The organism is [Zimmermannella] bifida NBRC 103089 (genome assembly GCF_001570925.1).
Taxonomy (GTDB): domain Bacteria; phylum Actinomycetota; class Actinomycetes; order Actinomycetales; family Microbacteriaceae; genus Gulosibacter; species Gulosibacter bifidus.
The window spans coordinates 230686-461371 of the sequence record NZ_BCSP01000001.1 but is presented as its reverse complement, the minus strand read 5'-3'; the positions used below and the strand labels follow the sequence as shown (position 1 = coordinate 461371).

The 230686-nt window shown below is 61.3% G+C and carries 196 protein-coding genes, 5 tRNA genes and 2 pseudogenes (2 of these 203 running past the window's edge); 146 read left to right on the top strand and 57 right to left on the bottom strand.

Features of this window, described 5'->3' with window-relative positions:
• From ZBI01S_RS02065 to ZBI01S_RS02040, 6 genes are all read right to left on the bottom strand, one after another.
• A protein-coding gene (locus tag ZBI01S_RS02065) for a type 1 glutamine amidotransferase domain-containing protein (protein ID WP_066055508.1) crosses the window boundary here: on the bottom strand, window positions 1-163 show its start. Its footprint begins 377 nt before the window's first position; only the first 163 of its 540 coding nucleotides appear in the window; the start codon lies at window positions 161-163; its stop codon lies beyond the left edge, outside the window.
• Between the two features lie 80 nt (window positions 164-243).
• Window positions 244-867 carry a cysteine hydrolase family protein gene (locus tag ZBI01S_RS02060; protein ID WP_083524427.1) on the bottom strand — a complete coding sequence of 208 codons (624 nt, stop codon included), beginning with the start codon at window positions 865-867 and terminating at the stop codon, window positions 244-246.
• Between the two features lie 26 nt (window positions 868-893).
• Window positions 894-2399: a purine-cytosine permease family protein gene (locus tag ZBI01S_RS02055; RefSeq protein ID WP_066055710.1), complete on the bottom strand. Its 1506-nt coding sequence runs from the start codon at window positions 2397-2399 to the stop codon at window positions 894-896.
• A 250-nt stretch (window positions 2400-2649) separates the two neighbouring features.
• Window positions 2650-3336 (bottom strand): class I SAM-dependent methyltransferase, encoded by a 687-nt coding sequence (locus ZBI01S_RS02050; protein WP_066055506.1) that lies wholly within the window; start codon window positions 3334-3336, stop codon window positions 2650-2652.
• A gap of 100 nt (window positions 3337-3436) precedes the next feature.
• Window positions 3437-3622 carry a DUF8730 family Cys-rich protein gene (locus ZBI01S_RS02045; RefSeq protein ID WP_066055503.1) on the bottom strand — a complete coding sequence of 62 codons (186 nt, stop codon included), beginning with the start codon at window positions 3620-3622 and terminating at the stop codon, window positions 3437-3439.
• Window positions 3623-3703: 81 nt separating this feature from the next.
• The gene (locus tag ZBI01S_RS02040) at window positions 3704-3982 is read right to left on the bottom strand and encodes a metal-sensitive transcriptional regulator (RefSeq protein ID WP_066055708.1); all 279 of its coding nucleotides are present in this window, start codon (window positions 3980-3982) and stop codon (window positions 3704-3706) included.
• Window positions 3983-4228: 246 nt separating this feature from the next.
• On the opposite strand from ZBI01S_RS02040, the gene ZBI01S_RS02035 reads away from it, so the two are divergent.
• Window positions 4229-8080, top strand: coding sequence for a Pls/PosA family non-ribosomal peptide synthetase (locus ZBI01S_RS02035; protein ID WP_245610500.1), 3852 nt, complete (start codon window positions 4229-4231; stop codon window positions 8078-8080).
• Between the two features lie 75 nt (window positions 8081-8155).
• Window positions 8156-9478, top strand: a complete 1323-nt coding sequence (locus ZBI01S_RS02030; protein WP_083524426.1) for a M1 family metallopeptidase — start codon at window positions 8156-8158, stop codon at window positions 9476-9478.
• On the opposite strand, the gene ZBI01S_RS09420 is transcribed toward ZBI01S_RS02030, so the two are convergent.
• On the bottom strand, window positions 9475-10107 hold the full coding sequence (locus tag ZBI01S_RS09420) for a 4'-phosphopantetheinyl transferase family protein (RefSeq protein ID WP_083524413.1): 633 nt from the start codon (window positions 10105-10107) through the stop codon (window positions 9475-9477). The two genes, ZBI01S_RS02030 and ZBI01S_RS09420, sit on opposite strands and share 4 nt — an antisense overlap.
• A 90-nt stretch (window positions 10108-10197) precedes the next feature.
• Window positions 10198-10401, bottom strand: a complete 204-nt coding sequence (locus ZBI01S_RS02015; RefSeq protein ID WP_066055489.1) for a cold-shock protein — start codon at window positions 10399-10401, stop codon at window positions 10198-10200.
• A gap of 430 nt (window positions 10402-10831) precedes the next feature.
• Here ZBI01S_RS02015 and ZBI01S_RS02010 point away from each other — a divergent pair.
• Both ZBI01S_RS02010 and ZBI01S_RS02005 read left to right on the top strand, forming a co-directional pair.
• Window positions 10832-10905 (top strand) — tRNA-Pro (locus ZBI01S_RS02010).
• A 441-nt stretch (window positions 10906-11346) separates the two neighbouring features.
• Entirely contained in the window at window positions 11347-11811 is a 465-nt protein-coding gene (locus ZBI01S_RS02005; protein ID WP_066055486.1) for a hypothetical protein, read from the top strand.
• A 246-nt stretch (window positions 11812-12057) separates the two neighbouring features.
• Here ZBI01S_RS02005 and ZBI01S_RS02000 read toward each other — a convergent pair whose 3' ends face one another.
• The gene (locus ZBI01S_RS02000; RefSeq protein ID WP_083524412.1) at window positions 12058-13605 is read right to left on the bottom strand and encodes an ABC-F family ATP-binding cassette domain-containing protein; all 1548 of its coding nucleotides are present in this window, start codon (window positions 13603-13605) and stop codon (window positions 12058-12060) included.
• Window positions 13606-13863: 258 nt separating this feature from the next.
• Here ZBI01S_RS02000 and ZBI01S_RS01995 point away from each other — a divergent pair, with 258 nt between their 5' ends.
• Complete coding sequence (locus tag ZBI01S_RS01995; RefSeq protein WP_159421344.1) at window positions 13864-14325, top strand: hypothetical protein; 462 nt, start codon at window positions 13864-13866, stop codon at window positions 14323-14325.
• 17 nt (window positions 14326-14342) lie between these two features.
• Here the strand turns inward: ZBI01S_RS01995 and ZBI01S_RS01990 are convergent, their stop codons facing one another.
• The 3 genes from ZBI01S_RS01990 to ZBI01S_RS01980 all read right to left on the bottom strand — a co-directional run bounded on the left by ZBI01S_RS01990 (window position 14343) and on the right by ZBI01S_RS01980 (window position 16916).
• Window positions 14343-15128 (bottom strand): SDR family NAD(P)-dependent oxidoreductase, encoded by a 786-nt coding sequence (locus ZBI01S_RS01990; protein ID WP_066055477.1) that lies wholly within the window; start codon window positions 15126-15128, stop codon window positions 14343-14345.
• 192 nt (window positions 15129-15320) lie between these two features.
• Window positions 15321-15752: an iron chaperone gene (locus tag ZBI01S_RS01985; protein ID WP_066055474.1), complete on the bottom strand. Its 432-nt coding sequence runs from the start codon at window positions 15750-15752 to the stop codon at window positions 15321-15323.
• 141 nt (window positions 15753-15893) lie between these two features.
• A complete protein-coding gene (locus tag ZBI01S_RS01980; protein ID WP_159421343.1) occupies window positions 15894-16916 on the bottom strand; it encodes a GTP-binding protein in 1023 nt (340 codons plus the stop codon).
• Between the two features lie 97 nt (window positions 16917-17013).
• Here ZBI01S_RS01980 and ykgO point away from each other — a divergent pair, with 97 nt between their 5' ends.
• Window positions 17014-17136, top strand: coding sequence for a type B 50S ribosomal protein L36 (gene ykgO, locus ZBI01S_RS01975; RefSeq protein ID WP_066055468.1), 123 nt, complete (start codon window positions 17014-17016; stop codon window positions 17134-17136).
• Between the two features lie 185 nt (window positions 17137-17321).
• Here the strand turns inward: ykgO and ZBI01S_RS01970 are convergent, their stop codons facing one another.
• Complete coding sequence (locus ZBI01S_RS01970; protein WP_066055465.1) at window positions 17322-17945, bottom strand: response regulator; 624 nt, start codon at window positions 17943-17945, stop codon at window positions 17322-17324.
• The gene (locus tag ZBI01S_RS01965; protein ID WP_083524411.1) at window positions 17938-19242 is read right to left on the bottom strand and encodes a sensor histidine kinase; all 1305 of its coding nucleotides are present in this window, start codon (window positions 19240-19242) and stop codon (window positions 17938-17940) included. The genes ZBI01S_RS01970 and ZBI01S_RS01965 overlap by 8 nt, the downstream gene beginning before the upstream one ends.
• 356 nt (window positions 19243-19598) lie before the next feature.
• On the opposite strand from ZBI01S_RS01965, the gene ZBI01S_RS01960 reads away from it, so the two are divergent.
• Window positions 19599-21128 carry an OFA family MFS transporter gene (locus ZBI01S_RS01960; protein WP_222822353.1) on the top strand — a complete coding sequence of 510 codons (1530 nt, stop codon included), beginning with the start codon at window positions 19599-19601 and terminating at the stop codon, window positions 21126-21128.
• Between the two features lie 120 nt (window positions 21129-21248).
• On the opposite strand, the gene ZBI01S_RS01955 is transcribed toward ZBI01S_RS01960, so the two are convergent.
• Window positions 21249-21863: a sugar O-acetyltransferase gene (locus tag ZBI01S_RS01955; protein WP_066055457.1), complete on the bottom strand. Its 615-nt coding sequence runs from the start codon at window positions 21861-21863 to the stop codon at window positions 21249-21251.
• An 89-nt stretch (window positions 21864-21952) separates the two neighbouring features.
• On the opposite strand from ZBI01S_RS01955, the gene ZBI01S_RS01950 reads away from it, so the two are divergent.
• Window positions 21953-22465, top strand: coding sequence for an SRPBCC family protein (locus ZBI01S_RS01950; RefSeq protein WP_066055454.1), 513 nt, complete (start codon window positions 21953-21955; stop codon window positions 22463-22465).
• A gap of 312 nt (window positions 22466-22777) precedes the next feature.
• Entirely contained in the window at window positions 22778-24490 is a 1713-nt protein-coding gene (locus ZBI01S_RS01945) for a long-chain-fatty-acid--CoA ligase (protein ID WP_066055451.1), read from the top strand.
• A 93-nt stretch (window positions 24491-24583) separates the two neighbouring features.
• Here ZBI01S_RS01945 and ZBI01S_RS01940 read toward each other — a convergent pair whose 3' ends face one another.
• Window positions 24584-26476 (bottom strand): DEAD/DEAH box helicase, encoded by a 1893-nt coding sequence (locus ZBI01S_RS01940; RefSeq protein ID WP_066055448.1) that lies wholly within the window; start codon window positions 26474-26476, stop codon window positions 24584-24586.
• Between the two features lie 314 nt (window positions 26477-26790).
• Between ZBI01S_RS01940 and ZBI01S_RS01935 the strand changes: the two genes are divergently transcribed.
• Together ZBI01S_RS01935 and ZBI01S_RS01930 are read left to right on the top strand one after the other, a co-directional pair.
• A complete protein-coding gene (locus tag ZBI01S_RS01935) occupies window positions 26791-27981 on the top strand; it encodes a CE1758 family FMN-dependent luciferase-like monooxygenase (protein ID WP_066055445.1) in 1191 nt (396 codons plus the stop codon).
• A 128-nt stretch (window positions 27982-28109) separates the two neighbouring features.
• Window positions 28110-28814 carry a CE1759 family FMN reductase gene (locus ZBI01S_RS01930; RefSeq protein ID WP_245610499.1) on the top strand — a complete coding sequence of 235 codons (705 nt, stop codon included), beginning with the start codon at window positions 28110-28112 and terminating at the stop codon, window positions 28812-28814.
• Window positions 28815-28868: 54 nt separating this feature from the next.
• Here ZBI01S_RS01930 and hrpB read toward each other — a convergent pair whose 3' ends face one another.
• A complete protein-coding gene (gene hrpB / locus ZBI01S_RS01925) occupies window positions 28869-31469 on the bottom strand; it encodes an ATP-dependent helicase HrpB (RefSeq protein ID WP_245610498.1) in 2601 nt (866 codons plus the stop codon).
• A 209-nt stretch (window positions 31470-31678) separates the two neighbouring features.
• On the opposite strand from hrpB, the gene ZBI01S_RS01920 reads away from it, so the two are divergent.
• Both ZBI01S_RS01920 and ZBI01S_RS01915 read left to right on the top strand, forming a co-directional pair.
• Window positions 31679-33055 (top strand): NAD-dependent succinate-semialdehyde dehydrogenase, encoded by a 1377-nt coding sequence (locus ZBI01S_RS01920; protein ID WP_066055442.1) that lies wholly within the window; start codon window positions 31679-31681, stop codon window positions 33053-33055.
• A 161-nt stretch (window positions 33056-33216) separates the two neighbouring features.
• Complete coding sequence (locus tag ZBI01S_RS01915; protein ID WP_066055439.1) at window positions 33217-33894, top strand: alpha/beta hydrolase; 678 nt, start codon at window positions 33217-33219, stop codon at window positions 33892-33894.
• 123 nt (window positions 33895-34017) lie between these two features.
• On the opposite strand, the gene ZBI01S_RS01910 is transcribed toward ZBI01S_RS01915, so the two are convergent.
• The 3 genes from ZBI01S_RS01910 to ZBI01S_RS01900 form a co-directional block, all read right to left on the bottom strand.
• Window positions 34018-37116, bottom strand: coding sequence for an AAA family ATPase (locus ZBI01S_RS01910; protein ID WP_066055435.1), 3099 nt, complete (start codon window positions 37114-37116; stop codon window positions 34018-34020).
• A complete protein-coding gene (locus ZBI01S_RS01905; RefSeq protein WP_066055432.1) occupies window positions 37113-38339 on the bottom strand; it encodes an exonuclease SbcCD subunit D in 1227 nt (408 codons plus the stop codon). The genes ZBI01S_RS01910 and ZBI01S_RS01905 overlap by 4 nt, the downstream gene beginning before the upstream one ends.
• A gap of 90 nt (window positions 38340-38429) precedes the next feature.
• Window positions 38430-39269 (bottom strand): DUF3097 family protein, encoded by an 840-nt coding sequence (locus ZBI01S_RS01900; RefSeq protein ID WP_066055429.1) that lies wholly within the window; start codon window positions 39267-39269, stop codon window positions 38430-38432.
• A gap of 86 nt (window positions 39270-39355) precedes the next feature.
• Here ZBI01S_RS01900 and ZBI01S_RS01895 point away from each other — a divergent pair, with 86 nt between their 5' ends.
• From ZBI01S_RS01895 to def, 5 genes are all read left to right on the top strand, one after another.
• Complete coding sequence (locus tag ZBI01S_RS01895; RefSeq protein ID WP_066055699.1) at window positions 39356-39859, top strand: FHA domain-containing protein; 504 nt, start codon at window positions 39356-39358, stop codon at window positions 39857-39859.
• Between the two features lie 3 nt (window positions 39860-39862).
• Complete coding sequence (ftsR, locus tag ZBI01S_RS01890; RefSeq protein WP_066055426.1) at window positions 39863-40564, top strand: transcriptional regulator FtsR; 702 nt, start codon at window positions 39863-39865, stop codon at window positions 40562-40564.
• 303 nt (window positions 40565-40867) lie between these two features.
• Window positions 40868-41413, top strand: a complete 546-nt coding sequence (locus ZBI01S_RS01885) for a MerR family transcriptional regulator (protein ID WP_066055696.1) — start codon at window positions 40868-40870, stop codon at window positions 41411-41413.
• 169 nt (window positions 41414-41582) lie between these two features.
• A complete protein-coding gene (locus tag ZBI01S_RS01880) occupies window positions 41583-43049 on the top strand; it encodes a mycothione reductase (protein ID WP_159421342.1) in 1467 nt (488 codons plus the stop codon).
• A complete protein-coding gene (gene def, locus ZBI01S_RS01875) occupies window positions 43046-43537 on the top strand; it encodes a peptide deformylase (protein ID WP_066055421.1) in 492 nt (163 codons plus the stop codon). The genes ZBI01S_RS01880 and def overlap by 4 nt, the downstream gene beginning before the upstream one ends.
• Window positions 43538-43635: 98 nt before the next feature.
• Here the strand turns inward: def and ZBI01S_RS01870 are convergent.
• Window positions 43636-45504, bottom strand: a pseudogene (locus ZBI01S_RS01870) (AMP-dependent synthetase/ligase).
• A gap of 389 nt (window positions 45505-45893) precedes the next feature.
• Here ZBI01S_RS01870 and ZBI01S_RS01865 point away from each other — a divergent pair.
• Window positions 45894-46604 (top strand): lysophospholipid acyltransferase family protein, encoded by a 711-nt coding sequence (locus tag ZBI01S_RS01865; protein ID WP_066055418.1) that lies wholly within the window; start codon window positions 45894-45896, stop codon window positions 46602-46604.
• Window positions 46601-47971, top strand: coding sequence for a class II 3-deoxy-7-phosphoheptulonate synthase (locus tag ZBI01S_RS01860; protein ID WP_066055414.1), 1371 nt, complete (start codon window positions 46601-46603; stop codon window positions 47969-47971). Before ZBI01S_RS01865 ends, ZBI01S_RS01860 begins: the two co-directional genes overlap by 4 nt.
• Window positions 47972-48178: 207 nt before the next feature.
• Here ZBI01S_RS01860 and pknB read toward each other — a convergent pair whose 3' ends face one another.
• The gene (gene pknB, locus ZBI01S_RS01855; protein WP_066055411.1) at window positions 48179-50131 is read right to left on the bottom strand and encodes a Stk1 family PASTA domain-containing Ser/Thr kinase; all 1953 of its coding nucleotides are present in this window, start codon (window positions 50129-50131) and stop codon (window positions 48179-48181) included.
• A gap of 173 nt (window positions 50132-50304) precedes the next feature.
• On the opposite strand from pknB, the gene ZBI01S_RS01850 reads away from it, so the two are divergent.
• Window positions 50305-50664, top strand: a complete 360-nt coding sequence (locus ZBI01S_RS01850; RefSeq protein WP_245610497.1) for an Rv2175c family DNA-binding protein — start codon at window positions 50305-50307, stop codon at window positions 50662-50664.
• A gap of 97 nt (window positions 50665-50761) precedes the next feature.
• On the opposite strand, the gene ZBI01S_RS01845 is transcribed toward ZBI01S_RS01850, so the two are convergent.
• Window positions 50762-51850, bottom strand: a complete 1089-nt coding sequence (locus ZBI01S_RS01845) for a polyprenyl synthetase family protein (protein WP_066055408.1) — start codon at window positions 51848-51850, stop codon at window positions 50762-50764.
• A gap of 86 nt (window positions 51851-51936) precedes the next feature.
• On the opposite strand from ZBI01S_RS01845, the gene ZBI01S_RS01840 reads away from it, so the two are divergent.
• The 24 genes from ZBI01S_RS01840 to ZBI01S_RS01725 all read left to right on the top strand — a co-directional run bounded on the left by ZBI01S_RS01840 (window position 51937) and on the right by ZBI01S_RS01725 (window position 79894).
• Window positions 51937-52350 (top strand): SCO2097 family morphological protein, encoded by a 414-nt coding sequence (locus ZBI01S_RS01840; RefSeq protein WP_066055406.1) that lies wholly within the window; start codon window positions 51937-51939, stop codon window positions 52348-52350.
• Between the two features lie 432 nt (window positions 52351-52782).
• Window positions 52783-53214 carry a division/cell wall cluster transcriptional repressor MraZ gene (mraZ, locus tag ZBI01S_RS01835; protein ID WP_066055403.1) on the top strand — a complete coding sequence of 144 codons (432 nt, stop codon included), beginning with the start codon at window positions 52783-52785 and terminating at the stop codon, window positions 53212-53214.
• Window positions 53215-53317: 103 nt separating this feature from the next.
• The gene (gene rsmH, locus ZBI01S_RS01830; protein WP_066055401.1) at window positions 53318-54301 is read left to right on the top strand and encodes a 16S rRNA (cytosine(1402)-N(4))-methyltransferase RsmH; all 984 of its coding nucleotides are present in this window, start codon (window positions 53318-53320) and stop codon (window positions 54299-54301) included.
• On the top strand, window positions 54298-54882 hold the full coding sequence (gene ftsL, locus ZBI01S_RS01825; RefSeq protein ID WP_066055398.1) for a cell division protein FtsL: 585 nt from the start codon (window positions 54298-54300) through the stop codon (window positions 54880-54882). The genes rsmH and ftsL overlap by 4 nt, the downstream gene beginning before the upstream one ends.
• A 131-nt stretch (window positions 54883-55013) precedes the next feature.
• Window positions 55014-56804 carry a peptidoglycan D,D-transpeptidase FtsI family protein gene (locus ZBI01S_RS01820; RefSeq protein WP_066055395.1) on the top strand — a complete coding sequence of 597 codons (1791 nt, stop codon included), beginning with the start codon at window positions 55014-55016 and terminating at the stop codon, window positions 56802-56804.
• A gap of 14 nt (window positions 56805-56818) precedes the next feature.
• Complete coding sequence (locus ZBI01S_RS01815; protein WP_083524408.1) at window positions 56819-58360, top strand: Mur ligase family protein; 1542 nt, start codon at window positions 56819-56821, stop codon at window positions 58358-58360.
• Between the two features lie 3 nt (window positions 58361-58363).
• Window positions 58364-59782 (top strand): UDP-N-acetylmuramoyl-tripeptide--D-alanyl-D-alanine ligase, encoded by a 1419-nt coding sequence (locus ZBI01S_RS01810; protein ID WP_066055388.1) that lies wholly within the window; start codon window positions 58364-58366, stop codon window positions 59780-59782.
• Window positions 59779-60891, top strand: coding sequence for a phospho-N-acetylmuramoyl-pentapeptide-transferase (gene mraY / locus ZBI01S_RS01805; protein ID WP_066055385.1), 1113 nt, complete (start codon window positions 59779-59781; stop codon window positions 60889-60891). Before ZBI01S_RS01810 ends, mraY begins: the two co-directional genes overlap by 4 nt.
• Complete coding sequence (murD, locus tag ZBI01S_RS01800) at window positions 60888-62429, top strand: UDP-N-acetylmuramoyl-L-alanine--D-glutamate ligase (RefSeq protein ID WP_066055382.1); 1542 nt, start codon at window positions 60888-60890, stop codon at window positions 62427-62429. The genes mraY and murD overlap by 4 nt, the downstream gene beginning before the upstream one ends.
• A gap of 68 nt (window positions 62430-62497) precedes the next feature.
• Window positions 62498-63808: a putative lipid II flippase FtsW gene (gene ftsW / locus ZBI01S_RS01795; protein WP_083524425.1), complete on the top strand. Its 1311-nt coding sequence runs from the start codon at window positions 62498-62500 to the stop codon at window positions 63806-63808.
• A 66-nt stretch (window positions 63809-63874) separates the two neighbouring features.
• Window positions 63875-64972 (top strand): UDP-N-acetylglucosamine--N-acetylmuramyl-(pentapeptide) pyrophosphoryl-undecaprenol N-acetylglucosamine transferase, encoded by a 1098-nt coding sequence (locus tag ZBI01S_RS01790; protein ID WP_066055379.1) that lies wholly within the window; start codon window positions 63875-63877, stop codon window positions 64970-64972.
• Window positions 64973-65145: 173 nt separating this feature from the next.
• Window positions 65146-66567 carry a UDP-N-acetylmuramate--L-alanine ligase gene (gene murC, locus ZBI01S_RS01785; RefSeq protein WP_066055376.1) on the top strand — a complete coding sequence of 474 codons (1422 nt, stop codon included), beginning with the start codon at window positions 65146-65148 and terminating at the stop codon, window positions 66565-66567.
• On the top strand, window positions 66567-67442 hold the full coding sequence (locus ZBI01S_RS01780; RefSeq protein WP_066055373.1) for a cell division protein FtsQ/DivIB: 876 nt from the start codon (window positions 66567-66569) through the stop codon (window positions 67440-67442). The genes murC and ZBI01S_RS01780 overlap by 1 nt, the downstream gene beginning before the upstream one ends.
• Window positions 67443-67628: 186 nt before the next feature.
• Window positions 67629-68918, top strand: a complete 1290-nt coding sequence (gene ftsZ, locus ZBI01S_RS01775) for a cell division protein FtsZ (protein ID WP_066055369.1) — start codon at window positions 67629-67631, stop codon at window positions 68916-68918.
• Between the two features lie 5 nt (window positions 68919-68923).
• Window positions 68924-69655: a YggS family pyridoxal phosphate-dependent enzyme gene (locus ZBI01S_RS01770; RefSeq protein WP_066055366.1), complete on the top strand. Its 732-nt coding sequence runs from the start codon at window positions 68924-68926 to the stop codon at window positions 69653-69655.
• A 38-nt stretch (window positions 69656-69693) separates the two neighbouring features.
• On the top strand, window positions 69694-70218 hold the full coding sequence (locus ZBI01S_RS01765) for a cell division protein SepF (protein WP_066055361.1): 525 nt from the start codon (window positions 69694-69696) through the stop codon (window positions 70216-70218).
• Between the two features lie 236 nt (window positions 70219-70454).
• Window positions 70455-70754: a YggT family protein gene (locus tag ZBI01S_RS01760; protein ID WP_306301608.1), complete on the top strand. Its 300-nt coding sequence runs from the start codon at window positions 70455-70457 to the stop codon at window positions 70752-70754.
• Between the two features lie 128 nt (window positions 70755-70882).
• Window positions 70883-71584 (top strand): DivIVA domain-containing protein, encoded by a 702-nt coding sequence (locus ZBI01S_RS01755; RefSeq protein WP_066055359.1) that lies wholly within the window; start codon window positions 70883-70885, stop codon window positions 71582-71584.
• 27 nt (window positions 71585-71611) lie between these two features.
• A complete protein-coding gene (lspA, locus tag ZBI01S_RS01750) occupies window positions 71612-72253 on the top strand; it encodes a signal peptidase II (RefSeq protein ID WP_083524407.1) in 642 nt (213 codons plus the stop codon).
• Window positions 72253-73179 carry an RluA family pseudouridine synthase gene (locus ZBI01S_RS01745; RefSeq protein WP_066055356.1) on the top strand — a complete coding sequence of 309 codons (927 nt, stop codon included), beginning with the start codon at window positions 72253-72255 and terminating at the stop codon, window positions 73177-73179. The genes lspA and ZBI01S_RS01745 overlap by 1 nt, the downstream gene beginning before the upstream one ends.
• Before the next feature lie 192 nt (window positions 73180-73371).
• Complete coding sequence (dnaE, locus tag ZBI01S_RS01740; protein WP_066055686.1) at window positions 73372-76827, top strand: DNA polymerase III subunit alpha; 3456 nt, start codon at window positions 73372-73374, stop codon at window positions 76825-76827.
• Between the two features lie 126 nt (window positions 76828-76953).
• Window positions 76954-78270: a histidinol dehydrogenase gene (hisD, locus tag ZBI01S_RS01735; RefSeq protein ID WP_066055683.1), complete on the top strand. Its 1317-nt coding sequence runs from the start codon at window positions 76954-76956 to the stop codon at window positions 78268-78270.
• A gap of 5 nt (window positions 78271-78275) precedes the next feature.
• The gene (gene nrdR, locus ZBI01S_RS01730; protein WP_066055354.1) at window positions 78276-78770 is read left to right on the top strand and encodes a transcriptional regulator NrdR; all 495 of its coding nucleotides are present in this window, start codon (window positions 78276-78278) and stop codon (window positions 78768-78770) included.
• Between the two features lie 62 nt (window positions 78771-78832).
• Window positions 78833-79894 carry a quinone-dependent dihydroorotate dehydrogenase gene (locus ZBI01S_RS01725; protein ID WP_083524405.1) on the top strand — a complete coding sequence of 354 codons (1062 nt, stop codon included), beginning with the start codon at window positions 78833-78835 and terminating at the stop codon, window positions 79892-79894.
• A gap of 119 nt (window positions 79895-80013) precedes the next feature.
• On the opposite strand, the gene ZBI01S_RS01720 is transcribed toward ZBI01S_RS01725, so the two are convergent.
• Window positions 80014-80604, bottom strand: coding sequence for a DUF3043 domain-containing protein (locus tag ZBI01S_RS01720; protein ID WP_066055351.1), 591 nt, complete (start codon window positions 80602-80604; stop codon window positions 80014-80016).
• 90 nt (window positions 80605-80694) lie between these two features.
• On the opposite strand from ZBI01S_RS01720, the gene ZBI01S_RS01715 reads away from it, so the two are divergent.
• From ZBI01S_RS01715 to ZBI01S_RS01690, 7 genes and pseudogenes are all read left to right on the top strand, one after another.
• Entirely contained in the window at window positions 80695-82101 is a 1407-nt protein-coding gene (locus ZBI01S_RS01715) for a M20/M25/M40 family metallo-hydrolase (protein ID WP_066055348.1), read from the top strand.
• A 187-nt stretch (window positions 82102-82288) separates the two neighbouring features.
• Window positions 82289-82654, top strand: coding sequence for a HesB/IscA family protein (locus tag ZBI01S_RS01710; protein ID WP_066055346.1), 366 nt, complete (start codon window positions 82289-82291; stop codon window positions 82652-82654).
• A gap of 383 nt (window positions 82655-83037) precedes the next feature.
• Entirely contained in the window at window positions 83038-83952 is a 915-nt protein-coding gene (ctaC, locus tag ZBI01S_RS01705) for an aa3-type cytochrome oxidase subunit II (RefSeq protein WP_245610496.1), read from the top strand.
• A gap of 11 nt (window positions 83953-83963) precedes the next feature.
• Window positions 83964-85676 carry an aa3-type cytochrome oxidase subunit I gene (ctaD, locus tag ZBI01S_RS01700; protein ID WP_066055340.1) on the top strand — a complete coding sequence of 571 codons (1713 nt, stop codon included), beginning with the start codon at window positions 83964-83966 and terminating at the stop codon, window positions 85674-85676.
• 3 nt (window positions 85677-85679) lie between these two features.
• Window positions 85680-86099 carry an aa3-type cytochrome oxidase subunit IV gene (gene ctaF / locus ZBI01S_RS01695; RefSeq protein ID WP_066055338.1) on the top strand — a complete coding sequence of 140 codons (420 nt, stop codon included), beginning with the start codon at window positions 85680-85682 and terminating at the stop codon, window positions 86097-86099.
• A gap of 113 nt (window positions 86100-86212) precedes the next feature.
• Window positions 86213-86365 carry a hypothetical protein gene (locus ZBI01S_RS09785; RefSeq protein WP_159421341.1) on the top strand — a complete coding sequence of 51 codons (153 nt, stop codon included), beginning with the start codon at window positions 86213-86215 and terminating at the stop codon, window positions 86363-86365.
• A gap of 72 nt (window positions 86366-86437) precedes the next feature.
• A pseudogene (locus tag ZBI01S_RS01690) lies at window positions 86438-87336 on the top strand (DNA glycosylase AlkZ-like family protein).
• Here ZBI01S_RS01690 and ZBI01S_RS01685 read toward each other — a convergent pair.
• From ZBI01S_RS01685 to ctaE, 5 genes are all read right to left on the bottom strand, one after another.
• Entirely contained in the window at window positions 87305-87952 is a 648-nt protein-coding gene (locus ZBI01S_RS01685) for a DJ-1/PfpI family protein (RefSeq protein WP_066055331.1), read from the bottom strand. The pseudogene ZBI01S_RS01690 and the gene ZBI01S_RS01685 sit on opposite strands and share 32 nt — an antisense overlap.
• A 163-nt stretch (window positions 87953-88115) precedes the next feature.
• Window positions 88116-89717, bottom strand: a complete 1602-nt coding sequence (gene qcrB, locus ZBI01S_RS01680) for a cytochrome bc1 complex cytochrome b subunit (protein ID WP_066055328.1) — start codon at window positions 89715-89717, stop codon at window positions 88116-88118.
• The gene (gene qcrA, locus ZBI01S_RS01675) at window positions 89704-90780 is read right to left on the bottom strand and encodes a cytochrome bc1 complex Rieske iron-sulfur subunit (RefSeq protein ID WP_066055325.1); all 1077 of its coding nucleotides are present in this window, start codon (window positions 90778-90780) and stop codon (window positions 89704-89706) included. The genes qcrB and qcrA overlap by 14 nt, the downstream gene beginning before the upstream one ends.
• A 60-nt stretch (window positions 90781-90840) precedes the next feature.
• Window positions 90841-91677 carry a cytochrome bc1 complex diheme cytochrome c subunit gene (gene qcrC, locus ZBI01S_RS01670; protein WP_066055322.1) on the bottom strand — a complete coding sequence of 279 codons (837 nt, stop codon included), beginning with the start codon at window positions 91675-91677 and terminating at the stop codon, window positions 90841-90843.
• 30 nt (window positions 91678-91707) lie between these two features.
• Entirely contained in the window at window positions 91708-92346 is a 639-nt protein-coding gene (ctaE, locus tag ZBI01S_RS01665; RefSeq protein ID WP_066055319.1) for an aa3-type cytochrome oxidase subunit III, read from the bottom strand.
• Window positions 92347-92418: 72 nt separating this feature from the next.
• Between ctaE and trpD the strand changes: the two genes are divergently transcribed.
• The 3 genes from trpD (at window position 92419) to ZBI01S_RS01650 (ending at window position 94475) form a co-directional block, all read left to right on the top strand.
• Entirely contained in the window at window positions 92419-93492 is a 1074-nt protein-coding gene (trpD, locus tag ZBI01S_RS01660) for an anthranilate phosphoribosyltransferase (RefSeq protein ID WP_066055316.1), read from the top strand.
• A gap of 21 nt (window positions 93493-93513) precedes the next feature.
• Window positions 93514-94041, top strand: coding sequence for a hypothetical protein (locus tag ZBI01S_RS01655; RefSeq protein WP_159421339.1), 528 nt, complete (start codon window positions 93514-93516; stop codon window positions 94039-94041).
• Between the two features lie 146 nt (window positions 94042-94187).
• Window positions 94188-94475: a GlsB/YeaQ/YmgE family stress response membrane protein gene (locus tag ZBI01S_RS01650; RefSeq protein ID WP_159421338.1), complete on the top strand. Its 288-nt coding sequence runs from the start codon at window positions 94188-94190 to the stop codon at window positions 94473-94475.
• A gap of 349 nt (window positions 94476-94824) precedes the next feature.
• Here ZBI01S_RS01650 and ZBI01S_RS01645 read toward each other — a convergent pair whose 3' ends face one another.
• Window positions 94825-97305 carry a DNA gyrase/topoisomerase IV subunit A gene (locus tag ZBI01S_RS01645; RefSeq protein WP_066055306.1) on the bottom strand — a complete coding sequence of 827 codons (2481 nt, stop codon included), beginning with the start codon at window positions 97303-97305 and terminating at the stop codon, window positions 94825-94827.
• Between the two features lie 43 nt (window positions 97306-97348).
• Between ZBI01S_RS01645 and ZBI01S_RS01640 the strand changes: the two genes are divergently transcribed.
• Window positions 97349-98500, top strand: a complete 1152-nt coding sequence (locus tag ZBI01S_RS01640; RefSeq protein ID WP_159421337.1) for an alkaline phosphatase family protein — start codon at window positions 97349-97351, stop codon at window positions 98498-98500.
• A gap of 33 nt (window positions 98501-98533) precedes the next feature.
• Here ZBI01S_RS01640 and fabG read toward each other — a convergent pair whose 3' ends face one another.
• On the bottom strand, window positions 98534-99295 hold the full coding sequence (gene fabG, locus ZBI01S_RS01635; RefSeq protein WP_066055298.1) for a 3-oxoacyl-ACP reductase FabG: 762 nt from the start codon (window positions 99293-99295) through the stop codon (window positions 98534-98536).
• A gap of 195 nt (window positions 99296-99490) precedes the next feature.
• Window positions 99491-100732: a septation protein SepH gene (sepH, locus tag ZBI01S_RS01630; RefSeq protein WP_066055295.1), complete on the bottom strand. Its 1242-nt coding sequence runs from the start codon at window positions 100730-100732 to the stop codon at window positions 99491-99493.
• A 242-nt stretch (window positions 100733-100974) separates the two neighbouring features.
• Between sepH and ZBI01S_RS01625 the strand changes: the two genes are divergently transcribed.
• Window positions 100975-101274, top strand: a complete 300-nt coding sequence (locus ZBI01S_RS01625) for a DUF4193 domain-containing protein (protein ID WP_066055292.1) — start codon at window positions 100975-100977, stop codon at window positions 101272-101274.
• Here ZBI01S_RS01625 and ZBI01S_RS01620 read toward each other — a convergent pair.
• Entirely contained in the window at window positions 101271-101714 is a 444-nt protein-coding gene (locus ZBI01S_RS01620; RefSeq protein ID WP_159421336.1) for a DUF3093 domain-containing protein, read from the bottom strand. The genes ZBI01S_RS01625 and ZBI01S_RS01620 overlap by 4 nt on opposite strands.
• 163 nt (window positions 101715-101877) lie before the next feature.
• Between ZBI01S_RS01620 and dut the strand changes: the two genes are divergently transcribed.
• The 5 genes from dut (at window position 101878) to ZBI01S_RS01595 (ending at window position 108940) form a co-directional block, all read left to right on the top strand.
• Window positions 101878-102354, top strand: a complete 477-nt coding sequence (gene dut, locus ZBI01S_RS01615; RefSeq protein WP_370664360.1) for a dUTP diphosphatase — start codon at window positions 101878-101880, stop codon at window positions 102352-102354.
• 49 nt (window positions 102355-102403) lie between these two features.
• The gene (locus ZBI01S_RS01610; protein ID WP_066055284.1) at window positions 102404-103114 is read left to right on the top strand and encodes a DUF3710 domain-containing protein; all 711 of its coding nucleotides are present in this window, start codon (window positions 102404-102406) and stop codon (window positions 103112-103114) included.
• Window positions 103111-103923 carry a DUF3159 domain-containing protein gene (locus ZBI01S_RS01605; protein ID WP_083524402.1) on the top strand — a complete coding sequence of 271 codons (813 nt, stop codon included), beginning with the start codon at window positions 103111-103113 and terminating at the stop codon, window positions 103921-103923. The genes ZBI01S_RS01610 and ZBI01S_RS01605 overlap by 4 nt, the downstream gene beginning before the upstream one ends.
• Window positions 103924-104010: 87 nt before the next feature.
• Window positions 104011-106827: an aconitate hydratase AcnA gene (gene acnA, locus ZBI01S_RS01600; protein ID WP_066055281.1), complete on the top strand. Its 2817-nt coding sequence runs from the start codon at window positions 104011-104013 to the stop codon at window positions 106825-106827.
• 238 nt (window positions 106828-107065) lie between these two features.
• Window positions 107066-108940, top strand: a complete 1875-nt coding sequence (locus ZBI01S_RS01595; RefSeq protein ID WP_083524401.1) for a M1 family metallopeptidase — start codon at window positions 107066-107068, stop codon at window positions 108938-108940.
• A 72-nt stretch (window positions 108941-109012) separates the two neighbouring features.
• On the opposite strand, the gene ZBI01S_RS01590 is transcribed toward ZBI01S_RS01595, so the two are convergent.
• Window positions 109013-109501, bottom strand: a complete 489-nt coding sequence (locus tag ZBI01S_RS01590; RefSeq protein WP_066055274.1) for a hypothetical protein — start codon at window positions 109499-109501, stop codon at window positions 109013-109015.
• Window positions 109502-109747: 246 nt separating this feature from the next.
• Here ZBI01S_RS01590 and dxs point away from each other — a divergent pair, with 246 nt between their 5' ends.
• Window positions 109748-111742 (top strand): 1-deoxy-D-xylulose-5-phosphate synthase, encoded by a 1995-nt coding sequence (gene dxs / locus ZBI01S_RS01585; RefSeq protein WP_066055272.1) that lies wholly within the window; start codon window positions 109748-109750, stop codon window positions 111740-111742.
• Window positions 111743-111835: 93 nt separating this feature from the next.
• Here dxs and ZBI01S_RS01580 read toward each other — a convergent pair whose 3' ends face one another.
• From ZBI01S_RS01580 to ZBI01S_RS01565, 4 genes are all read right to left on the bottom strand, one after another.
• Entirely contained in the window at window positions 111836-114004 is a 2169-nt protein-coding gene (locus ZBI01S_RS01580; protein WP_066055269.1) for a 3-hydroxyacyl-CoA dehydrogenase NAD-binding domain-containing protein, read from the bottom strand.
• On the bottom strand, window positions 114001-115239 hold the full coding sequence (locus tag ZBI01S_RS01575; protein ID WP_066055266.1) for a thiolase family protein: 1239 nt from the start codon (window positions 115237-115239) through the stop codon (window positions 114001-114003). The genes ZBI01S_RS01580 and ZBI01S_RS01575 overlap by 4 nt, the downstream gene beginning before the upstream one ends.
• 91 nt (window positions 115240-115330) lie before the next feature.
• On the bottom strand, window positions 115331-116527 hold the full coding sequence (locus tag ZBI01S_RS01570; RefSeq protein ID WP_083524400.1) for a ribonuclease D: 1197 nt from the start codon (window positions 116525-116527) through the stop codon (window positions 115331-115333).
• Window positions 116514-117110, bottom strand: a complete 597-nt coding sequence (locus tag ZBI01S_RS01565) for a DUF3000 domain-containing protein (RefSeq protein ID WP_066055263.1) — start codon at window positions 117108-117110, stop codon at window positions 116514-116516. Before ZBI01S_RS01565 ends, ZBI01S_RS01570 begins: the two co-directional genes overlap by 14 nt.
• Before the next feature lie 257 nt (window positions 117111-117367).
• On the opposite strand from ZBI01S_RS01565, the gene ZBI01S_RS01560 reads away from it, so the two are divergent.
• Window positions 117368-118600 carry an alpha/beta hydrolase family protein gene (locus tag ZBI01S_RS01560; protein ID WP_066055261.1) on the top strand — a complete coding sequence of 411 codons (1233 nt, stop codon included), beginning with the start codon at window positions 117368-117370 and terminating at the stop codon, window positions 118598-118600.
• A gap of 41 nt (window positions 118601-118641) precedes the next feature.
• Here ZBI01S_RS01560 and ZBI01S_RS01555 read toward each other — a convergent pair whose 3' ends face one another.
• The 3 genes from ZBI01S_RS01555 to ZBI01S_RS01545 all read right to left on the bottom strand — a co-directional run bounded on the left by ZBI01S_RS01555 (window position 118642) and on the right by ZBI01S_RS01545 (window position 120869).
• Window positions 118642-119430: a dihydrofolate reductase family protein gene (locus tag ZBI01S_RS01555; RefSeq protein ID WP_066055258.1), complete on the bottom strand. Its 789-nt coding sequence runs from the start codon at window positions 119428-119430 to the stop codon at window positions 118642-118644.
• A 102-nt stretch (window positions 119431-119532) separates the two neighbouring features.
• Window positions 119533-119961, bottom strand: coding sequence for a SufE family protein (locus tag ZBI01S_RS01550; protein WP_066055256.1), 429 nt, complete (start codon window positions 119959-119961; stop codon window positions 119533-119535).
• Window positions 119961-120869 carry a sulfurtransferase gene (locus tag ZBI01S_RS01545; protein WP_066055253.1) on the bottom strand — a complete coding sequence of 303 codons (909 nt, stop codon included), beginning with the start codon at window positions 120867-120869 and terminating at the stop codon, window positions 119961-119963. The genes ZBI01S_RS01550 and ZBI01S_RS01545 overlap by 1 nt, the downstream gene beginning before the upstream one ends.
• A 198-nt stretch (window positions 120870-121067) precedes the next feature.
• Here ZBI01S_RS01545 and zapE point away from each other — a divergent pair, with 198 nt between their 5' ends.
• From zapE to ZBI01S_RS01510, 7 genes are all read left to right on the top strand, one after another.
• Window positions 121068-122057 carry a cell division protein ZapE gene (gene zapE, locus ZBI01S_RS01540; protein ID WP_066055250.1) on the top strand — a complete coding sequence of 330 codons (990 nt, stop codon included), beginning with the start codon at window positions 121068-121070 and terminating at the stop codon, window positions 122055-122057.
• A gap of 259 nt (window positions 122058-122316) precedes the next feature.
• Window positions 122317-122389: transfer RNA gene (locus ZBI01S_RS01535), tRNA-Gly, on the top strand.
• A 56-nt stretch (window positions 122390-122445) separates the two neighbouring features.
• Window positions 122446-122516: transfer RNA gene (locus tag ZBI01S_RS01530), tRNA-Cys, on the top strand.
• A gap of 41 nt (window positions 122517-122557) precedes the next feature.
• A tRNA-Val gene (locus tag ZBI01S_RS01525) sits at window positions 122558-122629 on the top strand.
• A gap of 202 nt (window positions 122630-122831) precedes the next feature.
• Window positions 122832-123215, top strand: coding sequence for a hypothetical protein (locus tag ZBI01S_RS01520; protein ID WP_066055247.1), 384 nt, complete (start codon window positions 122832-122834; stop codon window positions 123213-123215).
• Between the two features lie 280 nt (window positions 123216-123495).
• The gene (thrS, locus tag ZBI01S_RS01515; RefSeq protein WP_066055676.1) at window positions 123496-125424 is read left to right on the top strand and encodes a threonine--tRNA ligase; all 1929 of its coding nucleotides are present in this window, start codon (window positions 123496-123498) and stop codon (window positions 125422-125424) included.
• Window positions 125421-126026, top strand: coding sequence for an HIT family protein (locus ZBI01S_RS01510; protein ID WP_083524398.1), 606 nt, complete (start codon window positions 125421-125423; stop codon window positions 126024-126026). The genes thrS and ZBI01S_RS01510 overlap by 4 nt, the downstream gene beginning before the upstream one ends.
• Before the next feature lie 19 nt (window positions 126027-126045).
• On the opposite strand, the gene pdxR is transcribed toward ZBI01S_RS01510, so the two are convergent.
• Entirely contained in the window at window positions 126046-127557 is a 1512-nt protein-coding gene (gene pdxR / locus ZBI01S_RS01505; RefSeq protein WP_066055245.1) for a MocR-like pyridoxine biosynthesis transcription factor PdxR, read from the bottom strand.
• A 107-nt stretch (window positions 127558-127664) separates the two neighbouring features.
• Here pdxR and pdxS point away from each other — a divergent pair, with 107 nt between their 5' ends.
• From pdxS to ZBI01S_RS01440, 13 genes are all read left to right on the top strand, one after another.
• On the top strand, window positions 127665-128567 hold the full coding sequence (gene pdxS, locus ZBI01S_RS01500; protein ID WP_066055242.1) for a pyridoxal 5'-phosphate synthase lyase subunit PdxS: 903 nt from the start codon (window positions 127665-127667) through the stop codon (window positions 128565-128567).
• On the top strand, window positions 128568-129167 hold the full coding sequence (pdxT, locus tag ZBI01S_RS01495) for a pyridoxal 5'-phosphate synthase glutaminase subunit PdxT (RefSeq protein WP_066055239.1): 600 nt from the start codon (window positions 128568-128570) through the stop codon (window positions 129165-129167). It begins immediately after the preceding gene.
• 75 nt (window positions 129168-129242) lie between these two features.
• On the top strand, window positions 129243-130547 hold the full coding sequence (locus ZBI01S_RS01490) for a M18 family aminopeptidase (protein ID WP_066055236.1): 1305 nt from the start codon (window positions 129243-129245) through the stop codon (window positions 130545-130547).
• Window positions 130548-130648: 101 nt separating this feature from the next.
• Complete coding sequence (locus tag ZBI01S_RS01485) at window positions 130649-131410, top strand: YebC/PmpR family DNA-binding transcriptional regulator (protein WP_066055233.1); 762 nt, start codon at window positions 130649-130651, stop codon at window positions 131408-131410.
• A 42-nt stretch (window positions 131411-131452) separates the two neighbouring features.
• Window positions 131453-132088, top strand: a complete 636-nt coding sequence (gene ruvC / locus ZBI01S_RS01480; RefSeq protein WP_066055230.1) for a crossover junction endodeoxyribonuclease RuvC — start codon at window positions 131453-131455, stop codon at window positions 132086-132088.
• 4 nt (window positions 132089-132092) lie between these two features.
• Window positions 132093-132698 (top strand): Holliday junction branch migration protein RuvA, encoded by a 606-nt coding sequence (gene ruvA / locus ZBI01S_RS01475; RefSeq protein WP_066055670.1) that lies wholly within the window; start codon window positions 132093-132095, stop codon window positions 132696-132698.
• The gene (gene ruvB / locus ZBI01S_RS01470; protein ID WP_066055227.1) at window positions 132695-133723 is read left to right on the top strand and encodes a Holliday junction branch migration DNA helicase RuvB; all 1029 of its coding nucleotides are present in this window, start codon (window positions 132695-132697) and stop codon (window positions 133721-133723) included. Before ruvA ends, ruvB begins: the two co-directional genes overlap by 4 nt.
• Before the next feature lie 223 nt (window positions 133724-133946).
• Complete coding sequence (locus ZBI01S_RS01465) at window positions 133947-134537, top strand: metallophosphoesterase family protein (protein WP_066055224.1); 591 nt, start codon at window positions 133947-133949, stop codon at window positions 134535-134537.
• A gap of 24 nt (window positions 134538-134561) precedes the next feature.
• Window positions 134562-136520: a hypothetical protein gene (locus ZBI01S_RS01460; protein ID WP_066055221.1), complete on the top strand. Its 1959-nt coding sequence runs from the start codon at window positions 134562-134564 to the stop codon at window positions 136518-136520.
• Between the two features lie 182 nt (window positions 136521-136702).
• The gene (gene yajC / locus ZBI01S_RS01455; protein ID WP_159421335.1) at window positions 136703-137116 is read left to right on the top strand and encodes a preprotein translocase subunit YajC; all 414 of its coding nucleotides are present in this window, start codon (window positions 136703-136705) and stop codon (window positions 137114-137116) included.
• A 133-nt stretch (window positions 137117-137249) separates the two neighbouring features.
• Window positions 137250-138947: a protein translocase subunit SecD gene (gene secD, locus ZBI01S_RS01450; protein ID WP_245610494.1), complete on the top strand. Its 1698-nt coding sequence runs from the start codon at window positions 137250-137252 to the stop codon at window positions 138945-138947.
• Window positions 138947-140017, top strand: a complete 1071-nt coding sequence (secF, locus tag ZBI01S_RS01445; RefSeq protein WP_066055211.1) for a protein translocase subunit SecF — start codon at window positions 138947-138949, stop codon at window positions 140015-140017. The genes secD and secF overlap by 1 nt, the downstream gene beginning before the upstream one ends.
• 193 nt (window positions 140018-140210) lie before the next feature.
• A complete protein-coding gene (locus ZBI01S_RS01440) occupies window positions 140211-142460 on the top strand; it encodes a RelA/SpoT family protein (RefSeq protein ID WP_066055208.1) in 2250 nt (749 codons plus the stop codon).
• On the opposite strand, the gene ZBI01S_RS01435 is transcribed toward ZBI01S_RS01440, so the two are convergent.
• From ZBI01S_RS01435 to ZBI01S_RS01425, 3 genes are all read right to left on the bottom strand, one after another.
• Complete coding sequence (locus ZBI01S_RS01435; protein WP_159421334.1) at window positions 142362-142883, bottom strand: hypothetical protein; 522 nt, start codon at window positions 142881-142883, stop codon at window positions 142362-142364. The genes ZBI01S_RS01440 and ZBI01S_RS01435 overlap by 99 nt on opposite strands.
• Window positions 142884-143078: 195 nt before the next feature.
• On the bottom strand, window positions 143079-144311 hold the full coding sequence (locus ZBI01S_RS01430; protein ID WP_066055201.1) for a DUF349 domain-containing protein: 1233 nt from the start codon (window positions 144309-144311) through the stop codon (window positions 143079-143081).
• A 251-nt stretch (window positions 144312-144562) separates the two neighbouring features.
• Window positions 144563-145360: a peptidylprolyl isomerase gene (locus tag ZBI01S_RS01425; protein WP_066055198.1), complete on the bottom strand. Its 798-nt coding sequence runs from the start codon at window positions 145358-145360 to the stop codon at window positions 144563-144565.
• A 45-nt stretch (window positions 145361-145405) separates the two neighbouring features.
• On the opposite strand from ZBI01S_RS01425, the gene ZBI01S_RS01420 reads away from it, so the two are divergent.
• The 43 genes from ZBI01S_RS01420 (at window position 145406) to ZBI01S_RS01205 (ending at window position 190190) form a co-directional block, all read left to right on the top strand.
• A complete protein-coding gene (locus tag ZBI01S_RS01420; RefSeq protein WP_083524395.1) occupies window positions 145406-146764 on the top strand; it encodes a replication-associated recombination protein A in 1359 nt (452 codons plus the stop codon).
• 152 nt (window positions 146765-146916) lie between these two features.
• The gene (gene rpsD / locus ZBI01S_RS01415) at window positions 146917-147546 is read left to right on the top strand and encodes a 30S ribosomal protein S4 (protein ID WP_083524394.1); all 630 of its coding nucleotides are present in this window, start codon (window positions 146917-146919) and stop codon (window positions 147544-147546) included.
• A 117-nt stretch (window positions 147547-147663) separates the two neighbouring features.
• Window positions 147664-148041: a DUF948 domain-containing protein gene (locus ZBI01S_RS01410; protein WP_066055193.1), complete on the top strand. Its 378-nt coding sequence runs from the start codon at window positions 147664-147666 to the stop codon at window positions 148039-148041.
• Between the two features lie 67 nt (window positions 148042-148108).
• A complete protein-coding gene (locus ZBI01S_RS01405; protein WP_066055191.1) occupies window positions 148109-148330 on the top strand; it encodes a hypothetical protein in 222 nt (73 codons plus the stop codon).
• A gap of 101 nt (window positions 148331-148431) precedes the next feature.
• Window positions 148432-151101, top strand: coding sequence for an alanine--tRNA ligase (gene alaS, locus ZBI01S_RS01400; protein WP_066055189.1), 2670 nt, complete (start codon window positions 148432-148434; stop codon window positions 151099-151101).
• A complete protein-coding gene (gene ruvX / locus ZBI01S_RS01395; protein WP_066055186.1) occupies window positions 151101-151571 on the top strand; it encodes a Holliday junction resolvase RuvX in 471 nt (156 codons plus the stop codon). The genes alaS and ruvX overlap by 1 nt, the downstream gene beginning before the upstream one ends.
• 181 nt (window positions 151572-151752) lie before the next feature.
• Window positions 151753-153258 carry an endolytic transglycosylase MltG gene (gene mltG / locus ZBI01S_RS01390; protein ID WP_159421333.1) on the top strand — a complete coding sequence of 502 codons (1506 nt, stop codon included), beginning with the start codon at window positions 151753-151755 and terminating at the stop codon, window positions 153256-153258.
• A gap of 110 nt (window positions 153259-153368) precedes the next feature.
• Window positions 153369-154325: a shikimate dehydrogenase family protein gene (locus ZBI01S_RS01385; RefSeq protein ID WP_066055179.1), complete on the top strand. Its 957-nt coding sequence runs from the start codon at window positions 153369-153371 to the stop codon at window positions 154323-154325.
• Window positions 154326-154515: 190 nt separating this feature from the next.
• Window positions 154516-155784, top strand: coding sequence for a chorismate synthase (gene aroC, locus ZBI01S_RS01380; RefSeq protein ID WP_066055176.1), 1269 nt, complete (start codon window positions 154516-154518; stop codon window positions 155782-155784).
• Window positions 155781-156440 carry a shikimate kinase gene (locus ZBI01S_RS01375; RefSeq protein WP_083524393.1) on the top strand — a complete coding sequence of 220 codons (660 nt, stop codon included), beginning with the start codon at window positions 155781-155783 and terminating at the stop codon, window positions 156438-156440. The genes aroC and ZBI01S_RS01375 overlap by 4 nt, the downstream gene beginning before the upstream one ends.
• A gap of 81 nt (window positions 156441-156521) precedes the next feature.
• Entirely contained in the window at window positions 156522-157613 is a 1092-nt protein-coding gene (aroB, locus tag ZBI01S_RS01370) for a 3-dehydroquinate synthase (protein WP_066055173.1), read from the top strand.
• 45 nt (window positions 157614-157658) lie between these two features.
• Window positions 157659-158222, top strand: a complete 564-nt coding sequence (gene efp, locus ZBI01S_RS01365) for an elongation factor P (protein ID WP_066055170.1) — start codon at window positions 157659-157661, stop codon at window positions 158220-158222.
• A complete protein-coding gene (gene nusB / locus ZBI01S_RS01360; protein ID WP_066055166.1) occupies window positions 158222-158668 on the top strand; it encodes a transcription antitermination factor NusB in 447 nt (148 codons plus the stop codon). Before efp ends, nusB begins: the two co-directional genes overlap by 1 nt.
• Before the next feature lie 153 nt (window positions 158669-158821).
• Window positions 158822-159421 (top strand): bifunctional pyr operon transcriptional regulator/uracil phosphoribosyltransferase PyrR, encoded by a 600-nt coding sequence (pyrR, locus tag ZBI01S_RS01355; RefSeq protein WP_066055164.1) that lies wholly within the window; start codon window positions 158822-158824, stop codon window positions 159419-159421.
• On the top strand, window positions 159418-160392 hold the full coding sequence (locus ZBI01S_RS01350) for an aspartate carbamoyltransferase catalytic subunit (protein WP_066055162.1): 975 nt from the start codon (window positions 159418-159420) through the stop codon (window positions 160390-160392). Before pyrR ends, ZBI01S_RS01350 begins: the two co-directional genes overlap by 4 nt.
• Window positions 160389-161714: a dihydroorotase gene (locus ZBI01S_RS01345; protein WP_066055159.1), complete on the top strand. Its 1326-nt coding sequence runs from the start codon at window positions 160389-160391 to the stop codon at window positions 161712-161714. The genes ZBI01S_RS01350 and ZBI01S_RS01345 overlap by 4 nt, the downstream gene beginning before the upstream one ends.
• Window positions 161714-162298 carry a PH-like domain-containing protein gene (locus tag ZBI01S_RS01340; protein ID WP_066055156.1) on the top strand — a complete coding sequence of 195 codons (585 nt, stop codon included), beginning with the start codon at window positions 161714-161716 and terminating at the stop codon, window positions 162296-162298. The genes ZBI01S_RS01345 and ZBI01S_RS01340 overlap by 1 nt, the downstream gene beginning before the upstream one ends.
• Window positions 162295-163452 (top strand): glutamine-hydrolyzing carbamoyl-phosphate synthase small subunit, encoded by a 1158-nt coding sequence (carA, locus tag ZBI01S_RS01335; RefSeq protein WP_066055153.1) that lies wholly within the window; start codon window positions 162295-162297, stop codon window positions 163450-163452. Before ZBI01S_RS01340 ends, carA begins: the two co-directional genes overlap by 4 nt.
• A 9-nt stretch (window positions 163453-163461) precedes the next feature.
• Window positions 163462-166752 carry a carbamoyl-phosphate synthase large subunit gene (carB, locus tag ZBI01S_RS01330; RefSeq protein ID WP_066055150.1) on the top strand — a complete coding sequence of 1097 codons (3291 nt, stop codon included), beginning with the start codon at window positions 163462-163464 and terminating at the stop codon, window positions 166750-166752.
• Window positions 166752-167660 carry an orotidine-5'-phosphate decarboxylase gene (pyrF, locus tag ZBI01S_RS01325; protein ID WP_245610493.1) on the top strand — a complete coding sequence of 303 codons (909 nt, stop codon included), beginning with the start codon at window positions 166752-166754 and terminating at the stop codon, window positions 167658-167660. Before carB ends, pyrF begins: the two co-directional genes overlap by 1 nt.
• Window positions 167657-168598, top strand: a complete 942-nt coding sequence (gene gmk / locus ZBI01S_RS01320) for a guanylate kinase (RefSeq protein WP_066055148.1) — start codon at window positions 167657-167659, stop codon at window positions 168596-168598. Before pyrF ends, gmk begins: the two co-directional genes overlap by 4 nt.
• Window positions 168599-168639: 41 nt before the next feature.
• Entirely contained in the window at window positions 168640-168990 is a 351-nt protein-coding gene (gene rpoZ, locus ZBI01S_RS01315; protein WP_066055145.1) for a DNA-directed RNA polymerase subunit omega, read from the top strand.
• 13 nt (window positions 168991-169003) lie between these two features.
• Window positions 169004-170290 (top strand): bifunctional phosphopantothenoylcysteine decarboxylase/phosphopantothenate--cysteine ligase CoaBC, encoded by a 1287-nt coding sequence (gene coaBC, locus ZBI01S_RS01310; protein WP_245610492.1) that lies wholly within the window; start codon window positions 169004-169006, stop codon window positions 170288-170290.
• Between the two features lie 138 nt (window positions 170291-170428).
• Entirely contained in the window at window positions 170429-171622 is a 1194-nt protein-coding gene (metK, locus tag ZBI01S_RS01305) for a methionine adenosyltransferase (RefSeq protein ID WP_066055143.1), read from the top strand.
• Window positions 171619-173745 (top strand): primosomal protein N' family DNA-binding protein, encoded by a 2127-nt coding sequence (locus tag ZBI01S_RS01300; protein ID WP_066055140.1) that lies wholly within the window; start codon window positions 171619-171621, stop codon window positions 173743-173745. The genes metK and ZBI01S_RS01300 overlap by 4 nt, the downstream gene beginning before the upstream one ends.
• Before the next feature lie 61 nt (window positions 173746-173806).
• Window positions 173807-174733, top strand: a complete 927-nt coding sequence (fmt, locus tag ZBI01S_RS01295; RefSeq protein WP_066055137.1) for a methionyl-tRNA formyltransferase — start codon at window positions 173807-173809, stop codon at window positions 174731-174733.
• On the top strand, window positions 174730-176202 hold the full coding sequence (locus ZBI01S_RS01290) for an RsmB/NOP family class I SAM-dependent RNA methyltransferase (RefSeq protein WP_066055134.1): 1473 nt from the start codon (window positions 174730-174732) through the stop codon (window positions 176200-176202). Before fmt ends, ZBI01S_RS01290 begins: the two co-directional genes overlap by 4 nt.
• Window positions 176203-176320: 118 nt before the next feature.
• The gene (gene rpe / locus ZBI01S_RS01285; RefSeq protein WP_066055655.1) at window positions 176321-176980 is read left to right on the top strand and encodes a ribulose-phosphate 3-epimerase; all 660 of its coding nucleotides are present in this window, start codon (window positions 176321-176323) and stop codon (window positions 176978-176980) included.
• Window positions 176981-177042: 62 nt separating this feature from the next.
• Window positions 177043-177306: a phosphoribosyl-ATP diphosphatase gene (locus tag ZBI01S_RS01280; RefSeq protein WP_066055132.1), complete on the top strand. Its 264-nt coding sequence runs from the start codon at window positions 177043-177045 to the stop codon at window positions 177304-177306.
• Between the two features lie 113 nt (window positions 177307-177419).
• Window positions 177420-178259 carry an ATP phosphoribosyltransferase gene (gene hisG / locus ZBI01S_RS01275; protein WP_066055130.1) on the top strand — a complete coding sequence of 280 codons (840 nt, stop codon included), beginning with the start codon at window positions 177420-177422 and terminating at the stop codon, window positions 178257-178259.
• 10 nt (window positions 178260-178269) lie between these two features.
• Complete coding sequence (gene hisF / locus ZBI01S_RS01270) at window positions 178270-179052, top strand: imidazole glycerol phosphate synthase subunit HisF (protein ID WP_066055652.1); 783 nt, start codon at window positions 178270-178272, stop codon at window positions 179050-179052.
• Window positions 179045-179506: a phosphoribosyl-AMP cyclohydrolase gene (gene hisI, locus ZBI01S_RS01265; RefSeq protein WP_370664358.1), complete on the top strand. Its 462-nt coding sequence runs from the start codon at window positions 179045-179047 to the stop codon at window positions 179504-179506. The genes hisF and hisI overlap by 8 nt, the downstream gene beginning before the upstream one ends.
• 14 nt (window positions 179507-179520) lie before the next feature.
• Entirely contained in the window at window positions 179521-180258 is a 738-nt protein-coding gene (locus ZBI01S_RS01260) for a Trp biosynthesis-associated membrane protein (protein WP_066055126.1), read from the top strand.
• A gap of 135 nt (window positions 180259-180393) precedes the next feature.
• Entirely contained in the window at window positions 180394-180624 is a 231-nt protein-coding gene (locus tag ZBI01S_RS01255) for an HGxxPAAW family protein (protein WP_066055123.1), read from the top strand.
• Window positions 180625-180630: 6 nt separating this feature from the next.
• Window positions 180631-181404 carry an indole-3-glycerol phosphate synthase TrpC gene (gene trpC, locus ZBI01S_RS01250; protein WP_066055646.1) on the top strand — a complete coding sequence of 258 codons (774 nt, stop codon included), beginning with the start codon at window positions 180631-180633 and terminating at the stop codon, window positions 181402-181404.
• A 2-nt stretch (window positions 181405-181406) separates the two neighbouring features.
• Window positions 181407-182633, top strand: coding sequence for a tryptophan synthase subunit beta (gene trpB, locus ZBI01S_RS01245; protein ID WP_066055120.1), 1227 nt, complete (start codon window positions 181407-181409; stop codon window positions 182631-182633).
• Window positions 182630-183412 (top strand): tryptophan synthase subunit alpha, encoded by a 783-nt coding sequence (gene trpA / locus ZBI01S_RS01240; RefSeq protein ID WP_066055118.1) that lies wholly within the window; start codon window positions 182630-182632, stop codon window positions 183410-183412. The genes trpB and trpA overlap by 4 nt, the downstream gene beginning before the upstream one ends.
• 5 nt (window positions 183413-183417) lie before the next feature.
• Window positions 183418-184446 carry a prolipoprotein diacylglyceryl transferase gene (lgt, locus tag ZBI01S_RS01235; protein WP_245610491.1) on the top strand — a complete coding sequence of 343 codons (1029 nt, stop codon included), beginning with the start codon at window positions 183418-183420 and terminating at the stop codon, window positions 184444-184446.
• Window positions 184447-184711: 265 nt separating this feature from the next.
• A complete protein-coding gene (gene pyk / locus ZBI01S_RS01225; RefSeq protein ID WP_066055112.1) occupies window positions 184712-186175 on the top strand; it encodes a pyruvate kinase in 1464 nt (487 codons plus the stop codon).
• Between the two features lie 160 nt (window positions 186176-186335).
• On the top strand, window positions 186336-187301 hold the full coding sequence (locus ZBI01S_RS01220) for a siderophore ABC transporter substrate-binding protein (protein WP_066055110.1): 966 nt from the start codon (window positions 186336-186338) through the stop codon (window positions 187299-187301).
• The gene (locus ZBI01S_RS01215; protein WP_083524391.1) at window positions 187301-188353 is read left to right on the top strand and encodes an ABC transporter permease; all 1053 of its coding nucleotides are present in this window, start codon (window positions 187301-187303) and stop codon (window positions 188351-188353) included. Before ZBI01S_RS01220 ends, ZBI01S_RS01215 begins: the two co-directional genes overlap by 1 nt.
• A complete protein-coding gene (locus ZBI01S_RS01210) occupies window positions 188350-189411 on the top strand; it encodes an iron chelate uptake ABC transporter family permease subunit (protein ID WP_083524390.1) in 1062 nt (353 codons plus the stop codon). The genes ZBI01S_RS01215 and ZBI01S_RS01210 overlap by 4 nt, the downstream gene beginning before the upstream one ends.
• Window positions 189408-190190: an iron ABC transporter ATP-binding protein gene (locus tag ZBI01S_RS01205; RefSeq protein ID WP_066055107.1), complete on the top strand. Its 783-nt coding sequence runs from the start codon at window positions 189408-189410 to the stop codon at window positions 190188-190190. Before ZBI01S_RS01210 ends, ZBI01S_RS01205 begins: the two co-directional genes overlap by 4 nt.
• A 450-nt stretch (window positions 190191-190640) precedes the next feature.
• On the opposite strand, the gene ZBI01S_RS01200 is transcribed toward ZBI01S_RS01205, so the two are convergent.
• Window positions 190641-190726, bottom strand: a tRNA-Leu gene (locus ZBI01S_RS01200).
• A 35-nt stretch (window positions 190727-190761) separates the two neighbouring features.
• Here ZBI01S_RS01200 and ZBI01S_RS01195 point away from each other — a divergent pair.
• Entirely contained in the window at window positions 190762-191388 is a 627-nt protein-coding gene (locus ZBI01S_RS01195) for an ANTAR domain-containing response regulator (RefSeq protein WP_066055104.1), read from the top strand.
• A gap of 91 nt (window positions 191389-191479) precedes the next feature.
• On the opposite strand, the gene ZBI01S_RS01190 is transcribed toward ZBI01S_RS01195, so the two are convergent.
• Window positions 191480-191962, bottom strand: a complete 483-nt coding sequence (locus ZBI01S_RS01190) for a PaaI family thioesterase (RefSeq protein WP_083524389.1) — start codon at window positions 191960-191962, stop codon at window positions 191480-191482.
• Between the two features lie 63 nt (window positions 191963-192025).
• Here ZBI01S_RS01190 and polA point away from each other — a divergent pair, with 63 nt between their 5' ends.
• The 4 genes from polA (at window position 192026) to rpsA (ending at window position 199050) form a co-directional block, all read left to right on the top strand.
• On the top strand, window positions 192026-194659 hold the full coding sequence (gene polA, locus ZBI01S_RS01185) for a DNA polymerase I (protein ID WP_066055101.1): 2634 nt from the start codon (window positions 192026-192028) through the stop codon (window positions 194657-194659).
• 1 nt (window position 194660) lies between these two features.
• Window positions 194661-195503 carry an EI24 domain-containing protein gene (locus ZBI01S_RS01180; RefSeq protein ID WP_066055099.1) on the top strand — a complete coding sequence of 281 codons (843 nt, stop codon included), beginning with the start codon at window positions 194661-194663 and terminating at the stop codon, window positions 195501-195503.
• Window positions 195504-195703: 200 nt separating this feature from the next.
• Entirely contained in the window at window positions 195704-197227 is a 1524-nt protein-coding gene (exaC, locus tag ZBI01S_RS01175) for an acetaldehyde dehydrogenase ExaC (protein WP_066055096.1), read from the top strand.
• Between the two features lie 362 nt (window positions 197228-197589).
• Complete coding sequence (gene rpsA / locus ZBI01S_RS01170) at window positions 197590-199050, top strand: 30S ribosomal protein S1 (protein ID WP_066055093.1); 1461 nt, start codon at window positions 197590-197592, stop codon at window positions 199048-199050.
• A gap of 331 nt (window positions 199051-199381) precedes the next feature.
• Here the strand turns inward: rpsA and ZBI01S_RS01165 are convergent, their stop codons facing one another.
• Window positions 199382-199999: a DUF4126 domain-containing protein gene (locus ZBI01S_RS01165; RefSeq protein ID WP_066055089.1), complete on the bottom strand. Its 618-nt coding sequence runs from the start codon at window positions 199997-199999 to the stop codon at window positions 199382-199384.
• A gap of 68 nt (window positions 200000-200067) precedes the next feature.
• Here ZBI01S_RS01165 and coaE point away from each other — a divergent pair, with 68 nt between their 5' ends.
• Window positions 200068-200745: a dephospho-CoA kinase gene (gene coaE / locus ZBI01S_RS01160; RefSeq protein ID WP_083524387.1), complete on the top strand. Its 678-nt coding sequence runs from the start codon at window positions 200068-200070 to the stop codon at window positions 200743-200745.
• 52 nt (window positions 200746-200797) lie between these two features.
• Here the strand turns inward: coaE and ZBI01S_RS01155 are convergent, their stop codons facing one another.
• Window positions 200798-201472, bottom strand: a complete 675-nt coding sequence (locus ZBI01S_RS01155) for an IMPACT family protein (protein ID WP_066055086.1) — start codon at window positions 201470-201472, stop codon at window positions 200798-200800.
• A 137-nt stretch (window positions 201473-201609) separates the two neighbouring features.
• Between ZBI01S_RS01155 and uvrB the strand changes: the two genes are divergently transcribed.
• The 11 genes from uvrB to secG all read left to right on the top strand — a co-directional run bounded on the left by uvrB (window position 201610) and on the right by secG (window position 216717).
• A complete protein-coding gene (gene uvrB, locus ZBI01S_RS01150; protein WP_066055083.1) occupies window positions 201610-203673 on the top strand; it encodes an excinuclease ABC subunit UvrB in 2064 nt (687 codons plus the stop codon).
• A 244-nt stretch (window positions 203674-203917) separates the two neighbouring features.
• A complete protein-coding gene (locus ZBI01S_RS01145; protein WP_159421332.1) occupies window positions 203918-205051 on the top strand; it encodes a hypothetical protein in 1134 nt (377 codons plus the stop codon).
• Between the two features lie 15 nt (window positions 205052-205066).
• A complete protein-coding gene (rlmN, locus tag ZBI01S_RS01140; protein WP_083524386.1) occupies window positions 205067-206383 on the top strand; it encodes a dual-specificity RNA methyltransferase RlmN in 1317 nt (438 codons plus the stop codon).
• A 42-nt stretch (window positions 206384-206425) separates the two neighbouring features.
• Window positions 206426-209299, top strand: a complete 2874-nt coding sequence (uvrA, locus tag ZBI01S_RS01135) for an excinuclease ABC subunit UvrA (protein WP_066055077.1) — start codon at window positions 206426-206428, stop codon at window positions 209297-209299.
• Between the two features lie 9 nt (window positions 209300-209308).
• Window positions 209309-211162, top strand: coding sequence for an excinuclease ABC subunit UvrC (gene uvrC, locus ZBI01S_RS01130; protein ID WP_066055074.1), 1854 nt, complete (start codon window positions 209309-209311; stop codon window positions 211160-211162).
• Window positions 211163-211198: 36 nt separating this feature from the next.
• On the top strand, window positions 211199-212092 hold the full coding sequence (gene rapZ, locus ZBI01S_RS01125; protein ID WP_066055072.1) for an RNase adapter RapZ: 894 nt from the start codon (window positions 211199-211201) through the stop codon (window positions 212090-212092).
• A 109-nt stretch (window positions 212093-212201) separates the two neighbouring features.
• Window positions 212202-213182, top strand: coding sequence for a DNA-binding protein WhiA (gene whiA, locus ZBI01S_RS01120; RefSeq protein WP_066055068.1), 981 nt, complete (start codon window positions 212202-212204; stop codon window positions 213180-213182).
• 139 nt (window positions 213183-213321) lie between these two features.
• Entirely contained in the window at window positions 213322-214326 is a 1005-nt protein-coding gene (gap, locus tag ZBI01S_RS01115; protein ID WP_066055065.1) for a type I glyceraldehyde-3-phosphate dehydrogenase, read from the top strand.
• Window positions 214327-214372: 46 nt separating this feature from the next.
• Window positions 214373-215584 carry a phosphoglycerate kinase gene (locus ZBI01S_RS01110; RefSeq protein WP_066055062.1) on the top strand — a complete coding sequence of 404 codons (1212 nt, stop codon included), beginning with the start codon at window positions 214373-214375 and terminating at the stop codon, window positions 215582-215584.
• Entirely contained in the window at window positions 215578-216369 is a 792-nt protein-coding gene (gene tpiA / locus ZBI01S_RS01105) for a triose-phosphate isomerase (protein ID WP_066055059.1), read from the top strand. Before ZBI01S_RS01110 ends, tpiA begins: the two co-directional genes overlap by 7 nt.
• 90 nt (window positions 216370-216459) lie before the next feature.
• Window positions 216460-216717, top strand: coding sequence for a preprotein translocase subunit SecG (gene secG / locus ZBI01S_RS01100; RefSeq protein WP_066055056.1), 258 nt, complete (start codon window positions 216460-216462; stop codon window positions 216715-216717).
• A 76-nt stretch (window positions 216718-216793) separates the two neighbouring features.
• On the opposite strand, the gene pgl is transcribed toward secG, so the two are convergent.
• The 6 genes from pgl to tkt all read right to left on the bottom strand — a co-directional run bounded on the left by pgl (window position 216794) and on the right by tkt (window position 225027).
• The gene (pgl, locus tag ZBI01S_RS01095; RefSeq protein WP_066055053.1) at window positions 216794-217567 is read right to left on the bottom strand and encodes a 6-phosphogluconolactonase; all 774 of its coding nucleotides are present in this window, start codon (window positions 217565-217567) and stop codon (window positions 216794-216796) included.
• Between the two features lie 2 nt (window positions 217568-217569).
• A complete protein-coding gene (locus ZBI01S_RS01090; RefSeq protein WP_066055050.1) occupies window positions 217570-218523 on the bottom strand; it encodes a glucose-6-phosphate dehydrogenase assembly protein OpcA in 954 nt (317 codons plus the stop codon).
• Window positions 218520-220061: a glucose-6-phosphate dehydrogenase gene (zwf, locus tag ZBI01S_RS01085; protein WP_066055048.1), complete on the bottom strand. Its 1542-nt coding sequence runs from the start codon at window positions 220059-220061 to the stop codon at window positions 218520-218522. Before zwf ends, ZBI01S_RS01090 begins: the two co-directional genes overlap by 4 nt.
• A 3-nt stretch (window positions 220062-220064) precedes the next feature.
• Window positions 220065-221666, bottom strand: a complete 1602-nt coding sequence (locus ZBI01S_RS01080) for a phosphoglucose isomerase-related protein (protein ID WP_066055631.1) — start codon at window positions 221664-221666, stop codon at window positions 220065-220067.
• A 135-nt stretch (window positions 221667-221801) separates the two neighbouring features.
• Window positions 221802-222917 carry a transaldolase gene (gene tal, locus ZBI01S_RS01075; RefSeq protein WP_066055046.1) on the bottom strand — a complete coding sequence of 372 codons (1116 nt, stop codon included), beginning with the start codon at window positions 222915-222917 and terminating at the stop codon, window positions 221802-221804.
• 31 nt (window positions 222918-222948) lie between these two features.
• Entirely contained in the window at window positions 222949-225027 is a 2079-nt protein-coding gene (gene tkt / locus ZBI01S_RS01070) for a transketolase (protein ID WP_066055043.1), read from the bottom strand.
• 271 nt (window positions 225028-225298) lie between these two features.
• Between tkt and ZBI01S_RS01065 the strand changes: the two genes are divergently transcribed.
• Window positions 225299-226270 (top strand): heme o synthase, encoded by a 972-nt coding sequence (locus ZBI01S_RS01065; protein ID WP_370664357.1) that lies wholly within the window; start codon window positions 225299-225301, stop codon window positions 226268-226270.
• 145 nt (window positions 226271-226415) lie between these two features.
• Here the strand turns inward: ZBI01S_RS01065 and ZBI01S_RS01060 are convergent, their stop codons facing one another.
• Both ZBI01S_RS01060 and ZBI01S_RS01055 read right to left on the bottom strand, forming a co-directional pair.
• Window positions 226416-228290: a pyruvate kinase gene (locus ZBI01S_RS01060; protein WP_066055040.1), complete on the bottom strand. Its 1875-nt coding sequence runs from the start codon at window positions 228288-228290 to the stop codon at window positions 226416-226418.
• A gap of 83 nt (window positions 228291-228373) precedes the next feature.
• A complete protein-coding gene (locus ZBI01S_RS01055; protein ID WP_066055038.1) occupies window positions 228374-229315 on the bottom strand; it encodes a COX15/CtaA family protein in 942 nt (313 codons plus the stop codon).
• A 284-nt stretch (window positions 229316-229599) separates the two neighbouring features.
• Here ZBI01S_RS01055 and sufB point away from each other — a divergent pair, with 284 nt between their 5' ends.
• Window positions 229600-230686, top strand: partial view of a Fe-S cluster assembly protein SufB gene (gene sufB / locus ZBI01S_RS01050; RefSeq protein ID WP_066055035.1) — the 5' portion only. It continues 335 nt past the right edge of the window; only the first 1087 of its 1422 coding nucleotides appear in the window; it begins with the start codon at window positions 229600-229602; the stop codon falls past the right edge of the window.

Here is a 230686-nt window from a genome sequence, read left to right as displayed (position 1 = left end):
CGCGATCCAGGTGATTGAACGCTTGAACCTCGCCGACTTCTGGGCTGAGCAACGCCGGTGTGAACCCGGCGTCGAGCATTGCTTGCCACGGCGACGTGAGCTCAATCTCCTCAACGCCAGCGGCGGCTACGAGAAATGCGATCTTCTTCGTTGAATTCGTCATGGGGCGAGCGTAGACCGCGTGGTGCAGAATTCACCGGTGGCAGGCTCGCCCTCAGCAGATTCACGGATGCGGCGGCACGGCTACCGCGTGTCGGTCGCGAGGCGTTCGAGCAGGTCGTCTGTCGTGGTCAGCGTGAGCTGTGGTTCGAACAGGCTCATGGTGTGGAGTGCTGCCGCACCGTTCTCGGCAGTCGAATGCGCCACCGCATCCGTTGGCACGGAAACCCAAGCACCCGCATCCGCCGCAGCCAGCGCCGTGGTGATGACGCAGCAATCGGTGGAGACGCCGGTGACGACCAGTCGAGCGCCATCGCCGACGAGGTCCTGCAATGCGAGCGTCCACTTGCCGAATGTCGGCTCGTCGATGGTTGGATGTGGGCTGAGATCGAGGGCCTCGGGAACGAGGTCGTAGAGCGGGTCATCGGGTGCGACATCGGCAAAGGTCCACTGCGCGAAATAGTCGCCCCAAGCGGTCGTGCGGTCGGCCGTCGGTAGCCACCGCGTCACAATGACGCGGTCGCCGAACGCCGCGGCGAGGCGTTTGATGTTGGTGAATGCGTCGGTGAAGAACGGTGATGCCCAATCGGATGCGGGATCCGCGAAGATGCGCTGCGGGTCGACCACGATTAGCCACGGGCGCGCGGAATGCTCCGGCGCGAATGCATCCGTCGCTGCGCTGGTTGCTGGAACTGTCTGGTCGGACATTTGGGCATCACCGTTCATCTTGACTGCTAGTTGTCGCCGTCGGTTGCTGGGGCCGCTTCTTGGCGGCGGATCTTGCCGCGGCGCAGCAGCAGCGTCACCACAAAGCTGAATACCAGCGAGACAAGCACACCGATGTTCGAGTATGCCCACGGGCCGTCGACACCGCCGAGTCCGAGCGGCTCCAGCAGGTAGCCCTGCCAGTTGTTCCACGACGCGGCATCGGCGAACTGGTTAATGACCAGACCCCAACCGATGACCGAAGCCACGACAAGCGTGCCCAACGAGATCCAGTCGAACGCGCCGTAGCGGCCGTTCGCGTCGAAGAGTGCGTTCTCGTCGTAGTCGACGCGACGGGTGAGTACATCGGCGATCAGTACACCGGCCCACGACGCCAGTGGCACACCGAGAGTGATGAGGAAGCTCTGGAACGGATCGATGAAGCTCTGCGCAAAGAAGACCACATAGATCGTGCCGATTGTGAGGATGACACCGTCGATCGCGGCGGCAGCCGGGCGCGGAATCTTGATGCCGAGGCTCAGCAGGGTGAGGCCCGACGAGTAGATGCCGAGTACGGCACCCGACACGAGTGCGAGCACGGCGGTCAGCCAAAACGGGATGAGTACCCAGATTGGCAGGATGGATGCGAGCGCGCCGATCGGGTCGTACGAGATCTGATCCATGAGGGCCGGGTCACTTCCGGCGAGCAACAGGCCGAAGACCACGAGCAGGACTGGTGCGACGGCGCCACCGAAGGTGTTCCACGCGACAATCGACGCATCCGAGGCGCTGCGCTTTTGATAGCGCGACCAGTCAGCGGCAATGTTGATCCAGCCCAGGCCAAAACCGGTCATCACCATGACCAGCGCACCGATGACTGCCTGCGGGGAGCCTGCGGGGATGGCCATGACCGCATCCATGTTGATGTGCGGGATGGTGAGGATGATGTAGAGAATCGTGACGGCGCCGGTGATCCAGGTGAGGACACCCTGCAGCTTCATGATCGTGTGATAGCCGAGCACGCTGGCGACAACGATGAGTGCCGCGACGGCGATAGCGGCGGCGATGAGCACGCCGGTGCCGCTCGGCAGGCCGAGCTTGGCGAAGACCGTCGCCGTGGCGAGAGTCGCCATAATCGCGAGGAAAGTCTCCCAACCGATCGAGGTCAGCCAGCTGACGATGCCGGGCACTTTCTGTCCGTGCACGCCGAATGCGGCGCGCGAAAGCACCATCGTGGGTGCGCTGCCACGCTTACCGGCGATTGCGATCAGGCCGCATAGCGCGAACGAAACCGGAATGCCGATGAGGGCAACGAGCGTTGCCTGCCAGAACGAGACGCCGAATCCGAAGATCCAGGTGCCGTAGCTCATCCCGAAGACCGAAACGTTCGCGGCGAACCACGGCCAGAACAGGTCACGTGGCTTGGCGGTGCGCTCGGCTTCGGCAATGATCTCGATGCCGTTGCGCTCGATGAGTGCGGGTTTTGCGGTTGCCGATTCAGCAGCTGAAGCGGCTTGGGGCGTGGTGTTGGTCACGACCTGGCTCCTCGTCAGACGGCGACCCACGGTGGGCCGCTGGTTGATGCCCAATCATAGGTCGAGTTTGACGGGCGTGGTGCCGAGGCCAAATGTGCAAACTGGGCCTCAGCGTTGACCTGCGCACACATTTGTGGCCCATTTTGCATGTGTTCTGTCTCGAATGCTGTGCAAAGTGGGCCGCAAAATGCTGGATCGTGCGGTGAGTGTGGTGTGAGGTGCGGTGAGTGTAGTGCGAAGTGCGGTGCCGCTAGTGCAGGCGCTGGATGAGCATGACTGCGTCGACAAGCTCGGCCGGTTCGCCGTCGGGCGAGGTGGCCGGTCGCGTGCGTTCTTCGAGCACGAGCACGCGCCAGTCGCTTCCAAGGTCAAGCGACTCGAACTCGGCCTTTGCGCTGCGATGCATATCGGCACGGTGTGCGTGCTGAGTGGCCCACGGCGGGGGAGCCGCATGCGAAATCACCGCGAGGTGGCCGCCAGGTTTCACGTTTGCCGCAGCCGTTTGCAGGATGCGGGTGCGCGCGAGTTCGGCGGGCGAGTGCAAGAACGTTGCGACGATCAGGTCGGCTTCGGTTCCTTCCCATTCGTCGAGGTTCGCGACTTCGAACTGTGCCAGGTCGCTGACTTCGCGCCGGGCCGCGAGATTGCGCCCGCGCGCCACCGCGCTGGGGGAGATGTCGACACCGAGCGTGTGCCACCCCTGCTCCGCGAGCCACACGACATCCGCACCCTCACCGCATCCGAGATCAACCGCGGTGCCGGGTGCAAGATCGCTGACCAGATCAACCAGGGTGGCGTTCGGGTTACCCGACCACACCTGTGCAGCGCTGCGGTAGCGGTCTTCCCAAAACTCGGCGGCGGTGCGGTGTTCGGTAGGTGCGGATGCGGACTGCTGGGTGCAACCGCTGGCGGTGGTGTTCGGGGTGGAATCGTTCATTGCGACATTTTCTAATAGGTGAGTATCGGCCGCTGCAGGGCGCTGTCGTTAGCCAGCTAACGCAGGTGATACTGGGGCGGCCGTTGCGAATGGGGGTGGGCTAACGGTTGAACAGGCGGGCGAAGAAACCGGCGGGCTTGTCGGTTGCGATCGACGCCTTCTCGTCCTTGGCGTGGCCGTTGCACCACTGGCTGGCGGGTACCTGGCGCTTGACGTTGGCAACGTGGTTGCCGCATCCGGCCCAGGTGGTCTTGCCGCATTTGCGACACTTGGTGGCGTAACACATGAGTATGGGGCTCCTTGAACAGATGGGGTCGTAGTGGGTAGCGCTCGCTCGCAGGGTAAAAACGAGTGGCGCGGATGCTCGCTAGGCGAGCGACATGAAGAGCTTCTCGAGCTCCGCCGTGGTCAGCCGGTCGGTGTTCTCGCCGTCATGTTCGTCGTCAACGAGGCAGTCCTTCATCGCGGTGGCGATGATCTGGAATCCGGCACGATCAAGGGCGCTCGAGACGGCCGAAAGCTGTGTGACGACTTCGCGGCACGAGCCGCCATTGTCGACTGCCGCAATGACCGCATCGAGTTGGCCGCGGGCGCGGCTGAGGCGGTTGCGGATCTTGCGCATTGTTTCGGGGTCGTCCTGGTACATCGGCGCTCCAATCGGTGGGATGCGGTCGGTACGGTCAGTGCGCACGCGCATCGTTCGGGGCTGCGGTTGCAGTTCACTTAGCGTATACCCTAAGGGGTATTGTGCAATCGTAGAATGTGAACGACAGGTTAATGTCAGGGAAACGTGGGTTTGCGGGTCGGGCGGTGCGCCTCCTGCAAAAACCTGGGGAATCAGAGACAATCGGGTGTGCCTCAGAATCTCTTGCCCTCATCCAGTGATCCCCTGTTGGCCGGCAATCGAGCTCCATCGCCGCGCACCCTCGTAGACATTTTTCTTGACACCGTCGACCGGTATGGTGACGCCCCGGCTATCGAGGCTGGCGGAACCGTCCTGACCTATGACGAGTTCCACGACGCCGCGACCGAAGTCGCCGCATCCCTCGCCGAACTCGGCATCGGCTCGGGCGACAAGGTTGGTGTGCGTGTGCCCTCGGGTACCGCCGACCTCTACACCGCTATTCTCGGCATTCTGCTCGCCGGTGCGGCCTATGTGCCGGTGGATGCGGAAGACCCTGATGAGCGTGCCCGCACCGTGTTCGAGGAGTCGAACGCTGCCGCAATCATCACGACTGACCTTGTGATTACGAGTCGACTCGATGCTCCGCGCGAGCCGATTAAACTGACCGGTCCGGGCCTCGAAGATGACTGCTGGGTCATCTTTACGTCGGGCTCGACGGGTAAGCCAAAGGGTGTTGCCGTAACGCACCGAAGCGGTGCCGCATTCGTTGATGCCGAAGCGCAGATGTTCTTGCAGAAGGCGCCGATCGGTCCGCGTGACCGAGTTATGGCCGGTCTCTCGGTCGCGTTTGACGCGAGCTGTGAAGAGATGTGGCTCGCATGGGCGTACGGTGCCTGTTTGGTGCCGGCCCCGCGCTCGCTGGTTAAGTCGGGTATGGATCTAGGCCCCTGGCTGATCGCTAACGACATCACCATTGTTTCGACCGTGCCGACGCTGGTGTCGCTGTGGCCTGCAGAAGCGATGGACAAGGTGCGTCTGCTGATCGTGGGCGGCGAGGCTTGCCCGCCAGAGCTCGGTGCACGGTTCGCCAATGAACACCGCGAAGTGTGGAACACCTACGGGCCGACCGAAGCCACCGTCGTGTCATGCGGTGCGCAGCTGGATGGCACCCCACCCGTACGAATCGGCTTGCCACTGGCCGGTTGGGACCTTGCCGTGGTGGACGCGGAAGGTCACCCGGTTGGTCCCGGCGAAGAGGGTGAACTGATCATCGGTGGCGTAGGCCTGGCCCGATACCTCGACCCCGTCAAGGACGCCGAAAAGTACGGCCCGATGCCGACACTCGGCTGGGAGCGCGCGTACCGCTCTGGTGACGTTGTCGTAAACGATCCGGAAGGCTTGCTGTTCCGTGGCCGCGCCGACGACCAGGTGAAGGTCGGCGGGCGCCGCATTGAACTCGGCGAGATTGACGCTGCACTGCTTGCCCTTCCCGGAGTCGGTGGCGCTGCTGCCGCCGTCCGCAAGACCGCTAGCGGCAATGCGCTCATCGTCGGCTACATCACCGTCGACGACACCTTCGACCGCGCGGCCAGCCTCGAATGTTTGCGCGCCGATATGCCGGCAGCGCTCGTACCGCGACTGGCGATCGTTGATGACCTGCCCACCCGCACCTCGGGCAAGATCGACCGCAACGCGCTGCCGTGGCCGCTGCCCGAAGACGAACACGGTGCATCCGCAGACCTCGGTGACACCGCCAATTGGCTCGCGGGTATCTGGAACGACGTGCTCGGAAGCCGACCCGCGAGCGTCGATGAGGACTTCTTCGCACTCGGTGGCGGATCGCTACCCGCCGCCCAGATCATCGCTCGAGTGCGCGAACGGTTCGTGACCGCAACCGTCGCGGATCTGTACCAACACCACACGCTCGGTGGGTTCGCATCCTGGCTCGACGGTCTGGAATCGGCCGGCGGCCGCATGAACGAACAGGTGCGCCCGGTCAAGAAATCCACCCAGGCGCTGCAATTGCTCGCGCTGCCGTTCTTACGCACGATCACCGGTCTGCGCTGGGTGTTCTGGCTCGCGCTCGGTGCCCGAATCGCCGACCTGCTCGGATGGGAACTACCCGGTCAGATCGCACCACTCATGCCCTGGTGGGCATTGGGATGCATGTGGTTGCTGCTCGTATTTGCTCCCGGGCGCTTGGCGCTTTCGGCCGCGTTCGCGCGCCTCACGCTGCGCGGCATCGAACCCGGCACGTACCAGCGAGGCGGGGGAGTTCACCTGCGCCTGTGGCTGGCCGAACGCTTCGCCGACGAACTGGGCGCCGGCAAGATTGCCGGAGCAGGCCTCGTACGCTGGTACGCGCGCCTGCTCGGCGCATCCGTCGGCAAGGACGTCGACCTGCACACCATGCCGCCAATCACGGGCGACCTGACGCTCGGCGAAGGCTGCTCGATTGAACCTGAAGTCGACCTGCAGGGCCACTGGATCGACGGCGAGACCGTCCACGTCGGCGCCATCAAGATCGGCCGCCAAGCGCGCATCGGTGCCCGCTCGACCATCATCGCCAACGCTGAAACGGGCGAAACGAAGATCGGTGCCGAAGCAGAAATCGCTGCCGGTTCGACCGTGATGGAAAACGTCAAGGGGGGCCAGCGCTGGTCGGGAAGCCCTGCCGTGCACATCGGCGATGCTCGCGGCCCGTGGGAGTCACGCCCCAAGCAGCGCCGCATCTTCGTCGGAATGTACGCCGCGACCGGTGTACTGATTTCGCTGCTGCCAATTCTCGCGATGGCGGTCGGCGCTGCGGTTCTGTGGTGGCCGCTCCACACCACCACCACGTTTGGTGAAGTCGCACTCACCACGCTGTGCTGGCTGCCGCTCGCCGCAATCGCCGGGTACGCCGCGCTGGCGCTGATGATTCTGATCTTCGTGCGAATCTGCGCGATCGGTTTGAAACCCGGCCACCACCCAACGCAGGGGCTGCGGGCACTGCAGGCTTGGGCGACGCTGCGCGTCATGGACGAAGCCCGCACGTGGCTATTCCCGCTCTACGGTGGTGCACTCACGACCGTTTGGTTGCGGATGCTCGGGGCTGAGATGGGCAAGGACGCGGAAGCCTCGACCGTGCTCATGATCCCGAGCCTGACGCGCATCGGCGAGGGCGCCTTCCTCGCCGACGACACCCTCATCGGCGGCTACGAACTCGGCGGCGGGTGGTTGCGCATCGAGCGCGTCAAGGTCGGTCGCGGCGCATTCATCGGCAACTCGGGTATGACCTCGCCCGGCCGCAAGGTGCCAAAGAAGTCGCTCGTGGCCGTGCTGTCCGCAGCTCCTCGACGGAAGAAGGCCAAAGCCGGTGCGTCGTGGGTTGGCTCGCCACCAGAGAAGCTACGCCGTACGCACAGCGAGGTGGATGCATCACGCACCTACGAACCGCCGATGCGCCTACGGATCGCGCGCGGATTGGTCGAAACCTGCCGCATCCTGGCGCTGCTGATTCACGTTGGTCTGCACGCTGCCGGTGCGGCCGCGCTCGTTTGGTTGGCATCGGTCGCCGGATGGTGGCTGCCCGCCGTCGGCAGTGGTGTGCTGCTGCTCGTTGGTGGTGCCGTCGCGGTACTGGTTGCGGTGATCGCGAAGTGGCTGCTTATCGGCAAGTGGCGTCCTTCGGAACATCCACTGTGGTCGAGCATGGTGTGGCGCAGCGAGCTCGCGGATGCGTTCGTCGAGTCGGTTGCCGTGCCGTGGCTACTGCGGTTCATTCCAGGTACCTCGCTCATTAACGTGTACTTCCGCATGATGGGCGCCAAGGTCGGCCACGGCGTGTGGTGCGAAACCTACTGGCTGCCAGAGCACGACCTGATTTCCCTCGGCGACGGCGTGACCGTCAACCGCGGTTGCGTCGTGCAAACGCACCTCTTCCACGACCGTGTGCTCTCGATGGACACTGTGACCCTCGCAGCAGGCGCGACGCTCGGACCAAACTCGGTGATTCTGCCGGCCGCAACCCTTGGCCGTCACACCACCGTTGGGCCCGGCTCACTGGTGATGCGCGGTGAAGCCGCGCCCGACAAGACGCGCTGGACGGGTAACCCGATCGGGCCCTGGCTCGACTAGCCTGGCTCGATCGGGCCTGCCGCGAGCCGGCCTGCAGATCTGCACCCGACGCATCCACCTACGTTGAACGGAACCATGCACACTCCAGACCCCTACCTGCCCGGACACGGTGACCTGCGCTATCACGTGCGTCACTACGATCTCGACCTGCAGTACAAGATCGTCACCAACCGTCTCGACGAGGTAGCCAAGCTGCACATCGAAATTGCCAGGCCAACTTCGCGCATCGATGTGGACTTGGTTGGGTTGAACGTATCGAAAGTGTTGCTCGACGGTACGCCAGCACGGCACCGCCGCAAGCCAAACGGAATTTCGGTCGAGGTCGGCGAGCGGCTCGTAGGGGAGCGGTTCGTGCTCGAACTGCGCGTGGCGGGAAAGCCCGGGCCGATGCCCGGCGTGCACGGCGAAGCGGGCTGGGAAGAACTCACGGACGGTGCGATGGTCGGCTCACAGCCGCAGGGTGCCCCGAGCTGGTTCCCCTGCAACAACGACGCCGGAGACAAAGCGACCTACCGCATCCGCGTCACCTGCGCCGCCGGATACACCGTCATCGCGAACGGCACACTCACCAGCCGAACCACGACGGGTGGCAACATCGCCTGGGTATACGAAATGAACGAGCCGATGTCGCCGTACCTGGCTACGGTGCAGATCGGTAAGTACCGGGAGTCGTACCGGGATGCGATCGTGCCGGTTTCGATCGTGCACCCACCGCGGGTGCCGGTGGGCCCCGGCACCGCATTCGCTAAGCAGGCCGATATGGTCGACTTTTTCGTCGGCTGCTACGGCAACTACCCGTTCAACGAATACCGCGCGGTGATCGTTGACGACGAGCTCGAGATCCCGCTCGAAGCCCAGGGGCTCAGCAGCTTTGGCCGCAACTTCGTGACGCCGGATTGGAACAACGAACGCCTCGTTGCGCACGAGCTCGCCCACCAGTGGTTCGGCAATTGCGTCACCAGCAAACAGCTACACGACATGTGGTTGCACGAAGGCTTCGCTTGCTACTCGGAATGGTTGTGGTCGGACTATTCGCGGCGCTGGCACCGGATGCGTCCGGGCGTGCAGCAGCGCGCGGCGGAACACTACGCCAAACTGCCACCGATGCCCGCGGGTGCCACGCTCGCCGACCCCGGTATGAAACACCTCTTTGACGACTGGGTGTACAAGCGCGGTGCGCTGACCCTGCACGCACTGCGCGTGGCCTGCGGCGACTCGCTCTTTTTTGACATCCTGCAGGCGTGGGTTGCCGAGAACGCGGGCAGCACGATCACGACCGAACAGTTTGTCGACCACTGCCGCGTCATGGCGGGCGACGACGGCGAACGAATCGAAGCACTCTTGCGGGCGTGGCTGTATGCCCCGGAGTTGCCGCCGCTTCCGGTTTACGCGGGCTAGCGATTTGGCAGCTGCCACACGTGGCAGTGAACATCGGCGTGGGGGAGCGTGACCGCAATCGCGGCCTGACATTCGATGCCGGGTGCAGACGCGGGTAAGTCGAGGTCGGTGACGGTTCCTAGCGGTCCCGCGATGATTTCGCCGGTTGCCGCGAGCTGGATGCGGCGCGGATCGGTGGCAAGACCCGTTCCGTGCGCCTTCAGTAGTGCCTCTTTGCGCACCCACAATTGCGTGCGCTCGCGGTCGTTCTCGCAGTGTTCGTATGGATGCAGGGCGACGGCGTCGAACCCGTCGAATGCGGCAGCGTTCACGGTTTCGATATCGATACCGACCGGATGCGTCGGGCAGTAGGCGAGTGCCGTCACGTCGCGGTCGCGGGTGCGAGAGATCGAGACGTAGTGGTGCGTTCGTCGGCGGTGACACGTTGTGGGTTCGTGCGTAGGTGTGCGAAACACTGGCCGCCCATGGTTGCTGCTGCCGCAGCTGCGACATGATCTGGTGGGGTGGCCCGGGTCGCGACCGGAGATTCGCGTGACGAGGGTGCGGAGCGCGGCATCCGCATCCACATTGCCGCCCACAAGGATCGCGACGTGGACATCGACGCGAAGCTGCTGTGGGCGAGAAGTCATAGTGCTTTGAGTTTCGCAGGCCGGAGTACAAACGCGAAACGCGCCCGTCCGCAGCAGAGCTGGTTCCGGGCGCGTTCCTAAGCGTTTGGGTTAGAGCTTGGTGATGTTAGTCGCCTGCATACCCTTTTGGCCGGGTTCGGTGTCGAACTCGACGCGTTCGCCTTCAACGAGGTCGCGACGACCGGTTGCGTTGATAGCTGAGAAGTGTGCAAAGAGGTCAGCCGAACCGTCGTCTGGAGCGATGAAGCCGTAGCCCTTGTCCGAGTTGAACCATTTGACGATGCCAGTAGCCATGTCGTATTTCCTTCTTAGCCCCGTGGGGCCGGTAATGCTGACTCCATCGTGGAGTCTTGCCGCACAGCACCTTGTGTGTGCGCGGATGCGTCAGAACAGATGTTGAGACGCGTACGGGCAGATTGCCCGGTTGCGAAATGCGTAACTTCGGGTGAAGCGTGAAGTCGCGCTGGCGGGTGTTGATCGCCAGGATCTTGAGTCAACGATCCGATGACGTGGAACTGATGCGTAGAACAAGTTGGCCGGGTTTGACACCGTGCCGGGTGCATCAACACTTCAGAGCCTACAGCAGGCCGGGGCATCCACAAGCGTTTCGTGAATGTTTCTGCTGGGAGTTTGTCGGGTACTGCGGATGCGCGTGGTTGAGCGGGCGTGCATGGCACGCTGTGAATGGGGTAGACTACTGCAGTTGTTATCTCGCATAACGCAACGGGCTATGGCGCAGTTTGGTAGCGCACTTGACTGGGGGTCAAGGGGTCGCAGGTTCAAATCCTGTTAGCCCGACGTAATAGGGAGAGGCCCCACCTTTTGGTGGGGCCTCTCCCTATTGCTCGGGGTAACTTCTGGGCCCCTGCTGCGGCGTCGAGGCTCCGCGCATTGCGTGCGTTTCGTGACGTTTCTGTGGTGCGTGAGGGCAATGCGTGGAGGCCGCAGCAGGGCGTAGCCCGACAAAGCAAAAACACCGCCAACAGGCGGTGTTTTTGCTTTTGGAAGGGATAACAGGGGCCCCACGAGCGAGGGGCCCCGACCGTGCCTTCCGCACGGTTGGGGTAGCTTCTGGACCCCCGCTGCGGCGTCGAGGCTCCGCGCATTGCGTGCGTTTCGTGACGTTTCTGTGGTGCGTGAGGGCAATGCGTGATCGATAAGCCCACTGCCTAGGGGGCGACGCGGCACCTGCAATGGTGCTGGCAGCCGGGGTGGCCAGCACGATCTACAATCTTCGGAATGAACCCGCGCATGCAGCAGATGGACAACTTCTTGTTGTTCCTGGCCATTACCGTTGGCCTCATTTTCCTGATTGCGGGCGTCACCGGGGTCATCGTCGAGATTCGCCGACGTCGCACGTGGCGTCGCGGCACCGCAACTGCCGTCGGCGAAGTCGAGCGCGTGGATAGTGTCCGTGGCGATCACATGCAATCGCGCTACGCACTCGTGCTCGAACGTCGTGATGCAAATGGTGTGCTGCATCAGTGCGAAAGCACATTGGCCACATCTCGGCTGCGGAAACCGAAGTTTCCGTTTGAAGTTGAAGTGTTCATCGACGCGAATGACGAATCCAAATTCGACACTGTTGGTGCGAATCAAAGCAAGATCGGCTTGTTCATCGTATTTTCGGTCACCGGGTTCCTGATGGCTGGCGGACGATGGATTCTGCCGCTCATCGCCACCTGGATCGGGATTGAGCGATAACCGCACCGTGTGGTCGACTGTCTTCATCGTTCCGTTTCACCGTGTTAGGGGCGGTGAAATCCGCATCGGCCAGCAGCTGCGTGTGCTGCAAACGGTCGAACAGCTCGCGCCTGCTCAGTGGCATCCTGCCGCGCCTCACCGACTACTTCGCCCAGACGGCCGAATCGCTAACGGGCAAACATCCGTTGGATATGCGGGACAGCAGTGTACGCACCTGGCGTGCTTCGTCGGAGCAACTCAACAGAGTCACACCAGCGCCCCGTCGGCATGTAACTCGACGGTGCGATGCAGGCCCAGCTGTGCCAGCAGTCCTTCGTCATGGCTCACGATCAGCAGCGCACCTCGGTAACTCGCAAGTGCCGACACCAATTGCGCCACGGACTCGGTATCGAGGTTATTGCTGGGCTCATCCAGCACGAGCAGCTCGGGCGGTGGATCGGCCAGCAACACTCTGGCCAACGCCACACGGAACCGTTCACCACCGGAACACAACGACACCGGGCGATTGACGGTGTCACCGCGAAACAAGAACTTCGCCAACAGTGCGTGCGTGTCATGCGGCGGGCGGTCGGGTGCGGCAGCGGAAACGACATCGAACACGGTGCCCTCAGGCAACTCGAGGCGCTGATCAAGCACACCCGCATGCGTGCGTGGAGCGTTTGCCAACGATTGTTTCAGCAACGTCGACTTGCCCACGCCATTGTCGCCAATGAGTGCCCAGCGCTCACCCGTGCGCATCGACAGCGTCTGGTTGGTGCCCACGAGGTCCAACAGATGCCGATTCGCGGTCGACAACGGAGTAATGATCGGGATGCGGATCGAATCGTCATCGCGCACCGCAGCGGCCGCCGAAGCCAACCGTGCCTTTGCGGCTTGCACTTTGCCGGCAGCCTGATTGCGTTCGCTACCTCGGGTGCGTTCGGCATTGTTCTTCCAATTGCCCATCGCCATGCCCGACGCTCGCTTGTTTGCGGCGAGGCGAGCACCCCGATTGGCGCGTCGCGCCAGCGCGGTTTCCACCTGTTGTCGTTCGCGTTCTTGACGGCGCACATCGGCCCTGGCATCGCGCTCTGCACGCAGGGCCGCATCCTGAGCAGCCTGCCGTTCGGCAACGTACAGTTCGTAGTTGCCGCCATACACGGATGCGGTGCCGTCGTGGAGTTCAACGATTTCATCCATGGTGTTGAGCAGCTCGGTGTCGTGGCTCACCACCACGACCTGGCCAGGCCAACTCGCAAGCGACTCTTTAAGCGCGGCGCGAGCACGAGCATCCAAATTATTAGTTGGCTCATCGAGCAACGCGATCGTGGCGCCCGACAACTCGAGTGCAGCTAAGCCGAGCTGCACGAGTTCGCCACCCGAACATGTGGATGTCGGACGCTCGAGTACGCCATCGAGTGCTAACGAGGGGATGCGGCGGGCAATGATGGCTTCGGCGCGGGCCCGAACATCCCAGTCGTCACCGACCGCGTTGTAATCGGCCGGGTTGACGCTGCCGGCCCCGATGCGGTCGAGTGCAGCGATAACCGGCTCGACACCGAGCACCGACGCGATCGTGCGGTCATCGAGCTGCAGCAAATCTTGCGGGAGTCGTGCCACCGAACCGCGTACACGGATGGTGCCCGAGGTGGGTTGCAGCTCACCGGCAATGCATTTGAGCAGCGTTGATTTGCCGGAACCATTGCGGCCAATGATGCCGGTTTGTCGCGCCGACAGCGTGAGGTTGATCCCGTCGAACAGCATCGGTTCGGATGCGGCGAACTGGAAAGAACAGTTATTGAACGTAATAGACATGGTTGCTCCTGCGTACGAAGTGCTGCGCCGGAGCGGGTGCTCGAACGACGCGGGTTAGTTGCGCGGAGCAAGAATCATGTCGGTCCAATCATTGGGAACAGGCGTACTCAATCGTACGCTGGTGGGTTGTGGGCGTGTCAACAGCATCAGTGTTCGCGAGCGACGACGCCATGCTCGAGTCGGATATTCCATCAGCCGTCAAGATGGAGTTAGCACTGTTCACTACCGAGTCGCTGTCCGCCGCAGCAGACTAGCTGCATGGGGTATTTGAATTTCGTTGAACGGAACCGCCGAGCGCGAGAACCGCGCCGACTGCGGCAGCAGGCCGACCGGTCAGCGATCCTCGGCGCAGTCGGCGTCATTCTGATCCTCTCCACAATCGGCATCGCAATCACCGCCCTGATCAACCCGGCAAACGGATATTTTTCGTTTCTAGAGTCACTTGGGATGCTCGTGGTTGCGCTGATCATCGCCCTCATGGGGCTCGGCGGCATGGCGAACTACTCCCACCGCATCCCAAATCCCCGACGGGTGACGTGGATCTTCGCGGGCATCCTGATCGGTTGGGGCGGGCTGGCGCTCATCATCAACCTCTGGCTGCTCCTGGCCCACGGTGACGCTTCGGTCATCGCCATGATGCCGTGGGTGCTGCCGGTTGCCGCGCTCGTCCTGGCCATTGGGATTGCGGCACCGTACCTAGGGAAAATCACTCGAAACTAGCTGCGCCATGCGGCGAGCTACTCGCGCTCCTCTTGGATCGCATTGCCGCCATCAACCACCAGCACCTGCCCGGTCACATACGAGGCGCTGGGCGACGCGAGGAACGCAACCGCTGCCGCCACCTCATCCGCAGTGCCCGAACGACGCATCGGTACGTGGCGGCCGAACTCGCGCTCTTCATCCGTCGCCGAGCCGGTATCAATCCATCCCGGTGCGACAGCATTCGCGGTAATCCCGGCCTCGGCAAGGTCAACGGCCAGCGCGCGGGTTAGCCCGACCATGCCGGCCTTTGCCGCGTGATAGCCGACATCGCCACGGAACGCGAGCACCGGACCCGAGACCGATGCCACGTTAACGATTCGACCCGCATCCGATTTACGAAGCTCGGGGAGCGCGGCGCGGATCATGTGGAACGCGGTGGTGAGGTTGCGCTCAATCGATAGGTTCCAGCCTGCAAGGTCGAGCTCGTCGATAGCCGCGGCCTCGGCATCGTCAAGGGGAGCAGTAACCGACGTCATGCCCGCGTTATTGACCAGTGCATCCACCGAACCAAACGTGGTGACGGCGGTTTCGACGACTTCGACAGCCGTTCGTGGATCGGTGAGATCGCCCACAACGCCGATCGCGGTACCGTCACCGAAGCGAGCGCAAAACTCGCGAGCACGGTCGTGGATGCGGTCACTCGTGGCACACAGCACCACTCGAAATCCCTGCCCGCCCAGGGCGAGGGCGGATGCGAACCCGATACCGTTCTCGGCACCGGCGCCGGTCACGATGGCAACTGCAGATTTGGCGGAATTCATGCGCAGATCATACGGCAGCGTGCTGCAACACCGGGTGATCGGGGTGACAACGGCGGCATGCGCCTACCACTGTCATCGAGCTTGAGCTGGCTGCGCCTTCGCGGTCACGAACAACACGTCGCCGGTTTCGCTTCGCTCGTGACCGCCTACCTCGGGTTCAGCTTCCGGGTGATGGTTGCGGGTGCGACCGCGTTAGCCCGTGACGGCCTGCTGCACGAGTTCGCGAACGCGCTCGCGGACGGCGTCGGTCATCGCCGGAATCGCAAATGAGGTCGGCCACATGTCGCCATCGTCGAGGGCAGCATTGTCTTGGAAACCGAGGGTCGAGTAGCGAACGCCGAACTTGCTCGCGACCTGCACGAACACGAGCACGTTGCCGTCCTTCTCCCACGCCGGCATGCCGTACCAGGTGCGCGGTGCGAGCTCAGGTGCGACCTCGGTCACGATCGAGTGCACGGCTGCGGCGATTTCCTTATCACCCTCGGGCATTTCCGCAATCCTGTCGAGCAGTGCCTGCAGATTGTCGGCCTTCTTCTTGCCGCCCCTCTCGGCGCGCAACTCGGCGGCGCGTTCCTTCATTGCGGCGAGTTCGGCCTCGCTGAAACCGCTGGTGTTTTCGGCCATGATGCTCCTTGCAGGGCGGGCGACGTGTGATTACGCAACAAAGCCTACGCGCGCATCTCCGCAGTGTCGCTGGCAGAGGTACTTGCCTCGCGCGTATCCACTAACTCCGTTTGCAGAGCACTGAGAAGCCAGCTGCGTTACTTAGCGCTCCTCGGCGTCGTCGTGCACCCGAGGCCACACTGGGAACGGGTCTTCGAAAGTTCGCCAGAGCTCCAGCCCTGCTGCGAGCTCAGCGTCAGTGAGGGCGGCCTGATCGAGCGCCTGCTGCAGTGCTTGGGTATCGAGGCCTGTGCCAAAGAACGCGATGTCCTGGCCGATTGCGACCGGGGCTGCGTCATCGTGCAACACCGTCGTGGCGACCGGGGCAAAAGCGATCATCTGTCCGACGTGTTCCCAGGCAGCGGTGAAGTCGCTGCGCGTGGCAAAGGTGCAGAAACCTGCCGAGCGCAGGACCTGACCGAATTCGCCCTGCTCAATTCGTGCATCCAGAACCTGCTGTAGTCGTTGCGGATGCAGCGGGCGCACCTGTTGGTACCGGAATGCGGTCACGCTCTGGTCAGTGAAGTGCGGTGTGTGCTCGTCATTGAGGAGTGCCACCCAGCCACACCTGTCTTGGCCACGGTTCAGTCCAGCGGATGTTGGCAAGGCGATTTGGGTGGCATCGTGGAGTCGAACTTCGACGGTGGGTGCCAGTGCGTTCACGAGCGCGAGCAACTGCGAGAGTGCCGCGGTATCGAGTGGCTGCCAATTGACGATCACGATGTCGGTCGCGAACTCAACTTGGTACGCGGCGACGAGCGCCGCAGCCGTGTATTCGTCAATGTGGGCGGCATAGGTTGGCAAGTAATCGTCGCGGTGAAGATCATGCACAAAGTCCGCTGCGTCGACCACGGCGACCAGGCTGTGCAATGCGGTGCGCGAGACCGGGTCGGTGAGCGTGCCGATGATGTCGGTCGGGTTGATGTAGCTCGGGAAATCGACCACCACGGGTGATTGGGGCAGCCACATTGCTTGCTCGCAGGCATCGCGCACTGGGTCGGAGCTGCGAGAAAGCGATCGGCTGTCGATGCAGGGGGACTGCAAGTGTGCGGCGATCGTCTTCGCATAGCGGTTGCGCTCGGTGGCGCAGGACCCAACAATGGCGACGACTTCGGTGTCTGGCATTCGGTCTCCTGGTGGCATGGTCAACTTGACGTATCCGCCATAGTAAAGAATGATAGCCATTATCACCAAGTTGGACAGTGCACACGAGGAGGGACGTATGAAGGTTCGAGCGTCGATCAAATCGCTCAAGAACCAGCCGGGCGCGCAGGTTGTGCGACGTCGCGGCAAGGTCTACGTCATCAACAAAAAGAACCCGCGGTTCAAAGGTCGTCAGGGCTAGGCCAGAATCGCGTCGTCAATCTCGGCAAGCTACGCCGGGCCATGGACGTTTCGTTCGAGATTGACTGACCACGCGCATCCACCGGGGTTGGGTACTGCCATCGCAGACTCATGGGGAGATGGATGCGCGTGGTTGAGTTTCCGGTGAAACCGCGAGCGCGGCGGCGTCACCGGCACGCCAGGTGGCTAGACAAGTCCCATTTCTTGTGCGGTGCGAATGGCACGCGCGCGACTGTCGACCCCGAGCTTGTCGAAGATGTGCACCAGGTGGCTCTTGACGGTTGCTTCAGAAACCACCAGCGACTTGGCAATTTCGCGGTTGGATGCACCGGTCACCAGCAATTTGAGTACGTCACGTTCGCGTCCGGTCAGCGTTGGCGGGGGATTGCGTAGGCCGCGGAGGACTCGCTGTGCGATATCGCTCGAGAAGTACGATTCGCCGGCTGCCGCGGCGGCAATCGCGGTGGCGATCTCTTCTGGCGGTACGTCCTTCAGCAGGTAGCCAGAGGCGCCCGCATTGATGGCACCGAAAATCTCAGCGTCCCGGTCATACGTGCTCAGCACCAGCACCGCCGGCGGGTTCGGCAGCGCGCGCAATCGCTTCGTGGTTTCGATACCGTCAACGCCGTCGCCCAGCCGCAAGTCGGTGACAACAACGTCTGGTTGGTGCGCGGCAACCGCGGCCAGCGCTTCGTCGCAACTCGCCGCATCCGCAACGACGGCAATCTGCGGCTGCGCGTGGAGGACCGCGCGAAGGCCAGCGCGCACGACTGGGTGGTCATCGACGAGAACGACCCGTAGTTCAGTCATTGCTGGTCCTTTCGTTTGCAGCTGGCAGTGCCGGATCCTCGCCCCGACGGATGGGGAGGTGTGCCGAGCAAGCGGTGCCCTCACCGGGTGCCGACTCGACGACGAGATCGCCGCCGAGTTCTCGCAATCGGTTGCGCAAGAAGCGCAGGCCGAAGCTGGATGTTGCGGGGTCGACCCGGTCGGGGGCGAACCCGATGCCGTTGTCGAGGATGTCGAGCCGAACACTATCGCCCTCATCAATGAGGTGAACGGTGACCTGGGTTGCTTCGGCGTGGTTTCGAACATTGGCGAGCACGGACTGTGCCGCGCGTAGGAGCGCGACTTCAGTTACTGCATCGAGGGTTGGGAGTGACCTGTCGACAGTGATTGCGGTGCGCAAGCCGTGGTGCTGTTCGAGTCGTTCGAGCATGCGTGCCAGGGCGTCACCAAGGGCGCCGTCGTCAAGTTCGGCGGGGGTGAGCTCGGCAATGATTCGGCGGACATCGGTCAGTCCTTCGCCTGAGAGCGCTTCGATTTGCTCGAGCGAGCGTCGGGCTTCGGGGTCGGTGGTGGCGGTGGATGCGGCGTGCGCGATCAGCCGCAGCGATGAGAATGACTGTGCCACGGTGTCGTGGATGTCGCGGGCAAGTCGTGAACGCTCGGCGAGTTCGCCGGCGCGTCGTTGGCTCAGGGCGAGTTCGTCCTGCAGGTTGGTGGTTTCTGCCTGCGCCTTCTGAAGCGATTGAACGAGGGCTTCTCGGCGTGCTGCCTCGCGGAGGAGTTCTAGATACCCCCGGGAAATCCCAAACGCAAAGGCACCGCCCACGAGCGGGCCAACAATATTTCCGGCCGTGGTGGTGCCGTGGTGCATGATCGGTGCAACGACAACGACTCCTAGAAGAGCGAGCGACACGGCGATCGCAGGAAGAAGTGGCAACAGATGCCCTGCCAGCAGCCAAAAAATGAACGCTAGCCAGACGAAGTCGCTCGATACAAATACGGCTCCAAGCCAAATCGTGATGCCGATACCGAGCCACCACAGCGCCGTGTGCTCGTGTCGAGCTCGTCTCGGCAAAAGCACGTCTGCGAAGAGCCAAACGAGCAGCGCCGCAGTAGCGGGGAGTACTACGGCGAGATGGCTACCATCGGCAATGGCCCGTGCGGTACCTACGAGCACGAGCACAGTGCCCATGAGGTACTGGCCGAGGCGCATGGCGAGTACTACCGGCGTTCGATTCGGTAGTTGCGTGCTGCGCAGTGGCGCCGTTCGTATCGAACGTTGCTCGCTGACTGGAGCTTCGCGCACTGAATCTGCCATGCATCCATCTTGCCCTGTCGCGGATGTGGCGGCGCTCAGCGGCGGTTCTCGCGCAAATGTTGTGCCGTCCCGTCGGGTATTCGGCACCGAAATCGCCTTGATTACGGCGAAAGCTGGCACCGATCGTCGTGAAATATGCCGAGAAACTTACCGTAATGAAAAGAGCAAGATAAACCGGATAGGGAATCACGGCGGTAATTCGCAAATTGACGGGCGGTAATTCCGAGATAAATGAATGGCGATCATTGGCGTGGCTGCGGCGCAAATCGATTACAGTCATATCTGTTCAATGCCCAATTCATGCCAACAGGCACAAACGATTAGGGGAAGTCATGTCGACGACGACATCCGGACGCGTGGGGTTCTTTGACCGCAAGAACACCATTGCGCCACTCGGCTACAACCGGTGGCTGATCCCACCGGCAGCTCTCGCGGTCCACCTTTGCATCGGTCAGGCGTATGCCACGAGTGTGTACAAGTCTTCGATGGTTGAGCACTTCGGTGTGGGCTTGACCGAGATCGGCATCATCTTTTCGATCGCCATCGTGATGCTCGGTTGCTCGGCAGCAGTGCTGGGAACTTGGGTTGACCGTCAGGGTCCGCGAAAGGCAATGTTTGCCGCCACCCTTTGCTGGGTTTCGGGCTTTTTGATTGGTGCCCTCGGTATTTCGACCGGTCAGCTGTGGCTCGTGTACTTCGGCTACGGATTCGTTGGCGGTATCGGTCTCGGTATCGGCTACATTTCGCCGGTTTCGACGCTGATGAAGTGGTTCCCAGACCGTCCGGGTCTGGCCACCGGTCTGGCCATTATGGGCTTCGGTGGTGGCGCAATGGTCGCCAGCCCGCTTTCGCGTCAGCTCATGGGTATGTACGACCCGAGCTATGACCCCAACGCCAAGGGCGCAGTTGCCAGCGGTGAAGCGCTGACGATGCTGTTCGTCACGCTTGCCGTCATCTACGCGGTCGTCATGTCGATCGGTATCTTCAACATCCGCATCCCGCACCCAGACTGGAAGCCTGAAGGCTGGACGCCGCCGGCGAAGAGCGAAAAGGCCATGATCACCTCGGCTTCGGTATCGGCGAAGAACGCGATCAAGACGCCGCAGTTCTGGTTCCTCTGGGTCATGCTCTTCACGAACATCACCGCCGGTATCGGCATTCTCGAGCAGGCCGCTCCAATGATCACCGACTTCTTCCGCGAGAACGGTGAGTCGGCAGTTACCGCCGCAGCCGGCGCCGGATTCGTTGGTTTGCTCTCGCTGTTCAACATGGGTGGCCGCTTCATCTGGTCGACCACCTCGGACAAGATCGGTCGTAAGCCGATCTACATGCTGTACCTGGGTCTGGGCATGGTTATGTTCCTGCTCCTCGCGTTCCTGGGACACACGCACATCGCCCTGTTCGTCCTGTTTGCCGCGATTGCGATCTCGTTCTACGGTGGTGGCTTTGCCACGATCCCGGCCTACCTGCGTGACATGTTCGGCACATTCGAGGTCGGCGCGATTCACGGCCGTCTGCTCACCGCTTGGTCGGCAGCTGGTGTTGCTGGTCCGCTCATTGTTAACGGTGTGCTCGACGCCAACGGCACGCCCGGCGAGATGACCGCGGCTGACTACCAGCCTGCGCTGCTCATGATGGTTGGTCTGCTTGCCATTGGTTTCGTTGCCAACCTCCTGGTCAAGCAGGTGGACAAGCGCTTCCACGAGCCAGAAGACGTGGTTCGTGCACGCCTCGAGGCGCTCAACGGCACCGGCGAAGACCGCGGCGGCACCAACCAGGCACTGCCGGGTATGGCTCGCCTCGTCATCTCGTGGCTGATTGTTGGCGGCATCCTCGCCTACGGCGTCATCATGACGCTGCTTACGGCAGTCAAGCTGTTCGCCTAGCGATAGCGCCACGGTGCGGGGTCAAGCCATTTGGGTTTGGCCCCGCACGTCGTTTCCGTAGCAGTTGCGGCAACGGCGACAGTCTGGCAGCGTGTTGACGCGTTAGCGAAGAGCCACTTGCTATTCGGATGCGGTGTACGGGTTGGCCGTCGCGTCAAGGGTGCGGATGACTCGGGCAGGATTACCGACCGCAACCGCATTCGGCGGTACGTCTCGCGTCACCACAGATCTGGCACCAATGACCGAGTTCGTGCCGATGGTGACGCCCGGGCAAACGATCACGCCGCCGCCGAGCCACACGTTGTCGCCCAACTCGATCGGTGCGCCACCTTCGATACCGTCGCGGCGCGGAATCGGTTCGAGCGGATGCGTCGGTGTCAGCAGCTGGACGTTCGGCCCAATTTGGCAGGACCGGCCAATGCGGATTGGTGCGACGTCGAGCGCGGTCAAGTTGTAGTTAATGAATGTGCCGTCACCGATGTGCAGGTTGAACCCGTAATCGATGCGAAGCGGTGGTCGCACCTCAACGTTTGCTGCCGTACCGCACAGTTCTGCGAGCGTCGCTGCCGCCGCATCCGAATCAGCGAGATACTCGCGCTCGTACCTAGCTGCAAGCGTCATCGCGCGCTGTGATTGCACTGCGTGCTGTGGGTCGTTCGCGATATATGGATCACCGTCGAGCATCCGCTGGAACTGGTCTCGGGAGTCATCGGTGAAATAGCGCTCGGCGTGCATGGCGCCACGGTAGGGGATTGATATCTGAGGTTGCACAGAATCCGCGACTACACGAGGGACACTCAGCGTTGCACGCGCAGACTTGACCTATGGACATTCATGAACGAATCCTGGCGTTGAATATTGCGCCACGTTTCAGCACCGCTGCCGACACCGCGACCCTGGAACTCACCTTCCTGACCGACGGGGCGGACCCGCAAACGGTCTGGGGATACATCACGCAACCAGACCAGCTGCTGAAGTGGTCGCCAATCGTGCCGGATCGGCCGTTGACGGAAGTTGGCGAAGCAATGACGCAAGAGACGCCGGACGCCGACGCTCTGCGCGCTGATGTGCTCTCCGTGGATCCGGGCCACGAACTGGTGCACCGATGGGGTGACGACGTCATCACCTGGCGTCTGAGCGGTGACCGGTTGGAATGCATCAATCAACTCGCCATACCCGAAATGGCGTCATACAACGCTGCCGGCTGGCAGATTTGCTTCGGAATTCTGGCGGCAACGCTGGAAGGTGAAACGCACGATCGCATCGTTGGCAAGACCGCGATGGAATACTGCTGGCCCGAGTTGCAGGCTCGCTACGCCGAGCAATTCGCGCAGTAACAAGAACGCGAAACCAGCCGCATCCGTGCAATAAACGGCTGCAGAATTTGTTATTTTCGAGGAAGCGGCAGCCAACATATTGATTAGGGTTAAACGAAATACTCCGTTTCGGATGCACGGTGCTGTGAAACACAGAACGCGCCAATTTCCGTGCGGTAGCGTCAGTGGCACAGTGTTTGCACACCGAAGTTTGCATGATTACGGCCGGAACGGTCCGGCCATAATCGCCCTGCCGGATGCGGGCACTGTCGGCAACGTGAAATCCGCCAACCAACGAGCTGTATCGGGCTCAACTTCGCTGAGGAGAAATCGATGAACGTGAAGAATCCGTTTGAATCGCGACCGTGGTTGGCGTCGTATCCCGATAATGTTCCGCACGAAATTGACGAAGTTACCGAAACACTCGTCGACATGATTTCGCGAGCAACGCGACGATTCGGACACCGGCCCGCCACAGAATTCTTTGGTCGCGTTACGAATTATCACGAGCTTGGCGAACAAATTGAACGAGTAGCCGAAGGCTTACGACAGCTTGGTGTGACCAAGGGCGACCGAGTTGGGTTGATTCTGCCGAACTGCCCGCAGCACGTCGTGGCCTTCTATGCCGTGGTCCGTCTTGGCGCCATTGTCGTCGAGCACAACCCGCTATACACGCCCCGCGAATTGCGCAAGATGTTTGAGAACCACGGTGCAACGACCGCCATCGTGTGGGACAAGCTCGTTGATGAGATCGCGGAGTTCCCGGCCGATGCGCGCCCAGAATCCATCATTAGCGTGAACATGGTTGAGGCCATGCCGGCATCGATGCAGTTCAAGCTGAAGCTGCCATTGCCACAGGCGCGTAAGGCTCGCACGGCACTCACTGGCGAACCGACGGCCGAGGGTGTCATTAGCTGGCGCTCGCTGGTATCGACCCGCCGCCTGGCAAAGCGTCACCCGCGACCAGAGCTGCACGATCTCGCGCTACTGCAATACACCAGTGGTACGACCGGGGAGCCCAAGGCGGCAAAGCTTTCGCACCTGAACCTGGTTGCGAACGCCAAGCAGGGTGAAGCGTGGGTACCCGGCCTGCGACAAGGGCGTGAAGTGTTCTATGGTGTGCTGCCGCTCTTCCACGCCTATGGCATGACGCTCTGCCTGACATTCGCGATGTCGATGGGTGCCAAGCTTGTGCTGTTCCCGAAGTTTGACACCAAGCTCGTAATTGACTCGATGAAGAAGAGCCCGGCGACATTCTTCCCCGGCGTACCGCCGATTTACGACCAGCTGTGCCGTGCGGCAGCGGCCGGGCGTCTGGATTTGCACTCGATTCGATTCGCGATTTCGGGTGCCATGAACCTACCGACGGCGACAGTGGAACGATGGGAAGAGCTTTCTGGCGGCCTACTCGTTGAGGGCTATGGCATGACCGAGAGTGCGCCGATCGCCACCGGTAACCCGATGGGCCCGACGCGTCGCCCCGGAACGGTGGGCGTGCCATTCCCAAGCACTGAGATTCGCGTTGTCGACAGTGATGATCCAACGCGAGACCTGGGTATCGGCGAAGCCGGCGAACTCATGATTCGGGGGCCGCAGGTGTTCAGCGGCTACTGGCACAAGCCCGAAGAAACCGAGCAGGTGCTGTCGGCCGATGGCTGGCTGCGCACCGGCGACTTGGTGACCGTCTCAGAGGACGGATTCATCACCATTGTCGGACGCCTCAAGGAGCTCATTATTACCGGCGGATTCAATGTGTCGCCGGCGGAGGTGGAGGAAGTACTCCTGTCGCATCCCGATGTCGATGACGCGGCCGTTGTCGGACTGCCGCGCAAGAACGGTGGCGAATCGGTCGCCAGCGCGGTGGTGTTGCGCTCGGGTGCACAAGCGACGACTGCATCACTGCGCGAATTCTGCAAGCAGCGACTGACCGCGTATAAGGTGCCGCGCGAATTCGATGTGGTTGACATATTGCCGCGCACCATGGTTGGCAAGGTCTTGCGCCGTGAGGTCCGTGAGCAGATGATCGCGCGCCGCGGTGTCAAATAGGGCATAAGTTGTCGCAACTGAGCGGGGCTCCCACACTGGTGGTGTGGGAGCCCCGCTCGCATTTTTCAGGCAGTTGTTGAAACCGCCACTTGGCTAGTACCGATCACGACGGTCATAGCCGCCACGTCGGTCATCGCGGTCGTTGCCGCCACGGTAACCGCCGCGACGGTCGCCGCGGTCATTGCTACCACGGTAGCCGCCACGATCACCGCGGTCACCACGGCGGTCATTGCCACCGCGGTATCCGCCGCGGTCGCCACCACGGAACCCGCCGTCACGTCCGCCGCCATTGCGGCCACCACGCTTGGGGCCACGGTCTGGCTGAATATCAATGTGCTGACCAGCGATCCGGGTGTCCGAAAGGCGCGAAAGGTCAAGATCCTTCGGCAGCTCAACGACCGAGAAGCCGGGGTAGATGCTGATCGAGCCGATGTCGTTTCGGCCGAGCCCGCCCTCGTTGGCCAGTGCACCAACAATCATGCCGGGCATGACACGGTGCTGCTTGCCCACCTGAATCTTGTATGGGGCGAGGTCATCACGCGAAGCGCGCGGCGCGCGGTCACGGTCACGGGACTCACTGCGGCCGTCGCGCTGACCGAAGTCCGGCAGCTTGCCGAGTGGGTCGTGTGTTTCATCCAGCAACAGTGGGTCATCGCCCTGGGCAACGACTGCAAGTGCGGCAGCAACATCCGACTCGGGAACGTCGTTGTGACGAACGTAGTGATCGATGATGTCGCGGAAGGACTGGATGCGTTCGGTCTGGGCAAGTGCCTCAGTGATGGCATCGTCGAATCGCGACAGGCGCGTCTCGTTCACATCCGAAATTGACGGCAGCTTCATCTTGTCCATCGGCTGGCGCGTCGTGCGCTCGATGTGGCTGAGCAGACGACGTTCGCGTGGCGTGACGAAGCTGATCGCCGAACCGGTACGACCAGCGCGACCGGTTCGACCGATGCGGTGAACGTACGACTCCGGGTCGGTGGGGATGTCGAAGTTCACGACGTGGGTAATACGGTCGACGTCGAGGCCACGTGCTGCAACATCGGTAGCAATCAGAATGTCGAGCTTCGACGACTTGAGGTCGCTCACAATGCGTTCGCGCTGTGCCTGCGGAATGTCACCGTTGATGGCGGCTGCCGAGAATCCGCGGGCGCGAAGACGATCAGCGAGCTGTTCGGTTTCGCTCTTGGTTCGAACGAAGATGATCATGCCGTCGAGGTCTTCGACCTCGAGAATGCGGGTAAGTGCATCCACCTTCTGCTGGTACGAAACCACCAGGTAGCGCTGGCTGACGTTTTTCGAGGTCTGTGTCGTTGACTTGACGGTGACCTCGGTCGGGTCATTCAAGTACTGCTGCGAGATCTTGCGAATCTGTGGCGGCATAGTTGCCGAGAACAGGGCGACCTGCTTGCTGTCTGGGGTGTCCGCAAGGATGGCCTCCACATCCTCGGCGAAGCCCATCTTGAGCATTTCGTCGGCCTCGTCGAGTACCAGGTACTTGAGTTCGGTGAGGTCGAGCGTGCCGCGCTTGAGGTGGTCCATGATGCGGCCGGGGGTGCCGACAACCACGTCAACACCGCGGCGAAGTGCGCTCAGCTGGGTGCTGTACGAGGCACCACCGTAAATCGGCAGCATCCGTACGCGGGGAAGCTTGCTGGCGAAGCTCTCAAAGGCTTCAGCAACCTGGAGTGCGAGCTCGCGAGTGGGGGAGAGTACCAGGGCCTGCGGTTTTGCGGCGCCTGGCTCCATGCGCGAAAGAATTGGCAATGCAAATGCTGCCGTCTTGCCGGTTCCGGTCTGGGCGAGGCCAACGACATCGCGGCCTTCGAGCAAGAGGGGAATCGTTTGTGCCTGAATGGGCGAGGGGGTTTCGTAGCCGATTTCGTTGATGGCTTCGAGGACCGGCTGGCTCAGGCCAAGTTCTGCAAATGACGGCGTCGCGGCATTATTTGCCTCCGACTCCGATGTTTCCGTTGGAGGCGTCATGCTCACAAGCCTAGTGGCTCGGGCTCTGAGATTGGGGGCGAGTGACGTATTTATCTGAATATCGCTCGCATTCTCAGCTTGCGCCCGCGGCACCTGGTGCCATGGGCGGTGATTGTGGTTGCCCGCATCCGCTCATTGCGAAATTTACTTGACGCTACAACTAAATAGTGTTCGGATGGATGCATACGTCGGCAAGAAGGGTCTCGTGGCATTCGCAACCAGGATGCGTACGGGCTACTGAATTTGAATAGGTTGCAGATCCGTTAGGGCGCGAACCGCACTGGCGAACCCGAAATGCACAGTTAGGAAATCCCATGCAGTTTGGAATCATGTCGGTCAGCGACGTTACGCGTGACCCGATTACGGGTCGTACGCCAAGCGAAGCCGAACGCATCCGCGCCATTGTCGAAATCGCCAAGCACACCGAGGCGGTGGGGCTCGATGTGTTTGCCATCGGCGAGCACCACAACCCGCCGTTCTTCTCGTCGTCACCGACGGCGCTCCTGGCAGCGATTGCGGCGCAAACCGAACGGCTCATCGTCACTACGTCAACGACGTTGATTACGACGAACGACCCGGTGCGAATCGCCGAGGAATACGCCATGCTGCAGCACATCTCGGGTGGCCGCATGGATCTCATGCTCGGGCGTGGCAACACTGCACCCGTGTACCCGTGGTTCGGTAAGGACATTCGCGAGGGGCTGCCACTCGCGCTCGAAAACTACAACCTGCTGCACCAGCTGTGGCGCGAGGACGTCGTGGACTGGCAGGGGAAGTACCGCACGCCGCTGCGCGGTTTCACTGCAACCCCACGCCCACTCGACGACGTGCCTCCCTTTGTTTGGCACGGTTCTATTCGAACGCCAGAGATTGCCGAACAGGCCGCCTATTACGGCAACGGTTTCTTCGCGAACCACATCTTCTGGCCGTCGTCGCACACTAAGCAAATGGTTGACCTCTACCGCGAGCGCTTCGCGCACTACGGCCACGGCGAGCCACACCAGGCAATTGTCGGTCTTGGCGGACAGGTGTTCGCAGGCAAGACCACGCAGGAAGCCTTCGAACGGTTCCGTCCGTACTTCAACGAAGCGCCGGTATACGGACACGGTCCATCGCTCGAAGACTTCTCGACGCGCACACCGCTGGCCGTCGGTAGCGTCCAAGAGGTGATCGACAAACTGATCGGGTTCCACGACACCGTGGGCGACTACCAGCGCCAGCTCTTCTTGCAAGACCACGCGGGGCTGCCCCTCGAAATGGTGCTCGAACAGATCGAGATCCTCGGTACCGAGATCATCCCGGTCGTTCGCAAGGAACTCGACTCGCGTCGCCACCCGTCGGCAGCACCGGCACCTACGCACGCGGGATTGGTGCGCGCAAAGTACGGCGATCAGGAACCGCGCCAGCCCGCACCCAGCGCCAATCGCGGCGACAACGTCACTGGCGGTTCACCGTATCTTGACGGTGCGGCCACCGACGTCTTCGACCACGACTTCGACCTGTAATCAGCAGTATCGTGGGCGGTGGCGGGTGGCAGAACGCCGCGACCATCGCCCATGCTGCATCGCGCGGTAATCGTGCGCGAAGCCGCATCCAGTACACAGACCATCGCTCGTAGAAGGCAACCCACATCTTGATCACCGACCAGCAGCCAACCACCGCTTCGACGCCCTCGACCGTGCGGTTAGTTGTGATCAGCGCTGGCACCGGCACGCCCTCGTCGACGCGTATGGTCGCTGACCAGATCGCGACCGCGACGGCACGGTTTGCGCAGGATGCGGGCTCGGCAGTTCAGGTGCACAGCGTCGAGCTGCGCGAGATGGCCGCCGATATCGTCAGCACGATGTCCACCGGCGTCCTTAGTGAGTCGCTCGAGACGCTGACGAAGTTCCTGCACGAGGCCGACGGTGTCATCGTCAGCTCACCGGTGTTTAAAGCAAAGGCGAACGGACTGTTCAGCCTATTCGTGCAGGTGCTCGAACGAGACCTCTTTATTGCCAAGCCCGTTGTGCTTGCCGCCACCGCCGGTACCAAACGTCACACCCTCGTTGTCGACAGCGACATGCGCACGCAATTTGCGTACTTGCGGGCGCTCGTGACGCCAACGTCGGTATTCGCCGCGAGCGAAGACCTCAATACCGAAGAGCTCGAGCAGCGCATCCAGCGTGCTGCTGCCGAACTCTGGGTACTTATTCGCTCGGGCGCGGGGCCGCAGATGCGCGCGCTTAGCGAAGGTAACTACAAGACGGACTTCGGCAGCACTGCGCAGCAGGGGCACGCCATCGATTTCGATACGGATCTGATGCGGCTCGCGACCGGTGGCAGTCTCGCCGAATAGCGATGTCGCGGCTTCGGGTTGACGCTTCGTTGCGTTGGGTCGCTAAGTAGCGGTCTAATCGCGTTGGCTGCGCTTGGTTGTGTGGCGCGTAGCGGTCGCAGTAAGCGGGCCTTCGGGCCATGGATGTTTCGGGTAGCGTCCGCGCATTTCTGCACGCACCTGCGCATACGGTCCCGCCCAAAATGACGCGAGATCGGCCGTCACCGCGAGCGGTCGGCGAGCGGGCGACAGCAGGTGGCACAGCACCGGTACGCGGCCATCGAGAATGCGCGGGGTTTCGACCAAACCGAAGCATTCCTGCAACTTGGCGGCGAGAACTGGGGGAGCATCCGCATCCGCCGAGACCTCTGGATAGTCGAGGGCAATGGCAGACCCCGAAGGCACCCGCAGGCGCTCGGGTGCGAGCTCATCGAGCCGCACGGCCTCCGGCCACGGCAGCAGCCGTTGCAGCGCGCTCGCGCAATCGATGTTGGTGACCGGGGTGCCAGCCGCGAGCAACTCGACTTCGGGAAGGAACCACTCGTCAAACCGTGCCGAAAGGCCGCTGTCAGTGACGTCTGGCCACGGTGCCCCAAACGTACGGTGCAGCAGAGCGAGCCGTCGACGCAGGTGTTCCGCCGACTCAGACCATTGCAGCCATGACCAGCCATCGGTGCGGATGCGTTGCCGTACCGCTTCGCTTGCCAGGTCGGGCGAAAGCGCCCCGTGCTGTTCGTGCAGTACGATCGCGCCGAGCTGCTTGGTGCGGCGGGCGCGAAGGCGCTGCTGATGCCAAATTGGCTGCGTGGAATCAGTGATTAGGTCGCTGCCGAGCGCAACCGCGAGCGTTTGTGGAATCGGCGCTGCGGCACGAATGCGAGGCGTGGCCCCTGCGCCCTGTAGCTCGGCAATCGCCAGCCACTCCGATTGGCTCAGGCTCGTCGAGTCGCAGCGGGCGCCGACGCCGGATGCGAGCAGATAGTTCGTGCCCGACGTGCCGGGTGCCGCGTTATCGGAGTTGGGGCGGCGGCGGGCAATGCGTTCGGGGTAGGCGAGCGCGACCACGGTCGCGATCGCGGTATCTGGGTCGGTCGGGCGGCCCGATTGTGTGCTGCCGTGCACGATGTCGGTGAATGAGGCGGCATACTGCTCCGCGAGACTCGTGAACTGGCGGACATCTTGGCGCCATCGGCCGGCGGAGCGCGCATGTCCCTGCTGCAATTGCCGCAACAGCGCAGCGAGATCTCCCGCCGGGGCACGTTCATCGCCCGAAATCATGGCGACAAGTTCGGCGGCACGCTTCGCGCCCAATCGTGGCCCGCCCAGGAACAGTGCCCGACCAAAGCGGGGATGCGTTGGAGCGTCGCTGAGGGCTCTGCCCAGCGGGGTCAGCTTGCCGTCGGTGAGTGCACCGAGAGCAGCCAGCTCGGCGAGAGCCGCATCGCGGATGGGTGCCGGCGGCTGCTCGGGCAGGATCTCGGTGTTGCATTCACTCCCGTGCCAGGTGGCAAGCGTGAGTGCGGCTGATGTGAAATCGCCGGTGGCAACCTCGGGTAGCGGGTGTTCGGGCATCGCACCCCAAGTGGTGTGGTCGAAGCAGCGAATAACTAGTCCTGGCCCGAGGCGCGCCGCGCGTCCGGCACGTTGGGTGGCAGCGGCGCGGGATGCGGGCACGGTAACGAGCGCGGGTACGCCGCGGGATGCATCCAGTCGCGGTTCGCGTGACAGTCCCGCATCCACAACGACGCGAACCGAGGGCACCGTCAGCGAGGATTCGGCGATGGAGGTTGCCACAATGACCGCAATATCGGCGGTGTTCCGTAGTACTGCCTGCTGTTCGGCCAGCGGCAGGCCGCCGTGAAGTGGACGTGCCGGGATGCCCGCTGCGGTGATGGCGTCGGCGATCGTGGCAGTGTCGCGGGCGCTCGGTACGAACGTTAGTACCCGCCCGCCGTCCATGAATGTTTGTGCGCGACCATGTGCATCCACACTTGCGCGAACCACATGCGCCACAAAGTCGCGATCTAAGCCTCGCTCGGTAGTTCGGTGTCCGCGCACCGGGCGCCATTCGACCTCAAGCGGATGCAATTGCGATGCGACTTCGAGGACTTCGGCATCGAAGTGCGTGGCCCAGCGCTGTGCCTCAACCGTTGCTGACATGGCAACAACGGTGAAATCGTCGCGCAGCAGTGCAATCTCGCTGCACATTGCCGCAACCAAGTCGCTATCCATAGAGCGCTCGTGGATCTCGTCAAGCACGACCGTGCTGATTCCGGTGAGTTCTGGATCTTGCAGCATGCGACGCACGAGCAGACCGTCGGTGACGAACTCCACCCGAGTTGCGGGGGAGGATTTGCGGTCACCGCGCACCGAATAGCCGACGAGCTCGCCGAGTTTGGTGCCGCTGAGTTCAGCCAGGCGAGTGGCGGCTGCCTTGGCGACGATGCGGCGCGGCTGGGTAACCACGATCTTGCCCGGGCGCACATTGGCGATGGCAGGTGGCACCACCGTGGTCTTACCGGTGCCGGGAGGCGCGACGACCACCGTGTTCGCGGATGCGGTACGGCAGCGTGCTTGCAGCTCGGGGATGAGTGCTCCCGCCGGTAGATCGTGGGCGATCACCGCCAGGTCGAACGGAGGCGTTGGCAACGAAGACATGTTGTTGGTCAGGCTCATGCCGCCGTGAAGCTTAAGCAACGTGGAGATTTGCCGCTGAAACGCGATGCGGGGCAATGCCGCGTGAAAGGTGCAAACTTGTTGCTGATCAGGCTATTTGGACCGACTAACACTGGAAAATCTGAAACGTTGAGCGCACTGGGAGGAAGTTGCAACGATTTCATGGTTTGATGTCGGTTGAATGTCGTTCATTTAATCAAGGAGGATCAATGGCTGACTTCACAGCGGTCAACCCTGCGACCGGCGAAGAGCTCGCGACTTACACTAATGCAACCAACGCTGAGGTTGAGCAGGCCATCGAGAAGGCATTCAACGCCTTCAAGACCTGGACCATCAACACCACCGTTGCTGAGCGCGCTGAGCTGCTTGCTCGCGTCGCAAAGCTGCACGAAGAGCGCGCACAGGAACTTGGCGAAATCGCTGCCAAGGAAATGGGCAAGCCAATCGAGCAGGCCATTGGCGAAGTTGAGTTCTCGGCTGCCATTTTCCAGTACTACGCAGACAACGCGGAAGAGTTCCTCAAGGACCAGCCGATCGAAGCGTCGACCGGTGGCTACGCGGTAATCCGCCGCCAGGCACTCGGCCCGCTGCTCGGCATCATGCCGTGGAACTACCCCTACTACCAGGTTGCACGTTTCGCAGCACCGAACATTGCGCTCGGTAACCCGATCCTGCTCAAGCACGCAGGCTCGACCCCGGGCTGCGCACTTGCAATCGCCAAGATCTTCGAAGACGCTGCATCGCCAGAAGGCGTTTACCAGAACATCTTCGTCGGCCACGACCAGATCGAACCGATCATCGCTGACGACCGCATCCGCGGCGTTTCGCTGACCGGTTCGGAGCGTGCCGGTTCGATCGTTGCCGAGCAGGCTGGCCGCCACCTCAAGCGCGTTGTGCTTGAGCTCGGTGGTGCTGACCCATTCTTCGTTCTCGACGTTGACAACCTCGACGAGGCTGTCGAAGCCGGTGTTGCTGGCCGTATGGAGAACTCGGGCCAGGCTTGCAACGCTTCGAAGCGTCATATCGTGCTTGCGAAGGACTACGACGCGTACGTCGAGAAGTTCACCGCAGCGATGCAGGCACTCAAGGGTGGCGACCCAACGCAGGAAGGCATGGATTACGGTCCCATGTCGTCGCTGAAGGCTGCTGAGGGTATCGAGAAGCAGCTTCAGGAAGCTGTTGCTGCCGGTGCAACCCTCGTTGGCGGCGAGCGTGACGGTGCGTTCATCAAGCCTGGTGTTCTCACCAACGTCACCCCGGACAACCCGGTCTTCACCCAGGAAATCTTCGGCCCAATCGCCATGATCTTCTCGGTTGAAAACGTAGACGAGGCAATCGAACTGGCAAACAACTCGCCGTTCGGTCTTGGTGCAATCGTCTTCACCAACAACGAAGAAACCGTTGACCGTATTGCTGCAGAGCACGAGACCGGCATGGTCTACGTCAACGAGGTTGGTGGCGAACTCGCTGAGCTGCCATTCGGTGGCGTTAAGAACTCGGGCTCGGGCCGTGAGCTCGGTCCAATCGGTATCGACGAGTTCGTTAACAAGAAGCTGATCCGTATCAAGGCTCGTCCGCAGGCCTAGGTCGGAATCGAACACTTCGTTCGAAGCTGATAGCGGAGGGCGTCACGCTGAGCGTGGCGCCCTCCGTCATTTTCCGTGCCCGGCTCGTAGCCGGTGATGGGCGTTGCGTTGTCGTCATTCGCTTGCAGCTTGGAAACGATTGCACGTGACACACTTGCGGCATGACTTCGATCTCGCCAATTTCGACGGTGCTCGGTGCAAATGCTGGTCTTCAAGGTCGGCCGTTGGTCGTGCTGATGCACGGATACGGGGCCAATGAACAGGACCTGCTCGGTGTCTTGGTGGAACTCGGTATCGGTACCACCGATGAACGTTTCGACTGGATCTCGGTGCGCGCGCCACTCACGGCAAAGGGTCAGGGATACGCCTGGTTCCCGCTGGAAGAGGTGATGAAAGTTGGCGACGAACAAGAATCGCTCGACACCGACGCGATTGACGCATCCTGCGCCGCCTTGGTCGAACTGCTTGATGACATTGCACCAGACGTTCCAGTTATTCCGATCGGATTTTCGCAGGGTGCGGTGATGGCAATTGAGCTCCTGCGTGCCGTACCCGAGCGAGTGCTCGCGGCGGTTGCGTGTTCGGGTTTCGTCGTGCCGAGTGCTGGTGACCAGGATGCGGAACTCACGCAGTTGCGCCGCCCGGTGTTCTTCGGTTGGGGAGACCGCGACGAATCGCCGATCCCACAGCAGGCGTTCCCGCAATCAGCGCAGTGGCTCAAGGAACACACCAACGCTACGGTCAAGAACTATCCCGAGCTCACCCACGCGATTTCGCCTGAGGAGATTGCCGACATCACGGCGTTCCTCAACACCGTCGAGCTCCCTGCAGCACAGTAGCGGGTACGAGTGTGGTCGTTCGCACTCGTACCGACCACACTCCTAGCCGGCCACGCACCTGCCTGCCCTGCAGGCCATGGCTTGCTGCCAGCTGCGCGCAGGCCCGGGCACGCGATGCCCGGACTATTCACCCGGGTCGGCTGCGCGCAGGTCAATCGTGCTGGACCGGTCCGGCAGCACCCGTACCGCCAATTGCGTGGGGATTCGCTCGTGCATGGCTGGCACGTGTGAGATCACTCCGACCGTGCGCCCAGAGCTGCGCAGTTGCTCGAGCGTCTGCATCGCAACTTCAAGGGTTTCCGCATCGAGCGAACCGAAGCCTTCGTCGATAAAGAGCGTTTCGAGGGCGAGCCCACCGGCATTGCTCGAGACTACGTCGGCCAGTCCCAAGGCAAGCGACAACGAAACGAGGAACGTTTCACCGCCAGAGAGCGAAGTTGTTGAGCGTCGCTCGCCGTTGTAGACGTCAATGACGTCGATGCCCAACCCGGACTGCGCGGCATGGCAGACACGGTCGTCATCGAGCACGAGCGTGTAACGACCCTGGGTCGTTTCTTTAAGACGTGCGTTTGCCGCCTCCAGAATTGCCTCGAGGTGGGCCGCGAGCACAAAAGCTTCGAGGTGCTGCTTGCGTTCGTTCTGGCCCCGCAAATCACCGGCAAGCCGACTCCACAGTGCCGCACCCGACTGGAGCCGGTCATAGTCGTGCAAGAGTTCGCGCGCACGATCCAGTGTGTTCTGCTCTGAACGTTGCCGTTCTTCAGCCACGCTGTACCGATCTCGCGCGTGGTCGCGCCGCTCCTGTGCGTCGCGTAATTGTGCCTCGCTCGGAGCGAGATCGACAAGCGCTTCGGGCAGTGCGGCAATATCTGCACGCGTGAGGAACGTCTCGGCTGTGCGCATCGCGGTCGTAAAGTCTTCGAGCTTCCGTTCGACAGCAGTCGCCTCGGTGGTTGACATGATGCCGGAACGGACGGCTGCAGCGTCGGTGAATGGGCTCGCGGCGATTTTCGTATCGGCAATGTCCTGTGCACGCACGGCTTCTCGCTGTGCGGTGATGTACGTCCGAAGCACATCTAGCATCGTGGCGAGCCCCGTGCGCAACTTCGTGCTTACGGCTTGTTTGCGTTCGAGGGATGCGAAGGCTCCCGTCAAGGCGGTGCGCCTTGCGGTCAGCTGCTCGACTACTGCCGATAGTCGAACGTGCTGATTTTGGTGGGCATCGCGCTGTTCGCGTGTCGACTCGATCGTCGACTCGAGTTTGGCCAGCTCTTGCTCGCAGCGTTCCAGCTCCTGGCGCGCAGTTCGTTGTTCCGCGGCAGCGGCATCCAAGGTGTTGATACGAGCCTGGATTTCGGCGACTTCAATTGCGGCCTGTTCGATGCTCCACCCGGCCGCGCTGTGGGTCAGGGACGCGAGCTCAAGGTTGATGCGATCGCGTTCGGCGCGTGCTGCATCAACGGTGCGCTGTGCCTTGGCACTTTCTGTCGCTGCCGCATCCAGTTGCGCCTGTTCAATGATCGGCTGATCTTGCGCGGCCGGCCGCGGATGCGTCGTGGCACCACAAACGGCGCAGGGCTCATCTTCGCGAAGGGTTGCTGCAAGCTCTCCGGCTGCGTTTGCGAGTTTCGCTTGGATTAGGCGCTGTTCCGCGTCGATCGCGTGCTGCTGCTGTTGCAGTGCGTTGCCAAGGGACACTTCGGCTGCGTTCAACGTTGCCGTGCAGCCGGGAATGGCGTTGGCCGCAGCCTGGTGGCTGAGCGCCACCTCGAGCGCGGCCTCGACTGACTCACGCGCGGCAAGCTTGGCCGTGCATCCGTCAACCACCTCACGATGCTCGGCAATCCTTGCTGGTAGCAACGAACGCTGCGCGACTAGCGACTCGACGAGCGCGCTGGCGGTTTCGAGGTTCGCCTGTGACTCGGTCGCTTGTTTGGTGGCAGTGGCGATCTGGCGGTTCAGGTCGTCGGCATCCGCGAGTTCACGAACGACCGCACCGAGTGCATCCACCGCCTGTTGCAGCGGTTCGGTGAGCGCTTCGAACCGGTCAATTGTGGCAGACACCTCGATTGGTTGGTCGGCTTCGTCGAACCGGATGCCTGTGGTCACGAGGTCGTGCACGTCGCTGATGCTGAGGTCGTCGCGTTCTTCCTGCGTGACCGACGCAAATGCGCAGATGAGGTCATCGCGACGTCCCGCCAACGCAGTACGTTGCTGCGAACATTCGTTCGCGCGATCTCGCGCGGTGGTCACATCGTCAATGACGAGTAACGCCTGACGGTGAAGATCGAGGGGGACTCGGAGTTCTTGGTCGATCTTTGGCTGCTGCAATCGCAACGTCTCGCGTTGTTCACGGTGACGGTTTCGTTCTTGTTGCTGCTGGTAGATCGCTTCTTGTTTGCGATGTCCTTCGACGGCGGATTCGTAGGCTTCGGTGGCAGTCGCAACCGCCGTATTCGCGGCGGCAACGGCATTGGCATTGTCTGTTGCTCGATTCGCAATGTCAGTTCGCGTGAACGGGGCACTTGATGTAGTCAGCGGCTGTGCCTCGGCCTCGTCATCGGAACGAAACAGCTGCAGCGCGACCTCGTGGAGCCCGTTCATATTGGCTTCGACCTTGCTGCGCACAGCACCTTCGCGAACCTGCGCGAGATGCGCGAGGTCAATGAAACGCTGGGTTCCAAACAGTGAGCGCAGCAACTCTTGGCGGTCCTTGGAGCTCGCGTGCAAGAACTCTTGAAAGCGGCCCTGTGCGAGCATGATGACCTGCAGAAACTGTTCGGCGTTGAGCGGGAACAATTCGCGCAGGATGCGCGCAATCTCCGCGATTTTGGTGCTCAACACCTGCCACTGACCGTCAATGCGTTCGGCGAGCTCCTGCTCGGGTTTGGTCTCCACGACCTTGTTACCGTGCTTGCTCTGGCGGAGGTACGACGGTGCACGGGTGATCCGGTAGTCAGTGCCTCGATGCGTGAACTCGAGCACCACGCGAGTGGGCTCATCCGGGGCGGCAAAACGGCTACGAATCTGACCCGTCTTATTCCCGAATCTCGGCACGCGATCATAGAGCGCGTACACGATGGCATCAAGAATGGTGGACTTGCCCGAGCCCGTCTTACCGGCAATGAGGAACAGCCCCTCGTCGGCAAACGTCGTGAAATCCACACGCTGTTTGGTGCGATAGGGGCCAAACCCGGCAAATTCAACACTGACAATTCTCATCGGTCTGCCGCCTCCACTGCCAGTTCATCTAGTAGCTCGTCGATACATTCGAGTTCCCGCGTCCAATTGGCATCGTTGGTGGCATCGCTGCCGCCGCGCACGTGCTGCAAGAACGCGATGATCCGATCGCGATCGCTCGTGGCCTCGGCAAGCGTTTCTCGATAGGATCTCGGCGCATCTTGTGGTGATCGCTCGGGGATATGCACGAGGTGCACCGTGAACGGAAAGCGTTGACGGAGCCTGGACATGGCATCCAACGGGCGCTGATTGTCGGTGAGTGTGACCTGGAGCCATGAGTCCGTGTGACACGAAAGGTCCGCATCGTCCAAGAGATCGTCGAGCTTGCCGCTAATACGTGCCAGCGGGCGGGGAACCGGGAACTGCAGCCATTGCGCGCCAGCAAAACCCGCGGCATCCAAATCAACAAGCCACGCACCGCGTTCGGCGCCGGTCTCGCTAAACGAATAGTGCAGGGGCGACCCCGAGTAGCGAATGCGTTCGGTCAGGTTCATGCGTGAGTGGATGTGACCAAGCGCGACGTAGTCAAACGGCGCGAAATGGTCGAGCGAAACGACATCGAGTCCACCCGCGCTGAGGTCGCGTTCGAGATCGGCACCGGGGACGTCTTGCCGGACACCGGCGGCAAAACAGTGCGCCAGCACGACGCTGCGAGGTTTGCCGGTGAGAGCATCAGCCAACTCGCTCGCCGACACCTCAGCGGCGTTGAGATCTTCGCGCACCTGCTGCAATGCCCATTGCATGGCCTGGTCTTGGGTGCGAACTTCGGCGGCTGATTCGCCCGCGCGCGTCCGCACGATTGCCGGTTCCAAGTAGGGGACCGGGTAGAACCGCACACTGCCGTGCTCATCGTTAAGCACCACCGGAGTGCAGGGGGAACAAGCATCGGCGCCGAAATACACGCCGCCTTTTGCAGTCAGCGGCGACATGTAGCGCAGTCGCTCGGCGGAGTCGTGGTTTCCGCTCGAGATGATGACGATGGCACCCGCTTCGCGAATCTCGGCCACCAGCTCCGTCAGCATATTGAAGGCCCATGCAGCCGGAATAGTGGAGTCGAACACGTCACCGGCGACCGCGACCACATCAATGTGGTGTTCGCGAACCCAATTCGGGATGCACGCCAGTGCCGTCTGCAGGTGGTCGCGAACCGACTCACCATGAAACGTGCGGCCAATGTGCCAATCGGAAGTGTGCAAGATGCGCATAGCGGAAGCGTATCGGCACCCTGCGACATCGATCCTGATCCGCCGGTCGAGGTGGTCCAGATCGCGGCAGGAATGGCGGGCGGGGATTGGTTAAGCGGGCTCAGTCACGAAGTCGATGAGTTCTTCAACCCGGCCGATTACCGACGGTTGGAGATCGGTCCAGGTCCGTACCTGACCCAAGATGCGCTGCCAAGCGCGGGCGATATCAGCCTGCTCTTGATTCGGCCATCCCAGTGCTGCGCAAATGCCGTGCTTCCAAGACTGTCCCTTTGGGATGACGGGCCATTCGCGCATCCCGAGCCGCTCCGGTCGCACGGCCTGCCAGACATCGACATAGGGATGTCCAACGATTCGCACGCAATCGGCACCGAAACGGGCGGTGATCGCCTGCGCAATGCGGGTTTCCTTTGAACCGGGAACGAGGTGGTCGAGCAGCACGCCGACGCGACGTGAAGGCGACGGATCGAAGGCCGCGAGCACTGCATCCAAGTGGTCTGCACCTTCGAGGTACTCGACGACGACGCCTTCGATGCGCAGATCATGTCCCCAGACCTTTTCGACAAGCTCCGCATCGTGCCGACCTTCGACGAAAATTCGTCCGGCTCTGGCCACGCGAGCGGTGGCGCCTTCGACATAGACCGATCCGGATGCGCTTCGCGTCGGTTTCTTTGGTGCCGCTGCGGCAAACGTGAGGGTTACGACCTTGCCGTCTTCATCAAGAAAGAGGGCGTCTCGCGGGAATGCTCGACGGGTACCATCGACGTCTTGCAAGGTGAGTGTTTCCCGAGTGGCAGCGGCCAGCTGTCCAAAAAACTGCGTAGTAGACTCTTCCAACCACATGCCGCGCTGTGCCTGTACTTTACGAGGTGCACGGGGCTTCCGGGACTCGCGCATCTGCGCAACCGGGTCAAGGTCATACCGCTCATCCATGATGAGCGCGAGTGTACTGGGAAACTCACCGAATCTTGTGGTGCCACTACGGTACGCTTGGAGTTCTCATGAAGCAGGAGGATTACATGTCGAATCTCGACGATCACGCAGGCGCTACGCCGGCGTTCCCCGGCAGCCAGGCTGGCTCGGGTCAATCGTCGACCATGTCGTTCACCGGCGACTTTAGTGCGCAGCTTGCCGCGCTGATCGCTGGGGGAGTCTCCAAAGAAGAAATGGACTCGATCGGTGCTCTGCCATCCGGTTCCGCGCTGCTGATTGTGCGACGCGGTAACAACGTTGGCGCACGATTTCTGCTCGACACTGATTTGCAGATCGCTGGTCGTCACCCGAACGCCGAGATCTTCCTCGATGACGTTACGGTCTCGCGCCGTCACGCCGAGTTCACGCGTAACGGACGCACGTTCTACGTGCGCGACCTCGGCTCGTTGAACGGTACCTATTACAACGGCGAAAGCATCAACCAGGTCGAGCTTGCCAACGGTGGTGAAGTCCAGATCGGTAAGTACCGACTCACGTTCTACGCATCTCCGCTCGACGTTGCACCTACCGCTAGCGCGAACATCCTCTAACCAATGAGTAGCGTCGCCATTCGATCCGGTGCTTCCGGATCCATTCCGAAACTCTCTATTGGGCAGGTGCTGCAGCGCCTGGCGTCAGAGCACCCTGAACTCACGCCGTCAAAGATTCGCTTTCTCGAAGAGCAGGGACTGGTGCATCCGGCGCGAACGGCAGCCGGCTACCGAAAGTTCTCGGAATCCGATGTGCAGCGCATCCGTACGGTGCTTTCCCTGCAACGGGACCACTACCTGCCGCTCAAGGTGATCGGTGAATACCTGGATGCGATTGACCGTGGCGAGACCCCTCCGGTTCCCGGGGTGGCTCCGGCTGCGACGTCATCATTGACGACCGGCACGCCGCTAACGCGCGAGGAACTGCTGCGCCGCTCGGGAGCGAGCCGTGAGTTGCTCGACAGCGCACATTCGGCCGGCCTGATCGTTCGTACAACCCGCTACGGCGACGACGAACTTGCACTGCTAACCACGCTCGTGACGCTGGACCGTAACGGTATCCAGCCGCGTCACCTGCGCCCATTCCGCACCGCGATGCAGCACGAGCTTGGGCTCATTGAGCAGGTCGTGAATCCGATGCTGCGTAAGAACAGCAAGGCTGCGCGCGAGCAGGCGGAGCGGAAGATGGTTGAGCTTTCGCAGGCACTTCAGCAGGTGCGGGGTGCCATGCTCAGTCAGGGGATGCGCGACCGCCGTCAGAGTTAAGGTCGCATTCCGGTGGCCCGCTGCCGTTTTGTGTGGTTTTCACATCACAGTTTGATCTCAACCTTTGGTTGAAGGTTAGAGTTCCGGCGAGTCGCCACAGAACACTCGCGATCTCTGACACGATCACAACGTTGTGATTACACCCTCGAAGTTCTGCAGGCACTGACCTAGACTGTGGGAGTCGAAGAATGTTACGCACAACCGGTGGGCGCGCCTCGCAATTGCGCGAGCGGCTCCCACTACTGTGACAATCAGGCGAACGACAAGTAAGTGCGGCACTACACGGCCGAGAAAGGTGGCGTCATGGGCGCGGACAACAGCGCAAACGGGCCAGCCCTGCACGATGGGCTCCTGTTCACCGACGGACTGCCAGACCTCGACCCGAACGAGGGCTACCGCGGTGCAGTGGCCGCCAACGTTGCTGGGATCACCTACCGTCAGCTCGACTACTGGGCACGTACCGGTCTGGTTGAGCCAAGCATCAAGAACGCTGCCGGTTCCGGATCGCAGCGCCTTTACTCTTTCCGCGACATCCTGGTGCTCAAGCTCGTCAAGAACCTGCTGGCAACGGGCATCTCGCTGCAGCAGATTCGCGTCGCCGTAGAACAGCTGCACAACGCCGGCGTTACCGACCTGGCACAGACCACCCTCATGTCCGACGGTGCGAGCGTGTACTTGTGCACCTCGAACGACCAGGTCATCGACCTCGTTCAGCGTGGTCAGGGCGTATTTGGTATCGCTGTTGGCCAGGTTCTGCGCGAAGTTGAATCGAACCTCGTTGAGGTTGAAACCGATCGCGCTCAGCCGATCGACGAGCTCGCTGAGCGCCGCAAGAACCGCGCGAGCTAATCCGACCTACGGGCGGCGGTACCCACCGCATCCCATGCACATGCCGCTGTTTCAATCACTGCAGCGTGCGAGACGCGATCGCGTTGCGAGGAATACTCGTGGCAGCGGTCGCGTTATCGTTTGAGAAGATCGGCTACGCAGCACTGCGGCAATTATGGAGGCGACTGGCATGAGCGAAACGGCAGCAAGCGAAACAGAACTATCGTTCGAGGCCGGCGCACCAACCGAGCTCTTTGACGTCATCGTCATCGGCGCGGGATCCGGCAACAGTATTCCAAGCCCAGAGCTCGCGGGACTCAAGATTGCCATTGTCGACGACGGCCGTTGGTTCGGCGGCACTTGCCTCAATGCCGGTTGCATTCCAACCAAGATGTTTATCCACCCGGCACGTTTGGTCAGCCACCTGCGCGACGCGGCACACCTCGGCGTTACCGGCACCGCATCCGCCGATTGGGCCGCTGTTCGTGCCCGCGTATTTGGTCGAATTGACTCGATCTCACAGGCCGGGGAACAGTATCGCGCCAGCGGCGAGCCCAATGTGTCGCTCGTTCGTGAACGCGTGCGCTTTGTCGACGAATCGACGCTGGTGACGGCCAGCGGGCGACGACTGCGCGGCCGAGCACTGGTGATCGGCGCTGGATCACGCCCGCGGGAATTGCGCGTGCTGCCGTTCGGCCCGCGAGTGATCTCGAGCGATGATGCCCTGCGACTCGAAACCCTGCCCGAGCGAATCACCATTATTGGTGGCGGTGTGGTCGCCTCGGAGTTCGCCTCGCTCTACCACGGCTTCGGCGCCAAGGTCACGCAGCTTGTCCGCTCGACGGTGCTTAGTTCGTTGGATGCGGATATCCGCGCAACATTCGTCGCGCAAGCAGGTGCGCAATGGGATATTCGCGAACACCATGACGTTGTTGACGCGACCATTCCCGATGACGCGACTTCGCCCATCCGTCTCGTGTGCAACACGGGTGATGTGCTGGAAACCGACCTGGTACTGGTCGCAAGCGGCCGTGTGCCCAACAGCGACCGGCTGGGCACCGAAGTAGCCGGTTTCGATCAGGAGTTGAACGGTCGTCTCGTCGTGGACGCCCACCAGCGAGTCCTGCGCGCGGGACAGGCACTGCCAAACGTGTTTGCCATGGGCGACATCGCCAACCCGCACCAGCTCAAGCACGTCGCTAACCATGAGGCACGCGTCGTCGCCGAGAACCTGCGTCGGACACTCGTGGCCACTAGCGATAATGAAGAGCTGGTCAGCAATACGCTGTCACCGGTGCCACTCGCCGTGTTCAGCACTCCCGAAATCGCCAGCTTCGGTGCGACGCTGACCGAAGCGCGTGATGCGGGAATTGACGCGGTTGAGGTGCGGCAAGACTACGGTGGAACGGCTTGGGGATGGGCGCTGGAAGACCAGCATCATTTTGCAAAACTTGTGGTGGACCGCGTGCAGGGGCAAATCCTGGGCGCACATATCATTGGCCCCGACGCCGCCATCCTGCTGCAACCGCTCGTTCAGGCAGCCGCGTTCAACATGCCGGTCCAGGGGCTTGCACGCGGACAGTATTGGCCGCATCCGGCTGCAACAGAAATTATTGAAAACCTGCTGCTCAACGCGAAAGAGGAATGCAACGCATGACCGTGCGCAAGATCCGCTATTACGGCGACCCAGTGCTTCGAACTGAAACCGACCCAATCCGCAAGATTGACGAGAACGTTCGTGCACTGGTAACCGATCTGATTGACACCACAAATATGGACGGCCGCGCAGGCGTTGCCGCCCCGCAGATTGGTGTCTCGATGAGTGCGTTCAGCTACAACGTCGATGGCAAGGTCGGATACGTCCTCAACCCCGTACTCGAAGCAGTCTCGGGCGAGCCCCGCGAAATCGACGAAGGCTGCCTTTCGGTCCCCGGGCTGTGGTGCAAGACCAAGCGCTACCCATACGCACGTGTGCGGGGCCACGACCTCGACGGCAACGAAGTGGTGCTTGAAGGCGAAGGCCTAATGGCGCAGATGCTGCAGCACGAGACCGACCACCTCAAGGGCACGGTCTACGTCGACACCCTTAGCAAGGATGAGCGCCGCCGTGCCTTACGCGAGATCCGAGAATCGGACTGGTTCTAGGCCGCTTGGTGCGGCTTCGTTCATGGCCGCGCGTGAGCGAGTACACGTACAGACGCCCGCATCCAAGCCGATGGATGCGGGCGTCTGTGTTGCTGCAGCTACGGTAGTTGCGCGCTCGAGACACCTTCGTAGAGGGCTTCGACCTCGGGCATGATCTTCTTCATCACGATGTGACGCTTGATCGAAAGCTTCGGCGTTAGCGTGCCGTCTTCGAGGTTGAACTCGTAATCGAGGATCTTGAACTTTCGGATCGACTCGGCGCGCGACACCGTCTTGTTCGCGCGGTCGACGGCCGCCTGCACGTGGTGCAACACGGCTTCGTTCGTTGCCGCTTCGGCGAGCGAAATGTCGGGGGAGACGCCCTTCGACTCGAGCCACGCGGGAAGCGTTTCGGAGTCGAGCGTCATGATGGCACCGATGAACGGCTTGCCGTCACCGACGACAACACACTCGCCGATGATTGGGTCGGCGCGCAGAATGTCTTCGAGCTTCGACGGTGCCACGTTCTTACCACCAGCCGTGACGATGAGGTCCTTCTTACGTCCGGTAATGGTGATGTAGCCGTCCTCGTTAAGTTCAGCGAGGTCACCGGTGCGGAACCACCCATCGGCGGTGAATGCCTCGGCCGTGGCGTCTTCGTTCTGCCAGTATTCTCGAAAGACATTGAGTCCCTTGACGAGCAGCTCACCGTCTTCGTCAAGGCGAACGCTGCAGCCAGGAATCGGTGGGCCAACCGTGCCGATCTGAAAGTTGCTGGGCAGGTTGACCGAGAGGGGCGCGGTGGTTTCGGTGAGTCCGTAACCTTCGAGAATGATGACACCCAGGGCACGGTAGAAGTGGCTCAGGAATTCACCCAGCGGTGCCGAACCGGAAACCGCGTGGCGAACATTGCCGCCGAGGGTGGCGCGAAGTTTCGAGAAAACGAGCTTGTCGTAGAGGCGGTACTGCATCCGCAGCAGGAACGGAACCCTGCCCGCATCCAGCGCGCGCGAATAGGTGACGCCCACGCGCACGGCACGGATAAAGATGGGTTTCTTACCCCCGGTCGTGGCCTTCTGCAGTGCCGAGTTGTAGACCTTCTCAAACACGCGCGGAACCGCGAGGAGGAATGTCGGCTTGAACGTACCGAGGGCTTCGACAAGTTCCTTGGTGTTGGCCTGGTGCCCCACACGAATACCGTTTGAAATGCACATCACCGAAATGAATCGGGCGAACACGTGTGCCAGCGTGACGAACAGCAGCGTTGAGGCACCTGGCGCGTCGACAATTTCGGCGAGCGACACGCTGATGTTGTTCGAGAGGTCAACGAAGTTCGCGTGCGTCAGTACGACGCCCTTCGGATTACCGGTGGTGCCGGAAGTGTAGATCAGCGTGGCGATGTCATTGCCAGTTGCGCGGCTGCGAGCGGCCTCAAGGGTTTCGTCGGAGACTGACGCGCCGGCCTCGCGCAGGCGGTCGAGCGCACCCTCGTGCAATTGCCAACGCCACTTGAGTGCGGGCTTGTCGCCTTCGATGTCGTCGTACTTGGCGGCGTGCTCGGCCAGGTGCGACATGAATGCGGTCGCGCCCGAATCCGTCAGGATTCACTCGAGCTGCTTAGGAGAACTCGTCTCGTAAACCGGAACCATGACGGCGCCCGCGGTCCAAATAGCGAAGTCAACGAGCGTCCACTCATAGCTCGTAAGACCCATGAACGCGATTCGGTCGCCCGGCTGCACGCCTTCGGCGATGAGTCCCTTGGCGATGGCGTTGACATCGCGGGCAAACTCACTCGCGGTGATGTTTCGCCAGCTGGAGCTGTGTGCAGCGTCCGGCACTGAGAACAGAATGCGCTGCGGGGTCGCATCCACTCGCTGCTTGAGCAGATCGGTGACGTTGTTCGTGGGCGCAGCTGGGCGAACCGAGGGGGTTGCCGATTCGATCACTGCACCACCTTCGCGGGTCACGAGGGTATTCGATGTTGTCATTTGGTTCCTCCGTACTGCCGATGGTGCGAAGACTCACGCCCTTGTGTGCTTTCGCAATGACCTGTTGCGGATTTCCGCAACACATCCGTAGCTTCGCAGTGTTGCGGCGCCACATCGACCCCATCGAAATCGTTTGGGATAGCGATTTCAAATTCCGGACCGATAGTGAAAACAGCGTCGGTAGTAAATTTGTCGTGAACATCCTAGTCACCAATGCAGGATCAAACAGGTGTGGATGTGGTGTGCCCGCATATTTATTGCACTGGTTCGTGTGCGGTAGTGGGTGGATGCGCTGCGTTTCGTGCTCGGGCACGATCGCTGGAGTCTGATGGTCGGGGCATTCCCTGCCTGGGTATGATGGCAGTCGCGAAACGAGAGGTATTTCACGAATGTTCTATTGGCTGCTCAAGAACGTGTTTGCTGGCCCAGTGCTACGCCGAATGTTCGGCCCAAACGTTGAAGGCGCCGAGAACCTGCCGAAACACAAGGGCGCGGTGATCTTCGCGTCGAATCACCTTTCGGTTATCGACTCGTTTTTGCTGCCACTCGTGCTCAAGCGCCGGATCTATTTCCTGGCCAAATCCGAGTACTTCACCGGCAAGGGAGTCAAGGGAAAACTCACCCGTTGGTTCTTCTTGGGTACGGGAATGCTGCCGATTGACCGATCCGGCGGCAAGGCATCAGAAGCCTCGCTCAAGACCGGACTCGAAGTGCTTAATCGGGGCGACTGGCTCGGTATCTATCCGGAGGGCACTCGTAGCCCGGATGCACGCCTGTATCGCGGCCGTACCGGAATCGCTCGCATGATTCTTGAATGTGAGCAGCCTGTTCAGGTGGTGCCCGTGATCATGGTGGATGCCGAGAAAATCATGCCGATTGGTGCCAAGCGCCCGAAGCCGGGCAAGGTAGGTATTCGTTTCGGCAAGCCAATGGAGTTCACGCGATATCAGGGGATGGAACCCAACCGGTTTATTCTCCGCGCAATCACTGACGAGATCATGTCGGAAATCGCGGCCCAGAGCAATCAAGACTATGTAGACGTATATGCCTCGTCGGTAAAGAATCGCCAGACGCAGGCCACAAGGACGCAAAACTCATGACAAACGACAACGCAACCGCAGATGACCTGAAGACCGCAGAGCTGGGACTCGACGCCTGGCGCGAGCTGCCGATTCGGCAGCAGCCGACTTGGCCTGATCTTGCTGCAAAAGATCGTGTTATCAGCGAGCTGAAGACCCGCCCGCCACTGGTGTTTGCTGGCGAAGTAGACACGCTGCGGGAACGACTCGCAACCGCCGCCGCCGGTGGCGCGTTTGTGCTGCAGGGCGGTGACTGTGCGGAAACGTTTGCCGGTGCGACCGCTGACAAGATCCGCGGCCGAGTCTCGACACTGCTGCAAATGGCGCTCGTGCTCACCTACGGTGCCGCAATGCCCGTGGTGAAGATGGGCCGCATGGCTGGCCAGTTCGCCAAGCCGCGGTCGAAAGACACCGAAACTCGCGATGGCGTAACGCTGCCTGCTTACCGCGGCGACATTGTGAACGACTTTGCGTTCACACCCGAGTCGCGTATGCCCGACCCCGCTCGCATGCTTGAGGGCTACCACACTTCGGCATCGACGCTGAACCTGATTCGTGCGTTCACGACCGGTGGTTTCGCCGACATGCGCGAGGTCCACAGCTGGAATCGTGGCTTCGCGAACAACCCAGCAAACGGTCGATACGAGGCGATGACCCGCGAAATTGACCGAGCATTGGCGTTTATGCAGGCCACCGGTGCCGACTTCGAGGCGTTGCGCGAGGTCGAGTTCTTCATCGGGCACGAAGGCTTGCTGCTCGAGTACGAGCGGGCTATGACTCGCATCGACTCGCGCACGCAGCTTCCGTACGATGTGTCGGCGCACTTCATTTGGATCGGCGAACGTACTCGCGATCTGGACGAAGCCCACATGGACTTCTTCGCTCGTGTCCGTAACCCAATCGGCGTCAAGCTCGGGCCGACGACCGATCGTGACACGGTGCTACGCATTATGGACAAGATTGACCCAGAGCGTGAGCCAGGTCGATTGACTTTCATTACCCGTATGGGTGCCGGCAAGATTCGCGACGTACTTCCAGATCTGCTCTCAGCTGTTGCCGCTGAAGGTTCGACGCCGCTGTGGGTTACCGATCCCATGCACGGCAATGGGTTTACCACAGAGCGCGGATTCAAGACGCGACGGTTCGATGACGTTATGGATGAAGTCCGCGGCTTTTTCGAAGCGCACCAAGCCGCAGGCACGCATCCCGGCGGTATTCACGTTGAGCTCACGGGTGATGACGTTACTGAGTGCCTTGGCGGGGCGGAACTCATCGACGAGGACGGCTTGGCTACGCGTTACGAGTCGCTGTGCGATCCGCGACTCAACCACCGTCAGTCGCTTGAACTTGCGTTCCTCGTGGCTGAGCTGCTGCAGCAGCGCGCATAATTCGAGGCCCGTAGTAATCGGGATGAACGGGGTGGCTCCTTCGGGAGCTGCCCCGTTTCGTCGTTATCAGTGCCGGTGGTCGCTCACTGACTTGCCTGGCTGAGTTTGATAACGCGGTGGTGGTCGAGGCTTGCCATCGCGAGGATCGAGCCATTGCGTCTGACACAGCACGGCTCGCGGAACCTGAGCCCGTTAGTTCGAGTCTCGTTAGAACGTGAACGTGGCTTCGATCGAAACCGATGAACCGCGCTCGATCTTCTCACCGGCGCCTGGAGTCTGACGTGAGACCTTCGCATCCTTCAACAGCACCTGCGGAATGCTGTGGCTTACCTTGAAGCCTGCATCCTCGAGTGCCTTGATCGCGGCCGGAGCCTTCTTGCCGACGACATTCGGCACTTCGACCAGGTCTGGGCCGAGCGAGACGACAAGATTGACTGTGTCGCCGGGACGCATCGGATCTGCGCTTGCTTCTTGGGAGATCACGATGCCGGCTGGAACCGTTGAAGAGTGCTGTTCGGCGATGACGGCAGCTTCGAGGCCGCGGGCCTTCAGCGTCGCCTTAGCTTCCTCGACACCCTGGCCTGCGACATCGGGCACGCTGCCGGCTGACACCACCAGGCGAATTGGCTCTTGTTCGAGCATTTCGACCGGCAGCGGTTCACCGGTCTCGGTGGTGCCGCGAATAACGTGATCTTCGGCAACGTCCGAGAACTCGCGAGAGTGCGTCGCCGGGTCAACGACGAATCCGGCATCGGTGATGACCTTTTCGGCCTCGCTCAGGGGGAGGTTCGCGACTGCAGGCACGGTGAGAGAGCGGGGACCGGCCGAGATTTCAAGCCCAACGACCGATTCCGGCGCCAGGTAGCTACCACCGGCAGGATCGGTCGACATGACCGTGCCCTTTGGGTATTCAAGCGAGTTCGTTTCGGTGATATCACCCACGACAAAGCCTGCGGATTCAATCGACGCAATCGCCTCGTCTTGGGTGAGGCCGTTCACGTCAGGCACCGCGTCATACGAACCCGGCCCGAATCCGTTCCACCAACCAAAGCCGGCCGCGCCGAGCGCCAAGAACAGCACGACGAATGCGGCCACGACGCCGGAGCGGCGCTTCTGCCGGTTGATGCGTTGGAGTCGACCCGCTGCCGACGCCTTCGCCGTCGGAGTTGCGGGAGCGGGCACGATTGCGCCATCGATTGCGCCAGTCGGCTGGTACAGCGGCTCTAGCGACTCGCTCGTGGCTGCCAACAGCTTGGTTTCGTTGTCGGCCGCAAACTGCGCTGCGGCTTCCGGTGGCAGGGGAGCGCCGCCGCCTGCGCTGATATCGCGTTCTGCCTGTCGTAGTGCGGCGAGCATGGCGCCAGCATCGGCGGGGCGATCAGTTGCCTGTCGCTCGGTCGCCCAGATCACCAGATCGTCAAGCTCTTGCGGCACGTCTGGTTGCGCTTCGCTCGGCGCGGGGACGTTGTCGTTCGCGTGGCGGTACGCGATATTCACCGGTTCGTCGCCACGATACGGCTGCTCACCAACCAGCATCTCGTACATCATGATGCCGGCCGAATAGATGTCACTGCGCACGTCGGCCGTGCCCTTGGTGACGAGTTCTGGTGCCAGGTAGGCGATCGTGCCGAGCAGGACTGAGCCGGAAGCGGTGTTTGCGGTCGCGGCTCGCGCCAGGCCGAAGTCCGAAAGCTTGATGCGGCCGTCGTCGGCTAGCAGCACATTTTCGGGCTTGATATCGCGGTGGATGATGCCCTGACGGTGCGCGACCTGCAGGCCGGCCAGGACTGCATCCATAATGTCGATGGTCTGTTCGACGGTCAGTCGGTGGTGGTCGTGCAGCAGGTCACGAAGCGTGATGCCCGGCACGTACTCCATGACGATGTACGCCAAACGGCCGTCTTCGCCCTGGTCGTACACATTGACGAGATTCGGATGCGCCAATCGCGCGGCAGCGCGAGCCTCGCGAATGAATCGGTCGCGAAACGCGTCGTCTGCAGCCAGGTTGTCGTGCATGACCTTGATCGCCACACGACGTTCGAGGCGGACATCCGTGGCGACATAGACGGTCGCCATGCCGCCGCGGGCGATAAGCGAACGCACCTGGTAACGGCCATCAATAAGACGGCCGATGAGTGCATCAGAATTCGCTTGGGTCACGCTGGCAGCGTAGTCGGTACGGGCAAGCGATAAAGAGCAAAACTCCGCAAGCTGCGATTTCGTTAGCTTAGATTCTGACGGGATGCCGTTCGGCAGTCCGATCCGTGGTCGCACCGAAGGCTGAGGTGCGGTTCCGGTCGCGAACACCGCCACATTCTGCAACGATTGACAGCGTGCACGAGAATTCTTCTGACGCAGTGTTTGCGTCCTATGAGTGGCTAGACCTTCCAACCGCTGCCGAGCAGCTCGGTGTGTCTTCGGGCCGGTTGCACCGGCTGATCGAGGATCACTTCTTGCTCGCGGCCAAACACGATGGCGCCATGGGCATCCCCGCACTCTTTATTCGTGACGGTGAGCCGCTCGCCGGCCTCCGCGGCACGCTCACCCTGCTTGAAGATCACGGCGTAACCGGTCGCGAAGCCATGATCTGGCTGCTGTCTGAGGATGACTTCATCGGCGCGACACCGATCGAAACGTTGGTCGCCGGTCACAAGTCCACGGTTCGCAAGGCTGTGCAGCTCTTTATCGACTGAGCACCACTTGCTGGCGCATCTGCGTCGGACGAGTAGTCGGAATGCAAGATGGCCCGCCCCATGTCTGGGAGCGGGCCTTTTGCTCGACTGGTGGGGGTTAGGAATCGCGTTTCGCGATGCGTTCAGCGAGCGCGATGAACCGCTGCTCGTCTTCTTCGGCAAGCTCAGCTTCACCGATCGCGCGAACAGCATCATCGAGCCAGGCTTGGATGCGCGCTTCAGTAGCGGCAAGCGCGCCGCTGGACATGAGCACCTCCTGCATCCGTGAGATTTCGGCCGTCGAGAGGTCTGGCATTCCCAGGCGGTTATCAAAGAAGGCTTGTGTCTCGGCATCAACTCGACCGCTGAGCTCGGCAATCAACACAGTGCGCTTGCCCTCACGGAGGTCGTCACCGGCAGGCTTGCCCGTGACTGCGGAGTCGCCAAAGACGCCGAGGATATCGTCTCGGATCTGGAATGCGAGACCGAGCGGCAAACCAATTCGGCTCGCAAGCTCGAGCTGTGCTGCCGAAGCCCCCGCGAGCGTCGCACCGAGCAGGAGCGGTGACTCAACTGAGTAACGTGCCGACTTCGACGTGGCAATCGTGATCGCTCGCTCGAGTCGCTTGACCGGATCGACATGCGGCCAGGCATGCTCTTCAACGATGTCGAGGTACTGCCCGGCAGTGACTTCGGTGCGCATGCGGCTAAAGGCGCGGGCCGACTGTACAGCCGCCTCGGGTGTCACCAAGGAAAGCGCCTCAGCAATCAGATCGTTGCTCCACATGAGCAGCAGATCGCCGGCCAGAATTGCGCCGGAGACGCCAAAGTGGGCGGCATCGCCAACCCAAGCCTTCTCGCCGTGCATCGTCTCCAACATGCGGTGCGTGGCTGGACGGCCGCGACGGGTGTCCGAGCGGTCAATGAGGTCGTCGTGGATGAGTGCAGCGGCGTGGAAGAGTTCAAGCGCCGTGGCCGCGGCCACAACGGCCTCGTGCACCGAATCGGCACGCGCGGGCCCGGCCATCCGTGCACCAGCGGCAACGAACTGGGCGCGGGTGCGCTTGCCGCCGGCGGTGAATGCCTCGAGTTCCTCGAGTAATGGGGTCAGCTCGGAGCTAATCGCGGTCAACGGCTCGCGCTGTGAATCGAACAGTGACAACAAGCGGGCGTTCACGTCGTCAATCAACACTGCAGGGTCAGTCATGAGTCCCATGCTATTCGCTCCATATGGCGCTAAAGTTGGTTGGTATTACTTCCATGCCGCGGCATCACAACAATTGCGAGGGGACAATGCCACTGTCTGAACAAGAGCAACGACTGCTCGAAGAGATGGAGCGCAGCCTTTATGCAAACGAGGCTGACGTTGTCTCGACGACGCCAAATACCGAAATCACCATTTCGCCCAAGTCGGTCGTCAACGCGGTGCTCGCGCTCGCGGTCGGTATTGGTGTTGTCGTGCTCGGGCTCTCGGTGCAGCAGCCGCTGGTCGGACTGCTTGGCTTTGTGATTCTCGTGGGCGGTATCTATTGGGCCTTTTCGGGTACCGGTTCTGCGGCTGCTGCGGATGCGCCGACGGCAGCTCCGAAGGGAAAATCAGGTGGCACCTCGGGCAAGTCGAGCCCATCGTCGTCATCGCGAAGCGGACAATCGTTCATGGACCAGATGGAATCTCGCTGGAATCGCCGTCAAGACGGTCAGCTTTAGATCCAATAGCGACTGGCGCTAGGCGCCACATCCACAACGGGTCGGTGTTCTTCAGAACATCGGCCCGTTTTGTGTTTCCAGAAGCGTCGCTCCACATCCCTCCCCACATTCCTCCCCACTTCGCTCCGTAACGGGCGGTCCCACTTTGCTCCCCGGGATTTTGGGGGAGGGATGGCCCAGAGAATCCGCGCCGATAACGCGCAGGAGTGGAGTGGTTCTTACCGCGCAGGTATGGGGAACCCGTCCCCGCGGTGGCAAAAGTGTGAATTTTCCCTCCACCTTCCACCACCCTGCTAGAGGCCAGTGTTTCCAAGGGGTTACACAGGAAAAACCCGCATAAGAATGCGAAAAACCATGGACTGGTGGGGTGTTGTGGAGTAAAGTGGTGGCAAGTGTTGCGGCGTGGAATTTCCAGCAGAAAGGCGGTGGGTCATGTTTCTCGGGACGTACTCACCGAAGCTCGACGAAAAAGGGCGCCTAATCCTGCCGGCAAAATTTCGCGAACAGCTCGCTGACGGTGTCGTGCTCACTCGTGGTCAGGAGCGCTGCATCTATGTCTTCTCGAATGCCGAATTCGAGGGGTTCCACGACCGCATCCGCCAAGCCCCGGTTACGAGCAAGCAGGCGCGTGACTACCTGCGTCTGTTGCTTTCGGGTGCACATGCAGAAACTCCGGACAAGCAGGGCCGTGTGACGATCCCGCAGCAATTGCGTCAGTACGCCGGTCTTGAGCGTGAGCTCGCCGTGATTGGTGCCGGAAGCCGCGCCGAGATTTGGGGTGCCGAGGCTTGGAACAACTACGTCAACGAAAACGAAGCCGCTTTTTCTGAAACCGCCGAGGAGGTGATTCCGGGACTGTTCTAGTCCCTGGCCTGCGATCCCCAGTCGTTTACCCTGACGCAACTTCCCCAGCTGCAGGTTGAATGACTCGGGATCGGGGGGTAGGGGCAGACAGTGCGGAGAATGTATGACTCAGCGCGATCTCACCACCATCCACACCCCGGTACTCCGTGGCCGTGTCGTTGAATTGCTCGCACCGGCGCTTAAACCGCGCACCGATGCATCCAGCGCCGCACCGGTCTATGTCGACTGCACGCTCGGCATGGGCGGCCACGCGGAAGCTGTGCTGGAGCGCTTTCCACAGGTGCAACTCGTTGGAATTGACCGCGACGCTGACGCTATTGAGATTGCGAGCGAACGTCTCGCGAAGTTCGGTGACCGGGTGCGCATCGCGCACGCGGTGTTCGACGAATTCGAGCAGGTACTCGATGACTTCGATATTGCCGAAGTACACGGGGTGTTCTTTGACCTCGGTGTCTCGTCGTTGCAACTCGACGAAGCCGAACGTGGCTTTTCGTACATGCAGGATGCGCCGCTCGATATGCGCATGGACCGTACCCGTGGGCAGACGGCGGCAGATCTGCTCGACTCGCTGGATGAGGCCGGGATGCGCGACCTGTTCTATCGCTACGGCGACGAAAAGCTCGCGCCCCGCTACGCGAGCGCCATTGTGCGTGCCCGGGCGGTAGCGCCCATCCGGACGACCGGACAGCTCGTCGACATCTTGCAGCAGGCAACGCCTGCCGCGAAGAAGCATGCCGGACACCCGGCAAAGCGCGTTTTCCAGGCGCTACGGGTGGTCGTGAACCGGGAACTCGAGGCCCTCGAGTCCGCGCTTCCGCAGGCACTCGCGCGCACGGCCATTGGCGGCCGGGTACTCGTCGAGGCCTACCAATCGCAAGAAGACCGCTACGTCAAGCGCACCTTCGCTGAGATCACCACCGTTGACGCCCCACGTCACCTACCCGTCCTGCCTGACCAGTTGCAGGCCGAGTTCAAACTGCTCACCCGCGGCGCCGAACTCGCTGACGCGTCAGAAATCGACGACAACCCCCGTGCCAAGCCTGTGCGCTTGCGCGCGGTAGAACGAATCCGGAGTACGAACGCATGAGCGCACTGACGCAACCCATCACGGCCGTACCCTCGACCGCCGTACCGGCAAGAGAGACGGATCGCAACCGGCGGGCGCACCTGCGCCTGGTCGAGTCGATTCGCGAACGCACGGTCATGTCCCGTCGCAAGCTGGTGATCTTCATCGGCACCGTGCTCGGTGTGGTCGTCCTGCAGCTGGCACTGGCCACTGTCACCATGCAGGATGCGTACCGGGCCGAATCGCTTAAAAAGGAACGACTCGAACTGCAGCGAGAGCGCACCGCCGCGATCGAGCAGTCAGATGCCGCCGCATCCCCGCAGCAGCTTGCCGAGCGTGCCACGGAAATCGGCATGGTACCGAGCGCCGGGTTCGTGTACCTCGACGTGCAAACCGGTGCGATTCAGGGCGACTCGGCCATGGCCGGTCAGGCAGCAGCGCCGATCGACCCATCGCTGGTCGAAAACAAGGCGGCGGAAGCGATCGAAGCTGAGCACGCTAAGGATCCGAAGAAGAAGGACGGCTCCGGTGCGTCGCAGGCCAAGCCCGCGAAACCTGCCGTACCGTCAGAATTTGAACTTCGCTCGCCCGAAACTCACTAGACGATTAGGTAAATTCGGTCCGAACGCATCCAGTTCGGGCCGAATTCTCGTTGGCACGCGCGACCAAGCGTGCCCGCACCGAAACACCACCAAACTCACCACCTGATACCCCACGGAGATAGACCCCAACCATGGCTGCTCGCAAACAACGGAGCCGGTTCGCCCGCGCGGTACCGGCGTTCGCTGCGATCGTGGTCGTCGTCTTCACCTTCTTGGTTCGACTTGTCGGGCTCCAAATCGTGGATGCGGCCGCGCTGAACGAAGAAGCCATTGGCCGCCGCGGCGTGGAATCAACGCTGTGGGAATCTCGCGGGCAGATCGTTGACCGCAATGGTGCCGTGCTGGCCTCGGGCGTCGACCGATTCGACATCACCCTGGCCCCGGTGAACATGAAGGACTTCAAGCGTCCGAATTCGGAAACCGACAAAGCCGAAATCGTGACCGTCGACGAGGCACTCAAGAAAATCGCGAACATTACCGGGCAGGATCCGGGCAAATTGCGTGCGAGCGTTGATGCGATGCTGGCAGCCGACCCTGAATCGGAGTTTGGCTATCTCGCCCAGATGGTCACGCTTGAGGAGTACCAAAAGGTCCGTGAGTTGCACATTCCGTGGGTCTACTTTGAACGACACCCGATGCGCACGTACCCGAACGGTGCCGTTGGTGGCAGCCTGATCGGCTTTGTTGGTAGCGACGGCGAACCTCTGGCCGGCGTGGAGAGCCAGTACAATGCTTGCCTCGCGGGCGTCAATGGCGAAGAAGCCTATGAACGATCGGCTGACGGCGTCACGATTCCGGGCTCGGTAGTCGTCATTAAAGAACCCGTTGCCGGCGGTGATCTCAAGCTCACGATCGATGCCGACACGCAGTGGCGGGCGCAGCAAATCCTGGCCGAAGAAGCCAAACGAGTCAACGCCGAGTATGGCACTATCACGGTCGTCGAAGCGAAGACGGGTGAGCTGGTGGCAGCGGCGGAGTATCCGACGGTTGACCCAAATGATCCGACCACCACGGACGCCGAGTTTCGAGGTGCAAACACCTTTACAGCACCGTACGAACCCGGTTCGATCATGAAGCCGGTGACCGCGGCCATCCTGTACGACAAGGGCGCGATTTCGCCCAACGACGTCATTACCGTGCCCGATCACTGGCCAAAGGATGACGGCGCGAGCTTTGGTGATGACGCACCGCACGACCCGGTGCAAATGAACATGAACGGTGTGCTCACCGAATCATCCAACGTCGGTACTGCTGAGTTCGCGTCGCGAATCCCAAAGCAAGAGCGCTATGAAGCCATGCTGAAGTTCGGGTTCACGACCCGTACGGCCGTGAATTTTCCGGGTGAGGAACCCGGGGTCATGCGGGATGCATCCGAGTGGGATATTCAGACCGAGCACGCCAGTACCTTCGGTCACGGTCTGACCACGACACCCGCGCAAATGGCCAGCGCCTTTCAGACCATCGCCAACAAGGGCGAGCAGAAGCCGCTGCAATTGGTGCGCGGATGCACGAAACCAGACGGTACGGTCACTGACGTTCCCGACACCACCGGTACGCCAGTAGTCTCTGAAAAGGCAGCCAAGCTCACGCTTGAAGGTATGGAAGCAACCGCTCGCGAGGGTTGGTTGGCTGACCAAGTTGCCGTTCCCGGTTACCGAATTGGTATCAAGACCGGTACGTCCGAGCGCGTTGACCCAGAAACCGGTACTTACTTGAAGGGCGAGCACAACATTTCGCTCGTGGGAGTGGCTCCGATTGATGATCCGCAGTATGTGGTGCTCGTGACCTTGTCGCACCCGACTAACATCAGAAACAGTAGTGCCGCGGCACCGGCATGGCAGAAGACCATGTCGTATGTGCTGTCAGTCAATGGCGTCGCGCCGTCTGCGCAGCCATGGCCCGACATCAATATCGTTAAGTAACCATCAGGAAGACCGTGTCAGAAGACAGTATTCGCCCCCATCATCCCGTTCCACGCGTGCTTTCGGAGCTGTGTGCAGAGTTTGGCCTAGAAGCAGCCAACGAGGCCGACATTGAAGGTCTTGAAGTCACGGGTGTAACCAGCTCAGCGCAGCGCGCACACGCTGGGGATGTCTTCGTCGCAATTCCGGGTGTTCGCCGACACGGCGCGGAATTTACCGATCAGGCCATTGAAGCGGGCGCCGTTGCGGTGGCAACGGATGCGGCCGGTCTGGCGATTATTGAGCGTAACGGTCTCGACATCCCTGTAATCGTCATTGATGATCCGCGATACGCGCTTGGCCACATTGCTGGTTGGGTCTACCGCACCGACCCGGAAGCGCCACGCCTGTTTGGCGCGACGGGTACGAACGGTAAGACGACGGTCACGTACCTCATTGCTGAGTTGGTCGAGCACCTCGGTGTCAGCTGCGGCATGTCGACGACGGTTGAGCGATTGGTTGGCCAGGAGACCATTGCCTCGCAGCTCACCACGCCAGAATCTGACCAGCTTCACAGCCTCCTGGCACGCATGCGTGAGGTTGGCGACCGCGTGGCCGCTATCGAAGTATCGGCGCACACCTCGCTCGGTCACCGCCTTGCCGGTATGTACCTCGATGTGATTTCGTTTCTCAACTTCTCGCACGATCACCTCGATGACTTCCGCGACGAAGAACACTACTTCCAGGCCAAGCTCGCGATGTTCCGTCCAGAGGCCGCACGCTGCGGCGTCGTAAACATCGACGATGACTGGGGTCGTCGCGTGGTCGAAGAAACCCGCATCCCGGTCATGACCGTCGCGTCGAACCCCGACGCTGGCGCAGACTGGTGGGTCGAATCTTGGGGTACGGATGCGGGCGTCGGTTTTTCGATGCACGGTCCAGAAGATCGCGAAGTGCATTCGACGATCGCCATGCCCGGTGCGTTTTCGGCCATGAATGCTGCCTGCGCGGTCCTGACCGTCATGCAGGGCGGCTGGGAACCCGAGCAGATTCAAGAAGCGCTCGACACCGCCGGTGGGTTTGCGGCCCGCGTGCCGGGGCGCCTCGAGCTCGTGTCAACCGACGAGCGCGGTCCACGGGTGTATGTGGACTACGGTCATACCCCAGAAGCTTTCCGCAGCGCACTGACCGCGTTGCGCCCGCTGGCAACCGGAGAACTCATCTTTGTGTTCGGTGCCGATGGCGACCGCGACACACTCAAGCGTCCAGCAATGGGCCAGATCGCGGCCTCGATCGCCGACCGAGTCATCGTGTGTGACTACAATCCGCGTACGGAAGATCCCGCGAGCATCCGCGCGACACTGCTCGAAGCTGCGCGCTCGGTTGGGAAAGCCCGCGTTGAAGAGATCGCGGACCCTGAGACGGCACTGCGCACCGCGATTGCGCAGGCAAAGCCGGGCGATGTGGTGATCAACGCAGGGCCGGGGCATGAGGATGCGCAGCACCGCGCCGAAGGTAAGGTTGCGTACTCGGCGCTCAAGACCGCGCGCCTAGCACTTGACGAAGCAGGGTGGTAACGGATGATTTGCCTCACACTGGCAACGATTGCCGAAATCGTCGACGGGGAACTCATCCTCGCCGGCGATGCAACCGAGGCGACCGAGATTTCTGGTTGTAGCGATACCGACTCGCGCAACATCACCCCTGGTGACATTTTCTTCGCGAAGCCGGGGGAGTTCACCGATGGGCACCTCTTCGCACCGAAGGCCGTTGAGCTCGGCGCTGCGCTCGTCGTAGGCGAACGCCAGCTTGATGTTGACGTGCCGCAGATCATCGTGAAGGACACCGTGCTCGCGCTGGGTGCGCTCGCAACCGAAGTCGTATCGAGAGTGCGGGCGATGGGGCGGATGCGTGTGGTTGCGGTCACCGGCTCGAACGGTAAGACCACTACGAAGAACCTGCTGCGGGCGATCTTTGCTGAAATGGGCGAGGTCGTCGCACCAATCGCATCCTTCAACAACGAAGTCGGTGCACCGACGACCTTCCTCAAAGTCAACGAGCGAACCGACACGCTCGTTGCCGAAATGGGCGCCAGTCGAGTCGGCGAGATTCGCAGCCTTACTGACATGGCTCGCCCGGACGTTGGCATTGTGCTGATGGTGGGGCTGGCTCACGCTGGTGAGTTCGGCGGCATCGAACAGGTCGAAATCGCCAAGCGCGAAATGGTTGAGGCACTCGGACCAGACGGCGTCGCCGTACTCAACGCTGACGACGCCCGAGTCGTACGGATGCAGTCGGCAGCGCCCGGACGCGTTGTCTGGTTCGGTCGTTCGGATGCGGCACAGATTCGTGCCACCGACGTCACGGTTGGCGCCGATGGCACCCGGTTTACGCTGCACGTGCCTAACGAGGCACCGCGACCGGTACATTTCCCAGTCATCGGGGAACACCACGTGATGAATGCGCTCGCAGCCGCCGCGGCGGCCTGGGTAGAGCAGGTACCGATGGACACGGTCGTGTCGGTGCTTGAAGCCACTACGCGTGCCGAACGCGGCCGCATGGAAGTTCTCCATCGCGGCGAAATCACGGTGATTAACGACGCCTACAACGCCAACCCAAACTCGATGGCCGCAGCCTTGCGCACGCTCGCACAGATTGCCGAGCCCGGCCAGCGAACGATCGCTGTGCTCGGATCCATGTCGGAACTCGGCGACCTTGCCGTAAGTGAACACCAGAAACTCGGCGAGCTTGCGGTTCGCCTGCGTATCGACCGCACGTTCGTCATCGGCACCGAAGCTCGCCCGCTCTACCTCGCCGCCGTGGCAGAGGGAAGCTGGGATGACGAAGCTGCGTTCTTCGCGAATGCAGACGAAGCCTTTGACGCGATCACCGCACAGCTGCAAGCCGGTGATCTGGTACTCGTGAAATCATCGAATGCTGCTGGGCTGATGTCGTTGGGCGACCGGCTCGGTGACTATGTGAAGGGAATGAACGCTTGATCGGCATCTTGCTCGCCGGAGCAATTGGTCTCGCTTTTACGCTGCTGCTGACTCCCGTGTTCATCAAGGGATTCAACCGGCTGCGCTGGGGGCAATACATTCGGGAGGATGGGCCGAAGGAGCACTTCGCAAAGCGAGGTACGCCCACGATGGGCGGCATCGTCTTCGTTATCGGCAGTATTTTTGCGTACTTTGTCGCCTGCCTGCTCACGCAAGAAGCACCGACGGCTGCGGGTCTGCTCGTCATCTTGATGTTCTTGGGCCACGCGCTCATTGGGTTCATTGACGACTTCCTCAAGGTGCGAAAGCACCAGTCGCTCGGTCTTGGCGGTTGGCAGAAAATTGCCGGCCAGATCGTCGTGGCGGCGCTGTTTGCCCTCATCGGTTTGCAGGTGGTCAATGACCACGGCGTGCCAGTGGTATCGAGCGCTATTTCGGTGTTCCGCGACACCGACATTGATTTCATGCAGCTCGGCCTCGTGGTTGGCACGCTCGCTGTCGTGATTTGGATCGTGTTGGTGACGACGTCGACGTCGAACGCGGTGAACGTCACCGACGGCCTTGACGGATTGGCCACGGGCGCATCGATCTTCGCGATCGGTTCGTATGGGGTTATCGGGTACTGGCAGTTCAACCAGCTTTGTCACTCGGAGCGTCTGTCGCAGCAGGTCGCGCAGGGTTGCTACGACGTCTACGCGCCGCTCGACATGGCGATGGTCGCCGCCGCGATCGTGGGTTCGCTGGCCGGTTTCCTCTGGTGGAACACCTCGCCCGCCAAGCTCTTCATGGGCGACACCGGTTCGCTCGCACTCGGTGGTGCACTCGCCGCTATGGCTATCATCACGCGCACCGAATTGCTGCTCGTGGTCATTGCCGGTCTGTTCGTGCTCGACACCGGTTCGGTTATCGTTCAGCGCCTCTACTTCAAGCTGACCGGCGGTAAGCGCATCTTCTTGATGAGCCCCATCCACCATCACTATGAGCTCAAGGGATGGGCCGAACAAACAGTTGTCGTGCGGTTCTGGATCGTTGGTGTGCTGTTCGCCATCACGGGCCTCGCCCTGTTCTACTCGGAATGGTCGTTTGCTAGCGGAATGTTTGGACAATGAGCGAGCAAGAACGCCGTAACCCAGATGCACTGCGCAGCTGGCACGATGACTGGTCGGGTCTGCGGGTAGCAGTATTCGGCCTTGGCATGACCGGCTTTGCGGTGGCTGACACCCTGCAAGAACTCGGCGCCAACGTCATCGTTATCGCTGGCCGCCATGATGAAGACCGCGAGACGATTCTTGGCGTTCTTGGGGTGCCCGTTGCGGTGACCGAACGCAGCGACGAGATTCCCCAGGTACTGGTCGATTTCGCCCCCGAACTTGTGGTGACGTCGCCCGGGTACAAGCCCACGCATCCGCTACTGCAGTGGGTGTACGGCCAGGAACTGCCGGTGTGGGGCGACATCGAACTCGCTTGGCGCCTTCGGGACAAGACCGGTACACCGTCGGACTGGTTGTTGGTTACCGGTACGAACGGGAAGACCACGACGACGCAGCTCACCGCGCACATGCTTGCGGCGGCGGGAATCCGCGTGGCACCTGCCGGCAATATTGGTATTCCGGTGTTGGATGCGATCCGTGACCCGGAGGGCTTCGAAGCGCTCGTTGTCGAGATTTCTAGCTACCAGCTGCACCACACGTACTCGCTCTCACCAATCGCTGCGGTTGTGCTCAACATCGCACCCGACCACCTCGACTGGCACGGCAGTTTTGACGCCTACAAGGCAGCAAAGGGACGCGCCTATCACCAGGTGCAGCGCGCCTGTGTCTATAACTTGGCGGACCCTGAAACCGAAGCCCTGGTCGAAGCCGCCGACGTTGTTGAAGGCGCGCGCGCAATCGGGTTCGGTACGGATGTGCCTTCCCCAAGCAATATGGGCGTGGTTGACGGCGTACTCGTTGACCGTGCGTTCTTGGCGGACCGCCGTAATTCCGCCCTCGAACTCGCCACGCTCGACGAGCTGCGAGCACGCGGACTGGGTGCGAAACACCTCGTTGAGGATGTGTTGGCGGCGGCTGCCCTGGCACGTGCCTACGATGTCTCGACCGAGGCCATTCACGCTGCAGTTACCTCGTTCTCGGCAGATCATCACCGAAACGAACTCGTCGCTGAGCATGAAGGCGTGCTGTGGGTTGACGACTCTAAAGCGACGAACGCGCACGCTGCCAATGCGTCGCTCGCGGCATACCAGCACGTGGTCTGGGTTGTCGGCGGACTGCTTAAAGGCGTCGATATTTCACCGCTCGTTTCGGCACACGCAGACCGGATGCGCGCAGCGATCGTGATCGGAGTTGACCGCGAACCGGTTGTGGCGGCACTCGCCGCGCACGCGCCGGATGTGCCGGTCATCGAGATTGCCGATGTCGACAATGATGACGTCATGCCGACGGTCGTACGTCACGCCCAAACGCTTGCGAATGCGGGGGATACGGTGCTTTTGGCTCCGGCCGCGGCATCCATGGATCAATTCGGTGGCTACGCCGACCGCGGAGCCAAGTTTGCGGATGCGGTTCGCGCGCACTTCGCCTCGACTTCGGCGCCGGCGTCGGCAGATGACGATGAACCCACCAACGATAACGGTGTTGATCTCGGCTAATTCGCCGGTGTAGACACCACCAGACCCGATCCCACATCCGACCAATTCCGCTAGCTGAAAGGATGCGCATGGCACGGAACTCCAAGTCCGAAACCACCAGCGCCCAGGCTGGCGGTGCAAGTGACCGAACCGTACGTGGCGGCGCTTCACACCTGCGCAGCGACGGAACCGCATCCGGTACGGACACTCAGACTGGTAGTGGTCTCGCTTATCGCATCAAGCTGCTGAAGACAGAAGAACCAGCCAGCTTCAATAGCTCGATGCTCACGGGCATCGTGCTCGTACTGGTCGTGATCGGTCTCGTGATGGTGTTCTCGAGTTCGTCGGTAGAAGAATTTGCCCGCGGTAACGCGCTGTCAACCCGGTTCCTGCGTCAGGGTATTTTCGCGCTGATCGGTATCCCGCTCATGCTGGTGGCTTCGCGCATCCCGACGCGGTTTTGGTCGAGTAGCGTTGCCTGGCTCGCGCTTTTCTTTGCCATGGTGTTGCAGGCGTTGGTGTTTACCCCATTGGGCGTCGAAGTTAACGGTAACCGCGCCTGGCTCAACCTCGGCGTGATCACGATTCAGCCGGCGGAATTTGCCAAGGTCGCGCTCGCCATTTGGCTGGGCATGATGATCACCCGTAAGGGTGAGCAGCTGCGGGATCTCAAGAACTTCGTCATCCCGATCGGTTTGCCGGTGGCATTCGTTCTCGGCCTGGCGCTGATGGGCAAGGACCTGGGTACGGTCATGGTGATCGGTGCATTGGTGCTGGGAGCGCTCTGGTTTGGTGGTATTCGCCGCGCATTCATCGTTGGGGCGACCGCCATCGCCGTCGGCGGCGCCATCTTCATGGCGGCGGTATCGCCCAACCGTGTTGCTCGTATCACCAGCTTCTTCGCCGGAAACTGCGATTACGAAGGCCTGTGCTGGCAGACCTCCCACGGTTTCTACGCGCTTGCACGCGGTGGTGTCTTCGGTGTCGGGCTCGGTAACTCGACGGCCAAGTGGTCGTGGCTTCCCGAAGCCGACAACGACTTCATTTTTGCCATCATCGGCGAAGAGCTTGGGCTCATCGGTGGCTTTGTGGTGATTCTGCTGATCGCAGCGATGGGCATCATGATGCTGCGTGTGTGGAAAGAATCCGTGTCGCCGGCAGGCCGCGTGATTACGGGCGCGATCTTCTCGTGGTTTATCTTCCAGGCCTTCGTCAACATCGCCGTAGTGCTCGGGCTGCTCCCCGTACTCGGTGTACCGCTGCCGCTATTGAGCTCCGGTGGTTCGGCGCTGCTCACTTCGCTTTTGGCCATTGGTATCGTGCTGTCCGTGTGTCGCGAGACGGCGAAGCACGACTCCGAAGTTGCGCATCGTCAGCCCACCGCTCGGAAAACTCGCTAAGTTTCGCTGCCGCAGCGTGCCCGCGTAGCGCGCCAACGCTCATCCAAACCTGTTGAGGACGAAAACATGACCACCTACCTACTCGCCGGCGGTGGTACCGCTGGACATGTGAATCCACTATTGGCAACGGCAGATGCGCTGCGAGCGGCACATCCCGACGCACGCATCTTGGTGCTCGGTACCCGTGAAGGGCTCGAAGCCAGGCTCGTTCCTGAACGCGGCTATGAACTGCTGACGATCGACAAAGTACCTTTCCCTCGCCGCCCGAACATGGCGGCGGTGAAGTTCCCCGTTCGTTTCCGTCGCGCGGTTGCTCGGGTTCGTCGCATCATCGCGCAAGAGGGCGTGGATGCGGTGGTCGGGTTCGGCGGCTACGCCGCCACGCCCGCATACGTTGCCGCACGTGGTCGCGTCCCGATCATCGTCCACGAAGCGAACGCCATGCCGGGACTCGCCAACCGTCTTGGGTCACGTTGGGCAGCGGCGACCGCAGTCGTGTTTGCGAATACGAACTTGGCGGGCGCGAAGACCATTGGCATGCCGTTGCGCCGTGAAATTGCTTCGCTCGACCGCGCTGCGAGCCGGAGCGAAGCCGTGGAATATTTCGGGCTGGATGCATCGCGAAATACGCTCGTCGTGACCGGTGGTTCGCTCGGTGCCAAGCGCATTAACGACACGATCCGTGAACTCGGTCCCCGCATTACTGCTCCGACAGCTGACGGGGCGCCCTGGCAAATTGTGCACATTGTTGGGCGGCTTTCACCATTCGACGACCCGAACCTGCCGAACTATCACGTGGTCGAGTACTGCGACCGCATGGATCTCGCCTTTGCCGCAGCCGACTGCATCATCGCGCGAGCCGGTGCATCCACCGTGAGTGAACTATTGGCGGTTGGTTTGCCGGCAATGTATGTCCCCTATGCGGTCGGTAACGGTGAGCAGGCGAAGAACATCGAGTCGGTGCTCGCCGCGGATGCGGCAGTTACGGTCGCGGACGCGCAGTTCACCCCGGATATCGTTTGGCCACAGCTCGAGGTGCTGCTTAACGACTCGACGCGTCGCGAGCAGCTCGCGAAGAACGCCACCCGAATGGGCGTTTCGGATGCGGCGGAACAGCTCGCGAGCATGATCGATGACGCTATTGAGGCCGCACGTCGCGACTAGTTCGCCTCGGGTGGCACTGCGAAGTTCCGCAAACTCGTGCCGATTCCCGCTGGAATTCGACGAGCGGCGGTAGCCTTACTGTTCGTGATGGATACGGCCAGGCAACCTGCCGGCATGACGATTGCAGGCACCCCTGCAATGACGCGGTATCCACATCGATGTGAGGAGACCCGGTGATTAGTCCAGACGCCAATGCGCAGATCCCAACGCAGATTTCGCACGCGCACTTTATCGGCATCGGCGGCTCCGGCATGAGCGGAATCGCGACGATGTTCTTGGAACAGGGGATTCGCGTTTCTGGTTCCGACCGCTCGGCCAGCGACTACACCGAAACGCTGCAGTCGCTCGGTGCCACCGTGCACATTGGGCACGACGCCAAGAACCTCGCCGATGACGTTGACACTGTCGTTGTCACCTCAGCGCTGTGGCCCGACAACCCCGAACTGGTCTTGGCCAAGGAACGCGGCTGCAACATCATTCACCGGTCGCAGGCACTCGTTTGGCTGACCCGCGGCTCGCGTGTGATTGCGGTTGCCGGAGCTCACGGCAAGACCACTTCGACCGGCATGTTGGCCAGCGCGCTCATCGGTAATGGTGCCGATCCCAGCGTCGTCAACGGTGGCGTTATTCAGTCGATTGCTTCGAACCAGCACCTTGGCGAAGACGAAGAATTCATTGTCGAAGCCGACGAATCCGACGGGTCGTTCTTGTTCTACGACACGGCAATTGCGCTCATCACCAACGTCGACAATGACCACCTCGACCACTACGGCACCGCCGAAGCATTCAACGCCGCGTTCGTGTCGTTCGCGTCACGAGCGAGTGAAGCCGTAGTCATTTCGGGCGATGACGAACTTGCGGTGGCGCTGACGCCCCGCATTACCCACGACAACATCGTGCGTTTTGGCCGTGGCATCCACAACGACGTACGTGTCAGCGACATCGTCGGACTCGACGGCGGCACCTCGTTCACGATCTCTGCCGATGGCGAGTCGGTGAACGGCTGGATTGCCGTGCCCGGCGAACACAATGCGATCAACGCTGCTGGTGCGGTCGCCGTCATGCGCGTGCTTGGCTACTCGTTGAAGGATGCCGTCGCCAGCCTGCGCAATTTTGGCGGTACCAAGCGTCGCTTCGACTTCCAGGGCGAAGTCCGTGGTGTACGCGTTTATGACGACTATGCGCACCACCCGGTTGAGGTTCGCGCCGCGCTGACAGCAGCACGAACCGTCGTTGGCAACGGCCGCATCATTGCCGTGCACCAACCGCACCTCTATTCGCGTACGCTGGCCATGCACCAGCAGTTCGCGCAGGTGCTGGAATCGTGCGCCGACCACACCATCGTGCTTGCTGTGGACGGTGCTCGCGAAGATCCGGTCGAAGGCGTCACCGGTGAACTGGTCAGCAATGACTTCGTGAATCCAGACGCCGTTGAGTACCACTCCGGGTGGGATACCGCTGCTGCTGCCGTTGACCGCGTGGCTCGTGCCGGTGACTTTGTCATCACGCTCGGCTGCGGCAACGTGAACCGGATCGTGCCCCAGCTGCTTGCTGCGCTGGCGACCGATTCGGATGCGGATTCCGGCGACAACTAATGCGACCACCGTTTCGCACGAATCGTGACTCGAACGCATCCACAACTGAGAACTCCTCAGGTCTGGATGCGGCATGGTCGCGCCATGTGGGGGACGACGACACAGCTGACGACGCAATTCCCACGCAGCTCGAGGTGTGGAAAGCCGCTCGTGCGCGTCGGAAACACGAACGTGCCGAGGTCCGCCGATTTACGCGTCGCCGCCGGCAACGCCGCCGGGGCCTCTTCATTGGGCTCGCCTCGGTGGGGCTACTGGCCGTGTTGCTGGTCGTCGCCATGTTCAGCCCGCTCATGAGCGTGCGTGAAATTCGTCTGCACGGCATCGAGCGATTGGATTCGCAGGCGGTCACGCAGTCGCTGGAAGGTATTAAGTCAAAGCCGCTGGCGCAAGTGACCGATGCTGAAATCGAGGAGCAGTTGCGAGGCTTCGTACTCGTGCAGAGCTACCACGTGCAGCGCATTCCACCGGGAACGGTGATCGTGCACATTGTGGAACGGCAGCCCGTGGGCGTCGTCAAATCGGGAGACAAGCACTCGGTCGTTGACGGCGCTGGAGTAACCCTCTGGGAAGATCCAGCTGCCGCGAACTCGCTGCCAATCATCGAGACTGAACCGAGCAATGCGGCCGCGTTTGGTGCCATTGGCCAGGTGCTGACGTCGATGCCCAAGGAACTCTTGGCCACCGTAGGCACGATCAAGGCCTCGACCGCCGACAACGTGGAGTTTCAACTTCGCGACGGTCGTCGGGTGATTTGGGGCAGCAGTGAATCGAATCTTGCCAAGGCCGAGGTCTTGCAAGCCCTGCTTACCGCGACCGGTGGCAACGCCAAGGAATTCGACGTGTCGAGCCCGGAGCAACCGGTCACCCGTCAGTAGCGGGGATTTCGTGCACAGGGGCGTGGAAACTCTCAACCCTGGGTTGAAGTGATTTGCTCATTGGCTGCAACACGCCAAGGCGCCAGGGCGTAACGCCAGGATTTGCCCCATAACGTTGCATCACAACTTCGCTCATTCAACCGAACTGGCGAATACCCATCCGACAACGACAAAGGGGCCTGTCACGTGTCGAACCCAGACTCACCCACGAACAACTACCTCGCCGTAATTAAGGTCGTCGGTGTCGGTGGCGGCGGCGTTAACGCCGTTAACCGCATGATCGAGATCGGCCTGCGCGGCGTCGAGTTCATCGCGATCAACACCGATGCGCAGGCACTGCTGATGTCCGATGCCGACGTCAAGCTCGACGTTGGACGCGAACTTACTCGCGGCCTCGGCGCCGGTGCCGACCCGGAGATCGGTCGTCGCGCCGCCGAAGACCACGTCGAAGAAATCGAAGAAGCCCTCGCCGGCGCCGACATGGTGTTTGTTACGGCAGGTGAAGGTGGCGGCACCGGTACCGGTGGCGCGCCAGTAGTCGCCCGCATCGCCAAGTCGATCGGTGCGCTCACCATCGGTGTTGTCACTAAACCGTTCTCCTTCGAGGGTCGTCGTCGTGCCGAACAGGCCGAGCACGGTGTCGCCGCGTTGAAGGAGCAGGTCGACGCGCTCATTGTCGTGCCGAACGACCGTCTGCTTGCCATCAGCGACCGCGGCATCTCGATGCTTGAAGCATTCGCGACGGCCGACCAGGTTCTGCTTGCCGGTGTGCAGGGTATTACTGACCTCATCACCAACCCCGGTGTGATCAACGTTGACTTCGCCGACGTTAAGTCGGTTATGCAGGGTGCCGGTTCGGCCCTCATGGGTATCGGTACCTCGCGCGGTGCGGATCGCTCCGTCAAGGCCGCCGAACTCGCCGTGGCATCGCCGCTGCTTGAAGCTTCCATCGAGGGTGCTCACGGCGTGCTGCTGTCGGTTCAGGGTGGTTCAAACCTCGGTATGTTCGAAGTCGCCGAAGCTGCCCAGCTGGTACGCGACGCCGTACATGACGGTGCCAACATCATCCTGGGTACCGCGGTCGACGACACGCTGGGCGACGAAGTTCGCGTTACCGTTATCGCCGCAGGTTTCGACGGTGGCGAACCTCGTCCGCTTGAAGCGCACGAAATGGTCGACTCGGCACCAAACCCACTGCCTTCGCTGGCCGAAGCCACGGCGCGTAACCAGTCCGAAGACAGTAACGGTGACGACGCCCGTGCCGGTGCCTCCGAGACTGTTGCACCGCGACTGACGCCAAACCCGAGCGAGCAGGCGGCACCATCGGCACCATCGCAGCCGGCGGCGCGTCCGCCGCGTCTGGGAGAGTCACCAGCATGGTCGACTGCCGAAGCACCGACGGTTACACCTCGTCAATCGGAATCGCCCTATGCCGATGACGACAGCGACCTCGATATTCCTGACTTCCTGCGCTAGATCGAATGATGACTGAAGTAACACCGCAGCCGTCCTGGGGGAGCCGTGAGGCACTCGCGGGGCGGCTCGCCGCTGTCCGTGCATCCATCGCTGAGGCTGCCGTCGACGCAAACCGCGACCCGGCCGAACTCACCCTCGTTGCGGTTACGAAGTTCCACGATGTCGACATCATCGACGCCCTCTACGAGCTGGGTGTACGGGACTTTGGCGAGAACCGCCACCCAGAATCGCGTTATAAGGCTGCTCGTCTGCGTGAAATTGCGGGAGATGACGGTCGGATGCATTTCATCGGGCAGTTGCAGCGCAACAAGGCACGCCAGGTTGGTCGCTACGCCGACGTTATCGAATCGATCGACCGCGTCGAGTTGGTGGATGCGCTCAGTACGCTGCAGCGCGAAGATGGCCGTCAGGTTGACGTCACGATTCAGCTCTCGCTCGATGGTGACACTGCGCGCGGGGGAGTTCTGCTGGAAGAAGCCCCGGATCTCGCTCGACGCATCCTCGACACCGACACGCTGCGACTGCGCGGCGTGATGGCAGTCGCACCGATTGACGCTGACCCTGACAAGGCATTTGCGACGGTGCGTGAGACGAGTGAAACCATCCGGTCGTTTGCGCCGGACGCCACTTGGTGCTCGATGGGCATGACCCATGACTTCCGTTCAGCAATTTCACAGGGAGCGACACACCTGCGAATCGGCACGGCAATCACCGGAATGCGCCCCACCGCCCCGTAACGTGGAGTGGTAACCGCACAGCTTCAGGAGGCAACAGCATGAGCAACCCATTGCGCAACGCCATGGTCTATTTCGGCTTGGCCGAGGAAGACGAGGCAGCGAACGCTACTCAGCGTCCAGCCTCGCAAACCAACGTGACCGACCGCGTTTCGGATTTCGACGAATTTGACGCACCGGCCGCCCCGGTAACCCCTATTTCCACGAAGACCCCTACTCGGGTAGCGAGCAAGCCCGCAGCGGCGGCTCCCGTGGCAGCACCCCGTCCCGTCTCACCGAACGTTGGAGCGATGAACGAAATTCTTACCGTCCACCCGAAGGCCTACGACAAGGACGCACAGCTGATCGCTGAGTCATTCCGCGACGGTGTGCCGGTCATCATGAACCTGTCGCAGATGACGGACGCTGATGCGCGTCGCATCATTGACTTCGCTTCGGGCCTGACCCAGGGGCTGAGCGGCAAGATTGAACGTGTCACCAACCGAGTATTCCTGCTCACGCCGGAAAACATCAGCGTGCACGGTGAAGCTACTGCTGGAAACAACGACGCAACGTTCTTGATGTAGTTGCGATACCTGTGACCTGCTCGTGTCACGGGATGTTGCGACGACGCGTCTGGTGAACCCCTTCGAGGACGGTCTTGGTGCACGATCGTGCGCTTGCCTCTGATACCGAGATCCGCTCGCGAGACGCCAAATCCTACGCTTCGGTGGTGCCGATATGCACCACCGAAGCTGTTTATTCACACTGGATTGCAAAGTTGCCTTCTGGTGTGTCAAGTCCAAATGAAATTGATGAAACGGTGACCAGCGTGAATGTAATCGGGTTGATTCTGATTGTGGGGCTGCAAGTATTCGGCATCGCAATGTGGGGTCGATTCATTCTCGACTGGGTACAGGTGCTTTCGCCGTCGTTCCGTCCCAAGGGGCTCCTGCTGGTAATTGCCGAATTGGTCTACACGGTTACCGACCCACCCCTGCGGCTCGTTCGCCGCTTCGTTAAGCCCATTCCATTGGGCGGCGCATCCCTGGATCTTGCTTGGGTTGTCGTGATGCTGCTGATCGGTTTTGCGAGCTCACTGATCACGATTTACGTGCTCTAGTCATCGGGTTGGGTACCTGCCAATACCCCCTAAATCTAGGCCCAACTGAATATCCGATGTGACGAACGATGTAATTGTGACGTAGTGTGAGCCTTGTCAAATGTTTGCCTCGAATGAAAGGGCCTCCAATGGCACTGACACCGGAAGACGTTGTTAATAAGCGTTTTCAGCAGACGAAGTTCCGGGAAGGGTACGACCAGGACGAGGTCGATGACTTTCTAGACGAGGTTGTCGTCGAGTTGCGTCGCCTGCAGGCCGAGAACGAAGCCCTCCGCGCCGAGAACGAACGCCTCAAGGAAGGCGGCGCTGTCGACTCGGAGCCGGCTGCCGAGCCAGTTGCCGCTGCGGAACCTGCTCCGGTTGCCGAACCAGCTCCCGTTGCTGCGCCAGCACCGGTTGTCGCCGAGGGCGGCGACGAAGCCGAGACGTCCTCATCGCTGCTCATGCTGGCTCGTCGCCTGCACGATGAACACGTTGCTGAAGGTGCACGCACCCGTGACCAGCTCGTGGCAGACGGCCGCGCCGAAGCTGAGAAGCTCGTTTCGGACGCACAGTCCGAGGCCGACCGCCGCACAAAGGAATCGGAAGCACACGCAAACCGCGTTGTCACCGAAGCCGAGAACAAGGCCCGCAACCTCGTGGCCGATGCCGAAGCACGTGAGCGTGAAATTACGTCTTCGCTCGAAACTTCGAAGGCTCGTTTCGAAGAGCGCATCGAAGAGCTCCGCGGATTCGAGCGCGACTACCGCGCCTCGCTGCGTACCTACATCGAGCGCCAGCTCAACGAATTCACCGCTGCAAGCAACGATTTCGACGGTAACTCGAAGTAACCGCGCCGGATTGAATTAATTCCGAGCGTGCCCAAGAACACTCGAGCGCAATCGTCCCCGCATCCAGGCATCACCGCCTTGCTGGGGGCGATTGCGCTCGTTGTCGTCGGTGCTGATCAGGGCATCAAACAACTCGTCGTGTCCACGATGACCGAAGGTCAGGTCATTCCAGTTCTCGGCGACGTACTGCAGTGGCATTTCGTTCGTAATCCCGGCGCCGCATTTTCGATGGTGGCTAACACCACGTGGGTGCTGACGATCCTGGCGATTGGCATCACGACCGCCATCGTCATCTACATCCGCCGCATCCATGCCTGGCAATGGGCCGCGGTATTCGGACTCGTGCTCGGTGGCGCACTTGGTAACCTCATCGACCGGCTTTTTCGCGAACCGTCGTTTGGCGAAGGTCACGTCGTTGATTTCATCTCGACGCCATGGATGATGCCGGCGATCTACAACATTGCCGATATTGCCATTTGCACCGGTATGGCCGCGCTTGTGCTCCTAGTGCTCCTTGACATTGGAGTCGATGGATCCCGACCAGCTACCCGTAAGGCGCAGACTGACACCGACGCTGACGTGTCGGCAGAGGCCTCGGCAACACCCACAGCAGTACCGACAGCAACAGAGCCAGCGGCAGACAACGTAGCAGCAGAGGAGGCCCGCTAATGGAATCACGGATGCTTCCCGTTCCTGATGGCCTCGACGGTGCGCGGGTAGACGCCGGGGTGTCGAAACTGCTCGGTTTGAGCCGCACGCGTGTTGCCACGGCGGCGGATGCGGGCGGGGTCACGTTGAACGGCGTTCCCGTCGGTAAGTCCGATCGGCTCACGGCCGGCGCGATGCTTGAGATCGAGTGGGAAGCGGATCGCCCGCTTGAAGTGGAAGCCATCGCCGTACCCGAACTCGAGATCATTCACGATGAGCCCAGCTTCGTGGTGGTGATGAAGCCGGTCGGCGTAGCCGCGCACCCATCCGTGGGTTGGACTGGCCCAACTGTGCTTGGTGCGCTTGCCGCAGCTGGGTTCCGTATTTCGACTTCGGGGCAACCCGAGCGACAGGGCATTGTGCACCGGCTGGACGTTGGCACCAGCGGGTTGATGGTGGTAGCCAAGAGCGAGAAAGCCTATTCGGTGTTGAAACAGGCATTTCGCGATCGAACGGTCGACAAGACGTACCACGCCGTCGTTCAAGGTCTGCTCGATCCGCTTGAAGGCACGATTGACGCCCCGATCGGGCGCCACCCCGGTGCCGGCTGGCGATTTGCCGTTGTAGCCGACGGTAAGCCCTCGATTACGCACTACGAGACGCTTGAAGCGTTTCGTCGCGGATCGCTCCTTGAAATCCACTTGGAGACCGGGCGAACTCACCAAATTCGTGTCCACATGTCGGCGCAGCACCATCCGTGCATGGGCGACCCGCTCTATGGCGGTGACCCGAAGCTCGCGGCGGCGCTCGGCCTCGAACGCCAATGGCTGCACGCAGTCGGACTCGGCTTCACGCATCCGGAATCGGGGGAGTACGTACACTTCACCTCCGAATACCCCGCCGACCTGGAGCACGCACTCGAAATGTTGCGCGAAGGACGCGTCTAGGCGGCTAACTGCTATCAGCGATGCTCGAACACGTCGCCTGGTGACGTCTCGCTATCGGTGTGACGGTGGCAATTGGGGTCGTCGACAATTGCGTCAGATCCACCCGCGTAGGATGGGGGCTTGGCCTATCGGGAGGAAATCGTGGCTTCGTCGGACTCGTTCGTACATCTGCACAATCACACCGAGTATTCGATGCTCGACGGTGCGGCCAAGATCGAAGAGCTCATCAAGACGGCAGCTGAGATGGGCATGCCCGCTATCGCTACCACCGACCACGGCAATATGTTCTCGGCGTACGAGTTCTATCGCACGGCGAAGAAATACGACATCAAGCCGATCATCGGTACCGAGGCCTATCTGACGCCCGGCACTCACCGTTCGGAACGAACTCGTGTGAAGTGGGGCAATGGTGGCGGCGATGATGTCTCCGGTAGTGGTGCATATACGCACATGACGATGCTCGCGGAAACGACCGAGGGGATGCACAACCTCTTTCGCCTCTCGAGTTACGCATCCATCGAGGGCTACTACTTCAAGCCCCGCATGGACCGCGAACTGCTGAACAAATTTGCCAAGGGCGTGATCGCCACAACCGGATGCCCGTCGGGCGAAGTGCAGACACGACTGCGACTTGGGCAATACGATCTGGCGCGCGAGGCCGCCGGTGAGTTCCGCGACATTTTCGGCAAGGACAATTTCTTCCTCGAACTCATGGACCACGGTGTTGGCGTTGAGCGTCGTGTTCGCGACGATCTGTTGCGCCTGCGCGACGACCTTGGACTGCCGATGCTGGTCACCAATGACTTGCACTACACCCACAAGCACGACGCCGTGCACCACGAAGCGCTGCTGTGTGTGCAGTCTGGCTCGACGCTCGACAACCCCAACCGCTTCAAGTTTGACGGTGAGGGGTATTACCTCAAGAGCGCCGAAGAGATGCGGCACCTCTTCCGTGATTTCAAAGAGGGATGCGATAACACGCTCGTCGTGGCAGAGCGTTGCAGCGCCGAGTTCGATGAGTCGGCGAACTACATGCCGGCATTCCCAGTGCCAGAGGGCGAAACCGAAGCTTCGTGGTTTGCGAAAGAGGTCGATCGAGGTCTCGCATATCGCTACGGCGACACCATCCCCGACGATGTCCGGGCCCAGGCGGACTACGAAATCGGCGTTATCACGCAGATGGGATTTCCTGGGTACTTCCTCGTCGTTGCTGACTACATCCAATGGGCCAAGGACAATGGCATCCGCGTCGGACCCGGTCGTGGTTCGGGTGCGGGTTCGATGTGCGCCTACGCGCTGCGTATTACCGACCTCGATCCATTGCAGCACGGTCTGATCTTCGAGCGGTTCTTGAACCCAGACCGCGTGTCGATGCCTGACTTCGATATTGACTTTGACGACCGTCGACGCTCCGAAGTTATTCACTATGTGACCGAGAAATACGGTTCGGAATACGTTGCCCAGATCGTCACTTACGGCACGATCAAGTCGAAGCAGGCGCTCAAGGACTCATCCCGAGTCTTGGGTTTCCCGTTCTCGGTTGGTGACACGCTCACGAAGGCTATGCCCGCCGCGGTCATGGGTAAAGACATTCCGCTTTCGGGCGTCTTCGATCCAGACCACCCGCGTTACAAAGAAGCCGGCGAGATGCGCACGGTTATCGAGTCCACGCCTGACTTTAAGAAGGTGTTCGAGACCGCGCGCGGTATTGAAGGCCTGAAGCGCCAATGGGGTGTGCACGCGGCCGGTGTGATTATGTCGTCGCATCCGATCATCGACGTGATCCCGCTGATGAAGCGAGAACAAGACGGTCAGATCGTCACCCAGTTCGACTATCCCGCGTGTGAATCGCTGGGCCTGATCAAGATGGACTTCTTGGGCCTGCGAAACCTGACGATCATCTCGGACGCTATCGAGAACATTAAGACCAACCGAGGCGAAGACATTGACCTCGAACAACTCGAGCTAGGCGACGCCGAAACCTACAAGTTGCTCTCGCGAGGCGACACGCTGGGTGTGTTCCAGCTCGACGGTAACGGTCTGCGCTCGCTGCTGCGCCAAATGAAGCCCGACTGCTTCGAAGACGTTTCGGCAACTATTGCGCTGTACCGACCGGGTCCAATGGGTGCGAACTCGCACACCAACTACGCCATGCGTAAGAACGGTCTGCAGCCGATCACCCCGATCCATCCTGAGCTCGAAGAAGCGCTGAAGGACATCCTCGCCGAGTCATACGGTCTGATCATTTACCAAGAGCAGGTCATGGCGATCGCGCAGAAGGTGGCTGGCTACACGCTTGGTCAGGCCGACTTGTTGCGCCGTGCCATGGGTAAGAAGAAGAAAGCCGAGCTCGACAAGCAGTTCTCTGCCTTCTCGGAGGGCATGGCAAAGAACGGATTCTCTGCCGATGCGGTGAAAGCCCTGTGGGACATCCTGCTGCCGTTCTCGGACTATGCGTTTAACAAGGCGCACTCCGCTGCCTACGGTGTGATTTCGTACTGGACCGCTTACCTGAAGACGCATTATGCGCCCGAATACATGGCGGCGCTGCTCACCAGTGTTGGTGACTCACGCGACAAGCTGGCGGAATACCTAAACGAGTGCCGCCACATGGGTATTCAGGTGTTGCAGCCCGATGTCAACGAATCAACGCTGCGATTCCGCGCGGTCGGCGATGATATCCGTTTCGGTCTCGGTGCCGTGCGTAACGTGGGTGATCAAGTGGTCGCCGACATCGTCGAAAGCCGCGAAGAATCTGGCCGGTTCACCACCTTCCATGACTTCCTCAGCAAGGTCCCGACCAGTGTCGCGAACAAGCGAACGGTGGAATCGCTCATCAAGGCCGGTGCCTTCGACACGATGGGCAACACCCGTCGCGCGCTCGTTGAAATTCACGAGGATGCGGTCGATGCGGCGGTCAGCAAGAAACGTAACGAGGCACACGGCCAGGTCGACCTGTTCGCTGGCCTGATGGAATTCGAAGAAGAAGAGTCAACGGTTCCGGAACGGCCGGAGTTCACACGTCGTGACAAGCTCGCGTTCGAACGTGACATGCTCGGTCTGTACGTGTCGGACCACCCGCTCAAGGGACTCGAAGTCGAGCTCTCGAAGCTCTCGGCAACCCCCATCCTGGAACTCATTGGTGACACCGAAGTTCGCGATGGTGAACAGGTCCAGATCGCGGGGCTCATCACCACGGTGCAACACCGAATCGCTCGCAACTCGGGTAACCCCTACGCGATCTTGAACGTCGAAGACTTCGGCGGCGAAATTACGGTGATGTTCCTCGGCAAGACCTATGCCGAATACCAATCCGAATTGGTCGGCGACCAAATCGCGGTCATTCGCGGTCGCGCGCAAAACCGCGACGACGGGGTGACCATCACCGCGCAGGGCATTTCGATCCCACAGCTTGCTGTTGGCGACAACAAGCCGGTTCAGCTCACGCTGCCGGACTATCGCGCCACGGAAGAACTCATCGAACAGCTCGACGAACTACTTCGTCGTCACCCCGGCGATAGTGAAGTTCGCCTAACCCTCGAAACCCAAACGATGCTGCGAAAGTTTGAGTTGCCGCATCGCGTGCAATCGGGCTCTGCGCTCTACTCGGAACTCGCCGCGATCCTGGGACCAGGAAGCGTCGAGTAGCTCGCGGCGGCACACCACCAGCAACGGCAGTAGCACGGACACGAACGATCGGCCGACGAACCGACATCGAACCCTGGCTGCGCACGGGAACGGACCGCATCCACCCCAACTAGAATGGGAAACATCATGCTCAAGTACATCAATCTTCGTGGTCAACAGCTAAGTCCATCGCAATTGCGTGGCGTTCTTCCGCGCGCGGAGCTCGATGTAAGCGCGGCGCTCGAGGGTGCCACCAAACTCATCGATGAAGTTCGCGCTCAGGGAGACGCCGCACTCGTCGCCCAGGCCGAACGATTTGATGGGGTCACCCCGACGCATCTTCGCGTGCCCAAGGCCGAGCTCACCGCCGCGCTTGAAACCCTCGACCCCAAGGTGCGTGCTGCCCTCGAAGAAATGATTGTGCGTGTGCGCAAGGCTTCGGAAGCTCAGGTGCCGCCCGCAACCACGACGACCCTCGCCGACGGTGCGGTTATTGACCAGCGGTGGATGCCCGTCAACCGCGTAGGTCTGTACGTTCCGGGTGGCAAGGCGGTTTATCCGTCGAGCGTGGTCATGAACGTGGTTCCAGCCCAGGTGGCCGGTGTCACTTCGATCGCGATCGCGTCGCCTGCACAGCAGGCATGCGGTGGCGGAATCCACCCGACGATCTTGGCCGCTGCCGAATTGCTTGGCGTCGACGAGGTGTATGCCATGGGTGGTGCAGGTGCGATTGGTGCATTTGCCTACGGAGTCCCTGCCATTGGCCTTGACCCGGTTGATGTCATCACCGGCCCCGGCAACGTTTGGGTTGCCGCGGCAAAGCGTGCCGTTAGCGCCGTTGCTGGCATTGATGCTGAAGCCGGCCCCACCGAGATCCTGGTCATCGCCGATGACTCGGCGACCCCGGCATACGTTGCCGCCGACCTGCTGAGCCAGGCTGAGCACGATGAGCTCGCCGGCGTCGTGTTCGTCACCGACAGCGAGCCGTTTGCCGAACAGGTAAACGCTGAACTCGCCGCGCAGGCAGCCGCAACTCCGCACGCTGACCGCGTGCGCATTTCGCTCACCGGCAGCCAGTCGGCAATCGTCCTCGTCGACGACCTTGAGGCCGCCTGCGCCGTGTCGAACGCGTACGGACCGGAACACCTCGAGATCCACACTCGCGACAATGACGCCACGCTTGCTGGCATCACGAACGCCGGCGCGATCTTTATGGGGGAGTACTCGCCAGTGCCTCTTGGCGACTACATTGCCGGGTCCAACCACGTGCTGCCCACGGGCGGCCAGGCCGCACACGCCTCCGGTCTTGGCGCTTACACCTTCCTGCGCGCACAGCAGATCATCCGCTACGACCGGGCGGCACTCGCTGAGGTGACCGAACGCATCCAAGCCATCGCCAACGATGAAGACCTGCCCGCACACGCCAACGCGGTTGCGCTGCGTGCGGCCAACGACGGAGCCTAAGCCTCGTGCATTGCCCATTCTGCCGTCACGGTGACTCGCGAGTTGTTGACTCGCGAACCACCGATGACGGGTACGCCATTCGCCGTCGCCGCCAGTGCCCAGACTGCGGCCGCCGATTCTCGACGCTGGAAACCGCAAGCCTGGTAGTGACCAAGCGCTCGGGCGTTGCCGAGCCGTTCTCGCGCCAGAAGGTGGTCGCCGGTGTGCGCAAGGCTTGCCAGGGTCGCCCGGTTACCGACAGCGACCTCGCGAAGCTCGCACAGCGCGTGGAAGAAACGATCCGATCATCGGGAGCATCGCAGGTTGAGGCCGGCGAAATCGGCCTCGCCATCCTGCCGTTCCTTCGGGAACTCGACGACGTCGCCTACCTGCGCTTTGCCAGCGTGTACCAGGGCTTCGAATCCCTCGAAGACTTTGCTGCCGCAATCGACCAGCTCAAACAAGACGAAATCACGGCGAAGTATGCCGGCGACAGCGTCGACGGTGAGCCAAGCGCCTAGCGCTGACCCGCATCCTGAACCAAACTCAACTGTCGAACGAAACGGCTCCTGAAAGGCATCTCGTGATCCACTCGGTAATTCGCTCCGGATATCAACTGGTGTTCAACACGGTGTTTCGCCGAATGGATGCGGAACGGGCGCACCATGTTGGCGCGGCAGTCATCCGCGGCATCGGCAAGCGTGACTGGTGTGCCGATCAGCTGGCGAAGTTCACGGCACCGGATCCGTCACTGCGCGTGCAAACGCTGGGCCTTGAATTCCCGTCGCCGTTTGGCCTCGCTGCGGGCTTTGACAAGAACGCTGATATGACCGACGGCCTGGGTGCGCTCGGGTTCGGTCACGTCGAGGTCGGTACGGTGACACCGCTTGCGCAGCCCGGTAACCCTAAGCCGCGCATGTATCGGCTCACGGCCGATCGCGGGCTCATTAACCGCATGGGGTTCAACAACGACGGCGCAGAAGCCGCCCTGGCCGCGCTCAAACAGGCTCGCACTGATCGTTGCATCGTTGGTGTGAACATCGGCAAGAACAAAGTAACTCCGGCAGAAAACGCGGTTGACGATTACGTCGCTGCGGCGACCGCGCTGCGTGAGGTCGCTGACTATCTGGTCATTAACGTGTCGTCGCCGAATACGCCGGGGCTGCGCGGGCTACAAGAGTTGGATGCGCTGGCACCAATCCTCGAGGCAACTCGCGATGCTGCCAGCGGTGTGCCCGTGCTCGTGAAGATCGCCCCCGACCTCGAAGACGATGCCATCGCGCGAATTTGTGAACTGGCCATCAAGGTCGGACTCGACGGCATCGTGGCCACGAACACGACGATTGCCCGTGAACCGCTCGAAACGTCGGCCCGAATCGTCGAAGCGTACGGTGCGGGCGGGCTGTCGGGAGCTCCGCTCAAGGAACGTTCGCTCGAAGTGCTGCGCACCGTTCGCCGCCACGTTCCGGCAGATTTCTGTGTGATTTCTGTTGGCGGTGTCACCACCGCGGACGATGTTCAAGAACGGCTGGATGCGGGCGCCACGCTCGTGCAGGGCTACACCGCGTTCCTCTACGAGGGTCCGGGTTGGGCGGCCGCAATCAACGCTGGGCTTGCGGCAAAGCGCCGTAACCGCGCGGCGTAACAGACGCGTCCACCAGCGGAATCACTGCGTTAGACCCTAACGAGGGCAACAGGAACGGGGCCGGCCACCGAAGTGGTGACCGGCCCCGTTGGTGCTTGTGGGGTTGCGTTACTTGGGAGCTAACCCTTGAACTCAACCTTGGTGAAGCGCTTCACCTGCGGCTTGGGTAGACGGAGCATACGAATCTGCATCGAGCGACCGAGCGACTGGAAAACGAAGCCCTTCTCGACCTTCGACTCGCCAACAACGGCCGCAACACGCTTGCGGATCATGAAGCCGTAGGTAACGCCTTCGATGATGCAGATCGCCAAGTAGATCCAGATGAAGGCCATCGCCCAAACAGCGGCGTAGGCCTGCGGAATCATGGTGGCAAAGATCACGAGGAACATCAGCGGCAGCAGCAACTCACCAAGGGTGAAGCGGGCATCGATGAAATCACGCATGAACCGCTTCTGTGGGCCGCGCTCGCCCGGACGCAAGTAGCGGTCGTCACCGCGTGCCATGCCCTCACGAGCTTTCGCCTGCTCCTGACGAAGCTTTGCCGTTGCTTCACGCTTCGCGAGCTTGCGGTCTTCGGGTACGAGCGGCCTGAAGTTAGCGGCTTCGGCTTCGCGACGTCGCGGAGTCGGGCCCTTCTTACCGGTGGTGGCGGCCGATGCGTTCTTCGATGACGCGTCCGGGTCCTTCTTGCCAGCAGTCGAGGTTGCCATGGTGTCCTTTAGTACTTGGGCGAAGTGGATTGTCCAATGTTACGGGATGCGGTGCGTCACTTCCGAAGTCGTCGCTTTACAGTGGTGGTCATGAGTGAACTTTCTCCAGTCGAGACCATGAACGCAGCGCTGCTCGACCGCGTGGCGTTGGGGATGCCGAGCACCATTGACCGCCTCGCCAAATTGATCCGCGTACCGTCCGTGTCCTGGCCCGCGTTTGACCCCGAGCACGTGCGTGCATCCGCACAGCAGGTGCACGATCTCTTCGCCGCCACCGACCTGTTCGACACGGTTGAGATTCACGAGTACGAACTCGAGGACGGTAGCCAGGGGCACCCAGGAATCATCGCGCACCGCCCCGCGAAACCCGGCTACCCGACGGTGATGCTCTACGCCCACCACGACGTCCAACCTCCGGGGCAGGACGACGACTGGGATACTCCCGCCTACGAGCCGACCATCATCGGAGATCGCCTGTACGGCCGCGGCGCCAGCGACGATAAGGCCGGCGTTATGTTGCACGTGGCCGCGCTCGAAGCCATTCGAGATGTCTTTGCCGCCGAAGGCAAGGACCTCGGCATTGGCATCGCCGTCTTCATCGAGGGTGAAGAGGAATGGGGTTCGGAGTCGTTCCCGCAATTCCTCGACAACCACGGTGACACGCTCGGTAGCGACTACATCATCGTGGCCGACAGCTCGAACGTTTCGCCAACAGTGCCCGGTCTGACCGTTGCGCTGCGCGGAAACGTCTCGTTCAACCTCACGATCCGCACGCTCGCGCATGCCTCGCACTCGGGCATGTTCGGTGGTGTTGCACCGGATGCGTTCATGGCGGCAACCAAGCTGCTCGCGACGCTCTGGGACGACTCCGGCGCGGTTGCTGTACCCGGCCTTCACGTGCACGGTGCCGAGGCGCTTGAAACGGATGCGGCGGAAATCGTTCGCGATGCCGGCATCCTCGGCGGCGAATGCATCGGGCAGGGGAGCGTGAACTCCCGCATCTGGTACCAGCCGGCCATCACTGTGACCGGCATTGACGCACCCGACGTGGCCAATGCATCCAACACGCTGCTGCCACAAGTACGTGTACGGATTTCGGCACGCGTCGCACCCGGTGCCGATTGCGAAGCAGAGGGCGAGAAGATTCTTGCGCACCTGCGTGCCCACGCACCGTTCGGTGCGGAACTCGAAGTCGATGATTTCAGCATTGGTAAGCCAGTGCTGGTCGATGCTTCGGCCGATGGTGTGCAGCGAATGCTTGGTGCCATGAACGCCGCCTGGCCGAACCCTGCCGAACTCGTCGGTATCGGTGGGTCGATCCCATTTATCGCGGATCTCGTGGAGCGATTCCCGCAGGCGCAGGTCCTGGTGACCGGTGTCGAGGATCCCGCGACTCGAGCACATTCGCCGAACGAATCGCAGCACCTTGGGTCGCTGCAGTACGCCATCGGTGCCGAAGCGTTGTTCCTGGCCGAACTCGCTACCGGAACCAACTAGCTCGACGCACCCGCGCGCATCCGGTGCTCAAAAAAGGGGCACCGGATGCATCGGGAATAGTTTCTGCTGCGCGCGCGTTGATCAGGCAGTAACGTAACTACGGATTCGTGCCGAAGTTCAGGGCGCGCCATACTGGCGAGCCCTGCGCCACACGCAGCTCACTCAACGCTTTACTCATGGAGGCAATATGTCGTCGGCTCTGACAGGCATCACGATCACTGAAAACACGCACGGCGTCACGCTCACGCAGGCGGCGGTCGACAAGGTCAAGGCGCTGCTGACGCAAGAGGGTCGCAGCGACCTTCGACTGCGCATTGCCGTTCAGCCGGGCGGCTGCTCGGGCCTGATCTACCAGCTCTACTTTGACGAGCGCGAGATGGCTAATGACGCGAGTGTGGACTTTGACGGTGTTGAACTCATCGTCGACGAGATGAGCATCCCGTACCTCGAGGGCGCATCGATTGACTTCGCCGACACGATCGAGAAGCAGGGCTTCCAGATCGACAACCCAAACGCGCAGGGTAGCTGCGCCTGCGGCGATTCGTTCCACTAGTCGTCATGCGACTCGCCTTCGGTAAGTCATTGGTGCGGCACCTAAGCGTGGGGGAGTTGTCGTCACGGATGCGGTGACCTCGCGACATTTTGCGAACAACTCGACGGTGTGACTGTGTACGGCAGTCACACCGTCGTCGTTTTCCGGATGCGTACGGTCGCGATAAACGGAAAACCCCGGTCGCAACGCGCCGATCGGCCCGCATGGATGCGCGTGGCATCGCCCGGTTGCTGGGGAACCCGCTAGCATTGCAATATCTCTGCGGATGAAAACAGGCATGTTTTGGCTCGCAGGTACGGGTAGCGCACCCCGGTGGCCTTGGAATGCCGCAGAGAAGCGCTACACTGTGAAACGTCTGTATGCGTCTTCTCGAAAGGTCCAACGTGCGGAAGAACTACCGGAAAGCGGCCGGTGCACTATCACTGGCTGTGATCTCGTCGCTCGCGCTGGCTGGATGCACGGAGCAGCAGCTCGGTGCGTACATGCCCGGTCAGGTGGGTACTAGCGACAAGGGTGACCTGATCGGCACCTTCTGGACGAACTCATGGGTCGTCCTGATGGGTGTAGGTCTGCTTGCCTGGAGCCTCGTCATCTGGGCAACGGTTGCTTACCGCCGCCGCAAGAACGAAACGGGCATGCCCGGCCAGATGCGCTACCACATGCCGGTAGAGATTCTGTTCACGGTGCTGCCGATCGTGCTGGTTGCAGGCTTCTTTGCCTTCACCGCGCGTGATGAAGCCATCGCGATTGAGGTCACGCCAGAAGACGAGCGTGATGTCCACATTGAGGTCTATGGCAAGCAGTGGGCTTGGGACTTCAACTACCTCGAAGTTGAAGGCTCCGAGTTCGACGGCGGCGTGTACTTCGAAGGTGAACAGGGCCGCGAGAAGCGCGACGCTGAGGGCAAGGCCACTGGTGAGCTGCAGGACGAAAAACTTCCTGTTGTTTACGTACCGGTTGGCGCAAATGTAACGTTTGACCTCAAGTCGCGTGACGTCGCTCACTCGTTCTGGGTGCCAGAGTTCCACTACAAGCTCGACACCATCCCTGGCAAGACCAACACCTTCTCGATCACCGTTGAGCGCGAAGGCGAATACATCGGTAAGTGTGCAGAGCTCTGCGGTGAATACCACTCGATGATGCTCTTTAAGGTGAAGGCCGTTTCGGCTGAGGAATACAACGCTTACATCCAGTCACTCCGTGACGCTGGCCAGACCGGTGCTCGCGGCGACGAATATAACCGTAACGACCAGAACCCTGGAACCTCGGTTCCAGAAATTCAGCACGAGCAGCACTAAGGCAGGGTGAAATGACTTCTACGCTCAATAGGCCTGCCGCTACGCCATCGGCAGCGGAACCTGATTTCTCACCGAGCAAGGTTGGACGCAAGGGCAACCTTCTCGTCGACTTGTTGACCACCACCGACCACAAGAAGATCGGGTACATGTACCTGTACTCTTCGGTGATTTGGTTCTGCATCGGTGGTGTCATGGCACTGCTCATCCGTGGTCAGCTCTTCGCTCCAGGCATGGAGATGATTGCGACCAAGGAGCAGTACAACCAGCTCTTCACCATGCACGGCACAGTGATGCTCCTGATGTTCGCAACCCCGCTGTTCGCCGGGTTCTCGAACATCATGATCCCGCTGCAGATCGGTACGGCTGACGTCGCCTTCCCGCGCCTCAACTCCTTCGCGTTCTGGCTCTACAGCTTTGGTGCGTTCGTCGCCGTGATGGGCTTCCTCACCCCGGGTGGTGCGGCAGCGTTTGGTTGGACCGCGTACACGCCACTCTCGCTGACCACCTTCAGCCCGAGCATCGGTGGCCACCTCTGGGTCGCCGGTCTTGCACTGACCGGTTACGCCACGATCTTCGGTGCCGTCAACTTCATTACCACCATCGTCACCATGCGTGCGCCTGGTCTGACCATGTGGCGTATGTCGGTGTTCACCTGGAACACCCTGATCACCTCGATCCTCGTACTCTTCGCCTTCCCGGTTCTGACCGTGGCATGGTTCGCACTGCTCATGGACCGCGTCTTCGGTACGCACATCTATGACGTGGATGCAGGTGGCACGATCCTGTACCAGCACCTGTTCTGGTTCTTCGGTCACCCCGAGGTGTACGTCATCGCCCTGCCGTTCTTCGGTATTGTCTCGGAGATCTTCCCGGTCTTCAGCCGCAAGCCGATCTTCGGTTACAAGACGCTGGTTCTCGCAACGATCTCGATTGCTGCGCTTTCGGCTTCGGTTTGGGCGCACCACATGTACGTGACCGGTTCGGTACTCCTGCCGTTCTTCGCACTGATGACCATGCTGATCGCTGTCCCGACCGGTGTGAAGATCTTCAACTGGATCGGTACGATGTGGCGCGGTTCGATCACCTTCGAAACCCCAATGCTCTGGTCGCTCGGCTTTATCGTGACCTTCGTATTCGGTGGTCTCACCGGTGTCATCTTGGCTTCGCCAATCCTCGACTTCCACGTCTCGGACACCTACTTCGTCATCGCGCACTTCCACTATGTGCTCTTCGGTACCGTGGTCTTCGCAATGTTCGCTGGCTTCTACTTCTGGTGGCCAAAGTGGACGGGCAAGATGCTCAACGAAGGTCTTGGAAAGGTTCACTTCTGGATCCTCTTCGTGGGCTTCCACATGACCTTCCTCGTCCAGCACTGGCTCGGTGTCATTGGTATGCCACGTCGTTACTACACGTACCAGGCAGAAGACAACTTCACGTGGGCCAACCAGCTCTCGACCGTTGGTGCAATCATCCTGGCTATCTCGATGATTCCGTTCTTCCTCAACGTGTACCTCACGCACCGCAATGGCAAGAAGGTTACGACCAACGACCCATGGGGTTACGGTGGATCGCTCGAGTGGGCAACTAGCTGCCCGCCGCCGCGTCACAACTTCACCGAGATTCCACGCATCCGTTCGGAGCGTCCGGCATTCGACCTCAACCACCCTGAGTACTCGGCTCCTGGCTCGCACGTAGCCGTTGCTGCGAGCGGAAAGGTGAGCTAGCACATGAAGACTATTCGCAACCTCATGATGGGGCTGACCGTGTTCTACGCGCTGGTCACTGTCATGTACACCGTCTGGACTGCGGTCATTACCAACGACCCAGAGTGGGTAGGTATCGTCGCCTTCATCCTCATGACTATGTTCTCGGCATTCATCGCCTGGTACATGTCGGTTGAAAACAAGCCATTCAAGAAGAAGCGGCTTCCTGAAGACCGCGAGGATGCAGAGATCTACGAAGCTGACCCAGAGCTCGGCGTGTTCTCGCCGTACTCGATGTGGCCAGCGTTTACCGCAGGTGGCGCAGCGCTCGTATTTGCTTCGATCGCCTTCGGCTGGTGGCCCGCCTTCTTCCTGGCCCCAATTGGTCTCATTGGTCTGCTTGGTTGGATGTTTGAAATGTACCGAGGAAAATTCGGTCACTAACCGCATCCCTTGAGTGAAAGGTGCTCCACGCCAGATGGTGTGGGGCACCTTCGCTATTAGCCCCAACGTCGGCTACTTAGGGATTCGCAGCCGGTGGTCGGTAGCCTGGACGCGTGTCAGACCTCACGGACCGGCAGCTCGTTGAGCTTCGGCAAGTAGCACAGCTCCTGGGCGGCAACGTCGCCGCCAACCCGCAAGCAGCGATGTCACATTTGCTATTGGCGCAGGGACAGCATCTGTCAGGGGTCATTGCGGCATTGGCGTAGCGGACTTCGGCCAATAGCTTCGAGTCCGTCATCGCCGCGTTTAATCGGGGTGAGTTGGTGCGTGGCTACCCCATGCGGGGCACGGTGTTCGCGGCCGCCGCAGAGGATTTGGTCTGGACCACCGAGCTGGGTGGTCCGCGCCAATTGCGTGCCTCGGCTACGAGGCGACGCGGCCACGGCATTACTGAGGGAATGCTCGATGCCGCGTTCGATACGGCGGTGATCACTATCACCGGGCAGTCATCATTGGGCCACTTCGCTGCCGCCTCCGTTGCGGAAATCGGGGAGGCGTGGGAACGAGCGGGGATTCCGACCGATGCGGGTCGACGATACCATCTGCTCTATTCGCTCATGGCGGCCGGTCGCCTAGCCTACGGACCGATTCACCGGCGCCCGAGCACAGGCACGCTGCTGCAGCTTGTGGTGATTGCCGAGGAATGGCTTCCGTCGGGCGCAGGCCTGAGTCACCGCTTCAACGGTGATGAGGATGCGGCAATTGCGCATTGGCTCCATCGATATCTTTGGGGGCACGGGCCGGCAACGCTGCGCGATTTCAGCTGGTGGACCAAACTTCCGCTGGGACGCATCCGAGCCGTCGCCGCGCCGGTTCTCACAGAGTTTGAGCGGTACGGGCACGATCACGACGGCGACGCCTTCTATGGGCGCCCTGGCTTGTGGGAGGAGCGGACGCAGGCGAGGTCAGCATTGCGTCGGGCTAAGCTGCTGGCCCCTTCGACGAACTCGTACTCGGCTACCACGATCGCCTTCGACTGTTAAGCGCCGATGATCATGCGCGACTGGTGCCTGGAAATAACGGCGTTGTTAAGAATGCGATGCTGCGAGGCGCGCGGATTGTGGGCACTTGGCAGGAGTCCCGTGGCGCAGCGCTCGAGCTCGAGCCATTCGCTGGCCAGCTGTCAGCAACTGCCCACGCCGAGTTCACGAGAGCGCACCGCCGGTACCCGCGCTAGTTGGGACGGCAAATGGGTCATGGGCACAGTCCCGTTCAGGAACATATTCCGTGAACCGCATGACCTCGTCATGAACGTGGTCGCCGAGTTCCTTACGGAGGAGGGCGGCCGTCATATCCATGCCGGCGGAGACTCCAGACGAGGTCCAGCGGTCTCGGTCGTGCACCCATCGTGCCGCATCGATCCAGTCGACCTTCGAACCGTGCGTTCGCACCCACGACAGCGCCATCTTGTTGCTCGTCGCCGCGTAACCCTCAAGGAGCCCGGCTGCCGCGAGAATTGCGGAACCAGTGCAGACTGAGGCAACGACACGCGCTCGCTGGGCGGCTTCGCTGATTTCGCGCAGCGCCTCGGCTTGATGGACGAGCCGCCGTGTCCCCACCCCGCCGGGTACCAAGAGCAGATCGCAAGGCCGGGAGAGGGGAGTGGATGCGGCTATCTCGATGCCCTGATGGCTTCGAACCAGGAGGGCGTCATGCCCAGCGGGCTGCTCCGAGGTGAGAAATACGGTTCGCACATCGACTCCTGGCACGGTGGCAAGAAGCTCAATTGGTCCGGCTGCATCGAGCAACTCGAAATCGTTGAAAAGCAGGACATTCACTGTGCTGATGGGCATCCGTGCACCTCCACGCGCTCAAGGCCGAATACGCCCCATCATAGGGTGCGGATTGGGACGGTGTGTGTGCGTATCGATGGTCGGGTTGGCTAGCTTCGCGCAGCGCGCACAACGAAACGGGGCGGGATGCAAATGCATCCCGCCCCGCAGCGCTCGCTAGAACCTAGTGCAGTTCAGCGTGGTCGTGCTTTGCAGCTTCGAGCTCGCTCGGCGTTACCGACTCGACGCGGTCAGCGAAGAACCAGCGCGACAGTGCAGCGCGTGCCTTGCCCTTCTTCTTACCGTTCTCGTCGAGGTACGGCTTAACCGGTACGTAGTTCTCGTACTGGAGTTCGTAGACCTCGTGTTCCGTGAGCGGAACGTGAACTTCCTGGAACTCACCGTGCGGCAGTCGGATAACGCGACCCGACTCGTGACCGTGCAGGAGGGTGTTGCGGTCGTGCTTCTGCAGCGAGATGCACCAGCGCTTGACAACCCAGAACACGATCAGCGATCCACCGATCAGCCAGAACTGGAGGAAGTGAATGACGTGTTCCATCGCCATGTGGAAGTGCGTGGCAATAAGGTCCGAAGACGCTGCCGCCCACATCGTTGCGTAGAAGTTGATCCATGCAGCACCGAGTGCGGTACGGAACGGAGCGTTACGCGGACGGTCGAGCAGGTGGTGCTCGCGCTTGTCACCGGTGATCCACGATTCGAGGAACGGGTAGACAAACAGACCGATTACGAAGATGCCCATCAGCAGGAACGGAATCAGGATTGCCCAAGTAACCGTTACCGGTCCGAAGGAGGTTTCCAGACCCGGTGGGATCAAACGCAGCGCACCGTCACCGAAACCGATGTACCAGTCTGGCTGGGTACCGGCCGAGACAGGGGAGGGGTCATACGGGCCGTAGTTCCAAATCGGGTTGATCTGGAAGAGCGATGCGATGAGGAAGATCAGGCCGAGCACGATGAACATGAAGCCCGCAGCCTTACCGGCGAAGACCGGAAGGACTGGGTTACCCACCACGTTCGATTCGGTCTTGCCTGGGCCAGGCCACTGCGTGTGCTTGTGGACAACCATGAGCAGCATGTGCAGCGCGAGGAACGCGATGAGCAGTGCCGGCAGGATCATGATGTGCAGCGAGTACAGGCGACCAACGATGGCGTCACCAGGGAATTCGCCGCCGAAGAGGAGGAACGAAATCCAGGTACCGACGATTGGCACACCCTTGATCATGCCGTCAACGATTCGCAGACCGTTACCCGAAAGCAGGTCGTCAGGAAGCGAGTAGCCACTGAAGCCTTCGAGCATAGCGATGATCCAGAGCACCAGACCGATGATCCAGTTGAGCTCGCGTGGCTTGCGGAATGCACCGGTGAAGAACACGCGTGCCATGTGGAGCATGATCGACGCTACGAAGAGCAGCGCGGCCCAGTGGTGAACCTGGCGCATGAGCAGACCGCCGCGGACGTCAAACGAGATGTCCAGGGTCGAAGCCATAGCTGCCGACATCTCCATGCCCTGCAACGGAACGTACGAACCGTGGTATTCGGTGTGCGCCATCGACGGGTCGAAGAAGAAGGTCAGGAAGGTACCCGAGAGCAGGATGGCGATGAAGCTGTACAGCGCCACCTCACCGAGCATGAAGGACCAGTGGTCAGGGAAGATCTTGCGACCGAATTCCTTGACTGCGCCCGAGACACTCGTGCGCTCGTCGAACCAAGTTGCCGCCTTTGCGACGGCGCCGCCCTGCGCGGCCGAAGCATTAGACGTAGTCATTGCGACGCTCCCAGAAGGTTGGACCGACAGGCTCGTGGAAGTCGCTCTGTGCGACCAGGTAGCCGTCGTTGTCTACGGTGATGGGCAACTGCGGCAGTGGACGACCGGCAGGGCCGAAGATGACCTTGCAGTGCTCGGTTACGTCGAACTGCGACTGGTGGCAAGGGCAGAGCAGGTGGTGCGTCTGCTGCTCGTACAGAGCAACGGGGCAACCAACGTGCGTGCAGACCTTCGAGTACGCCACGATGCCGTGGTACGACCAAGACTTGCGGTCTTCCTGTTCCTTCAAGCGGTCTTCGGGAAGACGCATGAGGAGGACGACAGCCTTAGCCTTCTCGTCGAGCTTGCCGTGTTCGAGTTCGTTCAGGCCCTCAGGAATGACGTGGAATGCCGAACCAATCGTGACCTCGCTGGCCTTGATCGGAGTGCCAGAAGGGTCGCGCACGAGGCGAACACCCTTGTCCCACATCGTCTGGTGCATCAGCTTGACGGGGTTCTCGTTGTTGCCGTTGTAGAGGTCACGCAGCAGCACGATGCCCGGGAGCGGAAGTGCAAGGGCAGCGCCGATGAGCGAGTTACGCAGCATCTTGCGGCGGGTAAAGCCTGACTCTTCGTCTGCCTGCTTGAAGACCTCGGATACGCGCTTGGCGGTTGCTGGCGAAGCGCCCGTCTTGTGGCGAGCCTCGACCTGTTCCTCATCCTTCATCAGGTACTTGGCCCACGCGACAGCGCCGGTGCCGAGCGTCAGCATGCCGAAGGCAATGCCGAGACCGACAAACATGCTGTTCCAGCGAACGCTGGTGATGTCTTCCCGGTTGATCGGCCATACGAAGTAGGCGGCGATCGCGAAGATCGTGAAGGCGAGTGAGACCCAGAAGAGTGCGGTTACAACGCGCTCGGTGTTCTTTGCCTTTTGCGGATTCGTGTCAGTTACCCGCTCGTGGTGGTCAGGCATGCCGGGATTCTCGAACGTTTCTACGTTCGGATCCTGGGCGCCCGAGCTGACCGCGCGGTCCGACGAATTGGCGGTACGGAGCTCCCCGCCGAGTTCGTCTTCTGCCATGGGATGTCCCTTTCTGGGTTGATGAGGTTAGGAAGTTAAAGCGTTGGTGTGCGTCGTCGACTAGTTGGGACGCGAGGTCAGCCAGATAGCGAAACCGCTTGCGGCACCCAGACCGACGATCCAGATGAACAGACCTTCAGCGACTGGTCCAACCGAACCGAGGTTGTAACCGCCAACCATCGAGGTGTTGTCCGTCATCCAGCGGATCGAGGTGATGATGTCAGCCTTGTCCTGCGGCGAGAGGTTCGTGTCGCTGAAGACCGGCATGTTCTGCGGGCCGGTCTGCATTGCCTCGTAGATGTGACGTGGCTCAACTGTCTGCAGCTGCGGCGCGTACTTACCTTCGGTCAGTGCACCACCAGCAGCAGCAACGTTGTGGCACATTGCGCAGTTGATGCGGAAGATCTCAGCACCGCGGGCGGCGTCGCCGTCAGCCTGCAGGTACTTCTCGTCGGGGATAGCCGGACCAGGTGCGAGCGAGGCTACGTAAGCAGCGAGCTCGGCGGTCTGCTTCTCAGTGAACTGAACCGGCTTGACCGGAGCCTGAGGAGCCGAGTTCTGCAGCGGCATGCGACCGGTTCCGACCTGGAAGTCAACCGAAGCAGCACCGACACCGATCAGGCTGGGACCTTCGGGAGTGCCGACCGCATCCTTACCGTGGCAGGTTGCGCAGTTGGCGTTGAAGAGTGCCTTGCCTTCTTCGATGGTCTCTGCGCTGTTCATGTCGACCTGCGACTCATTTGCCGCAGCGTTCTCAACGAACGAGTCGATGGCGCCGTAGGCACCGCCGGTCAGCATCAGACCGAGGCCGAGGAGGCCTGCGGTAGCAAGTGGGCTGCGTCGCCCGCGCTTGCGTGACTTCTTAGCTGCCGACCGATTTGTAGTGGTCAAAGACATGTGTAGATCTCTCCTAGAGCTGCCGCGTGGTTACGCGAGGAACGGCAGGATGTAAACGACGAAGAACAGGCCAATCCACACCACGTCAACGAAGTGCCAGTAGTACGACACTGCCATGGCGCTCTGCATCTCGCGCTTGCCCATGCGACGTACCGCGTACATGCGGACGATCACGATGAGGAAGGCGAGCAGACCGCCGATTACGTGGAGACCGTGGAAGCCGGTAGCCATGTAGAAGGCGCTCGTGAATGGGTTGAGGTTCATGACGTAACCCTCGCTAACGAGCGTTGCGTACTCAAAAACCTGACCCGAAACGAAGATGGCGCCGAGCAAAACGGTGAGGAAGAACCATTCAACAGTGGCCCATTTGCCGTTGTTGTCCTTGCGGTCCTTACGGCCAGCTTCGGCGTGCATGACACCGATCTGGCAGGTCACCGAGCTGGCGACAAGGATGAGCGTGTTAGCGGCCGAGAACGGGATGTTCATGATCTCGTGTCCGGCGGCAAACTGCTCGGGTGCCATGGCGCGAAGCGTGAAGTAGATCGCGAACAGACCGGCGAAGAACATTACTTCGGATCCGAGCCAGACAATCGTGCCGATTGCCACGGAGTTCGGTCGGTGAACGCGTGGAACGACGGGAGTGGTAGTTGCAGAAGTCACGTCCCCCATTATGACGGAAATTTCAGGTTCTCCAAGTCGGTTGGTTATGGCGAGTCTTTTTCAGTTACTAAACTCAAGCGCATGACGCAGCTTCAGACATGGCCGGCAATGTTGGAATCCCTGTTAAATGGGAGCGATTTGAGCATGCGCCAAGCAACCTGGGCAATGGAACAGATCATGCGTGGCGAAGTCTCCGATGCTGAGCTAGCCGCTTGGCTGGTTGCCCTCCGTGCCAAGGGTGAAACCGTATCCGAGGTCATCGGGTTTCGGGATGCGGTTCTGAAACATGCGGTGCCGACCAACCTCACGTCGTGGGGCGTCGACATCGTTGGCACCGGTGGCGACCTTGCCGGCACGGTAAATGTTTCGACGATGGCGGCATTCGTCATCGCGGGTTCTGGTGTGCCGGTACTGAAACACGGCGGGCGTGCATCCTCGAGCCGCTCGGGGGCAACGGATGTGTTGACCGAACTTGGAATCGTCGGTACTGCCAATACTGCTGCTCTCGACGAACTGTTCTCGGCAACGCAGGTTGCATTTCTATTTGCCAATCAGTTCCATCCGGGATTCGCGCACGCAGCGCCCGTGCGTAAAGCGCTGGGTGTGCCCACCGTCTTTAACTGCCTTGGCCCGCTCACCAATCCCACCCGCGCTGAGGCTTCGGCAGTGGGCGTGGCGAAGCCCGAGATTGTGCCGCTCGTTGTGGGTGTTTTCCGCACTCGTGGGGCGGCAGCACTCGTATTCCGTGGTGACGATGGCCTCGACGAACTGACGGTCACCGGTTACTCGCGTATTTGGGAAGTCGTGAACGGTGAAGTTGCCGAACACGATCTGCATCCGCGAGATGTCGGTCTCGGTGAGTATGACCTAGAAGACATTCTCGGAGGGACTCCGTCCGACAACGCCGCGATCGCACGTGCCGTACTGGCAGGTGAGCAGCAGGGTGCCGTCCGTGACATCGTCCTGCTCAATGCCGCAGCCGGCATGGTTGCCTATGAGCTCGCAACTAACCCGGAAAGCGTGAATCGCCCTATTCGTCAGCGCTTGATTGACAAGATTGCCGTTGCTCGCGAGACCATTGACTCGGGTGCAGCGATTGCGAAGCTGAATGATGTGGCCGCGGTCTCGCAGCGCGTCCACGAATCGGCATCGTAATTGGGTAAGAGGAATCGACTGTTGCCTAAGAAATCAGTTACGAAGCCGGATGCTAACGGCTCGAATGAAGTTCGAGTGTTTGCTGCAGCCATCCGTCCAACCGCACGAGTTGTTGCCCCAAAGCTCGCCCTGTTCATTGGTGCTGCCTGGCTAGTTGCCTGGCCCATCGTGACGTTCATGACGGCTTGGGGTGCCGCAGAGCACGCTCGGCTTGGGTTGGCGGGCTGGGCGTTTTCTTGGGCCCTTGTCGCGGCACTAGCAGTACTCGGAACGGTTGCTGCCTACGCTGCGGTCACGCGGCTTGCCCAGGGCGCGGTCGCGTATTCGGAACGGCGAGTGGTGCGGCTCGGGTACGGCGATGCATTCTTGTCGATGGCTGGCGGTTTTGCGTGCACATTCTTGCCCATCACCTTTATGAGCGAAGTCATGATTGCCGCCACGCTAGTGGTCATCATCGGCTTTTTCTTTGCTGCTGCGGCCTTGCTGCCGATGTATATCGCAAATTGGCAGCGTGCGGTAGCCGAAGGTCGATCGGTATCTGACCAATAATTCAGTTGGATGTGACGGTCAATATCATTTGTGGCGCCAATGTCGGCGCATTCAGGTTATGTACATGAATTTGATCTCATGTCGGATAGCGTGAAACGTGCTGGATCGCGATTTGTGATTTGGTGCAAACCACAAAGGAGAAGATCATGTCCCTCAGCTGGATTAGCTGGATCATTATCGGTCTTATCGTTGGACTCATTGCCCAGGCTATTACTAAGGATTCGCGCAAGCACCCATGGTGGCTCACCATCATTCTCGGCATCATCGGCGGTATTGTCGGTGGCTGGATCGGCGGCATGGTCGTTGGTCCCGAGAAGCTCGACAGCTTCTTCGACATTTGGGTCTGGATCTTTGCACTCATCGGTGCAGTAATCGTTACCGCATTGTTTGAAATGCTTACGAGTGGTAAGGGTAAGGCAGACTCACGTCGATAACCTGACCTGTCGAATGGACCTCGTGCCGATTGATATCAGACAGTGATCTGTAGCACGATATAGGTCGATTCGTCTGGCAGTGGAAGCGGCCGGGATTGGTTCTCCAATCCCGGCCGCTTCCACTATTGGCAACGAATGTTGAGGTATTTCAGCAGTGCGCTGCGCCCGTTAATCCAGTTCACTGAATAACACATCGTGCGTATCGTCACCCGGCCGAATTCGCAGGGAACGTGCAGCAATCACAGCACCGCAACCACGTGCATCCTGACAAATACCAAATCGACAGTATTGCGCAAACAAATCATGGCTGCGGTCGCGCGCTTGGCAGCACGCGGCTTCAGCGACGGCGCTATTCGGCTGCCGGTTCACCCATCAACTGACCGAGCTGCGCGATCGTGGCTTCGAGCCGGACACCGGACGCATCGCGACGGGCGAGTCCCTCGGGGAGCTTGCGAATCGCGCCGTCCTTCGCGTTGGCGAGGGCCGGCGCCTTGCCCGCCCACGCCAAGCCGAGCGCTTCCTCGCCGCGAACAAAGCGATGTGCGCGCACACCGCCGGTGGCACGCCCCTTGGTGGGGAATTCGGAAAGCTCAGTGGTTTTCGCGGTGCCCGTCGTGTCGCCGAACAGCGCTTCATCGGCTGGGGGATTCGCCACGGTCACGACCACAGCATCGTCGATGTCAGCAGCGGGGACGACGGAGAACTGCACGAGTGACGCATCCGGTTGCAACCGCATCCCGGCCATGCCGGCAGCGGCAGGACCCTGCGGTCGAACGAGCGCAGCATCGAACCGCAGCAGCTGCGCATCCGTCGACACAAATACCAGATGGTCGCCGTCGTTGGCACGTGCAGCACCGACAACTTCATCGCCAGGCTTCAGCGTGATCGCTTGCACCTCGTGCTGGGAATCCCACTCAACGGGGTTCACTCGTTTGACGACGCCGTTCTTCGTCGCCATCGCCAGCGGTGACGTTACGTTGAGCGGCACCAGGCCGACAATGCGTTCGTTCTTTTCGGTGATACCGAAATAATCCCGCGCGCTCACACCAGCATTCATGAGTACGGATGCGGCGGGGCTCGCCGGCAACGAAACTGGCGTCATGCGCAGCACGCGGCCGGTGTTCGTGACGGCACCGATGTCGCTTCGAGTGGTGACCTCGAGGCTCGCCTGAATCGCATCGTGCTTGGTACGACGCTTCGGCTGGGTAAATACGTCGCCCTCATTCAGCGAAACGCGCAGGATGCGTCCGGTCGCTGAGAGCAGCACGATCGTTGGTTCGTCGGGTGCTTCCAACTGGACTGGGGCAGCCTTACCGCGTCGCGTCGCAGCCTGTTGTACTACCGCGCTGTCACCAATCAGGACGGTGCGACGCGGCGTGGCGAACTGGTCGGCTGCTGCGCCGAGTTCGCGGCTGACCTGAGCCCGAAGGAGGGCGGGGTCGGCGAGCATCGTCTCGAGATCAGCGATCTTGCGGCGCAGGTCGTCGGCTTCGGCTTCAAGCTCGATACGCGAGAACTTCGTCAGACGACGCAGACGCAACTCGAGGATGTACTCGGCTTGGGCATCCGACAGATCAAAGACGAGCTTGAGTCGGCCGCGGGCTTCTTCGGCATCATCCGAAGAACGGATGATCTCAATGACCTCGTCAATATCGACAATGGCAATGAGCAAACCGTCGACCAGGTGGAGTCGGTCGCGGTGCTTGTTCAGCCGGAACTCGCTGCGGCGGCGAACTGCGGAGATGCGGTGGTCGAGATAGACCTGCAACAGGTCTCGCAAACCGAGCGTCGCGGGCGCATTGTTCACGATCGCAACGTTGTTGATGTGGAACGACTCTTCCAACGGTGTGTGGCGATAGAGCTGTTCGAGCACTGCCTCGGGTGCGAAACCGGTCTTGATCTCAATGACAAGCTTGAGGCCTGACTTGCGGTCGGTGAGGTCGGTGACCTGGGAGATGCCGGCGAGCTTCTTCGACTGCACGCCCTGCTTGATCTTTTCAATGACCTTTTCCGGCCCAACCAGGAACGGCAGTTCGGTAATTACGATGCCCTTGCGGCGAGCGGTGATGTTCTCAATTGTCGCCGTCGCGCGCGTAGTGAACGACCCGCGGCCGGTCTCGTAGGCCTGACGGATCCCATCCAACCCAACGATGCAAGCACCACCGGGCAGGTCGGGTCCGGGCACAAACCGCATCAAGTCATCGAGTGAGGCATCCGGGTGATCCAGCAGGTGTTGGGCGGCGCTGACCACTTCGCCAAGGTTGTGCGGAGCCATGTTCGTGGCCATACCGACGGCGATACCGGACGAGCCGTTGACGAGCAGGCTTGGCCAGGCTGCTGGAAGCACCTCGGGCTGCTGCAGTGAGTTGTCGTAGTTTGGAACGAAATCGACGACGTCTTCGTCGAGCGACTCGGTCAGCGCGAGTGCGGCGGCGGTGAGTCGAGCTTCGGTGTAGCGAGCAGCTGCGGGACCGTCATCGAGCGAACCGAAGTTACCGTGGCCATCCACCAACGGCACCCGCTGTGTGAACGGTTGAGCCAAACGAACCAGCGCGTCGTAGATGGCCGTATCACCGTGCGGGTGCAACTTACCCATGACGTCACCGACAACGCGGGCCGACTTAACGTGACCGCGGTCGGGGCGCAGACCCATTTCGGTCATCTGGTAGAGGATGCGGCGTTGGACCGGTTTGAGGCCGTCACGGGCGTCTGGCAACGCGCGCGAGTAGATCACCGAGTAGGCATATTCGAGGAATGATCCTTGCATTTCACCGGCGACATCAACGTCTTCAATCCGTTCGCGAAATGCCGAGCTCGAAGCTGCTGCCATCGGGGAATCAACCTGCCTGTGAAAAACTAGTGGAGTGGAACCGATGCTATTGAACCGATCGGCTGATCGGCCCCTCCTTGCCGACGTGTTGCCGAATTGCGTGGCGGCGATGCGCGGAAACGTGCCAGAATCGGGGGATTTCGGGCTCCCGGCGGTGCGCGGCTGCATTGTGGTGATGGTCGACGGGCTCGGTGCACATCTGCTTCGAACCCGTGCGGGCCACGCTCGAACGCTTTCGCGTGCCTGGCAGTCGGGCGATGAACTGGTGAGCTTTCCTTCGACCACCGTTGCTGGCATCACCTCGTTGACCACCGGCACATTGGCTGGCGCTCACGGCCTGGTGTCGTATTCGGTCTGGGACCGGGACTTTGAATGCATCCGGAACCAGATTTCTGGCTGGGACGCGAGCGGCATGCATCCGGCAACGTGGCAACTCGCACCGACCGTGTTTGAACGCGAGTCGATCGATTCGGCGGTGGTCTCGGTAGCGGCGTATCGGGAGTCGGGCCTCACCAACGCGAGTTTGCGAGGTGCCGAGTATGTGTGCGGCGAATCGATGCTCGAACGGAGTCGGTTGGCAGCACAATACGCACGCGAGCATGACCGGCCGCTGGTCTACTGCTATCACGCCGAGCTTGACCAGGCCGGACACCAATACGGCTGGGCATCGTCGGCTTGGACGGCTCGGCTCGAAGAACTGGATGCGGCGATCGCCGAGTTGGTTGCGCGCGCGCCTGCTGACATCGGCATCCTGGTGGTTGCCGATCACGGCATGATCGATACGCTGGCCACGACGCAGGTCGATATCCCCGACGAGGCGCTAACCGGAATCGTTTCGGTCGCCGGGGAACCACGATTGCGTCACCTGTACTTGGACGACGCCCTCACACCGGATGACGAGGCTGCGGTCAATGCGCGCATCGCGGCTGCCGATCGAATTCGGGCGGCGTTGGACGGTCGGGCGCTCGTGGTGACTCGGGATGATGCGATCGCTTGGGGGTGGTACGGAGCGGATCCGCACTGGGCCGCGGTCGAGCGAATTGGCGACGTGCTCGTTGCGGCCACCGCCGACGAGGCGTATTACACCGCGGACATGCCCGAATCAATGCGGCAGATGGTGGGCCAACACGGGTCGGTCACCGAGGCAGAAATCACGGTGCCGTGTATCCGCCTCGGTGCCTTTGCGACCGAGTAGTTCGCAACCCAGGATGTGATCTCGGTTCGAGGGCTACATTGCTTCGAGCGCGTCTGGGCCTTCTGGCAAGATTTGACCGCCATCGACCACGATTGACTGTCCGGTAATGTAACGCGCCCCGTCTGACGCAAGGAAAGCGACCGCTTCGCCAATGTCGCGCGGTTCGCCGAGCTTGCCGAGCGGTACCGCCTTAGCCATTTCGGCCAGGTATGCCTCGCCCAGCGCTTGCAATCCGGGGGTCACGATGTTGCCTGGCAACACCGCGTTGATCGTGGTGCCCTGTTTGGCCAGTTCCATTGCGGCCGACCGGATGAAGCCGAGCTGGGCAGCTTTTGTGGCGCCGTAGTGGGCCCAGCCGGGGTAGCCGGTGTAGTTGCCCGTAATAGAGGAGGTCACCACGATGCGTCCGCGCTCGGAATCGCGCAGGGCATCGGCGGCGGCCTGCACCATGTGAATTGTGCCCTTGACGTTGACGTCGAAGATGAAATCGATCTCGTCATCGCTGAGTTCCCGCAGCGGAGTCTGTGGGTAGACGCCCGCGTTCGCAGCAAGCACCGACAGGCTGCCATGCGTGTCGATAACCGACTTCACGACCGCATCGCAAGCGGCCCGATCGCGAACGTCCAATACGACGGCGTCATAGCCGGCCTCACGCGTTGTCGCGCATTCGGCCTCGGTAACGCCAGTGACGACGACGGTCGCGCCGTGGTCAGCGAGTACATCGGCGATACCCTGGCCAATTCCTACAGTGCCACCGGTGACGAGTGCAACGCGGCCTTCGAGTAGTTTCGACATCTTTACCTCCTCCAACGAACGATTGACGTTCGGTGTGCGTGAACGGACGCCGCCGCAGTTTGTGCGGTTCGGCGGCGCGGTTGCAGCATAGGAAATGCCGGTTGCCGCAGGCTCAACGTCTGACGGGAGTCAGGCACGTCGTGCTACGGCGTTGGCTACGCCTTCATCGCTGGTTGCCCAGCGGTAGGTAGGTGACTATTCGTCGTCGGTGCGAGTGCCGAAGACAATCTCGTCCCAGCTTGGCATCGACGGGCGCCCGGTCTTGCGGCGTGGTGCTGTTGGTTGAGCGCCGGTGTGCCGGGGCGTTGCCGGTGCAAACGGCGAACCGTTCGACGATGAACCGGTGTCGATATCACCCAAGTCCAGGGTGTTGTCATCGGGCTGTTCCGCAGCAGCTGGCTGCTTGTCGGCTACCTCGTTCGGCTTGGCGTCGGCGGTGCCTGAATCGCTCGCTTGGTGCTGCGCAGCAGCACTCGGCCCAAACCGGGATGCGCCGTCGTGCATTGCCTGGTCGTCGGCAGCTGCGTCTTCGTCACTGACGATCTCGGCGTCAACGATGTCGGATGCGTTCGACGTACCTGGGCGGGCAAAAGGCGTTACGGATGCGATGCGTCCGTCTTCGTTGACCTGTTCGGGCGCGCGCAGGAACTCGCCCAGGTTGTCGTCGTCTTCGAACTCAAACTCTTCGCTGTACACCGAGTGCTGACGTTCGCCGCGGCGCTTACGCAGTGCTTCGAGCAGGTCAGCGGTCTCGTGCGTGGTTGCTGACATGCCGTTTCGTGCAGCGAGTTCGGGTTCAGGAGTCGGTGCCGGGATGATGTTGTCGGTCGGGTCGGACGCGATCGCACGAAGCTGCGGCGAGGCGCTGAGCGATGCGGCGTCTTCTTGCTGCGAGAGGCTCACGGCAGCGGGGGAGAGCGGGCGCAGGTTCTTGCCCCGAGGGTCGAAATGCCAGAGGGCGTTGCGGGTTACGTCGCCGGTGGTGAACTCAAGACCGATGTGCCAACCGTCTTCCGGATCCTTCCACGCATCCCAAATGACATTGTGGCCCTCGATTTCCTCGAGACGTGCATCGATTGCGGCGCCGAAATTAAGACCTTCGGCAGCCAACGGGTCAATTTGTTGCTGTAGACGGACGGCCACCGCGCGGGCTTGCTCCACCATGTACTGGCGTTCAGCGATGATCGGGCCCTCGAACCGGGCGACGGTTTCTTCGTCGGCACCGGTGATCTCGACGACTTCAGCGACGCTGCGGCCGGAGCGAATCAGCTGCTGAATCTGACGCGGCGGAACCTTTGGCGCAGCCGATCGTGGTGCTACCTGTGGGCGCAGTGCCGAACGCAGGGTGTCATCGGCACGCAATCGAAATCGCTGACCGTTCTCGGTGGTGGCGAGAATCCAGCCATCTTCGACGCTGACGAATCGCAGATCCTGCATCAGTGCTCCTCCCAATAGTGATGGTGCCAAGCATCACAGACCAAACGGGTAGATCTCTGCACATCGACGCGCGCCGTCGAAATCCTCAATACGTGCCGAAACCGCCTGAGATCGCGATCGCGCGGCGAATGCATCCCACCACAGGCGCATTTTCAAGTGTGCATTTGCATTGTTGTTCGCAATAGTGCAAAATACCGCCCCAGCGGGTACACCGCGTAAGGCCCTAATGATTTTGGATGGTAATGGCAACCGACTACGACGCACCGCGTAAGAATGAAGACGAAGCTGACTCGATCGAGGCGCTCAAGGAACGCGTCCCGGCTTCAGCATCGTCAAACGTTGACATCGATCAGGGTGACGGTGTCCACGGCTTTGATCTCGCGGACGAGGATCTGAGCGACGTCGAAATCGAAACCGTCGTTATCCCACCGCAGGCGAACGAATTCACCTGCATGGAGTGCTTCTTGATCAAGCACCGTTCGCAGCTGTCGCCGCAGTCGACTGAAGGCAACCCACTGTGCAAGGACTGCGCTGGCGCCTAACGCGCTGCGCTGGTGCTGCGCGCCTTTGCTTGGCTGATCGCTGCAGCCAGAGCTGCTGGCTCGCGAGTTGAAACCAACCAGTAGGGGATTGGATCACGTTCGTCGTTGATCTCGATTTTCGCGTTGGTACCGACCCAGCCGCGCAAGCAAATCCATGCCCGAGCATCGAGACCGGGGCCCGCCGCTTGGCGTGCCTCGGTCTTGTTGTCGTTGGCGGTTACGTCGCCCACAAGGTTGATGGGGATGTTTGCGGAACCGACACGCAGCGTCGACGCCGACACCTCAATAATGGGCGAGCCGCCGTACAGTGCAGCGCAATACCCGGCGAAGAGCGCGACGCCAAGAATGATGCCAACGATCATATTGATCGGAATGAATACCGCCATGACGGCGGGAATGACCAGCGCCCCGATGACGTACATCCAAATTGTGGGCGACACTCGTTCTCGATACAGCACCCGTCCAGTCCACCACTCGATCCCTGACGATTCCTGAATTGTGCTGTTGATTCCGAAAACCAGCGTGGTAAGGCGGTTTATGTCGGATGCGATGCTCAGTTAGACGTGAACGATTGCGAGTTGTGTTGGGTACGCTCGAGGTGTGATGCAACCAGCTACGCCAACTTTTAGTGTCCCGACAACGGGGACGATGCCGCATCGAGCCAATCCGCTGGATGCGGGCGCCGATCTGTGCAGTGCGGAAACCTTGACGCTTCAGCCCGGTGAGCGGGCGCTCGTCGGTACCGGAACAGCAATTGCCCTTCCTGCCGGAACGGTCGGGATCGTCGCCCCACGCTCGGGTCTGGCGGCAAAGCATGGCATCACCATCGTGAACGCCCCCGGCATTATCGACGCCGGATATCGAGGCGAGCTCAAGGTGTCGCTGCTGAACACCGATGCCACCGAGGTGTACACGATTAACGCAGGGGACCGGATCGCGCAATTGCTCGTATTGCCCATCCCCACAGTCGAGTTTGTGCCGGTCGCCGCGCTGCCCGAAGGCGAGCGCGGCACGGCTGGGTTTGGTTCGAGCGGGTACGCGGCCGGGAACGCGGCCGAGACGACCGACGCGAGCGAATAGGTTTACGGAGTTTCGCATCCGCTACGGGTGTTGAATCAAAGGAGTTGCAATGGGATTTTTTGACCGCTTCCGTCAGCAAGACAACGACACGATCAAGGCCGAGAAGCTCACAATTGATGACGAGGCGGATGTTGATGTCGATGCGGACATTGACGAGCCCGATGAGTTTGAAAAAGAAGCACCTGCCGATCGTGAGACAGCGGGGCCATTTGACGTTGACGAGGCGCCCGAAGGCGTGCCCGTAATCGATTTTGGTGCGCTGCGCGTACCGGCACGCCCCGGCATGGGCATCCGCGTCGAATTCCGTGAGCAAACGCAGGCCATCGTGGCCATCGCAATTGACCTCGACGGATCGTCGCTGCAGCTCCAGCCATTTGCGGCTCCCCGCTCGAGTGGCATTTGGGGCGAAGTGCGCGAGCAGCTGCTCGAATCGATGGCGCGTCAGGGCGCTGAAGCTGAAGTCGTTGACTCGCCGGTTGGCAAGGCGGTGGTCGCAACTATTGGTAAGGAATCTGCCAAGCAGCGCACTATCAAGTTCCTCGGCGTCGACGGGCCACGCTGGTTCGTACGTGGCGTCGTGAGTGGCCCAGCGGCCCGTGACGAAGCTCTGCTCGAACAGATGGTAGAGGTCTTCCGCAGCGTTGTTGTTAACCGTGGCAGCCACGCGGCACCGCCGCGCGAGTTGCTGCCAATGCAGATGCCGGATGCGTTGGCTCAGCAGATGCAGGCGCGTCAGCAGGCGGGTGGTTCTGCCGAATGACGGACGGCAGTCGTATCGAACCAGCCGGACACGCCGAATCGCCCGTGCCAACGAGCGATTCGGCTGTGGCGCAACAGATGTCGCAAGCCGCGAAATCCTCCGCAATCGGGCGTGCGGCCGTGGCAGAGACGCCCATGGCGGCGTTCCTCGCCGCCACCGGTGGCTGGTTCGGCATTATTGAAGCGCTGGCACCGGCCATGATTTTTCTGGGCACCTTTGTCGTGACCGAAAATCTGTTGGTTTCGGTCATTGCGCCCGGCATCTTGGCGCTGGCATTTATTGGCATGCGCGTCGTGCGAAACGAGCCAGTTTCTTCGGCCGCTGGTGGTCTATTTGCCATGGCGCTGTCGGGATTCTTGGCCCTGCGTAGCGGTCAGAGCGAAGACTTCTTTCTGGTCGGATTCTGGACGAATGCGGCATATTTGCTGGCCTTCCTCGTCTCCATGCTGGTCCGCTGGCCGCTGGTCGGTGTAATCGCTGGCTTCGCGCTGGGGCAGAGCACGCAATGGCGTAGCCAGCGTCGCGCGTTCTGGAGCATGCAGGTGATCACCGCGTGCTGGGCCCTGCTATTTGCCCTGCGATTGATCGTGCAATTGCCGCTGTACTTAGCTGGCAACACCCAGGGGCTCGGCATCGCGCGGATGCTGATGGGGCCGCCACTATTTGGCGTGGTCGTGGTCTTTACGGTGCTGTTTGTGCGCGGGGTGTACCGTCCAGAGCAGACCGAGCCCACTGCATCCACCGGCACGGATGCGTCGACCACCGAGGGCGCGACTGGCTCAGGTGATCGGCCACCCGCAAGCGTCTAGAAGTAACCACCACGAGTACGTACCGCACATAAGGTAAAGTATCTCTATGTCGAGATATCTTGACGAACCCTCGAACGAAGGAGCATCGTGACCGCAGTCAACAGCTTCGGCGCCAAAGACGTCTTGAACGTCGAAGGTACCGACTATGAGATTTTTCGCATCGACAAGGTAGCCGGCTACGAGAAGCTGCCGTTCAGCCTCAAGGTGCTGCTCGAAAACCTGCTTCGCACCGAAGACGGTGCAAACGTGACCGCTGAGCAGATTGCTGCCCTGGGCAACTGGGATGCATCGGCTGACCCGAGCACCGAAATCCAGTTCACCCCGGCACGCGTCGTCATGCAGGACTTCACCGGTGTTCCCTGCATCGTTGACCTTGCCACGATGCGCGAGGCCGTCAAGAACCTCGGTGGCAACCCTGAAGCCATCAACCCGCTCGCACCTGCTGAGCTGGTCATCGACCACTCGGTAATCGCCGAACTGTTCGGCTCGAGCGACGCATTCGAGCGCAACGTTGAAATCGAATACGAGCGCAACGGTGAGCGTTACCAGTTCCTGCGCTGGGGCCAGGGTGCCTTTGACGACTTCAAGGTCGTTCCTCCTGGAACCGGTATTGTCCACCAGGTCAACATCGAGTACCTCGCTCGCGTCGCATTCGTACGCGAAGTTAACGGTGTGCTTCAGGCTTACCCCGACACGCTCGTCGGCACTGACTCGCACACCACCATGGTTAACGGCCTGGGTGTCCTCGGTTGGGGCGTCGGCGGTATCGAAGCCGAAGCTGCCATGCTCGGTCAGCCAGTTTCGATGCTCATCCCAAAGGTTGTCGGTTTCAAGCTCAAGGGCGAAATCCCAACCGGCGTTACCGCAACCGACGTCGTGCTGACCATCACCGACATGCTTCGCCAGCACGGTGTAGTCGGTAAGTTTGTTGAGTTCTACGGTGACGGCGTTGGCGCCGTTCCGCTGGCCAACCGCGCCACCATCGGTAACATGTCGCCAGAATTTGGCTCGACCGCCGCGATCTTCCCGATCGACGACGAGACGCTCAACTACCTGCGTTTCACCGGACGCACCGAGTCGCAGGTCAAGCTCGTCGAGGCCTACGCCAAGGAACAGCACCTCTGGCACAACCCCGAACAGGAACCAACCTTCTCGGAATACCTCGAACTCGACCTCTCGACGGTTGTGCCGTCGATCTCGGGTCCGCGTCGTCCACACGACCGCATCGAACTCACCGAGGCCAAGGCCCAGTTCGCCAAGGACCTCGAGAACTACGCGCAGCGTGTCGAATCGGACCTGACCGACGTTCAGGCAGCCGACTCGTTCCCTGCCTCCGACCCAGCCGCATCCACGCCAGAATCGGAAGCAACCGACGTCACCGAGACGGTGTCGCCGGAACCGATCGGCCGCATCACCAACCCAGTCGAGGTCACGAACAACGGCGAAACCTTCACCATTGACCACGGTGCCGTCGCCATTGCGGCAATCACCTCGTGCACGAACACCTCGAACCCGTCGGTCATGATGGCTGCCGGTGTGCTCGCACGCAACGCCGTTGAAAAGGGCCTGCAGGTCAAGCCATGGGTCAAGACCACGCTTGCCCCGGGTTCGAAGGTCGTTACCAACTACTACGAGAAGTCGGGCCTCAACGAGTACCTCGACAAGCTCGGTTTCTACCTGGTTGGTTACGGCTGCACCACCTGCATCGGTAACTCCGGTCCGGTTGACGCACCTATCTCGGAAGCGATCAATGAGAACGACCTTGCCGTTACTGCAGTGCTCTCGGGTAACCGCAACTTCGAAGGTCGCATTAACCCCGACGTCAAGATGAACTACCTGGCTTCGCCACCACTCGTGGTTGCGTACGCTCTGGCGGGTTCGATGGACTTCGACTTCGACACCGATGCACTCGGTCAGGATGCCGACGGTAACGACGTCTTCCTGCGCGACATTTGGCCAGATGCTGCTGAAGTTCAGCAGATCATCGAATCGTCGATCGACACCGACATGTACACCCGCGAATACTCGTCGGTATTCGAAGGTGACGAGCGTTGGCGTTCGCTGCCAACGCCCACCGGCGCCACCTTCGAGTGGGCAGGGGAGTCGACCTACGTTCGTAAGCCTCCGTACTTCGACGGCATGGCCCTCGAACTCGACCCGGTTACCGACGTCGAGAACGCTCGTGTACTCGTGAAGCTCGGCGACTCGACCACGACCGACCACATTTCTCCTGCTGGCTCGATTCCGATGTCGAGCCCGGCCGGTCGCTACCTCACCGAGAACGGTGTCGAGCGCAAGGACTTCAACTCCTACGGTTCGCGTCGCGGTAACCACGAGGTCATGATTCGCGGTACCTTCGCGAACATCCGCCTGAAGAACCTGCTGCTTGACGGTGTCGAGGGTGGTCACACCCGCGACTTCACCCAGGCAGGCGGCCCGCAGTCGTTCATTTACGACGCCGCACAGAACTACGCCGCACAGGGCACTCCGTTGGTTGTGCTCGGTGGCAAGGAGTACGGTTCGGGTTCGTCGCGTGACTGGGCAGCAAAGGGCACGAGCCTGCTCGGCGTGCGCGCGGTCATCGTCGAAAGCTACGAGCGCATTCACCGTTCCAACCTCATCGGTATGGGCGTGCTGCCGCTGCAGTTCCCTGCCGGTGAGTCGGCCGAGTCGCTCGGCCTCGACGGCACCGAGTCGTTCTCGATCACGGGCCTGACCGAGCTGAACAACGGTTCGACCCCGAAGACGGTTCGCGTCGTCGCCACCCCGACCGACGCATCCGCTGCGGGGCGCGAACCGGTCGAGTTCGACGCAGTCGTTCGCATCGACACGCCTGCCGAAGCGGACTACTACCGCAACGGTGGCATCCTGCAGTACGTACTGCGTTCACTGGCCACCAAGTAGCCAAACGCGTCTGCTGACTCGCGCGCCGCATCCTGCATACGGGATGCGGCGCGCTGCGTTTTCGGTGGTTACCGGCGCCGAATTTCACGATTGTTTGAGTACAGAGATTTTCAAGGAAGTGCTCGGCTGCGCTGCCTACGCTCGGGTCTTGCTGTAACTTTGCGCGTTGTTGGCGGCAACGGTGCCGCACCACCGCGCGAAGATGTTGATTCAGTTCGAACAATGAGGTTGAACATCTATGTCAAACATCACTGTCAGGCGTGCCTGGAGAAACGCATTCGCTGCCGTAGCCGTGTGCTCGCTACCACTTGGGATCGCAACCACTGCGTATGCCGCACCCCTGGATGGTGCGCCATCGATCGGTGACACGCTGTTCGCCGGTATCGGCAACACCGGCTACGACGTCCAGCACTACGACGTCGACATGGCCTATTTCCACGAGGCCGAAGCAGGTCACGAAGCCGGTTCGATTGCGGCCACCGCGACCATTAGCGCTCGTGCCGATCACGAGCTGGGTGCGTTCTCGCTTGATTTCGAGGGGATGCAGGTCGATTCGGTGCTCGTCAACGGCGCGCCAGCCAAGTTCTCACGCAGCGAAGACAAAGCCATCGAGTCCTTCAAACTGCACATCACGCCCGCGACTCCGGTTCATGGCGACTTCACCATCGAAGTGCAGTACTCGGGTGTGCCGGTAGAGCACATCGACAACGATGGCTCGTCTGAAGGTTGGGTGGCCACGGCTGACGGCACCACGGCGCTCGGGCAGCCCGTTGGTGCGATGGCCTGGATTCCGTGCAACAACACGCCAGCCGACAAAGCCACGTTCGATTTCGAAGTGACGATTCCGAATGAGATCGGCGGCAAGCCCGCCGCGGTCGCCGGCAACGGCAACCTTGTCGACCAAGTTGCCAGCGATGATGGCACCCGCACCACATGGCACTGGCGACAGGAGAACCAGCAGGCCACGATGGTGACCATGCTCTCGATCGGTAACTTCATCGTTCGCGAAGGGTCGATCACGCTTAGCGATGGCACCGAAATTCCGGAATGGTCGTTCTGGGATGCATCCAGCACCGATGCTGAGATCGCCGAGATGGATCACCGTCGCGGGCAGGTCGAGGAGATGACCACCACGCTCGAGTCGCTTTACGGGCCGTACCCGGGCATGAGCACCGGCATCGTGGTGGACAAGAACCCTGTCGGCTACGCACTCGAGACGCAAGACCGCTCGTTCTTCCCCGGCAAGATCAAGGAAAGCACGCTGGTGCACGAGATTGCGCACCAGTGGTACGGCGATGCGGTGTCGCCTTCGGATTGGGGCAGCATCTGGATCAGCGAAGGTCAGGGAACGTACGCGCCGCTGTACTGGACCGAAAAGAACGGCGGCAAGACCACCGCAGAAGTGCTCTACGCCGAATGGGACGCCACCGCCGCCGATGACGAGAAGTGGAGTATCGCGCCCGGTGCAATGACTGACCAAGTCGACCTCTACGGCTGGCACTCCTACAACCGTGCGGCGATGATGTACGAAGCGCTGCGACAGGTGCTGGGTGACGATGTCTTCCACAAGGTCATTCGCGGATACGTACAAGATCACCTGGGCGAAAGCCTCAACGGTGCGGAGTTCATCGCGTACGCCGAAGAAGTTTCGGGCAAGGACCTCACCGAGTTCTTTGACGAGTGGATCTACCAGCCGGGTAAGCCGGCCTGGCCCTCGACCTACGACTACAACCTCGATTCCGAGGCCACGAATCAGCGCGGTGCGAGCATCCGTCGCGGTAGCGTCGTGACCTACACGCTCGATGCCGCAAACACCGGCCAGGTAGCACTCGCCGATGGCACGATCACGGTTGACCTCTCAGACGTGCTCGACAACGCCACGATCGATGCGGCGTCGCTGCCAGAGGGCCTATCGCTCGACGGCGACACGCTTGTGTGGTCGGTACCAGAGGTTGACGATACCGACACCGCATCCGTCTCGTTCACGGTGACGGTGGATGCGGATGCACCGAACGGTGCGAAGCTGCGCGCGGTGACCGAGGGCTCGCTCGGCGGATTCTGCGCCGAAGGAGCGACCTGCAACGACAACCTGGTGGTTGCCGGTAAGAAGTAGTGCAACGCAATCGCGCCGCATCCGACTATTTGGGTTGGATGCGGCGCGTTGCCGTTTCGTACGGACGAGTCGTTACTCGTTCGTGGTGCGCTCGGCGACTGCGGTCTGGCTGCGGCGGGTGGCGATGACCACCCAGCAGGTAAGGGTTACGCCACCGATGATCCCAATGAGGTTGCACTTGGCCGCGTCGCCAGCGCGTTGAGCTTCGCAGGCTCGATCTTCCATGAGTTTGATCTCGTGCTGGAGGACTGCATTCTCGATGTCTGCGCCTGGATAGCCATGTTGCTGGCGAGATTCGTACTCCTCATCAGCAGCCGAGCCCATGTTCGAGGCTACGTTGGCATTTACGTAGTTGAGCGAAGGTGAATCCGAAAGGGCGTAGCACAGCACTTCGCCCGACGGGTTTGTTCCGGTGACGGTTGCCTTCGTCGTAAAAATCTGCACCATGATGGTCACCCAAACAATGGCAAGAATCGCGAAGCATCCCCAGCTAATCCACGTCTTGAGCGCGGGACTGGTGGTGCGCTGACTTTCGGCGGTGTGCGGTTTAGAAGCGGCCATGGTGACTCCTTATGCCAGTCGAAAACGCCGGTATAGCGTGGCAAATTTCCCGGCTTCATAAGGGCGACCATAGGCAGAGACAAGGATTTGTCGCATCGGCCCAAAGTTGGAGGCAGGTGTATCTGCATCACGCTCAGCGAAACACCCAACGAACCGTAACTGTGCCTGTCTCCTTCATACTCATGACGGTAGAATTGCCGTTTACGCGTCGCTATGGACGCATCCCCAACCCCTGGTGAATTATTCATGAGCACGCAACCTGAACCTGGCACCGCATCCACGCCGCTGCTGGCCAGCATTCACGGTCCCGAAGATCTGCGGAAACTCGACCGCGCACAGGTACAGCAACTTGCCGACGAAGTGCGCGCCTTTTTGGTTGCCGAAGTCAGTCGTTCCGGTGGTCACCTCGGCCCGAACCTCGGCGTTGTTGAACTCACGATTGCGATGCACCGAGTGTTTGATTCGCCACGGGATGCGATCATCTTCGACACCGGGCACCAGTCGTATGTGCACAAGCTGCTCACCGGCCGGCAGGACTTCAGCAAGCTTCGCGAACGCGGGGGACTTGCCGGATACCCGCAGCGCCACGAATCAGAACACGACATTGTCGAGTCGTCGCACGCATCCAGCTCGCTGAGCTGGGCCGACGGCATCTCGCGCGCTTGGCACGTAACCGGCCAAGACGACCGCACCGTTGTGGCCGTTGTTGGTGACGGCGCGCTGACCGGCGGCATGACCTGGGAAGCGTTGAACAATATCTCGGACGACAACGCCCGCCGACTCGTCATCGTCGTCAACGACAACGGTCGCTCCTACGCACCGACCATCGGTGGTGTCGCCCGATTCCTCAACAAGGTGCGCACCGACCGCACCTACACACGCCTGCAAGATTCAAGTAACCGCTGGTTCTCGCGCCTATTCGGCAAGTTTGGCCGCGGGATGCACCGGGCCGTTCGCGGCGGTCTGCACGGGTTTGCGTCGCGGCTGAGCGGTAATGACCAGCTCTATTCGAACCTCGACATCAAGTACCTCGGCCCGGTTGACGGGCATGATCTCGTGGCCATGGAAGAAGCGTTGCGACTCGCGCGCGACTTCGGCCAGCCGGTCATCGTGCACGCGATCACCGAAAAGGGCTATGGCTACCAGCCGGCGCTCGAAGACCTCAATGACCAGTTCCACGCGGTCGGTCAGATCGACCCGGTTACTGGTGAACCCGTGACCGAATCGTCGGGGGAGTCTTGGACCGGCGTATTTGGTGACGAAATGGTCAAGATTGCGGCCGAGCGTCACGACATTGTTGGTATTACCGCTGCCATGCTGCGACCCGTAGGCCTCGCACCCATGCAGGAACGATTCCCGGCCCGTGTGCTCGACGTCGGCATTGCCGAACAGCACGCGGTGACCTCGGCCGCAGGGCTCGCCTACGGCGGCCTGCACCCGGTGGTGGCGCTCTATGCCACGTTCATGAACCGTGCGTTTGACCAGGTGCTCATGGACGTCGGCCTGCACCATGCACCGGTCACGTTTGTGCTTGACCGTGCCGGAATTACCGGCCCCGACGGGCCAAGCCATCACGGTATGTGGGACCTCGCGCTACTGCAGATCGTGCCCGGGATCCGCATTGCCGCACCCCGCGACGCGACGCGTCTACGTGAAGAGCTGCGCGAGGCGGTCGCGATCGAGACTGGCCCAACGGTGCTGCGCTACTCGAAAGGCAAGGTCGGCAACGAACTCGACGCCGAACTGCGCCTGCGCGACGGCGTGGACGTGCTGCGAACCGGCAGTCACAATGACGTCCTCATCGTTGCAGTTGGCCCCATGGCACAGCTTGCACTCGATGTCGCCGCGCTCGTCGAAGCACAGGGCATTGGTGTGACCGTCGTTGACCCGCGCTGGGTCGTACCGGTACCGCAATCCATCGTCGAGCTTTCGGATGCACACCGCATCGTCATCACCATTGAGGACGGCATTGTGGTGGGCGGCATCGGAACGCGGCTGCGTCAAGACCTGCGTGCGGCCGAAGTCGACACCACGGTCACCGAACTCGGCGTACCTGATGAATTCATTGACCACGCCACTCGCGGTCAGATCTTCGAAGACATTGGGCTGACTCCTGAGGTCATCGCCCGTAACGTGGTCGAGCAGGTGCGCGGGGCGCGCATTCCGTATGCCCGGCCGGCACGGCTCAATGGCGACGGGTTCGCCGAAATGATTACCAAGCTTTCGGAGCCAAACGACTAAACGTGCGGCGGCCGTAACCGCTGGCCGCAGCATACGAAACCGGGGCAGGATGCGTAACCGAATGCATCCTGCCCCAATTTCGTTTTCGCGTGGCTACTGTTCGCTGAGCCCGCGGATCGTTGGCGAGTGGAACGTGCCGCCGAACGCGCGCTCGCTCGCACCGGTGCGGTCGAGGTACGGCGTCAGACCGCCGGCCTGGAACGGGAAGCCCGCACCCAAAATGAGACACAGGTCGATGTCTTCTGGCGCGGATACGACGCCCTCATCGAGCATGATGTGGATCTCGTTGGCGAGCTTCGTTTCGATGCGTTCACGCAACTCGGCATCGCTGAGCGGGGCGTGACCAGCAGAACCACACACCTTTTGGAGGTCCTTGGTGTAGCCGTTCGGGCGGTCCTTGCCATCGCGAGTGAGCAGCTTGGCACCGCGCTCGGCCAAGGCGTGCAGGGCGTCGGAGCGGTAGAACCGGTCGGGGAACGGTGCGTGATGCGAATCGAGCACGTGCGCGCCCACCTTGAGCCCGACCAGTTCCAAGAGCTCGAACGGGCTCATGGGGAGGCCGATGCCATCAAGCGAGTGGTCAACGATCTCGAGCGGGGTGCCATTCTCGACCGCCTGCATGGCTTCACCAAGCACCATCGCCAGGACGCGGTTAACGACGAAGCCGGGGCGGTCAGCGGTAATGACCGCGTTCTTGCGCAGATCCTTCGCAACCCGCATTGCGGTGGCGAGTGTGGCGTCGTCGGTCTTGCTGGCCTTCACGACCTCGATCAGCGGCATCACCGCCACGGGGTTGAAGAAGTGGAAGCCGATCAGACGCTCGGGGCGCGCGAGCTTGGCGCCGATTTTGTCCACCGACAGCGACGAGGTGTTCGTTGCGAGCACGGCATCCTCGGCCACAATTTGCTCGATCTCGCCGAATACCTGCTGCTTGACGCCCACGTCTTCGAAGACGGCTTCGATGACCCAATCACAATCCGCAAAGGCCTGCTTGTCGGTGGTACCCGAAATGCTTGCGCGCAGGCGTGCGCGGGTATCGGCGTCGATGCGGCCCTTGTCATGCAGCTTGTCGATCTCGGCGCGAACCGTTTCGACGCCCTTGTCGCAGCGAGCCTGATCAAGGTCGGTAAGCACGACCGGCACCTGCAGACGGCGCAGGAATAGCGTGGCAAACTGCGTGGCCATGAGCCCGGCACCGATGATGCCGACCTTGGTGACCTTGTTCGCGAGCTCTTTGTCGGGCGCACCAACGGGGCGCTTTGCCCGCTTTTGCACGAGGTCGAAGGCGTAGAGGGATGCGCGCAATTGGTCGCCGGTAATGAGGTCGGCAAGGGCTGCATTCTCGGCAGCAAATCCTGCAACCGTGTCGTTCTTCTTCGCCAACGCCAACAGATCCAGCGCACGGTACGGCGCGAGCGGCACCGTGCCGAGCTTCTCATTGAGCGTCTTGCGCGCAATTTTGAGGGCAATATCCCACTTGGCCATGCGCTCGATACGACCCGGCACCAACGGTCGCTGCACCTTCTCGCGGCCCGCGAGCACCGCATCCGCGAACCGCAGCGAGTCTTCGAGGAAGTTCATTGGCGAGAACTCACGGTCAACGATGCCGAGCTTGAGTGCATCGGGCGCCTTCAGCATGCGGTTCTGCTTGAGCGGGTTCTCGATGATGACCTTGAGTGCGTTCTCGATGCCGATCAGGTTGGGCAGTAGGGTTGCACCGCCCCAGCCTGGCACGAGCCCCAAGAACACTTCTGGCAGCGCGATTGCCGGCACCGATGCATCCACCGTGCGGTAGTTGCAGTGCAGCGCGACTTCGAGGCCGCCGCCGAGCGCCAGACCGTTGACGAACGCGAAGCTCGGTACCCCGAGTGTGGCGAAGCGGCCGAGCACATCGTGGCCGAGCTCGGCCATGAGTTCGGCCTGCTGGCGGCTGGTGATTCGCTCAACGAGTGAGAGGTCAGCACCGGCTGCGAACGAGAAGCGCTTACCTGTGATCGCTACCGCGTCGATTTCACCGGCAGCCGCGCGAGCGGCGAGCTCGTTCAGCGTCTCGCCGAGCTGCGCAAGGGTGTTGGGCCCGAGGGTGTTCGGGCGCTTGTAGTCACGGTCGTTGTCGAGGGTGATGAGCGCGAGTGTGCGGCCGCTTGGTAGCGGGATGTCTCGCACGCGCGAGTGAGTGATGACCTCGTCGTCGACGACGGCGTCGAGCAACGGCGCATACGTATCGCGGACGAATGCCGGGGTGGTGTTGCGGGAGCTCATGCCAAGCCTCCGTTCTTCGGGGTGGATGCGACCGGGCGGGTCTTCTTACCGTTCCAGTTCGGGTTTTCCCAAATAATGGTGCCGCCCTGACCGAGGCCAACGCACATTGCGGTGAGGCCGTAGCGCACCTCGGGGTGTTCTTCGAACTGGTTCGCGAGCTGCATGGACAGTCTCGCGCCACTGGCCGCGAGCGGGTGACCGAGCGCAATCGCACCACCGTAGGCATTGACGACGGGCGAGTCCTGCGCAATCTGGAAGTGGTCGAGGAAGCTCAGCACCTGCACGGCAAAGGCCTCGTTCAGCTCGAACAGGCCGATGTCTTCAATGCGCAGCCCCGCACGCTTGAGCGCCTGCTCGGTCGACGGAATTGGGCCGAGACCCATGACCTCGGGTTGCACACCCGCGAATCCGAACCCGACCATCCGCATCCGCGGTTTGAGCTTGAACTCCTTGACGGCAGCGGCCGAGGCGAGCAGGGTCGTGGCGGCACCGTCGGTGAGTGGGGATGCGTTACCCGCGGTGACGCGACCGTGTGGCCGGAACGGGGTGCGCAGGCCACTAAGGCCGGCCATCGATGTGTCAGGGCGCAGGTGTTCGTCGCGCGTTGCCAGACCCCAGCCCTGATCAGATTCGATCGCGACGGGAACGAGGTCTCGCGCAAAGCTGCCGGCCTCGTACGCGGCGGCCGCACGCTGCTGCGACTGCAAGGCAAACTCGTCGGCGCGTTCCTTCGTGAGCTGAGGGAAACGGTCGTGGAGCCGCTCGGCGGTAACGCCCATGTTTAGGGCGTCTTCGGCAACGAGCTTCTCAGCGAGGAATCGCGGGTTTGGGTCGGCGTCGAAGCCCATCGGGTGACGGCCCATGTGCTCAACACCGCCGGCGAGCGCGACGTCATACTGACCGAATCCAATGCTCGCGCCCATTAGCGTCATCGCGGTCAACGCGCCCGCACACATGCGGTCGATGGCCAGACCGGGTACCGACTGTGGCAGACCCGCCAGCAGTGCCGAGGTGCGGCCCAGGGTGAGTCCCTGGTCGCCGGTCTGGGTCGTCGCGGCAATCGCCACATCGTCATAGCGGTCGCCCGGAATTTCGGGGTTGCGAGCCAAAAGCTCGGCGATTGTTTTCACCGCGAGGTCATCAGCGCGCGTGCGCCAATACATCCCCTTCTCGCCGGCTCGTCCAAATGGGGTACGCACCCCATCGATATAGAACACGTCTGGTGTTGTCACCATGCCTCCTGCAGGTCGCGTCATTGCGACCGTGTCGTGGTTCAGATGGATCGCTAGGAGCCTAGCCACACCCTCCTGAAAAGTGCGCGGTCGCTTAGTGGGCTTCTACAAATGCGGCGGCAATCACCGGCGCTGCAATGTCGATCTGCCACTGTCGAGCACCGAGTGCCTGCAATTCGCGTGCGACTTCTTCGGGCGTCGATGCGGTTCCCTGCCAGGCGACCTGCCGCAAGTAGGCGGGCGTCAGCAGGTTTTCGGTGGGCAGATGCAATTGCTCGGCTCGGTCGGCAACGGCCGGCTTTGCCAGCTGCAAACGCTGGTGAGCTTCGGGGCGTTTGCGCTCCCAATTACGCACATGCGGCGGCGTTGACGGATCGCTCGGCGTGCGCGTCGGTGGATTCTGGTCGACCATGCCGGACTTGATGGCTTCCCACCAGCGGTCGAGCTCGGAACGCGATGCCTTGCCAGTGAACTTGTCGAGGGACGCGAGCTGGCCACGGCTGCGTGGCACCACGCGAGCGGCCGCGGTCAGGGAACGGTCAGGTATAAGCCGCCCCGGAGCCACATCGAGTTCACGAGCGAATGCATCACGCGCAAACCAGAGCGAACGCGCAATCGCCAATTGCTTGGGCGAACGCAGCTGCTGGATGCCGCTCATGCGTCGCCAGCGCTCCTCTGCCGTACGCGGGGCAAGGTCGCGGGCGAGTACATCAGCAAACTCGGCCCGGGCCCAGTCGGCCTTACCCGCAGCGGTGAGCTCTTCGGCAAGCTTGTCGCGCACATCCACGAGCAATTCGACGTCGAGCGCGGCATACGCCAACCACGAGTCGGGGAGCGGGCGTGTCGACCAGTCGTCGGCCGAGTGTGCCTTTGCCAGCTCAATACCGAGCAACTCGTTGACCACCGCACCGAGACCAACGCGTTCCTTGCCCAGCAGTCGGGCCGCGAGTTCGGTGTCGAACATGTCGGTCGGGTCGAGGCCGAGCTCTCGCATGCTGGGGAGGTCCTGGGTCGCCGCGTGCAGGATCCACTGCGCCGAGTCGATGGCCGCAGCCACATCCCGCAAATCGCCAAACGGCAGCGGGTCAATCAAAAAGGTGCCGGAACCGCGTCGGTACATCTGCACCAGATAGGCGCGATCCGAGTAGCGAAAGCTGGATGCACGTTCGGTATCGATCGCTACGGGACCGTGACCGTCGGCAAGTTTCGTGACCGCCGCATCCAATTCGGCACGGGTATCAATGACACGCAGATCGCCGCGCTGCGCACGCTGCTGATCAACGGAGGCCATGCAACTGCCCCGGGTGGCGCAGGACGGGTACCTCGCGCGTATCGACCGGCGGGAGACCGGCGAGCATACACAGCAACGTCGTCCACGCCTCAACATGGCCGCCAATGTCTAAGTTCTGTGGTGTCCACGATGCGCGCATCTCGATCTGGCTGCCCTCGCCCTGCTCGGCAATCTCGCCGAAGCCCTGTGAGTTCACGACCGTTACGGTACCGGACGCATAGCGGTAGTCCGCACCTGCCGAATCCAATGCATCCACCAGCCACGACCACGCCACCTCGGGCAGCATGCCATCGTTACCGATATCGGTCTCAAGCGGCGCCTGCGCAAAACACACGACGCGGAACGGACCGCGCCACGCATCAGGTTCGGATTCGTCGTGCAGCAGAATGAACCGGCCCGTGCCCAGTTGCGCAGACTCGCTCTCGTCTTGCTGCACATCGGCGGTCAGCGCATACGAGTGCGGGGCCAAGCCTTCGGGCGGACGGATTTCTTGCACGAGTAAATCACTGCGGTACTCGAGGGCACGGATGGACTCCGTCGCCACGTTGAATTCCGCTGGAACCGGATGCAAGCTAACGACCACGGAACGAGACTATGTACCCGCATTGGGCCCGGTAATTAGGCGCGCCGCAGAGCACGCGACGCGGCAGCGCGGAAACTCGCAACTGCATTAGGGTGCACGGTGCGTGATGCAGTTGTTCAGTAGCGGATGCGCGCTCGCGGGATGCGTGCGGGCACGGTAGTGCGATGGTGCAGATGCGACGGGATGCACTAAGGAAACTCGGTTCTGGCCGCGAGAGAATATCCGCAAAACGTTTCAACGAAAGGCGAGCATCGAGCGTGACCCCGCGTGAGCCATCCAGCGCTGCACCCGACCGCAACACCACTGCGCGTAGACGCGCCAGCGACGAATCGATCCGTGCCGCAGTTGCGGCAGCCGCGGGGGCGACCGTCGTTGTCGGTACCCTCATCGGCACAGCTGCCACGATGCTTGCCCGCTCGGTCGTCACCCCGCCGAATCGCACCCGCGAACCCGTACGCATCCACGATTTGATCTTCGACAAGGGCACGACCACATCCGGGCAAATCACCCTGGCACGGACGATCGAATCCGAAACCCTCGGTGACTACACCATTCTTTGGGACCACGACCAGGGCAAAGCCCGCTTGGGTGCCACCATCACGGCCACGGTCGACACCGTAACGCGCCGGTTTACCGAAGCTGAAGGTACGCCGCTCGCTGACGCTACGGCAGTGCGAGTTGCTTCGGCACCGCAGCGCGATATCGATGATCTTGAGTTGCCGTACGAATCAGTTGCCATTCCCGGTGAGCTCGGCGACATGCCCGCCTGGTTCGTACCCGCGCCAACGCCGGTTGACGGTAACTGGGTGATCCACGTCCACGGACGGGGCGCCACGCTCACCGAACCGCTGCGCGCCGTACCGTTCGTTGCTGAAGCGGGCTGGAACTCGCTCGTGGTTCGGTACCGAAACGACCTCGGTGCGCCGGCCGCGCCCACCGGCAAATACGGGCTGGGGCTCAGTGAATGGCGCGACGTTGACGCGGCGATCGAGTGGGCGATCAGTCGCGGCGCAACACGCATCATCTTGGCCGGTTGGTCAATGGGCGGGTCGATTGCGGCGCAAACGTATTTCAAGAGCGAGTTTCGCGACCGAATCGTCGGCATGTTCTTGGAATCGCCAGCCGTGAACTGGACCGAAACGCTGACCTATCAGGCGCGAAAGTTGCGCATGCCGGACTGGGTTGCGCGCCGTGGCATGGGGCTACTCGACTCACCACTCAGCCGCACGCTCGTTGGCATTGATGAGCGCATTGACCTTGCCGAACTCGATCTCGTCGCTCGCGCCGAAGAGTTCGACGTGCCGATCTTGCTGTTGCATTCGGTGGCCGACACCGTCGTGCCGGTGACCGCGAGCCAGGCTCTCGCCACGGCACGCCCAGACATCATTCGCTACGTCGAATTCACGCAGGCACGTCACACGCGTCTTTGGAACGTCGACCGCATCACCTGGGAGCGCGAAGTGCGCGAATGGTTCACGGCGCTCGCGTAAGCGCAGTAATTTCCGCGAGATGGGGCGCCGTTGCAGTCGGGTTACTGCGCAAACATGCGCTGGTAGACGAAGCCCAGCGAATCCTCGATCAGCAGCTCACGCGAGAACTCGGTACCGAGCGACGACGCCGGCAGGGAAGGTGCGTCCTGCGGGCCGAACAGCGGCGCCTGGGTCAAACAAACTTCGTCGAGCAAACCCGCGTCGAGGAACTGGCTGATGAGGTTTCCGCCACCTTCGACAACGAGCTGACGCATCCCGCGTGCGTTGAGCGCAGTCACGAGTTCACGCAAACTCACCTGGTTGTCGTCGCATTCGAGCGCGATGAAGTTTGCACCGGGCATGGTCGCACAGGCACGTTCCCGTGCCGATTCGGGACCGCAAACGTAGACGAGATTCGCGGCGTCGTCTTCGTGGATGCGGTGTCCCGACAGGTCACCCGACATCGTGACGACGCAGAGTTTCGTCGGTCGCGTCGTGGCGTGGCGCTCCTGTCGCACGGTTTGTGCGCCAACGACAACCGCATCGCTCAGGTCACGAATCGTGCGCAGGATGCGGCGATCGGCTCGGTTTGAGAGCGAATCCGAGGTGCCGTCTGGGCCGATCACGCGACCATTCAGCGTGCCGATCATGTTCATCCGCACCCAAAGCGGTTCGGGTGCGGCGTAGCACTCGCGCAACCAGGCATCGGTCGCGGCCATGTCGGTGAGTTCGTGGCGCTCATTGCGATCGCCGTCGAGTCGTCGAAGCCAGGCCGGTGCTGGCATGGATGCGGGGTCGCGCCAGACGCGCTCTGCCGCGCTCAATTCATCCACAGCACCAAAATCGTTCATGATTCAAAATGATGTCAGAATGTTGCGACGCCTGCAGAAACCGGTTAGGCCTCGCTGACGACGAACATGACCAGTTGCGTTGGCCTGATCTGCGCGACCTGCTTAGTTTGCTTCGAGTGCCTCGCGCACCTGACGCTTCACGCGTGCGAGCATGCCCGTCATACCGTTCAAACGCAGTGGCGACACCTGCTTGGTGATACCGAGCTCAAACGGGAAATCGTGCGAAATCTCAAGGACCTCGGCGGGAGTCAGACCGTTGATGCCCTCGACGAGAACTGCCGCGAACCCGCGCGTCGTCGGTGCTTCGGCAGGTGCCTTGGCAAAGAGCTCGACCCGGTCTTCGCTCACCTCAGTCGTGATGAACACGGGGGACTGGCACTCTTCTACGCGCTCGAACTCGGCATCTGCATAGCGCTCGGGAACCTCGGGCAGGCCGTCGGCGAATTCGAGCAGGAGCAGCAAGCGGTCGCGCTCGGGAACGGCGTGAAACTCATCGCATATGGTCTGCAGCGACTCGGGGAGCGTCGACATCAGCGAACCTCAGCGAGCGAGCCGCGCTCGGCACCAGTGACGATCGGCGCACCAACCAGCGAACCCCATTCCGTCCACGAGCCGTCATAGTTGCGCACATTCGTAAAGCCGAGCAGGTACTTCAGCACGAACCACGTGTGGCTCGAACGTTCACCAATGCGGCAGTAGGCAATCACGTCATCGGCGTCGCCAAGGCCGAGCTGCGTGCGGTAGATCTCGTCGAGCTCAGCACGCGTCTTGAACGTGCCGTCTTCGTTTGCCGCCGTTGCCCACGGCACACTGTGCGCGCCGGGGATGTGACCCGCGCGCAGCGCCGATTCCTGTGGGTAATCGGGCATGTGCGTGCGCTCGCCGGTGTACTCCTGCGGGCTGCGAACATCGATCAGCGGCAGGCCTGCTTCAAGGTGCGGCACGATGTCATCGCGAAATGCACGCAGGGGAGCGTCGTCGCGGGTCGGTACTTCGAAGTTTGTGGGTGCCACATTTGGCTTCTCGCGGGTGATCTCGCGACCTTCGGCGATCCACTTGTCGCGTCCGCCATCGAGCAGGTGGACATTGGTCATGCCAAAGAGTTCGAAAACCCACATGGCGTAGGCAGCCCACCAGTTCGACCGGTCACCGTAGATAACGATGGTTGATTCCGGGGTGAGGCCCAGACGCGAGGCGAGTGCAGCGAAGTCGTCGGGGGAGAGGTAGTCGCGCATAACCTCGTGGTTGAGGTCGGTGTGCCAGTCGATCTTGCGTGCACCGGGAATGTGGCCGGTCTCATACAGAAGCACGTCTTCGTTCGATTCCAGGATGATGAGTTCGGGGGCATCCAGATTTGCTTGGAGCCACTGCGTGCTCACCAGTTTTTCTGGGTGTGCGTACTCGAAGAACTTCGCGGACGTGTCCTGGGTAGTCGACATGCTTACTTCCGTTCGTGTGGGGTGACGCGGTAACGGCCATGGATTCGGCCGAGACGCTCCATCCATTGTGCCCAGCTTGGCTGGTGGGTGCACCTGTGTTCGTCAATAAGCGTAACCTTGTCGGAATTGTTGGCTGAACGTGGGAGAGACACATTGGTCGAGGGGACCTTGGTGCAGCTCAGTGGGCTGGTACCGCAAATGACACCGGAACAGATGGTGCAGGCGCTGGTGCCGCCGCCGCAGTTCGACCATGTGAGTTTCGAAAACTACAAGCCCGACGCAGACCACCCATCGCAGGCAGAAGCCCGTGACATTTGCCGCGCCTTTGCGCTGCGCAGCGCAAAAAGTGGCGGCGGACTCATGCGCATGTTCAAGAAGAAGGATGCGGCGGTTAAGCCCGGCGTGTACCTCGACGGTGGCTTCGGTGTGGGTAAGACGCACTTGCTTGCGGCGACCTGGCATGCGGCAAGCGGTCGCAAATACTTCGGCACGTTTATTGAGTACACCGCGCTCGTGGGTGCCCTTGGGTACAAGAACGCGGTTGAAGCGTTCCGTGGTGCCAGCCTGATCGCAATCGACGAGTTCGAACTCGATGACCCGGGCGACACCATGGTTATGACGAAACTGCTCGGCGAGCTGGTCGAAAGCGGCACGCGTATTGCCGCCACCTCAAACACGCCACCGAACGCGCTCGGTGAAGGTCGATTTGCGGCGCAGGACTTCTTGCGTGAGATCACCAAGCTGGCCGGTGTCTTCCAAACTATCCGCATCGATGGCGTTGACTACCGACGCCGTGCGGTCGAGGGCGAAGCGGTCATGACCGAGCCAGCCCAATTGCAGGCTGAAGTGGATGCACGGCTCGCGCAGGGCGAGACCGTCGCGCGCGACGACTTCCGCTCGCTCATCGACTACCTCGCCACGGTGCACCCGTCGAAGTATGTGCGGCTCATTGACGGTGTCGACACGCTCGTGCTCGATGATGTGCAGGAGCTCACGGACCAGTCCGAAGCGTTGCGGTTCGTGGCGTTTATCGACCGTGTCTACGACGCTGAAGTGCCCATCATTGCGAGCGGGCACAGCCTCGATTCGGTGTTTGGCGGCGGCATGATCGACGGTGGGTACCGCAAGAAGTACCTGCGCTCGGTATCGCGACTCATCGCATCCACGGGTGCGGCACACGCGGGCTAACGCAGCGCACCGAATCATCCGAACATGCCCCGGCAGAAACCTGCCGGGGCATGTTTCGTGCCGAAATCTGCACGCGGTGACGCGAAAACCTGCACGGATGGCGGGTGAATTACATCGTTGCAACACGCCGGATGGGGAAAAATAAAGCGGTTCTGATCAGGGGATTTAAAAACTCGTATAGCTCCGATTTGCAAAGCGTGCTGGAGTTCGATTAATGTTTCTCGAGTGCTGAACGCGGCAGGAACGCCGCAGAAGCCACGCGGATGTAGCGCAGTTGGTAGCGCATCACCTTGCCAAGGTGAGGGTCGCGAGTTCGAGTCTCGTCATCCGCTCGAGTGTGAACTGGGTGAGTTTTCATCCCGGGATGCACGGGAATAGATCCCAACACGGTGACGTGGCCGAGAGGCGAGGCAGCGGCCTGCAAAGCCGTATACACGGGTTCGAATCCCGTCGTCACCTCGGCGGATTCCAAACGGATCCAGCGGTTCTCCTAGAGATTCGCGCGATTGGCGCAGCGGTAGCGCGCTTCCCTGACACGGAAGAGGTCACTGGTTCGATCCCAGTATCGCGCACACAGGATTTGATGGCCACCTTCGGGTGGCCGTTCTACGTTTCCACCACCTGCAAAGCTGGCCTCAACATGGATGGGGCTGGGGAGTTGCGGCCCGCTTTGCATGGTAAGGCGCCCGTGAACTGTGCGAAGGCGGCCGCAACTTGTGGTGGGTACGCACGCCGAGGCAGCGCAGTGCAACGATTCGACGTAGCATCGTCAGCATGCGTTCACGTGCCCTGATTTCGATTGCTGCCGCGACACTTCTGCTCACCGGATGCACCGGTGGCGAGTCCGTGCCACAGAAAACCGGCAAGCCAACGAGTTATGACTCGCTCGAAGCACTGCGCGACGCCTTCATCGCTGCCGGCGGCGAATGCCCAAGCTGGGAAGAAATTGATCCGGGTGATTACGACGCCCAAGCTGGCCGCTGCAACGATAAGGTCGTCATCGCGATCTATAACAAGCCCGAAGAACTCGAGCATGCCATTCAGCGTTCCAAAGACCTGGCCGTGGGCACGCACCTACTGGTCGGCAATAACTGGATGATTAACGTCGAGAACCCGCAAGACTTCGTCGATGCGCTCGGCGGACGCACAGTCAGCTAGCCAATAAGCATCGCTGGCCGGAACCAACTGTGACTGGCGCGAACACCGTGACCTCGCGCATCCAAACAACTGCAGTAACCGCAGGGCGGGCGACCACCGTAGAATTAAGTGTTATTGCAAAACGAACCTGCCCACATTTGCGTGGCAGACCAACCGAGGAGTCGATGTGACCGCATCTGCAGCCCAGCCTGAAGCCGACGTGTTGCGGGTAGAAGCCACGACAACCACCGACGGATTCACGCTCTTCGCCGATGCGCCAAAGCAGCCCGCGGTCGTCGCCATGCGCGTTGACGGCCAGCTGCTCGACCTGTTCCGTGAAGTACCTGCGGGCACCATCGCCGAAGCCGTCACCATCGACAGCGAAGACGGTCTCAACATCCTGCGCCACTCGGCTGCACACGTCACCGCGCAGGCTGTGCAGAACCTCTGGCCAGACGCCAAGCTCGGCATCGGTCCGTTCATTACCGACGGCTTCTACTACGACTTCGACGTTACTGAGCCGTTCACTCCCGAAGACCTCAAGCGCATCGAAAAAGAGATGCAGCGCATCGTCAAGCAGGGGCAGCGTTTCGCGCGCCGCGCAGTAAGCGACGAACAAGCACGCGAGGAACTCGCATCCGAGCCGTACAAGCTCGAACTCGTATCCCTCAAGGGTGGCGCGGGTAGCGATGCTGGCGAGAACGTCGAGGTTGGCGCGGGCGAACTCACTATCTACGACAACGTCGACCCAAAGACCGGCGAAACGGTCTGGTACGACCTTTGTCGCGGACCGCACCTGCCCAGCACTAAGCTGCTCGCCAACGGTTGGGCACTGCTGCGCAACGCCGCTGCTTACTGGCGCGGTAGCGAAAAGAACCCGATGCTGCAGCGCATCTACGGCACCGCCTGGCCATCAAAGAACGAGCTCGTCGAATACAAGACTCGACTCGAAGAAGCTGCCAAGCGCGACCACCGCCGCATCGGCAACGAGCAGGATCTCTTTTCGTTCCCGGACGACATCGGTTCGGGCCTGGCCGTGTTCCACCCCGCCGGCGGCATCATCCGCTACGAGATGGAAGACCACTCGCGTCGCCGTCACCTCGAAGAGGGCTACAGCTTCGTCAACACCCCGCACATCACCAAGGGTGAGCTCTACGAAAAGTCCGGTCACCTCGACTGGTACCGCGACGGTATGTTCCCGCCGTTGCAGGTTGACGCCGAAACCGATGCTGAAGGCAATATCCGCAAGCCGGGCGTGGACTACTACCTCAAGCCCATGAACTGCCCGATGCACAACCTCATCTTCGATGCTCGTGCACGCAGCTATCGCGAACTGCCGCTGCGTCTGTTCGAGTTCGGTACCGTTTACCGTTACGAAAAGTCAGGTGTGCTCCACGGTTTCTCGCGTGCTCGCGGTTTCACGCAGGACGACGCGCACATCTACTGCACCCGCGAGCAGATGCGTGACGAGCTCACCAAGACGCTCGACTTCGTGCTGAGCTTGCTGCGTGACTACGGTCTCGACGACTTCTACCTCGAGCTGTCGACCAAGGACCCAGAGAAGTTTGTTGGTAGCGACGAAGTTTGGGAAGAAGCCACGAACACGCTGCGCGAAGTTGCCGAAGCTTCGGGTCTTGAGCTGGTTCCGGATGAGGGCGGCGCCGCGTTCTACGGCCCCAAGATTTCGGTGCAGGCTCGCGATGCGATCGGCCGCACCTGGCAGATGTCGACCGTGCAGCTCGACTTCAACCTGCCCGAGCGTTTCGACCTCGAATACACCGCAGCAGACGGCTCGCGCCAGCGCCCGGTCATGATTCACCGCGCGCTATTCGGCTCGATCGAACGCTTCTTCAGCGTGCTCGTTGAGCACTACGCCGGTGCCTTCCCCGTGTGGATGTCGCCAGAGCAGGTCGTTGGAATTCCGGTTGCTGACGAATACGTGGACTACCTCGCCGGTGTTATCGACCAGCTCAAGGGCCTGGGCGTTCGCGCTCGCCTCGACGACTCGAGCGACCGCATGCCCAAGAAGATCCGTACGCACACCAAGGCGCGCATCCCGTTCCAGCTCATTGCCGGTGAAGAAGACCGTAGCCAGAACGCGGTATCGTTCCGCTTCCGAGACGGCTCGCAGCGCAACGGCGTGCCGGTTGCCGAGGCGATTGCATGCATCCAGCGTGCCATTCGCGAGCACCGCAACATCAACACCGCTGAGGACCTGACCGCAGCATGACCGGGGACCGCGACGTAACCCATCCGGAAGACGCGATTCAGGCGCCCGATGTGCAGCCTGAATATGCGGCCGAGTTTGTCGGTGAGCCGGATGGGTTCGAGCGCACCTGGGTGCCACACCGAATGGTGTACCTGGGCAACGACAAGCGAGACCGTACGCACGAAAACGTGTGCGTATTTTGTGCCGCACCGGAGAAGAGCGACGCCGACGGGCTGATCGTCTACCGCGGCGAGACTTGCTACGTCGTGATGAACCTGTACCCGTACAACACGGGGCATTTGCTGATTTGCCCGTACCGTCACATCGCCACCTACGACCAGTGCGACGAGGCCGAGATCCTCGAAATGGGCACACTCACGCAGCGAGCCATGCGGATCCTGAAGCGGCAATCGGGCGTAGCCGGATTCAATATTGGGATGAACCAGGGGCAGGTTGCGGGCGCTGGCGTTGCCGGGCACCTGCACGAACACATCGTGCCGCGCTGGGCAAATGACGCGAACTTCATGCCGATCATCGCGCGCACCAAGCCGATGCCTCGATTGCTGGGGGAGCAGCGTGCTGAGCTCGCCCGCTGGTGGCAGGAGTCACTCGAGCGCGATTAGGCGCGCCGTACCCCTGCCACTACAGCACGGCGCGGAGTCGGCGCAGACCCTCGGCCAGTTCAGCGTCGGTGAGGTGGGCGTAACCGATCACGATGCTGCCGCCGCTGGCCGGGCCGGTTGATGCGGCCGGGGTGGATGCGGTGGGCTCGGCAGCTGCGGCCACTGGTTCGGCACGGTTCCAGTACTCGCCACCGGGTTCAACCAGCACGTGCGCGCTCCGGCAGGCGCGCAGCATGCCGGACTCGCTGCGCCGTGAGTGCAGCACAGCGTGCAAACCACCATCCATCGGCGACACGGTCAGGTGTTCCACCTCGGCAAATGCCTCAAGTACGGCCGTGCGTCGCTGACGGTACGCTCGGCGCATTCGCGCGGCACGCCGGGCAAGTTCACCCGAATCCAGGTACTCGGCAAAGGCGCGCTGCACCACCGATGACACGGGCGACCCGAGGTCAGCGCGAGCGTCAATGAGCCGTGGTCGCAACGCATCCGGAACACACAACAAACCGATGCCAAGCCCCGGCGCAACCGTTGTCGTGAACGTACCGAGCAGTACCACCGTGTCGTGATTGGGTTCGTCGAGCGCGGTGAGTGTCGGCAGTGGTCGGCCAACATAGCGAAGCTCCGAGTCGTAGTCGTCCTCAACGATCAGCACCGATTCTTGGCGTGCCCATTCGAGTAGCTCGAGTCGGCGGGTGATCGGCAGCGTACCGCCGAGCGGGTACTGGTGGCTTGGCGTGACGATAACGAGGTCGGGGCGTGAATCGCCCTGAGGGAGGGCATTCGTGCGTAGACCCTGGTCGTCGACCGGGAGCGGAACCAGCGTGCATCCGAGCCGCTGCAGCGCCAGACGCAACGACGGATATCCGGGGGATTCGACGCCAACGCGAAGCGGTCGTCCCGGTCGTTCCGCTGCGAGGGTGAGCACGATCAGTGCGAGCCCGTCGCGGCCACCTGCGGTGGCCAGATACTGGTTTCGGTCGCGCGCGAGCCCGCGCATCCGGCGAAAATACTCGCTCACGGCAGACAAATACTCGGGGGCACCGCCAAGGGGGGCGGCTTCGAACTCGCCGTCGGCCGCATTGCGCCACGCGCGGCGCCAGGCGGGCGTGCTCAGGTGCTCGCTCGATGACTGCCCCGGGAGCATATTGACGGTGACTGGTTGTGCCGGATGCAGTGCCGGCGTTTGATGCGTGCGTGTCGGTTTGGTGCGTGGCGCTCGGGCATGCGGTCGAGGTCGGTCGGCGGTGGTCTCTGGGTGGGTGATGGCCAAACTCGGATTGACTCGGGTGGCGGCGCCGCGCTCGGCAACCACGTAACCTTCGGCCGCAAGCTGCTCGTACGCGGTCACGACGGTTCCGCGCGAGACCCCCAGCTGCTCGGCCCATGCGCGCGTTGCCGGCATGGCATCGCCGGGTTGCAGGATGCGGTCACGGATCAATTCGCGCACCGCCGTCACGAGCTGTTGGGGGAGCGAAACCGTGCTGGTGCGATCGAGCGTGATCGCGAGCTCTGCCGAAACTGCTGGACGCATCGTTGCCTCATTGTTTTCTCGCCGCGGAACTCCCGGCAAAGTGGTCTAATGAAAGTCGTTCATTCTGGATCTTACGTTAGGCCACTTTGTGGCGCAGCATGGTGCCTATGACCAACAACACCACTGAATCCACTGTCGGAACCGACCGCGTCAAGCGCGGACTTGCAGAAATGCTCAAGGGCGGCGTCATCATGGACGTCGTCACCCCAGAGCAGGCTCGCATCGCTGAAGATGCCGGTGCCGTCGCCGTCATGGCGCTCGAGCGTGTTCCTGCTGACATTCGCGCACAGGGCGGCGTCGCCCGTATGAGCGACCCCGACCTGATCGACTCGATCATCGCCGAAGTTTCGATCCCAGTTATGGCCAAGGCCCGCATCGGCCACTTCGTTGAAGCTCAGGTGCTGCAGTCGCTCGGCGTCGACTACATCGACGAGTCCGAGGTGCTGAGCCCAGCTGACTACATCAACCACATCGACAAGTGGGACTTCAACGTGCCATTCGTTTGTGGTGCCACCAACCTCGGTGAAGCGCTCCGCCGCATCAACGAGGGTGCCGCCATGATCCGTTCGAAGGGTGAAGCCGGTACCGGTGACGTTTCGGAGGCCATGAAGCACATCCGCACCATCAACGCCGAGATCCGCAAGCTGCAGAGCATGACCAAGGACGAGCTCTACGTTGCCGCTAAGGAACTGCAGGCTCCGTACCAGCTCGTTGCTGAGGTTGCCGAAACCGGCAAGCTGCCGGTCGTCATGTTCGTTGCCGGTGGCGTTGCTACGCCTGCCGACGCTGCCATGATGATGCAGATGGGTGCTGACGGTGTCTTCGTCGGCTCGGGCATCTTCAAGTCGGGTGACCCTGCAGCTCGCGCAAAGGCCATCGTGCAGGCAACCGCATCGTTCGACAACCCCGACAAGATTGCCGAAGTTTCGCGCGGTCTCGGTGAAGCCATGGTCGGCATCAACGTTGCTGACCTGCCCGCACCGCACAAGCTCGCTGAGCGTGGCTGGTAAGTGGTGCAATCACCAAAAACGATTGGTGTCCTCGCGCTCCAGGGTGGCGTACGTGAGCATGTCAATATGCTCGCTGCCCTGGGGCGCGAAGCCCGTTTAGTGCGCGATCCAGCCGACCTGGCCGCCGTTGACGGGTGCATTATTCCTGGCGGCGAATCCAGCGTCATGGACAAGCTCTGCCGTATGTTCGAGCTGCAGCAGCCGCTGCGTGACCGCATCCAATCGGGGATGCCGGTGTTCGGTACCTGCGCGGGGCTCATCATGCTTGCCGACCGCATCGTTGACGGTATGGCCGGACAAGAGACCCTCGGTGGCCTCGACGTTACGGTTCGTCGCAACGCGTTTGGTTCGCAGGTGGACTCCTTCGAAGCCGACCTGGATGTACCAGAGCTTGGTCCCGAACCATCGCACGCCGTGTTCATCCGCGCCCCGATTATTGAATCGGTCGGGCCCAAGGCCCGCACGCTCGCCGACGTTAACGGTCGGACTGTTGCGGCAATGCAGGGCAACTTGCTCGGCATCTCGTTCCACCCGGAGGTCACTTCCGACACCCGGTGGCACGAATTGTTCTGTCGTATCGTGGATGGGATCACGCCGTAACCGCGGCCACCGCACCGTCAACCCGACCGCGATGCTCAAGACCCCGGGCATCCACGATGGAGGCACGAAGAACTCATGGGCATTGCTGAAACCGATCGCACGACCAGCGAAAGGCTCGTCACCGAGCTGCAGCAACTGGTGATGGCCTCGCCAACCTCGTACCACGCGGCACACTATGTGGCACAACAGTTCGAGGGTGCGGGTTTCACCCGTCTCGAAGAAACCGAGACGTGGCCGCAAGGTGCCGGTAACTACGTGCTCGTGCGCGACGGTGCGGTGATCGCCTGGCGGATTCCCGAGCAGGCGACGCCGCACACTCCGGTTGCGATTCTCGGGGCTCACACCGACTCGCCAGGCTTCCGCATCAAGCCGACGCCGCAAACGGCGCGGTCGGGGTGGCAGACCTTGAACGTCGAGGTGTACGGCGGGCCGCTGCTGAACTCGTGGCTTGACCGCGACCTGCGAATCGGGGCCCGCTGCATCCTGCGCGACGGTCGGCAGGTACTTGCCGCGACCGAGCCGGTCGCGCGCATCCCGCAGCTGGCCATTCACCTCGAGCGTGGCGCGAACGACGGGCTGACGCTCGACAAGCAGCAGCACACGCGCCCGGTGATCGGTCTCGACGTCGATGGCGGCGCAAACACCCTGCGCGAATTGCTCGCCGCGGATGCGGGTGTCGCAGTCGACGAGATCGTCGCGATGGACGCGTTTGTCGCCGATGGCCAAACGCCAGCCCAGCTTGGTGCTTCGGGTGAGCTGGTGGCTTCGGGCCGCCTGGACAACCTCGCCAGCGTCCTCGCCGGTACGCGCGCACTGCTCGCTGTTACCAATCCTGAAGGCGTCATCCCCGTGTTTGCCGCGTTCGACCACGAAGAGGTCGGGTCGGAGACCCGCAGCGGTGCCGGTGGGCCAATGCTCCGTGACGTGCTGCAGCGCATCGGTTGGATGCTCGGTGCAAGCGACGAAGATCGCGTTCGCGCCCACGCGGCCAGCTGGTGTGTATCCAGCGACGTAGGGCACAGCATCCACCCGAACTACGCGAACCACCATGACGATGACACCCAACCCGTAACCGGTGGTGGTCCGATTCTGAAGATCAACGCGAACCAGCGCTACACCACGGATGCTGCCGGCGAAGCACTCTGGCGCCGCTGCTCAGCAACTGCGGGAGTGCCGGTGCAGGCGTTCGTTTCGCGCAACACTATTCCATGCGGCTCGACGATCGGGCCGATCACCGCAACGCGGTTGGGTATCCGCACCGTCGACGTGGGGATTCCGATTCTGTCGATGCACTCGGCACGAGAACTTGCCGCCGTGCGCGACCTCGACCACCTCGACCGGGTGATTCGAGCATTTTTCGCGCGGCCTGCCAGCGACTAGCCGGCGATATACCGGTAGAAGGCATAAACTAGATGGTCGGTCGTTGTTATCGACCACCGACGAATCACCGTCGGCGAGAATTTTGAGGCTGAGGGGAAAACATGGCAGGGCATTCCAAGTGGGCAACCACCAAGCACAAGAAAGCCGTCATCGATGCCAAGCGAGCGAAGAGCTTCGCGAAAATGATCAAGGTCATCGAGGTCGCTGCGCGTGCCGGAGGCCCTGACCCCGCCGGTAACCCCGCCCTCGCCGACGCCATCCAGCGTGCCAAGAAGATTTCGGTTCCGAACGACAACATCGATCGCGCCGTCAAGCGCGGCGCCGGCCTCACCGGCGAAGCGGTTGTGTACGACACCATCATGTACGAGGCCTATGCCGCCGGTGGCGTCGCCATGCTCATCGAATGTCTTACCGACAACAAGAACCGTGCCGCAGCCGAAACCCGTCTCGCAATTTCGCGTTCGGGTGGAACCATGGCCGACCCGGGTTCGGTGGCATTCAACTTCGAGCGCAAGGGCGTCATCGCGATTTCGCACGAAAACGGCACTCCGACCGAAGATGACGTTCTGATGGCAGGACTCGACGCCGGCCTCGAAGAAGTGATCGACCACGGTCAGACCTTCGAACTCCGCACCGAGGCAAGCAACATGACGGCAGTACGCGACGCACTGCAGGAAGCCGGTATCGACCACGAATCGGCTGATGCCGAGTTCGTTGCCAATGTACTCGTACCGGTCGACCTCGAGACTGCCAAGAAGGTACTGGCGGTTATCGACGCCGTCGAAGACCTCGATGACGTGCAGAACGTCTTCACCAACATGGAAATTCCTGCCGAAGTGCAGGAGCAGCTCGACGCTGAATAGCACCGAGCTGTCGATCACCGGCAGCAAGCTCGGTCAGTTTCTATGAGCAAACGCATTTTGGGTATCGACCCCGGCCTCACACGTTGTGGTGCCGGGGTCGTTGACTATGGTTCCGACCGGCGGATGCGGTTGGTGCACGTCGAAGTGATCCGTACTGCTCCCGGCACCGAACTACCCGAACGACTGCACAGCATCGGCAGCGGCATCGAACGCCTGCTTGATGCCTACGAGCCACAGGTGCTTGCAATCGAACGGGTCTTTGCTGAGCAGCGAAACCTCAATACGGTCATGGGGGTTGCCCAGGTGATCGGCATCGCCATTCGTGAGGCGCAGCGCCGGGGGATTCGCGCCCAATTGCACACGCCTTCGGAAGTAAAGGCTGCGGTGTCAGGCTACGGTCAGGCCGAAAAGGCGCAGGTGGCCGAGATGGTGCGACGCATCTTGCGGCTCGCTGACGCACCAAAACCCGCCGACGCTGCGGATGCGCTCGCACTGGCGATCTGTGCGGCTTGGAAAACGCCGCTGGTCGATATGACCCCAAGCGCGCGCACGCACGGCTCGGGCACGCACACGAAACCCGCGGCTGTACCGGGCACAACTCGCGCCATGACGCCGGCGCAAGAAGCGTGGCTCGCCGCTGAACGTGCCAGCAAATCAGGGCGCGGACGCCTACGCTAGCGACGTGATTGCGCAGCTGACCGGAAGTATTGTCCACCACGGAGCGACCCAGGTGGTTATTGAAGTGGCCGGTGTCGGATACGCCGTGCAGGTCAGCCCGACGCACGCGCTCGAACTGCGGCTCGACCACATCACCACCATCGTTACCGCGACCATCGTTCGCGACGACGCGATTTCGCTCTTCGGATTCCGCAGTTTTGCCGAACGTGAGGTGTTCGACCTACTGACCGGTGTACCGAGCGTCGGCCCTAAGTCCGCGATGAGCGTGCTCTCGCAGCTCACGCCAGCAGAACTTGCGGCCGCGATTGCCGACGAGAACGTTAATGCGTTCAAGAGCGTGTCGGGTGTCGGCCCGAAGACCGCGAAACTCATCATTCTGAAGCTGAAAGACAAGCTGACACCCGTTGCATCCGCCAGCGGCGCAGCCGCCGCAAACACCGGCGTTTCGCACTCCATGCGTCAAGACGTGGTGGATGCACTGGTCGGGCTGGGTACACAGCTCAAGGTTGCCGAGCGCGCCGTTGACGAAGCGCTCGAATCTGCAGAACAGGGCGCCACCGTACCGACGCTGCTGCGCGCATCCCTCGCCATTATTGGAGCGAAGCGATGATGGATGCGGATAGCTGGGACGTTGACCCGGCAGACGTGGTTGATGCTAGCGGCACCGAAAGCGAACTCGAGTTCGAGTCGTCGCTGCGGCCAAAGGCGCTTGACGAGTTCGTTGGGCAGACGAAAGTCCGCTCGCAGCTAGAACTGCTGCTTAAGGCGGCAGAGCTGCAACAGCGCACGCCCGACCACATTCTGTTGGCGGGTCCTCCCGGTCTTGGCAAGACGACCCTCGCGATGATTGTGGCCAATGAGACCGGGCGCTCGCTGCGGTTAACGTCGGGCCCGGCGCTGCAGAACGCGGGCGACCTGGCGGCGGTGCTCTCAAGCATGGTCGAAGGCGAAGTGCTCTTCATCGATGAGATTCACCGTATGGCTCGCACGGCCGAAGAAATGCTCTATCTCGCGATGGAAGACTTCCGCATCGACATCATGGTCGGTAAGGGTGCAGGTGCACAGTCGGTGCCGCTCGACCTCGCGCCGTTTACCGTGGTTGGTGCAACGACACGTGCGGGGCTCTTGCCTGCACCGCTGCGCGACCGATTTGGGTTCACTGCCCACCTCGAGTTCTACGAGACGCACGAACTCGAGCGGGTACTCGCACGAACCGCGAATCTGCTTGAGCTTGAGGTGAGCGAACCCGCCCTCGCACAGTTGGCGGGCCGCTCGCGCGGCACTCCGCGAATTGCCAACCGCCTGCTGCGTCGCGTGCGCGACTATGCGCTGGTGCACCAAACGGTGGCGGATGCGGCGGCTGTTGACTCGGCGTTGGCGCTCTATGACGTGGATGCGCAGGGGCTCGACCGCCTCGACCGTGCCGTTCTCGAGACGCTCATTACGCGGTTCAATGGGGGACCGGTCGGTGTGAAGACCCTGGCGGTAACCGTCGGCGAAGAAGCGGAAACGGTCGAAGCGGTGGTTGAGCCGTTCCTTGTTCGGATTGGCATGATTGCGCGCACGCAGCGTGGTCGCATCGCGACACCGGCGGCCTATGCACACCTCGGGCATGCGATGCCCGAGGGACGCTGAGTCGCGAATTCTGCGGTAGAAACGGTGCGTTTGCGCCGTTCGCGGTGAACTTTTCTACCTGGGTAAACGCTGAGTAAAGCCTTCAGACAGCCTGATTGAACTCTCGCTTGAATGTGAATTTTCAACATGCTTCACCTGGTGCAATAGGTGCATCGTCAGGCGATTTCGGCTGGCGATTTCGTATGCGCTAAGCGCATGAGCCACTACCTACCAAGGATGAAGCATGAACAATCTCGTTCGTAGCGTGTGCTTCGGAGCTGCTGGTCTGCTGACTGTGCTCGGAGCCTCGACTGCCGCGATTGGACAGGAAGTTCCAACTACCGAGCCTGTGGCGAGCGACCTGGACATCATGGTCGCAACCGACATCCACGTTCTTGCCGATGAACTGCACGAGACCGCTGATGGAGTCCCCACCGAAGACTTCCAGCGCGCCATCGACGGTGACCGCAAGATGATGCCGGAAAGCCAAGAGATCTTCGAAAAGTACATCGACCAGGTGATCGCTGAGCAGCCTGACGTCCTGATGATTTCGGGTGACCTCACCAAGGACGGCGAGATTGCAAGTCACAACGAAGTTGCCGCTCAGCTAGACCGCGCAAAGGCTGGCGTTCCTGGCCTGCAGATCTACATCACCAACGGTAACCACGACATCAACAACCCGTCGCACTCACGCGACTTCTCGGTACAGCCATCGGTGCAGGCGCCATTCGCGACGCCGGATGACTACGCCGAGATCTACGATGCGTACCTTAACCAGGAAACGATCACTGAGCACTACTCAGTGCCAGAAGGCGCCCAGGCAGGACGCTTCTAGCTCGCACCCGGCTACACCCTGGTCGTGCTCGACGGTGGTCGCTACACCGCCGACAACACCAAGTCGGGAACCGACCGCCAGGAAACGAACGGGAATTTCACCGAAGACCTGCTGAACTGGGCCGAAGAACAGATCGGTGCCGCTCAGGAGCGCGGTGATGTCGTTATCGGTATGACGCACTGGGGTATCAACGAGCACTTCAGCTACCAGCCAACGTTTTTGAGCCCGTACCTCATCGACAACTACGAGTCGGTGCAGCAGCGCCTGGCCAACGCCGGTATGGACTACATCTTTACCGGTCACATGCACGCCAACGACATCTCGGTGATCAACGCCGACGGTCCGAACCGCCTCGTTGACATCGAAACTGGTTCGCTGGTGACCTACCCCTCGCCTTCGCGCAAGGTGAACATCGCTCGCTCGATCGAGGAGCCAAACGTTGCGCCACAGCAGACGGCAACCACCGCTGCGGGCACGGCCACGACGACGATGAGCATCACCAGCCAGTTTGGTGAGATTCCAGGCCTTTCGTTCACCGACAACCTCACCGAGTACGGCATGGGCGCTACGGCGTTTGACCCGAGCTTCTTGCGCAATGTCGTACCTGGGCTCATCGAGCCATACGCAAAGCAGGTTCGGGATGCGGGCGGTATCGTGCCGTTCCTCAACCAGAACTGGACCGAGGGCCTCGGACTGCAGACCATGCTCAGCGGGTTCTTGCCAGCAGCTGCAAACGCAGCATCGTTCGATGCGTTCAAGACCGATGTCCTCGTGCCAACGATCGCCGAACTGATCGACGCCAACAAGGACAAGATCCCCGGCGGTGGCGCACTCGGCACCATCAACAGCGGCGCCGCAGTCGCAATTGTTGACGAGCTCCTGGCAACCGTTGACAAGGTTCTGCAGCCCGGTGAAAACGGCGTCACGCCACTGTCGCAGCTCGTTGGTGACGTCGCCGTCAACCTGGCCGACATGGTAATCACCGACGACGGTCACAAGCTCATCGACTTGGCCACGTACGGCTACCAGACCCACCTGCGCGGTGACGAGGACCCGGCACAGCGCCCAGCATGGGTCAACGAGGTCTACGCCAAGCTCGACAGCGGCGAGCTCGTCACCGAACTCGTTTCGCACGTCATCGACAACAGCTACGACACGCTCATCCGCCCGCTCACCGGTTACGTCGACACCGCCAAGCTCACCAACATTGACGGGTACAAGACCGGCTTATTTGGGGGAACTACCAAGGAAGTCAACCCAGACCTGCCGCCGCTGCTCAAGATCGGCTCGCTCGCTGGGCCAATCATCAGCGGCAAGCTGTTTGAGTACAACGCCGAGAAGAACTACCGCATCTGGAAGCCAGAGCTGAGCAACCTCGGTGGTGTGCTTGATCTGCTGCAGAACGGTATCGACGTACCGATTATGGGTATGGTCCAGTTCGACGTTAAGCAGAAGGTCACTGAACTGCTTCGCGGGCTCGTTCTTGGCGGTGCTGCTGCACCTGCAGCCGGAGGCGAAGCGGCCGCCGCAGGCACTGAGCCAGCCGCCTCTCAGCTAGCCGCAGCAGAACCGGTCCCAGATGCAGCACCGACTGCGGGACTGCTGACGCCAGATCTGGTACAAACGGCAAGCACCATGCTGCGGAGTCTGCTCGACTCGCTCACCACTGACGAGAACGGTACCGCTGACGGTACGGCATCCTTCACCACGACCGACCAGGTCATGCGTGCCGTCGCTCCGGCGGACACGACCGCACCCGGCACGGGTGAGACCGGCGCATCGACTCCCGGTGCTACGGCTGGCGCACCGGGTGCAGACAACACGGTGGCGAACGCTGCGGCCGACGGCAAGGGCGGAAACGGCCTTGCTGCGACCGGTGCCGACACGGATCTCGTAACCACGGGCATCCTCGCGGCTCTCGCGCTGTTCGGTGGTGCTCTGCTGCTGCGTTCGCGCAGCGCCCAGCAGGAACACGTCGAGTAACGAAATACCGATGGGCTGAGTCACGCACTCGGCCTGTCGTAACCACGCAACTGCGGTGTGTTGAGTAATCAACCACCGCAGTTGCGGTTTTGCGTGACAAGATCGTAATAAATCACGGGTGCTGCCTTAGACTTGCATCGTTTGCACCCCAATAACGTTCGGAGACCTTAGTGAACGATCCAATGCTCATTCTTCCTCTCGTGCTGCTCGGCGTCATGATGCTGCTCATGTGGCGCGGCAACAAGCAGCGCCAAAAGCAGATGGAGACGATGCGCACGAAGCTTGTTCCGGGTGCTGAGGTCATGACGCAGGCAGGTATCTTTGGCACGCTCGTGGCCATTGACAACGAGAACCACGTCGCCACGCTCGAGGTCAGCCCCGGTGTTGAAATGCGCGTGCACTCGCAGACCGTGGCAACGGTCGTTGAGCCAACCGTGCCGAACGACGCATCCTCGCTGACCGACGACACCACCGACGCAACGCCCGCATCGCTCGACACCACCGACGATGCTGCCGCTCAGTTCGATGCACACGACGCTGATCTGCGTGATGGTGAACTCGACGGCAACCAGGATGAGGACCGCAAGAACCGCTAAGCGTTCTGACCGCGCGCTGCAGGCAATCGTTGGCGCGAGGGGAAACTGAACCGCGCCAGGAGCGCGGCTGGAAGGGACATCGTTCGTGTCAACAACGAAACGCACACCCCAAGCGGTGCGTAGCGCGCGAAGCGTGCTGCTTTGGCTTGGATTCATTCTTATTGCCCTCGTGGGTGTCAACTGGAATAGCGTCGCCTTCGACAACGGCCAGTGGACCCCGAAGCTTGCGCTTGACCTTGAGGGTGGCACCCAAATGGTGCTCGAGGCCAAGCTCAGCGAGGGCGCCGAGGCACCTTCGGCCGAGCAGATGGCACAGGCGGCCAGCATCGTTCGACAGCGTGTCGACGCCTCGGGTGTTGCTGAGGCCGAGATCACCACGCAGGGTGGCCGAAACATCGTTGTTTCGGTTCCTGGCGAAATGGATGCGGAGACCAAGAAGCGCGTGGAATCGAGCGCCATGCTCGAGTTCCGTCCCGTGCTTGCCGCAGACACCGCCACCAACGTGCAGGTGATCAAGCCCGAAGACGTGGGCATGGAGACGTTCAACGCCACGCCAACGGCACCGGCAACCGACCCCTCGGACCCGAACCAGATGACCGACCAGCTCTACGCCGACTTCTTGGCGTTTGACTGCGCCAAGATCATGGACCGCAACGAACCGGCTGACCCGAAGAAGCCGCTGCTTGCCTGCGACGAAACTGGTCAAGAGAAGTTCATTCTCGGACCGGTTGAGATCAACGGCAGCCAGATCGCGGATGCGAGCAACGGCGTAGTCACGAACCAGCAGGGTGTGTCGACCGGTCAGTGGAGCGTGAACCTTAAGTTCAACGACAAGGGCACCGAAGCATTCCGCAAGGTCACCGAACGCCTCGTCGGTATCGGTCAGACGCCGAACCCGGCAACGGGTATGCCCGACCAGATTCGTTCTCGATTCGCCGTCACGCTTGACGGCAACGTGATTGTGGCGCCGACTGCGAACGCGGTCATCACCGATGGACGCGCACAGATCACCGGCTCGTTCAACGAAGAATCGTCGAAGGCCCTGGCTGACCAGCTCAAGTTCGGTGCATTGCCGTTCAGCTTTGAGACGAAGTCGACCCAAACCATTTCGGCGACGCTCGGTACCTGGCAGCTGCAGGCTGGCCTCATTGCCGGTGCCATCGGTCTGGCGCTGGTCATCGTGTACTCGCTCTTCCAGTACCGTGCACTCGGTCTCGTGACGATCGCCTCGCTGGCGCTGCTCGCCGCAATCACCTATCTGGTGGTCAATTTCCTATCAAGCCAGGAAGGGTACCGACTCTCGCTCGCAGGTGTTGCTGGCTTGATCGTGGCGATCGGTATTACTGCCGACTCGTTCATCGTCTACTTCGAGCGAATCAAGGATGAGCTCCGTGACGGCAAGTCGCTGCCGGGTGCCGTTGAACGCGGCTGGTCGCGCGCTATCCGCACGATTTTGGCATCGGATGCGGTCAACCTGCTGGTTGCTCTGGTGCTAATGATCGTCGCAGTCGGTAACGTACGCGGCTTCGCGATCACACTGGGGCTTACGACGCTCATTGACTTGCTCGTCGTCACGATGTTCACGCACCCGATCATGCGCCTGCTCGCAACGACCAAGTTCTTTGGTGACGGTCACCCCGCATCCGGTCTCGACCCACGTGCCCTGGGCGCGGTGTACCGCGGCCGCGGAGAATTCCGCCGCACGCCAGTACCGACCGGAGCAAAAGCACACGGCAAAGCTGGCAAGGCAGCAAAATCTGCCAAGGAAGCTGAGCGCCGCCAATCGATCGCCGAACGTAAGGCAGCAGCTGCTGCGACGGGAGACAAGTAATGAAGTCCTTCCAGCAACTCGGAAATGAGCTGTACACGGGGGAGACCTCGTTCAAGTTCGTGCAGCGACGCAAGCTGTGGTTCTTGATTGCAGCGATCGCGCTGGTCATTGCTGTGGCCGCGCCGTTCATTCGCGGCGGCTTCAACCTCGGAATTGAGTTCACCGGTGGTTCGGAATTCCACATCTCACAGCCGAACTCGACCGACCAGAAGCTCGCCAGTGATGCAGTAGCCGAATTTTCGGAGACCCCAGCTCGAGTGCAGACGCTGGGCGACGGCGCCGTTCGCGTGCAGACTGACCCGCTCAGCGAAACCGACAACACCGAACTTCGCAGCGCACTCGCATCCGCTTACGGCACCGATGTTGAGCACGTCAACGTCTCGACGATCGGCCCGTCGTGGGGTGCGGACATCACTCGCCAGATGGTGATCGGCCTCGGTGTGTTCCTTGGCCTTGCCGCACTGCTGATGGCGTTCTACTTCCGCACGTGGAAGATGGCGCTGGCCGCAATCGTTGCGCTCGCGCACGACATGATCGTGACCGCAGGTGTCTACGGGCTCACCGGTATTGAAGTCACACCGGCAACGGTTATCGGCTTCCTGACGATTCTTGGCTACTCGCTCTACGACACCGTTGTGGTCTTCGACAAGATCCGTGAAAACACCGATACCCACGGCGAGCATTCGCCACGTACCTTCGGCGAGCTGATCAACCTGGCCATCAACCAGACGCTGGTGCGTTCGATCAACACCTCGGTCGTCGCAATCCTGCCGGTTGCCGCGATTCTGTTCATCGGTGCGTTCGTGATGGGCGCCGGAACGCTGCGAGACATTTCGCTCGCGCTGTTCATCGGTATCTTCATCGGTGCGCTCTCGACGATCTTCCTGGCCGGTCCCGCGTACGCGGCACTTCGCATCAACGAGAAAGCACTGCGCGAACACGACGACCGCATCCTCAAGGAGCGCGGCGACGCCGAGGCTCCGGTTGGTGATGTGCCAACGATCCCGGACAAGGATGAGGACGCCGACGAAACCGATTCCGCTCCCGTTGATGATGGGGCACGCGTCTAACTGCACCTCTCGGTGATGGCGACCTAGCAGTAAACGAACGTGGGATGCGTGCAATTACGTATCCCACGTTCGTTCGGTTCCGGGTCAATGAATTTCGGCCTTGTGCCTTCGGACAGGGGAGCCGGCGCGAATCACGTGTGCATACGCATCCGTATAGACTCGAGAACTACGCTTTCGACGAAAGGCGGCACTCATGAGCGAACCGAGCGTATTGTCAATGCGCCGATTGGTGCCGCGAATTTTCACAAAAGCATCGGCATCTTCGGCGATCGGCGATCTCGTTCGCACCCTGCGCAAGCAGGATCCCAAAGCGGATATTGCGCTGATTGAGCGGGCCTATCGTGTCGCGCTGCGATGCCATGAGGGCCAGTTTCGCCGCAGCGGAGAACCGTACATTACGCATCCCGTTGCGGTAGCTGAAATTCTTGCCGAGCTTGGCATCGGACCGGTGACCGTTGCGGCGGCCTTGCTGCACGACACGGTCGAAGACACTGACTACAGCCTCGATACGCTTCGTGACGAGTTCGGTGATGAAGTCGCGATGCTTGTCGACGGTGTGACCAAGCTCGACAAGGTGACCTACGGTGATGCGGCGCAGGCCGAAACGGTGCGCAAGATGATCGTCGCCATGTCGAAAGACATTCGCGTGCTGGTGATCAAGCTTGCGGACCGACTGCACAATGCCCGCACCTGGGGATTCATGCCTCCGGAGAAGGCGCGCAAGAAAGCGACGGAGACGCTTGAGATCTACGCACCGTTGGCGCACCGCATGGGTATTCAAGCAATCAAGAATGAGCTAGAAGAACTCTCGTTCGCGGTGCTGCATCCGAAAATCTATGCCGAGATCGATCACCTGGTGCGCGAACGACAGCCGCAGCGCCAGCGCTATCTCGACCGCGTCATGGGTGAGATCAAGGCCGATATGCGGGCCCATCGCATCAAAGCCGAAGTGGTTGGCCGCCCGAAAGAGCTGTATTCGATCTACCAGAAGATGGTCGTTCGCGGTCGCGACTTCGACGAGATCTTTGATCTCGTCGCGTTCCGCATCATCGTCGATACAGTACGGGATTGCTATGCCGTGCTCGGTGCGATTCACGCGCGCTGGACGCCAATGCCCGGCCGGTTCAAGGACTACATCGCCACGCCAAAGTTCAACCTCTACCAATCGCTGCACACGACGGTCATGGGGCCAGAGGGCAAGCCGGTAGAGATTCAGATTCGTACGCATGTGATGCACCAGCGCGCCGAGTATGGTGTGGCCGCGCACTGGATGTACAAGCAGAACGTGCAGACCGGAAGCCGGGCGTCGGGGCCCGACCGACCGAACGAAATGGCGTGGCTGCAGCGCATCAATGATTGGCAGCAAGAAACCAGCGACTCTGACGAGTTCCTCGATTCGCTGCGCTTTGAAATCGGTGCCAAAGAGGTGTATGTCTTCACCCCGCAGGGGAAGGTCATCGGACTATCGCAATCGGCAACACCCGTTGACTTCGCCTACGCCATCCACACCGATGTGGGACACCGCACCATGGGTGCGAAGGTGAACGGCCGCCTGGTACCGCTGGAAACGGTGCTGCAGAACGGTGACACCGTCGAGATTTTCACCTCAAAGAATCCGGATGCGGGACCGAAACAGGATTGGCTGAACTTTGTCGCATCCGTTCGCGCGCGCAATAAGATCCGGCAGTGGTTCTCGAAGGAGCGCCGCGACGAAGCCATCGAAATTGGTCGGGACCAGATCGCGCGTGAAATGCGCAAGCTCCATCTACCGAGTTCACGGGATGTGGTGCAAGAAGCGTTTGCGACGGTGGCATCGACGCTCCGCTACGTGGATGTGTCGGGCTTGTATGCCGCTGTTGGTGAGGGCCACGTCTCAGTCAAGTCCGTGCTCGACAAAGTGCAGGCCGAACTGCGCGCCGATCCTGAGGCGGACGCCGAGCTTGCGAACCGCGAGTACGTCGAGCAAGCGATCTCGAATGAGGTTGGCGCCAGCGAATCCGGTGTGCTCGTGCGTGGGGCACCGGACATTCTCGTCAAGCTTGCCCGCTGTTGTACGCCGGTTCCAGGCGATGCCATCGTTGGCTTCGTGACGCGTGGCCAGGGCGTATCCGTCCACCGAAAAGAGTGCACCAACGTCACCGGTCTGCAGCGGGAACCAGACCGCATGATCGAAGTCGAGTGGGCACAGGCCACGCGTGCGGTGTTCCTCGTCAACATTCAGGTTGAAGGACTCGACCGATCGGGCCTGCTCAGCGATATCACGCGCGTGCTTTCGGAACACCACGTCAACATCCTGTCGGCAAACTTGAACACCAACAAGGAACGCGTTGCCGTGGCTCGGTTCTCATTCCAAATGGGCGATCCGACGCACCTCGACCGCGTGCTCGTCGCGGTGCGGAGCATCGACGGCATCTACGACGCGTTCCGCGTGCAGCAGGCCTAGCGTTCGTTGCAACCGGGCCAGCATTGGGCTGCGGCCGCGACGCTGCAACTGACGCAGGGTCGGTAACGGAGCCGTCAACACGCATCCGGCAAGCGTCGTCACGTCATGGTCGGCAACCTGGCCACGCGCAAAACGGATATGGGGATTTGGCGACACACGCCAGCTGCGCAGCGTCACTTCGGCAACCGACGGTGCTGTGCCACCGGCCCAGATCCATGCCGCCGTGTCGCCCGAAATAGTGCGGCCCGGGGAGCACAGCGAACGCAGGGATCGGGCCCGGTCGCATGCGGTGCTCACCGTGCCAACCGGTACAAAGAACTCGAATGTGGGCACGCCTATGCGCCCCACCTCGCCGGCGAGGTACATCGCCCAGAGTTCGGAGGACGAAAAGTTCTGATAGAGCCGCTCGATCTCGCTGCACATACGGCCCATTCTGGCCAGGTGTGGTGCCGTGTGGTGAGATTTCGCAAATCTGTGGACAAGTTCGAGGCTCCGCAAAGTGGCGTGGCCGATCATCGATCGGCCGCGGAAACCACTCGACGCGGCCGAAATTGAACCACAGTTCGTTCTCGACCGCGTCGCCGGTTACGCGAAGAATCGCGTGAAGATTGGGCGGGGTTAGCCGCCGATGACCTTGAGCCAAGCCTGGCGGGCGCTCAGTGCTTCTTCGGCTTCCTTGATGGCCTTTGCGTTGCCCTTAGCCTTGGCATCCGCGAGGTCCTGCTCGAGCTTGGCGATCGCATCGTTGAGCTGCGCAGCCATGCCGGTCTGGCGAGCCTGCTTCTCGGGGTTCGAGTTGGCCCAGTGCTCGTCATCAAGCTTGCGCACGTGCTGTTCGATATTGCGCAGACGGTCTTCAACCTGCTTGAACTGTGCGCGTGGAACGCGGCCAACTTCATCCCAACGGCGCTGAATGTCGCTGAGCTTTTCGCGAGCTGCCTTGCGGTCGGTCATCTTCAGGATGGGCTCGGCGTCGTTCAGGATGGCGAGCTTTTGTTCCAGATTGGCCTGGAACTCTTCGTCATCGCGAGCGTCAACCTCGGCCTTGGCCTGGAAGAGTACGTCACCGGCAGCCTTGAACTTTGCCCACAGCGCGTCATCGTGCTTACGGCCGGCGCGACCTGCCGCCTTCCAGTCATCGAGCAGACGACGGTACTCAGGAACGCCGTCGGCGCCCTTGGGTGCGAGGGCCTCGGCACGCTCAATGATGGCCTGCTTGGCATCGCGTGCCTGCTTGTGGTCGGCATCGAGCTTGGCAAAGAACTTGCGGCGCTCGCTGTCGAGGTGGGTGCGTGCCGTCCGGAAACGCTTCCACAGGGCATTCGCGTCGTTCTTAGGCAGGCGTGGGCCGGTCTTCTGGTGGTCCTGCCACTGCGCGAACAGCTCGTCGATCTTCGCGGTGGTCTGCTTCCACTGGATGTTCGCCGGGTTCTGCGCAGCGAGTTCTTCGGCTGCGACGACGATTGACTCACGGTGGGCGAGTGCCTCGGCTACGGCCTGCTGCTGTGCTTCCTGCTGCTGTTCGCCAAGTTCGGCGACCTCGCCGCTGAGCTTGCCCAGACGGTCACGCAACGACTGCAGATCGCCGACCGCCGCTGCATCCTGAATCTGCGAGTTCAGGTGTGACACCGACTTCGCAACGTCGTTCGGGTTGGCGCCGGCACGTGCGCGCTGCTCGAGCAGCAGCACCTGGGCAGCCAGATCATCGAACTTGCGCACGAAGTAGTCGAGCGCTTCTTGCGGCGTGCCGTCGGGGTACTGGCCCACCTGCCGCTCAGTTCCGTTGTCGGTGACGTAGACGGTGCCATCGGCTTCTACTCGGCCAAATGGGTGTTCAGGGAGTCCAGACATTCGCGTGTTCCTCGGTGCTTGTCGGTGGAAGGCGGTATTGCGGTCCGTTCTGATGCCGGTTGGCGACAGAACATACGGGCAATAGGGGACATGCTATTGCATTCGGGAAACAAGCACCGGTAAACGGGGAAACATCGGCTGATAATCGTCATGATTTTGGCGACGGATGCGGAAACGACCGTTGGCCGGCACCCGTTCGGGTACCGGCCAACTGGTTGGTGTTGTGTGCGCGGCCAATTGCCTCGTTCGCGCTACTTGAGCTTGATGTCGCCGAGCTTGACGTCGATGGCGGGCTTACCGTCTTCGGGGCTGGGCTCGCCCTTGGCTACACCTTCGTCGGTGACTTCCGACTTGAGGTCGTCAAGACCGCCGGTTACTTCACCGAATACGGTGTAGCCGGTCGGGTCAGGGATCGGCGTGTCGCCGTAGACGATGAAGAACTGCGAACCCATGGAGTTCGGGTCCTGCGCACGCGCCATCGCGATGACGCCCTCCTTGTAGACGCCATCCTCTGGAGCATTCTCGACCGGGCCAAATTCGTAGCCGGGGCCGCCCATACCGGTACCGTCCGGGTCACCGCACTGCAGCACCTTGAACGACGAACTCGTCGTGATGCGGTGGCAGGTGACGTCCTTGTAGAAGTTGTTCTTTGCCAGATCGATGAAGTTCGCGGCGGCCTGCGGAGCGTTCTTGCCGTCGATCGAAATGTCGAGCGTGACGTCGTTGATCTGCATGGTGCCGGTCCACTCGCGGTCTTCGGCAATGGCGGGATCGGGCACGGCAGCGTCATTCTGCTGAGGTGGCTGGGTGCCGTTTTCGGCACCGGGCGCTGGAGCCGTCGTCGCGGTCGGGGCGTCATCAGCCTGTGGCTGACCGCCGGCGGCCGTAAACCCAATCTGGGCACCGATGGCGACCACTGCAACCGCGGCAGCACCAATGATTGCCTTCTTGTTATCGGTGCGACGGCGGTCGACCTGCACATCGTGCACGACCTGTCGCGCTTCGTATTCGCGCTTACGGCGACGCTGTTCTCGGGTGTTCTCGGCCACGTGACTCCTTAGCTAAACGAGCACAGTTTACTAACATCAATCGCAATGACGAATCATCCTGGCTTCGGATCTGGCGATCAGCCGCAATTGCACGCTCCTGACGGCGCGGGCGGTTCGACCGCGCCCTTGGCAGCCCGGATGCGGCCAACCACCCTTGACGAGGTGGTCGGACAGCGACACCTGCTTCGCCCTGGATCCCCATTGCGTCGCCTTGCTGCGAGCGAACCGGGCGCTGCCCGCTCATCGGTAATTCTCTGGGGGCCGCCGGGAACCGGTAAGACCACCATTGCACAGGCGCTGGCCGGAAGTGGCAAGCGTCGCTTCGTGCAGCTCTCGGCGATTTCGGCCGGCGTTAAAGACGTGCGGACGGTGATGCAGGATGCGCTACAGCACCGTGACTTCTACGGTGACGAGACGGTGCTCTTCCTCGATGAGATTCACCGATTTACTAAGGCGCAGCAGGATGCACTGCTTCCCGGTGTCGAGCAGGGGTGGGTCACGCTCGTTGCCGCGACCACAGAGAATCCGTCGTTTTCGGTGATCTCGCCGCTGCTCTCACGGTCGCTGCTGTTGACCCTGCATCACCTTGACGAAGCTGATCTGGCCGAGCTCTTGCAGCGGGCCGTGACCGATACGCGCGGGCTCAAGGGTGAAGTCGAACTCGAAACCGAAGCGAGCGAGGCCATCGTGCGACTCGCATCCGGCGACGCCCGCCGCGCGCTTACGACGCTCGAAGCCGCCGCATCCGCCGCCATTGCCGAGTCACGCGAAACGATCACCGCCCAAGATGTCGCATCGGCCAGCGATCAGGCGCTGCTTCGGTATGACCGCGATGGCGATGAGCACTACGACGTGATCTCGGCATTCATCAAGTCGATTCGCGGTTCGGATCCGGATGCGGCGATTCACTACCTTGCGCGGATGATCGTTGCGGGGGAGGACCCGCGGTTTATCGCGCGGCGATTGATCATTTCGGCGTCCGAAGATATCGGTATGGCCGACCCGCAAGCCATGCTGATTGCTGAGTCTGCCGCGAACGCGGTAGCCCTCATCGGCATGCCCGAGGGACGTATTCCACTGGCCAATGCCACGGTGTACTTGGCGACCGCGCCCAAATCGAACGCGAGCTACAACGCCATTAATGCGGCAATTGCCGATGTGAAGGCCGGCCATGCCGGTCGCGTCCCGAAGCCGTTGCGGGATGCGCACTACGCGGGAGCGAAACAGCTTGGGCATGGCAAGGGCTACCGTTACCCGCACGACGATGCGCTCGGTGTCGTCGCCCAGCAGTATCTGCCGGATCCGCTCATTGGGCGGGAGTACTACACGCCAACGGCGCACGGATTTGAGCGTGACCTGGCCGCGCGCCTTGAGAAACTTCGTCGTATTACCCGTGGCGAATGATCACCGCCACGCGCCACCACAATCAACGCCGCCGAAACTGGTCGCATCGTGGTAAGCTAGGTCAGTTCATTTGACGCCTTGTCCACAGGGAAAGGCGGAGAGCACTGTCTGCGCGCTCACGCGCGCCATAACGAACATGAAAGGAAGACTTCGTGTCGAAGAAGTCGCGTACTCGTTCGAAGGTACGGATGTCCCGTGCCCTCGGTATCGCACTGACCCCGAAGGCCGCGCGTCTCATGGAGAAGCGCCCTTACGCTCCTGGCCAGCACGGCCGTACCCGCCGCAAGACTGACAGCGACTTTGCTGTACGTCTGCGCGAAAAGCAGCGTCTGCGGGCGCAGTACGGACTGCGTGAAAAGCAGCTCCGTATCGTCTTCGAAGAAGCTCGTCGTACTCCCGGCCTGACCGGTGAGAACCTCGTTGAGCTCCTCGAGATGCGTCTGGACGCCCTCGTGCTCCGTGCCGGCTTTGCCCGCACCACCGCACAGGCTCGCCAGATGGTTGTGCACCGCCACATCCTCGTTGACGGCAAGATCGTTGACCGTCCGTCGTTCCGCGTAACCCCGGGACAGCTCATTCACGTCAAGGCACGCAGCGAAGAAATGGAAATCTTCCAGGTTGCTGCTGCCGGTGGTCACGCTGAGGTTCTGCCTCCAGTTCCTGGCTACCTCAACGTTGAGCTGGACAAGCTCGAGGCACGCCTCGACCGTCGCCCGAAGCGTGACGAAGTACCAATCACCTGTGACGTACAGCTGGTTGTTGAGTACTACGCAGCTCGCTAGTCGGCGTTCACGTTCGTTGTAAACGACCGTTAGCATAGAGAGCGGATCACCCACGGGTGGTCCGCTCTCTTGTTGGTTACGGCCTGCCGTAACCGCCCTCGAACCCAGGAGTTATTCGTGTCATTTGGTGACATTGCCGGTCTGATTGCAGCCGGTGCCTTCCTTGTCCTCGTGCTGCTGCTCGCGGTACCCATCATCAAGCTTGGTGGCGTCCTCGATGAAGTTCGCCGCGGCATCCGCGAATCGGTCGATGAATTCACCCCGACGATCGCGCAAACGCAGGTGACGATGCAAGAGGCGAACCACCAGCTCGCACGAATCGACCAGATCACGAGCAATGTCGAAGAAACCACCAATAACGTGAACTCGCTCGTTGCCCTCACTGCGGCAACTGTTGGTGGTCCGCTGATTAAGATTGCTGGATTCAGCGCCGCCGCCTCGGCGGGGTTCAAGGCCCTCAAGCCGGGCCGCCGCACCAAGCGCAACGCCAAGTAGACAAGTCGTTCATCCAGCTCGCAGCTGCGGGCTGGGCCATGCCAACCGCAGCAAGGAGGATTCCCCGATGAAGAATGCACTGAAGTCAATCGCCATGATTACTGGCGGTGTTTTCGCCGGTCTCACCATCGCGCACTTCGTGAACTCGACCGAACGTGGTCGCGAGTTCTTCGAAGACGTTAACGAGTTCGCTGCCGAATTCGTGGATGCGGTGAAGCAGGGATACGAAGCCCGTACCGAGGCCATTTACGCCGCGATCGAATCCGGCCAGGGTCGGGCCGGCCAGTAACGCACTGTCGGTACGTTGACCACGCACCGACGTTTCCGAACACAAGACGTTAGGCGCCCGCATCCGCTGCGCCGTTCATCCACACGAGATAGCTAACACACATGCTTACCGCTGAAATCAAGCGCCGCTTTCTGAAGTTCTTCGAGGACCAACAGCACACCGTCGTACCGTCGGCTTCGCTCGTTAGCGAAGACCCCACGGTGATGTTCACCATCGCCGGTATGGTGCCGTTCATCCCGTATATGACCGGCATGGTCCCGGCTCCGTATCCGCGCGCAACCAGCGTGCAGAAGTGCATCCGCACCAACGACATCGAAGAAGTCGGTAAGACCCCGCGCCACGGCACGTTCTTCCAGATGGGCGGAAACTTCTCGTTTGGTGACTACTTCAAGAAAGAAGCCATTGGCTTCGCCTACACCTTCCTGACCACGCCGCAGGACCAGGGCGGCCTCGGGTTCAACCCCGATGACCTCTGGGTGACGGTGTACAAGGACGACGACGAAGCGTTCAACTACTGGCTCGAGCTCTCGGACATTCCCGCAGAGCGCATCCAGCGCCTCGGTGCCGACACCAACTACTGGTCGGCTGGAAAGCCTGGCGGACCTGCTGGCCCAGACTCGGAGATCTTCTTTGACCGGGGACCGGCATACGGCATCGACGGTGGCCCGGCCACCGACGACGACCGCTACGTCGAGATCTGGAACCTCGTATTCATGCAGTACGAGCGCGGCGCCGACAACGGTGACGGCACCTTCGAATTGCTTGGCGAACTGCCGCAGAAGAACATCGACACCGGTATCGGCCTGGAACGAATCGCGTTCCTGCTGCAGGGCGTCGATAACATGTACGAAACCGACCAGGTTCGCCCGGTACTGGACCGTGCGGCGGAACTTTCGGGTCGCGTGTACGGCAACGGCGGCGAGGATGATGTGCGTCTGCGCGTTGTGGCCGACCACGTGCGCTCGGCGCTCATGCTCATCACCGACGGCGTACAGCCTGGCAACGAGGGACGCGGCTACATCTTGCGTCGTCTGCTGCGCCGTGTGATCCGCAATATGCGTCTGCTCGGCGTTGAAACGGCAACCTTCCCGGAACTCTTCCCGGTATCGATGGCGGCAATGAAGGATGCCTACCCCGAGGTCGAGCGTGACTTTGACCGCATCAGCCGCATCGCTTACGCCGAAGAACAGACTTTCTTGCGCACCCTGGCGCAGGGCAACGCGATCTTCGCCGAGGCTGCTGACGCTGCGAAGTCGGGCGGACTGAACGCGCTTGATGGTGCTGTGGCGTTCAAGCTTCACGACACCTTCGGATTCCCGATTGACCTGACCATGGAGATGGCCGCCGAAGCCGGCCTCAACGTGAATCGCGACAAGTTCGATTCGCTCATGCGCGAACAGGTCGAACGCGCGAAGGCCGATGCCCGCGCTCGTCGCGGTGCGCTGGCCGACCTCTCGGTCTACAGCGCATTCCGTGCCATGGGCGAGACCGCGTTTGTTGGCTACACCGAGCTCGAGGCACAGTCGCGTGTCATCGGCATCATTGCTAACGGCGAGAGTGTCACGTCGGCAAGCGCCGGTGAGACGGTCGAAATCATCCTGAACGAGACGTCGCTCTATGCCGAGTCGGGTGGTCAGGATGCGGACCACGGTTCGCTGCGTTCTGCGGTCGGTGGCTTTGAGGGTCGCGTTCTCGATGTCCAGAAGCCCGTACAAGGGCTCGTGGCGCACACGGTCGAAGTCGTTGCCGGCACCATCGCGGTAGACGACGAGGTCGAGACTGTCGTCGACGCGGTATACCGCCGTCAAGCATCCGAAGCTCACTCGGCAACCCACCTCATCCACGCGGCACTCCGCGACACCCTCGGGCCAGATGCGCACCAGACCGGTTCGTATAACAAGGCCGGGTACATGCGCCTGGACTTCGGGTGGTCGGAGCCACTTTCGGCCGAGACACGTTCGGAGCTCGAAGAGATCACGAACCGTGCGGTGCGGCAGGACTACGAGGTCATTACCCGCGAAATGTCACTCGACGATGCCAAGGCCCTCGGCGCACGCGCGCTGTTCGGCGAAAAGTACGGTTCGGTCGTGCGAATGGTCGAGATCGGTGGCCCATGGTCGCGTGAACTCTGCGGTGGTACGCACGTTGCCAACACTTCGCAAATCGGTCTGGTGAACCTCATCGGTGAGTCCAGCGTTGGTGCCACCAACCGACGCGTCGAGGCGTTTGTCGGTCGGGATGCATTCAGCGACTTTGCCGCCGAGCGCGCGCTCGTGCGCGAGCTGACCTCGGGACTGCGCGTACCGCGTGACCAGGTTGCTGACCGCGTGGCATCGCTCGTGAACGAACTCAAGCAGGCGAACAAGCGCATCGCCGAACTCGAATCGGCGAAGCTGCGCGACAAACTGCCAGAACTCCTCGACCAGGCCGAGCAAATCGGCGGGATGCGGGTTGTCGCGACGTTCCTCGGAACCGTCGCCGGTGCCGACGATGTGCGTTCGCTCGCACTCGAAGCGCGTGAGCGACTCGGCAGCGATGCTGCCGTTGTGGCATTCATCGGTGAAGCAAACGGCAAACCGAGCATCGTCGTCGCGACGAACCAGGCCGCACGCGATCTCGGCGCAAATGCTGGCGCGATGGTCAAGGTTGCCTCGAAGCAGCTCGGCGGTGGCGGCGGCGGTAAGCCAGATGTCGCCCAGGGTGGCGGTCAGGATGCGACGCAGCACGCAGCAGCACTCACCGAGGTACGCGACCTGCTGCGGAGCCTGTAGTGTCGCGCGGACCACGCCTCGGAGTTGACGTTGGGAAGGCCCGTATCGGTGTCGCGAAAAGCGACCCGGACGGGCTCCTAGCGACGCCGCTCGAGACGGTTGCTCGTGATCTCGAAAACGAAACCCACCTGCAGCGCCTGCGTGAAATCGTCGCCGAAGTCGAACCGCTGCGGGTCTACGTGGGCTATCCGCTGAACATGCGTGGCGAGCACACACCATCTACCGAAGATGCCATCGCAGTCGCGACGGCGCTGGCCGAGACCATCGACGTACCAGTGCGGTTGATCGATGAGCGGCTCACGACGGTGAGCGCAACGCGACAGTTTCAAGCAGCCGGGCGCAAAGCATCCCGCTCACGCGACGTGATTGATCAAGCAGCTGCTGTGGTGCTGTTGCAAGACGCGATTGACCGCGAGCGTGGCGGCGCACTACCAGGCAAGGACCTGCCAACGAATTCGCCCGTTGCTTAGGTAACTCCGCGTAATTGCAGCAACTGCCCGCTACGGTAGGCACAGCGTTTGGATGCATTCGCAACCTGGCGCGCGCAAGCTGATGGTCACATCGGATGCGCTCGGTTTCGATATTCGACACCGTCGCGTACTTGACGCTGGCACCAGACCGTTTGCCGACTTCGAGCCATTGAAGGATCACATGACTAACGACCCCCTCAACATGGACGCCTCGAGCGCCGGACAACCGGAGCGACCTCAGCACGAAGGGGCAGCTGCACCCGTCGAAAGCCGCCGCGAACGTCGCTTGCGTGAACAGCGCGAGCTCGCTGAGCGCATGGGTGCTCCGGGTACGAGCGAAACAGCAAACGCGACGGATGCGGAAACAGCAGTACCCGCCGCATCCGTGCCAGCGGCATCGGTACCGGCATCGGAATCGGTACCGGCATCCGAATCGGTACCGGCATCTGAATCAGCACAGAGTGCCACCACTCCGGCTGCGCAAGACCGCTCAGTTGCCGCTGCGGCTACCGAACCGGCAGCGCCAGCACCGGTTGGCCGAGCGCCTGTGCGGGAACAGCCAGCGACACTGCTCGATGACGTCGACGACTCGGCAGTCGAACCGGTCGATGACCTATTTGCCGGTCTTACCGGTGAGAGTGACCACGGTGGCGAACGTAAGCGTCGGGGTGGCTGCCTTTGGGGCATCGTCGCGCTCATTCTTGTCATCTCGTTCGCAGCCGTGGCTTGGGGGCTCTTTGGTGACCGCATCCAGGGTCTCTTTGGCGGTAAGAACGACTTTTCGGGTACGGGAAACGGCACCGAAGTGGAATTCACGATTATTGAGGGTGACACCGGAACTTCAATCGGTGAGCGCCTGCAAGAGCAGGGCATCGTCAAGTCGTCTGAAGTCTTCGTCGAAGAGATCCTCTCGCGCGCCGAAGAACCACAGTTCCACCCCGGTACCTATGCGCTGCAGGAAGAAATGAGTGCCGCATCCGCCCTCGATCGCTTGATTGACCCGGACGCCCGAGTACAGAGCAGCGTCACGATTCCTGAAGGGTTGACGAACGAGGAAACCTACGCGCTACTTGAAGAGCACGTCGGGATTCCGGTCGCCGACCTCGAAGCTGCGGCCGCCAACCCGCAGGAATTTGGACTCCCGGCAGAGGCGAAGTCGGTTGAGGGATTCCTCTTCCCAGCCACTTACACGTTCGAGCCCGGTACTGACGCCAAGGCGGTCATTACGACGATGACCGAGCGCACCTTCCAAGCACTCAACGAGGTGGGTGTGCCCGAAGACAAGGTTTGGGACGTCATCCGTATGGCTTCGCTGATCGAGAAGGAAGTGTTCGACGAAGAAGACCGCTACAAGGTGTCGCGTGTGTTCTACAACCGCATCGATGTCGGGATGCCGCTGCAATCGGACGCAACCATCAACTACTGGACGGACGACTTTGACCTGACCGACGCATCCAACCCGTACAACACCTATGTGCACACGGGGCTTATGCCCGGGCCGATTTCGAACCCGAGTCAGCAGTCAATTGATGCGGCCTTGAAGCCGGCCGACGGTCCATGGCTGTACTTCGTCACCGTGAACTTCGACACGGGCGAGACCGTGTTCTCGGAGACCTACGAAGAACACGAAAAGGCCGTCGCGCAGTGGCAGGCGTGGATGGACGAACACCCCGAATACAAGGAGTAGGTTGGACTGCACCGCCAGTGTGCGGCCGTGACACCACACTTGCTGGAAAGCTCCGTGGCACATACTGCTGGCAAAGTCGCAGCGCCACGAGAGCGGTAAGAGGAACACCCATGTCGGCATCGAAATCACAACCATCGCAGCATCATGCGCAACAGTGGGAAGCACCTCGACAGCTCGCGGTTCCCACCGGGTTCACCACCGAAGAACCGGCAGCCGGCCCCGAATCGGCCCGCCTGGCTGTTGTTGGCAACCCCATCGAGCATTCGAAATCACCGCAGCTCCACCTCGCCGCGTATCGTGCCCTCGCGCTCGAGTGGGCGTACTCGCGGTGGCAAATCGAACCGGGCGGGCTTGCAAACGCGCTAGGTAAGCGCGCCCAGGGGTGGCGCGGGCTGTCGGTCACGGCTCCGTTCAAGGCGGAAGCCCTGGCATTCGCTGCCACGCTCGACCCGTTTGCCGAACGAACCGGTGCCGTTAACACGCTCGTTTTCGACGGGTTGGATGCGGCGGCAACGGCCACGGGATACAACACGGACGTCTATGGCATCCTCGCAGCGCTTGCCGAATCCGGCTGCACGAAGGCAGCGACGGTCGACGTTATAGGCGCCGGCGAAACGGCTGCGAGCGCTGCCGTTGCTGCCCTCGAACTTGGTGCCACGCGCATCCGAGTTGTCGCGCGCCGCCCAGAAGCTGCCGCCACACTCGTATCGGCGTTGGAAACCCGTACCGGGAGCTCGGGGGTATTGACCGCCGCAGATCTCGCGACATGGTCGCTTGCGGAGGCACCGGAACTGCTGATCGACACGGTTCCTGGGGGAGTGCCAGCACCCGATCGGATTGCGCCCTCGCTTGCGGGCATGACGTTGCTGAGCGCCGCATACGATCCGTGGCCGACTGCGCTTGCCGAAGCTGTGGCCGAACATGGCGGCACAGTGGTCTCGGGAGAACTGATGCTGCTGCACCAAGCGATTCGGCAGGTGCGACTGTTCAGCGGCCGGGATGCGGACGCGGAGCTGCCGAACGAAGCCAGCATCGTGGACGAGATGCGTGCCGCTCTGCGCGGCTAGCGACCTGGGTTTACTGTGCCGCGTTGATTGAGCTGCGTTGATTGAGCTGGGCTGGTCGCCCGGCCCCTGATACTGGCTGTGCGGTGCTCGGGTGTTTCACGACCGAGTGTTACAGCTTGTGCACCATGGTCGACCGCTGGTCGTACCTGCTTGCAATGAATCGCTCGTGCAGACGTGAGAGACTTGCAGAATGCTTCGTTGGATTACTGCTGGAGAATCTCACGGTCGAGAACTGCTTGCTGTGCTTGAAGGGCTGCCTGCGGGTATCCCGATTGCCCTCGATGAGGTGCAGGCAGATCTCGCGCGCCGAAAGCTGGGACACGGCCGTGGCGGTCGTATGAAGTTCGAACAGGATGAGCTAACGCTGTCGTCGGGCGTGCGGCACGGGTTCACGATTGGCTCGCCGCTGGGAATTCGGATCCAGAACACCGAATGGCCAAAGTGGACCGAGGTCATGAGCCCAGCACCAGTCGACGCCGAGGTTTTCACCACCGGTCGCGGCACCCCGTTGACCCGACCGCGCCCGGGCCACGCCGACCTCGTCGGCATGCAAAAGTACGGATTTACCGAAGCACGCCCGGCGTTGGAGCGCGCCAGCGCCCGCGAAACTGCCGCCCGCGTGGCACTCGGTGCCGTGGCAAAGAAATTCCTCGCCGAACTCGGTATTCGTACCGTGAGCCACACCGTGTCCATGGGCGAAGTTTCGCTGCCGGTGGATGCCGCGTGGCCGGTACCCGAAGACGTTGACCGACTCGACGCGGATCCGGTGCGCTGCATCGACCCTGAGACGAGCGCCCGAATGGTGGCGCGCATCGACGAGATTCGCAAGAGTGGCGACACGCTTGGCGGCGTCACTGAAGTGCTCGTGTACGGCCTGCCGCCAGGACTCGGCTCGTACGTCCACTGGGACCGCCGCTTGGATTCACGTCTGGCCGGTGCCCTCATGGGAATTCAGGCCATCAAGTCGGTCGAGGTTGGCGACGGACTGGAAGCGACGAAACGTCCGGGCACGGTCGCACACGACCCGCTTTACAAGGTCGATGGTGCAATCCACCGCTCGAGTGAACGCGCCGGCGGTATTGAAGGCGGTATGACAACCGGTGGCATTCTCCGGGTGCGTACGGGCATGAAGCCGATTGCGACGGTACCAAAGGCACTGCACACGGTTGATGTGGCCACCGGCAAGAACGCAACCGCGCACCACCAGCGCTCGGACGTAACCGCGGTACCCGCATCCGGTGTCGTTGCCGAGGCAATGGTGGCATTGATTCTCGCGGATGCGGTCGTCGAGAAGTTTGGTGGGGACTCGTTGCGCGAAGTGCAGCGCAATCTGCGTAGCTACCTCGACAACATTCCGGAATCGCTCCGCACCGATAGTGCACTGGTGAACGCTGAGACTGTCACAGGTGACATCGATGACACGCCCATGGGAGATTCGTTGAGTGAGTGGCGCGTATGAGTGTCGTGCTGATTGGCCCACCCGCGGCGGGGAAGTCGCGGGTCGGTAAACGGCTGGCGCGCAGGATTGGCGCCAGCTTTGCGGATACCGACAAGCTGATCGCCCGCGAACACGGGGCGATCGCTGAGTTCATCCCGAAGCACGGTGAAGCCGAGTTCCGTCGCATCGAACGCGAAACTGTGGCACAGGCCCTGACCGAGTTTGATGTGGTGTCGCTTGGTGGCGGCGCGATTCTCGACGAGAACACCCAGGCTGATCTCGCCAGCGGCGACCACCTGGTGGTGCTGCTGCTCGCCAGCCCAGAAGCGATCGAAGAGCGCATTGCGGGTAAGAAGAACCGGCCACTGCTCACTGGCATTGACTCCTGGATTGCCACGTATGAGGCGCGTCGACCGATCTACGAACGCCTGGCCGATGCGTCGTTTGACACGAGTTTTCGACCCATGTGGCAGGTCGTTCATGAGGTACGAAAGTTTCTGAAATCTCAGGGCTCACCCCTGATTCGTGCCACCGAACCGGTTGCGCCAACAACGGTGCCGCTACCACGTCGACAGGCGCATGCAGCTGACACACCACCCAAGCCCTGTCCACCCACGAGCGAGCTGCGGGCCATCGGTGACGGTACTGCGACGACCGAAAACAGCGACACACAGTAGCAACGACCACACCGCAAGAAACGTCAACTCACGGCCGAGCACATGATGCCGCGGCCAAATCAACGAAAGAGACGCACGAGCGTGAACGAATCCCTGACCCGAATCGAATCTGCCGGTACGCACGGACCGGTATTGGTTGGCCGTGGCCTGGTTGAACAGCTCGATCAGCACCTGGCCGAGTTGCTCGGCGATACCCCCGACCAGATCCTGTTGGTGCACCAGCCGACGCTGCGTGACATTGCTGAATCGGTTCGTGCCAAGCTCGCACCGCACTACCGCCGCGTGCTCATGGCCGAGATTCCCGATGCAGAATCGGGCAAGCGCATTGAGGTGGCCGAGTTCCTTTGGCAGATTCTTGGCCAGAGCGACTTCACACGTACGGATGCGATCGTTTCGATCGGCGGGGGAGCCGCAACGGATCTCGGTGGCTGGGTGGCTGCATCCTGGTTGCGTGGCGTGCGAGTGGTGCAGGTGCCGACCACGGTGCTTGCCATGGTGGATGCGGCGATTGGTGGCAAGACCGGAATCAACACCAACGAGGGCAAGAATCTCGTTGGCGCCTTCCACGAACCGAGCGGTGTCATCGTTGACCTCGACGTGCTCGAATCGCTGCCTCGAAACGAATTGGTGACCGGATTTGCCGAGGCCGTCAAGATCGGGTTCATCCACTCGCCGCGGATCCTCGACCTGATCGAAGCCGACCCGGATGCGGCCACGGATCCGACCTCGGCGGCCTTCCGCGAAATCCTCGAGATTGCGATTCGCTTCAAGCTCGACGTGACCGCGAACGACCTCACCGAGCGCGGCCAACGCGAAATGCTGAACTACGGTCACACGCTCGGCCACGCCATCGAACACAATGAGCGCTACCAGTGGCGTCACGGTGCGGCAGTTGCGGTCGGGATGCGCTTTGTTGCGGAACTCGCGCGACTTTCGGGGCGCCTGAGTGACGAAGCCGCTGACCGCCACACGCGCATCCTCGAACTGCTGGGGCTTCCCACCGGTTACCCGGCGGATCGCTGGCCGACACTGCTGTCCGTGATGCACCGCGATAAGAAAGCGCGCGGCACGATGCTGCGATTCGTGGTGCTCGACGAGATCGGGCAGCCGACAATCATGCAGGCGCCGGATGAATCGCTCTTGTTTGCGGCATATCAAGAGATCGCGTCGTAACCGGCGCGCTAGACTAGAGCGTCGCAAATTTGAAAGGAATTACTGATGGCAACTACCGCTGACATCAAGAATGGCCTCGTCATGATCATTGACGGCCAGCTTTGGCAGGTTCTCGAATTCCAGCACGTGAAGCCCGGTAAGGGTGGTGCGTTCGTGCGGACCAAGCTGAAGAACATTGTCCAGGGTAAGAGCGTGGACCGCACGTTCAACGCCGGTGCCAAGATCGAAACCGCGACGGTTGACCGCCGCGACTTCCAGTACCTCTACCAGGACGGCGACGACTTCGTCTTCATGGATGAGCAGGACTACGACCAGCTCACTGTTCCGGCAGCAATCGTGGGCGACGCTTCGAACTTCCTGCTCGAACAGCAGCGCGTACAGATCGGCATGTACGAGGGCAACCCGCTCTACATCGAAATGCCCGCTTCGGTCGTGCTCGAGATCACCTACACCGAACCAGGCCTGCAGGGTGACCGTTCGAACGCTGGTACCAAGCCAGCCACCGTCGAGACCGGCGCTGAGATTCAGGTACCGCTGTTCGTTGACCAGGGCACCCGCGTCAAGGTCGACACCCGTACCGGTGAATACCTCGGTCGAGTGAACGACTAGTGAGCGCACGCACAAAGGCGCGCAAGCGCGCCATGGACATGCTCTACAACGCCGATGTGTTGCAGCGGCCGCTGGAGCAGGTGCTCTCTGACGAACAGGCTCGGGCGCTGAACGAACCCGAGCGAGCCGCATCGTGGCAGTATGCCCGCGAGATCATCACCGGCATCATCGACAACGGCGACATCATCGACGAGCTCATTAGTGAACAGTCACATGACTGGCCGCTCGAGCGTATGCCCAACGTTGATCGCGCCATCCTTCGGGTTGGCGCGTGGGAGATCCGCTTTAACGACCAGGTGCCAAACCCGGTCGCAATTGCCGAAGCGATCGCTGCCGCAACGGAATACTCCACCGATGACTCGAGCCGATTCATCAACGGTGTGCTCGGTGCACTTGCTGATCGTGAGGCTGACCGCCCGCGTTCGGCCACCGAAACGAACGACTAGCCAGCGCTACTTCGTTCAAATTTGCTGAGTCACCGCTCGGATTTCGCCGGGGAACGTCGATCCTGGCACCACGTCGGAATCCGAGCGGGTAGACTGGCACCATTCTTGATCATCCTTTAATGCCGTCCTGCGAGGCGGGGAAGGGGGTCGCCCGTGACTGAGCGAGTAGTGCTCCAGTCCGACGACGTGTCGCGCGCACTCATGCGCATTTCGCACCAAATTCTCGAAGCCAATCACGGCGGTGCGGATCTCGTCCTTCTCGGAATTCCCACGCGTGGTGTGCCACTGGCGCAGCGCCTGGGGAACAACATTCTGGCCATCGAATCGTCGCGTGTTGCTGCCGACCACGAATCCGGGGACAGTGAGCTCAATGCATCGGCAGCGCTGCAGCGTTTTGTCGGAGCTCTCGACATCACGATGTACCGCGATGACCTGCGTCGCCGGCCATTGACCGAAGCGCACCCAACGCGCATCCCGGACACCGGTATCGACGGCAAGACGGTCGTACTCGTCGATGACGTGCTGTTCTCGGGGCGCACGATTCGCGCCGCGCTCGACGCGATTAGCGACCTTGGTCGCCCACGTGCCGTGCAGCTTGCGGTACTGGTCGACCGCGGGCACCGTGAGCTTCCGATTCGCGCCGATTTCGTTGGCAAGAATCTGCCTTCGGCACGCAGCGAACGAATTTCGGTTGAGCTCGCTGAGATTGACGGCACCGACCGCGTCGTCATTCGTGACGGAGGTACCGCGTGAAACACCTCATTGCCACCCGCGACCTGAGCCGCGATGACGCCCTGCTGTTGCTCGACACAGCAGAAGACATGGCCGCCACCCAGGAACGCGAAGTCAAGAAGCTTCCTGCACTTCGTGGCGTTACCGTCGTGAACCTGTTCTACGAGGACTCAACGCGTACCCGCATCTCGTTTGAAGCGGCCGAGAAGCGCCTGAGCGCCGACGTGATTAACTTCGCGGCCAAGGGATCCAGTGTCTCCAAGGGCGAATCGCTCAAGGACACTGCGCAAACGCTGCACGCCATTGGTGCCGACGCGGTCGTGATCCGCCATCCATCGGCCGGCGCACCGCAGATGCTCGCCGAACGCGGGTGGATTGACACGCCCATCCTGAACGCCGGTGACGGCTGCCATGAGCACCCGACCCAGGCTCTGCTGGACGCCTTTACGATGCGCAAGCGACTGCACGGAACCGCGGCCCGGGGCAAGGACCTTGCCGGAGTTCACGTCGCAATCGTTGGCGACATTCTGCACTCGCGTGTTGCTCGCTCCAACGTCTGGCTGCTGCACACGCTCGGCGCCACGGTGACGCTAGTGGCACCCCCAACGCTGCTTCCTTCCGACACCTCGCGCTGGCCTGCACGCGTCAGCTATGACCTTGATGCCACGCTGCGCGAACAGCCCGACGTGGTGATGATGCTCCGCATCCAAGCAGAACGGATGCATGACGCGTACTTCCCGCACACGCGTGAGTATGCGCGCATGTGGGGACTCAGCGAATCCCGCTTTGCCTCGCTTGACGACACCGCGCTGATCATGCACCCGGGCCCGATGAACCGCGGCCTGGAGATTGCTTCGGCAGCGGCCGATTCGCCACAGGCGACCGTGCTCGAACAGGTTCGAAACGGTGTCAGCATCCGTATGGCCGCACTGCATTTGCTTTGTTCCGGGGTTCGCCCCGCACACGGCGGAAGTTCAGAAAGGAACGAATGATGACCACCACCCTCCTGAGTAACGTCCGCCCGTACGGTGAGGAAGCCCGCGACCTCCTCATCATCGACGACCGCATCACCGAAATTGGTGCGGCAGGTTCGATTGCCGCTGACCGGGCCGACAACGTCATTGACGGTGCCGGATGCGTGGCGCTACCGGGTCTTGTTGACATTCACGTGCACCTGCGTGAGCCCGGTTTTGAGTCGGCTGAAACGATTCGAACTGGCTCGATGGCAGCTGCAAAGGGCGGCTTCACCACGATCTTTGCCATGCCGAACACCTCACCCTGCCAGGACACCGCCGGTGTCGTTGAGGCCGTCCACGCGCTCGGCATTGAAGCCGGTTACGCCGACGTGCACCCAATTGGAGCGGTCACCGTAGGGCGCAAGGGCGAACAGCTTGCCGAACTGGGTTCAATGGCCCAGTCGCGCGCCAACGTACGCATGTTCTCAGACGACGGCGATTGTGTGCACGACGCGCTGATCATGCGACGCGCTCTTGAGTACGTGAAGGCATTCAACGGCGTGATTGCACAGCACGCCCAGGAGCCGAAACTCACCGTTGGTGCGCAGATGAACGAAGGCGCGCTTTCGGCAGAACTCGGGCTCGGTGGCTGGCCCACTGCCGCAGAGACCTCGATCATCGCTCGGGATGCGATCCTCGCGGAACAGACCGACTCACGGGTGCACGTCTGCCACCTCTCGACCGCACAGGCCGTCGATGTCGTGCGCTGGGCAAAGGCCCGAGGCATCAAGATCACCGCCGAGGTGACTCCGCACCACCTGTTGCTCACCGAAGAAAAGGTGCGCGGCTTTGATGCCCGCTTCAAGGTCAACCCGCCGCTGCGTACCGATGCCGATGTGCATGCACTGCGCGAAGCCCTCGCCGACGGCACGATCGACGTCGTCGGAACCGACCACGCACCGCATCCGCGCGACTCGAAGGACTGCGAGTGGGACCACGCCGCAATGGGCATGGTCGGACTCGAATCCGCGCTGCGCGTCGTGCACGCGACCATGGTCAAGACTGGCCTGCTCGATTGGCGTGGTGTCGCCCGAGTCATGAGTGAACAGCCCGCACAGGTCGGTCTCGCTACCGAAGCCGGGACGCCGCTGGCCGAAGGCGAACTCGCAAACATCGTGCTTTATGACGACAATGCGAGTTCGGTGTTTACCGAAGCCGACCTGGCCGGTAAATCGACGAACTCGCCCTACCTAGGTCTCGAACTTCCCGGCTCGGTTCGCTACACGATCTACCGCGGTACAGTCACCGTTCGGGACGGTGAGGTCGTCGACCTCGCCGGCGAGGGGGCAATTGCCTAATGCTGGGACCACTACTCACCACCGCGGGAATTGTCGCGATTTGCGGCGCTGCCGGGGGAGCGATGGCGCTGGGCTGGCGCAAGCGGCAGTTGTCACAGGCACACCTTGCAGGAGTTGCTGAGCTGCCCGACCACCTCGGTACCCCCGAATTCCACTGTGATGATGTCCACTACGTCGGCACTTCACACACCGGGAACACCCTCGAACGCATTGCCGTTCGTCCGCTGGCATACCGCGGCCGCGCTGACCTTGAAGTGCACGCCTCGGGCGTTGCCATTGGGATTACCGGCGAATCGGCGTTTTTCATCCCGGTCGAACGAATCGAGACGGTCGCAACGGCGCAGTCCACGATTGACCGTGCCGTTGAACGCGACGGGCTGCTCGCCCTGCGCTGGCGCCTTGCCAACGACACGTCGGTTGAAAGCTTCTTCCGCGTCGTCGATCCGGCCGAGCGTCAACAACTGCTCGAGGCGCTCAATGCGCTGGTCGCTGCCAAGCCGCCGGTCCGTGCTGTCGCACCGACCGCATCCCCAACTTCTACATCGCCAAGTGAATCCACCCAGACCCCAGAGGAGCTCGCATGATCCGCACCGAACCCGCCGTGCTTGTGCTTGAAGACGGCACCCGATTTGAGGGAAGCGCATACGGTGCAACCGGCGAACGCTTCGGCGAAATCGTGTTCACCACCGGAATGACCGGCTACCAGGAGACGCTCTCGGACCCGAGCTACGCCGGCCAGATCGTCGTCCAGACCGCGCCGCACATCGGCAACGTGGGCGTTAACCCCACCGACATGGAATCCCACAAGTTCTGGGTTGAAGGTTACGTTGTCCGCGACGCCAGCCGCGTCGTGTCGAACTGGCGTGCCGAGGGCACCCTCGACGACGCGCTGCAGGAAGCGGGCATCGTCGGTATCGCCGACGTTGACACGCGCGCCATTACCCGCCGCATCCGCACCGAAGGCGCCATGCGTGCCGGTATTTTCTCGGGCGAAGCAGCGGGCAAGGATGCGGATGCGCAGCTGCAGCAGGTGCTCGCAGCACCTTCGATGTCGGGCCAGTACCTCTCGGATCGCGTGACCTGTGCTGAGGCCTACCTCTCGGCAACCACGGCAGACGAACGACTCGGCAGCGTTGCGCTGCTCGACCTGGGCGTCAAGCGCGCCACCATCGTCAACCTCAATACCGTTGGCTTTGACGTGCACGTGTTGCCAGCCGACTCGACCGCCGCCCAGATTCGCGAGCTTGATGTCGACGCCATCTTCTACTCGAACGGCCCCGGCGACCCGAAGGCGAACGCCGCTCAGGTTGAGGTACTGCAGCAGCTGCTGCGCGATGGATACCCGTTCATGGGTATCTGCTTCGGAAACCAGCTGCTCGGTCGTGCGCTCGGGTTTGACACGTACAAGCTGCCATTCGGCCACCGAGGCATCAACCAGCCGGTGCGCGACACCGCCACCAACAAGGTCGAAATCACCGCCCAGAACCACGGCTTCGCGGTTGACCTGCCGATCGACGAAACTGTCGACTCGCCGGCCGGATTCGGCCGGGTTGAGGTCAGCCACATCGGTCTGAACGATGAGGTCGTTGAGGGCCTGCGTTGCCTCGACATCCCCGCATTCTCGGTGCAGTTCCACCCAGAAGCCGCATCGGGCCCGCACGATGCCGCACCACTCTTTTACCGCTTCCGCGACATGGTGCTCGCCGCCAAGTCCGCTAACACCACCGACAACAAGTAGGAGCCGCACATGCCAAAGCGCCAAGACATCAATAGCGTTCTCGTAATCGGCTCCGGTCCGATCGTTATCGGTATTGCCGCCGAGTTCGACTACTCGGGTACTCAGGCCTGCCGTGTGCTGCGCGAGGAAGGCGTTCGCGTCATCCTGGTGAACTCGAACCCGGCGACCATCATGACCGACCCGGACTTCGCCGACGCCACCTACATCGAGCCGATCACGCCAGAGGCGATCGAAAAGATCATCATTAAGGAACGCCCCGACGCAATCCTGCCAACCCTCGGTGGGCAGACCGCACTCAACGCAGCCATGGAGCTCGACGAGCTCGGCATTCTCGCCAAGCACGGTGTGGAGCTGATCGGTGCCAAGGTCGACGCAATTCGCCGCGGTGAAGACCGCCAGATCTTCAAAGACCTCGTCATTGAGGCCGGTGCCGATGTCGCTCGCTCGCACATCGCCCACACGGTCGAAGAAGCCAAAGAATTCGCGAAGGACCTCGGCTACCCACTGGTGGTTCGTCCGTCGTTCACCATGGGCGGACTCGGTTCGGGCTTTGCTTACACCGAGGAAGAACTCGTGCGCATCGTCGAAGACGGTCTGCTCGCATCCCCAACCACCGAGGTACTGCTCGAAGAGTCGATCCTTGGTTGGAAGGAATACGAGCTCGAGCTCATGCGTGACCACGCCGACAACTCGGTGGTCATCTGCTCGATCGAAAACCTCGACCCCGTCGGCGTGCACACCGGTGACTCGATCACGGTGGCACCAGCACTCACCCTGACCGACGTCGAATACCAGAAGCTGCGCGACATCTCGATCGAAATTATTCGTTCGGTTGGCGTCGACACCGGTGGCTGCAACATTCAGTTCGCAGTTGACCCGGCAACCGGCCGCGTCATCGTCATCGAAATGAACCCGCGCGTTTCGCGCTCGTCGGCACTCGCCTCGAAGGCGACGGGCTTCCCGATCGCAAAGATCGCGGCCAAGCTCGCCATCGGCTACCGACTCGACGAAATCGCGAACGACATCACCCGCGTCACTCCCGCGAGCTTCGAACCGTCGATCGACTACGTCGTCGTCAAGGTTCCGCGCTTCAACTTCGAGAAGTTCCCGGCCGCAGACCCAACGCTGACCACGACCATGAAGTCGGTCGGTGAAGCCATGGCGATCGGCCGTAACTTCACCACCGCACTGCAGAAGGCAATGCGTTCGCTCGAGAAGCGCGGCTCGTCGTTCACCTGGGCCGAGGACCCTCGCTCGGTTGCAGAGCTGCTCGAAAGCATCCAGACCCCGACGGACGGTCGCCTTGTTGACGTCCAGATCGCGATGGCAAAGGGTGCGACCAACGAACAGATCTTCGACGCCACGAAGATCGACCCGTGGTTCATCGACCAGATCGCCTACCTGAACGAAATCGCCGACGCGGTTCGCGACGCGCCGAACCTCGACGCCACCCTGCTGCGCCTGGCAAAGCGTCACGGTTTCTCGGATGCACAGCTTGCGCAGCTGCGCGGTATTGACGAAGCAGAACTGCGCGCACAGCGTCAGCAGCTTGGCCTTCGCCCCGTCTTCAAGACGGTCGACACCTGCGCCGGCGAGTTCCCCGCATTCACTCCGTACCACTACTCGAGCTACGACAGCGAGACCGAGATCGAGGCATCTGACCGCCAAAAGATCATCATTCTCGGTTCCGGTCCGAACCGTATCGGTCAGGGAATTGAGTTCGACTACTCGTGCGTGCACGCGGCGTTCGCGCTGTCGGATGCGGGCTACGAGACGATCATGGTCAACTGCAACCCAGAGACCGTATCGACCGACTACGACACCAGCGACCGTCTCTACTTCGAACCGCTCACGCTCGAAGATGTGCTCGAAATCGTTGACGCAGAACGTGCCTCGGGCGAACTGCTCGGTGTCATCGTGCAGCTCGGTGGCCAGACCGCACTCGGCCTGGCACACGGTCTGAAGGATGCGGGCGTACCGATCCTGGGTACCTCGCCGGACGCTATCGACCTCGCCGAAGAACGCGGCAAGTTTGCGAACATCCTCGACGAAGCCGGTCTGGTAGCTCCTGCGAACGGTATCGCTACCGATGCGGCATCGGCACATGCCGTTGCTGATGAAATCGGATTCCCGGTACTCGTGCGCCCGAGCTTCGTGCTCGGCGGCCGCGGTATGGAGATCCTGTACAGCTCGGAACAGCTCGACGACTACTTCGTTCGCACTGCCGGTCAGGTCATCATTTCGGAATCGCACCCGCTGCTGGTCGACCGGTTCCTTGACGACGCCGTAGAGATCGATGTCGACGCCCTCTATGACGGCAATGAGCTGTACATCGGCGGCATCATGGAACACATCGAAGAAGCCGGTATCCACTCCGGTGACTCGGCGTGCACCCTGCCCGCGATCACGCTTTCGAACCAGGTGCTGCAGACCGTTCGCTCCGCAACCGAGAAGATCGCTGCTGGTATCGGCGTCCGAGGTCTCCTCAACGTGCAGTTCGCGGTACACGCCGGTCAGCTGTACGTGATCGAGGCGAACCCACGCGCATCCCGTACCGTGCCGTTCGTGTCGAAGGCCCTCGGAGTGCAGCTCGCAAAGGCTGCCAGCCGCGTCATGGTCGGCAGCACCATCGCTGAGCTCCGCAAGGACGGCACGCTCAAGGCCGAAGGCGACGGTACCTTCCAGCCAATGGACACGCCAGTGGCAGTCAAGGAAGCCGTGCTGCCGTTCAAGCGCTTCCGCACCAAGGACGGCAAGATCGTTGAAGCCCTGCTTTCGCCAGAGATGCGTTCGACCGGTGAAGTTATGGGTATCGACAAGGACTTCCCGCACGCCTTCGCCAAGAGCCAGCTCGCTGCCTACGGTGGCCTGCCGACCAGCGGTCGCGTATTCGTTTCGGTTAACGACGAAGACAAGCGCTCGATCGTAGCGCCGGTTATGCGTCTGATCGAAGCCGGGTACACGCTGTGCGCAACTGAAGGCACGGCCCGGGTGCTCAAGCGCCACGGTCTCGAAGCCGACCTGGTTGGAAAGTTCACCGAGGATGAAGGTGCGAGCGAGCGTCGCAACGTGATCGACATGATTCACGAGGGTGAGATCGCTATGGTCATTAACACCCCTTCGGGTGGCGCCGCACGTGGCGACGGTTACGAGATTCGTACCGCTGCTGTGGCTGCTGACCTGCCCATCTTCACGACCATGTCCGAACTTCAGGCCGCCGTTGCTAGCCTCAAGGCGCTCGGCGAAGGCTTTGACGTCACCCCGCTGCAGGAATACCACGAACGTCGAAAGGCGAACTAGTGTCCGACCCGATCGAGACCGCATCCAACACTGCCGCACCGGCAACTCCAGCGTTTGGCGAGCGCCTCGCCAGCACGATGGACAAGTACGGCCACCTTTGCGTGGGCATTGACCCGCACACCTACCTGCTCGAGCGCTGGGGCCTGCCGGTTTCGGCCGTCGGTGCCCACGAGTTCGGCCTGCGCATCATTGAGAAGCTTGCTGGACGCGTCGGCATCGTGAAGCCGCAGGTGGCGTTCTACGAGCGCTTTGGCGCCAACGGGTACCGCGTGCTCGAAGACGTCTTCACGGCGGCTCGGGATGCGGGACTGCTCGTAATCGCCGACGTCAAGCGTGGCGATGTTGGATCGACCCTCGAAGCGTATTCGGAAGCCTGGCTGACGCCGGGTATGCCGCTGGAAGCTGACGCGATGACGATCAACCCGTACCAGGGATTCGACACGTTCAAGAAGCCGCTGGAAATGACCGAACAGTACGGCAAGGGGTTGTTCGCGCTGGCAGCGACCTCGAACCCGGAGTCTGCTTCGGTGCAGACCGCACGTCGTGTTCGCGGTACGCAGGAAGGTCGCACGGTGGCCGGCGGCATCGCCGCCCGTGCGGCACTGTGGAACCGCGAGCACGCCGAAGGCCGTACGAAGGGCTCGGTCGGCGTCGTGATCGGTGCCACCGTCGACCTTGAACGACTCGACATTGATGTGGACGACCTCGCGACCGAACCCGACACGCCAATCTTGGCGCCGGGCTTCGGCCACCAGGGCGCCGACGTTGCCGATGTTCGTCGCATCTTCGGTGCCTCGGCCCCGAACGTCATCGTCAACTCGTCGCGTGGACTGCTGCAGCACGGCCTTGAGGGCCTCGACGCAGCGATCGACGAGCAGCTCGCCGTGCTGGAACGAGCATTCGCATGACCTCGGTACCACCTCCCGTCGACCGCGCTGCCGCATCCCGTGCCGCAGTTGCGGCCCGACGCGCCCGCGCCGAAGTTAAGCAGCGCATCGCAACCGGTGCCGCTCGCCCGGTAGACGTCTTGGCCGCCTCGGCGGACACCGATAACCCGGCATCGAGCCTGCGAATCACGCAGTTCTTGGGCTCGATTCCGCACATCGGTAAGACCAAGACCGAACGCATTCTCGGTGAGCTGCAGATCGCGCCGGTGAAGCGACTCGGTGGCCTCGGTCGCCGTCAGCGTGAACGACTGGCAACCTTCTTGCACGCTTGGGAAGGCACCACGGTCACCACACCACGCGTTGTGGTGCTTGCCGGTCCAACTGCGGTCGGTAAGGGAACCGTTGCTCGGTACATTCGCGAGCACTACCCGCAGGTGCACATTTCGGTCTCGGCAACGACCCGCAAGCCGCGCCCGGGCGAGATCGAAGGCATCGACTACTATTTCGTGGACGACGCCGAATTTGACCGGATGATCGAAGCCGGTGAAATGCTCGAGTACGCGACCGTGCACAACGCCTACCGGTACGGCACACCCGCAGCTCCCATCCGTCAGGAACTGGACTCGAACAACCCAGTGCTGCTGGAAATCGATATTCAGGGTGCCCGACAGGTGAAGGAACGCATGCCGGAGGCTAGAATGGTGTTTCTATTGCCTCCCACCTGGGATGAGCTCGTTCGACGGTTGGTCGGTCGTGGGACCGAATCGCCCGAAGAACAAGAACGACGCTTGCGCACCGCGAAGGTCGAACTGGCTGCACAGCACGAGTTTGACGCCCGCGTGGTGAATGAGACCGTGGCAAAGGCGGCCCTCGAAGTGGTCAAGCTGATGGGATTTGAAATCGCCAATCAGCGCGATGCTTCGGCCACCGACACCAATGAAGAATCCAGCGCACGTTAACTGCAATCTCCGAACCACAGCGGTTGGAAGTAAGGAAAACAATGATCGACAAGCCAAAGGGCATTATTGACCCGCCGCTCGACGACCTCCTTGAGCGCGTCGACAACAAGTACCAGCTGGTGATCTTCGCCTCGAAGCGTGCTCGTCAGATCAACGACTACAACACCGACCTGCTCGAAGGCCAGATCTTCGAGAACGTGGGTCCGCTGGTTGACTCGAACGTCGACGACAAGCCGCTGTCGATTGCCCTCCGCGAAATCAACGCGGAAAAGCTCGTCATGCGCGAACCACGCGAACAGGGCGGTCTGCTGATCGAAGACGCCGCCGGTGAAGACCTGCTCAGCTTCGGTGATGACGACATCACCCCGGCTGACGTCGCTGACGACAAGTAACCCGTCACCCCACATGCCACGCGCGAATCCCACACCGCTGCGCATTGTTATCGGTATTACCGGTGGCATTGCCGCATACAAAGCGGTGTCGGTGATTCGCGCGTTGGTGTTGGCAGGGCACCACGTCGACGTCATTGCCACCGAGGCCGCGCTGCGGTTCGTTGGTGCGCCAACGCTCGAAGCGATCAGCCGAAACCCGCTGCACACCTCGCTCTATGACGGGGTTGCCGAAGTTCGGCACGTATCCCTCGGGCAGCGTGCCGACGTCATCGGCATTGTGCCTGCTACTGCAGATACGCTCGCGCGCATGACCGCGGGGATCGCGAACGATCTGCTCACGAATACCGTGTTGGCGACGACGTCACCGGTGGTGGTGGCTCCCGCGATGCACACCGAAATGTGGCAGCACGCGGCAACCCAACACAATGTGGCAACGCTGCGCGAGCGCGGGGTTGCGTTTGTGGGGCCGGATTCAGGCCAGCTCACCGGTGACGATTCCGGGCCGGGACGTCTTGCTGATCCGGATGTGATTGCGGCGGAGATCATTGCCGCTGGCATGCGGGCTCGGAGCGAAGACGACGAAACCGCGACCGCGGGGCAGCGTGTGGCACAAGATTTGGCGGGGGTGCGCATCCTGGTAACTGCCGGCGGTACGCGCGAACCGCTCGACCCCGTGCGGTTCTTGGGAAATCGCTCGTCGGGTAAGCAGGGCGTTGCGGTGGCGAGCCGCGCGGTCAGCCGCGGGGCCGAAGTAACGCTCATTGCGGCAAATCTTGAGGTTGACGTTCCCGAGGGCATCAATTGCGTTCGCGTTGAACGGGCCACCGAAATGGCGGATGCGTGCCACGCGCGCGCCGCCGGAACTGACGTGATCGTGATGGCCGCTGCGGTTGCCGATTATCGTCCCGCGCAGCAGGTTCCGGGCAAGATCAAGAAATCGGATGCGGGGGAGTCGCTCACGCTCGAACTGGTGCAGAACCCCGACATCTTGCGCGAACTCGTCACGGAACGTAACGAACGTGGTGCCCAGGGCGAACAATGCATCGTTGGGTTTGCCGCCGAAACTGAGCCCGATGACGCCGCTCGGTTGGCGATCGCGCGGGCGAAAATTGCGCGCAAAGGATGCGATTTCCTCGTATGCAACCGCGTCGACGAAGCACTCGGGTTCGGTCAAGACCAGAACACTGTTGATGTGCTCGATCTGCGCGGCGAAGTCCGGGCATCAGCCAGCGCCGACAAGATGTCGGTGGCGGACACTATTCTTGATGTCGTAGTCGCGCAGCGCGCAAACGCACGCTAGTCGACGAGCATCTATCCGTCAGAAGAAGCTTCGCGGCCCTGCATTTCGGATCGTTCGGTTACGGACACACCAGAGATCGGGCGGGAATCCGCGAGCGTGCGGGGAGTGTCTCCCCATAACGAAGAAAGGAACTCGACCATGTCGGAGCTTCGTCTATTTACTTCAGAGTCAGTCACCGAAGGTCACCCGGACAAGATCTGTGACCAGATTTCGGACCGCATCCTCGACGACCTCCTGCGTCAGGACCCCGAGGCCCGCGTCGCCGTGGAAACGATGGTGACGACCGGCCAGGTGCACGTCGCCGGTGAAATCCGTACCTCTGGCTATGCCGATATTGCGGGAATCGTGCGTTCAACGATCACCGAAATTGGGTTCGTTTCGAGCGACTTCGGATTTGACGGACGTCTGTGCGGCGTCTCGGTTTCGGTTGGTAGCCAGTCTGACGAGATCGCGCAGGGGGTCGATAACTCGCTGCAGCACCGTGAGGGTAGCGATGATGAGATCGCCAAGCTCGGTGCTGGCGACCAGGGCATCATGTTCGGGTTTGCCTGCGATGAAACCCCCGACCTCATGCCGATGCCAATCTGGCTGGCGCATCGGCTCGCAGCCCGTTTGAGCCAGGTTCGTAAGGACGGCACGCTCGAGTACCTGCGCCCCGATGGCAAGACCCAGGTCACTATCGGTTACGACGACGCCGGCGTGCCCCAGACCATCGAAACGATCGTGATCTCGACGCAGCACGGCGAACAGGTGTCGCTGACGACACTCGCCGAAGACATCCGCACGCACGTTATTGACCCGGTTATTGCCGATGTGGCGCTCGCCACCGACAATCTGCGCGTGCTCGTGAACCCGGCTGGAAACTTTATTCTTGGCGGACCTGCTGCCGACGCTGGGCTCACCGGTCGCAAGATCATCGTCGACACCTACGGCGGTATGGCTCGCCACGGTGGTGGCGCATTCAGCGGTAAGGACCCGTCGAAGGTTGACCGCTCCGCCGCATACGCCATGCGCTGGGTGGCCAAGAACATCGTGGCAGCTGGCCTCGCGAAGCGCTGCGAACTGCAGGTTGCCTACGCAATCGGTTCGGCCGAGCCGGTCGGCTTGTACTGCGAAACGTTCGGTACGCACACGGTTGCGCCCGAACGCATCCTGGATGCGGTTCGCGAAGTGTTTGACCTGCGTCCCGCAGCGATTATTCGCGATCTCGACCTTAAACGGCCGATCTACGCGGCAACGGCTCGCTATGGCCACTTTGGTCGCGACGAGCACGATTTCACGTGGGAATCGACCGACCGCGCAGCTGCCCTCAAGGCCGCCGTCGCACGTTGACCGACGCCGCATTGACCGGTCGAGTGGCGCGGGTGATCCTCGACTCACCGCTGCCGCAACTCGACCGTGTCTTTGAATACGCAATTCCCGAATCCCTTCGGGGCATGGTGCTGCCGGGCGCTCGCATCAAGGTGCCGCTGCGCACCGGCGGGCGAATTGTGCAGGCCTATGTAGCCGAGGTCACCGATGCTGCTGAATACTCCGGAAAACTGGCCGAGATCGACTCGGTGACCTCAGCAGCGCAGGTATTGACCCCACAATTGCGTGCACTGGCGCGCGCGGTCGCCGACCGTCAAGCGGGAACGGCCGCGGATGTGTTGCGACTGGCGATTCCGACACGCTCGGCGCGGCTCGAACAGCAGTGGCTCGACGCGCATACAACGACTGCGCCTGACGCGCAATCGGCAGAACCGGCAGCGATCGAGCCAGCTGCGCAGGCGGCACCTACGGCAATAGCAGCGTCGTCACCAGCGATCGCCACGGAGTTCATTGCGGCGACCGCCGACGCGCTCTTGTCCGAGGCTCCAGCGCGCCTGGCATTGCAACCCACGACGGGGGTCACCGGGCACGTACCCAACGCACTATTGCAGCTCGTGACGCTCGGCGCCGAACTGGTGCGCCGAGGACGAAGCGCGATCGTGCTCGTGCCAGATTTTCGCGACGTTGATCTCGCGCTTGAAGCTGCGGGGGATGCCTTACCCGCCGAGCTGGTGCGCCGATTCGATGGACGGTTGAAACCGAAGCCTCGCTATCACGAGTTCTTGCAGGCATTGGAGCCGCGACCGCAATTGATCATCGGCACTCGCACCGCCGTGTATGCACCGGCCCATCGACTCGGCGGCATCTTCATTTGGAACGACGATGACGAGTCGTTCAATGAACCGCGCAGTCCGTATGCACACACGCGCGAGGTCGCGTGCATCCGCGCCACGCAAGAAGCCGTCGGCATGGTGTTCGCAGCGCACTCGCCGTCGCTTGAGGTCATGCGCCTAGTGCAATTGGGGTGGTGCACCACCTGGCGTGCGCCACAACTGCCGGCGCCGCGGGTCATTCCTGCGGCAGCGACGCTCGGCGACGAACCGTACGCACAACAAGCCCGCATCCCGTCGGCTGCCTGGCGCGCGGCCAAGGCCGGTATCGAGCGGGGGCCGGTGCTCATTCAGGTTGGTCGCGCGGGGTATCTTCCGGGGCTTGCCTGCCGTCGGTGCCTGGCGCCCGCACGTTGTCACAGCTGTCAGGGGATGCTCGCGCAGCTACGCAGCGGGGCAATACCGTCCTGCACGGTTTGCGGTGAACTTCACGGGAACTGGCGTTGCGATGTTTGCGAGGGCACGGAACTTCGGGCACGAGGTTCCGGACACAAACGAACCGCTGAAGAACTTGGTCGGGCGTTTCCCGGCGTCAACATCATCGTGGCCGATGGGGAACGCGAGCTCGTCCGCATCCCGGACGCACCGGCATTGGTCATCGCGACCCGAGGCACCGAGCCAATTGCCGAAGACGGATACTGCGCGGTCATCTTGCTCGATACCGAAGGCGCGCTTGCTCGTGAATCGCTCGAAGCCCAGGCCGATGCGCTGCGGGCGTGGTCGAATGCGGCGGCACTAGTCGCAACCGGTGGTGAAGTCGTCATTGCGGGGGCACAGTCGGCACCAATCGTGGCATTGCGCGATTGGCGACAGGCTGCACTGGTGCAGGCAGAGCTTGAAGATCGATATGTGTTGCAATTCCCACCGGCGATCCGGCTGGTGGCGATCACCGGTACGCGCGATGAAGTCGGTGCCGCACTTCGCCGCCTTGATGATTTGTTCGCCACTTCGGCGAGCGGCCAAGCTGGCGAGGCACCAATCAACGTGCTCGGTCCCACTCCGGTTATGGCGGATGCACCGGGTAGCGCGGGTGGTGACACTGCGGCGCTCGAGATGCCAGCGTCGGGGGCACCGGCGATCGCACCGAACGCGGTGCGTGCCATCGTGCGCTTTCACTACCGTGACGGTGCTGCAGTGGCGCAGACACTCAAGGCCGAGCTGGTTGCTCGCGCGACGGCAACCCGACGGACTGGTCGCGGCCCCCGCTACCAATCGACGTTGCGCGTCCACTTCGATGCGCCGGGAGTGTTCTAGCATCGATACGAATCTTCACCGCTTCGCGCGGTGAACCAACGTGAATCGGAGAACTCGTTTTATGCGCATTGCATTCGCCGGCACTCCAGAAGTTGCCGTTCCAACGCTGGATGCACTCGTTGGCGCTGGTCACGACGTCGCGGTGGTCCTTACCCGCGAAGATGCACCGCAGGGACGCAAACGGGTCATGACCCCATCGGCGGTTGCGGCAAAGGCCGAGGCACTCGGAATCCCCGTTGTTCGCGCGAACCAAATCGATGACGCGGTAGCAGCGGCAGTGCTTGACCACAACATTGAACTCGGTGTGGTCGTCGCCTACGGTGGCATCATCCGCCCGCCGTTATTGGACGAACCGGCCCACGGATGGATTAACCTGCATTTCTCGCAGCTGCCGCGCTGGCGTGGCGCCGCACCGGTGCAACAGGCCATCATCGCCGGTGACCGTGACAGCGGCGTCGCAGTCTTCCAGCTCGAAGCCGGGCTCGACACCGGACCAACCTACGTGAACCGTGCCGTGCCCATCGGTGCCCACGAAACAGCCGGCGAACTCCTAGAACGCCTAGCCGTTGACGGTGCCGCCGACGTCGTTGACGTGGTTGCCGATCTCGAGCGCGGCACCGCGATCGCCACGCCGCAGTCGGGCGAGGTCACCCACGCCGGAAAACTGCACGCCAAACTCGGCCGCATCGACTGGACAATTCACGCCCAGCGCATCGACGAACTAGTGCGCGGCGTCACCCCCGAACCCGGTGCATCCACGATGCTGAACGGTGAACGGTTTAAGGTGCTGCGCGGTCGACCAAGCAGTGATGACCGACCCGCCACTGCCGACCACGAAGCCGGCGCCGTCGCGCTTGAAGGTGGCGAAGTGCGCGTGCAGACGCTGCGCGGCGGCTATGTGCTCGAGACGGTGCAGCCGGCAGGTAAACGTGCCATGTCGGCTTCGGATTGGTTCCGCGGTCAGCGCGATCGCGTGGTCTTCGAATGACGGTCACTGCCCGTGCCATTGCGCTGGATGTGCTGATCGCAATCGAGCGCGATGACGCCTATGCCAATTTGCTGCTGCCCAAGCGCATCACATCCGCCGGATTCGACGAGCAGCACGCAGCATTCGCCACTGAGCTTTGTTACGGCACAGCTCGAAACTTCGGCGTCTATGACTGGATCATTTCGCAGGTGGCCGGTAGACCGGCCGCGAAAATCGATGCCCTGCCACTGAGCGCCCTGCGATTGGGCGCCCACCAGCTGCTGCAGATGCGCGTGCAAACGCATGCCGCAGTCAACGAGACGGTGGACCTCGTCAAACAGCGCGGTAACCGTGGTGTGGCCGGCTTCGTCAACGCCAACTTGCGGGCGATCGCGCAGAAGTCCTGGGCCGAGTGGCTTGACGCAATCAGCGCAGCCATGGGCGATGCACTCGGTGCTACGGCAATGGCGCACGCACACCCGCGATGGATCGCTAAGGCATTCCACCAAGCGTTGCAGCGCGAGAACCGCGCCGACGACCTCGAGGCGCTGCTCGGCGCCGACAACATTGCACCGGCAGTGCATTTGGTTGCGCTGCCCGGTCACGCAATGCGTGAGGAAGTGACGGCCGCGCATCCCGACCGCTGCACCGAACTTGAAATGGTGCCAACCGCCATGCAGCTTCGCGGCGGCAATCCGCACGATGTCATCGACAAATTCGACGGTGCGGTGCGCGTGCAGGATGCGGGATCGCAACTTGCGGCATTCGCGCTCGCCCATGCTCCGGTTGCGGTGTCGGCAACAACTGACTCGTCGCAGACGCATTGCACGCTCGGCACCGAATCGTGGCTCGATCTCTGTGCCGGACCGGGCGGCAAGTCGGCCTATCTGGCGGCGCATGCGCAACTCCTCGGGGCACAGTTCCTCGCCAATGAGGTCACGCCCGCTCGCGCGGGATTGGTGCGTCAGGCACTGGCGCCGCTCGGGTCGTTTGACGTTCTCGAACGCGACGGCCGAGAAATTGGCGCTGACTACCCGGCCGCGTTTGACCGCATCCTTGCCGATGTGCCCTGCTCGGGTCTTGGCGCGCTGCGACGGCGGCCCGAAGCTCGCTGGCGCAAATCACGATCCGACATCAACGAGCTCGTGGTGTTGCAGCACCAGCTTCTTGACTCGGCAATTCGCGCCTGCAAACCCGGGGGAGTGATCGCCTACGTCACCTGCTCACCCGTAGTTGAGGAAACCACAAACGTCATTAACGGTGCGCTTGCGACCGGTGCGGTGCGTGCCCTCGACACGGTTGCGGTGTTGTCGGATGCGGGCAGTCGCGTGTCCTTCACCCCGATCGTGCTCGATACGGTTGCGCACACGGCGCCTGATGGCGCCACCACCGGTGGCAATGCGGTGCAGTGCTGGCCGCACCTGCACGGCACCGACGCGATGTTTATCGCGCTCTTGCAGCGCGTCAACGACCCTGTAGATCCGCGCTGAGTCTGCGGAATCGTGCCGGTCGGGAATCCGCAGTCGGCACTGCGACTCGTATCGCGACCGCATGCACGACACATCACAGTGCGACAATGGCGGCACAGGATTCACGGAAGGACGCGATATGAGTGCCCGAATTAACCCATCGATCTTGGCAGCCGACTTCGCCAATTTTGAACGCGAACTTGGTCGCATCGCGACCGCCGACGCCGCCCATGTTGATGTTATGGACAACCATTTCGTGCCGAACCTTACCTTTGGTCAGCCCATGGTCGAACGGCTCCAGCAAGTGTCGCCGATTCCGCTCGATCTGCACCTGATGATCGAAAACCCTGACCACTGGGCACCACAGTTCGCTGAAATGGGCGTGTTTTCGGTGACGTTCCATCTCGAGGCCGCGACGGCACCGGCAACGATTGCCCGAAACATCCGTGCCCAAGGTGCGCGAGCCGGAGTGGCGCTGCGCCCGGGAACCCCGTTCGCCGCGATCGAAGAACTCCTGCCGCACTTTGACCAGCTGCTCATCATGACTGTCGAGCCGGGCTTTGGCGGGCAGTCGTTCATGCCCGAAACGATGCCGAAGCTCAAACAAGCAAAGGACTGGGCAAAACGCACCGGGACCGACATCTGGTTGCAGGTCGATGGCGGCATCTCCGCGACCACGATCGAGCAGGCCGCCGAAGCTGGTGCCGATACGTTCGTGGCTGGATCCGCGGTATTTCGTGGCGAGCCCGCCGAAGAAATCGAACGTCTGCGCACCCTGGCAAACGCGCATACGCACTAGCCGAACCGACGTCCCGCATCCACTTGCCAACAACGGCAACCCGTACCAAGTAAGCTGGCCACGTGAAGAGCTTCGAAGAACTATTTGCCGAACTGTCTGCCAAGGCACTCGCACGTCCCGAAGGATCGGGCACGGTTGCTGAACTTGACCGCGGCGTCCATTTCATCGGTAAGAAGCTCGTTGAAGAAGCCGCCGAAACATGGATGGCTGCCGAATACGAGTCGGATGACGCTTGTCAAGAAGAAATCTCGCAGCTGATCTACCACCTACAGGTGATGATGATCGCTAAGGGATACACGCTCGACGACATCTACAAGTACCTCTAGCGACCGCTTGGCCCGTGCGCGATGCCCGCAGCTGATCTGCCAATTGCGCACAGATCCGGATGCTAATCCCGGAACCAAACACTTCACAACACACCCCACCCCAGGAGAATTCAGTGCTTCGCATTGCTGTGCCGAATAAGGGCATGCTCGCGCAAACTGCCAATGCCATGCTCATCGAAGCTGGCTACCGCGGACGTCGTAACGACCGTGAACTTGTTGCACTCGACCCCGAGAACGAGGTTGAGTTTTTCTATATCCGTCCGCGTGACATCGCCACCTACGTCGGTGAGGGCGTGCTCGACATCGGTATCACCGGTCGCGACATGCTGCTCGACTCGCAGTCAAAGGCCCACGAAGTTCGTGCGCTCGACTTCGGTGACTCGACCTTCCGGTTCGCCGCACGACCCGGTGCATTCAACACCGTGAGCGATCTTGAAGGCAAGCGCATTGCGACCAGCTACACGGGCTTGCTCGCGCGCTACTTCGAAGACGCCGGTATCAGTGCCGAACTCATCAAGCTCGATGGTGCGGTCGAATCGGCGATTCAGCTTGGCGTTGCCGACGCGGTTGCCGATGTGGTTTCGACCGGTAACACGCTCCGTCAGGCGGGCCTCGAGATTTTCGGCCCGGTTATCCTCGATTCGACCGCAATTCTGATTTCCACCCCCGAAAAGGTGGATGCGGCAGCCACGCTCATTAAGCGTCTCGAAGGCGTCTTGGTCGCGCAGAAGTACTCGATCATGGACTACGACATTCCGGCCGACCGCCTCGATGCAGCGATTGCGCTGACGCCTGGATTCCAGTCGCCAACGGTTTCGCAATTGCACGACAAGGAATGGTGCGCCGTTCGCTCGCTGGTACCGATTCGCGACCTCAACCGCGTCATGGACGACCTGTCGGGTGTCGGTGCCCGCGCGATTCTTGTGACCGCGCTGCAAGCTGCCCGGATGTAGCGCGATGTCGATGACTCGCACTGCTGACAATCTCGCTGTTCGCGTTATTCCCTGCCTCGACGTGGCCGATGGCCGCGTCGTTAAGGGCGTGAACTTCCTCAACCTTCGCGATGCCGGTGACCCCGTCGAATTGGCGAAGAATTACGCTGCTCAGGGCGCCGATGAAATCACGTTCCTCGATGTCACGGCTACGAGCGATAATCGCGACACCACCTACGACCTGGTCACGCGCACGGCCGAACAGGTGTTCATCCCGCTCACCGTTGGCGGCGGCGTCCGCAGCGTCGAAAACGTAACGAAACTGCTCGCATCCGGGGCCGACAAGGTCGGTGTGAACTCGGCAGCGATTGCTCGCCCTGACCTGATCGACGAGATCGCAAACAAATTCGGTGCGCAGGTACTCGTCTGTTCGCTCGACATTCGCCGCAGTGAAGCCACCGAGTCAGGCTTTGAGGTGACGACGCACGGCGGCCGCAAGGGCACCGGCCTTGACGCACTCGAATGGTGCCGTGAAGCCTGCAACCGCGGTGCCGGTGAGCTGCTCGTAAACTCGATGGATGCGGACGGTACCAAGCGCGGGTTCGACCTCGAACTCATCTCGCTGGTCCGCGAGATCGCGACCGTCCCGGTCATCGCTTCCGGCGGCGCCGGTGAACTCGACCACTTTGCACCTGCAGTTGATGCTGGTGCTGATGCGGTGCTTGCCGCGAGTGTGTTTCACTACGGCGAATTGACCATCGCGCAGGTGAAGGCATCGCTCGCCGCATCCGGAGCCGTGGTTCGCGGTGTCTAATCCGGTAGCGCCACGCGCAATTGCTGCGCTCACGGCGAACGATATCGATGCGATCATTGCGCAGGTCCGGTTCAACGATCAGGGCCTCGTGCCCGCCATTGCGCAACAGTTCGACACGCGCGAAGTGCTGATGATGGCGTGGATGAACGCGGAATCGATTCGTCGTAGCCTCGTCGAGCAGCGGGCGGTGTACTGGTCACGTTCACGGCAAGAACTTTGGCGCAAGGGGGACACCTCTGGCGCGGCCCAGCAGTTGCACGGTTTTGCAGTCGACTGTGATGCCGACACGGTGCTGCTACAGGTCGACCAAACTGGAGCTGCCTGCCACACTGGCACGCGCACGTGCTGGGATGGTGACACGCTCGCGGTCAGCGACACGGCAGCAATCGCGCATGAGTCGGCAAATGGTGCAACCGCTGGCACATCGCTACACAGCGCAGACACCCAAGCGTGAACAGGACGATACGAATGACGAACGCAATTGACGCTAGCGCGGGCAAGCGCGCGAAACGCATCGCCTCAGCCACGGCGGCACTCGGCACAGTCACCACTATGATCGCCTGGCTGTTTTCCATGGGATCAGCGCAGGCATCGGTAAACGGTGCCGTGCAAACGGTCACTGCCAACGGGGGAGACGCCTCGGGAGCTGTTATGGCAATTGCGCTCGCCGCCTTCGCATCGGTAATTGCGCTGATGATGGTGAACCAGCGAATTCTGCGGTTCGTCTTGGCGCTATTGCTGTCGCTACTGGCGCTGGGCAGCATGTGGTTGCTCGCCGGGGTCATGCGAAATCCCGAGCAGGCGTTCATCGAGCAAATCAATTCGTTAACGGCAACGTCAACCGAACGTGCAGCGTTGGATGCGATCGTGCCAGATTCGGTTCGGACGACCGTTTGGCCAATGGTTGCGTTCGCTGGCGCCATCATCACCTGGGTGGCAAGCCTGTTCGCGATGTTCACCTGCGCGAGCTGGCCCACCGGCGGCCGCAAGTACGACCGCAACGCGAACACCAGCACCTCGGAGCCTGTGGCAGATGACGCCGCAGCAGACACCGATGCGACTGATTCAGGAACACGTGCCGGCGAACCGCGCACGCCAACATCCGACCGCACCTCGGCACCAACAACCACCCGCGATCGCGCCGCAGATCGACACATCGATCAGTGGGACGCGCTCTCAAATGGAGAAGACCCAACCGATCAGTAGTCCTGCGTCGATCAGTAGCACCGATTAATCGGTCGACAACCAGGCCGCGCCACGCGACACTCGTGTGTGCAAGAGTCCGGCGCCGGCTGATAGTAGGATGAAGCGAACCACTGCGTAGCAAGGAGACAACAGCGCATGTCGAACGACAACATTGTGTACTCGAAGTACCACGTTGAAGATGAAGGCAACTCGGTTGCTGGCTGGATCGGTGTAGCGATCATCGTCCTCGGCTTCATCGTTGGCACCATCGGACTGTTCATCGAGGTCGACATCGTCACCTGGGTTGGCGTTGCCATGATCCCACTGGGCGCCATCGCTTGGATCGGTCTCAAGTTCGCTGGCCTGGGCCCAAAGGGTCACCAGTAACTCATGATGCTTGACGACCTCATGGCGGGGTCGCGAGCGGACGCTGCACGCCGTCGTGCGCTCGTCCCCACCGACGAGGTTGAGCGTCTCGCGCTTGCACAGGCACCGGCACTGGATGCCGTAGCGGCGCTCTCGCGACGCAAAACCGTCAACATCATTGCCGAAGTCAAGCGAGCCAGCCCGTCACGCGGGCGGCTCGCTGGCATTCCCGACCCGGCTGAACTCGCCACCCGCTACGAACGCGGGGGAGCGGCAGCGATCAGCGTCCTCACCGAAGAGCGCAAATTCCTCGGCTCGCTCGACGACCTGCGCGCGGTGCGCCAGGCCGTTACGGTTCCGGTATTGCGCAAGGAATTCATCAGCGAGGAATACCAAATCCTCGAGGCACGCGCAGCCGGCGCCGATCTCATCCTGCTGATCGTCGCGGCACTCGACCAGGCAACGCTGGTGCGTCTCAAGACATTTACCGAGTCCCTCGGAATGACCGCGCTGGTCGAGGTGCACACTCGCGATGAGTTCAATCGTGCCGTGGATGCAGATTCGCGGGTTCTCGGCGTAAACGCGCGCGACCTACAGACGTTTGAACTGCATCCGCAGCTTTTTGCCGAACTCGCACCGGACTACCCAGCAGGGGTCGTTAGAGTTGCCGAATCCGCGGTGCTGACTCCCGAACACGTGCGCAACTATCGCGAGGTCGGAGCCGATGCCGTACTGATCGGTGAGGCACTCGTGACCGGGGATAACCCCGAGGCCACTATCAACTCCTTTATGCAGGTGTAACTATGACCACATTTCGCGATGCCCAAGGCCCGTACTTCGGCGATTTCGGCGGGCGCTTCGTGCCCGAAAGCCTGATCGCTGCGCTCGATGACTTGGATCGCGAATGGCAGTCGGCAAAGCTTGATCCCGAGTTTCAGGCCGAGCTTGATTTCTTGCTGCGGGAGTACGCTGGTCGGCCCTCGCGCCTGACTCGCGCCGATCGATTCGCCACGCATGCCGGTGGCGCGACGATCCTGCTCAAGCGTGAAGACCTGAACCACACCGGTTCGCACAAGATCAACAATGTGATCGGTCAGGCGCTGCTCACGAAGCGGGTCGGCAAGACGCGAGTCATCGCTGAAACCGGCGCCGGTCAGCACGGTGTCGCCACCGCCACGGCGGCGGCGCTGTTTGGGCTTGACTGCACGATCTACATGGGCGCGGTCGACATTGCACGCCAAGCGCTCAACGTTGCACGAATGCGCCTGCTGGGCGCCGAGGTGGTTGCCGTTGAGTCGGGCTCCAAGACGCTCAAGGACGCCATTAATGAGGCGTTTCGCGATTGGGTGACCAATGTCGCCAGCTCGAACTACATTTTCGGTACCGCTGCCGGACCGCATCCGTTCCCCGGGCTCGTTCGTGACTTGCAGCAGTACATCTCGATCGAATCGCGCGCACAGTGCCTTGAACTCGTCGGCAAGCTGCCGGATGCAGTGGTCGCGTGTGTGGGCGGCGGATCGAACGCAATTGGCTCGTTTGAGGCCTACCTCGATGACGAATCCGTACGCCTCTACGGCATCGAGGCCGCCGGTGCGGGTATTCACACCGCAAAGACGGCGGCAACGTTGAATACTGGCCGACCGGGCGTATTGCACGGTGCTCGCACCTACCTGATGCAGGACGAATACGGTCAGACGATCGAATCGCACTCGATTTCGGCAGGCCTTGACTATCCGGGCGTGGGCCCTGCGCATGCTTGGCTGCACGATGCTGGTCGCGTTGAGTACCGCGGTGCGACCGACGACGAAGCCATGCAGGCCATGCGATTGCTGGCCGAAACCGAAGGCATTATTCCGGCGATAGAGTCATCGCACGCCCTGGCCGGAGCCATCGCGCTCGGCCACGAACTCGGCCCGGATGCCACGATCCTCGTGACCGTATCGGGTCGAGGCGACAAAGACATGAGCACTGCGCTCGAGTATTTCCAGCTCGGCGAAGCCAGCCGCACCATTGGGGGAGACGAGGTATGACGAGCACCGTAGCTGCACGCATCGACGCCGTTCGTGCCGAACGCAAAGGACCGCTGATCGGCTATCTGCCGGCCGGGTTCCCCGACCTCGACACCTCCGTTGAAGCCGCAATCGCGATGGCGCAAAACGGCGTGGACATCATCGAATTTGGCGTGCCCTATTCCGACCCCGTCATGGACGGCCCGGTTATTCAAGCCGCCTGCCAGCGTGCCCTGGGCAACGGATTTCAGGTGCCACAGCTGTTTGACGCAATTGCTCGCGTGCGCGCAGAAGTCGATGTGCCAATCCTGGTGATGAGCTACTTCAATCTGATGATGCAGCAGGGCATCGATCAGTTTGCTGCCCGCCTTGTTGACTGCGGTGCTGCCGGCGCGATCACGCCAGACCTCATCCCCGATGAAGCTGGCGAATGGCTCGAAGCGAGCGACAAGTACGACCTCGATCGAGTCTTCCTGGCCTCGTCGACGTCGAGTGACGAACGCCTGGCACGGATCATCGCAAATTCGCGAGGCTTTGTGTACACCGTGTCGACGCTCGGCGTGACCGGTGCTCGCGCGGATGTCGACAAGTCGGCGCGAGTGCTCACGGACCGTCTGCACGCACTTGGCGAACAGCGGGCCTGCGTCGGCATCGGCATTTCAACGCCGGAACAGGTTGGTGAAGTGCTCGACTACGCCGAAGGTGCGATTGTCGGATCGGCACTCGTGCGTGCGCTCGCGCGTGGCGGCGTTGCCGAACTCGCCGACACGGCAGCTTCGTTGGCTAAAGGAACCCACTAATCATCGTGACATTCTCGCAACTGCAGCACACCGCATCCGCACTTGGCATTACCGGACCGGTACCCCAATCGATTCCATCGCCACCGGCTGAACTCGCGACGCTTTCGCTTGGGCCAGTCACGATCCACATGTACGCGCTGGTCATCGTGCTGGGCATCCTGATCTCGGTGTGGTGGACGAACCGACGCATGGTTGCAAAGGGCGGCGAGCCCTGGGTCATTATTGACATCGCCATGCCCGCGGTGCTCATGGGGCTGCTCGGCGCGCGGCTCTATCACGTCTTCACCCACCCGGGCGATTACTTCTATGAAGGCGCCGATTGGTGGCGAATTTTCGCCATTTGGGAGGGCGGCAACGCCATCATCGGTGCGCTGATCGGTGGTGCGCTGGGTGCGTATGCCATCTGCCGCGTCAAGGGCATCCGTTTCTTGAGTTTTGCGGATGCGGCGGCTCCGACGATCCTGTTCGCGCAAGCAATTGGGCGCATCGGTAACTGGTTCAACCACGAGCTGTTCGGATGGCCAACCGACCTGCCTTGGGGCCTTGAAATCGAATCGACCAACCCGGCGATTCCGGCGGGCATTCCTGCCGACACGCTCTTTCACCCAACTTTCCTGTATGAACTCATTTGGAACCTCATCGGCGTCGCGCTGATTCTGCTCGCCGAACGCATGTTCCGGATGGGCTGGGGCAAGACAATGGGCCTGTACTTCCTCTGGTACGGCATCGGTCGCATGATGATCGAATCAATCCGTCTCGACTATTCCGAGATCGTGTTCGGGATGCGGTCCAACGTGTTTGGTGCGCTCGTGCTGGCGCTCATCGGTCTCGCGGTCATCATCGTGCAATCGCGTCGCCACCCAGAGCCAGCCCCGACCGTGTACACGGACGGACGCACTTGGGCGGAAATTGACGGCGTCGAAGACGAACCGGCAGCAGGCAAACCAGCTGAAGCCGATGATGCAGCGGTCGAAGAAGAACTCACCGAAGCAACCGCATCCACCGAAACAACCGACGCAACTCACCAGGCGTAGTGTCGGCGGGGCATGCGCCGCAGCCGATCATTTCCAGGGCGCACTACCAGCACGCGAACGCAAGTGCTGGGCAGGCGCGAAGCTTGTGTTTCGGCACGGTGCCTATGCTTGATACCCAGCAAGTTGTGTTCGACCGCGGTATCCGCATCCACCGAATCACTCGTTTGCTTCGAGTTTGATTCGAACGGGTGTGGGTGTAACCAAGAACGATTTAACTAGTGGCTGCCGAGAAACAGTGCGGCACAAGGATGAACGGAGCATCTACATGACTCGACGCGCGAAAATCGTCGCCACGCTGGGGCCGGCGGTGTCATCCCCAGAAGGCATCCGAGGTCTGATCACCGCGGGCGTTGACGTCGCACGTTTCAACCTCAGCCACGGTGACCACCAGGTGCACTCGAACAACTACCGCATGGTTCGGGAGATCTCCGAACAGCTCGGTAAGTCGATCGCCGTGCTCGTCGACCTCCAGGGGCCAAAGATCCGCCTCGGCAAGTTCGACGATGGCGCACCATATGAGCTCAATGAGGGCGACCTGTTCCGCATCACCACTGACGACATCGTCGGCACGCGTGAAATTGTCAGCACGACCTACAAGGGTCTGCCCGGCGACGTCACCCCGGGTGACCCCATCCTCGTTGACGACGGCCGCGTAACCCTGCGCGCAGTTGAGGTGACGCACAACACCGTCACCACGCGTGTTGAAGTTGCTGGCCCCGTGTCGAACAACAAGGGCATCAACCTGCCGGGTGTCGCCGTCAACGTGCCAGCACTCAGCGAAAAGGATGAGGACGACCTGCGTTGGGGTCTGCGCATCGGCGCCGACATCATCGCGCTCTCGTTCGTGCGCGGTCCCGAAGACATCACGCGCGTTCACGACATCATGGAAGAAGAGGGCATTCACCTGCCGGTGATTGCGAAGATCGAAAAGCCACAGGCGGTTCAGCGTCTGAGCGAGATCGTCGATGCCTTCGACGGCATCATGGTCGCGCGCGGTGACCTTGGTGTGGAGCTGCCGCTTGAGCAGGTGCCAATTGTGCAGAAGAAGGCCATTGAGCTGGCCCGCCGTCGCGCCAAGCCGGTCATCGTTGCCACCCAGGTACTCGAATCGATGATCTCGAATCCGCGCCCCACACGCGCCGAGGCTTCAGACTGTGCGAACGCGGTTCTTGACGGTACGGATGCGGTCATGCTCTCGGGCGAAACGAGCGTGGGGCAGTACCCGTTCATCACCGTGCAGACGATGGCACGCATCATTGAATCCACCGAGACGCACGGTCTCAGCCGCATCCCACCGATCGGTACCAACCCGTTCACGCAGGGTGGCGTCATCACGCTGGCTGCGACCGAGGTGGGCGAGTTCCTCGGTGCGAAGTACTACTGCGTCTTCACCGAATCAGGCGATTCGGTCCGCCGCATGTCGCGCCTGCGCCCGCAGATTCCGGTGCTCGGATTCACCCCGCGCGAGTCGATTCGCCGTCGTATGAACCTCTACTGGGGTGTGCAGGGCGTGCTCGTTGAGCGCGTGACGCACACCGACGAACTCTTCTTGCAGGTCGACGACTACCTGCTCAGCACGGGTAAGGCACAGCGCGGCGACAAGGTTATCGTCGTGGCCGGTTCCCCTCCGGGCGTTCCGGGGTCGACCAACGACCTGCGCGTGCACCGTGTCGGTGACGCACAGGATGCGGTAGCTCCCGCGTATCAGGGTCGACACAGCCGCGACTAGTTCGCGTTTCGTCTTCGCGACGCTCGCGAAAATCGGGTCTCCTCGTTTTGAGGGGCCCGATTTTTTCGTGTCGGAATTGATTCGACAGTAATTGGGAATTAGGTTAGTCTGACCTAAGTTAGGGTAACCTAATCCAGTGCTTACAACAGGAGAATCAACTATGCGTACTCGTCGCATCGCACTCGCTGCCACTGCAGTTGCGGCCATGTTCGGCCTTACCGCATGTGGTGCCGGAGCATCCGGCTCGGACAACCAGGGCGGGGGAGCCGCACCCGTAGAAGGTGCTGACCTCGCAATCCAGGTTGCTGACGGTAGTGAAGTGACGCTCGAGGCTACGCCACAGCGCGTTGTCGTCCTCGACTACGCCAGCCTCGACACGATTAACGCCATTGGTGCCGGCGACGCGGTTGTCGGTGTTCCGCAGAAGACGCTGCCAGAGTCGCTCAAGAGCTACAAGGACACCACGGACGTCGGAACGCTGAAGGAAACTGACTTCGAGGCCGTCGCTGCTGCGGACCCAGACCTGATCATCATCAGTACGCGCCAGGCAGACAACCAAGCCAAGTTTGAGGAAATCGCGCCGACGGTCAACCTCTCGGCTGACCCAAAGAACTTCATTGAGTCGTCGATCACTCGCGTTGAAGACCTCGCTGGCGTCTTCGGCAAGCAGAACGAGGTTGCTGACAAGGTAGACGCGCTCAAGAAGCAGGTCGAAGACCTCAAGGCCAAGGCCAAGGAATCCGGCCCAACGATGTTCGTGATGTCCTCGGGTGGCAAGCTCTCGACTTACGGTCCGGGCTCGCGCTACGGGTTCATCTACGACGAGCTCGGCTTCACGCCTGCCGCAACGGACATCAAGAACGACGAGGGCCACGGGCAGGAAATCTCGTTCGAGTACGTTGCCGAAAAGAACCCAGAATCGATGCTCGTCATCGACCGTGACGCAGCGATCGGCAAGCCAGGCCAGGCTGCCGAACAGGTACTTGACAACGCACTCGTGAAGTCGACCAAGGCCGCGAAGAACGAAAAGATCACGTATCTTGACGGCGTCAACTGGTACCTCGTCACCGGTGGTCTCGACACGCTTCCTTCGCTCTTGACGGAGCTTTCTGATTCACTGAAGTAGTGAACGCCCGCTCTGTAACCGCGCGATGGGGGCTACCCGTCCTCGCCGCACTGACACTCGCTGCCGGCGTCATCAGCCTCTTTGTTGGGGCTGGTGGCGCCGTCGGCGGGTCTGCCGACGGTTCTGTCGGCTATTTTTGGGCTAGTCGAGTGCCGCGCACCATCGCGCTACTCCTAGCTGGATCCGCCATGGCGCTCAGCGGCATGATCATGCAAATGCTGGCCCGAAACCGTTTTGCCGAACCGTCGACGGCAGGAACCGTTGATTCGGCCATGCTCGGCGTCGTGTGTGTGCTGCTCTTTGCCCCGGCGACTCCGGTACTTGGCAAGATGGCAGCCGGCACGATTGCTGGCCTGCTCGGTACCGCACTGTTCATGCTCATCCTGCGCAGAATGCCGAAGCACGACCCGGTTATGGTGCCGCTCGTGGGCATCATGCTCGGCGGTGTCATCGGCGCGCTGACCACCTTCTTGGCGTATCAAGCCGACATCCTGCAAACGCTTTCGGGTATGCAAAGCGCAAACTTTAGCGCCATGATCCAAGGTCGATACGAGCTCATGTGGATCGCTGGGGGATTGACGCTGCTCGCGTTTATCGCGGCCGACCGGTTCACTGTCGCCGGCCTGGGGGACAACTTCACCACCAACCTCGGTCTCGACTACGGCAAGATCCTGGCACTGGGCGTGATCATTGTTGCGATGAACACGGCCATTGTTGTCGTGCATGTCGGTGCAGTGCCGTTCCTTGGGCTCATCGTGCCGAATTTGGTAGCCATGACGCTTGGTGACAATGTGCGGCGTACGGCACCTTGGGTAGCGCTGCTCGGGGCATTCCTGCTCGTCGTTAGCGATGTGCTTGGCCGCACGATCAACTGGCCTTTCGAAGTTCCTGTAGGACTCATCATGTCCATCGTTGGCGCCGCCGTGTTCCTCGGCTTCCTGCTGCGACCGGAAACGCGCAAGTCCGCATCCGCACCGCGCGCATCCAAACCAGCGTCAGCCACAGCGCCGGCTACGACCGCAACCGGAACGCGGAACGGAGACACCGCATGAACCTGTCACGTTCCTCACGCTCTTCGGTACACACGCCGAAGCGTGACCGCGAGCAGCGCCGCGCCGCCCGCAACAGCGCCGAACGCGCATCCGAATTTCAACAGCGAAATCTGCGACGCGACATCTGGCTCATCGTGATTCTTGCGGTACTCGTAGCCGCGGCAATTGCGATGTACGTTGCCTACGGTGTCGTCGGCAACATCGAGTACGTGATGCAGCGCCGGCTGGCGAGCGTCAGCGCGCTTGCTATCGTGGCCATCGCTATTGGTGTGTCCACGACGCTGTTTCAAACGATTACCGCGAACCGCTTGTTGACCCCATCCATCATGGGTTTCGACGCCCTCTATGTGCTGTTGCAGACGATTCTGGTGTGGGCCACCGGCATGACTGGCGCGGCGATGTTTGGTGTCGTCGGGCAGTTTTGGCTCGAAGTCGGCGCCATGGTCGGGTTCTCGGTGTTGCTGTACGGCTGGCTGCTTTCGGCGAACACTCGAGTGCATAAACTGCTGCTGATCGGTGTGGTGTTCGGCATGCTGTTCCGTGGTGTCAGCACGTTCTTTCAACGGCTGCTCGACCCGGATGCATTCGCCGTACTGCAGAACACGTTTTTTGCGTCGTTCACGGACATCGATAAAGAACTCGTGCCGGTAGCCGCAGCGCTCACATTCGCGGGTGTGTGCCTCGCCTGGTTTGACCGCAAACGGCTCGACGTTATGAGCCTGGGCGTGCCCATTGCCACGAATCTCGGAATCAATCCGCGATTCATGCGCGTGCGCATTCTGGCGACCGTTGCGCTGCTCGTGTCTGTCTCTACCGCGCTGGTCGGCCCCGTGACGTTCTTTGGGCTGATCGTCGTGCACCTGGCCTACCGGATGATCCGCGTGTCGCGACACGCATTCTTGCTACCCGCTGCATCCCTCATCGGCATGTTCGCGTTGATCTTTGGGCAAGTGCTCGTTGAGCGCGTATTTAAGCTCGACATCACGCTGTCGATCATTATTGAGTTCTTGGGCGGATTGCTGTTCTTGGTTCTTGTCCTCAGGAGGAAACCACTTTGATTTCACTCGATTCCGTCGCCAAGCGATACGGATCACAGGTGGTCGTCAACGATGTGTCGTTGACGATCAAACCCGGTGGCATTACCTCGATTGTCGGGGCAAACGGTGCTGGTAAGTCGACGCTGCTCTCGTTGATGAGCCGTCTTGAGCCGATGAACGCGGGCATTATCACCGTGGACGGTTTGGATGTGAGCACCACGAAGAGTGAAGTGCTCGCGAAGCGGCTCGCGATTCTGCGGCAGGAAAACCACGTCACGATTCGACTGACGGTACGTGACCTTGTGGCGTTTGGTCGTTTTCCACACACGCAGGGGCGATTGACCGACCACGATCAAGAGCACATCGACCAGGCGTTGGCGTTCCTCGGATTGACGGAACTACAGGATCGCTTTGTGGATGAGCTCTCGGGTGGTCAGCGTCAGCGCGCATTCGTTGCCATGGTTATTTGCCAAGACACCGACTACGTGCTGCTCGATGAGCCACTGAACAATCTCGACATGCGCCACTCGGTGCTGATGATGCAGCACCTGCGCCGCATTGCGAGCGAGCTCGGCAAGACTATCGTGATTGTTATTCACGACATCAATTTCGCTTCGGTGTATTCGGATTCGATTATTGCCATGCGTGAGGGTGAGGTCGTGACGCAGGGTACTCCGGATGAAGTCATGAATTCGCGTACGCTCGCGCAGATTTACGACATGTACATTCCGATTCACGAGATTGAGGGTCGTCGCATCGGCATGTACTTCTGGGCGCCGGAGATGCCGGTGCGCCGCTAGCGGTACCGGCCGCATCCCTGGCCAAAAAATGAGTGAGAATGTGCCCTTATCTGCACCGACAAGGGCACATTTTCACGCTTTTCGCTGGTGATGGTGAGATTGCCGGCTGGGGGACTCGACTCCAAATTGCTCCTCAGCCCGTTGTGCCAACGGTCTGAGCCTCGAGCAATCCGGGACCTCCAAACCGGCACTCTGTGCACTGTGCCAGTGCCCAGAGCCTCGGCCGGTCCGGGTCCACCACGCACGCGTGGGGGTCCGAGTCCCTGTCATTGGGACATCGGTTCGCACAGGATCTACCAAATTGGTGCCGGCTGGGGGACTCGACTCCAAATTGCTACTCAGCCCGTTGTGCCAACGGTCTGAGCCTCGAGCAATCCGGGGCCACCCACGCCTCGGCGTGTTGGTTCGAGTCCCTTACATGGGGAGAACTCGTCACAGGAATTACCTAATTGGTGCCGGCTGGGGGACTCGAACCCCCACGCCCTCACGGACAACGCATTTTGAGTGCGTCGCGTCTACCATTCCGCCAAGCCGGCCTGTTTCTTCCAACACAGTACAGTAATCTAGATGCGTGACTGAAAACGCTACTCTACCAACGCCTCGCCGCGTCGTCGTCGCAGAAGACGAGTCGCTCATCCGCCTCGACATCGTCGAAACCCTGCAGGACAGCGGTTTCGAAGTGGTTGGCGAAGCTGGAGACGGCGAAGCGGCAGTTGCTCTCGCAAAAGAACTTCGTCCCGACGTTGTCGTCATGGACATCAAGATGCCCAACATGGACGGCATCACCGCAGCCGGTCTGCTCAACGAAGGCAACATCGCTCCGGTCGTACTCCTCACCGCATTCAGCCAGAAGGACCTCGTCGAGCGCGCCAGCGAAGCCGGTGCCCTCGCCTACGTGGTAAAACCCTTCAACCAGAACGACCTCATCCCCGCCATCGAGATTGCGGTCGCACGCCACCAGCAGATCGTCGCCCTCGAAAACGAGGTTGCTGACCTTGCCGAACGCTTCGAAACCCGCAAGCTCGTTGACCGTGCCAAGGGCCTGCTCATCGAGAAGATGGGCCTGAGCGAGCCCGAAGCCTTCCGTTGGATCCAGAAGGCGTCGATGAACCGTCGCCTCACCATGCAAGAAGTTGCGCAGGCCATCGTTGAACAGCTCGCTGCCAAGCGCCCAAGCGGTGACGGCGACGCTGCCTAATCGCGAGTCAACCCAGGACGCACGTAACGCCGTGTGCCCAGCTCCCATCGAGGGAACTGGGCACACGGCGTTTTCCGCGATCGACCGCAGTCTAGGCGCCCTTCGGCGCTCGTACGGCGTTCGTGATCCGAACGGTGGAGCAGCGGCGACCATCCGCATCCGTAATCGCGATCTCGTGTACGGCAAGTGTTCGTCCCAGGTGAAGGGCCGTGCACTCCGCCGTCACCCAGCCGGATGCAACCCCGCGAGTGTGCGTGGCATTCACATCCACACCCACCGCGAACGCGCCCTGACCAAACAACTCGACCGCATGCAAACAAGACGCCATTGACCCGAGTGATTCACCGAGCACCACAAACGCACCGCCATGCATCAATCCATACGATTGCTCGTTACCCTCGGTCGGCATCACCGCGACGGCACGATCCGGTGCGAGTTCAATGAGCCGGATGCCCATGGCCGTTGCCAGCGTGCCGATGCCGATACCGTGCGTGACCTCGAGTTGATCTGGAATCCGCAGCCCATTCACCTCGGCGGGCACCTCGGGGTTCGCCTGCAGCTTACGGTCAGTCATTGTCGCTCCCTTGCGTCGTAGGCTGTTCGTGTGTCTGAACAAATCGCGCCTAAGCCTACCCTCATGGTCATCGATGGTCACTCGCTAGCATTCCGAGCATTCTTCGCACTGCCGGTCGACAGCTTTGTGAACGCCGAGGGGCAGCACACGAACGCCATCCACGGCTTCATCTCGATGCTGCTTTCGCTACTGCGCGACCACAACCCGAGTCACATCGCCGTGGCATTCGATGCCGGCTCCACGTCGTTCCGCACGCGCGAGTACTCCGAGTACAAGGCCGGACGCGATGAAACGCCGCCAGAATTCCGCGGTCAGATCGAGCTGCTGCAAGAAGCCCTCGACGCCATGGGCATTGTGTGGATGCAGAAGCCAGATTTCGAAGCCGATGACATTCTCGCAACCCTCGCGCACCAGGGCGAGAACGAAGGCTTTGACGTGCTCGTTGTCTCAGGTGACCGCGACGCAATTCAGCTCGTGAACGAGCAGACCACATTGCTGTACCCCTCGGTACAGGGTGTCTCGAAGCTCACTCGGTACACGCCCGAAGCGGTCTTCGAAAAGTACGGCGTCTACCCGCAGCAGTACTCCGACCTCGCCGCCATGGTTGGCGAAAAGGCCGACAACCTGCCGGGTGTGCCCAAGGTCGGTCCAAAGACCGCCGCCAAGTGGATCGCCCAATTTGGCGGGCTGAAAGAAATCCTCGAACACGAAGACGAGCTCACCGGCAAGGTTGGCGAATCGTTCCGCGAACACCGCGACAATGCCATTCGAAACCGTAAGCTCAACGAGTTGCTGCGCGATGTCGAACTCCAATCGCATCCGCGCGACCTCGCAATTCAACCGATCAACGTTGACGAAGTTCGTGACGTGTTCACCCGACTGCAGTTCCGAACGCTGCAAGATCGTGTCTTGAAGCTCGCTACCGAACGTGACGGTGCCATCGCGACGGCCAACGCTGAATCGGCATTCGACGCGGTCACCGTTCTGGACAACTGCGCCGGTGACCAACTGCAGCAGTTCCTTGACGATGCTGCTGCATCCAAGCACGAACTTGGCCTCGCATTCGGTTTCCACGACGGCACCCTGATCGAAGTTGCGATCGCCGACGAGACGCGTGTGGCGATCGTGCGCGACGGTAACGACTCGGTGCTTCGTACCTGGCTGGCCGGCGACAGCATCAAGTGGTGTTTCAATGCGAAACCCGACTTCAAGCGCTGCTTGGACAACGGACTTACGCTCGGCGCCAATCTCTACGACGGCCAGCTCGCAGCCTTCCTCGACAACCCCGCCTCGCCGCCAAAGCGTCTTGCCGAACTCGTGCAGCGATACCTCGGCGAGACGCTGCCCGAGAGCGACGCGAACACGCTTGACGTGCAGGTCGATGCGGATGCACCGGCGCAGTTGGCCGTCGACGCCTGGTTTACCCGTCGTGCCGGTATCGCGGCCATGGCACGCCTGTCAGCAGGCAGCCGTGACGTCTTTACCACCATCGAAACCCCGCTCATCCCGATTCTCGGAACGATGGAGCACACCGGCATTCAGATCGACCGTGACCTGCTGCAGGAACTCGCGAGCGAGCAGTCGCGCAAGGTGTCAGCCTACGCCGAAGAAGCGTTTGCAGCGATCGGTGGCGAACAGATCAACCTGGCTTCGCCCAAGCAGCTGCAACGAGTGCTCTTCGAGACACTCGACATGCCAAAGACTCGCCGCACCAAGACCGGCTACTCGACCGACGCGGCAGCGCTTGAAGAGCTCGAACTCAAGTCGCCGCACCCGTTCTTGGGTGCGCTCCGAAACCACCGTGACGCGAGCAAGCTCGGACAGATGATCGAAACGCTGGTCAAAGCAACGGGGGACGACCACCGCATCCACACCACCTACCTGCAAACCGGTGCGGCTACGGGACGACTCGCATCCACCGACCCGAACCTGCAGAACATTCCGATTCGCTCGGCTGAAGGCCAGCGAATTCGCGGGGCGTTCGTGGCCACGCCAGGGTTCGACGGCTTGCTGACCGCCGACTATTCCCAGATCGAAATGCGCATCATGGCACACCTCTCCGGTGACGAATCCCTGATCGAAGCGTTCAACAGCGGCGAAGACACGCACCGGTTCGTTGGCTCGAAGGTGTTCGGAGTTGCGCCCGATGAAGTCACCCCCGCCATGCGCTCCAAGGTCAAGGCCATGTCGTACGGCCTCGTCTATGGGCTCAGCGCGTTCGGTCTGTCGAAACAGCTCGGCGTCGATGTTGCCGAAGCGAAGGCGCTCATGAACGGTTACTTCGAACGGTTCGGTAAGGTGCGCGATTACCTGCGCGACAGTGTCGCCAAGGCGCGTGAAACGGGCTATACCGAAACGATTTTTGGGCGCCGTCGGCCATTTCCCGACCTCAACTCGACCAACCGTCTGGCGCGTCAGAACGCCGAACGTGCCGCGCTGAACGCCCCAATTCAGGGTTCCGCCGCCGACATCATCAAGCTGGCGTCGATTCGTGTGGATGCGCGCATGCGCGCAGAAAATCTGCAGTCGCGACTGCTCTTGCAGGTGCACGACGAACTCGTGTTCGAAGTCGCGCCGGGTGAATACGACCAGCTCGAATTGCTCGCACGCGAAGAAATGGCCTCGGCAACCACGCTGTCGGTTCCGCTCGATGTTTCGGTCGGGCGCGGCGACAATTGGGAAACCGCGGGGCATTAGCGTGCGCGTGGAGTCGCAATACGGTCTGGGCGCGGATGCGGTCGGTTCCGGTGGCGGGATGATGCCGGGTGCATCTTCGCGTCGCGCAGAGTTCCTCGCCGGTGCTCGGATGCTCGGCCGCGGTTTCAGCGCATGGCGCACACACCCACGCATCATGCTGGTCGGCGCGATACCGGTGCTGATCGTGGCCGTTTGCTACACCGTGCTGCTGATTTGGTGGATCTCGAACATCGGCGGGACGGTACGCACGCTCTTGCCGTTCCTTGCCGATCTCGGTAGCCCGTGGAACACCATCCTCACGGTGCTCGCCACGATTGCCCTCATCGGCATCGGCGCGATTGCGGTCATGTTTACGTTTAGCGCCGTCGTGCTCCTTATCGCGGGCCCGTTCCTCGACCACATTTCGGCACGTGTCGAACGCGAGCTCGGCGGCATTCCGCGTCCAGGCCCATCTCGATCATTCGGGTCCGAGCTGTGGCGAGCGATCACCGACTCAGTCCGGCTCATCGGCATCGGAATTGCGGTAAGCCTGACCGTATTTCTGTGCGGCCTGGTCCCGGTAATTGGCACGCTATTCGGCATGCTGGTGGGAGCGGTGATCGGTGGTCGCGTCATTGCACTGGAGTTCATGGGCACACCGGGATCCGCTCGCGGACTCGACTTCGCCCAGCGATCGCAGCTCGCGAAAACTCGGCCCACTCGCGTACTCGGATTCGGTGCCTGTACGTACCTCGTGTTCTTGCTTCCGCTTGGCGCTGTTATTGCGGCACCAGCTGCTGCCGTGGGCGGCACCCTGCTCACCCGCGACCTGCTGGGTGAACCCACGCGCAGCGAGCGCTTCTAGCCGTACGGTCGCCACGAGCGCAACCGCGCGCCTCGAACCGTTTCCGCAACGGAAGCCGCAAGGCCTGCATCCAGCCCGCTCACCGACGGGTCACACAAAGTGTTCAATGTGCCCGCATACACTCGATTGTGCTTGGGCAACGGCGCCCGGCATAAGCAAAGACGCTTACCCACCATGACAACGACGTCAGGAGTAATCGAATGACCGTGTACTTGAACCCGGGCCAAGAAAACGCTGCCATGAGCTACCGCAGCCGATACGGCCACTACATCGGCGGTGAATGGGTCGCGCCAGTTTCTGGCCGTTATTTCGAGAACATCACGCCCGTTACCGGTGAAGTGTTCTGCGAAGTGGCCCGCGGCGATGCCGCCGATATTGAAGCCGCGCTCGACGCCGCCCACGCCGCGAAAGCCTCGTGGAACAACACTTCGGTTACCGAGCGCGCGGTGATCCTCAACAAGATCGCCGACCGCATGGAACGCAACCTCGAAGCGCTTGCCGTAGCCGAAACCTGGGACAACGGTAAGGCGGTGCGCGAAACGCTCAACGCTGACATCCCACTTGCGATCGACCACTTCCGCTACTTTGCCGGGGTTATTCGCGCGCAAGAAGGCGGCATTTCGCAGTTGGATGCGGATACCGTCGCGTACCACTTCCAAGAGCCACTGGGCGTTGTCGGCCAGATCATCCCGTGGAACTTCCCAATCTTGATGGCGGTTTGGAAACTCGCGCCAGCGCTTGCGGCGGGTAACTGCGTCGTGATGAAACCAGCCGAACAGACGCCGGCATCCATCCTGTACCTGATGGAACTGATCGGCGATCTGCTGCCGGCCGGTGTCGTGAATATCGTCAACGGCTTCGGCGAAGAAGCCGGCAAGCCACTGGCAACCAATTCGCGCATCGCGAAGGTGGCGTTCACCGGTGAGACTACGACCGGTCGCCTCATCATGCAGTACGCCTCGGAGCAGCTGATCCCGGTCACGCTGGAACTCGGCGGCAAATCGCCAAACCTGTTCTTCGCCGATGTCATGGACGCGGACGACGCATATCGCGACAAGGCATTCGAAGGGTTCACCATGTTTGCCCTCAACCAGGGTGAAGTGTGCACCTGCCCATCGCGTGCCCTGGTGCAGCGTCCGATCTACGACGAGTTCATGGATGCGGTCACCGAGCGCACCCGCGCGATTGTGCAGGGTAACCCGCTCGATACCGAAACGATGATGGGTGCGCAGGCCTCGGCCGAACAACAAGCCAAGATCCTGCGCTACATCGACATCGGTAAGGAAGAGGGCGCGAAGCTCCGCATTGGTGGCGCCCGCGCCGACCTTGGGGGAGCGCTCTCGGGTGGGTTCTACATTCAGCCGACCATTTTCGAGGGCAACAACTCGATGCGGATCTTCCAAGAGGAGATTTTTGGTCCGGTTGTCTCGGTTGCCGCGTTCGACACGTTCGATGACGCACTCAATATCGCCAACGACACCATGTATGGACTCGGTGCTGGCGTCTGGTCGCGTTCACAGAACACGGCCTACCGCGCCGGTCGCGGCATCCAAGCCGGTCGCGTTTGGGTGAACAACTATCACAACTACCCGGCACACGCTGCCTTTGGCGGGTACAAGTGCTCTGGCATCGGGCGCGAAAACCACCTGATGATGTTGCAGCACTACCAGCAGACCAAGAACCTGCTGGTGAGCTACTCCGAAGACAAGCTCGGCTTCTTCTAGGCGAGCGCGCCAAATTGGATGCGGTCGGGTCGTGAATGCTGCGGTGTTCGCGACTCGGCTGAGTCGTGCGGCGGTGGATGCGGGACCAGACGCATCCACCGCCGTTTCGGCATGCAGTCGGCGTGGGGGAGTAGCGAGGTATGCGTCATCGGGTGATGTGCCGGCATGATGGGGTCGAGTTCGGCGTAACTAGGCTGAAGTTAAAGCCGGAGTGAAGTTGCCGACGAAGTCAAATTGGGGCTAGACTGATGGAGCATTTTTATGCATCCATATCCGTTATCCCTGCACGATAACCGCGCCATGCGCCTCGCTTGGCGTTCTGTGCAGGCCGACAACCCCTATCCAACTGGAGCACGACCTACATGACAAACACGACGACCGAATCGGCTAAATCGCAGATTGCCGTTAACGACATCGGCACTGCTGAGGACTTCCTCGCCGCGGTCGAAGAGACTATGAAGTACTTCAACGACGGTGACCTCATCACCGGTACCGTCGTTCGAATTGACCGCGACGAGGTCCTGCTCGACGTTGGTTACAAGACCGAAGGTGTCATCCCTTCGCGCGAACTCTCCATCAAGCACGATGTCGACCCCAACGAAGTAGTCGAGATCGGCGATGCAGTTGAGGCACTTGTTATCCAGAAGGAAGACAAGGAAGGCCGCCTGCTGCTTTCGAAGAAGCGCGCACAGTACGAGCGTGCTTGGGGCGATGTCGAGAAGATCAAGGAAGAAGACGGCGTCGTTACCGGTACCGTCATCGAGGTCGTCAAGGGTGGCCTCATCGTGGACATCGGTCTGCGCGGCTTCCTTCCTGCTTCGCTCATCGAGCTCCGTCGCGTTCGTGACCTCACCCCGTACCTGGGTCAGGAAATCGAAGCGAAGATCCTCGAACTTGACAAGAACCGCAACAACGTTGTGCTCTCGCGTCGCGCTCTCCTCGAGCAGACCCAGTCCGAGACTCGCGCGAACTTCCTCAACGAGCTCCAGAAGGGCCAGGTTCGCAAGGGTGTCGTTTCGTCGATCGTTAACTTCGGTGCGTTCGTCGACCTCGGCGGCGTTGACGGCCTCGTCCACGTTTCGGAACTCAGCTGGAAGCACATCGACCACGCATCCGAGGTCGTTGAAGTTGGCCAGGAAGTTACCGTTGAGGTACTCGAGGTTGACATGGACCGCGAGCGCGTATCGCTCTCGCTGAAGGCCACCCAGGAAGACCCATGGCAGGTACTCGCACGTACCCACGCCATCGGCCAGATCGTTCTGGGCAAGGTCACCAAGCTCGTTCCGTTCGGTGCATTCCTCCGCGTTGCCGACGGCATCGAGGGCCTCGTACACATCTCGGAACTCTCGCACCAGCACATCGAGACTGCCGACCAGGTTGTTGCCGTTGGCACCGAGCTGTTCGTCAAGATCATCGACATCGACCTCGAGCGTCGTCGCATCTCGCTGTCGCTCAAGCAGGCAAACGAAGGTGTTGACCCAGAGGGCACCGAGTTCGACCCAGCCACCTACGGCATGCTCGCCGAGTACGACGAGCAGGGCAACTACAAGTACCCAGAAGGCTTCAACCCAGACACCAACGAGTGGATGGAAGGCTTCGAAACCCAGCGCGAGGCTTGGGAGCAGGAATACGCCCAGGCTCAGACCCGTTGGGAAGCTCACAAGGAGCAGGTACGTGCCGCTCTCGCTGCCGAGGCAGAAGCTCCGGCAGCAGCGCAGGACGCTGGCGCATCGTCGTTCTCGAGCGAGTCGGACGACAGCTTCGGCACCCTCGCTGACGACGAGTCGCTCGCAGCTCTCCGCGAGAAGCTCGCTGGTAACTAGGTTCTAGTTCACTCAGCTACGTAAGCGGGCGGGTTCACCACTGGTGGATCCGCCCGCTTCGTGTTTCCGTAAAACCAAGAATGGCGATGTTTGTCCTGCCGCGACTCATCACATTGCTGAGCGAGTCGGAAAACTCACCTGCAAACACAGGTTTTGATGAGCCGGGGCACGGGGTTCGATAGCTCAAGTAGGCGTTTAACGAGGTGCTGCGGCAACGACGCCGGCCGGCAGGCCCAGCAGGTTCGGCGGCAGATTGATTAACGACAACGCGGGGTCCGAAACGCAATTGGTTTCGACCCCCGCGGGATGATGTCCAGCAGTGCGGCCGTCGTTAGGCCGCGTCGGCAAGTGCCTGCCGCGCGCGTTCCTTGGCGCGTCGGCTGGCGAACCAGCGTCCGAGCGAGACCGCGAAGTAGATCAATACGCCCAGCACGATGATGACCGCGATGGGCGCGAGAATCGCCGCGGCAATCAAACTGATGCTCACCGCATCCTCGCCGGTGCTCAATACGGGCGCGGCAACGCCGGCCGATACCGCGTGTGAAGCCAGACGCGTCGTGCTCTTGGTGAGGTGCGTGACCAGCGCAATGATGGCACCAGCGACGATCGGCAGCCACGCTTGGGCACTGAAGAATTCGTTAGGGTTCTGCACCGCGACGGTGCTCGCAGCCGATCCGGCGCCGAACACCATGCCACCCGAAGTCGGGCGAACGACGGTCTGGATGACGTCATTGATCGAGTCCACGGCCGGAATCTTGTCGGCAACCACATCAACCAGGGTGAGCACCGCAATAATGATCAGCGCAATATCGCTGCTGAGCCATTCCCATCCCGATGGCAGCGTCACCACATCAGTGAAGCGATCGAGCCCGCCAAGCGCGAGCAACGGGGCAAAGGCGCCGAGTCCGGCAGCAGCGGCCAGACCGGTTCCGGTGAGCAATTCGAACACGGGGTTCCCTTCAGGTGTCAGTAGTAACCTCGAGAGTACAAGCCGTTGCGAATCAAGGAGGTTGCGACATGACTACGATCGCCCTCACCGGCGGGATTGCCTCCGGTAAGACCACTATCGCGAATCGACTCCGCGAACTTGGAGCCGTCGTCATCGATGCCGATGAGATTGCGCGTGAGATCACGAAGCCGGGTAGCCCAGTGCTGCTGGAGATTCAGGAACGCTTCGGTGACGACATCGTCAACGCCGATGGTGAACTTGACCGCAAGGGACTCGCAGAGATCGTGTTCAACGACGACGATGGGCTGCGGGCATTGAACGACATCACACACCCGGTCATTCGCCGCGTCACCAATGAGCGCATCGAATCCGTACGCGCCGATGACCCCGATGCGATCTTCGTCCACGACATTCCGCTGCTGGCCGAGAACCGCTCGAACTACGACTACGACGAGATCTGGGTCGCCGACGCCCCTGCAGCAGAGCGCCTACAGCGGCTCATCGAGGATCGCGACATGACCCGTGAGGAGGCGCAGGCGCGCATCGACGCACAGGTGAGCGACGAAGAGCGCCGCATGATCGCCGATGTGGTCATCGACACCACGCAGCCGCTGGGCGACACCGTCACGTTGATCGACGAACTGTTCGCACGTCTGCGCGAAACCGGCTATGCCGCCGCCGACGATGTGCACTACGACGAACTGCCCGTGCGCACACCCGAAGAAGAGCGCATCGTCGAGCCCTAGATCGACTGTTGATTAGGGGGTCCCGCATCGCTGCAGGAAGCGACCGAAGCCGCTAGCCAACCCAGTTGACGCCCGCATCCTCAAGAACACGAGCACCCGCTGTGAGCGACGCAATGCGTTGTTCGAGCGCGGTGCTCGTTTCTGGTTCATCAGCAATAGCAAGGCGGATGCGGGCACCTCGCGACTCGTAGTCCGTTCCGAGCACGGTGATCCCTCCGGCGCGCAGCTCGTTTTCCCACCTGCCGGCATCCGTGTGCGGGGCATCCAAGATAAAGTGCCGCATCCGCTGGCGCGAGCGAAACGTAGCTTGCTCGAGTGCCTGACTCACCGCATCCGAATAGGCATGCACCAAACCACCGGCACCCAACAGGACGCCACCGAAGTAGCGCACGACGATGGCGACGATGTCAGAACAGTCGGCAACGTCAGTACCGGGGCGGCGAAACCGAGTTAGTGCATCGAGCATTGGCATGCCCGCGGTGCCAGATGGTTCGCCGTCGTCATTTGAACGCCGCTCGTTACGGTCGGGGCCGATGACGTGTGCCGTGCAGTGGTGGCGGGCCATCCGATGCTCGAGCTTGACGAGCTCGGTGGCGTCTCGGGCTTCTTCCACAGATTCGACGCGACGCAGGTAGCAGATGAACCGCGATCGCTTCACGACGAGTTCGTGTTCGCTATCGCCGGTGAGCACACCATAGGTGGTGTGAATCGAATCCGGATGCGACATGCCTCAGAGTCTAGACGCGTCACGGTCCCAGCGTGGTTCGCACTTGTGACGTACACCGAGACTGCCAGCATCAGTGCGGCACTTCGGATGCGGGCCGTTGCGTATCTGCCCAGTGCGAGCGCGTACCGTTAAGGGTTATGGAACCAACACGTGCCGTGCGCCCCTTCGAGGTTGTGAGCGACTACGAACCCGCCGGTGATCAGCCGGCAGCGATCGCTGAGCTCGCAAAACGCATCAATGCGGGGGAGACGAACATCGTCTTGCTCGGTGCCACGGGTACCGGTAAGTCGGCGACGGCAGCGTGGCTAATCGAACAGGTGCAACGGCCGACACTGATCATGGCGCACAACAAGACGCTGGCAGCTCAGCTTGCGAACGAGTTTCGTCAGCTCCTGCCGCACAATGCGGTCGAGTACTTCGTGTCGTACTACGACTACTACCAGCCCGAAGCGTATGTGCCGCAGACCGACACCTTCATCGAGAAAGACTCGTCAATCAACGAAGAAGTTGAACGACTGCGACACTCGACCACGAACTCGCTGCTCTCGCGACGCGATGTCGTCGTGGTCTCGACCGTCTCGTGCATCTACGGTCTCGGTAAGCCCGAGGAATACTACGAGTCGATGGTCGCGCTGCACGTCGGCGATGTGATTTCCCGCGAAGACCTGATCCGCCGATTCGTGGCCATGCAGTACACGCGCAACGACGTGGCCTTTCAGCGCGGTACGTTCCGCGTTCGCGGCGACACCGTCGAGATCATTCCCGTCTACGAGGAACTCGCGGTGCGCATCGAATTTTTTGGTGACGAAGTTGATGCCATCTCGATGCTCAATCCGCTCACTGGCGACGTCGTACGCGAAACCGAATCGGTCAGCGTGTTTCCCGCATCCCACTATGTCGCTAGCACCGATGTGATGCACCGGGCGATGGACGGAATTCGCACTGAGCTCAAGGAACGGCTTGACGAGCTGCGCGCCCAGAACAAGCTGCTCGAAGCGCAGCGACTTGAGATGCGCACCTCGTTCGACCTCGAAATGATGGAGCAGATCGGCTTCACCTCGGGTATCGAGAACTATTCGATGCACATTGACGGTCGTCAACCGGGGGAGCCACCGCACTGCTTGCTCGACTATTTCCCCGACGACTTCTTGCTCATCATTGACGAGTCCCACGTGACGGTGCCGCAGATCGGCGCGATGTACGAGGGCGATGCGTCGCGAAAGCGCACGCTCGTCGAACACGGATTCCGGCTGCCGAGCGCGCTCGATAACCGGCCGCTTCGCTGGGACGAGTTTGCCGAACGCATCGGACAGACGGTGTTTCTTTCGGCAACCCCGGGCAAGTACGAGATGGCTCGCGCCGATGGCGTGGTCGAGCAGATCATTCGCCCAACGGGCCTTATCGATCCGAAGATCGTGGTGAAGCCAACTGCCGGGCAGATCGACGACCTGCTCGAAAGCGTGCGCGAGCGCGTGGAACGCGATGAACGCATCCTGGTCACGACTCTCACGAAGCGCATGGCCGAAGATCTGACCGACTTCTTGGGTGAGAACGGTGTGCGAGTGCGATACCTGCACTCGGATGTGGATACCTTGCGTCGCGTCGAATTGCTCAGCGAACTGCGTGCTGGCGAGTATGACGTGCTGGTGGGTATCAACCTGCTGCGTGAAGGTCTCGACCTGCCAGAAGTCTCGCTGGTGGCAATTTTGGATGCCGATAAAGAAGGATTCCTGCGTTCGGCGACCTCCCTCATCCAGACCATTGGTCGTGCCGCTCGAAACGTGTCGGGCGAAGTGCACATGTATGCCGACAAGATGACGGATGCGATGAATTTCGCGATCGAGGAAACCGAACGTCGTCGAGAAAAGCAGATCGCGTACAACACCGAACACGGAATTGACCCGCAGCCGCTGCGCAAGAAAATCAACGACATTACGGCAATGCTCGTGCGCGAGGGCAAAGACACCGAAGAACTACTTGGTGGGCGTGGGGATGAACGCCGACAGGCGACACCCCAGCTGCGGCGCGAGGGCATTGCGGCGGCTGGTGCTGAGCAACTCGAAACCATGATTGCCGACCTGAATTCGCAGATGCTTGCGGCCGCGGCTGAGCTCAAGTTTGAGCTCGCAGCGCGACTTCGAGACGAGCTTTCGGACCTCAAGAAAGAACTGCGCAATATGGAGCGGGCCGGCCACGCGTAACTGATGAAATACCAGCAGCAGGCAAGATACAACCCCAGGTTGAGTGCAAGCATGTCGGCACCGCAATACAGTGAACATTATTGATGAAATTCGGTCGCGCGGACGCTGAATCGCTGCCATAACGACCAGTTTTCGAGCGTGCGAAAGGGTCGTGCTGATGGTGTCGCGAAATCGACGAATGCTGGCTGCAATTAGTGCAGGAATTTCGGCAGTCCTATTGTCGGGCTGCCAAATGGTCGTGGGAATGCTCAACCCTGACCGCAGCGAGGAGATCAAAGCACTGAAGTTCTCGGTCACGGCCGCCGACGGCACCTGGCTGATCGATGATTACGACAACGGCATCGAGCCGGAAATGTGGGAAGTGCCGAAGGACGGTAGCGTGCCCGCGAGCGTTTGTGCCATACAGGACGACACCGCCGTTGTTGGATTCAATGTTGGCGCGGCCACCGACGGTGGCGAGGTCAAACTCATCAACATCCGCACCAACGAAGAAACAGCATCGTTCAAGGGTGTTTCCTGCGCTTCCGGCACCGGACTGGTCGATGGCAAAGTGTTTCTGCATCGAAACATGACCGAATTCGCTGAATTTGCCACGCTTGACATCGAAAGTGGCGAACTCACGCCGTACGAGTTGCCCGACGTTCCTTCGCTCAACATGGTGCGGGGTATTGGGATCAAACGCGGCACGATTATCGCCACGATTGGTTTCACCGGGGGAAGCTACGTTGCCGCGATCAAGGACAACAAGGTGCTGTGGAAGGAAAGCATCGGCAACAGCTCGAGGTGCCTGATGGTGAAGAAGTACGCAGCGTGCACAACCGAGTGGTCGGCGATGGCATTCGATACGCACAATGGCATTGCAGTCCTCAATGTGAACGTACCAGACCCCATAAACAACGTCTTGTGGGCGAGCGACGGCTTCTACCAGTACCCCGATGGCCCGGGTCAACGTTTTGATGGCAAGCCCGTACACCTTGAGGGGAAAGCATCGCGTTTGGCATTCCCCGATGATTTTGATGGAGCGACGGTGCCGCTGAACGAACTCGGGCAGGGATTTAGCGAAGGGTATTCGTTTGTACTCGACGGTGACGGAAAAGTCGTCGCGCATTCCAACGACGGCGAATGGACGCTTACACAGACCGGAGCTGCGTTCGGCAAGGGCATGACGTCCTCGGTACCGATCGCGGTAACTGCGAGTGGAAACACCTTTGTATACCAACCGACAGGGGCGGACGCCGTATTGTGGTCGGCCACGCAGGGAACGTTGGCTGAGCTAGATGGGGTTACCGAAATGGATACCAGCGTCCTTGACGGGTATCTGGTTATCGACGAAAGTGTTGAGCACGGCACGCGAGTGGCCATTCCCCTGGCAAAGTAGGCCATACTGGCAGGGATGCATTCAAACACCCCGCCCCGTTCTGCTGCCGGTTCTTCGCGACGCGCCACCAATATTGGCGGTCGCCTTCGCGACGAGAAGCCGAGCGCATCGCGCCCTCAGGTAAAACCCACCGCAGAAGGTTGGGTACAACCCATGGGCCCCGACGGGCGTCCGGTATTGCAATTTGCGCAAAAGCGTCGCGTCGTAAAACCACCCCGTCACCTTGCCGACATGAACCTGGCCGAGCGTCAGGAAGTGCTCAAAGAACTCGGGCACCAGGGGTTTCGTGCAAAGCAGCTGTCGACGCACTATTTTGAGCACTACACGACCAACCCGGACGACATGACCGACTTGCCGGCCGCATCCCGCCATGCACTGGCCGAGGCACTCATGCCACCGCTGCTGACCGAGGTTAACCGGCTCAAGACCGACCGTGGCGACACGATCAAGTTCTTGTGGAAGTGTTTCGACGGCGTGCTCGTTGAGTCCGTACTGATGCGCTATCCCGGTCGAATCACGCTCTGTGTGTCATCGCAGGCTGGTTGCGGCATGAACTGTCCGTTCTGCGCCACCGGTCAGAACGGTTTGACCCGTAACCTGTCGACGGCCGAGATCCTCGATCAGGTCGTACAGGCGAACCGGGTGATCGCGGCTGGAGAGCTCGGCGGCGGCAAAGGCGACGGTACTCCCGAACGCGTGCACAACATTGTGTTCATGGGGATGGGGGAGCCGCTCGCAAACTACAAGCGGGTGATGGATGCGGTGCACCGCATGGTTGATCCCGCGCCTGAGGGTCTTGGTATGTCGGCCCGTGGCATTACCGTTTCAACCGTTGGACTCGTGCCAGCGATCAAGAAGCTTGCCGACGAAGACTTGCCGGTGACGTTCGCGCTGTCGTTGCACGCACCCGATGATGAACTGCGCGACGACCTCATTCCCGTCAATAGTCGGTGGAAGGTCGATGAGGCGTTGGATGCGGCGCGCGAGTACTTCGACAAGACGGGTCGACGCGTCTCGATCGAGTATGCCCTCATCAAGGACATGAATGATCACGGCTGGCGAGCCGATCTGCTCGCCGACAAACTCAATGAACGCGGTCGCGGTTGGGTGCACGTCAATCCAATTCCGCTGAACCCGACTCCGGGTTCGATTTGGACGTCCTCAGAACCGGCCGTCATGCACGAGTTTGTGAACCGCCTGCGTGACAAGGGCATCCCAACCACGCTGCGCGACACGCGAGGCAAGGAAATCGACGGTGCCTGCGGTCAGCTTGCAGCCGCCAACGAAGACAACACCGACGAGACGATTCCCGAGCGCAACCCAGCTCGCTAGCTCACACTCAGCATTGTCGGCGGGTGCGCGTAGTCTTGATTCGTGACCGTATGCGAAACTCCTGACACTAACGCGACCCTTCGCGTCCAGCACGCGCGCGTGCACAACCTCAAGAACGTGGATCTCGTTATTCCACGCGACAAGCTCGTCGTGTTTACGGGACTGTCGGGATCCGGCAAGTCATCGCTCGCCTTTGACACGATCTTTGCTGAAGGTCAGCGGCGCTATGTCGAGTCGCTCTCCGCGTATGCGCGCATGTTCCTTGGCCAGGTTGATCGTCCTGATGTTGACGTTATCGAGGGGCTTAGCCCAGCGGTATCCATCGACCAGAAGTCGACCAACCGCAACCCGCGTTCGACTGTCGGCACCATTACCGAGATTTACGACTACATGCGATTGCTTTGGGCACGCGTGGGTACGGCGCACTGCCCCGAGTGCGGCGAAGTGATTGCGTCGTCGACGGTGCAGCAAATTGCCGATCGCCTTATGGAGCTCCCCGCAGGCACGCGGTACCAATTGCTGGCTCCGGTTGTACAGCAGAAAAAGGGCGAATTCGTCGATCTGTTCTCATCGCTGCAGCAGCAGGGGTTCTCACGCGCCATCGTCGACGGCGAACGCATTCAGCTGAGCAACCCGCCGAAACTCAAGAAGTCGTACAAACACGACATCTCGGTGATCGTCGATCGGCTCGTGGCTGCTGACGATTTGCTTGGTCGACTCACCGACTCCCTCGAAACGACACTGCGCATCGCGGATGGCCGCGTAACGGTTGAGTACGTCGACAATGACGGTGACGACCGGTTTGACTCGTTCTCTGAAAAGCTCTCGTGCCCGAACAATCACCCGATTGCTCTCGCCGAGATCGAACCGCGTACGTTCTCGTTCAATGCCCCATTCGGTGCCTGCCAAACCTGTGACGGGCTTGGTAACCGCATGGCAGTTGACGAAGAACTCATGATCGGTGACCCGGATGCATCCATTGCAGAGGGTGCGATCATTCCGTGGTCGTCGCAGGGCAAGTCGCTGTACAACTACTACGAGCGGCTCCTCGGCGCGCTCGCTGAGCAATTGGGATTCTCGCTCGATACGCCTTGGCGCAAGCTGCCGGCGGACGTGCAGCAGTACGTGTTGTACGGCAAGGATTTCAAGGTCAAGGTCAAGTACCGAAACCGCTACGGTCGCAACATCTCGTATTCCTCCGGGTTCGAGGGCGTCGTACCGAGCATTGAGCGGCAATACGCTGAGGCAGATTCCGACGCAAAGCGCGACCGGATGCAGCAATTCCTGCGCGAGATTCCCTGCCCCAGTTGTAATGGAGCGCGCCTGCGCCCAGAGGTCCTGGCAGTCAAAGTTGCCGGCAAATCCATTGCCGACGTCACATTCATGCCGCTCGACAAATCGCTCGAATTCTTCAACAACATTGAGCTCACGCCCCGCGAAGCCAAGGTCGGTGCACAGGTTCTGCGTGAGCTCCGCGCGCGCTTGGAATTCCTCACGCAGGTCGGGCTCACTTACCTAGACCTCGCACGCGCAGCCGGAACGCTCTCTGGCGGCGAAGCCCAACGCATCCGCTTGGCAACGCAGATCGGTGCCGGCCTTACCGGCGTGCTGTACGTGCTTGACGAACCGTCGATCGGTCTTCACCAGCGTGACAACCAGCGACTGATCGGCACACTCGAGCGCCTACGAGACCTGGGCAACACGCTCATCGTGGTGGAGCACGACGAAGATACGATCCGCACCGCCGACTGGATCGTTGACATCGGGCCGGGAGCAGGGGAGTACGGCGGTGAAGTCGTCCACTCCGGTAGCTACGAAAGCTTGCTCACCAATGATGCGTCCGAAACCGGCGCCTACCTCAGCGGGCGCAAGTCAATTGAGGTGCCAGCATCGCGCCGCAAGTTCGACAAGAAGCGCAAGCTCACGGTCGTTGGTGCGCGCGAAAACAACCTCAAGAACGTCACAGTTGATTTCCCGCTTGGGCTACTCACGGTCGTTTCGGGCATCTCGGGGTCGGGCAAGTCCTCGCTCGTCAACGATGTGCTCGAAAAGGTTCTGGCTAACAAGCTCAACGGCGCACGGCAGGTTCCCGGGAAGCACACTCGAGTCACTGGCGTCGACCAACTGGACAAGGTCGTTCACGTCGACCAAGCACCGATTGGACGCACCCCGCGCTCGAACCCGGCGACGTATACGGGTGTGTTTGACCGCATCCGCAATCTCTTTGCCGAAACTGCCGAGGCGAAGGCCCGCGGCTACCAAGCCGGCCGATTCTCATTCAACGTGAAGGGCGGCCGCTGCGAAGAATGCAGCGGTGACGGCACGAACAAGATCGAGATGAACTTCCTCCCTGACGTTTACGTCAAGTGTGAGGCCTGCCAGGGGCAGCGATACAACCGCGAGACCCTGCAGGTGCACTACAAGGGCAAGAACATCTCCGAAGTATTGGACATGCCCATTTCCGAGGCCGCGGAGTTCTTCGAACCGATCACGGCCATCCACCGCTACTTGAAGACACTCGTTGATGTTGGCCTCGGATATGTGCGTCTCGGCCAGTCAGCAACGACGCTCTCGGGTGGTGAAGCGCAGCGTGTGAAGCTCGCGACGGAGTTGCAGCGCCGCTCCAACGGTCGGAGTGTGTACGTGCTCGACGAACCGACAACGGGTCTGCATTTCGAAGACGTGCGCAAGCTCCTCATGGTGCTGCAGGGACTCGTCGACAAGGGCAATACCGTTATCGTCATCGAACACAACCTCGAGGTCATTAAGTCGGCCGACTGGGTCATTGAGATGGGCCCCGAAGGCGGATCTGGTGGCGGTGAAGTTGTCGCTACCGGTACTCCGGAACAGATTGCCGCGCATCCGGAATGCGCAACGGGCTACTTCCTGGCCCAGATGCTGACGCCAGCCAAGTAGCGAGTCGCCGTGGCAACCTACCTTGACTGGCGGCCCGCTTCCGGCGATATCCCCACATCACCGGGCGTGTATCGGTGGCTGGATGCGAACGGTCGCATCCTGTACGTCGGCAAAGCGAAGAATTTGCGGTCGCGACTCGCGAACTACTTTGTGGCGCTCGAAACCCTGCCCGAGCGAACCCGCCGCTTGGTGACCACGGCGCGGGATGTGCAATGGACGGTGGTGCGCAATGAGATCGAAGCGCTCCAGCTCGAATACACCTGGATTCAGGAGTATTCACCACCGTTCAATGTTCGGCTTAAAGACGACAAGTCGTATCCGTTTATGGCGGTGACACTGGCGGATGAGGCCCCTCGCGTCATGGTGACCAGGACCGCGAAGATCCGCGGCGCGCGGTACTTCGGTCCGTACCCGAAAGTGTGGGCGGTCAACGAAACGATCGACCTGATGATCAAGGTCATGCCGATTCGAACATGCAACGACTCGAACTATCGACGTGCGATGCAGAGTGGCAAGCCGTGCTTTGCCAGCCAAATCGGTAAGTGCGGCGGCCCCTGCTCACAGCAGGTGAGCATCGCGGAACATCGCGAGCGCGTCAACGAGTTCGTGCATTTCATGGAGACATACGATCGCTCGATCGTCGAGAAACTCAAACGCGACATGTTGGCCGCATCCGAAGCGCTGCAATTTGAAGAGGCAGCTCGGCTGCGTGACCGGGTGCAAGCATTCGAAGCCGTTCTCGAAAAATCGGCCGTCGTGCTTGCTGACAACGCCGATGCCGATGTCTACGGGCTCGCGCATGACGAACTTGCTGCGTCGGTGCAGCTATTTACCGTTCGTCGCGGACGCGTTCGCGGTGTGCGCGGCTGGGTGCTCGACAAAGAACTCGAAGTCGATGACGCGACGCTGATGACTCAGATTTTGCAAGACGTGTATGGCGCGCAGGCGCAGCATCCGGCTCGCGAAATTGTTGTGCCGCAGATTCCGGATGAGGTCGACGCGTTGGCATCGGTACTCACGCAGGCACGGGGCAGCAATGTGCGCGTACACACCGCCCAACGTGGGGCAAAGGCTGAGCTGCTCGCCACTGCGAATCGGAATGCGCTCGAGGCGCTCAAACAGTACAAGCTCAAGCGCACCGCCGACTATGTCGCACGAACCGAGGCCCTAAACGACCTCCGCGAGGCGCTTGAACTTGATGAGGCACCGTTGCGCATCGAGTGCTTTGACGTGTCGCACCTGCAGGGCACCGGCATCGTTGCGTCCATGGTTGTGTTCGAAGACGGGCTGCCCAAGAAGCGGGACTATCGACGTTTCAATATTTCGGAGTCAACGGATGACACCGATTCGATCTACCAAACCCTGATGCGGCGGCTCGCGTACCTGCGCGACGATGAAGAACAGTCGCGTGAACAGTCGACGAAGTTCGCGTATCGGCCACAACTGCTGCTTATTGACGGTGGTCAACCGCAGGTTGCGGCGGCACAGCGAGCACTCAACGAATCTGGCGTCGGTTCGATTGCCATCGCCGGTATCGCGAAACGACTCGAAGAACTCTGGTTGCCTGACGATGATTTTCCGGTCATCTTGCCGCGCGCATCCGAAGCCCTGTTCTTGATTCAGCGCCTGCGTGACGAAGCGCACCGATTCGCCATCACCGCACAGCGGGCATCGCGCCGACGTGACATCCGTACCCAGCTCGAGGAAGTCGCTGGCCTCGGCCCGGCCCGTATCAACGCATTGCTCAAGCATTTTGGCTCGGTAACTAAGCTACGGGCGGCAACCGCCGAGGAAATTGCCGAGGTTCCTGGTGTCGGCCCAAATATTGCGGCAAACATCGTGCACAAGCTCAGCCGGAAGTAGCTAGCCTGGTACCACGACGAACAAGGAGCGCGCCGGATGGACAATAACCACGATTCGCTATCGGATCTGCAAGAGATCACGATCGTGACCGGCATGTCGGGTGCCGGACGCTCAACCGCGATTAAAGCGTTTGAGGATCTGGGCTGGTATGTCGTCGACAACCTGCCGCCGCAGATGATTCGCCCGCTCATGGAAGTTGCCGGTCGAGCCGGTGATTCGCTCCCGAAGCTGACTGTCGCAGTTGACATTCGAGGCGGCAAACTGCTCGAGAACTTCCATGACTTCGTCATGGAGTTGCGTGAAACCCACCACATTACGGTGCTGTTCTTAGACGCGACCGAAGAAGCGATCGTGCGGCGATACGAATCTTCGCGCCGTCCGCATCCGCTGCAACAGGGCGACGGTGACACCGTGCTCGACGCAATTCGATTGGAGCGAGAACGCCTGCGCGAGGTTCGCAGCATCGCCGACGTATTGATCGACACCTCAGAACTCAATGTGCACCAGCTGGCACACCGTATCCGGGAACGCTTCGCAGACCCGGCGGAAGACAAACTGCAGCTCACGATCATGAGCTTTGGGTTTAAATACGGCAGCCCGCAGGACGCCGACATCATTCTCGACATGCGGTTCTTGCCGAACCCGTTCTGGTCGATGGAATTGCGTCCGTTCAACGGCCGAGACAAGCGTGTGAGCGACTACGTGTTGGCGCAGGACGGTGCCGAAGAATTCACCGAACACTTCGTTGGGCTGCTCGAGCCGGTAATTCGCGGCTACGAACGCGAGAATAAGCGCCACGCCGTCGTCGGCATTGGCTGCACCGGTGGCAAGCACCGTTCGGTTGCCATGAGTGAACACCTCGCAAACCAGCTTCGTGGCCGTGACGACATCACCGTGAGCGTGCGTCACCGCGACCTCGGCCGAGAGTAGCGCTCGACAGGGCGTTATACCGCGTTGTCTGCGGATACGCCAATGCGCGAAATCGCCGAACACGGCGTAACGTTGGCAGGTACGAAAAATGCTGGATGAAGGAGATTAGGTGTCACTCACTGCAAAAGTGAAGCACGAACTCACAGGAGTTAACCCGGGATCGAATCAGGCGCGAGCCGCGCAGATCTCCAGCATGCTGCGGTTTACCGGTGCTCTGCAGAAAATTGCTAATCGGTACGTGATCGAAGCCGAAGTGCAGGGGGAAATGCTCGCTGCACGTCTGGCGCACGAACTCGTAGCCATTTATGGCGTGCGTCCCAAGGTCGCTCGGGCCACCGGCTCGACGTCGGGTGAGCAGGGCAATTACCTCGTGCGCGTGCTCGAGCAGGGGGAGACCCTTGCACGCCAAACGGGCCTGATGGATGCACGCGGCCGCATCGTTCGCGGCTTGCCGAACAAGCTCACGCTCGGAACCGCCGACATTCTCTCGGCGATCTGGCGTGGCGCATTCTTGGCTGCCGGAACGCTGACGGATCCGGGCCGCTCTGCCGCACTCGATGTCGCCTGCGCCAACCGAGAGACGGCCATGGCGCTGGTAGGAGCAGCCGGTCGCCTCGGCATTTCGGTCAAGCAGCGCGAAGTTCGTGGCGTCAACCGTGTGGTGATCCGGGATGCGGATGCCATTAACCAGATGCTCGTCGCGATGGGTGCCCGCAAGGTACTCGCCGAGTGGGAAGCACTGCGCCAGCGACGCGAAACGCGCGCGACTGCGAACCGTCTCGTGAACTTCGACGACGCGAACCTGCGACGTTCCGCACAGGCTGCGGTGGCGGCTTGCGCGCGAGTCGAACGAGCGTTCGAGATTCTCGGCGACTCGGTACCCGCTCACCTTCGTGAAGCTGGCGACCTGCGCCTGCAGCACCGCGAGGCGTCCCTCGACGAACTTGGCCAGCGCGCAAACCCGCCGATGACTAAGGACGCCGTTGCCGGCCGCATCCGCCGACTGCTTGCCCTTGCCGACCGCGAAGCCCAGTCACAGGGAATTCCCGACACTGCCGCAAGCGTTCCTGAGAGTGAACTGCTCGACTAGTCGGACTTGCTGATAATGCCGATCGCTAAACGGCAATCTGAGCATTTGTGTCACTTGCAGTCGCTAGCGTGGTTCCCGGTTTGACCGCGTACCGCACACAAAACGCGAAGCACATGAGTCGCTATCTGAAGGAGCAACCATGACCAAGATCGCAATCAACGGATTTGGCCGAATCGGACGCAGCTACGCTCGCGCACTGCTCGACGGCAGCCACCCCAACCTTGAACTGGTGGCAATCAACGACCTGACCGACAACGCAACCCTGGCTCACCTGCTCAAGTACGACTCGACTTCGGGTGTGCTGCAGAACCAGGTTACGCACGACGAAACGTCGATCTCGATCGACGACCACAAGATCCACGCGCTTGCGGAAATGGACCCAGCCAAGCTGCCTTGGAAGGACCTCGGCGTCGAGCTCGTGCTTGAGTGCACGGGTAAGTTCAACGACCCGAAGAAGGCTCAGGCACACATCGAAGCTGGCGCCAAGAAGGTGCTGCTCTCGGCACCGGCAAAGGGCGAAGCACCGACCTTCGTTTGGGGCGTCAACCACACCGACTACAACCCGGAGACCGACCACGTTATCTCGAACGCTTCGTGCACCACGAACTGCCTCGCCCCGATCGTCAAGGTCTTCAACGACAACTTCGGCATCAAGTCGGGCCTGATGACCACGGTTCACGCATACACCGCTGACCAGAACCTGCAGGACTCGCCGCACCGCGACCTTCGCCGTGCTCGCGCCGCAGCGCTCAGCATCATTCCAACCTCGACCGGTGCTGCAAAGGCAATCGGCCTGGTGCTCCCAGAACTCAAGGGCAAGCTCGATGGCTTCGCACTGCGCGTTCCGGTAGAGACCGGCTCGATCACTGACCTCACCCTCGTGGCCGAAAAGGAAATCACCGTTGAGTCGGTAAATGCCGCGTTCAAGGCCGCTGCGGAAAACGAGTTCAAGGGCATCCTCAAGTACAACGAGGACCCAATTGTTTCGCGCGACATCATTGGCGAGCACCACTCGTCGATCTTTGACGCACCGCTGACCCGAGTGATTGACAACCAGGTGAAGATTTCGTCTTGGTACGACAACGAGTGGGGCTACACCGAGCGTCTCATGGACTTCTCGGCCTACATCGCGGAACGTCTCTAAACAACGATCACACGTATAACGCATACGAATAACTAAGGAGATCATCATGTCTTTGCGCACGCTCGACACGCTCGGCGACCTCGCCGGCAAGCGCGTCATCGTTCGATGCGACCTCAACGTTCCACTGAAAGATGGTCAGATTACTGATGACGGTCGCGTTCGCGCTTCGTTGCCAACGCTGCGCGCACTGATCGAACAGGGCGCAAAGGTCGTGGTGATCTCGCACCTCGGCCGTCCGAAGGGCGAACCAAACCCAGAGTTTTCGCTGGCACCTGCCGCTGCTCGCCTCGGCGAGTTGCTCGGTCAGGACGTCCTGCTGGCCGAAGACACTGTGGGTGACTCGGCAAGGGCCGCAGTCGACAGCCTCACGGACGGCCGAGTTGTCGTACTTGAAAACCTTCGCTTCAACGCCGGTGAAACCAGCAAGGACGAGGCCGAGCGCAAGGCATTCGCCGACCAGCTCGCCGCCTTCGGTGACGCTTACGTTTCGGACGGATTCGGCGTCGTTCACCGCAAGCAGGCGTCGGTATACGAGCTGGCTCAGGCACTGCCATCGGCCGCCGGTCTGCTCGTTGCGAATGAAGTCGCCAAGCTGGGCAAGGTTGTCACCGACCCAGACACACCGTTTACGGTTGTGCTTGGTGGCTCAAAGGTTTCGGACAAGCTCGGTGTTATCGAGAACCTGCTCCCACGCGTAAACCGCCTCGTCATCGGTGGCGGCATGCTCTTCACCTTCCTCGCAGCCCAGGGCCACAAGATCGGTAAGTCGCTGCTTGAAGCGGACCAGGTCGACACCGTCCGCGGCTACATCACCGAGGCCCAGGAGCGCGGCGTTGAGTTGCTCCTGCCCACCGACATCGTGGTAGCTGAAGCCTTCGCTGCCGACGCAGCACACGAGGTCGTACCGGCCACGGATATCGAGTCGTCGAGCTTCGGCGAAACCGGAATCGGCCTCGACATCGGGCCGGAATGCGCCAAGGCCTACGCCGCAGCTATCCGCAGCTCGAAGACCGTGTTCTGGAACGGTCCAATGGGTGTGTTCGAGTTTGCGAACTTTGCCAACGGAACGCAGTCGGTTGCCCAGGCCCTCACCGAAGTCGACGGCCTCTCGGTCGTCGGTGGTGGCGACTCGGCGGCAGCGGTTCGCACCCTCGGCTTCGCTGACGATGAGTTCGGTCACGTATCGACCGGTGGTGGCGCAAGCCTCGAACTCATCGAAGGCAAGAAGCTTCCGGGCCTGGAGGTGCTCGGATGGTAGCCAGCCGTACCCCGCTGATGGCGGGCAACTGGAAGATGAACATGAATCATCTCCAGGCCATCGCGTTTGTACAGAAGCTTGCGTGGACGCTCAAGGATGCGGAACACGACTACGACAAGGTCGAAGTTGCCGTGTTCCCACCGTTCACGGACATTCGCAGTGTGCAGACGCTGGTTTCGACCGACAAATTGAAGATCGGCTTCGGCGCGCAAGATTGCTCGCAGCACGATTCCGGCGCGTACACCGGTGAGACCTCGGCCGAGTTCCTAGCGGCGCTCGACACGAAGTATGTGCTGGTCGGACACTCGGAGCGCCGTACCCTGCACAACGAAACCGACGAGATCTGCCAGGCTAAGGTCACGGCGGCACTCCGTCACGGTCTGATTCCGGTGCTCTGCGTTGGTGAAACTCTCGAACAGCGCGAAGCAAGCGATGACCCCGCATCCATTGCGGTGGCGCAGTTGCGCAAGGGCCTGGAAAACCTGCCGGCAGACGCCGAGATCGTGATCGCCTACGAACCGGTCTGGGCTATCGGCACTGGCAAGGTGGCAACGGCGGCGCAGGCACAGGAGGTCTGTCACGCAATCCGCGTCGAACTCGCCACGCTGCTTGGCGACGAGCGCGCGGCTGGCATCCGCATCCTGTACGGCGGTTCGGTCAAGCCCGACAACGTCGCCTCGATCATGCGCGAGCCGGATATTGACGGCGCGCTCGTTGGCGGCGCGAGCCTCAACATCGACGATTTTTCGTCGATTGTGCGATACACCCAACATGTAGGTGTATAGCGGGTACAACTCGCCTATACTCGGACGGAGCTGGTTACGCGCTCCGTCCGAGTGCGTTTCCAAAGACATACGTTCATTCGAGAGGTTCTAGTGGCTGAGATCATCCTCACCGTCCTGCAGGTTGTGCTCGCGATCACCAGCGTGCTCCTGATTCTGTTCATCCTGCTTCACCGTGGTAAGGGCGGCGGCCTGAGCGACATGTTCGGTGGCGGAATCACCGCCGGCGCGCAATCGTCGGGCGTGGCCGAAAAGAACCTGAACCGCATTACGGTATGGATTCTCGCAATCTGGCTGATCACCGTGATCGTGCTGGGCATCATGCTCAAGTTCACGACCGTCGCTGCGTAGCGAGCGCGCACCGCCTATAGGCAACAGCGAAGGCCCCACCGAATTGGTGGGGCCTTCGCTGTTTGTAAGCTTCGCGTCAGTTCTGGATGAACTTGGTAGCGGTGCGCAGATCCTCGGGGATGGCTGCCGTGTCGGCATATAGGCGCACGCTTTGCTGGGCACGCACGCCGGTAATCGGACACGCATCGACCGACGGGTTGCTGGCAACGGTGGTAAGCGCTTCCTGCTTGCTTGAACCCGTGGCGTAGATCCAACAGTGGTCGGCTGCAGCGAGGGTGCCAAACGTCAACGTGACGCGTTCTGAGGGCGGTTTGGGAGAGTCCGTGACGGCTGCCGTGCATTCGCTCTCGGTTGGCAACATGCCGGGGAATAGCGAGGCGGTGTGTCCGTCTGGGCCCATGCCGAGCAGGATGCAGTCCAACGCGGGTGCGCCCGCATGCGTTCGTGTCACGGTAGCGTGCAGCACTTCGGCATATCGGGTCGCTGCCTCGTGGACATTGACTGCCGAGTCGGCGCTGGCGACGGCATGTAGGTGGTCGCTAACGAACCCGGGTGCTGTAGCCAACGCATCCCGAACCAAGAGCAACGAACGGTCGGGGGAGTCAGCGGCGACAAATCGCTCATCGGCGAACCATACGTGGACGCGAGCCCAGTCAATACCCGCAGCGGTCGCGACCGCCACGATCTCGGGAAGTGCGCGCTGAGCAAACGATCCGCCAGATACAGCAATGTGCACATCGCCGATGGCAGCACGGGCGACGAGCAGCTCGGCCACGTCTTCGGCCAACTTGGTGTCGAGCGCCGATACGGACTCGGCCTCGACGAGTTCGAGCGAATCAATGAACGACACGACTACTCCTCTGGAAACTTCACGGTGCCGCGGGACGCGAGCACGCGCGGAACACCGCCCTTGAGCGTTGCCGCGTAGACCGGATCAGGGGCCAATGAGCGCAGCTCTTCGTTCAGCACGTCGTAGCGATCACGCAGCACCAGCGGGATGACCTGATCGGGCTGATCTGGCTGTCGCAGGATTGCCGTGGCCTTCGACGTGCGCGAGAGCTCGATCTGTCCGTTCTCGCGGTACAAACGAACGGCGCGCAAGTTGCCTGGAACCTCGCCGTCCACCTTGTGCATCGTGACCGGCACCTGCAGGAACTCGGCCAGCCAGCCGGCCATCAACAGGGTGCTGGTCGACGGCGCGCTGTAGTCAACTTCAGCGCGCAGCACCGGCAAGTATGGCGGTTGGTCAAGCACGGCCGCGAGCTGGGCACGCCAACGGGTGATGCGAGTCCATGCGAGGTTCGTGTCACCGTCGGCGTAGCCTTCGGCAAGCTGCACCAGGGTAGCTTCGGCGTGCTCCGAAAAATGCGTATCGGTGATGCGCAGCTGCGCCATCTTGCCGAGACGCGTCTCGGACGGTTTGAGGCTCGAGTGCTCCGGCCACCACGTGACGATCGGCGCATCGGGCAGCAGCAGTGGCTGCACGAGCGCGGCCGGGTCGTGTGCAGTCGCGCCACTGGCGTGTAGCACGATGACCTCGGATGCACCGGCATCGCTGCCGACGCGAATTTCGGCGTCGAGTCGCGACTCGGGTTCTTGCAACTGGGTGTGCACCACGATGACACGCATTGGGTGCTCGCCGGATGCGTGGTTTGCAGCGTTAATCGCTTCTTCGTTCTCGTTCTGGCCAGCAACGACAACGAGCGTCAATACGCGGCCGAGCGCCACCGCACCGCCCTTTTCTCGGAGACGAACGATCTCGCGAGCGATCTCCGAAGAGTTCGTTTCAGAAAGGGAAATGATCACGGGCTTCTCCAACTGCGTCCGTCGCGGTGAATGAGGTCATCGGCCGAACTCGGCCCCCATGACCCCGGCTGATACGTCTCTGGTACGCCCTGACCGGCCCAGTACTCTTCGATCGGGTCGAGGATGCGCCACGACAGCTCGACCTCTTCGTGCCGGGGGAAGAGCGGTGGCTCGCCAAGGAGCACATCGAGAATGAGACGTTCGTACGCTTCCGGGCTCGACTCGGTGAAGGCGTGGCCGTAGCCCATGTCCATGGTCACGTCGCGAACACGCATGCCGACGCCCGGAACCTTCGAACCGAAGCGAAGCGTCACACCTTCATCTGGCTGCACGCGAATCACGAGTGCGTTCGGGCCGAGCGACACGCGCTCGGTGGGTGAGAAGAGGTATTCGGGGGCATGCTTGAACGTCACTGCAATCTCGGTGACGCGACGACCCAAGCGCTTGCCGGTACGCAGATAGAACGGCACGCCCATCCAACGTCGCGTGTTCACTTCGAGACGAACCGCTGCATACGTTTCCGTCGTCGATTCCGGACTCATGCCGTCTTCTTCACGGAAAGCGCGAACGAACTGGCCGCCCTGCCAACCGGATCCGTACTGACCGCGTGCGGTTGTCTTGGATAGGTCATCACCGAGGCTGACCGCAGCGAGTACCTTCTCCTTCTCTGCACGAAGATGGTCGGCATCGAAGCTGATTGGCTCTTCCATCGCGGTCAGCGCAAGCAGCTGCAGCAGGTGGTTCTGGATGACATCACGTGCTGCACCAACGCCGTCGTAATATCCGGCGCGTCCACCAACGCCGATGTCTTCGGCCATGGTGATCTGCACGTGGTCGACGTAGTTCGCGTTCCACAGTGGCTCGAACATCGAGTTTGCGAATCGGAGCGCGAGCAGGTTCTGCACGGTCTCCTTGCCGAGGTAGTGGTCGATTCGGAAAATCGAATCGCTTGGGAATACCGACTCAACAATGTCGTTGAGCTTGCGGGCCGACTCAAGGTCATGTCCGAATGGCTTTTCGATGATGACGCGGCGCCACGAGCCGTCCTGGCACTCAGCCAGACCTGAGGAACGTAGCTGGTCGGTTACTTCGGCAAATGAACGCGGTGGAATCGAGAGGTAGTACGCGTAGTTGCCGCGGGTGCCGCGTTCAAGGTCGAGGCGCGTCAGTGTTTCGCGGAGGCGAACGAACGCATCCGGGTCGTTGAATTCACCCGAGATGAAGCGGATGCCGGTGACGAGCTGATCCCAAACTTCTTGGTTCCATTCGGTTCGGGCGTGCTTGCGTACAGACTCGAGGATGAATTCGGCAAATGCAGCGTCGTCCCAATCGCGTCGTCCGAAACCGACCAACCCAAACGAGGGCGAGAGCAAACCGCGGTTCGCGAGGTCATAAATCGCCGGCAGGAGCTTCTTGCGGCTGAGGTCGCCAGTAACCCCGAAAAAGACGAGGTTGGAGGGGCCGGAAATCCGCTCCAGCCGGCGTTCACCGGTTGGCCGGAGCGGATTCGTGGTGGCCGAAATTTCAACGGGCGCCACGTGCTAGATCTCCTGCAGGATGCGGAGGAACGCTTCGGTTCCTGCCACCGGGTCAGTGAAGTTCAGGCGAAGCACGGGCATGTTGTGCTGCTCAAGCACGGCAGCGTCACCGGCTGCCTGTGCACGGATGAGCTCGCCAAAGGTGAACGGACGGTCGGCAATCGTGACATCGGTCGGCTCGCTGGTAGTGATCTGCAAGAAAACACCCACCTTTGGGCCACCCTTGTGGAACTGTCCGGTCGAGTGGAGGAAGCGGGGGCCCCAGCCGAACGTCACCGGGCGGCGTGCGCGGTGCGCGATGATGTCACGCGACTGGGTCAATGCGTTGAGGTCGTTGCGGTTCGCGTACGCTTGGATCGCAACGTAACCGTTCTCGGGCATGGCGGCGAGCAGGGCATCGATCACTGCTGCTACGGATGCGTGGCCGGCGAGCAACGATTCGCTTCCGCGAACCTCAATGTGGCCTTCGACAAACGCAGGAGCTTCTGGCGCTGGGGTGGCGTCGAGCAGCTCGCGGGCGGCTGCCTTTGCCGATTCAACGTCAGGCTGGTCGTAGGGGTTGATGCCGATGATTTCACCGGCAACCGCTACCGCAACTTCCCAGAGCAGGAGCTGTTCGCCAAGAGTTCCCGAAACGTTGATCTCATCGCCAAGTGCCGGCGTTTCGGCAGCGTCGGCAACGAGGCGAACGATGGTGAGGTCTGGGATCGGCAGACCGATCTCGGGTGCGTCTTCGCTGAGCACAACTGGGAGCAGGCCTTTGTCGTGCTTACCGGTGGACTCGGCAATGAGCTGCTCGGCCCAGTCACCGAAGCCAACGATGCCCGAGCCCGATTCGACGATGCCTAGATAGGTCTTGATTGGCTCGGCACCGGCCATCGCGGCGCCGAGTACCAGACCCGGGTTCTGCGGTGAATCAGCAGCGAGTTCGTCAGCGACGTTAGCGGCAGCGTTCAGCAGCGACTGAATGTCGAGCCCGGCGAGACCAGCGGGAACGAGACCAAACGCCGTGAGGGCCGAGAAGCGGCCACCGACCGATGGGTCGGCAAGAAAAACACGGAAGCCGTCGGCACGTGACTGCTGCTCGAGTGGTGAACCCGGGTCAGTAACGATGAACAGTCGCTCAGTTGGATCGATACCGGCCTCGGCAAATGCGGCGAGGAATGCACGGCGCTGCGAGTCAGTCTCAACCGTCGATCCCGACTTCGACGAAACGACCACAGCGGTGCGCTCGATCTGGTCATTCACGATCTGGGCGACCTGGCTGGGGTTTGTGGAGTCGAGCACAACGAGCTCCACACCACCGGTGCGGGTCATCACCTCTGGCGCGAGCGAAGAACCGCCCATGCCGCACAGGACGATCCGGTCAATGCCGGCGGCCTGAAGCTCGTCACGGAGCGTCATGATGTCGGCCACCAGCGGCTGCGAAACTTCGGCAGCATTGGTCCAGCCGAGTCGCTTCGACGACTCATCTTCTGCTTCAGGACCCCACAGCGTCGCATCCTGGGCGAACAAACGGCTGGCGAACTTCGAATCGATCAGACGGTCGAGGTGCGACTGCACCGCAGCAGTTGCGGCACCTGACGTAGCTACTTTGAGAGACATCTCGTGGTCCTTTGTGGGTGGTGGATTGTGTACCGTTTGGCGGCGGAGCGGGCTTAGTACAGCACGGTCCATATTGCCCTGTCGGCCGGTCAATTGGGGACCGGCCGACGAAAAATCGAGTGAATGGATTGGAGACTACGCCTGCGAAGCGAGCTGTTCGGCGACGGCGCCCTGCAGCTCCTGCCACGATACGACGAACTTCTCGACCGCCTCGTCTTCGAGCTGCTGGGTGACCTGGGTGTAGTCAATGCCGAGTTCGGCGATGGCGTCGAGCTGACGGTTAGCGTCGTGGTACTCACCGGTGACGCGGTCGCCAGTAACCTCGCCGTGGTCGGCGACGGCGTTCAGCGTGGCCTCGGGCATGGTGTTCACCGTCTTGCCGACAACCAGTTCAGTTACATACAGCGTGTCGGGGAGAGCAGGGTCCTTGACGCCGGTCGATGCCCAGAGCGGACGCTGAACGTTAGCCCCGTTGGCAAGCAGCGTAGCGGCGCGCTCCGAGGCAAACGACTCTTCAAAGACCTGGTACGCGAGGCGGGCATTTGCGAGCGCTGACTTGCCCTTGAGCGCGAGGGCGGCATCCGAACCGATTGCCGTCAGTCGCTTGTCGACCTCGACATCGACGCGCGACACGAAGAACGAAGCAACCGAGTGGATTTTCGAGATGTCGTGTCCGCGCTGTGCTGCCTGTTCGAGACCGCTCAGGTACGCATTGATGACTTCGCGGTAACGGGGGAGCGAGAAGATCAAGGTGACGTTCACCGAGATTCCGGATGCGATCGCTTCGGTGATTGCCGGCAAACCAGCCTCGGTTGCTGGGATCTTGATCATGACGTTTTCGCGGTCGACCAGGTCGAACAGCTGCTTCGCCTCGGCAATGGTGTTTGCCGTGTCGTGCGCGAGCAGCGGTGATACCTCGATCGACACGCGTCCATCGAAACCGTTCGAGGTTGCGTAGATCTCGCGGAAAACGTCGCATGCACGGCGAACGTCTTCGGTTGTGATGGCAACAATCGCGGCGTCGGTGTCGGTGTCGGTGCCGGCTGCGGCCAGCTCCTGCACCTGCGGTGCATAGGCCTCACCGTTTGCGAGCGCAGCCGCGAAGATCGATGGGTTCGTCGTCACACCAACAACGTTGCGGTCAGCGATCAGTGCCTCGAGCGATCCGGAATCAAGGCGTTCGCGCGACAGGTCGTCCAGCCAAATGCTGACACCCGCATCAGCCACGGCCTGGGTACGTGCGTTAGTCATGTGGTCTCCTCAGAAGTGGATTCGTGCGGGATTAGTTTGCTGCGAGGGATTCGCGTGCGGCGTTGATGACGGCTTCGGTAGTGATGCCGTAACGCTGCAGCATTTCGTTACCGTCGGCTGATGCACCGAACATCTCGACCGAAACCGAGCGACCGTGCTGACCGAGGTATGGCGCCCAGGTAATCGCGAGGCCGGCCTCGACGCTGACGCGGGCGGTGACGGCAGCAGGCAACACTTGCTCGCGGTATTCGTCCGACTGCTCGGCGAACCATTCCTGGCTCGGCATCGAAACGACGCGAGTTGGCACGCCTTCGGCCTGCAAGTGGGTGCGGGCTTCGAGTGCCAGCGCGACTTCAGAACCGGTAGCAATCAGGATGCACTCGGGCGCGCCACCTTCGGCTTCCGCCAGGACGTATCCGCCGAAACGGGTCTTGGAAGCGCAAGCCAGTTCGCCTTCGCCGCGGGCAAGGACTGGCAAGTCTTGGCGCGAGAACACCAGGCCGGTTGGGCCATCCTTTCGGCGCAGCGTTTCGAGCCAGGCGTAGCTGGTTTCGGCGGCATCGGCGGGACGTACGACCGTAAAGTTCGGAATCGCGCGGAGCGTGGTGAGGGTTTCAACCGGCTGGTGCGTTGGACCGTCGCCACCGAGTGCGATCGAGTCGTGCGTCCACACAAAGATCGATGGAATGTCCATCAACGCGGCCAAGCGAACCGACGGGCGCATGTAGTCGCTAAAGATTAGGAACGTGGCGCCAAATGCGCGTGTCGGGCCGTGCAATACGATGCCGTTAACAATCGCCGCCATGGCGTGCTCACGGATTCCAAAGTGCAAAACTCGGCCGTAGGGGCTGCACGACCATTCGTCGGTGCTGCGCTCAGCCGGTCCAAACGATTTCGCATCCTTGATTACCGTGTTGTTCGAACCGGCGAGGTCGGCCGAGCCACCCCACAGTTCTGGAAGCTGTGCCGCCAGCGCGTTGATGACCGCACCCGATGCCTTGCGGGTTGAGAGCTTGGCTTTATCAGAGAAATCGGGGAGTGCGGCTTCAATGTCTGCTGGCAGTTCGCCGGCGAGCAGGCGTTCTAGTAGCGCCTTGCGCTCTGGGTTAGCCGCGGCCCAAGCATCGAACCGCTCTTGCCAAGCCGCACGCTTAACAGCGGCGCGGTCAGCGAGCTTGCGAGTGTGCGCCAGGACGTGGTCCTCAACCTGGAAAGCGACATCGGGGTCAAAGCCGAGCAGCTTTTTGGTTGCGCTGATCTCTTCGGCGCCGAGGGCAGCACCGTGCGATGCGCCGGTGTTCTGCATGGTGGGTGCCGGGTACGCAATGATGTTCTTCAACACGATGAGCGACGGGCGCTTGGTGTCAGCCTTGGCTTCGGCAATGGCGGACGCGAGTGCCGGTACGTCTTCGCGAACGGTTCCGTCGGCAACCCATTCGACCGTCTGCACCTGCCAGCCGTAGGACTCGTAACGGGCGGCTACGTCTTCAGTGAAGGCGATGTCGGTGTCGCCCTCGATCGAGATCTGGTTGGAGTCAAAAATGACAATCAGGCGGCCGAGTTCCTGGTGGCCAGCGAGTGAGGCAGCCTCAGACGAGATGCCTTCCTGCAGGCAGCCATCACCGGCAATGACGTAGGTGTAGTGGTCGAATGGACTCTCGCCTTCGGGGGTCTCAGGGTCAAACAGACCGCGCTCAAATCGTTGTGCGTAAGCGAATCCGGTTGCTGTGGCAATGCCCTGGCCGAGCGGGCCGGTGGTCATCTCGACGTGTGGGGTGTGCCCGTATTCCGGGTGGCCGGCAAGGCGGGAGCCCCACTGACGGATCGACTTGAACTCTTCGAGCTCAATGCCGAATCCACCCAGGAACAACTGCGAGTACTGGAGCAGGCCTGCATGTCCGTTCGAGAGAATGAATCGGTCACGACCGAGCCAGTCGGCGTCGTTTGGGTCAAGGTTCATCAGGTGCTGGAAGAGCAAGGTTGCCACTGGAGCGAGACTCATCGCAGTTCCAGGGTGGCCTCCGCCAGCATGCTCGACGGCATCAGCGGCCAACAGTCGAGCGGTGTCTACCGCTCGCTCGTCGAGTTCAGTCCATTCAAAATCGTTCACTGCGGCCTCCTTGATGCGTGCTTGACGGTGCCGATGGCACAAGTTCAAGCTTAACCGCGCAAGTGAATGGAACCTGCAACCGACGCCCGCTTTTTTGCTGCAATTTGTCCAGTAAAAAAACGAATTTCCGACATTTTGTCGCCCTCGTTCACAGTGGGTGAATGGAGACGGGCACGTTCACAGGGCCAGGCGCGCATAAGCACTCCCTACCTTAAATTTCCGTAAAAACCGGGTAAGATTGTCGACATTGACTTGATGAGGATTGGTGTTTGTGGCGACCGAGCAACTGACTGAACCCGCACCCTCGCACGACGCGGTTACAGCATCCAACCAACCAGCCGGCTCGAAGATCGGCTGGAAACGAAAGCTCGCGGCATATGTCGCTCTGACAAAGCCGCGCATTATCGAGCTGCTGCTGATTACTACGCTGCCGACCATGTTCTTGGCGCAGCGCGGACTGCCATCGGTGTGGCTAATGCTTGGTGTGCTGATTGGTGGCGCACTTTCGGCAGGCAGTGCCAACGCCTTTAATTGCTATTTCGATCGCGATATCGATCGCCTGATGAAGCGCACGCAAAGGCGACCGCTGGTAACGGGCGAAATTAGCGAGCGTGAAGCGCTCGTGTTTGCCTGGGCGTTGGCAATCATCAGCACGGTGGTGCTGTGGCTCGTTGCGAACATCTTGACCGCCGCGCTGTCCGTCGGCGCGATTCTGCTCTACGTCGTTCTCTACACGCTTATTCTTAAGCGCCGCACCGACCAGAACATTGTATGGGGTGGCGTTGCCGGATGCATGCCGGTACTGATCGGCTGGGCAGCTGTCACGAACGACCTCTCGTGGGAACCGTTGATCCTCTTCCTGGTGATCTTCCTGTGGACCCCGGCTCACTATTGGCCACTCTCGGTGAAGTACATGGCCGACTATGACCGTGCGGATGTACCCATGCTCTCGGTCACCAACGGTGAAGGTTCGGTTGCGCTGCAATCGGTCATTTACGCATGGGCGACGGTTGTCGGCAGCTTGCTGCTCGTACCCGTGGCACCGATGGGTTGGATTTACACCGGCGCTGCCATCGCATCAGGCGCTTGGTTCATTTACGAAGCGCACCGCCTGTATGCGGGAGTGGTTCGACGCAACGACAAGTCCAATCCGATGCGGGTATTCCACCTGTCGATTCTCTACCTCACCATCCTCTTTATTGCGGTGGGTGTGGATGCGGTTGCGTACCTTCCGCTTGGCTGACGCTAGATTCGACCGGATGCGCGGATCAGTCGATCTCGCATCGCGCGGCCTGCAGTCCTAACGACGAAACAACGGGCAACTCCTGGTGGGTTGCCCGTTGTTTCGTTAGCGCCGCTGTTGCGGAACTGGCCAGCTTTGCGGCGCGCTAATCGTGATCGACGATGCTTGGCTGCGGTCGCGCGGCATCTTCATCAATGTGTGTGAGTGAAAACGACGCAAGTGGACGCAACAGCGAGCGCTTTTTGGCAACGTGGCCGCCCATGCGGTCGAGGATCGAACTCAACGTGTCGATGGCATCCACGATGAACGGACCTTTATTGAGCATCACTGCTTCGGCTCGGCGACTCATTGCGGCATCGGTTACCTCAGCGCGCGACGGCAATCCAGTGCGCGCCAACGAGTCGAGTACCTGCGTCGCCCAAATTACCGGTACGTGCGCCGCTTCACAGATCCAGAGAATCTCTTCCTGCACCTCGGCCATGCGCTCGAATCCGAGCTCCACCGCGAGATCGCCGCGGGCAATCATCACACCGACATTGCTCCAACGCATCGCCTCGAGCAACATCCGCGGTAGATCGCGGAACCCGGACTCGGTTTCGATCTTCAAGGTGATGCCGAGGCGGCGGGCCCTGAGCTGTTCTAGTTCGGTGATCAAATCGGCAACGTCTGCTGCTGAACGCACGAACGAGAGATTCACCGCATCCGCATTCGCCGCCACGAACGGCAGGTGACTGCGATCGGCCTCGGTGAGTGCTGGAATGTTCAGGACAGTGTCGGGCAGGTTGATGCCCTTCTCTGCACGCAGCTTGACACCATCAACTCCAGCACGCGTGACATCCACCGTGATGGTTTCTGCGTCGACAGCGCGAATCGTGCCTTCGATCTTGCCGTCGTCAAACAGGATGCGTTCGCCGGGCTGGGCGTCGCGGAACGCCGCTTCGAGCGAGCAGCCGATTCGGTGTGGGCCAGCTTCCGTGGCGGGCTGCGGTGCCATGTCGTTGCAAAGCGTGATGACGTCGCCGGCGCGAACGAAGAGGTGCTGACGAACTGGCTCAAGGTCAGCCACCGTCAGGATCGGGTGCGCGTTATGGGTGATCTCGAGCCCGGTTTCGAAATAGACGGTGCGATCGCATCGAACGAGCACACCCGCATCCGAAACGGATGCAACCACTAGCTTGCGTTTGCGCCCGCGGGCGTCCCGGAATTTGAGCTCGGCCTTTTCCGAAAATTGGGATGTTTCGAGACCGGTCACCGGAATGATTTGAATATCGTCGTCGACGTAGTCGACGGTTTCGTTCGCCGCGTCAACAAGCAGAATGGACGACGGGGAGATGGTCTCGCCTCGTTGATTACGCACCGGTTTAACGCGCGTGACCTTGGGGCCGGCAACGAGCGGGCCGGTGCGCAACTTGGGGCCACCCAGATCCATGGCAACGCGAACCTCACCGGGAAGGGAACGAACGGACGCAACCATGCTCGCCCAAGCGGTCTCATCGTCGTGAGCACAGTTGATGCGCGCGATGTCCATGCCGACACGGCCCATCTGTGACACGAGTTCTGGTTGTTCGGCTGCTTCCGAAGGCAGCGTCACCATGATGCGAGTTTGGCGGAATGTGCCGTGCGGGCGCCCGAGCAGATCCTGCGAGTTGCGGTCCAGTACCTCTTGGCCGTCATCAAGCGGCCCCCAGATTTCGCGGCGGTGTCGCCCCTCGACCATGGCACGTACCGTCTCGGTGACGGTCAGCAGCCACGATCGAACAATCGCCTCCATCCGCCCAAGGCTGGAAAGTCCGTAATCAGCGAGCGACTCTTGCAGTGGACGCAGGTCGTGCTGTCGTACGGCGACGTAGTGGATGAGGTTCCGCGCGGATTCTCGGTGCTCGGGCAGTACTCGGGCAAGGACGTGAGCGGCATCTTGCTCTGCGCGTTCGACATCGGCGAGCAAGACCTCGAGCTCGGTAAGAATTTCGGGGAGTGAGAACGTACGGTAGTCGGAATCGACCGGGGCAGAGTTCGTCATGCCATCGAGGATCGCAGGGCGTCATGAACGCACCCTGTCCTTTGTCGCAGAGCACCGCGCCCAGGCCGCCGAGGTTCGCGCAATTACTCCGCGGTAACAGCCGCCGGCGCTGCTTCAGACACTGCCGTGGTGGCTTGGCGGGTGCGTTTCGCGTCGATAACCAGCATCGTCAATACCGCAATCACGACGACTGCGATAACCATGTGCAGCGCCACGGCCCAGACTGGCAGACCGGTTCGTGCCTGGAAGACGCCGAGCGCAACCTGGCCGGCCACCAAACCGGTGAGCAAATATGCCTGGGGGAGCAGCTTCGTGTACTCGCCGTTGTTCAAGACGAACAACAGATACATGAGTGCCGCAACGAGGGCATAGCCCGGCCAAGAGTGGATGTGGTGCATGAGTTCGGTGTCGAGACCGTTGCGAGCGGCAATGACGTCACCAGCGTGTGGGCCAGCACCGGTGGTTAGGACACCAACGATTTCGGTAATCCACGTGATGGCGGCGGTAATGCACATGGCAATCCACATATGACGTGGTGGCGTATTGGCGGTAACCGGCACACCGCGCCGCATCCGCTGCACCAATGTTGCCGCTACCGCGACAATGCCCGCCGAAATGAAGAAGTGGATACCCACGATACGAGGGTCAAGGTGCATCAGGACGGTTACGCCACCGACGATCGCCTGCACGATGATGAGGACACCGACGAGGAACGCCGGGCGAGCTAGACGGAGGCTAGGCGCCGTGCGCATGACGGCGAGGAAAGCGAGTAGCGAGACGACAACCAACACACCGGTCAGGGTGCGGTTTCCGAACTCAATGAACCCGTGGATGCCCATTTCTGGGGTGGGCACGAGCGACGACTCGTTGCAAAGGGGCCAAGTCGGGCAGCCCAGACCCGAGCCGGTCAACCGCACGAGACCGCCGGTACCGACGATCATGATGTTGACGATGAGGTTCGCCCACACAATCCAGCGCGTCCAATTGGTGATTTCGGTGGGGACAAGCACTCGAAGCCGATGCACGTGACACCTCTCAACTCATGAAACCGATCTCAGCCACGCCCGACGCGCTTTGCGCATCCTCGTGTCAACACAGCCGAGACGATGCGCCTTGACACGGGGTTCTGGCACTTGCCGGAGAAACATCGCCGCCAACGTGACCTAGACTCGGGTTGCTGTGTGTTCCGCTCGGGATCGGATTCCGCTACAGATGAACGGGAAGGTTTTCCCGCTCGCACGCGTTCTATCCTACGCGTAGGCCGACCAATCCCACGGATCATCGACGTGACGAAGAGAAAGAGGTAGCGATGTCAGATTTGCTCATCGACCGCCCCGAACTGAATGAACTCGGTCAGCAGTACGAGTTCGGTTGGGCTGACTCAGATACCGCCGGTGCATCCGCACGGCGTGGTCTGAGCGAAGATGTTGTTCGCGACATCTCGAAGGTAAAGAACGAGCCGGAGTGGATGCTTGAGCGTCGACTCAAGGGCCTGCAGATGTTTGATCGCAAGCCGATGCCCACCTGGGGCGCGGACTTGTCCGAGATCGACTTTGACAACATCAAGTACTTCGTCCGTGCGTCCGAGAAGCAGGCTCAGACCTGGGAAGACCTGCCCGAAGAAATCCGCAACACGTACGAACGTCTCGGTATTCCAGAAGCCGAGCGCCAGCGCCTGGTTGCCGGTGTGGCCGCGCAGTACGAATCGGAAGTGGTCTACCACCAGATCAACGAAGAGCTTGAGCGCCAGGGCGTCATCTTCATGGACACCGACACGGCCCTGCGCGAGCACCCGGAATTCTTCGAAGAATACTTCGGCACGGTGATTCCTGCCGGTGACAACAAGTTCGCAGCGCTGAACACGGCCGTTTGGTCGGGTGGTTCGTTTGTGTACGTGCCAAAGGGTGTCAAGGTTGAGATCCCGCTGCAGGCATACTTCCGCATCAACACTGAAAACATGGGCCAGTTCGAGCGCACGCTGATCATTGCCGATGAGGGCAGCTACGTGCACTACATCGAAGGTTGCACCGCGCCGATCTACAAGACCGACTCGCTGCACTCGGCGGTCGTTGAGATCATCGCGAAGAAGAATGCTCGTGTTCGCTATACGACCATTCAGAATTGGTCGAACAACGTCTACAACCTCGTCACCAAGCGTGCGATTGCAGAAGAAGGCGCCACCATGGAATGGGTCGATGGCAACATCGGCTCGAAGGTGACGATGAAGTACCCATCGATCTACCTGACCGGAGCCCACGCCAAGGGCGAGACGCTATCGGTGGCTTTTGCCGGTCCTGGTCAGCACCAGGACGCAGGCGCGAAGATGATTCACATGGCGCCGTACACGCAGTCGTCGATCGTCTCGAAGTCGATCGCACGTGGTGGCGGCCGTACCG

Excerpts from the sequence above, each read along its gene's own strand:
- ZBI01S_RS02060 (WP_083524427.1), bottom strand. The coding sequence starts at position 867 with ATGTCCGACCAGACAGTTCCAGCAACCAGCGCAGCGACGGATGCATTC.
- ZBI01S_RS02050 (WP_066055506.1), bottom strand. The coding sequence starts at position 3,336 with ATGAACGATTCCACCCCGAACACCACCGCCAGCGGTTGCACCCAGCAG.
- ZBI01S_RS02045 (WP_066055503.1), bottom strand. The coding sequence starts at position 3,622 with ATGTGTTACGCCACCAAGTGTCGCAAATGCGGCAAGACCACCTGGGCC.
- ZBI01S_RS02040 (WP_066055708.1), bottom strand. The coding sequence starts at position 3,982 with ATGTACCAGGACGACCCCGAAACAATGCGCAAGATCCGCAACCGCCTC.
- ZBI01S_RS02030 (WP_083524426.1), top strand. The coding sequence starts at position 8,156 with ATGCACACTCCAGACCCCTACCTGCCCGGACACGGTGACCTGCGCTAT.
- ZBI01S_RS09420 (WP_083524413.1), bottom strand. The coding sequence starts at position 10,107 with ATGACTTCTCGCCCACAGCAGCTTCGCGTCGATGTCCACGTCGCGATC.
- ZBI01S_RS02015 (WP_066055489.1), bottom strand. The coding sequence starts at position 10,401 with ATGGCTACTGGCATCGTCAAATGGTTCAACTCGGACAAGGGCTACGGC.
- ZBI01S_RS02005 (WP_066055486.1), top strand. The coding sequence starts at position 11,347 with ATGAACCCGCGCATGCAGCAGATGGACAACTTCTTGTTGTTCCTGGCC.
- ZBI01S_RS02000 (WP_083524412.1), bottom strand. The coding sequence starts at position 13,605 with ATGTCTATTACGTTCAATAACTGTTCTTTCCAGTTCGCCGCATCCGAA.
- ZBI01S_RS01995 (WP_159421344.1), top strand. The coding sequence starts at position 13,864 with ATGGGGTATTTGAATTTCGTTGAACGGAACCGCCGAGCGCGAGAACCG.
- ZBI01S_RS01990 (WP_066055477.1), bottom strand. The coding sequence starts at position 15,128 with ATGAATTCCGCCAAATCTGCAGTTGCCATCGTGACCGGCGCCGGTGCC.
- ZBI01S_RS01985 (WP_066055474.1), bottom strand. The coding sequence starts at position 15,752 with ATGGCCGAAAACACCAGCGGTTTCAGCGAGGCCGAACTCGCCGCAATG.
- ZBI01S_RS01980 (WP_159421343.1), bottom strand. The coding sequence starts at position 16,916 with ATGCCAGACACCGAAGTCGTCGCCATTGTTGGGTCCTGCGCCACCGAG.
- ykgO (WP_066055468.1), top strand. The coding sequence starts at position 17,014 with ATGAAGGTTCGAGCGTCGATCAAATCGCTCAAGAACCAGCCGGGCGCG.
- ZBI01S_RS01970 (WP_066055465.1), bottom strand. The coding sequence starts at position 17,945 with ATGACTGAACTACGGGTCGTTCTCGTCGATGACCACCCAGTCGTGCGC.
- ZBI01S_RS01965 (WP_083524411.1), bottom strand. The coding sequence starts at position 19,242 with ATGGCAGATTCAGTGCGCGAAGCTCCAGTCAGCGAGCAACGTTCGATA.
- ZBI01S_RS01955 (WP_066055457.1), bottom strand. The coding sequence starts at position 21,863 with ATGCACGCCGAGCGCTATTTCACCGATGACTCCCGAGACCAGTTCCAG.
- ZBI01S_RS01950 (WP_066055454.1), top strand. The coding sequence starts at position 21,953 with ATGGACATTCATGAACGAATCCTGGCGTTGAATATTGCGCCACGTTTC.
- ZBI01S_RS01945 (WP_066055451.1), top strand. The coding sequence starts at position 22,778 with ATGAACGTGAAGAATCCGTTTGAATCGCGACCGTGGTTGGCGTCGTAT.
- ZBI01S_RS01940 (WP_066055448.1), bottom strand. The coding sequence starts at position 26,476 with ATGACGCCTCCAACGGAAACATCGGAGTCGGAGGCAAATAATGCCGCG.
- ZBI01S_RS01935 (WP_066055445.1), top strand. The coding sequence starts at position 26,791 with ATGCAGTTTGGAATCATGTCGGTCAGCGACGTTACGCGTGACCCGATT.
- hrpB (WP_245610498.1), bottom strand. The coding sequence starts at position 31,469 with ATGAGCCTGACCAACAACATGTCTTCGTTGCCAACGCCTCCGTTCGAC.
- ZBI01S_RS01920 (WP_066055442.1), top strand. The coding sequence starts at position 31,679 with ATGGCTGACTTCACAGCGGTCAACCCTGCGACCGGCGAAGAGCTCGCG.
- ZBI01S_RS01915 (WP_066055439.1), top strand. The coding sequence starts at position 33,217 with ATGACTTCGATCTCGCCAATTTCGACGGTGCTCGGTGCAAATGCTGGT.
- ZBI01S_RS01910 (WP_066055435.1), bottom strand. The coding sequence starts at position 37,116 with ATGAGAATTGTCAGTGTTGAATTTGCCGGGTTTGGCCCCTATCGCACC.
- ZBI01S_RS01905 (WP_066055432.1), bottom strand. The coding sequence starts at position 38,339 with ATGCGCATCTTGCACACTTCCGATTGGCACATTGGCCGCACGTTTCAT.
- ZBI01S_RS01900 (WP_066055429.1), bottom strand. The coding sequence starts at position 39,269 with ATGGATGAGCGGTATGACCTTGACCCGGTTGCGCAGATGCGCGAGTCC.
- ZBI01S_RS01895 (WP_066055699.1), top strand. The coding sequence starts at position 39,356 with ATGTCGAATCTCGACGATCACGCAGGCGCTACGCCGGCGTTCCCCGGC.
- ftsR (WP_066055426.1), top strand. The coding sequence starts at position 39,863 with ATGAGTAGCGTCGCCATTCGATCCGGTGCTTCCGGATCCATTCCGAAA.
- ZBI01S_RS01885 (WP_066055696.1), top strand. The coding sequence starts at position 40,868 with ATGGGCGCGGACAACAGCGCAAACGGGCCAGCCCTGCACGATGGGCTC.
- ZBI01S_RS01880 (WP_159421342.1), top strand. The coding sequence starts at position 41,583 with ATGAGCGAAACGGCAGCAAGCGAAACAGAACTATCGTTCGAGGCCGGC.
- def (WP_066055421.1), top strand. The coding sequence starts at position 43,046 with ATGACCGTGCGCAAGATCCGCTATTACGGCGACCCAGTGCTTCGAACT.
- ZBI01S_RS01865 (WP_066055418.1), top strand. The coding sequence starts at position 45,894 with ATGTTCTATTGGCTGCTCAAGAACGTGTTTGCTGGCCCAGTGCTACGC.
- ZBI01S_RS01860 (WP_066055414.1), top strand. The coding sequence starts at position 46,601 with ATGACAAACGACAACGCAACCGCAGATGACCTGAAGACCGCAGAGCTG.
- ZBI01S_RS01845 (WP_066055408.1), bottom strand. The coding sequence starts at position 51,850 with ATGACTGACCCTGCAGTGTTGATTGACGACGTGAACGCCCGCTTGTTG.
- ZBI01S_RS01840 (WP_066055406.1), top strand. The coding sequence starts at position 51,937 with ATGCCACTGTCTGAACAAGAGCAACGACTGCTCGAAGAGATGGAGCGC.
- mraZ (WP_066055403.1), top strand. The coding sequence starts at position 52,783 with ATGTTTCTCGGGACGTACTCACCGAAGCTCGACGAAAAAGGGCGCCTA.
- rsmH (WP_066055401.1), top strand. The coding sequence starts at position 53,318 with ATGACTCAGCGCGATCTCACCACCATCCACACCCCGGTACTCCGTGGC.
- ftsL (WP_066055398.1), top strand. The coding sequence starts at position 54,298 with ATGAGCGCACTGACGCAACCCATCACGGCCGTACCCTCGACCGCCGTA.
- ZBI01S_RS01820 (WP_066055395.1), top strand. The coding sequence starts at position 55,014 with ATGGCTGCTCGCAAACAACGGAGCCGGTTCGCCCGCGCGGTACCGGCG.
- ZBI01S_RS01810 (WP_066055388.1), top strand. The coding sequence starts at position 58,364 with ATGATTTGCCTCACACTGGCAACGATTGCCGAAATCGTCGACGGGGAA.
- murD (WP_066055382.1), top strand. The coding sequence starts at position 60,888 with ATGAGCGAGCAAGAACGCCGTAACCCAGATGCACTGCGCAGCTGGCAC.
- ftsW (WP_083524425.1), top strand. The coding sequence starts at position 62,498 with ATGGCACGGAACTCCAAGTCCGAAACCACCAGCGCCCAGGCTGGCGGT.
- ZBI01S_RS01790 (WP_066055379.1), top strand. The coding sequence starts at position 63,875 with ATGACCACCTACCTACTCGCCGGCGGTGGTACCGCTGGACATGTGAAT.
- ZBI01S_RS01780 (WP_066055373.1), top strand. The coding sequence starts at position 66,567 with ATGCGACCACCGTTTCGCACGAATCGTGACTCGAACGCATCCACAACT.
- ZBI01S_RS01770 (WP_066055366.1), top strand. The coding sequence starts at position 68,924 with ATGATGACTGAAGTAACACCGCAGCCGTCCTGGGGGAGCCGTGAGGCA.
- ZBI01S_RS01765 (WP_066055361.1), top strand. The coding sequence starts at position 69,694 with ATGAGCAACCCATTGCGCAACGCCATGGTCTATTTCGGCTTGGCCGAG.
- ZBI01S_RS01755 (WP_066055359.1), top strand. The coding sequence starts at position 70,883 with ATGGCACTGACACCGGAAGACGTTGTTAATAAGCGTTTTCAGCAGACG.
- ZBI01S_RS01745 (WP_066055356.1), top strand. The coding sequence starts at position 72,253 with ATGGAATCACGGATGCTTCCCGTTCCTGATGGCCTCGACGGTGCGCGG.
- dnaE (WP_066055686.1), top strand. The coding sequence starts at position 73,372 with ATGCTCGACGGTGCGGCCAAGATCGAAGAGCTCATCAAGACGGCAGCT.
- hisD (WP_066055683.1), top strand. The coding sequence starts at position 76,954 with ATGCTCAAGTACATCAATCTTCGTGGTCAACAGCTAAGTCCATCGCAA.
- ZBI01S_RS01720 (WP_066055351.1), bottom strand. The coding sequence starts at position 80,604 with ATGGCAACCTCGACTGCTGGCAAGAAGGACCCGGACGCGTCATCGAAG.
- ZBI01S_RS01715 (WP_066055348.1), top strand. The coding sequence starts at position 80,695 with ATGAGTGAACTTTCTCCAGTCGAGACCATGAACGCAGCGCTGCTCGAC.
- ZBI01S_RS01710 (WP_066055346.1), top strand. The coding sequence starts at position 82,289 with ATGTCGTCGGCTCTGACAGGCATCACGATCACTGAAAACACGCACGGC.
- ctaD (WP_066055340.1), top strand. The coding sequence starts at position 83,964 with ATGACTTCTACGCTCAATAGGCCTGCCGCTACGCCATCGGCAGCGGAA.
- ctaF (WP_066055338.1), top strand. The coding sequence starts at position 85,680 with ATGAAGACTATTCGCAACCTCATGATGGGGCTGACCGTGTTCTACGCG.
- ZBI01S_RS01685 (WP_066055331.1), bottom strand. The coding sequence starts at position 87,952 with ATGCCCATCAGCACAGTGAATGTCCTGCTTTTCAACGATTTCGAGTTG.
- qcrB (WP_066055328.1), bottom strand. The coding sequence starts at position 89,717 with ATGACTACGTCTAATGCTTCGGCCGCGCAGGGCGGCGCCGTCGCAAAG.
- qcrA (WP_066055325.1), bottom strand. The coding sequence starts at position 90,780 with ATGGCAGAAGACGAACTCGGCGGGGAGCTCCGTACCGCCAATTCGTCG.
- qcrC (WP_066055322.1), bottom strand. The coding sequence starts at position 91,677 with ATGTCTTTGACCACTACAAATCGGTCGGCAGCTAAGAAGTCACGCAAG.
- ctaE (WP_066055319.1), bottom strand. The coding sequence starts at position 92,346 with ATGGGGGACGTGACTTCTGCAACTACCACTCCCGTCGTTCCACGCGTT.
- trpD (WP_066055316.1), top strand. The coding sequence starts at position 92,419 with ATGACGCAGCTTCAGACATGGCCGGCAATGTTGGAATCCCTGTTAAAT.
- ZBI01S_RS01650 (WP_159421338.1), top strand. The coding sequence starts at position 94,188 with ATGTCCCTCAGCTGGATTAGCTGGATCATTATCGGTCTTATCGTTGGA.
- ZBI01S_RS01645 (WP_066055306.1), bottom strand. The coding sequence starts at position 97,305 with ATGGCAGCAGCTTCGAGCTCGGCATTTCGCGAACGGATTGAAGACGTT.
- ZBI01S_RS01640 (WP_159421337.1), top strand. The coding sequence starts at position 97,349 with ATGCTATTGAACCGATCGGCTGATCGGCCCCTCCTTGCCGACGTGTTG.
- fabG (WP_066055298.1), bottom strand. The coding sequence starts at position 99,295 with ATGTCGAAACTACTCGAAGGCCGCGTTGCACTCGTCACCGGTGGCACT.
- sepH (WP_066055295.1), bottom strand. The coding sequence starts at position 100,732 with ATGCAGGATCTGCGATTCGTCAGCGTCGAAGATGGCTGGATTCTCGCC.
- ZBI01S_RS01625 (WP_066055292.1), top strand. The coding sequence starts at position 100,975 with ATGGCAACCGACTACGACGCACCGCGTAAGAATGAAGACGAAGCTGAC.
- dut (WP_370664360.1), top strand. The coding sequence starts at position 101,878 with ATGCAACCAGCTACGCCAACTTTTAGTGTCCCGACAACGGGGACGATG.
- ZBI01S_RS01610 (WP_066055284.1), top strand. The coding sequence starts at position 102,404 with ATGGGATTTTTTGACCGCTTCCGTCAGCAAGACAACGACACGATCAAG.
- ZBI01S_RS01605 (WP_083524402.1), top strand. The coding sequence starts at position 103,111 with ATGACGGACGGCAGTCGTATCGAACCAGCCGGACACGCCGAATCGCCC.
- ZBI01S_RS01595 (WP_083524401.1), top strand. The coding sequence starts at position 107,066 with ATGTCAAACATCACTGTCAGGCGTGCCTGGAGAAACGCATTCGCTGCC.
- ZBI01S_RS01590 (WP_066055274.1), bottom strand. The coding sequence starts at position 109,501 with ATGGCCGCTTCTAAACCGCACACCGCCGAAAGTCAGCGCACCACCAGT.
- dxs (WP_066055272.1), top strand. The coding sequence starts at position 109,748 with ATGAGCACGCAACCTGAACCTGGCACCGCATCCACGCCGCTGCTGGCC.
- ZBI01S_RS01580 (WP_066055269.1), bottom strand. The coding sequence starts at position 114,004 with ATGAGCTCCCGCAACACCACCCCGGCATTCGTCCGCGATACGTATGCG.
- ZBI01S_RS01575 (WP_066055266.1), bottom strand. The coding sequence starts at position 115,239 with ATGGTGACAACACCAGACGTGTTCTATATCGATGGGGTGCGTACCCCA.
- ZBI01S_RS01570 (WP_083524400.1), bottom strand. The coding sequence starts at position 116,527 with ATGGCCTCCGTTGATCAGCAGCGTGCGCAGCGCGGCGATCTGCGTGTC.
- ZBI01S_RS01555 (WP_066055258.1), bottom strand. The coding sequence starts at position 119,430 with ATGAACGATTTTGGTGCTGTGGATGAATTGAGCGCGGCAGAGCGCGTC.
- ZBI01S_RS01550 (WP_066055256.1), bottom strand. The coding sequence starts at position 119,961 with ATGTCGACGCTCCCCGAGTCGCTGCAGACCATATGCGATGAGTTTCAC.
- ZBI01S_RS01545 (WP_066055253.1), bottom strand. The coding sequence starts at position 120,869 with ATGTCGACTACCCAGGACACGTCCGCGAAGTTCTTCGAGTACGCACAC.
- zapE (WP_066055250.1), top strand. The coding sequence starts at position 121,068 with ATGACACCGGAACAGATGGTGCAGGCGCTGGTGCCGCCGCCGCAGTTC.
- ZBI01S_RS01520 (WP_066055247.1), top strand. The coding sequence starts at position 122,832 with ATGCGTTCACGTGCCCTGATTTCGATTGCTGCCGCGACACTTCTGCTC.
- thrS (WP_066055676.1), top strand. The coding sequence starts at position 123,496 with ATGCGCGTTGACGGCCAGCTGCTCGACCTGTTCCGTGAAGTACCTGCG.
- ZBI01S_RS01510 (WP_083524398.1), top strand. The coding sequence starts at position 125,421 with ATGACCGGGGACCGCGACGTAACCCATCCGGAAGACGCGATTCAGGCG.
- pdxR (WP_066055245.1), bottom strand. The coding sequence starts at position 127,557 with ATGCGTCCAGCAGTTTCGGCAGAGCTCGCGATCACGCTCGATCGCACC.
- pdxS (WP_066055242.1), top strand. The coding sequence starts at position 127,665 with ATGACCAACAACACCACTGAATCCACTGTCGGAACCGACCGCGTCAAG.
- ZBI01S_RS01490 (WP_066055236.1), top strand. The coding sequence starts at position 129,243 with ATGGGCATTGCTGAAACCGATCGCACGACCAGCGAAAGGCTCGTCACC.
- ZBI01S_RS01485 (WP_066055233.1), top strand. The coding sequence starts at position 130,649 with ATGGCAGGGCATTCCAAGTGGGCAACCACCAAGCACAAGAAAGCCGTC.
- ruvC (WP_066055230.1), top strand. The coding sequence starts at position 131,453 with ATGAGCAAACGCATTTTGGGTATCGACCCCGGCCTCACACGTTGTGGT.
- ruvB (WP_066055227.1), top strand. The coding sequence starts at position 132,695 with ATGATGGATGCGGATAGCTGGGACGTTGACCCGGCAGACGTGGTTGAT.
- ZBI01S_RS01465 (WP_066055224.1), top strand. The coding sequence starts at position 133,947 with ATGAACAATCTCGTTCGTAGCGTGTGCTTCGGAGCTGCTGGTCTGCTG.
- yajC (WP_159421335.1), top strand. The coding sequence starts at position 136,703 with ATGCTCATTCTTCCTCTCGTGCTGCTCGGCGTCATGATGCTGCTCATG.
- secF (WP_066055211.1), top strand. The coding sequence starts at position 138,947 with ATGAAGTCCTTCCAGCAACTCGGAAATGAGCTGTACACGGGGGAGACC.
- ZBI01S_RS01440 (WP_066055208.1), top strand. The coding sequence starts at position 140,211 with ATGAGCGAACCGAGCGTATTGTCAATGCGCCGATTGGTGCCGCGAATT.
- ZBI01S_RS01435 (WP_159421334.1), bottom strand. The coding sequence starts at position 142,883 with ATGTGCAGCGAGATCGAGCGGCTCTATCAGAACTTTTCGTCCTCCGAA.
- ZBI01S_RS01430 (WP_066055201.1), bottom strand. The coding sequence starts at position 144,311 with ATGTCTGGACTCCCTGAACACCCATTTGGCCGAGTAGAAGCCGATGGC.
- ZBI01S_RS01420 (WP_083524395.1), top strand. The coding sequence starts at position 145,406 with ATGACGAATCATCCTGGCTTCGGATCTGGCGATCAGCCGCAATTGCAC.
- ZBI01S_RS01405 (WP_066055191.1), top strand. The coding sequence starts at position 148,109 with ATGAAGAATGCACTGAAGTCAATCGCCATGATTACTGGCGGTGTTTTC.
- alaS (WP_066055189.1), top strand. The coding sequence starts at position 148,432 with ATGCTTACCGCTGAAATCAAGCGCCGCTTTCTGAAGTTCTTCGAGGAC.
- mltG (WP_159421333.1), top strand. The coding sequence starts at position 151,753 with ATGACTAACGACCCCCTCAACATGGACGCCTCGAGCGCCGGACAACCG.
- ZBI01S_RS01385 (WP_066055179.1), top strand. The coding sequence starts at position 153,369 with ATGTCGGCATCGAAATCACAACCATCGCAGCATCATGCGCAACAGTGG.
- aroC (WP_066055176.1), top strand. The coding sequence starts at position 154,516 with ATGCTTCGTTGGATTACTGCTGGAGAATCTCACGGTCGAGAACTGCTT.
- ZBI01S_RS01375 (WP_083524393.1), top strand. The coding sequence starts at position 155,781 with ATGAGTGTCGTGCTGATTGGCCCACCCGCGGCGGGGAAGTCGCGGGTC.
- efp (WP_066055170.1), top strand. The coding sequence starts at position 157,659 with ATGGCAACTACCGCTGACATCAAGAATGGCCTCGTCATGATCATTGAC.
- ZBI01S_RS01345 (WP_066055159.1), top strand. The coding sequence starts at position 160,389 with ATGATGACCACCACCCTCCTGAGTAACGTCCGCCCGTACGGTGAGGAA.
- ZBI01S_RS01340 (WP_066055156.1), top strand. The coding sequence starts at position 161,714 with ATGCTGGGACCACTACTCACCACCGCGGGAATTGTCGCGATTTGCGGC.
- carA (WP_066055153.1), top strand. The coding sequence starts at position 162,295 with ATGATCCGCACCGAACCCGCCGTGCTTGTGCTTGAAGACGGCACCCGA.
- carB (WP_066055150.1), top strand. The coding sequence starts at position 163,462 with ATGCCAAAGCGCCAAGACATCAATAGCGTTCTCGTAATCGGCTCCGGT.
- gmk (WP_066055148.1), top strand. The coding sequence starts at position 167,657 with ATGACCTCGGTACCACCTCCCGTCGACCGCGCTGCCGCATCCCGTGCC.
- rpoZ (WP_066055145.1), top strand. The coding sequence starts at position 168,640 with ATGATCGACAAGCCAAAGGGCATTATTGACCCGCCGCTCGACGACCTC.
- coaBC (WP_245610492.1), top strand. The coding sequence starts at position 169,004 with ATGCCACGCGCGAATCCCACACCGCTGCGCATTGTTATCGGTATTACC.
- metK (WP_066055143.1), top strand. The coding sequence starts at position 170,429 with ATGTCGGAGCTTCGTCTATTTACTTCAGAGTCAGTCACCGAAGGTCAC.
- fmt (WP_066055137.1), top strand. The coding sequence starts at position 173,807 with ATGCGCATTGCATTCGCCGGCACTCCAGAAGTTGCCGTTCCAACGCTG.
- ZBI01S_RS01290 (WP_066055134.1), top strand. The coding sequence starts at position 174,730 with ATGACGGTCACTGCCCGTGCCATTGCGCTGGATGTGCTGATCGCAATC.
- rpe (WP_066055655.1), top strand. The coding sequence starts at position 176,321 with ATGAGTGCCCGAATTAACCCATCGATCTTGGCAGCCGACTTCGCCAAT.
- hisF (WP_066055652.1), top strand. The coding sequence starts at position 178,270 with ATGACTCGCACTGCTGACAATCTCGCTGTTCGCGTTATTCCCTGCCTC.
- ZBI01S_RS01260 (WP_066055126.1), top strand. The coding sequence starts at position 179,521 with ATGACGAACGCAATTGACGCTAGCGCGGGCAAGCGCGCGAAACGCATC.
- ZBI01S_RS01255 (WP_066055123.1), top strand. The coding sequence starts at position 180,394 with ATGTCGAACGACAACATTGTGTACTCGAAGTACCACGTTGAAGATGAA.
- trpC (WP_066055646.1), top strand. The coding sequence starts at position 180,631 with ATGCTTGACGACCTCATGGCGGGGTCGCGAGCGGACGCTGCACGCCGT.
- trpB (WP_066055120.1), top strand. The coding sequence starts at position 181,407 with ATGACCACATTTCGCGATGCCCAAGGCCCGTACTTCGGCGATTTCGGC.
- trpA (WP_066055118.1), top strand. The coding sequence starts at position 182,630 with ATGACGAGCACCGTAGCTGCACGCATCGACGCCGTTCGTGCCGAACGC.
- pyk (WP_066055112.1), top strand. The coding sequence starts at position 184,712 with ATGACTCGACGCGCGAAAATCGTCGCCACGCTGGGGCCGGCGGTGTCA.
- ZBI01S_RS01220 (WP_066055110.1), top strand. The coding sequence starts at position 186,336 with ATGCGTACTCGTCGCATCGCACTCGCTGCCACTGCAGTTGCGGCCATG.
- ZBI01S_RS01210 (WP_083524390.1), top strand. The coding sequence starts at position 188,350 with ATGAACCTGTCACGTTCCTCACGCTCTTCGGTACACACGCCGAAGCGT.
- ZBI01S_RS01190 (WP_083524389.1), bottom strand. The coding sequence starts at position 191,962 with ATGACTGACCGTAAGCTGCAGGCGAACCCCGAGGTGCCCGCCGAGGTG.
- polA (WP_066055101.1), top strand. The coding sequence starts at position 192,026 with ATGGTCATCGATGGTCACTCGCTAGCATTCCGAGCATTCTTCGCACTG.
- exaC (WP_066055096.1), top strand. The coding sequence starts at position 195,704 with ATGACCGTGTACTTGAACCCGGGCCAAGAAAACGCTGCCATGAGCTAC.
- rpsA (WP_066055093.1), top strand. The coding sequence starts at position 197,590 with ATGACAAACACGACGACCGAATCGGCTAAATCGCAGATTGCCGTTAAC.
- coaE (WP_083524387.1), top strand. The coding sequence starts at position 200,068 with ATGACTACGATCGCCCTCACCGGCGGGATTGCCTCCGGTAAGACCACT.
- ZBI01S_RS01155 (WP_066055086.1), bottom strand. The coding sequence starts at position 201,472 with ATGTCGCATCCGGATTCGATTCACACCACCTATGGTGTGCTCACCGGC.
- uvrB (WP_066055083.1), top strand. The coding sequence starts at position 201,610 with ATGGAACCAACACGTGCCGTGCGCCCCTTCGAGGTTGTGAGCGACTAC.
- ZBI01S_RS01145 (WP_159421332.1), top strand. The coding sequence starts at position 203,918 with ATGCTCAACCCTGACCGCAGCGAGGAGATCAAAGCACTGAAGTTCTCG.
- rlmN (WP_083524386.1), top strand. The coding sequence starts at position 205,067 with ATGCATTCAAACACCCCGCCCCGTTCTGCTGCCGGTTCTTCGCGACGC.
- rapZ (WP_066055072.1), top strand. The coding sequence starts at position 211,199 with ATGGACAATAACCACGATTCGCTATCGGATCTGCAAGAGATCACGATC.
- gap (WP_066055065.1), top strand. The coding sequence starts at position 213,322 with ATGACCAAGATCGCAATCAACGGATTTGGCCGAATCGGACGCAGCTAC.
- ZBI01S_RS01110 (WP_066055062.1), top strand. The coding sequence starts at position 214,373 with ATGTCTTTGCGCACGCTCGACACGCTCGGCGACCTCGCCGGCAAGCGC.
- tpiA (WP_066055059.1), top strand. The coding sequence starts at position 215,578 with ATGGTAGCCAGCCGTACCCCGCTGATGGCGGGCAACTGGAAGATGAAC.
- ZBI01S_RS01080 (WP_066055631.1), bottom strand. The coding sequence starts at position 221,666 with ATGTCTCTCAAAGTAGCTACGTCAGGTGCCGCAACTGCTGCGGTGCAG.
- tal (WP_066055046.1), bottom strand. The coding sequence starts at position 222,917 with ATGACTAACGCACGTACCCAGGCCGTGGCTGATGCGGGTGTCAGCATT.
- ZBI01S_RS01060 (WP_066055040.1), bottom strand. The coding sequence starts at position 228,290 with ATGACGAACTCTGCCCCGGTCGATTCCGACTACCGTACGTTCTCACTC.